The 230,686-nt window shown below is 39.8% G+C and carries 222 protein-coding genes, 5 tRNA genes and 1 pseudogene (2 of these 228 only partly in view); 116 read left to right on the top strand and 112 right to left on the bottom strand.

Annotated features, from left to right (window positions below; genetic code table 11):
- From FUT79_RS08125 to FUT79_RS08400, 57 genes are all read left to right on the top strand, one after another.
- On the top strand, positions 1-186 hold the final stretch of the coding sequence (locus FUT79_RS08125; RefSeq protein ID WP_148889481.1) for a hypothetical protein. Its footprint begins 864 nt before the window's first position; only the last 186 of its 1,050 coding nucleotides appear in the window; the start codon falls outside the window, past its left edge; its stop codon occupies positions 184-186.
- 13 nt (positions 187-199) lie between these two features.
- On the top strand, positions 200-979 hold the full coding sequence (locus FUT79_RS08130) for an ATP-binding protein (protein WP_024751636.1): 780 nt from the start codon (positions 200-202) through the stop codon (positions 977-979).
- A 4-nt stretch (positions 980-983) separates the two neighbouring features.
- Positions 984-1,283: a DUF4406 domain-containing protein gene (locus tag FUT79_RS08135; protein WP_148879529.1), complete on the top strand. Its 300-nt coding sequence runs from the start codon at positions 984-986 to the stop codon at positions 1,281-1,283.
- Between the two features lie 3 nt (positions 1,284-1,286).
- On the top strand, positions 1,287-1,613 hold the full coding sequence (locus tag FUT79_RS08140) for a hypothetical protein (protein WP_148879530.1): 327 nt from the start codon (positions 1,287-1,289) through the stop codon (positions 1,611-1,613).
- 183 nt (positions 1,614-1,796) lie between these two features.
- A complete protein-coding gene (locus FUT79_RS08145; RefSeq protein ID WP_187426836.1) occupies positions 1,797-2,090 on the top strand; it encodes a P-loop NTPase family protein in 294 nt (97 codons plus the stop codon).
- A 69-nt stretch (positions 2,091-2,159) separates the two neighbouring features.
- Entirely contained in the window at positions 2,160-2,399 is a 240-nt protein-coding gene (locus FUT79_RS08150; protein ID WP_024751671.1) for a hypothetical protein, read from the top strand.
- Positions 2,399-3,358 carry a DNA cytosine methyltransferase gene (locus FUT79_RS08155; protein WP_148879531.1) on the top strand — a complete coding sequence of 320 codons (960 nt, stop codon included), beginning with the start codon at positions 2,399-2,401 and terminating at the stop codon, positions 3,356-3,358. The genes FUT79_RS08150 and FUT79_RS08155 overlap by 1 nt, the downstream gene beginning before the upstream one ends.
- A gap of 5 nt (positions 3,359-3,363) precedes the next feature.
- Positions 3,364-3,660 (top strand): hypothetical protein, encoded by a 297-nt coding sequence (locus tag FUT79_RS08160; protein WP_024751669.1) that lies wholly within the window; start codon positions 3,364-3,366, stop codon positions 3,658-3,660.
- Complete coding sequence (locus FUT79_RS15565) at positions 3,657-4,079, top strand: hypothetical protein (RefSeq protein ID WP_024751668.1); 423 nt, start codon at positions 3,657-3,659, stop codon at positions 4,077-4,079. Before FUT79_RS08160 ends, FUT79_RS15565 begins: the two co-directional genes overlap by 4 nt.
- 209 nt (positions 4,080-4,288) lie before the next feature.
- Positions 4,289-4,432, top strand: coding sequence for a hypothetical protein (locus FUT79_RS15105; protein WP_156009208.1), 144 nt, complete (start codon positions 4,289-4,291; stop codon positions 4,430-4,432).
- A gap of 401 nt (positions 4,433-4,833) precedes the next feature.
- On the top strand, positions 4,834-6,054 hold the full coding sequence (locus tag FUT79_RS08170; RefSeq protein ID WP_148889483.1) for an adenine-specific methyltransferase EcoRI family protein: 1,221 nt from the start codon (positions 4,834-4,836) through the stop codon (positions 6,052-6,054).
- A gap of 38 nt (positions 6,055-6,092) precedes the next feature.
- Positions 6,093-6,491 carry a single-stranded DNA-binding protein gene (locus FUT79_RS08175; RefSeq protein WP_148884120.1) on the top strand — a complete coding sequence of 133 codons (399 nt, stop codon included), beginning with the start codon at positions 6,093-6,095 and terminating at the stop codon, positions 6,489-6,491.
- Between the two features lie 12 nt (positions 6,492-6,503).
- Complete coding sequence (locus FUT79_RS08180) at positions 6,504-6,950, top strand: hypothetical protein (protein ID WP_148883997.1); 447 nt, start codon at positions 6,504-6,506, stop codon at positions 6,948-6,950.
- Positions 6,951-7,119: 169 nt separating this feature from the next.
- Complete coding sequence (locus tag FUT79_RS15890; RefSeq protein ID WP_425329147.1) at positions 7,120-7,224, top strand: HNH endonuclease; 105 nt, start codon at positions 7,120-7,122, stop codon at positions 7,222-7,224.
- 459 nt (positions 7,225-7,683) lie between these two features.
- The gene (locus FUT79_RS08190) at positions 7,684-7,875 is read left to right on the top strand and encodes a hypothetical protein (RefSeq protein WP_044634232.1); all 192 of its coding nucleotides are present in this window, start codon (positions 7,684-7,686) and stop codon (positions 7,873-7,875) included.
- Positions 7,872-8,669, top strand: coding sequence for a terminase small subunit (locus FUT79_RS08195; RefSeq protein WP_148889485.1), 798 nt, complete (start codon positions 7,872-7,874; stop codon positions 8,667-8,669). Before FUT79_RS08190 ends, FUT79_RS08195 begins: the two co-directional genes overlap by 4 nt.
- A gap of 108 nt (positions 8,670-8,777) precedes the next feature.
- Positions 8,778-10,373 carry a phage terminase large subunit family protein gene (locus FUT79_RS08200; RefSeq protein ID WP_148878755.1) on the top strand — a complete coding sequence of 532 codons (1,596 nt, stop codon included), beginning with the start codon at positions 8,778-8,780 and terminating at the stop codon, positions 10,371-10,373.
- Between the two features lie 32 nt (positions 10,374-10,405).
- A complete protein-coding gene (locus FUT79_RS08205) occupies positions 10,406-12,178 on the top strand; it encodes a phage portal protein (protein WP_148889487.1) in 1,773 nt (590 codons plus the stop codon).
- A gap of 31 nt (positions 12,179-12,209) precedes the next feature.
- Entirely contained in the window at positions 12,210-12,521 is a 312-nt protein-coding gene (locus tag FUT79_RS08210; protein WP_024751710.1) for a hypothetical protein, read from the top strand.
- Between the two features lie 94 nt (positions 12,522-12,615).
- Positions 12,616-13,437, top strand: a complete 822-nt coding sequence (locus FUT79_RS08215) for an antA/AntB antirepressor family protein (RefSeq protein ID WP_148889353.1) — start codon at positions 12,616-12,618, stop codon at positions 13,435-13,437.
- The gene (locus FUT79_RS08220; protein ID WP_148889355.1) at positions 13,434-14,312 is read left to right on the top strand and encodes a DNA adenine methylase; all 879 of its coding nucleotides are present in this window, start codon (positions 13,434-13,436) and stop codon (positions 14,310-14,312) included. The genes FUT79_RS08215 and FUT79_RS08220 overlap by 4 nt, the downstream gene beginning before the upstream one ends.
- Entirely contained in the window at positions 14,309-14,638 is a 330-nt protein-coding gene (locus FUT79_RS08225) for a DUF4406 domain-containing protein (RefSeq protein ID WP_024751735.1), read from the top strand. The genes FUT79_RS08220 and FUT79_RS08225 overlap by 4 nt, the downstream gene beginning before the upstream one ends.
- Entirely contained in the window at positions 14,635-14,916 is a 282-nt protein-coding gene (locus FUT79_RS08230) for an HNH endonuclease (RefSeq protein ID WP_024751714.1), read from the top strand. The genes FUT79_RS08225 and FUT79_RS08230 overlap by 4 nt, the downstream gene beginning before the upstream one ends.
- Positions 14,913-15,263 (top strand): DUF1064 domain-containing protein, encoded by a 351-nt coding sequence (locus FUT79_RS08235; RefSeq protein WP_044634588.1) that lies wholly within the window; start codon positions 14,913-14,915, stop codon positions 15,261-15,263. The genes FUT79_RS08230 and FUT79_RS08235 overlap by 4 nt, the downstream gene beginning before the upstream one ends.
- Before the next feature lie 36 nt (positions 15,264-15,299).
- Positions 15,300-17,726 carry a hypothetical protein gene (locus tag FUT79_RS08240; protein ID WP_148889357.1) on the top strand — a complete coding sequence of 809 codons (2,427 nt, stop codon included), beginning with the start codon at positions 15,300-15,302 and terminating at the stop codon, positions 17,724-17,726.
- A 306-nt stretch (positions 17,727-18,032) separates the two neighbouring features.
- The gene (locus FUT79_RS08245) at positions 18,033-18,824 is read left to right on the top strand and encodes a hypothetical protein (protein ID WP_148889358.1); all 792 of its coding nucleotides are present in this window, start codon (positions 18,033-18,035) and stop codon (positions 18,822-18,824) included.
- Positions 18,811-19,230 carry a CHAP domain-containing protein gene (locus FUT79_RS08250; protein ID WP_148889489.1) on the top strand — a complete coding sequence of 140 codons (420 nt, stop codon included), beginning with the start codon at positions 18,811-18,813 and terminating at the stop codon, positions 19,228-19,230. The genes FUT79_RS08245 and FUT79_RS08250 overlap by 14 nt, the downstream gene beginning before the upstream one ends.
- A gap of 84 nt (positions 19,231-19,314) precedes the next feature.
- On the top strand, positions 19,315-19,656 hold the full coding sequence (locus FUT79_RS08255) for a hypothetical protein (RefSeq protein ID WP_148889491.1): 342 nt from the start codon (positions 19,315-19,317) through the stop codon (positions 19,654-19,656).
- Positions 19,657-19,774: 118 nt separating this feature from the next.
- Positions 19,775-20,170 (top strand): hypothetical protein, encoded by a 396-nt coding sequence (locus tag FUT79_RS08260; RefSeq protein ID WP_024751643.1) that lies wholly within the window; start codon positions 19,775-19,777, stop codon positions 20,168-20,170.
- Between the two features lie 85 nt (positions 20,171-20,255).
- Positions 20,256-24,911, top strand: coding sequence for an LPD1 domain-containing protein (locus FUT79_RS15110; protein ID WP_187426837.1), 4,656 nt, complete (start codon positions 20,256-20,258; stop codon positions 24,909-24,911).
- A 97-nt stretch (positions 24,912-25,008) separates the two neighbouring features.
- Complete coding sequence (locus FUT79_RS08270) at positions 25,009-25,344, top strand: STAS-like domain-containing protein (RefSeq protein WP_081718570.1); 336 nt, start codon at positions 25,009-25,011, stop codon at positions 25,342-25,344.
- Between the two features lie 265 nt (positions 25,345-25,609).
- On the top strand, positions 25,610-26,248 hold the full coding sequence (locus FUT79_RS08275; protein ID WP_024751699.1) for an NYN domain-containing protein: 639 nt from the start codon (positions 25,610-25,612) through the stop codon (positions 26,246-26,248).
- Between the two features lie 468 nt (positions 26,249-26,716).
- Positions 26,717-28,189: a hypothetical protein gene (locus tag FUT79_RS08285; RefSeq protein WP_148889367.1), complete on the top strand. Its 1,473-nt coding sequence runs from the start codon at positions 26,717-26,719 to the stop codon at positions 28,187-28,189.
- Positions 28,190-28,210: 21 nt separating this feature from the next.
- Positions 28,211-29,593 (top strand): SU10 major capsid protein, encoded by a 1,383-nt coding sequence (locus tag FUT79_RS08290; RefSeq protein WP_148879066.1) that lies wholly within the window; start codon positions 28,211-28,213, stop codon positions 29,591-29,593.
- Positions 29,594-29,676: 83 nt separating this feature from the next.
- Entirely contained in the window at positions 29,677-30,081 is a 405-nt protein-coding gene (locus tag FUT79_RS08295) for a hypothetical protein (protein ID WP_024751696.1), read from the top strand.
- A 16-nt stretch (positions 30,082-30,097) separates the two neighbouring features.
- Positions 30,098-31,207 carry a hypothetical protein gene (locus tag FUT79_RS08300; protein ID WP_024751751.1) on the top strand — a complete coding sequence of 370 codons (1,110 nt, stop codon included), beginning with the start codon at positions 30,098-30,100 and terminating at the stop codon, positions 31,205-31,207.
- Positions 31,204-32,208: a PBECR3 domain-containing polyvalent protein gene (locus tag FUT79_RS08305; protein WP_148889369.1), complete on the top strand. Its 1,005-nt coding sequence runs from the start codon at positions 31,204-31,206 to the stop codon at positions 32,206-32,208. The genes FUT79_RS08300 and FUT79_RS08305 overlap by 4 nt, the downstream gene beginning before the upstream one ends.
- A 5-nt stretch (positions 32,209-32,213) precedes the next feature.
- Complete coding sequence (locus FUT79_RS08310; protein WP_148879541.1) at positions 32,214-32,921, top strand: hypothetical protein; 708 nt, start codon at positions 32,214-32,216, stop codon at positions 32,919-32,921.
- On the top strand, positions 32,902-33,078 hold the full coding sequence (locus tag FUT79_RS15115) for a hypothetical protein (protein ID WP_002695490.1): 177 nt from the start codon (positions 32,902-32,904) through the stop codon (positions 33,076-33,078). The genes FUT79_RS08310 and FUT79_RS15115 overlap by 20 nt, the downstream gene beginning before the upstream one ends.
- 19 nt (positions 33,079-33,097) lie before the next feature.
- Positions 33,098-34,831 (top strand): hypothetical protein, encoded by a 1,734-nt coding sequence (locus FUT79_RS08315; protein WP_148889493.1) that lies wholly within the window; start codon positions 33,098-33,100, stop codon positions 34,829-34,831.
- A 20-nt stretch (positions 34,832-34,851) separates the two neighbouring features.
- The gene (locus tag FUT79_RS08320) at positions 34,852-35,370 is read left to right on the top strand and encodes a hypothetical protein (protein ID WP_024751728.1); all 519 of its coding nucleotides are present in this window, start codon (positions 34,852-34,854) and stop codon (positions 35,368-35,370) included.
- A gap of 23 nt (positions 35,371-35,393) precedes the next feature.
- Positions 35,394-35,927 (top strand): hypothetical protein, encoded by a 534-nt coding sequence (locus FUT79_RS08325; RefSeq protein ID WP_024751727.1) that lies wholly within the window; start codon positions 35,394-35,396, stop codon positions 35,925-35,927.
- Positions 35,899-36,093 carry a hypothetical protein gene (locus FUT79_RS08330; protein WP_148879542.1) on the top strand — a complete coding sequence of 65 codons (195 nt, stop codon included), beginning with the start codon at positions 35,899-35,901 and terminating at the stop codon, positions 36,091-36,093. Before FUT79_RS08325 ends, FUT79_RS08330 begins: the two co-directional genes overlap by 29 nt.
- A gap of 16 nt (positions 36,094-36,109) precedes the next feature.
- The gene (locus FUT79_RS08335) at positions 36,110-37,048 is read left to right on the top strand and encodes a hypothetical protein (protein WP_244951144.1); all 939 of its coding nucleotides are present in this window, start codon (positions 36,110-36,112) and stop codon (positions 37,046-37,048) included.
- A 16-nt stretch (positions 37,049-37,064) separates the two neighbouring features.
- Positions 37,065-38,207 carry a hypothetical protein gene (locus tag FUT79_RS08340; protein ID WP_148879543.1) on the top strand — a complete coding sequence of 381 codons (1,143 nt, stop codon included), beginning with the start codon at positions 37,065-37,067 and terminating at the stop codon, positions 38,205-38,207.
- Positions 38,200-39,006 carry a hypothetical protein gene (locus FUT79_RS08345; protein ID WP_024751723.1) on the top strand — a complete coding sequence of 269 codons (807 nt, stop codon included), beginning with the start codon at positions 38,200-38,202 and terminating at the stop codon, positions 39,004-39,006. The genes FUT79_RS08340 and FUT79_RS08345 overlap by 8 nt, the downstream gene beginning before the upstream one ends.
- A gap of 20 nt (positions 39,007-39,026) precedes the next feature.
- Positions 39,027-40,853: a hypothetical protein gene (locus FUT79_RS08350; RefSeq protein WP_148889497.1), complete on the top strand. Its 1,827-nt coding sequence runs from the start codon at positions 39,027-39,029 to the stop codon at positions 40,851-40,853.
- Positions 40,850-42,319: a hypothetical protein gene (locus FUT79_RS08355; RefSeq protein ID WP_002695630.1), complete on the top strand. Its 1,470-nt coding sequence runs from the start codon at positions 40,850-40,852 to the stop codon at positions 42,317-42,319. Before FUT79_RS08350 ends, FUT79_RS08355 begins: the two co-directional genes overlap by 4 nt.
- A 6-nt stretch (positions 42,320-42,325) precedes the next feature.
- Positions 42,326-43,147, top strand: coding sequence for a hypothetical protein (locus tag FUT79_RS08360; RefSeq protein WP_148889499.1), 822 nt, complete (start codon positions 42,326-42,328; stop codon positions 43,145-43,147).
- Between the two features lie 3 nt (positions 43,148-43,150).
- Complete coding sequence (locus tag FUT79_RS08365; RefSeq protein WP_044634575.1) at positions 43,151-44,827, top strand: hypothetical protein; 1,677 nt, start codon at positions 43,151-43,153, stop codon at positions 44,825-44,827.
- A gap of 27 nt (positions 44,828-44,854) precedes the next feature.
- Positions 44,855-46,030, top strand: a complete 1,176-nt coding sequence (locus FUT79_RS08370) for a baseplate J/gp47 family protein (RefSeq protein ID WP_148883985.1) — start codon at positions 44,855-44,857, stop codon at positions 46,028-46,030.
- Positions 46,031-46,033: 3 nt separating this feature from the next.
- Positions 46,034-47,947: a hypothetical protein gene (locus FUT79_RS08375; RefSeq protein ID WP_148889501.1), complete on the top strand. Its 1,914-nt coding sequence runs from the start codon at positions 46,034-46,036 to the stop codon at positions 47,945-47,947.
- Positions 47,948-47,971: 24 nt separating this feature from the next.
- Positions 47,972-48,733, top strand: coding sequence for a leucine-rich repeat domain-containing protein (locus tag FUT79_RS08380; RefSeq protein WP_148889503.1), 762 nt, complete (start codon positions 47,972-47,974; stop codon positions 48,731-48,733).
- 9 nt (positions 48,734-48,742) lie between these two features.
- The gene (locus tag FUT79_RS08385) at positions 48,743-50,311 is read left to right on the top strand and encodes an LPD3 domain-containing protein (protein ID WP_148889505.1); all 1,569 of its coding nucleotides are present in this window, start codon (positions 48,743-48,745) and stop codon (positions 50,309-50,311) included.
- Between the two features lies 1 nt (position 50,312).
- Positions 50,313-51,509 (top strand): hypothetical protein, encoded by a 1,197-nt coding sequence (locus FUT79_RS08390; protein ID WP_044634573.1) that lies wholly within the window; start codon positions 50,313-50,315, stop codon positions 51,507-51,509.
- 291 nt (positions 51,510-51,800) lie between these two features.
- Entirely contained in the window at positions 51,801-54,374 is a 2,574-nt protein-coding gene (locus FUT79_RS08395; RefSeq protein ID WP_148889507.1) for a hypothetical protein, read from the top strand.
- Positions 54,375-54,445: 71 nt separating this feature from the next.
- Positions 54,446-55,330, top strand: a complete 885-nt coding sequence (locus FUT79_RS08400) for a hypothetical protein (protein ID WP_148889509.1) — start codon at positions 54,446-54,448, stop codon at positions 55,328-55,330.
- Positions 55,331-55,364: 34 nt separating this feature from the next.
- On the opposite strand, the gene FUT79_RS08405 is transcribed toward FUT79_RS08400, so the two are convergent.
- Genes FUT79_RS08405 through FUT79_RS08415 form a run of 3 tightly spaced genes read right to left on the bottom strand, consistent with a single transcriptional unit; the run spans position 55,365 to position 56,603 of the window.
- Positions 55,365-55,841, bottom strand: coding sequence for a protein-export chaperone SecB (locus FUT79_RS08405; RefSeq protein WP_024751702.1), 477 nt, complete (start codon positions 55,839-55,841; stop codon positions 55,365-55,367).
- The gene (locus FUT79_RS08410) at positions 55,820-56,197 is read right to left on the bottom strand and encodes a hypothetical protein (RefSeq protein WP_024751703.1); all 378 of its coding nucleotides are present in this window, start codon (positions 56,195-56,197) and stop codon (positions 55,820-55,822) included. Before FUT79_RS08410 ends, FUT79_RS08405 begins: the two co-directional genes overlap by 22 nt.
- A gap of 16 nt (positions 56,198-56,213) precedes the next feature.
- On the bottom strand, positions 56,214-56,603 hold the full coding sequence (locus FUT79_RS08415; RefSeq protein ID WP_024751704.1) for a hypothetical protein: 390 nt from the start codon (positions 56,601-56,603) through the stop codon (positions 56,214-56,216).
- A 329-nt stretch (positions 56,604-56,932) separates the two neighbouring features.
- On the opposite strand from FUT79_RS08415, the gene FUT79_RS08420 reads away from it, so the two are divergent.
- Genes FUT79_RS08420 through FUT79_RS08430 form a run of 3 tightly spaced genes read left to right on the top strand, consistent with a single transcriptional unit; the run spans position 56,933 to position 58,207 of the window.
- The gene (locus tag FUT79_RS08420; RefSeq protein ID WP_024751705.1) at positions 56,933-57,442 is read left to right on the top strand and encodes a poly(ADP-ribose) polymerase family protein; all 510 of its coding nucleotides are present in this window, start codon (positions 56,933-56,935) and stop codon (positions 57,440-57,442) included.
- Positions 57,443-57,444: 2 nt separating this feature from the next.
- Positions 57,445-57,882 carry a hypothetical protein gene (locus FUT79_RS08425; protein WP_044634567.1) on the top strand — a complete coding sequence of 146 codons (438 nt, stop codon included), beginning with the start codon at positions 57,445-57,447 and terminating at the stop codon, positions 57,880-57,882.
- Complete coding sequence (locus FUT79_RS08430) at positions 57,842-58,207, top strand: hypothetical protein (protein WP_024751707.1); 366 nt, start codon at positions 57,842-57,844, stop codon at positions 58,205-58,207. Before FUT79_RS08425 ends, FUT79_RS08430 begins: the two co-directional genes overlap by 41 nt.
- 74 nt (positions 58,208-58,281) lie before the next feature.
- Here FUT79_RS08430 and FUT79_RS08435 read toward each other — a convergent pair whose 3' ends face one another.
- The 3 genes from FUT79_RS08435 to FUT79_RS08445 are packed head-to-tail and all read right to left on the bottom strand — an operon-like array spanning position 58,282 to position 61,874.
- On the bottom strand, positions 58,282-58,818 hold the full coding sequence (locus tag FUT79_RS08435; protein ID WP_148879052.1) for a restriction endonuclease subunit S: 537 nt from the start codon (positions 58,816-58,818) through the stop codon (positions 58,282-58,284).
- Positions 58,819-58,825: 7 nt separating this feature from the next.
- Complete coding sequence (locus FUT79_RS08440) at positions 58,826-59,896, bottom strand: restriction endonuclease subunit S (RefSeq protein ID WP_148889511.1); 1,071 nt, start codon at positions 59,894-59,896, stop codon at positions 58,826-58,828.
- Positions 59,889-61,874 carry an HsdM family class I SAM-dependent methyltransferase gene (locus tag FUT79_RS08445; protein WP_148889513.1) on the bottom strand — a complete coding sequence of 662 codons (1,986 nt, stop codon included), beginning with the start codon at positions 61,872-61,874 and terminating at the stop codon, positions 59,889-59,891. Before FUT79_RS08445 ends, FUT79_RS08440 begins: the two co-directional genes overlap by 8 nt.
- 268 nt (positions 61,875-62,142) lie before the next feature.
- Here FUT79_RS08445 and FUT79_RS08450 point away from each other — a divergent pair, with 268 nt between their 5' ends.
- The 3 genes from FUT79_RS08450 to FUT79_RS08460 all read left to right on the top strand — a co-directional run bounded on the left by FUT79_RS08450 (position 62,143) and on the right by FUT79_RS08460 (position 66,557).
- Positions 62,143-63,252, top strand: coding sequence for a helix-turn-helix domain-containing protein (locus FUT79_RS08450; RefSeq protein ID WP_044634565.1), 1,110 nt, complete (start codon positions 62,143-62,145; stop codon positions 63,250-63,252).
- A gap of 138 nt (positions 63,253-63,390) precedes the next feature.
- Complete coding sequence (locus tag FUT79_RS08455; protein WP_148889514.1) at positions 63,391-64,818, top strand: tyrosine-type recombinase/integrase; 1,428 nt, start codon at positions 63,391-63,393, stop codon at positions 64,816-64,818.
- Positions 64,819-65,642: 824 nt separating this feature from the next.
- The gene (locus FUT79_RS08460) at positions 65,643-66,557 is read left to right on the top strand and encodes a M23 family metallopeptidase (RefSeq protein WP_024752411.1); all 915 of its coding nucleotides are present in this window, start codon (positions 65,643-65,645) and stop codon (positions 66,555-66,557) included.
- 209 nt (positions 66,558-66,766) lie between these two features.
- Here the strand turns inward: FUT79_RS08460 and FUT79_RS08465 are convergent, their stop codons facing one another.
- The 3 genes from FUT79_RS08465 to leuS form a co-directional block, all read right to left on the bottom strand.
- Entirely contained in the window at positions 66,767-68,983 is a 2,217-nt protein-coding gene (locus FUT79_RS08465; RefSeq protein WP_044634965.1) for an ATP-binding cassette domain-containing protein, read from the bottom strand.
- Positions 68,984-68,987: 4 nt separating this feature from the next.
- Entirely contained in the window at positions 68,988-69,797 is an 810-nt protein-coding gene (gene thiD / locus FUT79_RS08470) for a bifunctional hydroxymethylpyrimidine kinase/phosphomethylpyrimidine kinase (protein ID WP_024752409.1), read from the bottom strand.
- A gap of 383 nt (positions 69,798-70,180) precedes the next feature.
- The gene (gene leuS / locus FUT79_RS08475) at positions 70,181-72,745 is read right to left on the bottom strand and encodes a leucine--tRNA ligase (protein ID WP_044634964.1); all 2,565 of its coding nucleotides are present in this window, start codon (positions 72,743-72,745) and stop codon (positions 70,181-70,183) included.
- A gap of 93 nt (positions 72,746-72,838) precedes the next feature.
- On the opposite strand from leuS, the gene FUT79_RS08480 reads away from it, so the two are divergent.
- From FUT79_RS08480 to FUT79_RS08525, 10 genes are all read left to right on the top strand, one after another.
- Positions 72,839-73,081, top strand: a complete 243-nt coding sequence (locus FUT79_RS08480; protein ID WP_148883945.1) for a hypothetical protein — start codon at positions 72,839-72,841, stop codon at positions 73,079-73,081.
- Between the two features lie 114 nt (positions 73,082-73,195).
- Positions 73,196-74,338, top strand: a complete 1,143-nt coding sequence (locus FUT79_RS08485) for an N-acetylneuraminate synthase family protein (RefSeq protein ID WP_024752406.1) — start codon at positions 73,196-73,198, stop codon at positions 74,336-74,338.
- A 30-nt stretch (positions 74,339-74,368) separates the two neighbouring features.
- Entirely contained in the window at positions 74,369-74,788 is a 420-nt protein-coding gene (locus tag FUT79_RS08490; protein WP_002700544.1) for a J domain-containing protein, read from the top strand.
- 1 nt (position 74,789) lies between these two features.
- The gene (locus tag FUT79_RS08495) at positions 74,790-76,742 is read left to right on the top strand and encodes a hypothetical protein (protein WP_024752405.1); all 1,953 of its coding nucleotides are present in this window, start codon (positions 74,790-74,792) and stop codon (positions 76,740-76,742) included.
- A complete protein-coding gene (dinB, locus tag FUT79_RS08500) occupies positions 76,739-77,926 on the top strand; it encodes a DNA polymerase IV (protein WP_002700547.1) in 1,188 nt (395 codons plus the stop codon). Before FUT79_RS08495 ends, dinB begins: the two co-directional genes overlap by 4 nt.
- 174 nt (positions 77,927-78,100) lie before the next feature.
- A complete protein-coding gene (locus tag FUT79_RS08505; protein ID WP_148889518.1) occupies positions 78,101-83,650 on the top strand; it encodes an alpha-2-macroglobulin family protein in 5,550 nt (1,849 codons plus the stop codon).
- A 16-nt stretch (positions 83,651-83,666) separates the two neighbouring features.
- A complete protein-coding gene (pbpC, locus tag FUT79_RS08510) occupies positions 83,667-86,000 on the top strand; it encodes a penicillin-binding protein 1C (RefSeq protein ID WP_148889520.1) in 2,334 nt (777 codons plus the stop codon).
- A gap of 466 nt (positions 86,001-86,466) precedes the next feature.
- Positions 86,467-87,231 (top strand): ParA family protein, encoded by a 765-nt coding sequence (locus FUT79_RS08515; protein ID WP_002700565.1) that lies wholly within the window; start codon positions 86,467-86,469, stop codon positions 87,229-87,231.
- Complete coding sequence (locus FUT79_RS08520; protein ID WP_024752402.1) at positions 87,215-88,126, top strand: ParB/RepB/Spo0J family partition protein; 912 nt, start codon at positions 87,215-87,217, stop codon at positions 88,124-88,126. The genes FUT79_RS08515 and FUT79_RS08520 overlap by 17 nt, the downstream gene beginning before the upstream one ends.
- 128 nt (positions 88,127-88,254) lie before the next feature.
- Positions 88,255-88,695, top strand: coding sequence for a Fur family transcriptional regulator (locus tag FUT79_RS08525; RefSeq protein WP_002700570.1), 441 nt, complete (start codon positions 88,255-88,257; stop codon positions 88,693-88,695).
- Positions 88,696-89,301: 606 nt separating this feature from the next.
- On the opposite strand, the gene gap is transcribed toward FUT79_RS08525, so the two are convergent.
- Entirely contained in the window at positions 89,302-90,354 is a 1,053-nt protein-coding gene (gene gap / locus FUT79_RS08530; RefSeq protein WP_024752401.1) for a type I glyceraldehyde-3-phosphate dehydrogenase, read from the bottom strand.
- 1,121 nt (positions 90,355-91,475) lie between these two features.
- On the opposite strand from gap, the gene FUT79_RS08535 reads away from it, so the two are divergent.
- The 10 genes from FUT79_RS08535 to FUT79_RS08575 all read left to right on the top strand — a co-directional run bounded on the left by FUT79_RS08535 (position 91,476) and on the right by FUT79_RS08575 (position 103,464).
- Positions 91,476-92,486, top strand: a complete 1,011-nt coding sequence (locus FUT79_RS08535) for a tetratricopeptide repeat protein (RefSeq protein ID WP_238569996.1) — start codon at positions 91,476-91,478, stop codon at positions 92,484-92,486.
- Positions 92,483-93,778 (top strand): lytic transglycosylase domain-containing protein, encoded by a 1,296-nt coding sequence (locus FUT79_RS08540; protein WP_024752400.1) that lies wholly within the window; start codon positions 92,483-92,485, stop codon positions 93,776-93,778. The genes FUT79_RS08535 and FUT79_RS08540 overlap by 4 nt, the downstream gene beginning before the upstream one ends.
- An 88-nt stretch (positions 93,779-93,866) precedes the next feature.
- Complete coding sequence (locus FUT79_RS08545) at positions 93,867-95,180, top strand: OmpA family protein (protein WP_002695130.1); 1,314 nt, start codon at positions 93,867-93,869, stop codon at positions 95,178-95,180.
- 108 nt (positions 95,181-95,288) lie between these two features.
- On the top strand, positions 95,289-95,978 hold the full coding sequence (locus tag FUT79_RS15120) for a hypothetical protein (RefSeq protein WP_176978578.1): 690 nt from the start codon (positions 95,289-95,291) through the stop codon (positions 95,976-95,978).
- 53 nt (positions 95,979-96,031) lie between these two features.
- Positions 96,032-96,802 (top strand): ComFC family protein, encoded by a 771-nt coding sequence (locus FUT79_RS08555; protein ID WP_024752398.1) that lies wholly within the window; start codon positions 96,032-96,034, stop codon positions 96,800-96,802.
- A gap of 684 nt (positions 96,803-97,486) precedes the next feature.
- The gene (locus FUT79_RS08560; protein WP_044634961.1) at positions 97,487-98,413 is read left to right on the top strand and encodes an ABC transporter permease; all 927 of its coding nucleotides are present in this window, start codon (positions 97,487-97,489) and stop codon (positions 98,411-98,413) included.
- 13 nt (positions 98,414-98,426) lie between these two features.
- Positions 98,427-98,618 carry a hypothetical protein gene (locus FUT79_RS15350; protein ID WP_197071898.1) on the top strand — a complete coding sequence of 64 codons (192 nt, stop codon included), beginning with the start codon at positions 98,427-98,429 and terminating at the stop codon, positions 98,616-98,618.
- Between the two features lie 47 nt (positions 98,619-98,665).
- Positions 98,666-99,328: a carbohydrate ABC transporter permease gene (locus tag FUT79_RS08565; protein ID WP_197071897.1), complete on the top strand. Its 663-nt coding sequence runs from the start codon at positions 98,666-98,668 to the stop codon at positions 99,326-99,328.
- 238 nt (positions 99,329-99,566) lie between these two features.
- Positions 99,567-101,159: an extracellular solute-binding protein gene (locus FUT79_RS08570; protein WP_024752396.1), complete on the top strand. Its 1,593-nt coding sequence runs from the start codon at positions 99,567-99,569 to the stop codon at positions 101,157-101,159.
- 97 nt (positions 101,160-101,256) lie between these two features.
- Positions 101,257-103,464, top strand: coding sequence for a glycoside hydrolase family 95 protein (locus FUT79_RS08575; protein WP_024752395.1), 2,208 nt, complete (start codon positions 101,257-101,259; stop codon positions 103,462-103,464).
- 348 nt (positions 103,465-103,812) lie between these two features.
- On the opposite strand, the gene FUT79_RS08580 is transcribed toward FUT79_RS08575, so the two are convergent.
- Both FUT79_RS08580 and FUT79_RS08585 read right to left on the bottom strand, forming a co-directional pair.
- Positions 103,813-105,009, bottom strand: a complete 1,197-nt coding sequence (locus tag FUT79_RS08580) for an IS630 family transposase (protein ID WP_148889522.1) — start codon at positions 105,007-105,009, stop codon at positions 103,813-103,815.
- A 675-nt stretch (positions 105,010-105,684) separates the two neighbouring features.
- Positions 105,685-107,025 carry an ATP-binding protein gene (locus FUT79_RS08585; protein WP_174897121.1) on the bottom strand — a complete coding sequence of 447 codons (1,341 nt, stop codon included), beginning with the start codon at positions 107,023-107,025 and terminating at the stop codon, positions 105,685-105,687.
- A gap of 641 nt (positions 107,026-107,666) precedes the next feature.
- Between FUT79_RS08585 and FUT79_RS08590 the strand changes: the two genes are divergently transcribed.
- Together FUT79_RS08590 and FUT79_RS08595 are read left to right on the top strand one after the other, a co-directional pair.
- Positions 107,667-108,320: a response regulator transcription factor gene (locus FUT79_RS08590; RefSeq protein WP_024752392.1), complete on the top strand. Its 654-nt coding sequence runs from the start codon at positions 107,667-107,669 to the stop codon at positions 108,318-108,320.
- A 114-nt stretch (positions 108,321-108,434) separates the two neighbouring features.
- A complete protein-coding gene (locus FUT79_RS08595; RefSeq protein ID WP_044634654.1) occupies positions 108,435-109,118 on the top strand; it encodes a metallophosphoesterase in 684 nt (227 codons plus the stop codon).
- A 404-nt stretch (positions 109,119-109,522) separates the two neighbouring features.
- Here the strand turns inward: FUT79_RS08595 and FUT79_RS08600 are convergent, their stop codons facing one another.
- The 6 genes from FUT79_RS08600 to FUT79_RS08625 all read right to left on the bottom strand — a co-directional run bounded on the left by FUT79_RS08600 (position 109,523) and on the right by FUT79_RS08625 (position 115,466).
- On the bottom strand, positions 109,523-110,395 hold the full coding sequence (locus FUT79_RS08600; RefSeq protein ID WP_148889524.1) for a leucine-rich repeat domain-containing protein: 873 nt from the start codon (positions 110,393-110,395) through the stop codon (positions 109,523-109,525).
- A gap of 463 nt (positions 110,396-110,858) precedes the next feature.
- Positions 110,859-112,361 carry an NADPH-dependent glutamate synthase gene (gene gltA / locus FUT79_RS08605; RefSeq protein ID WP_024752389.1) on the bottom strand — a complete coding sequence of 501 codons (1,503 nt, stop codon included), beginning with the start codon at positions 112,359-112,361 and terminating at the stop codon, positions 110,859-110,861.
- 45 nt (positions 112,362-112,406) lie between these two features.
- Positions 112,407-113,240: a sulfide/dihydroorotate dehydrogenase-like FAD/NAD-binding protein gene (locus FUT79_RS08610; RefSeq protein ID WP_002699093.1), complete on the bottom strand. Its 834-nt coding sequence runs from the start codon at positions 113,238-113,240 to the stop codon at positions 112,407-112,409.
- 111 nt (positions 113,241-113,351) lie between these two features.
- A complete protein-coding gene (locus FUT79_RS08615) occupies positions 113,352-113,945 on the bottom strand; it encodes an ATP-dependent Clp protease proteolytic subunit (protein WP_002699091.1) in 594 nt (197 codons plus the stop codon).
- A 1,331-nt stretch (positions 113,946-115,276) separates the two neighbouring features.
- Positions 115,277-115,350 (bottom strand) — tRNA-Arg (locus FUT79_RS08620).
- Between the two features lie 44 nt (positions 115,351-115,394).
- A tRNA-His gene (locus FUT79_RS08625) sits at positions 115,395-115,466 on the bottom strand.
- A gap of 270 nt (positions 115,467-115,736) precedes the next feature.
- Here FUT79_RS08625 and FUT79_RS08630 point away from each other — a divergent pair.
- The 5 genes from FUT79_RS08630 to FUT79_RS08655 all read left to right on the top strand — a co-directional run bounded on the left by FUT79_RS08630 (position 115,737) and on the right by FUT79_RS08655 (position 121,284).
- A complete protein-coding gene (locus FUT79_RS08630; RefSeq protein WP_024752388.1) occupies positions 115,737-117,170 on the top strand; it encodes an amino acid permease in 1,434 nt (477 codons plus the stop codon).
- Positions 117,171-117,909: 739 nt separating this feature from the next.
- On the top strand, positions 117,910-118,848 hold the full coding sequence (locus tag FUT79_RS08635) for an AEC family transporter (protein ID WP_002699081.1): 939 nt from the start codon (positions 117,910-117,912) through the stop codon (positions 118,846-118,848).
- 482 nt (positions 118,849-119,330) lie between these two features.
- Positions 119,331-119,708: a GntR family transcriptional regulator gene (locus tag FUT79_RS08645; protein ID WP_002699078.1), complete on the top strand. Its 378-nt coding sequence runs from the start codon at positions 119,331-119,333 to the stop codon at positions 119,706-119,708.
- Positions 119,709-119,720: 12 nt separating this feature from the next.
- Entirely contained in the window at positions 119,721-120,587 is an 867-nt protein-coding gene (locus tag FUT79_RS08650) for an ABC transporter ATP-binding protein (protein WP_002699076.1), read from the top strand.
- 1 nt (position 120,588) lies between these two features.
- Positions 120,589-121,284: a hypothetical protein gene (locus tag FUT79_RS08655; protein ID WP_024751880.1), complete on the top strand. Its 696-nt coding sequence runs from the start codon at positions 120,589-120,591 to the stop codon at positions 121,282-121,284.
- A 464-nt stretch (positions 121,285-121,748) separates the two neighbouring features.
- On the opposite strand, the gene FUT79_RS08660 is transcribed toward FUT79_RS08655, so the two are convergent.
- The 5 genes from FUT79_RS08660 to FUT79_RS08680 form a co-directional block, all read right to left on the bottom strand.
- Positions 121,749-122,024 carry a hypothetical protein gene (locus tag FUT79_RS08660; protein WP_024751881.1) on the bottom strand — a complete coding sequence of 92 codons (276 nt, stop codon included), beginning with the start codon at positions 122,022-122,024 and terminating at the stop codon, positions 121,749-121,751.
- 11 nt (positions 122,025-122,035) lie between these two features.
- Complete coding sequence (locus FUT79_RS08665; RefSeq protein ID WP_024751882.1) at positions 122,036-122,287, bottom strand: hypothetical protein; 252 nt, start codon at positions 122,285-122,287, stop codon at positions 122,036-122,038.
- Between the two features lie 318 nt (positions 122,288-122,605).
- Positions 122,606-123,400: a glutamate 5-kinase gene (gene proB, locus FUT79_RS08670; protein WP_148884561.1), complete on the bottom strand. Its 795-nt coding sequence runs from the start codon at positions 123,398-123,400 to the stop codon at positions 122,606-122,608.
- The gene (locus FUT79_RS08675; RefSeq protein ID WP_002698290.1) at positions 123,397-124,683 is read right to left on the bottom strand and encodes a glutamate-5-semialdehyde dehydrogenase; all 1,287 of its coding nucleotides are present in this window, start codon (positions 124,681-124,683) and stop codon (positions 123,397-123,399) included. Before FUT79_RS08675 ends, proB begins: the two co-directional genes overlap by 4 nt.
- Positions 124,684-124,701: 18 nt before the next feature.
- A complete protein-coding gene (locus FUT79_RS08680; protein WP_024751884.1) occupies positions 124,702-125,283 on the bottom strand; it encodes a hypothetical protein in 582 nt (193 codons plus the stop codon).
- Positions 125,284-125,646: 363 nt separating this feature from the next.
- Here FUT79_RS08680 and nrdD point away from each other — a divergent pair, with 363 nt between their 5' ends.
- Positions 125,647-126,159: an anaerobic ribonucleoside-triphosphate reductase gene (gene nrdD / locus FUT79_RS15125; protein WP_002698298.1), complete on the top strand. Its 513-nt coding sequence runs from the start codon at positions 125,647-125,649 to the stop codon at positions 126,157-126,159.
- Positions 126,159-126,908 carry an anaerobic ribonucleoside-triphosphate reductase activating protein gene (locus tag FUT79_RS08690; RefSeq protein ID WP_024751886.1) on the top strand — a complete coding sequence of 250 codons (750 nt, stop codon included), beginning with the start codon at positions 126,159-126,161 and terminating at the stop codon, positions 126,906-126,908. Before nrdD ends, FUT79_RS08690 begins: the two co-directional genes overlap by 1 nt.
- A gap of 419 nt (positions 126,909-127,327) precedes the next feature.
- Here the strand turns inward: FUT79_RS08690 and FUT79_RS08695 are convergent, their stop codons facing one another.
- The 4 genes from FUT79_RS08695 to FUT79_RS08710 form a co-directional block, all read right to left on the bottom strand.
- Positions 127,328-128,593, bottom strand: coding sequence for a DUF3160 domain-containing protein (locus FUT79_RS08695; RefSeq protein WP_148889526.1), 1,266 nt, complete (start codon positions 128,591-128,593; stop codon positions 127,328-127,330).
- Complete coding sequence (locus tag FUT79_RS15765) at positions 128,545-129,198, bottom strand: DUF3160 domain-containing protein (protein WP_082048214.1); 654 nt, start codon at positions 129,196-129,198, stop codon at positions 128,545-128,547. The genes FUT79_RS08695 and FUT79_RS15765 overlap by 49 nt, the downstream gene beginning before the upstream one ends.
- 864 nt (positions 129,199-130,062) lie before the next feature.
- Complete coding sequence (gene queD / locus FUT79_RS08705) at positions 130,063-130,446, bottom strand: 6-carboxytetrahydropterin synthase QueD (protein WP_024751890.1); 384 nt, start codon at positions 130,444-130,446, stop codon at positions 130,063-130,065.
- A 44-nt stretch (positions 130,447-130,490) separates the two neighbouring features.
- Positions 130,491-131,120, bottom strand: coding sequence for an adenylate kinase (locus FUT79_RS08710; RefSeq protein ID WP_024751891.1), 630 nt, complete (start codon positions 131,118-131,120; stop codon positions 130,491-130,493).
- Positions 131,121-131,263: 143 nt separating this feature from the next.
- On the opposite strand from FUT79_RS08710, the gene FUT79_RS08715 reads away from it, so the two are divergent.
- The 6 genes from FUT79_RS08715 to aphA all read left to right on the top strand — a co-directional run bounded on the left by FUT79_RS08715 (position 131,264) and on the right by aphA (position 135,063).
- Positions 131,264-131,336, top strand: a tRNA-Phe gene (locus FUT79_RS08715).
- A 498-nt stretch (positions 131,337-131,834) separates the two neighbouring features.
- Complete coding sequence (gene rpmF, locus FUT79_RS08720) at positions 131,835-132,023, top strand: 50S ribosomal protein L32 (protein WP_081718631.1); 189 nt, start codon at positions 131,835-131,837, stop codon at positions 132,021-132,023.
- 14 nt (positions 132,024-132,037) lie between these two features.
- The gene (gene acpP, locus FUT79_RS08725; RefSeq protein WP_002698319.1) at positions 132,038-132,274 is read left to right on the top strand and encodes an acyl carrier protein; all 237 of its coding nucleotides are present in this window, start codon (positions 132,038-132,040) and stop codon (positions 132,272-132,274) included.
- A gap of 18 nt (positions 132,275-132,292) precedes the next feature.
- Positions 132,293-133,024 carry a ribonuclease III gene (gene rnc / locus FUT79_RS08730; RefSeq protein WP_024751892.1) on the top strand — a complete coding sequence of 244 codons (732 nt, stop codon included), beginning with the start codon at positions 132,293-132,295 and terminating at the stop codon, positions 133,022-133,024.
- 98 nt (positions 133,025-133,122) lie between these two features.
- The gene (locus FUT79_RS08735) at positions 133,123-134,139 is read left to right on the top strand and encodes an IS5 family transposase (protein ID WP_024751992.1); all 1,017 of its coding nucleotides are present in this window, start codon (positions 133,123-133,125) and stop codon (positions 134,137-134,139) included.
- 165 nt (positions 134,140-134,304) lie between these two features.
- Entirely contained in the window at positions 134,305-135,063 is a 759-nt protein-coding gene (aphA, locus tag FUT79_RS08740; RefSeq protein ID WP_187426838.1) for an acid phosphatase AphA, read from the top strand.
- A gap of 400 nt (positions 135,064-135,463) precedes the next feature.
- On the opposite strand, the pseudogene FUT79_RS08745 reads toward aphA, so the two are convergent.
- The 11 genes and pseudogenes from FUT79_RS08745 to cfpA all read right to left on the bottom strand — a co-directional run.
- Positions 135,464-136,175, bottom strand: a pseudogene (locus FUT79_RS08745) (IS30 family transposase); the annotation flags it as partial.
- Between the two features lie 421 nt (positions 136,176-136,596).
- Positions 136,597-137,316 carry a pseudouridine synthase gene (locus FUT79_RS08750; RefSeq protein ID WP_002698328.1) on the bottom strand — a complete coding sequence of 240 codons (720 nt, stop codon included), beginning with the start codon at positions 137,314-137,316 and terminating at the stop codon, positions 136,597-136,599.
- On the bottom strand, positions 137,306-137,839 hold the full coding sequence (gene scpB, locus FUT79_RS08755; RefSeq protein WP_039914919.1) for an SMC-Scp complex subunit ScpB: 534 nt from the start codon (positions 137,837-137,839) through the stop codon (positions 137,306-137,308). The genes FUT79_RS08750 and scpB overlap by 11 nt, the downstream gene beginning before the upstream one ends.
- A gap of 239 nt (positions 137,840-138,078) precedes the next feature.
- The gene (locus FUT79_RS08760; protein ID WP_002698332.1) at positions 138,079-139,014 is read right to left on the bottom strand and encodes a TraB/GumN family protein; all 936 of its coding nucleotides are present in this window, start codon (positions 139,012-139,014) and stop codon (positions 138,079-138,081) included.
- An 82-nt stretch (positions 139,015-139,096) separates the two neighbouring features.
- Complete coding sequence (gene trpS / locus FUT79_RS08765; protein WP_455755264.1) at positions 139,097-140,128, bottom strand: tryptophan--tRNA ligase; 1,032 nt, start codon at positions 140,126-140,128, stop codon at positions 139,097-139,099.
- Positions 140,129-140,389: 261 nt separating this feature from the next.
- Positions 140,390-141,217, bottom strand: a complete 828-nt coding sequence (locus FUT79_RS08770; RefSeq protein ID WP_024751895.1) for a hypothetical protein — start codon at positions 141,215-141,217, stop codon at positions 140,390-140,392.
- Positions 141,218-141,231: 14 nt separating this feature from the next.
- Complete coding sequence (locus FUT79_RS08775; protein ID WP_024751896.1) at positions 141,232-141,930, bottom strand: ABC transporter ATP-binding protein; 699 nt, start codon at positions 141,928-141,930, stop codon at positions 141,232-141,234.
- Positions 141,931-141,932: 2 nt separating this feature from the next.
- Complete coding sequence (locus tag FUT79_RS08780) at positions 141,933-142,292, bottom strand: GntR family transcriptional regulator (protein WP_024751897.1); 360 nt, start codon at positions 142,290-142,292, stop codon at positions 141,933-141,935.
- Between the two features lie 929 nt (positions 142,293-143,221).
- Positions 143,222-145,960: a putative PEP-binding protein gene (locus FUT79_RS08785; protein WP_148889528.1), complete on the bottom strand. Its 2,739-nt coding sequence runs from the start codon at positions 145,958-145,960 to the stop codon at positions 143,222-143,224.
- A gap of 11 nt (positions 145,961-145,971) precedes the next feature.
- Positions 145,972-146,994 (bottom strand): hypothetical protein, encoded by a 1,023-nt coding sequence (locus FUT79_RS08790; protein WP_024751899.1) that lies wholly within the window; start codon positions 146,992-146,994, stop codon positions 145,972-145,974.
- 99 nt (positions 146,995-147,093) lie between these two features.
- Positions 147,094-149,133 carry a cytoplasmic filament protein CfpA gene (gene cfpA, locus FUT79_RS08795; protein WP_024751900.1) on the bottom strand — a complete coding sequence of 680 codons (2,040 nt, stop codon included), beginning with the start codon at positions 149,131-149,133 and terminating at the stop codon, positions 147,094-147,096.
- Between the two features lie 158 nt (positions 149,134-149,291).
- Between cfpA and FUT79_RS08800 the strand changes: the two genes are divergently transcribed.
- Both FUT79_RS08800 and FUT79_RS08805 read left to right on the top strand, forming a co-directional pair.
- Entirely contained in the window at positions 149,292-149,951 is a 660-nt protein-coding gene (locus tag FUT79_RS08800) for a vWA domain-containing protein (RefSeq protein ID WP_002698356.1), read from the top strand.
- Between the two features lie 292 nt (positions 149,952-150,243).
- Complete coding sequence (locus tag FUT79_RS08805; protein WP_148889530.1) at positions 150,244-151,476, top strand: FprA family A-type flavoprotein; 1,233 nt, start codon at positions 150,244-150,246, stop codon at positions 151,474-151,476.
- 500 nt (positions 151,477-151,976) lie between these two features.
- On the opposite strand, the gene lysS is transcribed toward FUT79_RS08805, so the two are convergent.
- The 16 genes from lysS to FUT79_RS08895 form a co-directional block, all read right to left on the bottom strand.
- Entirely contained in the window at positions 151,977-153,563 is a 1,587-nt protein-coding gene (gene lysS / locus FUT79_RS08815; protein WP_024751901.1) for a lysine--tRNA ligase, read from the bottom strand.
- A 614-nt stretch (positions 153,564-154,177) separates the two neighbouring features.
- The gene (locus FUT79_RS08825) at positions 154,178-154,669 is read right to left on the bottom strand and encodes a universal stress protein (RefSeq protein ID WP_024751902.1); all 492 of its coding nucleotides are present in this window, start codon (positions 154,667-154,669) and stop codon (positions 154,178-154,180) included.
- An 89-nt stretch (positions 154,670-154,758) separates the two neighbouring features.
- Positions 154,759-155,400, bottom strand: coding sequence for a V-type ATP synthase subunit D (locus FUT79_RS08830; protein ID WP_002698371.1), 642 nt, complete (start codon positions 155,398-155,400; stop codon positions 154,759-154,761).
- A 104-nt stretch (positions 155,401-155,504) separates the two neighbouring features.
- On the bottom strand, positions 155,505-159,797 hold the full coding sequence (gene rpoC, locus FUT79_RS08835; protein ID WP_024751904.1) for a DNA-directed RNA polymerase subunit beta': 4,293 nt from the start codon (positions 159,795-159,797) through the stop codon (positions 155,505-155,507).
- 13 nt (positions 159,798-159,810) lie between these two features.
- Positions 159,811-163,335 (bottom strand): DNA-directed RNA polymerase subunit beta, encoded by a 3,525-nt coding sequence (gene rpoB / locus FUT79_RS08840; RefSeq protein WP_002698374.1) that lies wholly within the window; start codon positions 163,333-163,335, stop codon positions 159,811-159,813.
- 512 nt (positions 163,336-163,847) lie between these two features.
- Entirely contained in the window at positions 163,848-164,237 is a 390-nt protein-coding gene (gene rplL / locus FUT79_RS08845; RefSeq protein ID WP_024751905.1) for a 50S ribosomal protein L7/L12, read from the bottom strand.
- A gap of 136 nt (positions 164,238-164,373) precedes the next feature.
- The gene (gene rplJ, locus FUT79_RS08850; RefSeq protein WP_002698382.1) at positions 164,374-165,003 is read right to left on the bottom strand and encodes a 50S ribosomal protein L10; all 630 of its coding nucleotides are present in this window, start codon (positions 165,001-165,003) and stop codon (positions 164,374-164,376) included.
- Position 165,004: 1 nt separating this feature from the next.
- Positions 165,005-165,685: a 50S ribosomal protein L1 gene (rplA, locus tag FUT79_RS08855; RefSeq protein ID WP_024751906.1), complete on the bottom strand. Its 681-nt coding sequence runs from the start codon at positions 165,683-165,685 to the stop codon at positions 165,005-165,007.
- 1 nt (position 165,686) lies between these two features.
- Positions 165,687-166,118 carry a 50S ribosomal protein L11 gene (rplK, locus tag FUT79_RS08860; protein ID WP_002698386.1) on the bottom strand — a complete coding sequence of 144 codons (432 nt, stop codon included), beginning with the start codon at positions 166,116-166,118 and terminating at the stop codon, positions 165,687-165,689.
- Between the two features lie 82 nt (positions 166,119-166,200).
- Complete coding sequence (gene nusG / locus FUT79_RS08865) at positions 166,201-166,758, bottom strand: transcription termination/antitermination protein NusG (RefSeq protein WP_002698388.1); 558 nt, start codon at positions 166,756-166,758, stop codon at positions 166,201-166,203.
- Positions 166,759-166,767: 9 nt separating this feature from the next.
- Positions 166,768-166,947, bottom strand: a complete 180-nt coding sequence (secE, locus tag FUT79_RS08870; RefSeq protein ID WP_024751907.1) for a preprotein translocase subunit SecE — start codon at positions 166,945-166,947, stop codon at positions 166,768-166,770.
- Positions 166,948-166,970: 23 nt separating this feature from the next.
- Positions 166,971-167,043, bottom strand: a tRNA-Trp gene (locus FUT79_RS08875).
- A gap of 42 nt (positions 167,044-167,085) precedes the next feature.
- Positions 167,086-167,256 (bottom strand): 50S ribosomal protein L33, encoded by a 171-nt coding sequence (gene rpmG / locus FUT79_RS08880; protein ID WP_002698390.1) that lies wholly within the window; start codon positions 167,254-167,256, stop codon positions 167,086-167,088.
- A 168-nt stretch (positions 167,257-167,424) separates the two neighbouring features.
- Positions 167,425-167,497, bottom strand: a tRNA-Thr gene (locus FUT79_RS08885).
- A 170-nt stretch (positions 167,498-167,667) separates the two neighbouring features.
- Positions 167,668-168,108: a flavodoxin gene (locus FUT79_RS08890; RefSeq protein ID WP_024751908.1), complete on the bottom strand. Its 441-nt coding sequence runs from the start codon at positions 168,106-168,108 to the stop codon at positions 167,668-167,670.
- A gap of 22 nt (positions 168,109-168,130) precedes the next feature.
- On the bottom strand, positions 168,131-168,706 hold the full coding sequence (locus tag FUT79_RS08895) for a DUF3793 family protein (RefSeq protein ID WP_024751909.1): 576 nt from the start codon (positions 168,704-168,706) through the stop codon (positions 168,131-168,133).
- A gap of 723 nt (positions 168,707-169,429) precedes the next feature.
- On the opposite strand from FUT79_RS08895, the gene FUT79_RS08900 reads away from it, so the two are divergent.
- The 11 genes from FUT79_RS08900 (at position 169,430) to FUT79_RS08950 (ending at position 179,280) form a co-directional block, all read left to right on the top strand.
- Complete coding sequence (locus FUT79_RS08900) at positions 169,430-170,683, top strand: ISNCY family transposase (RefSeq protein ID WP_148889533.1); 1,254 nt, start codon at positions 169,430-169,432, stop codon at positions 170,681-170,683.
- Positions 170,684-170,949: 266 nt separating this feature from the next.
- A complete protein-coding gene (locus FUT79_RS08905; RefSeq protein ID WP_148879384.1) occupies positions 170,950-172,350 on the top strand; it encodes a GntP family permease in 1,401 nt (466 codons plus the stop codon).
- Positions 172,351-172,380: 30 nt separating this feature from the next.
- A complete protein-coding gene (locus FUT79_RS08910) occupies positions 172,381-173,934 on the top strand; it encodes an acyl CoA:acetate/3-ketoacid CoA transferase (RefSeq protein ID WP_148889535.1) in 1,554 nt (517 codons plus the stop codon).
- Between the two features lie 71 nt (positions 173,935-174,005).
- A complete protein-coding gene (locus FUT79_RS08915) occupies positions 174,006-174,419 on the top strand; it encodes a MaoC family dehydratase (RefSeq protein WP_024752900.1) in 414 nt (137 codons plus the stop codon).
- A gap of 398 nt (positions 174,420-174,817) precedes the next feature.
- Entirely contained in the window at positions 174,818-175,177 is a 360-nt protein-coding gene (locus FUT79_RS08920) for a hypothetical protein (RefSeq protein ID WP_148889537.1), read from the top strand.
- Positions 175,178-175,647: 470 nt separating this feature from the next.
- Positions 175,648-176,040, top strand: a complete 393-nt coding sequence (locus tag FUT79_RS08925) for a CPBP family glutamic-type intramembrane protease (protein WP_215905264.1) — start codon at positions 175,648-175,650, stop codon at positions 176,038-176,040.
- 171 nt (positions 176,041-176,211) lie between these two features.
- Positions 176,212-177,498, top strand: a complete 1,287-nt coding sequence (locus FUT79_RS08930; protein WP_024751914.1) for a tyrosine-type recombinase/integrase — start codon at positions 176,212-176,214, stop codon at positions 177,496-177,498.
- A gap of 223 nt (positions 177,499-177,721) precedes the next feature.
- Positions 177,722-178,003, top strand: coding sequence for a helix-turn-helix domain-containing protein (locus FUT79_RS08935; protein WP_024751915.1), 282 nt, complete (start codon positions 177,722-177,724; stop codon positions 178,001-178,003).
- A 112-nt stretch (positions 178,004-178,115) separates the two neighbouring features.
- Entirely contained in the window at positions 178,116-178,409 is a 294-nt protein-coding gene (locus FUT79_RS08940) for a helix-turn-helix domain-containing protein (protein ID WP_024751916.1), read from the top strand.
- A gap of 149 nt (positions 178,410-178,558) precedes the next feature.
- The gene (locus tag FUT79_RS08945) at positions 178,559-178,963 is read left to right on the top strand and encodes a hypothetical protein (RefSeq protein WP_024751917.1); all 405 of its coding nucleotides are present in this window, start codon (positions 178,559-178,561) and stop codon (positions 178,961-178,963) included.
- Positions 178,963-179,280: a hypothetical protein gene (locus FUT79_RS08950; RefSeq protein ID WP_148884434.1), complete on the top strand. Its 318-nt coding sequence runs from the start codon at positions 178,963-178,965 to the stop codon at positions 179,278-179,280. The genes FUT79_RS08945 and FUT79_RS08950 overlap by 1 nt, the downstream gene beginning before the upstream one ends.
- A gap of 50 nt (positions 179,281-179,330) precedes the next feature.
- On the opposite strand, the gene FUT79_RS08955 is transcribed toward FUT79_RS08950, so the two are convergent.
- The 3 genes from FUT79_RS08955 to FUT79_RS08965 all read right to left on the bottom strand — a co-directional run bounded on the left by FUT79_RS08955 (position 179,331) and on the right by FUT79_RS08965 (position 180,954).
- Positions 179,331-179,672 carry a hypothetical protein gene (locus tag FUT79_RS08955; RefSeq protein ID WP_148889539.1) on the bottom strand — a complete coding sequence of 114 codons (342 nt, stop codon included), beginning with the start codon at positions 179,670-179,672 and terminating at the stop codon, positions 179,331-179,333.
- Positions 179,673-179,756: 84 nt separating this feature from the next.
- Complete coding sequence (locus FUT79_RS08960; RefSeq protein ID WP_148878652.1) at positions 179,757-180,176, bottom strand: CHAP domain-containing protein; 420 nt, start codon at positions 180,174-180,176, stop codon at positions 179,757-179,759.
- On the bottom strand, positions 180,163-180,954 hold the full coding sequence (locus FUT79_RS08965; RefSeq protein ID WP_024751921.1) for a membrane protein insertase YidC: 792 nt from the start codon (positions 180,952-180,954) through the stop codon (positions 180,163-180,165). The genes FUT79_RS08960 and FUT79_RS08965 overlap by 14 nt, the downstream gene beginning before the upstream one ends.
- A gap of 162 nt (positions 180,955-181,116) precedes the next feature.
- Between FUT79_RS08965 and FUT79_RS08970 the strand changes: the two genes are divergently transcribed.
- Entirely contained in the window at positions 181,117-181,629 is a 513-nt protein-coding gene (locus tag FUT79_RS08970; protein ID WP_148889541.1) for a hypothetical protein, read from the top strand.
- Between the two features lie 73 nt (positions 181,630-181,702).
- On the opposite strand, the gene FUT79_RS08975 is transcribed toward FUT79_RS08970, so the two are convergent.
- The 19 genes from FUT79_RS08975 to FUT79_RS09065 all read right to left on the bottom strand — a co-directional run bounded on the left by FUT79_RS08975 (position 181,703) and on the right by FUT79_RS09065 (position 201,023).
- The gene (locus tag FUT79_RS08975) at positions 181,703-182,149 is read right to left on the bottom strand and encodes a hypothetical protein (RefSeq protein ID WP_148889543.1); all 447 of its coding nucleotides are present in this window, start codon (positions 182,147-182,149) and stop codon (positions 181,703-181,705) included.
- Between the two features lie 4 nt (positions 182,150-182,153).
- Positions 182,154-182,576, bottom strand: a complete 423-nt coding sequence (locus tag FUT79_RS08980; protein WP_148889545.1) for a hypothetical protein — start codon at positions 182,574-182,576, stop codon at positions 182,154-182,156.
- Between the two features lie 80 nt (positions 182,577-182,656).
- Positions 182,657-184,453, bottom strand: a complete 1,797-nt coding sequence (locus FUT79_RS08985) for a hypothetical protein (RefSeq protein ID WP_148889547.1) — start codon at positions 184,451-184,453, stop codon at positions 182,657-182,659.
- Positions 184,454-184,464: 11 nt separating this feature from the next.
- Positions 184,465-184,992: a hypothetical protein gene (locus FUT79_RS08990; protein WP_187426839.1), complete on the bottom strand. Its 528-nt coding sequence runs from the start codon at positions 184,990-184,992 to the stop codon at positions 184,465-184,467.
- Between the two features lie 11 nt (positions 184,993-185,003).
- Positions 185,004-186,305, bottom strand: a complete 1,302-nt coding sequence (locus FUT79_RS08995) for a hypothetical protein (RefSeq protein ID WP_148889549.1) — start codon at positions 186,303-186,305, stop codon at positions 185,004-185,006.
- Between the two features lies 1 nt (position 186,306).
- On the bottom strand, positions 186,307-189,120 hold the full coding sequence (locus FUT79_RS09000) for a fibronectin type III domain-containing protein (RefSeq protein WP_148889551.1): 2,814 nt from the start codon (positions 189,118-189,120) through the stop codon (positions 186,307-186,309).
- A complete protein-coding gene (locus FUT79_RS09005; RefSeq protein WP_024751929.1) occupies positions 189,121-189,861 on the bottom strand; it encodes a phage tail family protein in 741 nt (246 codons plus the stop codon). It lies immediately after the preceding gene.
- A 4-nt stretch (positions 189,862-189,865) separates the two neighbouring features.
- Complete coding sequence (locus tag FUT79_RS09010; protein WP_148889553.1) at positions 189,866-194,584, bottom strand: phage tail tape measure protein; 4,719 nt, start codon at positions 194,582-194,584, stop codon at positions 189,866-189,868.
- A gap of 3 nt (positions 194,585-194,587) precedes the next feature.
- Positions 194,588-194,896 carry a hypothetical protein gene (locus tag FUT79_RS09015; protein ID WP_024751931.1) on the bottom strand — a complete coding sequence of 103 codons (309 nt, stop codon included), beginning with the start codon at positions 194,894-194,896 and terminating at the stop codon, positions 194,588-194,590.
- Entirely contained in the window at positions 194,803-195,357 is a 555-nt protein-coding gene (locus FUT79_RS09020) for a hypothetical protein (protein WP_002695947.1), read from the bottom strand. The genes FUT79_RS09015 and FUT79_RS09020 overlap by 94 nt, the downstream gene beginning before the upstream one ends.
- A gap of 61 nt (positions 195,358-195,418) precedes the next feature.
- Entirely contained in the window at positions 195,419-196,396 is a 978-nt protein-coding gene (locus tag FUT79_RS09025; protein WP_148889555.1) for a hypothetical protein, read from the bottom strand.
- Positions 196,397-196,427: 31 nt separating this feature from the next.
- Complete coding sequence (locus tag FUT79_RS09030) at positions 196,428-196,796, bottom strand: hypothetical protein (protein ID WP_148889557.1); 369 nt, start codon at positions 196,794-196,796, stop codon at positions 196,428-196,430.
- Between the two features lie 3 nt (positions 196,797-196,799).
- A complete protein-coding gene (locus tag FUT79_RS09035) occupies positions 196,800-197,198 on the bottom strand; it encodes a hypothetical protein (protein ID WP_148879782.1) in 399 nt (132 codons plus the stop codon).
- The gene (locus tag FUT79_RS09040) at positions 197,198-197,593 is read right to left on the bottom strand and encodes a hypothetical protein (protein WP_024751936.1); all 396 of its coding nucleotides are present in this window, start codon (positions 197,591-197,593) and stop codon (positions 197,198-197,200) included. Before FUT79_RS09040 ends, FUT79_RS09035 begins: the two co-directional genes overlap by 1 nt.
- Positions 197,587-197,955: a hypothetical protein gene (locus FUT79_RS09045; RefSeq protein WP_024751937.1), complete on the bottom strand. Its 369-nt coding sequence runs from the start codon at positions 197,953-197,955 to the stop codon at positions 197,587-197,589. The genes FUT79_RS09040 and FUT79_RS09045 overlap by 7 nt, the downstream gene beginning before the upstream one ends.
- Positions 197,956-197,972: 17 nt before the next feature.
- Positions 197,973-198,218 carry a hypothetical protein gene (locus FUT79_RS09050; RefSeq protein ID WP_024751938.1) on the bottom strand — a complete coding sequence of 82 codons (246 nt, stop codon included), beginning with the start codon at positions 198,216-198,218 and terminating at the stop codon, positions 197,973-197,975.
- A gap of 51 nt (positions 198,219-198,269) precedes the next feature.
- On the bottom strand, positions 198,270-199,325 hold the full coding sequence (locus FUT79_RS09055; RefSeq protein WP_148884526.1) for a hypothetical protein: 1,056 nt from the start codon (positions 199,323-199,325) through the stop codon (positions 198,270-198,272).
- Between the two features lie 24 nt (positions 199,326-199,349).
- On the bottom strand, positions 199,350-199,688 hold the full coding sequence (locus FUT79_RS09060; RefSeq protein WP_044634250.1) for a capsid cement protein: 339 nt from the start codon (positions 199,686-199,688) through the stop codon (positions 199,350-199,352).
- Between the two features lie 15 nt (positions 199,689-199,703).
- Complete coding sequence (locus tag FUT79_RS09065; protein ID WP_244951081.1) at positions 199,704-201,023, bottom strand: hypothetical protein; 1,320 nt, start codon at positions 201,021-201,023, stop codon at positions 199,704-199,706.
- A 243-nt stretch (positions 201,024-201,266) separates the two neighbouring features.
- Between FUT79_RS09065 and FUT79_RS09070 the strand changes: the two genes are divergently transcribed.
- Complete coding sequence (locus FUT79_RS09070; RefSeq protein WP_148889561.1) at positions 201,267-201,605, top strand: STAS-like domain-containing protein; 339 nt, start codon at positions 201,267-201,269, stop codon at positions 201,603-201,605.
- Here the strand turns inward: FUT79_RS09070 and FUT79_RS09075 are convergent.
- The 25 genes from FUT79_RS09075 to FUT79_RS09190 all read right to left on the bottom strand — a co-directional run bounded on the left by FUT79_RS09075 (position 201,580) and on the right by FUT79_RS09190 (position 219,122).
- On the bottom strand, positions 201,580-201,921 hold the full coding sequence (locus tag FUT79_RS09075; RefSeq protein ID WP_024751943.1) for a hypothetical protein: 342 nt from the start codon (positions 201,919-201,921) through the stop codon (positions 201,580-201,582). The genes FUT79_RS09070 and FUT79_RS09075 overlap by 26 nt on opposite strands.
- Entirely contained in the window at positions 201,890-203,506 is a 1,617-nt protein-coding gene (locus FUT79_RS09080) for a hypothetical protein (protein WP_148884524.1), read from the bottom strand. The genes FUT79_RS09075 and FUT79_RS09080 overlap by 32 nt, the downstream gene beginning before the upstream one ends.
- Positions 203,503-203,886, bottom strand: coding sequence for a hypothetical protein (locus FUT79_RS09085; RefSeq protein WP_002695934.1), 384 nt, complete (start codon positions 203,884-203,886; stop codon positions 203,503-203,505). Before FUT79_RS09085 ends, FUT79_RS09080 begins: the two co-directional genes overlap by 4 nt.
- A gap of 2 nt (positions 203,887-203,888) precedes the next feature.
- Positions 203,889-205,382 carry a hypothetical protein gene (locus FUT79_RS09090; protein ID WP_148884068.1) on the bottom strand — a complete coding sequence of 498 codons (1,494 nt, stop codon included), beginning with the start codon at positions 205,380-205,382 and terminating at the stop codon, positions 203,889-203,891.
- Between the two features lie 27 nt (positions 205,383-205,409).
- Entirely contained in the window at positions 205,410-206,873 is a 1,464-nt protein-coding gene (locus FUT79_RS09095) for a terminase large subunit domain-containing protein (protein WP_148889563.1), read from the bottom strand.
- Positions 206,851-207,453: a hypothetical protein gene (locus FUT79_RS09100; protein ID WP_148879788.1), complete on the bottom strand. Its 603-nt coding sequence runs from the start codon at positions 207,451-207,453 to the stop codon at positions 206,851-206,853. The genes FUT79_RS09095 and FUT79_RS09100 overlap by 23 nt, the downstream gene beginning before the upstream one ends.
- Positions 207,454-207,714, bottom strand: coding sequence for a hypothetical protein (locus FUT79_RS09105; protein WP_244951082.1), 261 nt, complete (start codon positions 207,712-207,714; stop codon positions 207,454-207,456).
- The gene (locus tag FUT79_RS15130) at positions 207,686-207,829 is read right to left on the bottom strand and encodes a hypothetical protein (RefSeq protein WP_174897135.1); all 144 of its coding nucleotides are present in this window, start codon (positions 207,827-207,829) and stop codon (positions 207,686-207,688) included. Before FUT79_RS15130 ends, FUT79_RS09105 begins: the two co-directional genes overlap by 29 nt.
- A gap of 125 nt (positions 207,830-207,954) precedes the next feature.
- On the bottom strand, positions 207,955-208,479 hold the full coding sequence (locus FUT79_RS09110) for an ASCH domain-containing protein (protein WP_148879789.1): 525 nt from the start codon (positions 208,477-208,479) through the stop codon (positions 207,955-207,957).
- A gap of 88 nt (positions 208,480-208,567) precedes the next feature.
- A complete protein-coding gene (locus FUT79_RS09115) occupies positions 208,568-208,918 on the bottom strand; it encodes a DUF1064 domain-containing protein (RefSeq protein ID WP_044634588.1) in 351 nt (116 codons plus the stop codon).
- Positions 208,915-209,196 carry an HNH endonuclease gene (locus tag FUT79_RS09120; RefSeq protein ID WP_024751734.1) on the bottom strand — a complete coding sequence of 94 codons (282 nt, stop codon included), beginning with the start codon at positions 209,194-209,196 and terminating at the stop codon, positions 208,915-208,917. The genes FUT79_RS09115 and FUT79_RS09120 overlap by 4 nt, the downstream gene beginning before the upstream one ends.
- The gene (locus tag FUT79_RS09125; RefSeq protein WP_148889565.1) at positions 209,193-209,522 is read right to left on the bottom strand and encodes a DUF4406 domain-containing protein; all 330 of its coding nucleotides are present in this window, start codon (positions 209,520-209,522) and stop codon (positions 209,193-209,195) included. The genes FUT79_RS09120 and FUT79_RS09125 overlap by 4 nt, the downstream gene beginning before the upstream one ends.
- 103 nt (positions 209,523-209,625) lie before the next feature.
- Positions 209,626-210,447: an antA/AntB antirepressor family protein gene (locus FUT79_RS09130; RefSeq protein ID WP_024751624.1), complete on the bottom strand. Its 822-nt coding sequence runs from the start codon at positions 210,445-210,447 to the stop codon at positions 209,626-209,628.
- 94 nt (positions 210,448-210,541) lie between these two features.
- Positions 210,542-210,853: a hypothetical protein gene (locus FUT79_RS09135; RefSeq protein WP_024751625.1), complete on the bottom strand. Its 312-nt coding sequence runs from the start codon at positions 210,851-210,853 to the stop codon at positions 210,542-210,544.
- A gap of 57 nt (positions 210,854-210,910) precedes the next feature.
- Positions 210,911-211,414 carry a hypothetical protein gene (locus FUT79_RS09140; RefSeq protein WP_148889567.1) on the bottom strand — a complete coding sequence of 168 codons (504 nt, stop codon included), beginning with the start codon at positions 211,412-211,414 and terminating at the stop codon, positions 210,911-210,913.
- Between the two features lie 221 nt (positions 211,415-211,635).
- Positions 211,636-212,352, bottom strand: a complete 717-nt coding sequence (locus FUT79_RS09145) for a DNA-methyltransferase (RefSeq protein ID WP_244951083.1) — start codon at positions 212,350-212,352, stop codon at positions 211,636-211,638.
- Entirely contained in the window at positions 212,342-213,130 is a 789-nt protein-coding gene (locus FUT79_RS09150) for an ATP-binding protein (RefSeq protein WP_148889569.1), read from the bottom strand. Before FUT79_RS09150 ends, FUT79_RS09145 begins: the two co-directional genes overlap by 11 nt.
- A 13-nt stretch (positions 213,131-213,143) precedes the next feature.
- Complete coding sequence (locus FUT79_RS09155) at positions 213,144-214,199, bottom strand: hypothetical protein (protein WP_148889571.1); 1,056 nt, start codon at positions 214,197-214,199, stop codon at positions 213,144-213,146.
- Positions 214,196-215,011 (bottom strand): leucine-rich repeat domain-containing protein, encoded by an 816-nt coding sequence (locus tag FUT79_RS09160; RefSeq protein WP_148889572.1) that lies wholly within the window; start codon positions 215,009-215,011, stop codon positions 214,196-214,198. Before FUT79_RS09160 ends, FUT79_RS09155 begins: the two co-directional genes overlap by 4 nt.
- A 39-nt stretch (positions 215,012-215,050) precedes the next feature.
- Positions 215,051-215,212 (bottom strand): site-specific DNA-methyltransferase, encoded by a 162-nt coding sequence (locus FUT79_RS09165; protein WP_148884079.1) that lies wholly within the window; start codon positions 215,210-215,212, stop codon positions 215,051-215,053.
- A 30-nt stretch (positions 215,213-215,242) separates the two neighbouring features.
- Positions 215,243-215,722 carry a hypothetical protein gene (locus FUT79_RS09170; RefSeq protein WP_148889574.1) on the bottom strand — a complete coding sequence of 160 codons (480 nt, stop codon included), beginning with the start codon at positions 215,720-215,722 and terminating at the stop codon, positions 215,243-215,245.
- A 95-nt stretch (positions 215,723-215,817) separates the two neighbouring features.
- Positions 215,818-216,408, bottom strand: a complete 591-nt coding sequence (locus FUT79_RS09175) for a hypothetical protein (protein WP_044634220.1) — start codon at positions 216,406-216,408, stop codon at positions 215,818-215,820.
- 12 nt (positions 216,409-216,420) lie between these two features.
- Positions 216,421-217,878, bottom strand: a complete 1,458-nt coding sequence (locus FUT79_RS09180; protein WP_044634219.1) for a DUF1351 domain-containing protein — start codon at positions 217,876-217,878, stop codon at positions 216,421-216,423.
- Positions 217,844-218,677: a DEAD/DEAH box helicase family protein gene (locus tag FUT79_RS09185; protein ID WP_197071828.1), complete on the bottom strand. Its 834-nt coding sequence runs from the start codon at positions 218,675-218,677 to the stop codon at positions 217,844-217,846. Before FUT79_RS09185 ends, FUT79_RS09180 begins: the two co-directional genes overlap by 35 nt.
- Before the next feature lie 58 nt (positions 218,678-218,735).
- Complete coding sequence (locus tag FUT79_RS09190; protein WP_044634970.1) at positions 218,736-219,122, bottom strand: hypothetical protein; 387 nt, start codon at positions 219,120-219,122, stop codon at positions 218,736-218,738.
- A gap of 402 nt (positions 219,123-219,524) precedes the next feature.
- Here FUT79_RS09190 and FUT79_RS09195 point away from each other — a divergent pair, with 402 nt between their 5' ends.
- On the top strand, positions 219,525-219,848 hold the full coding sequence (locus FUT79_RS09195; RefSeq protein WP_024753620.1) for a helix-turn-helix domain-containing protein: 324 nt from the start codon (positions 219,525-219,527) through the stop codon (positions 219,846-219,848).
- Between the two features lie 196 nt (positions 219,849-220,044).
- Here the strand turns inward: FUT79_RS09195 and FUT79_RS09200 are convergent, their stop codons facing one another.
- From FUT79_RS09200 to FUT79_RS09210, 3 genes are read right to left on the bottom strand one after another with little or no spacing between them, the layout of a single operon-like run.
- The gene (locus FUT79_RS09200; protein ID WP_024753619.1) at positions 220,045-220,443 is read right to left on the bottom strand and encodes a hypothetical protein; all 399 of its coding nucleotides are present in this window, start codon (positions 220,441-220,443) and stop codon (positions 220,045-220,047) included.
- Positions 220,444-220,457: 14 nt separating this feature from the next.
- Positions 220,458-220,895 carry a hypothetical protein gene (locus FUT79_RS09205; RefSeq protein WP_148889576.1) on the bottom strand — a complete coding sequence of 146 codons (438 nt, stop codon included), beginning with the start codon at positions 220,893-220,895 and terminating at the stop codon, positions 220,458-220,460.
- 47 nt (positions 220,896-220,942) lie between these two features.
- A complete protein-coding gene (locus FUT79_RS09210; RefSeq protein WP_148889578.1) occupies positions 220,943-221,734 on the bottom strand; it encodes an LPD29 domain-containing protein in 792 nt (263 codons plus the stop codon).
- A gap of 272 nt (positions 221,735-222,006) precedes the next feature.
- On the opposite strand from FUT79_RS09210, the gene FUT79_RS09215 reads away from it, so the two are divergent.
- Both FUT79_RS09215 and FUT79_RS09220 read left to right on the top strand, forming a co-directional pair.
- On the top strand, positions 222,007-222,285 hold the full coding sequence (locus FUT79_RS09215; RefSeq protein WP_024753616.1) for a helix-turn-helix domain-containing protein: 279 nt from the start codon (positions 222,007-222,009) through the stop codon (positions 222,283-222,285).
- A gap of 439 nt (positions 222,286-222,724) precedes the next feature.
- Entirely contained in the window at positions 222,725-223,009 is a 285-nt protein-coding gene (locus FUT79_RS09220) for a helix-turn-helix domain-containing protein (RefSeq protein WP_187426840.1), read from the top strand.
- On the opposite strand, the gene FUT79_RS15135 is transcribed toward FUT79_RS09220, so the two are convergent.
- The 8 genes from FUT79_RS15135 to FUT79_RS09255 all read right to left on the bottom strand — a co-directional run.
- Positions 223,002-223,172 (bottom strand): hypothetical protein, encoded by a 171-nt coding sequence (locus tag FUT79_RS15135; RefSeq protein WP_156144639.1) that lies wholly within the window; start codon positions 223,170-223,172, stop codon positions 223,002-223,004. The two genes, FUT79_RS09220 and FUT79_RS15135, sit on opposite strands and share 8 nt — an antisense overlap.
- 281 nt (positions 223,173-223,453) lie before the next feature.
- Positions 223,454-223,888 carry a hypothetical protein gene (locus tag FUT79_RS09225; RefSeq protein ID WP_148889580.1) on the bottom strand — a complete coding sequence of 145 codons (435 nt, stop codon included), beginning with the start codon at positions 223,886-223,888 and terminating at the stop codon, positions 223,454-223,456.
- Between the two features lie 191 nt (positions 223,889-224,079).
- Positions 224,080-226,116 (bottom strand): ATP-dependent zinc metalloprotease FtsH, encoded by a 2,037-nt coding sequence (gene ftsH, locus FUT79_RS09230; RefSeq protein ID WP_024753613.1) that lies wholly within the window; start codon positions 226,114-226,116, stop codon positions 224,080-224,082.
- 776 nt (positions 226,117-226,892) lie between these two features.
- Positions 226,893-227,894, bottom strand: a complete 1,002-nt coding sequence (gene holA, locus FUT79_RS09235) for a DNA polymerase III subunit delta (RefSeq protein WP_187426468.1) — start codon at positions 227,892-227,894, stop codon at positions 226,893-226,895.
- Between the two features lie 13 nt (positions 227,895-227,907).
- Positions 227,908-228,978, bottom strand: coding sequence for a hypothetical protein (locus FUT79_RS09240; protein ID WP_148889581.1), 1,071 nt, complete (start codon positions 228,976-228,978; stop codon positions 227,908-227,910).
- Positions 228,975-229,241 carry an HPr family phosphocarrier protein gene (locus FUT79_RS09245; RefSeq protein WP_002696632.1) on the bottom strand — a complete coding sequence of 89 codons (267 nt, stop codon included), beginning with the start codon at positions 229,239-229,241 and terminating at the stop codon, positions 228,975-228,977. The genes FUT79_RS09240 and FUT79_RS09245 overlap by 4 nt, the downstream gene beginning before the upstream one ends.
- Before the next feature lie 26 nt (positions 229,242-229,267).
- Complete coding sequence (hprK, locus tag FUT79_RS09250) at positions 229,268-230,254, bottom strand: HPr(Ser) kinase/phosphatase (RefSeq protein ID WP_148889583.1); 987 nt, start codon at positions 230,252-230,254, stop codon at positions 229,268-229,270.
- Positions 230,255-230,598: 344 nt separating this feature from the next.
- Positions 230,599-230,686, bottom strand: partial view of an IS256 family transposase gene (locus FUT79_RS09255; protein ID WP_148878865.1) — the end only. The gene runs 1,127 nt beyond the window's last position; only the last 88 of its 1,215 coding nucleotides appear in the window; its start codon lies beyond the right edge, outside the window; it ends in the stop codon at positions 230,599-230,601.

Below are 230,686 nucleotides of genomic sequence, written 5' to 3' on the forward strand. Positions count from 1 at the left end.
TTTTTGCCAGAGCGATTTACTCTCACGCAGTTTGAAAAAAATAACCGCTCCCCGCAGGCGGAGAAGGATTATTCAAAACAGGATTTTTCGCAAAGCAGCATTGATGAGTTTTTCGGTAAGCCACAACCGCCGCCACAGGTGGTGAGTGCTGACGTCGGCGATGAACTAGAGGGCGTTATGTTTTAGGGGGTAAAAGACTATGAGAGTTTTAAAACAAGGGAAATGGCAACAGGTAAATATTACGCAATCTTTTTTGCCGGACTATTTGCGGCAATCAAAAGCTTTATGTAAAACACACGGTGAATACAAATGCCTCATTGACACAAGAACAAACGAAGCATCCCCTTGCCCTCTTTGTGAACAGGATCGAGAGCGGGCGGAACTCGAAACGCAAAAAGAGCTTGAGCAGTTTGAAGCACGCTTAAAAAAAATAGACGGGCTGCCCAAGCGGTACCGCAATGCCGGCTTTAAAAATTTTGTCGTTGACGAAAAAAACAAAACCGCACGGGATAGCGTTTTGTCGTTTGCGAAAAATCCGAATAACAAATGGCTTTTGCTGCTCGGCAAAAACGGCACCGGTAAAACTCATCTCGCGCATGCTGTGCTAAAACTAACGGGCGGCATCTTCCGAGATTTTGACGACGTCTCAACCGACTTACTGGACGCACAAGCGGGATACGGCGCAGGCTTAAACAAAACGCTTGATAAATACGCTAATGCGCCCATGTTGGTGATTGACGAAATTGACAAGGTGAAAAACACCGAAGGGCGCATAACTTGGCTTAATACAATCTTGCGCCGCCGTTACAACGAAATGCTGCCGGTTGTGCTTGTTGGAAACATTGACCTTGAACGTCTATGTCAAATTATAGACTTGCACGGAGGAGAGGCAATGCGGGACAGAATTAAGGAGTTGGGTATAGTTGTCAATTTTAATTTTGAAAGTTATAGACCCGTTTTAAGAAATGAGAAGGAGTAAAAAAATGAAACAGATTTATTTAAGTGGGGCAATAAGCAATAATCCAAACTACAAACAGGATTTTGAAACAGCCTATAACAAACTTCACAAAGCGGGATATTCGGCAATACTTAATCCTGTTAAGTTTTGCGAAGGGTTAAAAACTTGGGACGACTGTATGCGGAAGTGTCTATTTATTTTAAGCCGACATAAAAACTTAGGTATTGCAAAAATAGAAACGCCGTATGCTTCAAATGGCGCAGAATTAGAATTACAAATTGCGGAAGCGTTAGGCTATGAAATTTATGAAAGAAAGGAGAATTAAAAAATGATTTTTGGGGAATCTTATAACTTAATTCAACAGGCAATAGCATCACATTCTGAAAACAAATTAAACAAATGTGTGTTGTGTGATTGCTATCAAGCATACGCACTTATGAAGACGCATATTGATGAGGCGAATAAACATGTCAACAGAGCCAACATGGAGTTTGATTATTATTGGGAAAAGGTGAAGGAGATGAAAACAAATGAGCAAAAACGCTTCTTAAAAGATGTAAAAGATAATGCTGAAATAATAATCAACGAACTTGTATGTGTTATTGCTTTAATCGAAAAATCAGAAAAGCAAATATACGGGGGCGAAAATGAGTAAAAACAAAATTATAGATATTTTGTCGTTTTTTGAAACAAAAAAGAAAGTTTTTGCTTATGAAGACTTCATTATCATTCCAAGTTTAGCTTGTAAGGGAGAGAGTATATAAAATGTCAATGAGTTTTGTTTTTTATGAAACATTTACAAAACAATTAAAATGCCTTGACGCTCAAGTCGGTTTTGGTGAAGGCGCAAAACGCCGTACTTAACAAGTATTCTTTTTGCCCAATGCTTGTAGTAGACGAAGTTGACAAAGCGAAAAAAACAGAAGGCCGTATTGGTTGGCTTAATATAATTTTACGCCGCAGATACAACGAGAGGCTGCCTGTTATTCTTTGCGGTAATATCGACCTAGAAACATTATGCAGGCATATAGACCTTAACGAAGGCAAGGCTATGCGGGATAGAATTGAAGAAGCCGGAGAAGTAGTACTTTTTAACTGGGAAAGCTCCCGTCCCGAAAAGCGGAGCGTGTGAACCGGCAATTAAAGGTTGATGGTTTTAAAAGTGGCTATCAACTAAAAGTTTACAGCCATAAGGGAGAACTTGAAGCAGTTGATTGCGGCGACTAAAAAACACGGGGAAACTGTGAAATCGATAGCAGGACAAAAAGAAAGTACTATTGTTGGCATGACACTTAATAATCGTGTTATTATTGATAAATCTTTTTCACAATCTTTTGGACAACCTTATGGGGATAAAGTATCTTGTACTACAGAAGAGCTTTTAGATAATTTTGTATTTTTATCTGATAATAGCCCCTGCGGGGAATTGGTGGAGTCGTAATGACCTACTTATCTGTATGCAGCGGTATTGAAGCTGCAACAGTCGCATGGGAACCGCTAGGATTTAAACCTGTTGCATTTGCGGAAGTTGAAGAATTCCCGTGCGAAGTTTTAAAACAACGTTTTCCGCAAGTACCTAACTGGGGAGATATCACTAAATATGAGGAGTGGGAAAATGAAGCAGTTGACATTGTGGTCGGGGGAACTCCTTGCCAATCTTTCTCAATCGCAGGAAAACGAGGAGGCACAAACGATCTTCGAGGACAGCTCATGTATTGCTATTTGGAAATTGTGGGAAAATATAAACCGAAATGGGTCGTTTGGGAGAATGTGCCCGGAGTATTATCATCGGGTAACGGACTTGATTTTGCAAGCTTCCTCGCTGGTTTGGAAAAACTCGGGTATGGGTGGGCGTACAGGGTGCTTGACGCTCAATATTTCGGAGCGCCCCAAAGACGCCGTAGAGTCTTCGTTATCGGACATTCTGATAATAGGACAGACCTTGCCGCAAAAGTATTATTTGAGCCAGAAAAACCTAGAACTTCTTTTGAAGCGAGCGAAGATAAGAAAAAAGAAATTACCGGAACGCTTACGACAGGCTTTGGAGCAAGAGTCTTTGACTGCGATACAATCTTAAACAATCAATTCGCCGTTGAAAGCTATACACTATCTTCTTTTGCTCAATATAAAGAGGGCGTGGGGACATTGAAAGCAAGCGGCGGAGACTTCGGCGGTGGGAGTGAAACGATAATTAAAGAAGGGAACAGTATACGCCGTCTTACCCCGCTTGAATGTGAACGATTACAGGGCTTTCCTGATAATTACACTCAAATTGAATGGAACGGCAAGCCTAAAGACCAATGCCCCGATAGTCATCGTTATAAAGCAATCGGCAACAGTATGGCTGTGCCGGTAATGCGGTGGATTGGAGAAAGGATTAAAAGGATAGAGGGAGCATAAAGCCAATGTCTAATCCAAAAGACCAACGCCGCTGTGCACTTGCAACAAGCGGCGGAGTTTGCGAAGTATGCGGGCGGCCTTTGAACGAAGGACAGCCGCAAGGGGCACACCGAATAGGCAACACTAAAGCTAATCGGGCTAAGTACGGAGATTTTGTAATCGACCACCGCCTGAATATGGGAATGACCTGCTCGCTAAAATGCAATGGCTTATTAGATATAAGCAAAGACACGGGCGAGGTTGTGAAACTTTGTAAAAAAATATATGAAATAGAATTACAAAAATACGAGGGGCAAAAATGAGAGAATCGTTTGTTTTTCACAGTGAATACATCGCAGATTTACCGGAAGAATACAAGGCGAATTTTGCAATGTATACAATAAGCTATGCTTTAAGTGGAGAAAAACCGCCAATCAGGGAAGGCTCGCTTGAATGGGCTTTATGGGTAAAAATCGCACGCAGGATAGACCAAGAAAGCGAGAAGTACGAATCGATAAAAGCAAAGCGAGCGGCGGCTTTGGCAAAAGCAAAATTGCTTATGGAAACATATAACTTAACAACAGCAGATTGTGAATTTGTTTTTGCGGATGTAGTTCGTCCATCAACCCCTCCACATTGGCTAGTTGCAATAACTAATATTATTGAAAAAATAAATAGTTGTATTGTTGTCTATATAAGCTATGGGAAAGCGGACAAGAATTTACAGATAATTTGGAGGTAATCAATGAAGAATGAATTTGACATTAAAACTTTTATCGATTTAGTAAAAGACATGCGGCGGTTACAAAAACAGCATACTCTTCAAAAGATGTAATGGTCTTATTTCAGGCAAAAGAGATTGAAAAAAAAGTAGACGCCATGTTGACAGGGGCTGATAAATTCTATAAAAATTATGAAGCCCCTAAAAATGAATTATAAAAGGAGTAATAGATGAGTGCTTTTAATAATGAAATAAGGATGAGAACAGAAGCGGAGAGCATTAGGCTTTTAATTAAAACAAAAGACGAAAGCCCATTTGTGCACAGCAAACAAAAATTGAATGGACAGACACAACATGGAATCCCGTTTTTTTAAACAACGTGGCGGCGTGAATAAAAAGAAAAACGGGCGGGAACTAAACGGGCAGACGTATTCCGAAATGCCGCAATATGTGCTATAATCTGCTGTAAAACAAACGGTAAAAAGAGGAAATAGAAAAAAAATCTTCCTTTATAAAATATATGACCACTACTTCTAGTATTTTTTCAAAACTAGTATAACGTTTTTTTAATAAGTCGATTAAATTTTTTTAATACATCTTATCAAAAACGTAAAAAGTTTTATAAAAAAGAGCTCGACACGGCGCAACGGTGAGCAATTTACCATAGTAATGCTTAAATCCGCAGCCTCTTATTGTTGATACTCCAATTTTTATAACAGGAAGTTAATTACAAAACGCTATACTAGTATATAATATGTTTTGGGACGTAATAGATATGGCAAACAACAAAGCATTGCACGCTGCCAATAGAGCAAAAAATGATGAGTTTTATACGCAGCTTTCTGATATTGAAAATGAACTGCGGCACTACGTAGAACACTTTAAAGGCAAAATAATTTATTGCAATTGTGATGATCCGCGTATCAGCAACTTCTTCAAGTATTTTTATTTGAACTTTGAACATTTCGGGTTGAAAAGTCTTATAACCACTTGTTATAAAAACCAAGACATTGACCTGTTTTCGCAGAATGCGGCAGAAAAAGCTGTATGGATAGAATACAAAGGTGGTGGTAATATCAACAACTTTGACAATATAGAAGTAAAAAAACTGCAAGGAGACGGCGATTTTAGAAGTTCTGAATGTGTAGAGCTTTTAAAAAAAGCCGATATTGTAATTACCAACCCCCCATTTAGCCTGTTCAGGGAATATGTTGCCCAACTCGTGGAATACAAAAAAAAATTTGTCATCATCGGAAATAAAAATGCTATTACCTACAAGGAGATTTTTCCGCTTATCGCGGGAAATAAGTTGTGGATGGGTGTAATGCCTATGGGCTTTGATATACTTTTTGATGTTCCTCAAGAGAAACAAGCAGAACTTCTTGAAGGGAAACCAGGCAGTAAATATAAAATTGTTAATGGGGTGGTTAAAGCTAGATCTACCGGATGTTGGTTTACTAACCTTGACCACAAAAAACGGCACGAGGAACTTGTTTTGTACAGAAACTATAGCCCAGAAGTCTACCCGACATACGATAACTACGATGCAATCAACGTAGATAAAGTAGCCGACATCCCCTGCGACTACTACGGCGTTATGGGGGTACCGATCACGTTTTTAGATAAATATAATCCTGAACAATTTGAGATAGTTGCTTTTAGAAAAGGAAATGATGGCAAAGACCTTATCTATTCTTTAACCAGAAATGAAGGAGAGGTAAGAGAAGAGAAGAGAAGAGAAGAGAAGAGAAGAGAAGAGAAGAGAAGAGAAGAGAAGACAGCCTTACTTCAGGATACTCGTACAACGAATTACGAAACCAATTCTCGGGAAATGACCGAGCGACCGTTAGTGGAAAACTTGTATATGCAAGAATATTTATCAGGCGAGTCTGCTACAGCAATTCAGGGAATGATTAAAAATGCGGAGGGAAAAATAAACGGCAAAATAACGTATGCAAGAATTACTATCCGTAAAATAAAAAAGAATGAAAAATAGACTTATAAACAACCATAAAAATATAAGGAGTTTTATTTATGACAGACTTAAACAAAGTAATGTTAGTTGGGCGGCTTGTCCGAGACATTGAGCTACGCTATACGGCTTCAGGAGCAGCCGTAGGGAATATCAGTCTTGCGGTTAATCAAAGCCGCAAGGTTGGCAATGAGTGGCAAAACGAAGTAAGCTTTTTTGATTGCCGGTTATGGGGTAAAACGGCAGAAAGCCTTCAGCAGTATTTAACGAAGGGCAAACAGATTGCAATTGAAGGCTCACTGAAACAAGAGCGATGGGAAAAGGACGGGAAGACACAAAGCCGCGTAATCATTGATGTTCAGTTTGTGCAGCTATTGGGAGGCAATGAGAGAGCAAGCGGAAACTCGGGCGGGGTGTTAGGTAATTACAATGCGGCTGATGAAGAGGCTATACCATTTTAGTTTTTAGGAGGAATGAAAATGGATTTAACAAAAAAGATTGACGATTTAATCGCGGCAAATGATGAGTCGGGATTGGATGCGATTATCAAAGAACATGGCGGATATATTTTTAAAACGGAGTACCTTGGTTTTACGAGTAATCACGGACTTATGGGAGAGTATTTTTACAGCAATTCTTTTGAAGAAGCCGTGGGAAAAACAAAGGAATATTTAAGTATTCCCTTACAAAAAAAAGAAGATGGACTTTCAATATCTCTTGAATTAATAACTAAGTTTTTAAATGGCGGATTAGAATACGGCGCAAATATCTTTTCTAAAAAACAAACAGGGAAGGGAATCACCTCAACTTGCAACTTAAGCGATTGCAGTAATTTTGAAGAAATTAAACGAGGAGCTGAAATGCTATCAGAAAATGATTTGCTGCGTTTTAAAAACCGCATTGAGGAAGTTTTAATGTAGGAGAAGGAGGCAAGATGTTACATCAAAGACCGGAATATACGAGTACTTAATTGACGGCAAAGAAAAGCACCTAAGTATTCGCATCTTTAGCGACAATATGAAACGAGAAGCCTATGAGCGACAGCAAGGGACTTGCTCTGCCTGTAACCAACATTTTGAACTGCACGAAATGGAAGCTGACCACATTACGCCATGGAGCAGTGGTGGTAAAACCATTTCAGAAAATTGCCAAATGCTTTGCAAACATTGCAACAGAGTAAAAAGCGGAAAGTAGCAAGGTTTTAATGCCCAGTGATAAATTTTGTCAATATAATTATAACTAATGCTATTTACATTTCATCCGCTTGCAATTATTTTTAATTTGTCTATACTATAAAAAGTATTATTTAAATTCTTGAGAGTAACCTAGCCGTGCCCTCAATGAACATTCTTAAGCGTCTTGTCTTTTTTTAATAAGGACAAGGTTTGTTCATTTTTGGGGAAGTATGCTGGGGGAGAAACAAGAACACTGTTCAAATTTACAACACGCCAAAAACGCCAAATGCGAATCTGAAATCCACGACTTTATTGACTCCCTTTGTAAAGAGAGCTTTTACGGGGAACTCATCTTTTATTTTCAAAAAGGAAATATTGAATATTGCCGCACGGTTTCACGTATTCCAAAAAATGAAATAATAAAAAAAGTACAATCTCAACAAAAGAAAAAGACCTCCACTTGCAAGGAGGTGAATAAATGATTGTCTGCCCTTCATGCAAGAAGCCTGTCAAATATATTGCCTCAAAAGATAACACTATTCTCATCGTAAACGCCGAATTAAAAACGCTAGTCAATGAGCGCGGGCGATTTATTCAAGGATATGAACTGCATGAATGTCCTTCTGAAGTTGCAGCAAAAACAATACCGACAGCGGAGGCGCAAGCATGAAAAAAGAAAAAGAAACTCCACCTGAAAAAAAGCCGAAAGAAAAACTAAAAAAGACAACCGCTGCAAAAACAAGCGCCGCAAAAAAGAGCGTAAAAAAAGAAGCATCGCTTTCGAAAAACGACGTGCTTATCAGTATGGAAACGTTTGATGTCGGCGATGCAAAACTAACCGAAAAAGAAAAGCGGTTTGTGTTCTGGTATACCTATCCCGGAAGCGATGCCTTTATGGTGCAAGCCCGCGCTGCAGAGCTGGCGGGTTATAAAAGCCCAACGAGTGAAGGCTATCGCTTGCGCAAAAAAGATACTGTTGCAAAGGCAATCCGGTATGTATTAGACACCAACATAAAAAAAGACCTCGATGAAGAATATTATAAAATACTCGAACTAAAAAAAAGGCGTATTCATTATGACTTAGCTGATTATGTAAAGAAAGAACAAAAGACAATTATAACCAAAGAGGGTATCGAAAAAATAATTGAAATTGAAGAGCTGAAAGATTTACAAGACCTTACCCCGCAGCAGCGGCAGGTAATTGACGGACTGGACCTTAAGGGCGGCAACAATACATGGGTGTATATTTTCGCCGATCGGGATAAAGCAATGGCGGATATTATTCGCATCCGTGAAAAGCTTTTTGAGCGAGAGCAAGGCGATGAAGGGGATAATATTGAGTTTGTTGCGGAGATTATCAAAGAGGGCTTGGCGTTAAAAGTTTCCGCACGTAATAAAAAGCGCGCAATAAGCGAATCGGCCGACTTTCTCGAGCTGAGCAATGAGGGCAGCGAGGAGTTTTAAAATGATGAAAAGAGCCTATTTACGCCTATATTCGCCTATATTTTTGCCGTTTTTTACCCTCTTTTTTCTGTTTTGTGCCGCACAATTGCAGGCGGCGGAGGTATAAAAATGGGGGCATTGTTTACACCGGATGAGCGGCTTAACTATACAGACGCCTTTATAAAAGTAGATGAAAAACCGATTGACCTGGACTTTTGGCAAGAGCGGTTTTTAATGGATGCACAGCGGCATAGTATTGTTTTAAAAAGCCGCCGTACCGGGTTTTCATTTATCACCGCCCTAAAAGGCTTGGTAAAAGCGATGGATGGTAACCGCACAAAATACGTAAGGCAGTTTGTAAGTTATAACGAAGAAGACGCAAAAGAAAAAATACAATACGCACAAGAGTTTTATGCATCCATTCATCCGAAGGCAAAAAAGAAACTGCGCTCCTGTACAAAAACTGCAATGGAGTTTTACGACAAAAGCGGTAAAACAGTAAGCCGCCTTATTTCAATAGCGTGCCGTCCGCCGAGAGGGCGCGGAGGCGATATAGTCTTTGATGAGATGGCTATATACCCTGAGAACAAGGCGGAAGTTATTTACACGGCAGGCATCCCTGTAACAGCGCGCGGCGGGTGCGTGGAAATAGGCTCCACTCCTCTTGGTAAAATCGGGCGGTTCTACGATGTGTTTATCGACAAGAAAAAATACAGAACCTATAACCGCTACACTATTCCCTGGTGGTTTTCTGCAGCACTCTGTACAAACGTTGAAGAGGCGGTGCGCAACGCTCCCGCAATGGATACAGAAGAGCGGGTGTATCGCTATGGAACGCCTCCTGTTATTGAAGCCTTCGAGGCAATGCTTTTAGAAGACTTCCAACAAGAATTTGAATGCACCTTTATTGATTCAGCGTTGAGTTTTATTACCCTTGATTTAATCTATGCAAACACGCCGGGTATGAGAGCGGAAGACCGCACTGAAGAAATTAGAGGCGGCAATATTGAAGATGCAGACATTGAGGATGAAAAAGACCTTGAAATAAAAATCTTTCGTACAAGCGATGAGCTTTGTGCAGGTTATTCTCGCGAAGAACATGGAGCCCTTTATTTAGGCTATGACGTAGCCCGTTATCGGGACGCCGCCGTTATTTATGTTTTGGGCGTGGTTGACGGAAAAAAAAAATGCGTTGCGGAAATAGAAATGAAAAATAAAAAATTTGAATATCAGCGCGATGAAATCAGAAAGATAATGAGGCAGTTACCTGTTGTACGCGGCTGCATTGACCGCACAGGGCAAGGCTTAGACACAACAGAAACATTGCAAAAAGAATTTGGAGAATCAAAACTTGAAGGTATTGATTTTACGACACCGGCAAAAGAAGTGCTTGCGATGGGTGTCCGTACCGGTTTGGAAAAAAGGGAATTTTTATTGCCCAACGACCAAAAATTTCGCAAGCAAATTCACTCAATTAAAAGAATACCGAGTGCAGGCGGGAGCTTCCGCTATGATTCAACGCGGGATAAAGACGGACACGCCGACAGCTTTTGGGCGTTTGCCCTTGCCAATCATGCGATTATTGGGAATACGGCGCAGGCGACAACAGGCTTTTATCAACAGGTAAAACAACGGAATGAAGCCGGAAAAAAAGAAACAAAAAAAAGCTCAAGCAGGCGGACTAGAGGAAAGACCCTTGCGCAAATTGATAAAAAGATAAAATAACCATGATGAGATGAGGGGGAGGAAAATACGTCATGAGAAAACAGAATAAAAAGAACAAACGGAAAGACAAGATTAAAAAAGCAGTAAACACCGGGCTTGCTTCAAATGAAGTGCAGGTTGTAGAAAAGGCTGTTGCGCCAAATCAAATAAAAACTGAAGAAATCGACGTTGATAAAATGGTGCGAAAACAAGTTGCTCGCCGTACGGCATTTTCACAGCAGAGTGCCCTCTTTGGCACAGTAGACAAACAAAAAGGCTTGCAGTCGCTTTTTTACGACCCGTTACAAATGAATACGAACGCATGGGGAAGAGTGCGGACTCTATCCCCGTATTACGGCAGGCAAATATCCTACCGCATTTTGCGCCGAGTATCAGAGAAGGCATGGGTTCTTAATCTTTGTATTAGTAACCTCATTAGAAAAGTGCGCCCCTTCTTAAAAGTGTCTACCGATGAAAACACGCGCGGGTTTAGAATTATTGCAAAAAGCGCGAAAGACAAAAAAGAAGGTATGAATGAAAGAGAGCGGAAAACCGCCGAAGTGCTTGCCGATTTTATGCTTAAGACAGGAGATATTCAAGACAATAACCGCGAAGATGATTTGGATGCGTACGCCTCCAAAATAATCCGGGACATCTGCCAGCTTGACCAAATATCAACCGAATTACAGCGGACACGCTCGGGAGAACTCGGAGCCTTTTGGGCAGTAGACCCCGCAACGATTGAAATGTCATTACCGCAAAGCGAAGAAGAAACCGGCATAAAATACGTGCAGGTTATTAACAATATTCCGTATGCGTTTTACAGCCGAAGCGATTTTATATTCACTTGCATGAACCCGAGAACCGATGTTGAGCGTTCCGGATACGGATATTCAATTGTGGAACAAGCAATCGATTTAATCACCTCCTCGATAAATACTTTCATGTTTAACGCAGGTTTCTTTGTCGAAAACAAATTGCCGAGAGGAATGCTCTTGCTTAACGGCGATGCCGATCTCGATGAGGTTGAAGAGATTGAAGACTACATTGTCAATCTTATGTCGGGCGCACCGTCCAGCCAGTGGCGGGTGCCGATTATCCCGAGCGGTAAAAGCGCAGGCGGCGAAAGCAATCGACGCTTTGAGTGGATAAACTTACAAGGCAGCAATAAGGATATGGAGTTTCAATCATGGTTTGACTTGCAGCTTTCCGGCATTGTCGGGCTTTTCGGCTTCAGTATGGAAGACCTAGGGCTTCACTCCCAAAAGTCAGCACCGCTTATCGGAGCCGATGTAAGCCCTAAACTCGAGGCAAGTAAAAGTCTTGTGCTTGGAGACATGCTCAGCTTCTTACAAAAGCACCTTAATAAAATCTTGCAGGAAAAGAACCCCGATTATGAATTTGAGTTTGTCGGTTACGAAAAAAGCGATTCCCGCCTTGTCTTAGAAATTGATAGAAGCGAGGTAGAAACGTTTAAAACAATCGATGAAAAGCGCATTGAAAAAGGCTTAGAACCATTTAATGAGTCATGGTCTACCGTACCGCTTAATCCGCAAGTTGTACAGATTCTTCAATCAGAAAAGCAGCAAGATGCAGGCGGTATGTTCGGCGGCATGGGCGGTATAATCGATGATGAAGAACATAACGAAGGTGATGATGAACAAAATGAAGGCGATAACGATGGGCAGCAAGCCAATTCGGAAATCGAACAAGCGGAACAGGATGCGCCGCATGGAGGAGATAAAAACAACAATGAAAATAAACAATGGAATAATCTATCAAAATCTTTCGGCATTAAAAGAGAAGCAATACGCATAGCAATATAAAGGAGTTAAAATTATGGATGGGAGGAACAATATGAAAATTACACGAATTTTTATTTTAATTGTAGGCCTTGTTTTGGCAGGCGTATTATTTATGAATTACGGACAAACCGTTCCGATTGATTGTGTCGGGGCAGCTATTGTTTTAACAGGAGGAGGATTAGCTGTTTATGACAGCGTGAAGGCAAAACGAAAAGCTGCATTAATTCCCCTTGCAGTAGGACTCATAACTTTGATTATAACGGGCTTTATTCAGTTTAATGGCGTTATTGTTGTTGCCGCATTTGGGTTTATTGCTCTCGGCATATATTTATATTTACGGTTTCATAATCAAAAAAAAAACTGATACTCATTGCCTTTCAGAAAGCACGTGCGTTTTTTTTACTCCTTTTACGCAAGATGTTTTTCTGAAAGGCGTTTTTTAACGGGAGAAAAAAAAGATGAACGAGATAACAAAAAATAAAACGACGACGACATCTGTACCGCCTAACCTTACATTTCAAAGTAAGGTTGAAAACGCCGGAACAGAGTTTGAGCAAAATGAAATATTGAAAATTGATACCGTAGAAAACCGGCAATATGTAAATGCGCGGGAGCTGCATATGCAATTACAAGTTGGGAAAATTTTTGCGGCATGGATAAAAGAGCGTATTGAGAAATACAGCTTGATTGAGGGAAAAGACTATAAAACTTGCTTTCCAAATCAGGAAAGCGAGATTCACGGCGGGCAAAACAAAAAAGATTATTTACTAACCGTCCAAGCCGCCAAAGAATTGGCGATGGTAGAAAACAATGAGCAGGGGCGGAAAATAAGGCAATATCTTATTAAGGTTGAGGAAGCGTGGAACACTCCCGAGATGATAATGGCAAGAGCCTTGCAGGTTTCCCAAAACACAATCAATTCATTAAATGAAAGATTAACCATAGCGGAAAAAACAATCGAAGCGCAAAAACCAAGAGTAGAGCTTGCCGATGCCCTCACCTCAAGCAAAGGGGCTATCAGTATGGCGGAAGCGGTAAAGGTCTTACACCTACCGTTCGGGCGCAATACCGCTTTTAAAATGCTGCGGAATGCAAAAGTCCTCAATGCAGATAATATCCCATACCAAGAATATATCAATCGGGGCTATTTTAGAGTGCGGGAAAGTAGCTGGAGGAATGCAAAGGGCGAAACAAAAATATCACTTGTAACAGAAGTTTTCCAAAAGGGCATGGATTATTTACGCTCATTTTTTATTAAGAAAGAGGTACTATCGGCATGAGACCACCATTAAGCTATTACGGCGGCAAACAGCAGCTTGCAAAAAAGATTGTATCACTTATTCCTGAACATAAAATCTACTGCGAACCCTTCTGCGGAGGTGCTGCTGTTCTGTTCGCGAAAGAACCCTCACAAGCTGAAGTCATCAACGATACAAATGCGGAAATCATCAACTTTTACCACGTTGTACAAGAAGACTTCCCTGCACTCCAAAAAGAAATTATGAAAACGCTGCATAGCCGTGAAATGCACCGACATGCCAAAATAATTTACGAAAACCCTGACATGTTTGATACGGTAAAAAGAGCATGGGCTGTATGGGTGCAAGCTAATATGTCATTTGGAAATTGTCTTAATAGTGGTTTCGCATATGCAAAAAAGAATGAGAGTATAACAAAGACGATTGTAAATAAAATAGATGAGTTTACGGATAAAATATCAAATAGAATTAGAATGCTGCAAATTGAAAATTGCGATGCCTTAAAGGTTATTGCTTCCCGCGATACAGCCGATACATTCCACTATATTGACCCGCCCTATGTAGGTACAGATCAAGGACATTATGACGGTTATACGCAACAAGATTTTGATAACCTTTTAGGAATGCTGCAAAATATACAGGGGAAATTCTTGCTTAGTTCTTTTAGAAATAAGAAGCTATCCGAATACACAAAAAATAATAAATGGTATCAAATCGAATTTAAAATGGTAAACACAATGACACAAAACGGAAACAAAAAAAATCAAAAAATAGAGGTTTTAACCGCAAACTATCCTATTAGCCTTGATAAGGGGCAAGAGGCAAAAAAAGAAGATAGCAGCATAGGGCAATCAGAATTAATCTTCGAAAAAGAATTAAGCGAGGAGCGTGCATGAAACTCTATATTTCGGGCGGAATAACGAATGTTCCGGATTATAAAACACAGTTTAAAGCAGCAGAAAGGAAGCTAACGGAAAGCGGCTATACGGTTATCAATCCCGCCGATTTTGAATTTACCGAAGGGGCAACTTACGATGAAAAGATGCGCTTTGATTTAATGCAATTGTTAGGATGTGATGGAGTAGCTCTTTTAGGCGGCTGGGAAAAATCAAAGGGAGCGAACATTGAGGCTTCGACCGCATTGAAAGTCGGCATCCCTGTTTACGATGTTGATTATTGGTTGGTAAATGGTAAAAAAGAACGAGACGAGGTAGGTGCATGAAAGACTCTATGAGAAAAACACGCCTATACGTATTTAATCGAGACGGTTTTAAATGTACCGTTTGCGGTAAAAAAATAGATTGGACAACAGGACAGATGGCGCACAGAATACCAAAAACAAAACTAAACATAAAAAAGTACGGGATAGGCATTATAGACCATGCTTTTAATTTGCGAACAACATGCTCATTAAAATGTAATTCAGCCGTTTTAATTGACAACAATCCGGCAGAAAAAGAACAGCTCATTGAGGCGATACGGAGGCAGGGGAAGAGGTGAGCTATAGTCATTGGCATAAATATAAAACAGCCCCTAAAGAGCAGCGCACGGCAGACGGCATAGTTTTTGCAAGCAAGGCGGAAATGTTACGATACAAGGAGTTAAGACTTTTAGAAAAATCAGGCGTGATAAAAAACCTTGAATTACAACCTAAATTCTTAATTATCCCTGCAACGGAAAAAGGCGGAAGGGCAACCCATTATGTCGCCGATTTTCGCTACACGACAAAAGGCGGGGTAGAAATAGTCGAGGATGTGAAGGGTGTTAAGACGGAAGTGTATAAGCTAAAGAAAAAGCTTTTATTATGGCAATATCCGGAAATCAATTTTTACGAGAACAAAGTATAAAAAAGTATACATGATGAGAATAAAACGAGGAGAAAAATGAAAATAAAAAATATAGAAATTGCAATTAGCGGCATAACCGAAGAAAACAAAAAAGAAAAACTAAAAAACCTTGTGCGGGTGCTTTCCGCCTTCCTTAATGTGCCCTGTGAGTTAAACGGAGAACTGTTGGAAAAGGCAAAAACCCATAAGTACATTAAAAAAGAGTTTAAAAACGGGCAATGGGTGTATACATACGAAACCGACCGCAAAACCGCACGGGCAAAGGTTGAGGTTTGCACAGCCAAGCCGCTTGCGGTTATACCTGAAAATGCAAAAAAAATAGGAAATAAATTTATCAAAGAGTGGCAGAAAGATTGGCAGCGTAACCCTGAAAAAAGAAAATGTCCCGCATTGAATTATACTAAGATAAGCTTTGGTAATATCAGCTTTAAGCATATAAGTCTTAAAGGTGGAAATAAGCCGAGAGGAAAAGATAAGACTGCGGAACGTGTAAGCTTGCTCCCTTTTGCCAAAGAAATATTGGAAGGCGAAAATAAGGGGGTTTGCCATTCAGTACGGGTTGAAAAAGACCTTGTCTATTATGAAATTATCGGAAGGGCAAACATAAACGGAAAAGAAGAAGCAATCAGTGTTATTGTTTCAAAATTCAAATCAGATGCTAAAAAATATATTTCAGTAATAAAAAAAGCCGTCTCCAAAATACTTCACAGAGACGGTTCAAATAATAATCATGCCATGGACGGCGGCACGTGCCACATCAACCCTTTGCAGGGGCAGGCCTTACATAGAGATAGTGAAGCGTATCTCCGTAAGTTCGAGTCGTCATTATCCAACACGGCAAGCGTGAATACATCACGTCCTACAACTGAAAGTAGTATATCACATTCAGATAAAAAAATCAATTCAGTAATAAAAAAAGCTATCTCTATATTGCTTCACAGAGATAGCCCCTCGAGTGTTACGGGCGGCGGAGTGGCTGCCAGAGACTTTCGTCCTGAAACTATCTTTCAAAGAAAGACTACCCACAATGGCGGTGAAGCTATCAACCAAAGCTTATTCCTGCCGCCTTACCCCAACGTATCACGTCCTACAACCGAGGATATTGTACCACAGACAGCGGAAAAAAACAAGTCATATCCTGATATTATTTTAGAAATAAAAAATCCCACACCGGCAAACAGTCAAGAAAAGTTTTTAAAAGCAATTAGAGCCGTATCAAAACAGCTTGATATACCGATAGGTATTGATAAAGAGCCAAGCGAAAGCGGGGAAAAGCATATTTTTCCGATTAAGCAGGAGCTTGCCGAGTATTGGTATAATTTATACCCGCTCATTCTTCAATCACTCTATGAAGATATTGCCTCTGTTTTAGGTTTGCCGATTATGAATATTGAAATCGTGCGTAAGGCTCTTTTTTCAAGTACAATTGAAAACTTGAGAAGCTTTTTAATAAGGTTTTTTAATCTTAAAAATACAAAATTACGTTATAACGGAAAAATCATATTTAACCCTGAAACGGGGGAGCCGCTTAAAAAAAAGGATTTTGACGCACTCATTAAGGCAATTGAAAACGTGCTCAATATGAACACAAAAGAGGCAGCCAAAAAAATAACGCTTGATGCGGTTACCACAGAAAAACTCTTAAAAAGAATAGCAAAGCTTTCATCCGTTAAAGATATGGAGAAGCTGTCAATCGGTGAATTAAAATACAAAGGAAAAACATTTGAGTGGATACGCGAAGATTATCGCAACCTCGAAAGCGTTTTAGGAGAGCCATTATCACGAGCGGAAAAAGCCCGCTATCAAGTATGCGAAGACTATGCTACTCATTTAATCACGAGGGCAAATGATGAGATAAAAAATGGGATTAAAGAAACATTGCTTGACGGAATTAGAGGGCGAAAATCAAAGTCGGAGATATCGCAGGAGCTGTATAATAAATTTGCACAAGAAAATCGCAGCTGGAAAAGAATAGTTGATACCGAAACGGTAAACACGGCAAACCTCGCGCGGGTTCTTAATGAGGTGCAGGAGGCGAAGCAAAGCGGCAATGCTGAAGGCGGAAAAATATATTTTAAGCGTTTCGAAATGGCGAACTGTTGCGAAACCTGTAAAAAGTTTAACGGCGTAATAGCCCTGTGGTCAGATGTTCCGCTTGCAAGTGATAAAATAAAAGACCCGTATGCGAGTGTTGCAATTTGGGAGGGGAAAGAACCTGATGCAAAAAACAAAACCTTAGTGGTCGGTGCTATTCATCCGCATTGCAGGGGCGGTTGGACGCGGTGGGGAACTGATGAAATGAACGCAATAATCGCAAAACAAAACGGCAAAGAAAAAGAATGGGATGCTGCTGTTGCAGCGGTAGAAAAAGAATACAAAGCAAGCGGAAAAAAGAAGGTGCCGATAATTTACGAAATGCAGCTTGCCGAAAAATACAAGCAAATGTACGGAGAAAAAAAATAAGCACTAATATTTTTATACTTGCAAAAAATAAAAAAAACAGTTATACTGCCGGCGGTTGATACAAGAGTATCAATAACTGATATTTTACAATTTTAGCTGTCTGCCGTTGTATGGTTCGTGCTTTAAGAACGCAGCGGGTAAAACGGATAGGTGAAAGCGGCACTTTTAAAAGAAGGCTGTGAATTTATTTACAAAATCTAATTTTAAGGGATACAGAGCACCCTTTTTAGATTGACGGGGATAGTATGCCCTTGTAAGTAAGTTCACAGCCTTTTTTTATTTTTTTTTGATTTTAGGAGGTGTTACATGGAAAAAGCAGCGGGGATACCGCCTATCGGGTGGGGCGTTATTTTAGTTATAGCCTTCCTTATTTTTATCGTGATTATGATGAAGGGCATCCGCTTTGGGATGGGCGATAAAAGCCTTTCTATCGGGAAGATGGACGAGAAAATAGAGGACATAAAACAAGATATTGAGTTAAAAGAAAAAGAGGCGGAGCGGAAAACGGCAATGGTGATGCACGACGAAGAATTGCGGAAAAGTCTTTTTAAAAAAAGCATGGATATTGATGCACACTTAACCGCCGATTTGCGGCGATCGGTGCGGCGTATGGATGAAAAGATAACGACAATATTTGAACCGTTTATCCATTGCCCTTTCCCGTCAATATCTACAATCAACATTATTAAAGATGAATTGAACGAGCGGCTTGACTACAACAACATGCGGGAGAAGTTAAGCGGCGATGAGCGCAGGGCGTATCTAAACGATATCCTCAAAGATATTAGAGATGCCTACTCAACATTTTTATTGCGTATATCAAAAGTTTCGTGTGGGGAAAAATACCCTGAATGGGCGGAGATAAAAAAGCCCCTAGAGCAGCTTATATCAGAATGGGAGGACGAAGTTATTGGCCTTTTCATAAAACACATTGAAGAAAAAATCCGCATGTATGAAATGTCAAAGCGATATTTTAAAACAGATGAATACATAGAAAACAGTATCTCATATCCAATCGAAAAAAATAAAAAATACTTATCAAAATTGAAAAATGTCAGTGTCAAAGGAAGTGAAGGGGGAGTAAATGAGCTTAGATGAGTTTGTAAAAAAATATCTCGGGAAAAAAGTAGACTATGACGGGCATTACGGCGCACAGTGCGTTGACCTTTTCCGGCAGTACTGTAAGGACGTGCTGAAAATCCCGCACACAGGCGTAGTAATCGGCGCAAGCGAGTTATATACAAAATATGAAAAGCTGCCGCTAGAGATGAAGTATTTCGAGCGAATATCGCGTACAAAAGGAAAGCCGCAAGCAGGGGACGTTGCAGTTTTTATGCCGACAAAAGGGAATAAATACGGGCACGTGGCAATTGTTATTTCGGCAGACAATAAAAGTATGCGCGTATTTGAACAGGATGGCTTTGCACAAACGGGGACGTATATTGTTATCCGATCGTATACCTATATTTTAGGTTTTTTGCGAAAAAAGGAAGGGATTGGATGATTGTCGGTAGATGTTTTGTATTATTTCTTTTATTCGGTTTTGCATTTGCTGCGATATTTTTAAACCTGTTTTCAGGAGAGGAACATGAAAAATGAAAAGATTATTTTTTTGCTTGCTTGTCTGTTTTTGTTTTCCGGCTGCTGCACACGAGGCGGAATACACAATCTCGGAGACGGAGCTGATAAGGTTAGAGACAATCTGTCAAAACTTGGAGACGAGCAAACAAGCGCAGCAATTACTAATACAGAGCTTGAGGGAAAAATTGAACAAAGCGGCGAGCTTGCAAGCGAGCTTGAAAAATCAATTACAGACGGAGCGGGAAGTATTGAAGAGTTTAAAAAAATCCTACAGCGCATACGAAACAGAGGCGCAGGCGGCACTAAGCAAAATGACGGAAGACAATCACAAAAAGGAGTTGAAAATTGAAAAGCAAAAGCGGGCTATTGTGATTTTGTCAGCTGTTGCTGGAGCGGCTTTTATTGCTCTCGGTGCGATGGTGTTTTTGAAGGTAAAAAAACTATTTTAGCAGGAGGTACGAGAAACCTTGAATATTGATAACAGAGTTCTTGCAGTTTTGCGAGTATGCAAAAACGAAGCGGAAATAGAGGATAGTTTTAAGCGCTTTCACATTAAAAATTTAAAAGACAAGCAAATCTATCTTTTAACTGCAATGCTTAATAATGATTATAGCATGACGGATGGAAAAACAACACAAAAAGAATTGTATAAAATGACAACTGCCTTGTTTTTCAATGTAAGACGGTTGTCAAATGTTCTTAATAAGCTAGATATGCTGGGGCTTGTGTTAAAAACAGAAGAGGAGACGCCGCCTCTTTTCAAACAATTAAAAGCATGTAAAAGCAAAGAAGACATTGACTCCGTTTTTTCTCATGCGGGTATTTATGAGGCGAGCGAGCGCATAGAGAGCATCCGCAACTGAGCGTACAAGAGGAATACGAATTTGAATGCGAAGTATTACTTCATAACGGGCAATTACACTAATTATAGTAAGGAGAAATAAATAAATGATATTGACAATTAGACAAGATGAGCATTTTCGCATAATGAAAACACTGAGCGGTTTTATAGAACTTGATACTGGAAGCGAGCGGATTGAAAGAGTGTTGGAAAAAGCGGTAGGACATAAATATATCCGAAAGGTGCCGAAAAAAAGCGGTAAGGGATTTTATTATATGTATGCTGAAACGTTTAAAAAGCCTTTTACTTTCTTAAAAACAATGTTTAATATTCACTCAAAAAAAATAGATGATGAGTTTGAAAAAGAAAGCATTGCGAAAAATTACGGTGTGGATAAACAAACATACGCAGCGCATGTTCTTGAGTACCTAACCAATAGGCTTAAATGGGATGGGATTTTCAGTAAAAAAGAATCACGAGAAAAATATAAGACAGCTGTTAAAAAGCCTGTAAGCGGCACAGCCGAGGCTGCAGGTAAAAAGCAACCGACAAGCAGCACCAAGCAAAGCGGCGGTGAAAAAACAGATAATAAAAAAGAAGCAACCGAGCAAACCGAAAAGAAGGCGCAACCGGTACTGAAAATAAACCGCAGCCTTATGTATAAGGTGTGGAGCCTGTATAATAAGCAAGAAAAAACAGCGGACAGCAAAGATGACGACGGAAACAAAATAGGCGGAGCAACAGTAAAAGAAGATTTAAAAAAACTTACCGCAGTGCTTGAGACGGGCAAGTCTTCAAGTGTTCGGCATAAGGACTTAGGGGAAATAATCGTTGATGTGGGAAATACCGGAAAGTCCGGCTATGGGCTAAAACATATTATTGAACAGCGATATAGCAAGGACGGAAAAAATGAAGATGAAATTACGGCGTTGTTGCAATTAGTTATTGATGCAACAAAGAATGGAACAGTAACACGAACCAATGAAAGAACTATTGAAGTGTCAAAAAATGGTATTGTGGCGATTTTGCGAAGAGAAAATGAGGAGCGTAATACAAAATGGATTTTAACAGGTTTTGCCGATTGGAATAAAGATAAAGAGGCAACAGATGCTATACAGACGGTTATCGCCCAATATAGCTACACTCCTGAATTCTCTTCCTTCCGAAAACAGGTGGGAGCTGTTACCGCCTCTCTACAGACCAGTATACCACAATCCGGCACAAATAGCAATCGCTCTGAAGCAATGAAAGGAAATCAAAACGCAAAAAAAGATTTTGCGGCGCAAGAAAAAGAGCGGGCAAAAAAGAATGAAGCACGCAAAAAAGAAGGCTTACCGCAAACAGAGCTTTTCGAACGGGAGAGCGCACTCAAAGACGCAACATGGGACCCGAACAGTGAGCAATACCGTTATCGCGACACCGGCTATATTGCAGGCAGCCGCAAAGAGCTTGCTCAAAACTATATTAAGCAAATGGCAAAAGCCGAAGAGCAAATACTTGAACATGAAATCGACTGGGAAGGGTTAGAGGAAAACCCTCGAATGGCAAAAGAGCTTATAAAAAAATCAAACGTGTTCGGCAAGGTTAATTTTAATACGCTGATAAAAAACGGCATGGCAAGAGGAGCGGCTTTTTTAATCGACAGAGTCTATGCTTCTGTTGCAACAGAAGCTTTCGACAATCCCGAAGGAAGGCATAATTATGTTATCGCAATAAACGGTTTACGTGGGCGGTTGGAAGATTGTAAAACAGTACAAGATGTAATAGATACTATTAATGAAATAAACGATGAAAGACAGGGAGTGTTTTTATCAGTTCGACAACAACAAAAATACTTAGATTTAAAAAAAGAATACGATGAAGTGCATAAAAAAAAGCATGATATTGAAATGAAAGAAACTGCTTTAATGGATAAGTTACGACGGGAGAAATACGGAGCTAAAATAAGTTTTACTGAGCTTGAAAAAACTCCCGAAATACAGGCGTTTCAAAAAGCAAATGGATGGGATTCAAATGTTGATGTAGGGGATGGAAAAACTCGATCCGGATATTTTGAAAAAGAAAGGGTGGCAGCACGGGAAAGGCTTCAAGCTTTTGAAAAAGAAGCAAATGAAAAAGCCATTGCCTCAAATTCACTTTATGCGGCGTGGAACTCGTTAGGAAATAAATTTATCGCCACGATAAACTACAGCGGTTTTGGCGGGTCTGCAACTTTTGAAAAGCACATACAACAAGCAAAACACGGAAATTATGATAATTGGGAATGGAAAGAAACAGGAACACTAAAAGGGAAACGTTCTGCAAAGGGAAAAGGACGGGCAATTTTTCAATTGATTGTTGCTTCAAAATTCAGTAGAAAAGGCGGGCGAAATGTAAAAGCACATTCTACCGAAGAGCTTAAGAAAATGTTTAACTTGCGAGACATTCAGTCCGGGAATTGGGTATTGAAAGACCCGATGAGCGCAAAGTTTCATGTTGATCATGCGTGCGAGGCTTTTGCAGATTTGGCGGATATTACCGGCATTCCAGATAGTCTTATTTCACTAAACGGACGGCTCGCTCTTGCAATTGGAGCGAGAGGAGAGTCAAAGGCTGAGGCACATTATGAACATGTGGAGCGTGTTATCAACCTCACAAAAATGAAAGGAGGCGGAAACCTCGCACATGAATGGTTTCACGCTTTCGACAACCTCATTTCAGAGGCTATGGTAGGTGGAAAAATCGATGTTTTCTTAACAAACCCTATGAATCATTTAAGCAAAAAACAGCAAGACCTACTTACTGAGTATATGAGGATAAAAAACAATACTTCATATTCACAAAAGTATAAGGATTTCCTACTTGACACCCAAAGAGATAAACTGAAAAAAGCAGGAATTACTCCTCCCGTAGAAAACAGTCAAGAAGAACACGTACTGCAAGTGCGGACAGCTTTTGACAATCTTGTAAAAGCTATGACAGAAGGGAATACACCGATTAAACAAGAAGTTGAATATTCAAGTGCAGACTATAAGCTTGCAAAGTTCAATTTTGATAAAGCCACAAGCGGGCTCGCAGAGAAAATACGGTATGCAGGCAGCCTAGAAAAAGCAATTGAGCTTGCACACAAGTTCTGGGGAATACCAATTACAAAGAATGAGGTAAAACAGAAAAACGAATGGATTAGAATGATTTGCGCATACTACGGAAACGCTGAAGGCGGACGGGCAACAATTGATAGCGGCAAAAAGGGTTCTGCTTTTCATGAAGATGCAAAAGCTCTTGACAGGGGGAAAGCAAAACCGTATTGGTCAGCTCCACATGAAATGGCAGCACGGGCGTTTTCTGCATATATTGACGATATGCTAAAAGCAAGCGGAAGAAAAAATGATTATCTTGCATATGCTACCGAAAATGATGATTATGACAGTGGGGATGACGAAAATAAACAAAAGCCCTACCCCGAAAGCGAAGAGCGAAAAAAAATCAATGCCGCCTTTAAGCAGCTTTTTGACGTTGTAAAACAAACGGGCGCAATCCGGAAAGCGATAGCGGTTGAACAAAAGAACACAGTTAAAAAAAACATAAAGGAAAAGATACGATATATTTTAACGGTAAAAGTTCCTGTCAGCAAAATGAAAAAATCATATGAAGAAGGCGAACACCCTCGAGGCGAGAACGGAAAGTTCACGGATAAGGGGGATAAATCTAACAATGCCGCAGATAAACCTGTCATACATTCAGGAGAATATGTTTTAACCAGTTCAGGGCGTAAAGATTTTGGGGAGATAACAGAAGATATTGCGAAGCAGATTAGACGGCAAGCGGGAAAAATCCGTTTACGAATAGGTAAGCATATTACAGGCGAAAAAGATAATTTCGGAGAAAAGCATATAGAGCGAACAGGTCGATTAAAAGATTTAGCCAATGTAGGATTTACAACGGCAAGAGATTTTGTCGAATATGTTTGCAATGATTTTGATGCTATTTATGAAAATGGGCGCTCTTTAATTCTTTACAAAAGAGGGGATAAAAATAGTGTTGCGTATGTGGAGCTGACGGCTTCAGATGATGGTGATTTTTATGATGTAAAAACGATATTTCCTGCAAGACAAGACTTCTTAAAAAAGAAAATGCCGTTATGGGAAAAACCTATAAACGGCATTCAAAAAGCAGAAAAGGAAAGGGCGCAGTCCAATCAGTTTAATGAAAAACCCCGCAGCGCGAATTTTACCGGCAGTTCTGCCTCTCTTAATATACCACAATCTGCGGAAAAATCAAGCATGCAAAAAGCGATGGAAAAAGCCTTTATAAAAGTATTTGCAAAAAAGGTAGCGGAAAATATCTATAAATCGCTTACGTATTCAGGATACCCGTTACAGGGCAGAACAAAAATACACGGCATGGATATTTCAATCGAAAATAAAAAAGGCAGCGTGCGAAGCGGCGTTGATAAAGACGGGCACGAATGGGCTATTAAGATGGCGTATGATTATGGTTACATTCGCGGCACTGTCGGCAAAGATAAAGACCATGTAGACGCTTACATCGGGAACAATCCCGAAAGCGAACAAGTATTTATTGTGCACCAAAACGACCCGACAACCGGTACGTATGATGAAGACAAGGTTATGCTTGGGTTCAATTCCGCAGCGGAAGCAAAAGCCGCCTACTTGCGCCAATACGATAGACCTGGTTTTTTCGGCAGCATGGATGAAATGAGTATTGAGGAGTTTAAGGAAAAAGCATTTGATAAGAAAAACAAGGGAAAGATGATTGCGTAATGTGGCGATGATTTGTCAAAGATAAGGTGTCATCAGCTAATGTAGTATTCTCATTTTTTTGAGGCAATTTTTTTTGTGATATACTGCAAAAAAAGAGGTGAGAAAATTGAAGGAGGCAATATTAAGAGTAGCGGAATGTGGGAGTGGCTATAAATTTCAAGGCTCAAGATTTATTCACTTAAGCCCCGATTCCGGAGAAGAATTCAGAGATGAATTTTTAATACCGTTTCTTAAAAAAAATAAAACCGCGTGCCGGTTGTGTGTTGACTTTGCCGGCACTGTTGTGTTTACTCCGGGATTTTTGGAAGAAAGTTTTGGCGGAGCAATTCGGCGCGGGTTTCAAAAAGAGGTACAGAAAATTCAATTTAAAAATATTCCGCCTGAAATAAAAAAAGAACTTTTACGGTGGATAAGAAAAACAAGGGAAAGATGATTGCGTAGAGGCAAACTCATTACTTGACGTACAAGGAAAAATAGTATATATTGATAAAAGCTGCTTTTATTGGCAGCATTTTAATAAACCTGTATAGTACGGCCTCCCACTTATCCGGGATAGGTCGGAGTTACGGGTTTTTTTTTACCTATGGAAAAAAACAGCTATTTTAGTTGATGGTGGCTTTTATCGAAAGCAAGCCTTACATCATTTTGGAAAAAAATCGGCACATGAGCGTGTAGATGAGCTTATAAAATATTGCCGTATGCACCTTAAAGAGCGTTCTCAATTTGATATTATAAGTGATAGCGATGGAAAACAAAAACGGATATATGAATGGAATAGTTTATATCGAATATTTTATTATGATTGCCCTCCAATCAGTAAAGCATTATATCACCCAGTTTTAGAAAAGAGTATTGATTTTTCAAAGACTGAAACCTATACATGGATGAAGGAATTTATCGAAAACTTAATACATCAACGAAAAGTTGCCTTACGAATGGGCGTATTAGCTGATAATACCGCCTATTATGGCTTAAAAAATGAAATAGCAAAGAAACTTTTCTCCGGTCGTTTGCAAGTTACCGATATAACCGAAACCGATTTTGATTTAGTTTTACGGCAAAAAGGCGTTGATATGAAGATAGGGATAGATATAGCCACACTTGCCTATAAAAAACTGGCTGATCAAATTGTTCTTATAACAGGTGATAGTGATTTTGTCTCTGCTGCAAAACTTGCACGGCGGGAAGGTATCGATTTTATAGTTGATCCAATGGGGCATAAAATTTTACCTGATTTAATGGAACATATTGACGGCTTACGATCATATTATAGGCATAAGCAGCTCAAAGGCTCATTTGGACAGAAAGAACAAGATGTTACATTATTTCCTTATTAACTTAACTGACTGTTGAAGAAATGTTTTCAATAATGAAAGAAATTGCGGAAACTGCGCTTCGATATTACATTTATTGAATTCCCCTCTTGATTATTTTTAAAAAAAATATATAATAGGTATAACAGATTAAACATAAAAATCTGTAATTGATATTTTACATTTTTAGCTGCTTGCCGTTGTATGGCTCTTTTACGGGCGCGGCGGAATAACGGGCAGGAGAAAGCGGCACTTTTAAAAGAAGGCTGTGAATTTATTTACAAGGTCTGAAAATGAGCAAGGACTCTCATTTTTTACGACTGACGGGCGAGGTACGCTCTTGTAAGTGAGTTCACAGCCTTTTTTTTTGCTTTTTTTTTAAAAAAGCTAAGGGCAGTTTTTGGAAGTTTTAAACTCCTTGCACTCTGTTTCGGCGAGGCGAGGGTTTAAGCTTCCGTTATCAAAGCATGAGGAGGGGAACAAGAGAAAACGATGGACGAAAAAGAGAAGCGTATTTATCTACAGATGGAATTAAAAAAAGGCTCTTTTTCAAAAGATGAATCGGGGGATTTTATTTTTGATGTTGAGGCAAGTAATGAAAACTTAGACCTTGAACAGCAAAAAGTTTTACAACAAGCCCTTCTTGATTCAAAAGACTACTTTTTAAAAAACGGGGTTATCAGCAAAGACCATTTGCACCAGTCAAGAATTCTTGAGGGCGGAAATGCAAAAATGGTTTTTGATGAAGACTACGTTATCGGAGAGCCATTGAGCGTGTACACAGACGGCAGCTCTACTCGTGTTCGCGGCAAGCTCTACAAAAACAATAAATACGCAAAGAAGTTTATCGAGCTATTGGAAAACGGCTCAACACGAGTTAAGGCAAGTGTCGGCGGCATTTCTCCAATTGTAGAAAGAATCCAAGAAGGCGGGACGGATTTAGGGCGCATTGTTTCGGTGTTATGGAATGACTTGGCTCTGACGATTGCTCCGGTTAATCCGACTGTCGCTCCTGCATATGTAGTTAAGTCTTTAAGCAGCTTAGAATTTGTGAAGGCACTGTCAGCGGGCTACGGCACCGATTCGGAAGCCTTTACCGGCGGGAGGACTTTAATTCCCGAAGATATCGAAGGAAATAAGAGAGGGAAAAACGAAGATGGAAAAAACATTTTAACTGCATTAGTTGAAAAAGTGGTTGATGGGACTATTACGGATGAAAGGGAGGCAAGAGCCTATTTATCCGGATTAGGCATTGAAGAGGATACAGCTGAAAAATATATCCAAGCTGTACTGCAAAATCAAGAAAATATTTTGGAGGATTTTTTAATGAGTAAAGGAAATTACTGGGATGATGTTATGACCAAAATGCAAAAAGCATTTGGTAAGTCAAAAGGGAAAGAGGATGACGAAAAAAAAGAAGACGAAAAGCCTGAATTAGATGATAAGGACCTTATCGATGATGATGAGGAACTTGAGGGTGTTAGCGATGACGATGACGATGACAAAGATAGCGAAGAGTTTGTTACAAAAAGCCTTGATGCAACAGTAGCCTTAGGCGAAATAACAAAGAATATTGCAGAACTTAAAGAACAACTCGCTACGCTTACTAAGTCTTTTCAGCATAGCCGCGAAAAACAAGAAGTCATGGGAGAAGGTTTAACCGCTGCAATGAAGCGGGTTGAACAACTTTCAAATGAGCCCTTGCCGCGCAGTGCTGTTATTTCAACACGCGGACAACAGCCGATGGCAAAAGGCGGTGCTGCTGCAATGGTGCGGCATGGGCAATTTACACAAGCCGACAAGGAGACCGCAATGGAGGTGCTTTCAAAAGCAATCGAAAACGGCGAGATAACTTTACACGAATTCGGAAAAATTGAAGCACAAATCAATAAGTCCCTGCAGAATCCCGCATTCCAGCTTGACCAAAAGTATGTGCGGTTTTTGCAGGAAAAGTTAACAAAATAAGGATGAGGAGGAAAAAAGATTATGGGTTTTTTTACAACAGTAGAAACAGCTTCTGTGAGTGAGGCAGAACTTTTAAAATCATTGCAAGCCGGTTACCAAACCGACTCTGCACAGATGGTAGGCGGACGAACTTTAATACCTGAGGATATTGAAGGAACAATGGTTAATGCTATGCGCGAGCAAAAGGAAGATTGTAAGTTTGTAAATAGTGTTAAGAAAAAATCAGTGAACTCGACTATTCATGAGTATAATCGCCGCACCGGTGTAGGTAATTATAAGTACCTGACAACGGAAGAAGGCGGAGGCTCTGAAACAAGTGATCAAGAGCTTGAGCGAAAAACTGTAAAGATTAAATATCTGCAAGACCGCAGAGCTGTTACCGACCAAATGGCATTAGTTGACGGTTTTGAAGATGCGTACACAAGTGAAAAGATAGCAGGTACTCTTAATGTTTTAAAAGCTGCTGAATACTTTTGTTTTCATGGTGATGAAACTGTCGTGCCTACACAGTTTGACGGTGTTTTGCGTCAGATTGAAAAGTCGAAAAATGCAAACATTTACGATGTCCGCGGCAAGAGCATTGCAACGGTGGGCGAAAGAATAATTACCGATCCTGTAGGAATGATTTTTGAAGCGGGCGGAGATGCCAATAAACTTTTCTTTCCGCCAATTTTGGCGCAAGATATTCAAGACCTTATAAGGGACCGAATCCGCTTTGGTACTTCAGGAAGCGGTGCAATGAACCTTGTCGTTGACCAGTACCCGACGCCGTACGGTTCCACTATATATTTTGGGCAGGAAGCCGGTGCAGATAAGTTTTTCCATGTAAAAGGCTTAGTTACTGCTGACGGTTCGCCTCTGAAACGCCCGAAAGCTCCTACTGAAGTAACGACAACAAGTGCAGCCGATGGAAAATCAAAGTTTGCGGCAGCCGATGCCGGAAATTATAAATACACCGTTCACTCAGTCAATAAATACGGAATATCGGACGGCAAGGAAATAGACGCTTCTGTTGCGGTAAGTGCAGGACATAAGGTTACTCTTAAAATAAAAGCAAGTGCCGAAAACACAGAATCAGGCTATGTTATTTGCCGCTCTGCAAAAGACGGGGATGTAGTAATGGAGATGGTGAGAATAGGAAAAGATGAAAGCGGAACAACCGAGTTCAATGACTTCAACATCGAATTGCCGGGTACTGCTCAAATGGTTTTCTTAACTGAGAAAAAAATTCAGGAAGTAATTAACTGGGATCAGTTCTGTCCATTGCGTTCACGTCCATTGTACGAAAGTAACAGAGCCGAGATACCTTTCCTCATTCAGCTTTTTGCAGCTTTGGATGTTAAGGCTCCCGAGTGGTGCGCTATTGCAAAAAATATCGCATACAGAGGCGGCTTATATTACTAGGTAAAAGCAAAAAGAGCTAGGAGTGCTTAAGTCGTGAAATCTTAAGCACTTTGAAGCTCTTTTAAAAAAAACAGGGGTTTATTATGTCAAAAAAAGAAACTGAAAATAAAAAACTTGATGCAGCACAAAACAATCAAGAAACCGAAGGAGGAAATAAATTAACCGAAAACACTTCCGGTGAAAATCAAAATCCTTCAAACGAAAATACGAGTGTTCAAAATGAGGAGGCTCTGAAAACCGAAACGCAAAATAACAAAGATGCTGCGGGCGGAGAAACTCAGAAAGAGAACACAGACGTAAAAGAGGAAAATAAAAAACCTCAAAAGTCAACCGGCAGTAAAAGACGTATTAAAAATGAACAACTCAAAAAGAAAAAAATCATTGTCTTTGACGGTTCTACAGTTTCGTTCGATGAAAAAGGAATAGCGGAGCTTGAAGAGAAATACGCTGAATATCTTTTGACTATTCCTACTTACTCTGAAGTATAAGCTAAGGAGTGTATAAATGCTTGAAGTGGTTAGTGCTAAAAATTATTGCATTATCAAAATGCCAAACTCTACACAGGAATACAGGCTTGAAAGGAAAGCAGGTATTGACGGCGAGTGGGAAACGCTGACCGCTTCAGGCTTTATAAAAACAACAACGGAGCCTCCCGTTCCGGTTAAAGATGTTTACTTAGATAAAAATGTCAAGGACGGCGTCTACGGGTATCGGGTGCAGGATGTAACAAACGCCGCAGCGGATTGGGAGTATTCAGTTTGGGTAAAGTGCGGCGCGGGAAAACCTGTCGGCTATACATTCGGCAATTATAAAGCACCTGAAGGACAGTGGGGCGAAATTGTTACGCCGGATGATTTACATTACACCTATCTTTGGGGTGTTGATTTTAGGGCAAGTAACGGAATGCCTTATACTGATGAACAGGTGCGCTTTCATATCAACTCTTCGCTGCGTGAAATGGAGCGAAGGCTCAATATTACAATTGAAAAAAAACGCATCGCTTGTGAGCCGCAACGGCGGGGATTAAAAAAAGGCGTTGACTATGACGAAGAAGAATCGTTTTATAGTTTTCATCAATCCCGCATTCAGCGGCAGGGATTTATTCCTACGCGGAAAAGACCTGTTATAAAAGTTTCAAAGCTTGATTTATTGAGCCGCACCGAAAAGGTGCGAAGTCTTATGGATTGTTACACGCTTGATAAAACAAAGGGCTTAATCAAATTTTTTAATCGTCCTTTTAGAATGAGCGACACACGAAAAGCAATACACACTTCTATTTCTCCTTATGGAGCTGCGACATGGGAGAGCAATCTTTTTTACAGTATTGATTATGTTGCAGGTTATGAAAGCTCTGACGATGTGCCGGCGGATTTGCGGGCAGTAATCGCAAAGCTCTGCGCTGTTGAGTTATTGAATATCATTGGAGACGGACTTATCTCGGGCTTTTCATCTTCAAGCCTTTCTATGGATGGAGTAAGTGAAAGCTTTAGCTCCACTCAATCTGCAACCAGTGCGTACTATGGCGCACGCATTAAGGTGTATGAAGATGAATTAAAAAATTATATCGAAGAAAACAAAATGAAGTTCGGGCATGTGGTGATGGGAGCGTTATGAGAACAGTTTTACTATTGAGAAAATCAGCTGAAAGTGAAAAGTTTATTTTTAACGCAATAAAGAAAAAAATACTTGACTATTTAGCAAGCTTAGAAAAAAAAGAAAAAGCGGCAATTGAAAAAGCTTTTTCAAAAATGCTTATGCTTGCAAAAGGTGGCAAGGGTTTGCCTGTCGGCACGGTACGAGATTGGAAGGGAAAAAAGTTTATTAAAACTGCACCCGGAAAATGGAAGCCGAAATATGAAAGCCATTCACGCGGTGCAAAATTAGCGATTAGTGCGTTAAAGAAAAAGATTGCCGCTTGCGATAACGCAAAAGACATGATGAATATTATTCTTGAAAATAGAGATAGGTTCAGTGATAAAAACGGAAACCCGCTGCCTTTTGTTCAAGAGTTAAGCAAGTTTATTGATGAAACGCAGGAAAACCATGTACGATTTACAGACAATGGAGCTGAAAAGAAATGGTATGAAAAGCCTCCAGCAACAGAAAAAGAGTTACTCGATTTTGCAAAAAGGGCAATAGAGGAAAACGCAAACGAAAGGCTTTTTGTAGGATATGTAAGCAGTGAAGCACAAAAAAGAATAAAAGAGGTAACAGGCTTAGATGCAAAAAGTATTATTCTTGATAGCAATTCTGTTCGACATGTGATGAACAAAGAAGCTCATAATTTGGAACTTGAGGATTTGAAATATATGCAAGAAGTTATAAATGATCCATCGAGTATAAAATTATCAGAGCAAAAATATTACCATAATGCTGTAATTGAGTTTCGAAAAGATATTAGCGGAGAAATAACATTTGTTGAAGAGTTTAGAGCTAAAAGGGGGCAGCTTGAATTAGTTACGTGTTATCGAAAAAAAAGAAAATCTGCCGCCAACGCCTCAATGCTACGTAAAAGTACGTCCCCTGAGACTAACGTCCTAAGCCGTAATGACGGTCAGATTAATACAAGTATACCACAATCAGACGAAAAGTCAAGTATCAGAAAGGCAGGATAATTTATATGCTGTATTTTTTAAATAGACCGCTCATTTTAGAGCACGTAATAGTAAAAGCTTTTGATGATTATTTTAAGGCATTGCGCACACAGGAGTATTACCGGAACTGGAGTATTCACGTTACGAATGAACACCCCTTTTCTTTGATGATACCTGATTTTACTTATAACGCAAGTATATTCCCTTGTGTTGTGGTGTCAACCGAAAGCGATGAAAAACCTTCGGAGTTGATGAACCTTGTAGAAAGCAGTTTTTTTATTCTTGAAAAAACGGATATCCCGTTACTTGAAGAAGAAGGCTATGCACTTTGCGATGAGTTAAAAAAAGATTTAGAAAATGAGTTTGCAAAAAAAGAAAAGCTCTGCGGAGTATCACGGGTAATACGGCGGCAAGAGCGGATAAGTATAGAAATATGGAGCGAGAATATTCAGCTGAAAAATGAACTGTATGAAATGTGCCGCTTGTTTCTTGCGGGCGGCATAAAGGATGCGCTTGCCGAATATCGCAAGAAAAATAATGTAGTCATTTTTGACAACACCATACAGGGGGATCGAAGCGGGAATTTTAATTATGACTTCGGGGTAAAACTTGCAGGCAGCCGCTTAAGTTTTAACGCTGATTATTTTATTGAGCAATCAATAATCGATACAAAAATCGATGGAAATAAAAACATTATTTGGGAGGTGATTGATAATGTCAAAGGAAGTAAGTGAAAAACAAATAGGTATTACTACATTTTTTCAAAACCGCAAGGGTGAGTATGATGATGAGGTAATTTTTGTTTTGCAGAAAATGTATGCGGATGTGGCATTCACAGAAGCGCAGTGGGTTTTAAAAGTGAAAGAGTTTTTAGAACAAAAAATTGTGTAAGGATTTGGGAGGAATAACAATGGGAGTAAGACCAAGAATTTTCGAAAGTGCGGGACGGAGGACAAGTCATCTTCAGCCGGGAGTGTTTTCTCGATCCGCGTCAATTAAAGGGAAAGGCGGCGGGGTTTCCGCAAGTAATCTTGTAGTTTTAGGTTATGCAATTGCGGGAAAGCCGAATACATTATATGAGTTTGGCTCTCTTGAAGAGGCGCAAGCGGTATTAAAGGGAGGCGAATTGCTGGAGGGAATAGCACACGCCTTTAGTCCGGCAAAGGGCTATACACCGCAGAGCGTTTTTGCAATGCGTGTCGGAAATGCGGAGCAAGCAACCCGAACACTTAAAGCGGGCGGAACGGATGTATTAAAACTTTTTTCTAAAGAATACGGAGTTGGAGCAAACAGCTTACAATTAAAGCTTACCAATGATTCAGGTGCGCACACAGTAACTCTTGTGTTGAAAAACGGCACAAAGACTGAAACTATCGGACCGATTAAAAATGAGCTATTAAAAATAAAATATACCGGCACGGGGGCAGCCTGCAAAGTTTCGGTACACACCGATGCGTTAAAAATTGAAGTGCCCGATAAAACGGTAGACGGCATAGAAATTCTTTTTGAGGAATATCCGACTATTGAAGCTGTGGCAAATAGGCTTATTGCAAAGGGGTGTTATGTTGCGTCAATAAATGCAAATGCGGAGCCTACCACTTCATCGAGGGAATTAGATTTTATTGCAAAAGAAACAGCAAATAAAGATGAAGACTTTTTTATGTTCGGCAATCTTTATGCAATGATTAAAAAACTTACCGAAAGCGATTTTATCGACAAGGTAGAATTACTTTCGCATGATAATAATCTTCCTGAAACCGATTCAGATTTTGTCAATTTTGCGGGAGGTGTCGGCGCGAGTGAAATAGCTCTTGAGTGGGTTGCAGCATTGCAAGCTTTAAAAGCGGAACAAATCAATATCATTACAACACCTTGTCAAGATGAGATGATACACAATCTCATTGTCGGACATTGTGAACTGATGAGCAGTGTTGATAACCGCAAGGAGCGAACTTGTATTTTAGGCGGCGGCGTAAACGAGACAAATGAAAAATCAATTGAAAAAGCGAAAATGTTTAATAGCCGTTTATGTTCTTACACAGGTGATTCAATTAAAGCAGTCAACCCGATGACGGGGCGCATTGAAACCTTCCCCGCTTCATATTTTGCCTGTAAGCTTGCAGGCTTGGAAAGTTGTCTTGCAATTAACGAGCCGCTTACAAATAAGGTTGTTGATGTTGTTGAGTTTACTAAAAAACATTCGCCTACCGATTTTAAAAAACTTATTCAAGCAGGCGTATTGGCAGGCGGTAAAAATGATGACGGAGCACTTGTTACAATTAGAGCTATGACAACCTATCAGGGAGACACCTTACAAGATGTTGAGCGCAGTATGGTACGGGAATCAATATACATGAGCATGGATTTACGCCAACGGCTTGGAGCTGCAATCGGCACACCGGGAATATCCGGAAGTTTAGAAGATGATTTAGCAACTCTTTTGCAGGCGGCTAATGATTGGTTTAGCGCAGGCTTAATTTTAAAAAGTGATGACGGGGAGCTTATTTGGGGCATATCAACTCGAGAAGAGGGGGATACAACATTTATCACGTTTAGTAGATATTTGGTAGCTCCAAGAAACTTTATTTTTATTACGGAAAACAATCATGTGTATTCCGGATCGGCTGTTACGGTCGCTATATAATTTTTTTAGGAGGATAGGAAATGCCATTACCGAGAGTAAGTGAAAAAATATTAACCGAAGGATACCGCTGTTATGTTAGATCCGGGAAAAATGCGAGTACCGCAAAAGTTATAGGCTTTGTAGAAAGCTTTCGCGCTTCTTTATCGTACATGACACAAGAGGCACGAGTACTGGGAGAATTAGTTCCTGTGTCGATTGATGCTCAAGGAGTTTCATGCTCAATAAGCATGTCAGGGTTTTTACCATCGAAGGATGTAATAAAAAACGGTATATCGATAAGTAAAACAAATGATGTAAAGATATCGCTTTACACCTTTTTCCCCAGTCCGAAATCAATCCGCGATGATAAGGTTGTTACGAAAATTCCATACATGGACTTCAAGGATGAAGACAATGGAAATATAGTAGCAACGTTTGAAGGTATTATCGTTGATTCAGGAACTATAAGCGGACAAGGTTCAAGTTATGTAAAAGGCGATGTAAGCATGAAAGCTCTTGATTGGAGCGTACAAGAACACAACAATTCATTTTTGAAATAACATAAAAAGGAGCAATAAAAAAAATGGAAATAAAGGTAGTTGAAAATGCGGTGTCTGTAACGGGCACAGATATTGAAAATAAATCTTTAAGCGATTCAAAGCGCGAAGATTTATTTATACAGCTTTTGCTTGGGCAGGATGCAACAGGCGAAATAGAAACTTCGCGCGGAAGTTTTACGGTAAAGTTTCCGAAAGAAAAAGACCGCCTGCAAATTGGGCGTCTTATGGGTATAAACAGATGCGGTATTCCTGCCACAAGTTTTGATATTGATACGGAAACCAGGAATCTTGTTTGTTCAACGTTGAACGTGGTTATCGTTAAAGGACCTGAATGGCTTGAGGCGGTAAAGAAAAAGCAAAACGGTTTTAGATTTGAGGAGGTGCCTTGCGATGAGTTTTTAATCGAACTCTACCAAAAGGCATGTGAGTTTCGTGATCAGGTGCAAGAACGCCTTAAGGCGGGGACAGAAGAGCTTACAGGAGTATCTACCGGAGAAAGTGCTGCTCCTATTGTGGACAATGGTATTTTTGACGGGCTTGAAGGAAGTGCCGACTGATGAATGGACGTTAAAAATACTGTATGAGTTTTCGCTTGAGTATGATAGAGATGAATTTAGAATGCTTAGGCAAATGGAAAAAATGGAAGAGCAAAAAGTTGCGGCTCCTAAAAAAGCCGTAATGAAAAATCTTGGGTATTCTGAAATGGATTTGTTAAAAGAATAGGAGGAATATAGTGGCAATGACAATGCCCGCGCTTGGCAAGGCGCTTGAAGATTTAACAAAAGCTTATAATGATTTAAAAAAAGAGCTTAAAGATAACGGCGGTATGCATAATGCGTCATTTCTTGTTGTAGAAAAATCATTAAAAGCTGTACAAGCGGCAGTAAGTGTAGATGATTTTATAACAAGACAAAAAGAAAAGGTTCTTACCGACAGTACTCCTGTAAGTTTACAAGGATTTGTGCAAACGGTAAAAGATGAAGACGGTTTTATTCTTGTTGCAAAGGGGCTTGATGTTTTTAAACACGGAACGAGGTATGGTATCTCCTCTGATTTTAGAGCAACGACTTATGTTATACCCGATTATGCGCAAATTGTTTGCATGAGCAATAAACGCGGCGTATTATCTGAATCTGATAAGATACAAGCTATGGCAAACGGGAGCATAAGCCTTGAGTTTTTATATGAGCCTGATGCTCCCGATGAAGAAATATCTTTAAATTTTGTCGTAGGAAATAATGAGGGCGAGTATAAGGGCGAAGTTGAGTGGAGCAATATAAAAATTGAGACTATCAGTTTTGAGTTTTCACAAAACCAAAAAGAGATGGCACAAAAAGCTTTAGATGCGCACGTTGAAAAAACGGAACACTACCATAATGTAATTCGGAATAAGAACGGCTCAATTGCGGTGCCCAATCCTCAAGGCGATAATGAAGCTGCAAACATGAAGTTTGTAAAAGAGGAAATAAAGGCGCATCTTGCGGAGCTTGTCGACAATGCGCCTGAAGAGCTCGATACACTCAAAGAATTGGCGGACGCTTTAAAAGCAAATGAAGATGGAATGGCGGCAATAAACGCAGCCTTAACAAATAGGTATACAAAGACAGAGGCTGACGAAGCCTTTATAAAGAAGGCTGCGTTTGCGTTAAGCGGTACGACACTGGAAATCACCTTATAAACAGAAGGAAATTGATATGGCGTACGGTTTAGGCAAAAATTCACCTGTTACTCTTGCACTTGGGAAAGAAAGTTATGAGGCGATGATTGAAAGGCACGGGCAGTATGTACGCTGGAGAGTTGCTAAAAAATGCCCCTGTGTTTCTACGGGAAACCAACCGGATATTCATTGTAAAAAATGCGGGGGCTCTGGCGAGCTGTATTCGTATCAAAAAAAGTATACGGATAACGTGAGGCTTTCTGTTTTTGACGGGCTTATCGAATTACCGGAAGACATAGCGGATTGTGTTATAAAAAGTATTTACAACTATGCAGGCGTTTTGTTCGAGTTTAAAAAAGAAGATCGTTTTATTCAGCTTCAAGACAAGGAGCATACGCTTACGCAAGGAGAGACGGTAGATATAATTTTTGAGCAAGAATTAGTTTGCATTTTAAAAGAAACAAAGGCAGAGCGTATATGTAAAGGCTTTTATCGTATCCCTGATTTACGCATGCCAAAATCGACTATCGAGGGAGTATATTACAGTCCCTGTTGCGACATTCTAAAAATAGAAAACTTAAAAAGCGAAGATGGTGCCGATGTTGAAATTCTAAACTATTATAAAGATTGCATTGAAGTTCTTAGCGAAGAAGATTATCCGTATTTGATTGCAAAAAATATTGAATACATAAAACCTGTAAAGTTTATTGTCTTATCGCAAAACTTAAACAAAGAAAATCTAGCCTTAATTCAAAAACACAACGGGGATGCGGTTTGCACCTTCCCGTATAAGTTTGATGTTTCCGAAGGAGATATTATTACAATTATTTCAGGAACAATGACTAACAAGGTTATTGTAAAACGAGGGAGAGAAACTGCAGATGATATCATCCCTGAATTTTTTGTTGACTCAATTGATTTAATTGAAACTAAAACAAGTGTTTTTAAAGAAGGAGAAGATTTTATTTTGATTGGGACAAACCGTATTCATTGGCTTGGAGCTGCAAAGCCTGAAGCGAATGAGAGCATGTCAATAACGTATCGGTATAATCCGACATATCGGGTTTGTCAAAATATTCCTTCCTTGCGAACAAGTGAGGATCAGCGCATACCGCGCAAAGTGGTGCTCAAACTATTTGCAAGTTATCAAAATGCTCGGAGGGTACACACGAATGGTTAAGATTAAAATAACAGCGGATAATCCCGCATTGCAAGAACTCGCAGCTGCGGTAAAAAAAATAGGACGCTCAGATATTCTTCCTGCAACCGATGCAACGTTTCAAGGTTGTGCAAAAATGGTAGCGGACTCTTGGAGAGCCTACGGTCAGGGACAAAAAGATATTCCGGGAGTGCCGCCGATGAAAAAGCCTTCAAGCAATTATTCAGGCGGTGTAAAGGTAAAAAAAAGCGCACCGCTTGAATACACAATATCGAATGAATCTAAGGCAGCCCCCTTACTTGAATACGGCACCGATGGTTATGATATGAAAACAACGCATCCATACGGGAAAAAAAGCAGGGTAAGTAAACAAAAAAATCCTAAAACAAAAATGATAGAACTCATTCCGTATTTGATTGTGCCCTTTAGTTGGGGAACGCCGGGAACCGTAACGTTTCAAAACACAATGACAGAAGACATTTATGCAATTGCAGAGCGCATGAAAAAAAGTGTTGTAATGGAAGAAACGCATTTTGAGGAAAACTGGGCAGGAGAAGCTATTGAGCGGCATGAATATACGTGGGCAGATAGATTAAACGAAAATGACTTAGGCAATGCAGACGGTATGGTAAGAATGTCTGACACTCCGACAGGTAAGTCAACCTATTGGACGTTTAGAATTATTTCCGCTAAGTCTCCGAAGAACAGCTGGATAAATAAGGGCATTCCCGCCCGCAATGTAACGGAAGGTTTAAAGGCTTTGCATGAAAAAGAAATAGCCGATGCAATCCAAAACGCTCTTGCAACCGATTTAGGGTAGCAATAGAGGAATAGACGCGTATGGGAATGAAAGAAGTTGCGATTAAGCTTAATTTAGAAACCGGTAGTTTCTCATCATCTGCACAAACGATATCCGATGCTTTTGATAAAATGCTTGGCAAGATGAAAGAAGCACAAGAAGTCGGCGATTTTGATTTAGCTGCGAAATACTCGCAAGCGGCACAACAAATGCAGCAAGTGTATAACGGCATGGCAAACGGGAATCAAGCCGGAGGCGGAGGAATTGCAGGGTTTAATAATACAGTAGGGGGCATTTCTAATACTGCACAATCGGTTATCGGACAAATTGGTGCGGGCGATGCTGCGGGCGGTGGATTAACACTTTTAGGGAAAGGAGCCGGTTTACTTGGTAAATTAGGAACAGGCGGAGCAATTGCAGGAGCAGGACTTCTTGCGGCAGTTGGCGCCGGTTGGGGGGTAAAAAAACTTTCAGACCTTTATACATCGCATGATGATGCGGCAGAAGCATTAAATGCAAGCCTTAATAACACCATGCGCACTCGCTTTGATTTAAGTACTAAGGAAGGACGTGGAGAGTGGCGGCAATTTGCAAAAGATTATCCCGAACGAAAAAATGATTTTGAGATAAGTAAAGACGGTAAAACCATGATTGAAACATTGGAAAGCCGTTATAAGGTGAACACAAAAAATATAGAAGATGCGTTTACCAAAGCAAGTGCTGCCGCAAACAGTTTCAGCTACTCAATGGAAGACGGGTTGAGTATGGTTAAACACCTTACGCAATACGGACTTTCTTCGGGCAGTTATGATGTTGCCCGTAATGTTTTCGGCTGGTCAAGAATGATGGGAATCCAAAAAGAGGAGGCAGCAGATTTTAAAGGTACTTTTTCCCGTTACGGAAATAAGGACGCGGACAGTTTAGCGCAAGCATATCGAGCGAGCTCTTTTATGGGAATGAAGGAAGGCCAGTACAGTGAAACACTTGGTTTATTACAAAATATTTTTACTGATGGTATATCAAAAGGGTTTACAAAGTCGATTGCTGAAATAGGCAGCACAATGACTTTTTTAAAAAATGCAAGCGGCAATAATCCGTTATGGATGGGAGAACAAGGCGCAAGTCGATATCAGCAATTAAATGAAAGCGGGCGCAGTGCAACATCTCTTTCTTCGGTTTCGGATATCTTAACGTACCGAGCTATTGCAAGTTTATCGGATGCAGAAAAGGCACGCATATTAAAAGAGCACGGATTAGAATCGCAAGGCGGATATCTTGATAATATGCAAATTGCGGAACTTGGATTTTTACCGGAAATATACAAGAAAAAAATGGGTCTTTTTGAACAAATGTCGGGAAAAGGTAATAAAGCAGGGATGATCGAAATGATTAGAAAAGATACCGGCTTTGACTATATACAGGCGGCGCAGTTTTATGAGTTGATGAACAACGGGGAAATAAATAAAGACGCATATGAATCAATAACAAATGCAAGTATACGCCCTGAATATACCTCACGTGTCGGAGCATCTACCGGTTCTGCCGAATTGTGGAGGACTTGGACAGCTGAATTGGGAAAAGGTCCGGCGGAACTGACAAAATTTCTCTCGGTATTTTTATCCGGCACTCGCCAAGAAGAGTTTAATACGGGTAAGCTACCGGGCATGGGCGAAGGAAGTGTAAATAATGTTACACTAATAAAAGAATTACAACAAAGAAAACAAGATTTAGCATTTGAACTCCAGACTCTGTATAATACCTTTTTCCCCGACCAAGAAAAAATTAAGGAAAATACGGAAGAGTTAAAAAAGATAAACGCGCAACTTGAGTTATTATTGAACGGGGAAATAAAGGTTGAAAGTCGATGATGATCACCATTCACAAAAGCCCGCAGCCAAAAATAGAAATCTTTGATTATAATGCGCCAACAGTGCCTGCTTTTACATTATCGGCACAAACCCATGAGTATACGCAACTTTTAAGCTATTCGTTTACCGAAAGCACAATGGATTTAAAGGGGCGTTTTCAGTTTAGCATTGCAGGCGGAGACAATAATCTTTTTAATGAAATACAGCCGCTTCAAATTGTAAAGATTTACGAGGGGGCAAATACTCCTGTGTTTATTGGTGTAATTGCAAATAAAGATTTAAGTTGCACAATGAGTCAAGGTGGCGTGCAACGACAAATCAATTTTTCCGGGATGAGTATTACGGGGTTAATTGCAAACTTTCAGCTCATTCTTGATATTAAGTTTTTATCATTAACACAAATAATGAGTGCGGAAACGATAAACAAGGATATGGTGTTACGCATAAATGAACTGCAAACTAAGGAACCTTTAAAAATAAAAAAGTTTTTAGAGCTTACATGGGATACATATTTAGGCTATGTAGGTGTTAGATATTTAAAACCTACCGCAGATAAAGCTCCGGTAAAAGGAAAGGCGGGAGAATCAAATAAAATAGTCTATGACATAATTAAAAACTTTATGGGGAATGATTTTTTTGAAGTAGGAGAAGCAGAAAGTATTCCTGTGCCGATTGCTAATACCTTTTTTAATCAAGGAATAAATACGGTACAACAAATATGGCAAACGATTTTAGCGCCTCCTGTGTATGAAATGTTTTCTCGGGTGAATGAAAAAGGAAAAACAAAAATAGTTGTTCGTGAACTTCCATTTAGTTTTAGGGAAAACGGAATAGTGCATAACCGTTGGGGCAAACTACCAATAAGAAAAATAAAATCACCGCACCTCGTCGATTATTCATTGCGTTTAAGTATTGATGAAGTGTACACAACTTTTTTTGCCTATATCGAGGGTTCTTCTCTTTCGGCTGATCAGTACATTGTAATTGAGCAAACTGACGGCGACAAAATAGAAAAAAAGATTTTACAAGTTGATGAAAAAAAACTTAAAACATACGGCATGAAAATGTTACAGGTTGCTTTCAGAGGCTATAAAAAACAAACGGAAAAAACGGAAACAATTACCAATGCAATGCACAAACTTTCTTTGCGCCTTCGCTCTTGGTTCGGGCGACTTGACGAAATGTACACAGGAAGCATTCGCATTATCAACGATTTTTCTGAAAAACAAATACGCTGCGGAGAGCGAGTAAGCTTTTTAGGCGGGGAGTTTTATGTTAGAAGTTGCGACCATTCATGGTCCTACGGAGGGACTCCCACAATCAGCCTACAAGTAATACGAGGCGGAAAGTATAACAAGGGAGGAGAGTTTGTAAAAGTAATGCCTGAAATGGGAACAAGCAATATCGAACTTAAATTTGACGGGGAAGAAACGAATAGTTTAGTAGATATAAGTTGGGCGAGGTAAAAAGCTATGAGAATTGTAATACGAGAGCGAAGCGGACAGGTTACCGGGCAAGTGCCGCTACAAAATACAGTGCCGAGAATAGGCATGTGGGGAACAGTAACCGATGTTGACTCTACAAGAAATGCGGTGAATGTTCGACTTACCGGCGGTGTGTTATTGGAAGATGTGCCGGTTGCCAGCTTGGATGAATGGATTTGTGAATTTAAAGACGGGGACTATATGTCGGGAAGCAGAAACTTACCGCCTGAAAATGCACGGGTTTTTGTGCTGATGCCTACAGGCACCTTTGAAGGCGCTTTTGTTTTATGCTCAAGCCTTTCGATGTTTGAAAAAGAACACCAAAAAAAATTTATGAGCACAAAGGAACAACGAGCTGAAAAAAATGTTGAGCGGCTTCGGGTGCGACCGGGAAAATGGATTGAAAAATACAATTATAAAACGGGACAGCTTGAGCTTACCTCTTCGAATGAAAAGGTAAAGATTGCAATTGCTGATGATAACAATAAAAAGGAAGTGAGTGTAAACGCTTTCGGTGCAAACATTACAATTGACAAAGACGGCAATATTGCCGTGAAGGCTGCAACGGATAAAAAAATAAGCCTTAACGGCGAAAACTTAAGCGGTATAGTAAAAGCCGATGAACTAAAAACGCAGCTTGGTAAGATGACGGCACGAATTGATAAAATGGTAAATACTTTTAACGGGTGGGTTGCTGTTCCTAATGATGGAGGTGCTGCTTTAGCTACCGCAATGAAAACCGTAATAGGCACTATGGTAAAAGAAGATTTTTCAAATATAAAAAATGACAAGGTAGTGCACGGAGGTTAAGCAGTGAGACAAGGATATTTACGAGAGGGATTATGGCAGAATGTATACCTCATTGAATTTTATGTTGACAATAATACTTCCCCGTCCGAGTCTTTTGCCTTCGGGGTACCGCCTGAAAGTGAAGAGTTTGTTTTAACGCAACGGAAAACCGAAACTAAAACTTTTGGCGGACTTGTCATTGATGACTATGGTCATGATGCGCTTAAAATAACGCTTTCAGGAAGTACGGTAAATAATGAGCTTAGGCGAATGTACCATACAACCGGAGCGAGTGAGTATGTTACCGGCGAAGAAGAAATATTTAGGCTCAAAACATTGCTTGAAAAATACAAAGGTAATATAAACACGCTTGGAAAAAAAATCCTTTTATATGATTTATCAAAACATACAAATAGGAGCAGACGAAAAAAAACGATTGACAGTTTTTGCTGGCAAGTGTATCCGGGCGAATTTAAAATAAAGCGAACAAAAGAAAAGCCTAATGTATATACGTATTCAATTGAGTTTACCGCCATTCCGGCCAAAGATACCTTTGTGTTTTATAATACAATCTTCGGAGTTGATTTTAATAAGGCCTTTGATGCAATTGAACAGTATTTACAAAAGTTAGAAAAAAGTTTGAGTTTTTTTAAATCCGTCTTAGAAAAAATCAACGAGGCGAGGCGTTTTGCCGCCGCCTGTAAAGAAGTTGCCCTGTATGCGATAAGCGGTACTATTAACGCCTTTAGGATACTGCTTGACGACACTTTTCAACTTGGCCATTCAGCTATTGCCTTATACCGAGAAACAGTCGGAGCAGAAGGAATACCTGCACTTATTTTTGAAACGGGTGATTTTGTTGCGGCAATGCTTATTGATTTTATGACCAACATAAACGTATTGGCAAACAACATACATGCAATGAGTAAAAAAGAATTTTATATTCCTGCTGGCGTTTTTGAAGATTGGGAAGTTACTATAGAAGAACTTGACGCCTTAAGTCAGCTGCAGTGTAGCGGCATTTACAATGAACTATGTGCCTTATCTGTCTCTGCTCAAATGGAACGACCGAAAGAATACACATTACCGGTTGCACGTGGCGCTGCAATAACCACGTATGGAATGCAAATAGGTTTAATTACCGATGGCATGAGTTTTGAAAGCATCGCCCAAAATCATTACGGAGACAGTAGCAAAGCGTATATTATTGCTTCTGCAAACAGCGCTGGCAGTATTGATGATTTAAGCGCACGCGGACAAAAGAATGTGCTAATCCCAGTGCTGGAGCGAAGCGCTTCTAATTATCAAAATAGGATAATCGGTTTAAGCGGACAGCGCGATAATTACGGGGTCGATATTGCGTTAGACGAAAACGGGAATATTTTACTCAACGATCTGCAAACAGATTTTAAATTTGTTACCGGCAGAAGAAACATATCGCAAGCGGTACTTATGCGCTTGCGTGAAAATATTAATAAACGAGTGATGCTGCAACTTTATGGAATTAAAACAACAATTCCCGACAGTGAAAGTGCAGGCTCGGCTTATATTTTATCAAGCATAATTCAAACACTCAAACAAGAATCGCGTATTAAAGAATTGTTGAGCGTTTCTTTTAAAGGAGATGGGGACGCTTTGCGAATTGATATAGAATACACCGATATTGGCGGACAGCGGCGCTCTTTAAGCGAGCTTATATAACGGAAGATGAACAGGAGATAAAAAAGAATGGATTTTGATTATAAAATAAAAACCTTTGATGAGATTTACACCGAAATGCAGCTAAAGGTATTCGGTAAAATACTTACCGCAACGGACGCTAACTCAGGCAGTGTGCTTTGCTCTTTATTAGAGGCAACTGCACGGCTAATTGCTGAAGCGTATTTGCATTGCCAAATAGGGTATGCAAAATACTTACAAGATTTAGTGGAAGGGGCTTTTGGCGTAAAAAGGCTTTTAGGAACTAAGGCAAAGGGGAAGGTTGTTTTTTTTACCGAAAAAGGAAAACCTGCAGCCAGTCATCTTTATATAGCGGTAGGAACCGAAATTGCCTGCGGTGATACTGTTTTTGTTACCACAGAATCGGGAATGATAGATAAGGGGACGGAACAGTCAAAGCCTATTTTTGCTGAAGCAAAAGAAATAGGAGAAAAAGGAAATGTGCCATCTGAAAGCGTTGACACTATTTTAAGCGGCTTACATTCAAGTATTGCGGGAGTAAAAAATATACGGCCGTTTGAAAACGGTACTTCCGCCGAAACCGATCCGGAGCTGCGAAAGCGATTTGTAAATTATTTACGAGGCTTACAACGGACAAACTTTTACGGGGTAAAAGAAGCGGCTCTTAGCACAAAAGCATATCACGTGAACGTGGTATTATGTGCGCCGCCAAAAGATATTCCCACCCGAGATTTTGACGGAAACCCCATAACAGAGCATAATGTAAATTGTGCGGTGTATGTTTGCGACAAAGAAGGAGAGTGTTCAGGGGCATTACTTGATGAGGTGCGCAAAACATTACGCGGAGACGGCACGTATAACAATCCCGGATACACACCTGCGGGTGTTCATCTTGCTGTCGCTCCCATTGTTGCAGACAGACGGTTTCAAGGGGAAGGCAATAAATTAAATCTTGAAATATTTTCTGTTCTTCCTGATAAAGAAGAGGCAAAGGAACGAGTACGAAAAAAGGTTATAGAATTTTTTCAAGGCTTTGAAGTAGGTCAATCTCTTATTATCACTGATTTAATTCTTGCCGTCAGACAGTTTGATTGGGTTACCGATGTAATCATTAAAGATATGAACCTTCCGCAAGGCAGCGCAAACCCTTCCGCAACTGAGTCGCATAAACTCTTGGTTGTAAAAGAAGAAGATGTGCTTATCACAATAAAACAACAGGGGTAGTAAATGACAATACAAGATTTTTTTTCAACTGTTAAAACAAATCCGTTTGAAATTGTAAAAGCAAGCGATATGGACGTAGGGTTCCAATCGATTGTCGATAATGCAAGCTTTCTTGTACGCTTAGCGGTACAGGCAGAACATGATTTTATCATAGGCGGACAGGTTACACCGATAAAAGATAGCTTAAGCGTACGGGTTTCCCCCTTTATTGCGTTTAACAAAAAAACACAACGGCTTTTGTGTAAGGGCACGGAAACGATTGTAGAACTTAAAGCCGCCCACGCAACGAAAAATAGAAGAGACGTACTTTTTATTACCGAAAAAGGTTGGGTTGATTTTAAAAAAGAAAACAGAGCCCGTTGGTTTGTTGCAAGAGGAAATGCGGGACAGACAGGGCAAGAAAACTCAGGGTTTGCAAAGGTAGAACCGCTTAATAAGCGGCAAGCGTTTAAGGTTGCACTTGCCGTTATAAGCGGAGAAAACAATTCAGGGACTGCAAAGTACTGCGATGAAGAATGTGTAAAACTAGGTGAAATATCGGTAAAAGCATCTCAGACAAAGTTCGGCAAAGAAGATATTTTTGCGGTAAGTGCCTTAGCTGAGAATGAAGAAAATGCAGGCTGGACAAATGAAACAATGAGAACCTTCTCACTTGCACCGATGAGCAAAGCGGCAATGCGCTTTTTTAAAATCCATAAACCGGACGGAACACTAAAAGATGGTGTTGTCGGAAAATCAAACCTTGCGCTTTCAGGCGGCGACATGTTAACCGGTGATGATATTGTGATTGGAAAAAAGATTGCAGTAAAAGCGGGCAGCATAAATCCCGCAACAGGAGCATTTGAGTATACTATTCCATTTGTCGGTACCGAGCGCCTAGAGTTTACTATTTTCGAGTCTGCAAAAATAAAAGAAGTTTTTGATGTTGTTTTTAATGCCTTTGCGTATGTGTGGAAAACATTTATCGCAAATGATGCCGCCGTGTATCGATATGCGCAAGGATATACCGATTTGGGGATTGCTGATTTAAATAAAGTTTTTTTTGAGGCTTTGCAAAAAGAAATACAGGAACGCATTGCCGCAATTGATAAGGAAGCAAAGGAGCGTAAAGAAGCGGATGCGGCAATTAAGACATTTGCAGAAGAAGCAATTGCACAGGAAGCACAAGAGCGCAAAGAAGCTGATGAGAAGGAAACAAAAGAGCGCAAAGAGGCGGATGCAGAAATTAAGACGTTTACAGAAGAAGCAATTGCACAGGAAGCACAAGAGCGCAAAGAAGCTGATGAGAAGGAAGCAAAAGAGCGCAAAGAGGCGGATGCAGAAATTAAGACGTTTGCAGAAGAAGCAATAACCCAAGAAGCACAAGAACGCAAAGAAGCAGATGAAATAGAAGCTACAGCGCGCATTGCAGGCGATAAACAAATTAAAGAGTTGGCAGAAGAAGCTATCAGCTTATCGGTTCCGGAAGGTTCAACACTCGGTATATATGATGATGAGGAGCACAAAACATTTTTAAAGCTTGACGGTAAAAGTTTTGAGCCCGCCGAATATCCGCGCTTTTACGAATACTGGAAAGAGCATTTAGCTTTTTTAGGTGAAGACAATGAAAAAAAGCCTTTTTTGCCTTATGTAGAAACAGCAGACTATAGCCGCTTAGGCGAGGTTGTCAGCTTTATCGGAACGGATTACCACCATGAATTTTTGTTGTGCGATGGGGGACCTTTTAGCCCTGATGTATACGCCGAGTTTTACGAGCAGTACTGGAAAAAACATTTAAGCCACTTAGGCAAAGATAGTATCGGGTGGCCATTGCGCCCTAAACTGAAAGGCAGCATTGCAGGCAGCAATGTATACATTAAAGCCTTGCCGCATGTTGAACATGAGTTTATTACGCCTGTTATTAAAACAGGAAAATAAGAGGTACAGGGAGGAAGGTGAATAATGATAACGATAAACGGAACGGAAATAACAGAACTAACATATAATGGTGTAGAGATAGAAAAGGCTCTCTGTAACGGCGTGGTTGTATTCGAAAAAAAGAGAGAAAACATTATAAGAATGAAAACGTCTGCGGATAGTATTAATCTGCGTGTTACAACAAAAGACGGCAGCCCGCGTGAACTGTGGAACGACGGCAAGAAAATTGCGGAGATGCAAAGCGACACGTATCAAACAGTTAGTATCCAGAATAACGCAGAAGAGATAACCATTAAGGGGTATGACATACAAGAGCTGGACTGCGACAACAATCGACTGACCACATTAAACATAAGCGGATGTACAAGTTTGCGACAGCTGGTCTGCTTCAACAATAAACTGACCACATTAAACGCAAGCGGTTGTACAAGCCTGCAATGGCTGGACTGCTCCAACAATCAGCTAACCACATTAAACGCAAGCGGTTGTACAAGCCTGCAATGGCTGTACTGCGACAACAACAAACTAATCTCATTAGACGTAAGTGGTTGTACAAGCCTGCAACGACTGGACTGCAACAACAATAAACTAAGTGCCGAAGTTTTCAAAAAACTTTTTGAAGATTTGCCTGAACGCAAAGAGAAAGATGGAAGGGTATTGTTATATAAAGACGGCGATAGCAACTACAAGGATTTTACGCAGCCTCCCGAACTTGCAGCCGCCTTTAAAGCTGCAAAAGAGAAAGGTTGGAAGTTCTATAAAAATAACTGGAGTACAGAAATATAAGGCAGCGGTATGAGAATAGTAATAGACGCTGATGCTTCAAAACAGATTATACATACTCTCAAAAGATTATCAGAGCAGCAGCAGTTTCATGAAGTGTTAAAGCTTATGCAGAAGACTTTTGTAGAAGGCAAACACCCGCGCGATGAAGAGGGAAGGTTTGCTTCAAAGGGCGGTTATGTGCGGGCAAAGCGGCTTAAATTAAAAGAGAAGTTAAAAGACTATGTTGGAAAGGATATTAAAAATGAAAAAACAGGAATACCGGCGTATATATCAAATGAAAGTATAAATAAAATTTCAAGTGAAAAAGCAATAGAAAAAACAAAAGCAAACGGCTTTACTGTTGATGACCATTTTTATGCGGCAAGTAACATAGTTCCATTATTTAAAAAAGCTGATTTAAGGGGAGTGTATAAAGATAAAAATAACAGCAAGGATATTGTTTCAATAAAGCGGTTTAATTGCAGGTTTAGATTGCCGAGTGGTGTGGCAGCAAATGCTTATATTACTGTAAAGGAAGCTAGGATAAGTGGACATAAAATATATTCACTTGAAGTAATGGAATTAGAAAAAGCCCTCAAAAACGAGGGCTTGGGTATGGCGGTTAGAAAATCTAACGCAACATGTATCCCTGAGAATACACCACCACGCACTTTTAGTATACCAGATTCACAAAAAAAAGCAAGAGAGCGAGAGACCCATCAAACAGATGAGCAGCAGCAGTTTCATGAAATATTAGAGCGAATGCAGAAGACTTTTAATGAGGCGGAACACCCGCGAGACGAGGCGGGACGGTTTACGGATAAGGGACCCGTAAGCAAGGAAGTGCATAAAACACGGCAGCGTTTACGAGCGGTATTTACGGATAAAGCGGTTCCAATGCCGGATATTCCGTTTACCCGAGAAAATTATAATAAACTGTTTCCGAGAAATAGAATTGATACGCCTTTAGGATCAGTAAAACTTGGAGAACATCAATTTGAAAAACTGCAAGCACTTGGGCGTAATTATTTATTGGGTGCGGTTGCCACAACGTTAAAAAATCCTGTAGCGATTATTCGAGAAGAGCGGGACGGGAGAAAATCAAACCTATATGTAAAATCGTTTATAAAGGACAAAAAAAATAAAATAGTGCAGTCGGTTGTAATTGATATTGACGGACAGCATATTTCAATATCAACACATGAAAAGGATGTAAGTAACGTTTTAAACAAAATAGAAACGGTCGGTCAGCTTATCTATATAGACAGCCAACCCGACCGAATGGCTGAGCAGCATCATCTAAGCGATGAGTCGGTGGTCAACCCAACCAGGAAGCAAGAGAAAGCTCTCAAGTCCTGCACTACAAGTATACCACATTCACAAAAAAAAGCAAGGGCGCAAAATGCAGCCTTGCCGAAGGATTTTGTATCGAGGTGTAACATGGTAAGCATTCAGCTTATGCTTTTGAAGTGGGATATAGCCGCAATACAGGAAGAAACAGACCGCCGTAATAATATGTATGACTTGCTTTTAAAGTCTTTTAATAAAATTGTGCAGGAATTAAAAAAAACACAAGGTAGTAAACAAAGGAGGCTATGAAATGAAAAAAAACCCGATAGGGAAACGATTAAAAGAGTATACCGCAAGCGCCATCAACACCGGAGGCGAAGTGTATGAAAAGATTATGGCAAGTGGAAAAGAGCACGCGGAAGAGCAAGGGGCAATTGAAAATGCGCTTTGTCAGTTATTTGATTTTATCGATTATTATCGGCAACCTGAAATCTTTAACCATCAGGGAACGCATTTATTAAAAGGGCTGAATTTTTTTTCAGGGCTTAAAAAAAGCCGGCAAGAACCATACTCATCAACAAAACATAAATACAAAGCGATGATGATACGGGTTGATGACGATGCGCCGCTTGATACGGTATGGGGCACCAAATGGAATGCGGAGCATGCGCTGCGGTATTACTTTAACAATGATGATTGCTTTGTGATGGAGTTTACCAACGAACAAGAAAAAAACCTTTTAAAAAATCAATTTATTTCTGACGGGTGGCAGGTTGACGGATTGCCGGTAGAAAAAAGCCCGCATTTAAATGATCAGGCAAGCTTGGTAAACGTGAACGGCATTCGCATGATAAACAACACCGTATTACAAACCGCTCAGGCGGTACGCATAGCGAAAGGCATTTACTCACTGCATTTTTTTATTCGAGGAGCAATGCGAAACAGCAAAGGCGTATGGCAGGGAAAACTCAATCTAAAAATTGTGCGGAAAGACGGTGCGGCAATTTTTACGAAAACCTACCGTTGCGGCATGCATTGGGAAAACATACAGGAACACCTGTATTTTGAACAAGACGGGGAATACGATTGTATCTTTACGTGCGAAAAAAACGTTGACATTGATTTTATCAACTTATTTCCGGAAGTACCGTATCCATCACTTTCAATACTGATTGGGCACGGCGGCATGCGGGATTTATTTTCAATCTTTTTTGCGCCGCACGTAGCGGACCCGAAAGATAAAGACGATGAAAAAAACTTTAAGGACAATGAGTTTATTGTCTTTGATTTACTGGACAAATACAAATTTTGGTTTCCGTTTGCAGATGACTCGGAAAGCAAAAGAGAACGGCTGCGGCTTAAAATTGATTTTAACGACAAACACTGGGGCTACTGGACGGAGGACATCCGCTGGCTTGATTTATTATACGTGTCGGCACTGCTTGACTCCTTACTACCGGTTGGTGTTAAAGTATTTACGATTATTTCCTCACGGAGGGGAAGTTAAAAGATGCAAAACAAATCGTAAAAAAAAATTATAAAAAAGAGAGCGACACGGCGCACGGGCGAACCCTTAGAATTTTTACCTATGGTTCGCCAACGAGTTTAAAAGCTTCAATTTTATAAAACAGTGTTGATGCTTTTAAACATCGTTTAGAATTGAGCACGGGCGAACCCTTAGAATTTTTACCTATGGTTCGCCAACGAGTTTTAAGGCTTTAATTTTACAGTTTTGTAAGGAATTCAGTACAAAACAGTATACGAAAAATACAAAGAACAAAACAAACGGGAGGTTGTTATGGCGTTCAAAGACAGAAAGGTACTAACAACGGTAAAGGTTAATCCATATGAGATTGCAAAAGCAAGCGATATGGAATTCGGATTTAGGAGTATTCTCGACAATTTCAGCATGCTGCTTAATGCTATCGGGGCAACACACACGCCGCTTGTCGATGAGGCGGGATTTAATAATAGTAACGAGCTTAAGTATGTCGGGAAAAAAGAAAAAGATTTTATTATCGGCGGCGGCTTAGTTGATGCGGGCAATAAACAGCTGCGCCTTTTGCCGATCTTGGCATTTAATAATAAAATCGGGCTTTTAATCAGTGATGGACTTGATAAAGATAATAAGCCCATCGAGATAGAAATAGGCAGCGGCTCAGGCAGTTTTATTCTCACGCATAAAGAAGATTATTTGTACCGAATTGAAAGTGTGTATATCGGCAATGCCAATACGGGAGAAGAGACAAGCGGCACAACGGCGAATATAAAAAAGAGCGATCCGATATGGGATGAGTTTCAAACGGAATGGCGGGGAAGTTACCGTGTCGGCGAAAACGATACTATGCAGGTAAGTACCTTTAACAAGCGGCAAAGCCAAGCGGTACGCTTATTTGTTGATTTTGGTGCACTGGTACCCCGCGCAGCTGATGCCAGCGCGAATATACCCGACGAGCGCAGCATTTGGAGCGAACGGGTAAAAATTGCCGAAGTGCTGGTATGTTTTAAACGGAACGAAACAAATTGGATTTATGAAATGCAGCCCATAACAAAAGACGATGTGCGCTTTGTAACCGCCCGCTGCTATTTTGACTGGAGAGTGCAAGAAGAAGTCATAGAAAAAGCAAAGGCGGCGGATTCGGTTTGGGTACAACATGCAAAGGTGGCAAAACCAAACCAGAATGCACAAAACCAGAAAGCCGAAGAAAAACGGATTGCAGGCATAAACCTTGACAACAAAGCATGGCGGGCGGAGCATTATAACTACCGCTGGACGGCGGAACACACCCGCACCTACCGGCTTGGCAGCATTGCCGAAATCAATGAGCAGCTCTACAAAATGCACAAGTCTGACGGCGACATAAAAGAACGAGTAATACGGCTTGACCATATCAACCTACGCCCGGAAGATCCAAACGCATTGCGCGCCGAAAAAATCCCGATTGACCTTGTCGGCAATGCGGATATTCCGCTGCCGTATAACAAGGAAATAAAATCCTACGATGATGTCAAAAAAGGCTTACGTGCCATTGCCGAAACATTGCGGGGAGATTTGATACCGGTCGGACCTGATGACGGAAGCGGAAACAGTGATATCTCCTTGCCGCATAATAAAAAAATAGAATCAAAAGAGAATATAAAAAAAGGCTTACTTGTCATTGCCGAAACACTTATTGCGGCGGATGAAAAAACTAATACGGTTAACACAACGCTCAACAAAAAAATTGATACGGTTAACACAACGCTCAACAGCAAGATTAACAGAGTCGGCGAAGTTTTAACCAACCACATAAACGCTACCAACGTCCACAGCGCAACCAGCGACCCAACCGCCCACCGCATTGCCATGCGCGACGGTAATGGCAGAATGCAGGTTGCAAGCACCGACAAAAACTCAGGCGAAAGCATTGTAAACGTCAACTTCCTTACCCGCGAATGGAGCCCCGATTTTGTCATGCGCGTGTTAATGAGTAAACTCATTACCAATCAGGAAGAATTTAACACTTGGCTATCGCAAACAAATAATAAGGCGTATACGTATGTATATTTGAAGGGAACGTTTAACAGGTCCGGGACAATCAATCTTGCATTGATAGGCACGCAAGAAGTAATTGGACTGGGGGCGACAATTAAAGTAGGAATTGTATCTTTCAGTGACAGTTCCTATTTTGGAGTAGGTATTGATGGAGACGACACCGGCAGAATAGTACGGAATATCTACTTAGAAGTAACGGGAACAATTAATAATGGCACGGTGCTTGGCTTCGAGCAGTGTACCTGTATAAATTGCACGGCTTATGTGACTGGGCGGAATGGAATTGATGGCGGTGATGGTGAGCGTGGCGGAAACGGTAGTCCGGGAACAGCAGGAACTAGCGCAATGGGATATTATGAGTGCATAGTAGATAGATGTAGCGCTATTGTGTACGGCGGAAACGGCGGTAGAGGATATGGGGGAGGACATCATACTTTTTTTAAAGGTATAATACCATCGAGATTGTCTGGTGATAACGGTGGAGCAGGATATGACGGAGGAGCTGTGTATAGTTGTTATAATTGCACGATGAAAAGCCCTCTTGTACATGAATATGCACAAGCTGGCAATGGCGGAGACGGCGGCAAAGGCGGTGAAGGATATTATGACAATGCGGGGTGTTTAGGAAAAAGTGGTGATGGCGGAAACGGCGGAAGAGGCGGAAACGCTCATGTATTTAACAGCGCAAATGGGAAAGGCGGTTCAGGCGGAAGCGGAGGTCCCAGAGGTGATGTTTTTCCCCCGAAGCATACAGCGAAGTCTTATGCTGCTACGAAAAAACGTAAGGCAACAGTTGAAGGTTCTGCAGGAATCAATGGTCGCGTTGTCGTTATGTAAATTCCTTACTTGTAAATAAACTATTAGTATGATAAACTATTTATATCTAATATTTTTACAAGGAGAAATCTATGAAAAGAAAAATTATATTTTTAATTGGTTTACTGGCTTTTGGTGCGCTGATCATAAGCTGCGACCCGAATGGAACAAAGAAAACGGAGAAGGAACGAGTGGAAAAGGAAAAAGAACAGCAACAACAGCAAAAAAAAGAACAACAGGAGAAGCAGGATTTATTGGATATGCTGATTGTTACCGGGGGTTCAAAAAACGCTATGCTTGATGGCGAGTATTTTACGCCGGAGGGAGAACGAATACGATTTTCATCGCCTGACTCTACCAATATAGCTTGTTTTTCAAACGAGATTGCTGAATATACGGTTGACGGAAATACTATTACTTTTGATTTTTCACGGCAAATTAAAGCATATGAAAATATAAACGTGGAAAATTACTTAAAAGCACTTCAGTTATTGGCGCAGAATACAATAGAATTCTGTGAAAAAGAACTGAATAAGGAAGGGCTTACGGATAAACGTAAAAAAGAAATGCAAAAAGCTCTCAATGATGCGAAGCAAAAAAAAGAATATTTTTCAAGTTTAGACGGAGCTGTTAAACATGAACGTGCTCAAGAAAAGGAATCGCTCGATTATTTTAAGAAACGGTTAGAAAAAGAAACAAATGAAACAGAAAAGCAAGCCCTTCAAAAACAAATTGATGAAATTACCGCAAAATTGGCGCAGACCGATGAACAGCTGAAAGCAGACATTTCAAAAAGAATGGAAGAAGTTTTTCAATGGAAGAACCGCCTCGCCGCCGCCCTAAAAACCGTCAACCCTGTAACAGGCACTCTCTCGGCGGATAAGCAAACTATTACAATTAAGAAGATGGTAACAGATGTAAAAGAAGACGGTACACCGGTGTATGCTGAAGATGCAGTGTTTACGAAGAAGCAGTAAAAACTAAGGGGCAGGCTGATGAGGTCTGCCTTTTTTATTTATTGTCATGTTTTTTTTCGATTATTTCCAAGTTCAATGATCCTGCCATCTTTTGAATATTGACAAGAGGGAGGATAGCACTTCCGAAACCGGCTGATGCGAGTATGTTAGTAACAGCGGCACGTAAATACGGGAATAAAATAGCCGGTATTTGTTCTTTGACAAGTCTTTGTTCAATATCTTGTGAAAATTCTCCTGTTGTTTTAAACAAGCCTGATATCGAGAATGTGCCATTTGCCATAACTTCTTCATTGACTAAGACTTTTAGAAGCATCTGTATACCGTTTACGTAATATGTTTCTTCGTTATCTATAAATTTTTGAGGGTCTCTAAACATAAATTCAATATCGAATAGCTTATTTCCGTGATCCTCTGCAAGAAATTGAGTTTCCGGCGTGAGAGAAAAATTTATTTGATCAATTTTATAGTCTATAAGTTGAAAACTTGATTTTATGCTGCTAGACTGATCCATTCGTTTTCTCCTTTTTTATAAGTATCTTGCTTTATGGGTATATTCGTTTTGTATTCATGCGTTTTATATTTATGCTGGATACATGTATCTAAATTTTCTTGCACTATTAGTTTCTGAGGTATTGATTTTTGTGGTATTGATAATGTGAAATAAACGCCATAAATATTATTATCCCATAATTTTTTCTTTAGTTCGAATACGAAAGATGCAAATTCCTTTGAATGGTAGCGGTTTTTATCAAAAATTGTTATTTCATACTCATTATATTTATTAAGACGGCGCAACTCAACCATGATATTGAATTCTTTTGCTAGTTGCTCCCTGATATCATAAATAATTTTTTTATTATTACTCATAAAACTTCTTCCTTACTTAAAATATCGCTAATACAAACTGTAAATCGCTAAGAATTTTATCAAAGTTATCTTCCGTAATTAACTGTTCATCATAATCAGCAACTATACGTTGTTTGTATAGATTATCCCAACAAAGAAATAACGTAGACCAATCGATTTTATTATTCTTTGTGCTTTTTACAGTGTATAAGACCTTTTGAATAGACCCATGCGAATACGCCCGCTCTTTTTTATTTTTCACCATTTGTTTATATTTTTGTTTCGATATGCCATTAGCTATAAGATAGTCTTTTGCCTTTAAGAAGGCACAATAATATGCACGAGAAGCTCCAACATTAAAAGCCTTGAGCTTTTTACATTCCTGTGCTATTCGTTCATTTTCATTTATTTTTTGTTGAAATGACATGACAATCCTTTTAAAACGATATATCCCAAAAGCTGTTAGAGTACTGACACTGATAATATGATACGCAATTTACCGCTTATTGTCAATTATAAAAGTATACGACTTTATCGGCAGTTGTCAACGAATAGAAAATAATTTTCCTATAATGGATTCTGTTTATCCGTTAAGGATAAAAATACTTGAAAAAACCGTTTTTATGCCGTATTAATTATAAGATAGATGTAAAACAAAGCGTTACACTACTCTTGTGCGGTTGTTATTATTGTGTTAATATAAGGTAAGGATTGGAGTGGTTAAGCATCTGATGGGGGTAGGTTTAAACATATAATATGAAAATAACAGGATATCATGGAACAAGCACTAAAAATGCTACTAGCATTTTAAAAAATGGATTTAATGCTTCAACTGGTATCAAACAATGGTTGGGTGATGGAGTGTATTTTTTTGGTACATTAAAAGGCTACAGTGATGGGATTGAAGAAGCACGACACTGGGCTTTATATGTCAAAAAAGAAAAGGAAATTTCAGTACTTTCCGCAGAAATTGAAAGCAATGATTTTTTAGATTTATGTAACTGTGTAGAACATCGAAAGTTATATGATAAGGTACTAAAAATCGCACGTGCGTTGCATTCCGCATCAAAATATAAAGATGAGGATTTTAATGATTGGCACGTATTTATACGAATAAAGGAAAATAATTCAATTGATTTTATACGGGCGTTCGTAAATGCTGCTAAGGATACTGGGCATATAGTACGAAGACCGCAAATTCAGATTTGTGTTATAAACAAGAGTTGTATTAAAAACATGCAGCTTGTTTGTGAGGAAAGGAGCTGATTATGGATGCAGGAACAAAATATTTAAAGCAATTGATACAGACATTTAGTGATATGACTGTTGAAGAGTATGAAAAGCTTTATAAAGAAACTATGGTGCAAACTGATAGCTTTCCTAAGATTCTCACTGAGGGGGTACCTCTGATTGATGAATATTTAAAGGAAAAAGAACATAAAGCTCTTGGTATTGTCTATATGTATATGTATCAGGACATTAAAAAAGAACGTATAAACATGAGTGAACCAACTTTAAAAATAAACGAAATTCTATCAAGTATTAAGGAAAACACCGGGAGAAAAAAAACAAAACCATCTATTTTTCAAAAGCCGGTTGCGCTTGTTAAAAAATCTATGACAAGTCTCCCTAATGATTTTTACAAAACAATGAAGGATGTATACAATGAAAATACTGAATATCTTTTTAATACAAGCAGGATTTAGTAGCTATGGATTACCTAAAAAAGATTTAAGCATTACAAAAGAAGTTGCGACTGAAATGAAAGATAAAGAACACGATAAAGCTCTTGCTGTTCAGTCAATAGTATTTACAATAACCGAAGATGAAGAAACGCTGGCGGAAATGGCTTTAAAATATATGGTTATATTTTGTGATTTTGAAAATGAAAGTAACAAAGAACTGGAAGACAGCATTTTTAAGGAAATGCAGCAGGTATATATAGATAAGGCAAATGAATTCCTTGTTCCGGCACATTTACCAGCCTTATACCGTCCTCATTTGCAAGATATGATCAACTCTGAAGATTAAGCTTTTCGGAATATATTGAAAATGCAGTATTTACACGTCAATAAATGGTGGTATAATTTATAGCGGGGCGGAGTCTAGTAGCTTGTATGTAAATACTGTAGAGCTTTGTATATTTCTTTTATTTCTTGGATTGGTATGTATTTTTTCATGTAGTCGTAATCAGGTTTTCCTTCGATAGTTACAGGGAGCATTATTTTTAAATTTTCCACTTTATCTGTCGCATTAAATCCATAAGAAAATCTAACTTTCTGTTTATTTATCATTTGGCTGATAAACATTAAAACATCTTTATTAAGATTATCTGCGGTATATTCTAGGGCTTTCACTCTTGTTCCAATATAAAAATTATGCGGTTGTACAAATGAATGAAAATTACCCCTATCTGCCAATGATATTGTATTATCATGCTTGAACAGTCTTCTGTTTTCTAAATTTTTAGTAAAGAAATTTATTCCATTATTTTCTATTGTGTGAGATACAACAGGATATATACCTTTTTCTAATTTTGAAATTATTATATCTCTTCCCGTGTAAACATTAAATAATTGGCTTATAGAAAATTCCGACCAAGTTTTTTGCTCGAGCGGTATCATTTTTTCTTTATATTGCATTGCTAACCTATATATATATATATATATATGGAAGGAAATTGCTTATTTTTTCCACTTCCAGCTTCTGCATAAACTTACTCATATACTCCCAATGAGGATTGCCGTTTTTATCTGCTGGAAGTGTTAAAATTTCATTTTCTAAACGAGATTGATTTCTCTTATACCCAAAATTATACTTACCTCTGACTCTATCAGCAACGGTAGTAATAAACATGCCATTATATTGATTTAAATTCTCATTATATCCTACTGAGATATCCTGAGTTGCCATAAAGTTTTCTTTCTTGTATACAGAATATCCCATTGAACCTTCTCCATTTCGAATGAAGGCAATACAATTACCTCTATATACTAAGTTAGAAATTGGATCTACAAATTCTAAAACTCCATTATTTTTATTTGTTGCTCCTAAATAACTAATGCCTCTATTTTTGTCTGTATCCAAGTGATTTAATCCTTTAGACGGTTTTCTTTCAAACGTAAATAATGACCCAAGTTTAAAATTCTTCCACTTAACATCTTCTAGACCTACCAAATCAAAAGCAGTCTCAAGCATTTTTTGTTCATAATAATCTATAACTTTTTGAGCTATTATCTTTTGCTCCTGCTTGATGTAATCTTCCATAAATTGCCAGTTAGGCTCGCCGTTTTGATCGACAGGAATCTTTATGATTTGTTGCCTAATCCTAGTTTGACTAAATTTATATCCATACCCAAATTTTTCGCCCTTTGACTTGTCAATCACACTTTTTAAAAATAAACCTAGTTCTTTAGAAATAGGCTTATCATCTTTTCTCGAAATTACCTCAACGTGATCTGTTGCCAAAAAATCATTTTTCTGATAAAAGACATATCCATCTGTTGCACTATCTACCGTTAAGACTTCGCCTTTTTCTGTTGGATTGTTTTTATAAAAGTTATCTAATGCATTATTAGTGCCTGCGCAAGTAATTCTAGGAGTTTTTCCTCCTGCTATTAATACAGAAGGGTGCGTAGTGACTGTGCCTTTTACATCAAATAATTCTTTAATTCTAAACTCTCCCCACTCTACATCATTTAATGACAACCTTTTACTCATTATAATCACCATCCTCTTGCGCAACTTTAAGGCTTAAGTGATTTTTATATTTTGGATACTCCTCTTTTACTTCTTTTTCATCAAAACCAAATAGATAACCTCTGCCATGAGTAATCATATTTACTTCAAAGGTAATATAGTCGGCGATTGTATTTCTAAAATCTTCTTCGGAAGGAATTTCATCATTAAAATAGTAAAAGGAATGTAGCCATTCATCATCTGGCTCAATCGTTGTTTTTACGCAGAACTTTGTCGGTGCGTCTGTTCTGTCGAACCAGACATCCAATAAATGTTGCTTTTTATCTTTAGCACTTCCATTATCAACTAAACCGATATGTTTTGCAACCTCATATCCGTCATCTTCAAAGTTGATAAATTTACATACTTTATTTTCTGAATGCGGAATGTGTGCTGTAAATATTGCAATGCACGGATTTGTGCCGACACCGTAAAAAGTATTTTTGTTTAAGGTAATTACGCCTTCCAGTGTGTGTTTTTTTAGGATATTTGTTTTTATGTTTTTTTCTTCTGTCGTTTTGCCTGTCATTGAGCTTTGCGGAACAATAACAATTACTTTTCCTCCTTCGGTAACGGAATTGAGTAGGTGTTCCGTAAAAGCTATTTCATATAAATCAGGATTTTGTTTTGAGCCTTGAGAATACGGCGGGTTCATCATACCGACAGTATAGCCTTCTTTTTGCAGATCAAAAGGATTTTCGTTTAAAAAATCTTTGTTGTATAGATTGCTTTTTCCGTCTCCTCGTAAAATCATATTCGTAGTAGCTATGGTAAACATATAGCTCTGTATTTCTATACCAAATAGCTGCTTTTTTTTGATGTCATTTTTTTCATCAAGTGTTTTTGCCTTTAAAAGCATATTGTGCATAGCTGCAATTAAAAAACCTGCGGTTCCGCAACAGGGGTCAAAAACTTTATCATTAGGTTTTAAGTCGGCTAAATTGCAAAATAATTCTGTTATATGACGGGGAGTTAAAATAATTCCGAGTGCTTGTCCGTCTCCGCCAGAATAGGACGTGAACTCCCCGTAAAATCTTCCTAAAAAATCTTCAGCAGATGTGTTATATCTAATGTTTTGATAAATGCTCTTGTATAAAAACTCGGTATAATGTTTTAATGGTGTTTTCCCAAGTCCCACATTCACTTCGTTTATTTTAGCGGTATCTTTAATAACCGCAAATTGAGTAAGCAGTTTGTCTTTTTTTACTTCAGGCGAAACATTAGCCCTTGCTAAGTTGTCCTTTATTGCGTTATAGATTTTTTGCCCGTCTGTTTTCTTTTTATCACCGATAAGATTGTTTATATCAAAATTGCGATACTCAATTTCACGCAAAGCAAGTAAAATGCCGGAGACAACTAGTGGCTTGTCTTTATCTTGAATGCTGCCGTAATTTCGCAAGTCTTCATGCAGGCTTTGAGCTTCCCTTAATATCTCTGCGGTTGTTTTTTCAAAATCTGTTCTTTCTTTTAATATTTCTTTAATATAATATTCGTCAATATTTTGTTCGTTAAATGATATAAGAGTTTCAATTTCAGGCAGTTTTGTATGATATCCTCTTTCATCAATAAAAAAGGGAGATATTTTATGTCGTTTTTCATCTCCGGAAATTCCGATTGATAGTATTTTTTTATAATTTGTATGAGTGGCAAGGTGTTTACCGTAGAAGATTGCCCCGTTTACCGCATAATTGACTACTGCATCTTTGTCATCGGCAAGTGTGTTGTTTTTTGTTTTTTTTTCGTGCTTTGCAATATCCGCTTTGTCCTCAATGACAAGTAAAAAATCTTTTATTACTGCCGTATATTCAGGAAAGCCTGATTTGCCGGTGCCGCTTTTAGATGCTGTTTTTAAAGCGGTTGCTATTTCTTTTATATTGCTACCCTGCGGATAAAATGGTATGCGCGCTTCTTCTAATAATTTGCTTACCCATAAATCAGTTACTGTCTCTTTTCTTGCCATTTTGTCTCCAAAAAAAATAATGCTACAATTATGTTATCGAAAATTGTTTTTATTTGCTTAAAGTTTATTGATATTCTATATAAAGTCAATTACTCAAGATATTTACAAAAAATTTCCTTTAATAATCTTATGTAAAAGGTTATTATATATGCAAATGGGAAGCTTTGTTTACATGGTGTTGACAAAATTGATAAAAGGTTGATATGCTGTCAATATTAAATAGGAGGCTGTAGATGAAAGATTTATCTATTAATTATAAGGAAAAGGCGTGAAAATTTTTAATCCGGCGCGGCTAACGCAGGCTAGAAATTGGAATAATTATACGCTTGATTATTTAGCCGGAATGCTTGGCGTTACAAAGGCTTCTGTCAGTTTGTATGAAAAAGGAGCGCGCAATCCTGATGCCTTTGTTCAAATACGGCTTGCCGAAGCTTTAGGTTTTCCAATTGAATTTTTTTATAAACCATCATTTGATACCTCTAATGCCCGCATTTCATATCGAAAAAATAGCTCAACTAAAAAAAAGGAGAAGCAGAGGGCGGAACTTTTAAAGCAGTTTTCAATTGAGTTTATTGCTATGCTTTCAGGTTATGTTTCCTTTAAAGAAAGTACTATCAAGCCGATTGATATTTCTTGTGAAGAATTATCAAGCGAAGATATTGAAGATGTCGCAGTAACATTACGAAAAACGTTTAATGCCGGCTTAGGGCCTATACAAAATTTGATGATTTTTCTTGAAAATAGAGGTGCTATTATTTTTTTGTACGATAATTCAATTATCGAAATAGATGGTTTTTCCTGTATGTATGCATCGCAACCGTTTATATATATTAATACTGACTACCCATGGGACAGAATGCGCTTCACGCTTGCCCATGAATTAGGACACATCATATTACATTCGGGTATTGATGAGACAAAAACTCAAAGCTTTGACTTTTATAAAATGATAGAAAGGCAAGCAAATGTATTTGCAGGGGCTTTTTTATTTCCTAAAGAATCTTTTAGAAGAGAATTCAGGGGAATTGATAACAGATTTTTACTTGAAACAAAAAAAAAGTGGGGCCTTTCCAAAGCCGCCATTGTTAAGAGAGCTCATTCATTAAAACTCATTGGAGATACTCAAAAGATATCCTTTTTTACCGGGCAAAGCCGGCGAAAAGAGCGTAAAGAGGAAGAAGGTTCAAAAATCCGAGAAAAGGAAGCCCCTTTTTTAGTTAAGACGGTAGTCAATACCTTACTCGAGCAGCACATTGACAGTTATTCATTAATAAGCCGCTGTGGGTTTCCCGATGAACTTTTACAAATAATTTCCGCAAATACACTTGTTGCAAAGGATGAAGAAAAACAAACTTTACCGTTTAAACTCAATTTCTAAAACAAAACATGAGAGCAATTTTATCTGTTTAAAAGCCAATGAGTTGATTTTTGCTGAAATCGCTAAAGACTCAAGTTTCTGAGGTGCCATGACGATATACAGATTAGGGTGGGTAGATGCTTTTTCACGGAGGAAAAAATGAGGAAGGAATGGTATACGTATCTACGCAATGGATTTATCTATGTACAATTCATTAATAAAATAACCGGTAAAAAGATGACGGCAAAAAGTACCCGAACGCGAGACCCTGCTAAAGCTGAGAAGATAATACATCAATGGTACTACAATCAAGACAGTTTTTTTAATATCAAGCAAAAAGACGATAAAATCGGTATAATAGAACTTGCCGTTGAAAATGCAACGCATCGAGCATTGCAAAAAGCGGTGCCTATCGATATTCAACATGATGAAAAACTTATTGCTTCTCTTTCGCAAACAATTGATCAAACAGTGAGCGAAACATTGAGCAAGTTTTTTGTTGATGCTGCAATAAAGGGAGAAGATAAAAAATCGATACAAAACCAAATACGCGCAATAGAAAGCATTGAAGAAAAAAGCGCAGAAATGAGAGAGCCCGGTGAGAAGTTTGATGGGGTTACTTTTAAGGACTATCTGTTTAATTTTTTTGATTACGACAAAAGTCCGTATATTACGCAATTACAACAACGTGGCAAGTCTCTGCCGATGCGGCCGCGATTTAGAAATATGTTTTTGACATTCAGGCTCTATGAGCGTTTTTTTAGTAACACACTGCTTGCAGATATTGAAGCGGATGAGATTAATAGTATTTTAGGAGCGATAAAAAATACCGGAAATCTTGCGGATTCTTCAATGTGCGCTTTGGTTAGCAGTATTTGTCAAGCACTCAAGTTTGCGTACGAAAATGATGTCATTTCGCATTTGATAACCAGCAAAATTACGCGGTTCTCAAAGAAAAATAAGAAAAAAGAAATTTTTACTAATTCTGAACTTAAAAGAATTTTTGATGAGCGTGAGAATGTTTTTAATAATGAGCGGTATGCGCTTATTAATGAGCTTTTGTTTAAAACCGGCTGCCGCATTGGCGAAATTCTTGCATTACAAATAAAAGATTTCCGCCAAACCTTAAACGGATATGAGCTTTTTATCGGCAGCAATTATGACTTTAGAGAGCATGCGTTAGGGCCGACAAAAACAAAGCGGGAAGATGTTGTGCCGATAACAAAGAAACTTGGTGAAAAGCTTATACACTGTATTGAACAAAGTCCGTTCAAGGATGACCCCGAAGCGTTTATTTTTTATTCGCCGAAATTCGGTAAAAGCAAACCGCTGTCTTATGCAATCGTCAATCGTGATTTTCAAATTGCTATGAAAAAACTTGGAATTACGCGTAAGAATCTTACACTTCACAGTTACAGGCATACGTATGCGTCCATGTTGCGCGATGCCGGTTATTCCGATTCTGAATTGCAGTATCTAACTCGGCACGATAGCATTGACTTAGTATACCATTATGCCAATCATGTAACGCCGGCAATGCAACGAAAAAAAATAGCGGCTGCCGAGTTGATAGACGAGCTTGCGTAAAGCCCAGTAAAAAATTAAATACTATTCTCTTTCTTATTTCTTCCAAAAAAGGACAGAAAAGGGAACTTATGTTCTTTGCAGTAAAAAAAGATGCAAAAAACCGTATAAAATCTGTTTTTTCCAAAGTTTTTTTATTTTTTCGCTTGACAAAAACACATTAAGTGGTATTATGAGTATAGATTTTCATTGAAACAGTAGCGATTATTTTTATAATCAAACTGTAGTAAAAATTGTAGTAAAAGAACACAAAAACAAGTGCTAAAAAACGCTTGTTCTCTAAAATCTCTTCCTTTTTAGTAGTCAAAACTAAACCTGCGAGTTTTAAAGCTTTGCAAATTGCTTTGCTTTAAAACGTCGCTTCTGTTTGGAACCACCGCCATCCGTGGCGGTTCTGAGTTTTGACGTCCTTGTCAAAAACTAAACCTTGCGAGTTTTAAAAGCTTTTATTATAAAAAGTGTTCGACACGGCGCAAGGGCGAACCCTTCGAATTGCTACCTTTGGTTCGCCTACGAGTTTTGCCTGTTTGCAATAAGGTGTCAGGCAAAACATCGTTTGGAATTTTGCAACGGTGGGCAATTTACCATAGGAATGCTTAAATCCGCAGCCCCTTATTGTTGATACCCCGATTTTTATAACAGGAAGTTAATTACAAAATATTATGGTAGTGCTTTACTATATGCATATCGAAACGTTCCTCCCCTCACCGTGGCTGTATATTTCCGCAAAATATAATAATACAGTTTTTTCTCCGTTGGCTGCTTGAAAATTTTCCTTATTTAGGTATATAATATATTCATAGGTATCATCCGATACTGATTACGTTATGAAGAAAAATAGCTATTATCCTGTCATTATCACAGTTTTAATATTAGGTTCACTTTTTTGCTTTACTTCTATTATAAAAGAAACTTCGCAAAATCCGGTTGATGAAATTGAAGGAAAGGGTGGCGGAGACTTGCATTTACCTACCGAACGTCCTGATACTCAAGAAAAAACAATTGATTTACCTGATTTATACTATACAGTGTATGAGGTGCAGCAAGGCGATATGGTGGGAACTATTGCGTCAAAATACGGGATAAGTCAAGATGCTATTATTAGCGTAAACAAACTGCGTAACACACGAGCGTTACAGATAGGGCAGCTATTAAAGATTCCTTCAATAGACGGCATTATTTATACAGTTCAGGAAAATGATACTCCTGAAAAAATTGCCGACACATATCAGATTTCTTTGGAAAAACTTGCTTTAGTGAATAATGTTACGGATAATGTGATTACGCCCTCATCGGTTATTTTCTTGCCCGATGCAAAACTGAACTGGGTCACCTTACAGGAAATTAACGGCGACCTTTTTCGAAAACCCCTGCGCGGCGGATATTATATTTCGTCCCGCTACGGATGGCGTAATGACCCTTTTACCGGAACACGCAGCTTTCATAACGGGTTGGACATGGTGAGCCGACGCGGAACTCCTGTGTATCCTGCTTTGGAAGGAAAAGTGATAGCAACGGGATATAGCACAGTATACGGCAACTATGTCATTATCCGCCATCATTCAGGGTATCAGACTCTTTACGGGCATATGCAAACAATTTCGGTTTCTTCGGGGCGCTGGGTTGACACATCCACTCGGATAGGATCCGTGGGAAATACCGGACGAACAACAGGTCCGCACCTTCATTTTACTATCTACAAAAACGGCGCAACAATCAACCCGAGTACCATGCTCAAATAGTGTAGCGTTTTTGATAAATTGATCCGTTATCAAAATAACACCCTTGTCAATGCTCTGATTATTATGCAGGGAATTAATTATAGAATCGGTAGCACTAACTTAACAAAAACCTCTGAAAATTGCCGGTATGAGGTTATAAATAGATTTTTTCAACACTGTGGATATACGTTTCTGCTCAAACTTTTGCGTTTATAGCAGCGATCGCTTTACTAAAAAAAACAAATGTAGGCGGTTGCGGAAAAGAACAGCGCAAGGAGTAAAAGTGAAAAAAGGTTTATTCGGTATTTTTGATAACGAGTGTTTCCTGTTGGCGAATAATACCGCAGTTTTACTGCTTGACTTAACGCATCCGCTCGTATAAGTGTTCTTAAAATCAACGGCACAAAAAGCGACACAAGCGCAAGAAGTCGATTTCCTTTTTTTTGTTGAGATTTTCCTAATCCCCTTCTGATAAGCCGAGCAATACTGATTTTAAAAGCTTCTTCCCGTAAAATATCGATGAATCTAAAAATAATTGCAAAAATAAAAGAAATATTTCGTACGGGAATACCAAGTGCTTTGAGCGGAAACAAAAAATCCTCGATTGCATGCATTATTTCCGTAGGGGTATTAATAAAGGTGTAAAGAACTAAAGGAATATACAAAGCAAAAAAGCGAAGCAAAAATAAAATGACGGACTGCAAATCTCGTAGTAATAAATATTGGAGAGCCGCAATAATTGCAAGCCATAAAAATATTTTTGCAATACCTTTGATTAAGCGCATAATCGGATAAGAGCAAAAAAACGCAAAGGCAAGGGCTGCTATAATAATCACAATAATACCATTTTGATTTGCGGCAAGAGTTGCAACAATAAAACAAAGGGTTATTAAAAATTTGATAAGAGGATGTATGGTAAAAAAATGCCGTGCTAAAGTATCGGAATTTTTTACCTCTCTTCTTATTTTTTTTATTTCAGCCATTGTATCAAGTCTTTTTTTAATCCCCGCAATTTGTGGATCAATATCCTGCTGTTTTGAAAAATTTTGATGAGCAGCTTCCTTCACGGTTTGTGTTAAATCCGCCCGATAGTCATTTAAATTTAGGCAAAAGTCTGCGATTGCAATTTCTTCCGGATTATTGGTGGTAAACACCACAGTTTTTCCTCTTGCTTTTAGTTCCATGACAGAAGATAGTAATTCTCCTCTGCTTTTTATATCAAGTCCCGCACAGGGATTATCCATCAAGACAACATCGGGGTCGGCTATAAAAATTCCCGCAAGCGCGGCTTTTCGTTTTTCGCCGCCTGAAAGAGAGAATGTTTTTCTGTCTTTAAAAACATCATACGATAAGCCGACAAGATTCATTGCGGATTCAACTTTTTTTAGAATCTCCTCATTGGGAACTCCGGCAATTTTTAGCGTATACGCGATATCATCAACTACGAATTCCTCAAATAATGCGGCTTCGGTTTCCTGCACGGCAAAAGCCATTGTCGCCTCATTGTGAATTTGGCAAGAACCTTTTGATAAAGATTGAATATGCGCAATGATTTCAAGTAATTGCGTTTTTCCAATTCCCGATTCACCGCAAACCGCCGTAATTGCACCGCTTTGGATCTCTGCGGAAAAATTATCGACATGCCCGAAGCTTGCATCTGTAAAGGAGCAAAAAGTTTTGCGTTCGGCGGAAGAATCTTGGAGTTTTTGTAAAGGCTTTGCGATAATCCCCCACTCTTCTAAAACCTCAGACTCTTTTTGTAAAAGCTCATCCGGTTTGCCGTCAAAAACAAGTTTTGATTGATTCATCACCAAAACGCGCTCTGCATTTTTGATTTCGTCAATATTGTGGCTTATCAGAATAAGAGTCCCGCCCGCTTGATGAAAATCGGTTAAAAAACTTTTTAAGATTTCCTGCTCTTTGGAGCTGAGCATTGCAGAGGGTTCGTCCGCGACAAGCAGCGCCGGCTGTAAAATTCGTGCATTTCCGAAAACAAGTCGCTGTTTTTCAGCAGTGCTTAAATCTTCTATTTCCGCATCAAAAAGATTTTTCAGCTTGCAGTACTCAATCATGCAAGCTACTTTTTTGTGCATTTCTTTAGTTGCAACACCAAGATTTTCTAACCCGAATGCGATATCCAATTCAGGCGTTTCAGCAATTATTTGATTATTGGGATTCTGAAAGATAAGTGCTATCGGAACCGTATATTCTGAATTAGGATTATTTTTTTCAGCCTTTATAAGCGATTGCTCCAAAGCAATACTGCCGGCAACAGGTTCAATAAGTCCGGCAAGACATGCGGCGAGGGTGCTTTTTCCCGAACCGTTTTTCCCTGCAAGCACAATGTATTCTCCCCGCTCAATAGTGAAATTTACATCGGAGATTGCTTTTATGTTTGTTGCTTCGGAATATCCATATGTTAAATTTTTAACGGTTATTAGTGCCATAGTTTTAATTGAAAGGCTTGCGCCATGCGGAAGGATTCCCTGCTCCTCCCCATCGGTTCATTTCAAATCCGTTACGCAAACTTAGAGTAATAAATTTTTTTGCCCGCAATACGGCATCATACGGAGCAAGTCCTGCACCGAGTCCCGCAGTAACTGCCGCCGCCGTTGTGCAGCCCGCCCCGTGCGTCCATGTTGTTTGAATAAGCTCCGCTTCTACTTTGTGAAATTCAGTACCGTCATAAAAAACATCAACCGCCGAGCTTTGCCCTTGCAAGTGTGCGCCTCCTTTGATAAAAACAAAGGGACAGCCCATATCATGGATAATTTTTGCAGCTTCCTGCATTTCTTCAATAGTCTTCGGTGTAGGTACTTTTGCGATTTGTCCCGCTTCAAACAAATTCGGCATAATTATTTTTGCAATCGGCAAAAGTTTTTGAACAATAAGTTCATTTAATTCGGGATTAAGGGCAAGGTCGGCTCCTTTACAAACCATCACCGGATCAAGTACAAAGTTTTTAATTTTATATTTGTTGAGATATTCGGCGGTAAGATGTACCGCATAAGGAGTTCCCAACATACCTGTTTTTACCGCATCAACCCCGACGCCGTTAAAAATTGTTTCCAATTGAGATCTGAGGCATTGCTCGTCAATCGGAAACACTGCATGTTCCCATTCCGCATTCGGATTCATTGTGGCGATTACCGTAATAGCCGCCATTCCGTATCCGCCATATTCCTGAAATGTTTTAAGGTCTGCTTCCAGTCCCGCTCCGCCCGAAGCATCGGATCCGGCAATTGTTGCCAGTTTAATCATAAACACCCCCAAAATGTATTGCTAGAGTATAGTCAAAATAAGAAATAAGTCAATTAAAAACATAACGGTTGATACAATTTACTGTAAAGGTCAAAGGGGTTTTAAATTTTATACTTTTTTTAGTTTGCCGCTTTTACGGGTAAACGTACGTTTTTGCACTATCTCATATAGAAACATGGAAGCGCAGCGTTAGGCATACGGAGGGCGGCGAAGCATTTTTTCAAAAATGCGAGCCGGATCATTTTGCGGCAGTAATTTCTGCCGCAAAATAGCCGCAGCGCAAGCGGAGCCCGCAGTACGCCGGCGGTTTGTACCGGTATTGCTTTCCGGCAAAGCCGGTTTGGTACCAAGTTCAAACCGCAACGCCCCGTTGTTTTACCTTCTTATGCAACCACAATATTTACCAGTTTGTTCGGGACAACGATAATTTTTTTTACCGTTTTATTGGCGATAAAGCGTTTTGCGCCTTCGGTGTTAAGCGCCTGCGCTTCGAGGTCGGATTTATCGGTGTCAATCGGGGTTTCGAATTTATCCCGTAATTTGCCGTTTATTTGCACAACTATGGTGCAAACACTGTCGATACAAAGTTTTTCATCATATACAGGCCAGGATTCATGTGCGATGCTGTTTGTGTACCCGAGTTTTTCCCAAAGCTCTTCCGCCAAATGCGGCGCATAGGGAGCAAGCAGTTTGACAAAATTTTCCCACAAGGTGCGGGGAAGGCTGTCTTGTTTGTTCAGCTCATTGATACATATCATCATTTGGCTGATTGCCGTATTAAAGTTGAGGCTTGCCGTGTCTTCTCCCACTTTTTTGATTGTTTTATGTAGGAGTTTTATCAGCGCATCGCTGCCCGCTTGGTCGGTAAGGGGCTTTTCGGAGAGCGCCCAGACTTTTTCCAAAAAGCGGTATATGCCGATCAGTCCCTGCGTGCTCCAGGGTTTTGACATTTCAAGCGGCCCCATAAACATTTCGTACATTCTGCACGAGTCCGCCCCGTACTCTTTGATCATGTCATCGGGGTTGATAACGTTTTTCAAGCTCTTAGACATTTTTGCAATAACTCTGGTAAGCTTTTCGCCTGAGCCTATTTCTTCAAACTCGGTATCGGAGAGGCGGCGAACTTCGTCGATCGGCACAAGGGTTTTGTTTTTACGCTGATACGCATACGAGGTGATCATTCCCTGATTGATTAAGCGCTGAAAAGGCTCTTTGGTGTGTACCAAGCCGAGGTCATAGAGTACTTTATGCCAAAAACGCGCATATAAAAGATGGAGTACCGCATGTTCCGCTCCGCCCACATAGAGGTCTACCGGCATCCAGTAGGCTTCTTTTTCTTTGGAACAGAATTCTTTTGTATTTTTCGGATCAAGATACCGCAGATAATACCAGCAGGAACCCGCCCACTGCGGCATGGTGTTTGTTTCCCGTTTTGCCGCCGCACCGCATTTGGGGCAGGATGTGTTTACCCAGTCGGTAATGCCGGCAAGCGGACTTTCGCCGGTGCCGGTCGGCTGGTAACTTTCCACCTGAGGCAGCGTAAGGGGTAAGTCTTTTTCATTTAAAGAGACAATGCCGCAATGCGGGCAGTGTACAATCGGTATCGGTTCGCCCCAATAGCGCTGCCTGCTGAACACCCAATCGCGCAGCTTATAATTGGTTGCCTTTTCTCCGATTCCGTGCTCATGCAAATACTCGGTGATCTTTTTTATTGCTTCGGCAGTCGGTAAGCCGCTAAATGAGCCTGAGTTTACCGAAAAACCGTCCGCAGCGGTGCATTCTTTCGGTTCCGCCGAATAATCTCCGCCGGCACCTTTTGCAGCCCATTCTTCCTTGCTTGCAACCACTTGTATTTTCGGCAAGTGAAACTTTTCCGCAAATTCCCAGTCGCGCTCATCGTGCCCCGGAACCGCCATAATCGCGCCTGTTCCGTATGAAATAAGAATATAGTCGGAAATCCACACCGGTATTTTTGTATTGGTAAGCGGATTAATCGCATAAGCACCAGTAAAAACACCGGTTTTATCCTTTGCCAAATCGGTTCGCTCAAGATCGCTTTTTTTAGCCGCAGTTTCGATATACGCTTCTACCGCCTTTTTTTGATCGGCGGTGGTGATTTTCGCAACAAGCCCATGTTCGGGCGCTAACACCATATAGGTAGCACCGTATAAGGTGTCGGGGCGGGTTGTATAAATACGAATCTTTTGATCGGTTTTATTTCCTTCGGAGTCTGCAATAAAAAAATCAACTTCCGCACCGGTGCTTTTGCCTATCCAGTTCCGCTGCATCTGTTTAATTGAATCGGGCCAATCAAGACCCTCCAAATCTTCAAGCAACCGCTCCGCATAAGCGGTAATCCGCAAAATCCACTGGCGGATATTTTTCCGCACCACCTGCGTGCCGCAGCGGTCGCAGTGTCCGTCTTTTACTTCCTCATTTGCAAGCCCCGTTAAACAGCTCGGGCACCAATTAATCGGCGTTTCCGCCTCGTACGCCAACCCTCTCTTATATAATTGAAGAAAAATCCATTGCGTCCAATGGTAATACGATTCATCGCTGGTAGATATTTCGCGATCCCAATCATAAGAAAACCCGAATGATTTAATCTGCCGGCGAAAATTATCAATATTTTTATTAGTAGTAACTTTAGGATGCGTGCCCGTTTTAATTGCATAGTTTTCCGCCGGAAGTCCGAACGAATCAAACCCCATCGGATGCAGCACATTATATCCGTTCATGCGTAAATAGCGGCAATAAATATCTGTCGCGGTATACCCTTCCGGATGCCCCACATGCAAACCCTCGCCCGAAGGATAGGGGAACATATCAAGCACGTACGCTCTTTTATCTTTTGGAAAAGAATTGTCCTCGGTTACCTGAAACGTTTTTTTTGTTTCCCAGTATTTTTGCCACTTAGCCTCTAATGTCCGAAACGGATAAGTACTCATGTATAACTCCTCACTCAACATCAAATGAGAGCAAAGTATAAAGTATTCATCATTTTTTTACAATACGGAGAAAAAATTTGGCGGTATCTCGGCATGACAGTGCGTTATCAGGGCGTGCCCCTCCGTGCGGCGTTTTTACTTTTCTGGGTAACGCCGCACGGAGGGGCGGGCTTTCCGCAACTTCGGCTATCGCCTCCGACCAAAATTGCGGCTATTTTGGCGCCGCAATTTTGTTTAGCCGCCGGTTTTGAAAAACACGGCGACTATTGCTCCAATCCCTCACGCGGCAGGTGTATTCTGCGCAAAACGATTGTTTTAAAGCACGACCGTTTGTAAAGCTTAAACCGCAACGCCCATGAATGTATGATTTTTATTCTTGGGGCTCTTGTCGAGGGCAAGCTCTACCCTAACCTATACAAAACCGCTTGTATGCCGTATAATGAAGAACATATGAATTCTTTTATGTGCGGAAACAGGGTGTTTTCTTCAAATTCCGTGTTGATTATTGCGGAAATCGGAACGGGGCATGAAGGCAGTATTGAAAGGGCAAAAAAGCTTATTGATGCGGCGGTGCAAAGCGGTGCAGATGCGGTAAAATTCCAGATTGTATATGCGGATGAAATACTGCATCCTGACTCGGGGTTTGTGGATTTACCGTCGGGGAGGATCCCTCTATACGATAAATTTACGGAACTTGAAGTTCCCCTCTCTTTTTATGAAGAATGCTTTTCCTATACTAGAAGCAAAGGAGCTCTTTTCGGTGCATCTCCTTTTGGATTTAAATCTTTAAATGAGCTTATTTCTCTTAAGCCGGATTTTATTAAAATAGCATCCCCCGAATTAAATTATCTGCAGCTTTTAGAAAGGGCGGCAAAATCCGGTTTCCCGATTATTCTTTCAAGCGGCGTGTCTTTGCTGCGGGATATCGAAGCGGCAATGCAAACGGTTGATTCCTTTGCGACCGATCCTTGCAAAAGGGCATTGCTGCACTGTGTAACCTCGTATCCTGCACCAGAAAGCGAGTATAATCTTTCGCTTGTGAAAAATCTTTCGGCAATTTTCGGTGTGCCGACAGGCTTAAGCGATCATTCCCTTGACCCTGTTTTGGTTCCGACTCTTTCCGTTGCGCACGGTGCTTGTATCATCGAAAAGCATATTTGCCTTTCACGAGCGGAAGGCGGGCTTGATGATAAAATCGCTTTGGAACCTGCAATGTTTGCGGAGATGGTACAGGCAGTAAGACAATGCGAAAAACGTACAAACGATGCGTGCTATACGTTTCTTATTGAAAAAGGCTATGATAAGACTCGGTTGAAAGAGATTGCCGGTAGCGGAATAAAAAAACTTGCGCAATCAGAGGCTGCAAACTACGGCAGAACAAATCGTTCTTTGCATTATTATCGCGACCTGCCCGCCGGCAGCACTATTACCTCAAATGATATGGGAATTCTCAGAACGGAAAAAACCTTATCTGTCGGAGAAAGTCCGAAATTTTACGAGCTTTTTATAAACAGTATTTTGCAACGAGATGTGCATGCCGGAGACGGAGCGGTTTTTTCGGATATTATTCGGAAAACAGACGATACGGAATAAAAGCGTTGACGATTAAAGAAGGTGAAATAGATGAATACTTATTATGAAAAACTTGGCGATATATTACGAGACAGACTTGATTCCGATGAAGATCCCTTTTATCAATGGGATAACAATAGAAACGGAAAATACAGAACCGCCGCAGGGACGATGGAGCGTCGCCCGCCTCCTAAAACCGATTATACAAAAGAAAAGGCTGAGCCTATTCGCATACCCGTGCCGCCGGAACTTGTCGAAGATTTTGCCGTGCTTGGAATACCGTCGGGTATGCCGCTCGCCGACTGCAAACAGTCGTGGAAACGTTTGGTAAAAAGATATCATCCCGATACAATTACTGAAGTGGAAAAGCAGGGCGAAGCTGCGGCAATAATCCGCAGAATAAACAGATCCTATAAACGAATTGAGAAGTGGTTTGAAACAGGCCGAATCCCTGAAGATAAAGAACTGTAAAATGAGACAAACAAAGTTTTTTTTCACTTGTCTTTTTATGTTTTTTTTTCACACAGCCTTTTTTGCGATAGAAAATACTATTCTTTATTTTGGACCGAAAACCGAAAATGCGATCGTTTTTACCGCATCGTTGGGAACGAATAATACGGAAACATCCGCGGTAAAACAACTCTATACGCTTTCGCAGCAATTTGAAAAAACTCCGCCTTCTCTTTCGGTTATTATTGCCATTACCGCAAATGACCGAAGCCCGCTGCCTGATTTTGTTCCGGTGAATACGCTGGAAGGCACAAAAAGTTTAATCCGGATAATAGCGCGGTATAAAAACCCCGCCGTAATTTTGCTTGACACGGGCACTGTCCGTCCTCAAATTGAAAGTGGCGCAAACGGGATTGTGTGCCCTCCGTGGTTGTTTCAGTCCGTATATACACAACTGGTTCGCTCATCAATTGTTCCGCGATATAAGGATTTTGATACCATTCTTCGCCGTCTTCATTGGCTTATTGATGACCCAAGATTGCAGCTGTATACGGAGAATAATATTCCGGCAATAAAAATTAAAACCGAGGCATCGATTGTTTCCGCCCTAATATCCTTGCCCGAAACGATAAAAGATACTCTTGCCAATGATCGGGATAAACACTATCTGACTCTTTCTTTCGGCAAGCACTGTGTTATTTTTCCGGAAAAACATTTGATTATTCTTATTGCAATTGTTATTGCAGTTTTTCTTTTTATATTTATCATGTTCAGTTTTCTTTCGGAACATAAACACGATCGGCACATCAAAGACTTAATCAGAACCTCATATCTTCCGCTCTATTATTTTTTGGCAAACATGCTCTGCTTTTTTATTGCATTAAAATACACGGAGCTTTTGTTTTATTTTCAATTCGGAGCTAAAAGCGGAATAGAAGCCCTACCCGCTCTGAGTTTCTTTGTTTATTTTTCATCCGCTCTTTTACTCATTGCAATGAATGTTTTTGTGCATAACATCATTCCGATGCCGAGCAGCACTTTTATGTACGGGTATATTGGAAGCTCTTTGAGTTTAATCAATATTTTTATTTTTTCCGCGTTGAATTTTTCACTTTCAATTATATTTTTAGCTTTTTATTTAATTTCTTTTATCAGCTATCGAAATATTCGTATACCGATTCAGGCGGTTTGTTTCCTTCTAATGCTCAGCATGTTTTTTCCATTTATTACATCCGCTTTTCAAAATAGCACAGTGATATGGAAACGCATGGTATTTCACAGTGTATTTTTCTCTTTTGCATTGATTCCGCTCAATCTTTTCGGGATTCGACTGTTTTTTAATTTATATCCGATTGCAATTAGAAAAAAAAGGCTGTTATTTAGAATCTACTTAGCATTAATCGGCGCCGCCGTTTTAGTTTCTTCAACTTTTGTTTTTATTTTTTCTCATAGATTAAAGGCAAATCATGAAAATACAATTATCTGTCAAACGCTTGAAAACGGAGTTCTTACTACCGAACTTAAAACATCGATTCCCTTATCCGAAAAAACTTTTCAGCCGATGACAATTTCCGATGATATAAATCATTTTGTTTCTGTGTCGATTTCTTCTCATAACTATCTTGAAAGGCGGATAAGCACTGTTACCGTTGCTTCTCTTTTGCCTACAGAAGCGGTTGAGCTGAATATTTATTCTGAAGACGGCTTGGCAGTATACGAAGCGGACAGAGCTTTTACGCGTTCAGATAAAGGAGAGACAGCTCGGTTTATTTCCGTTGCTGCTCCTTCAATGCCTTTTGTCGTGCAATTTTCCGGAGATAAGGATATAACAAAAATACGGGTAAGTGTTTCGCTGTGGACTAAAGCCGATCCTTTTCAAACAAAAAAAATGCGCGATTCGATTTTACAAAATGCTCCGTATCTCCTTAAAATTGTGAAAACCGAAGATGCTGTTTTGATAAAGGAACCCACATGACGATACGCCCGCTTTTTTTTCATGTAGACCTTGATGCTTTCTATGCATCGGTTGAGCAGCTTGATAATCCACAGTATCAGGGTTTGCCGGTAATTATCGGCGGACAAAGTAAACGCGGAGTTGTCTCAACCTGCTCATATGAAGCGAGAAAATACGGGGTGCATTCGGCAATGCCCATCATGCAGGCACGTAAACTTTGCCCGAAAGGGATTTTTCTTCCGACTCGTATGAAACGCTATCATGAAGTTTCAAAGGCGGTAATGGCAATTCTCCGCGAGTTCAGTCCTGCCGTGCATCAGATATCGGTTGATGAAGCTTTTTTGGATATGACCGGTACCGAGCGGCTTTTCGGTCCCGCAGAAAATTCCGGAAAGCAGTTAAAAAAAGCTGTAAAAGAAAAAACAGGGTTAAATATTTCAGTCGGTGCCGCCTCAAATAAATATATTGCAAAAATCGCTTCAAATAAATCAAAGCCTGACGGTTTGCTTATTATTCCTTTTGGAGCAGAGGCGGCATTTATGGCAAAACTCAAATTAAAAGATATCTGGGGAATAGGGAGCAAGACAAGACAGCGGCTCGAAGACGCCGGTATTTATACGGTAGAAAAAATTTTAAAAACAGAGCTAAAAACTTTGCAGCGCATTATCGGGAACAGTGCAGGCAGTTTTCTTGCAAAGGCTGTGCGAGGTGATACCGCCCATGTATTTAACGAAGAAGTAAAAAGCAGATCTGTCAGCTCGGAAAGGACCTTTGAAACGGATATTATCGGAATTGAGGCTGCAAGCGATGTTCTTTTTTTTCTTGCTTCCGAAGTTATGTACCGCGTGCTTGACGAAAAAATACAAAGTAAAACGGTTTGCGTAAAAATCCGCTATGCCGACTTTACCACTGTTTCCATTCAAGAAACGGGGTCCCCGATAAACGATGCGGAGGATTTATACTTGCGGGCACGAAGTATTTTTTCAAAAAAATATCTTGCTCAGCAGCCGATACGTTTACTTGGTTTAGGCGTTATGAACGTTTCGGATGCGGTAGAAGAAGGACAACTTTCGTTATTTACCAATGAAGAAGAGGTAAAACATCGAAAGATTGAAGAGGCAATGATGCAAATCAATAAAGCAAAAGGAAAAACCGCCCTTGTACGCGCACGGCTGATAAAAGATAACGACCCTACAAAAGTATAGCGTTTTGTAATCAACTTCCTTGTTGGGTTAATCAAAACATTAACAGGTGTCTTGCAGATTTAACATTGCTATGGTAAATTGCCCACCGTTGCGCCGTGTCGGGCTCTTATTAAATAATTGAAAACCCAATTGCATTCCTTGAATTCCCAAGCTTTCGGGTATATACTGACAGATATGAAAAATTTTCTTAAAAACATATTTTCAGCCGCGTGTATCACTGCGGTGCTTGTAAGCGGGCTTTTGATTGCGTGTTCAAAACAACAGGAGAACTTTACCGCGGACTCTGCGGATGCGATTGCAAGTATGAGCCCCGCACTTATCGGCAGGATGGATCCGATTCTTATTCAGTTTAAAGAAGCGCCGGCTCAAATCGATAAAATCGGAAAAGCGGCCTCATTTACCCCGAGTTTAACCGGAGAATGGAGCGTTGTCGATGCAACAACCGTGCGTTTTATGCCGACCGCACCCTATACGCCCGAAAGTGAAATTTCTTTGCGCCTTGATATGGGCGTTTTGAAGGGACTTTCCGCCAATAAGGAAGGTTTTATGACAACCTTCAGCGTTGCGCCGGCTGCCTTAATTGTAACAGCCGATACGCCGAGCTTTTCGCTGAACAGCTCACAGCTGCTTATTGAAGGCACGGTACAAACGGACATAGACTGTGATGCCGAAACAGTGCAAAAAATGATTCAGGCAAAACTGATTGCAAAAAAAGGAACCAAGGATATTCCGCTTTCCGTTTCGGGCGGAGAGGACAAGCGGCGTTTCAGTTTTGTTATAAATAATATTGAGCGGCTTGATGAAGATCAGCAAATGCACATTGAATGGGACGGCGCCGCCATCGGGGCAAAAACCAAATCCTCAACCTCCTTTATTATTCCTTCAAAAACTCAATTCAGTATTCTCTCTTTTTCTGTATCCGACGATAGTACGGCGGAGGTATGTTTCAGCGACCCGATCGATAAAAGTCAAAATTTAAATGAGTTTATCGGAATTACATCCGCTTCAAACTTTAATTATCGCTGGAATATTGATTCCAATAAACTCATCGTGTACGTTACCGGTATTTCATGGCCCGATGATGCGGTGCTGACAATAGGCAGCGGCATAAAAAGCGTCGACGATAAACTCTTAAAAAAAGAGGCGCAGTTTCAGTTGGGAAGCGGCTGGGATATTCCAAGCATTTCTTTTGCCGATGACGGCGTAATTATTCCTTCAAGCAAGGATGCGCTGGTGGTGGTAAACACCAAAAATATCACCGGAATGCTAATTGAAGCCTTTCAAATATATAATTTTAACATGCTGCAATTTTTACAGGAAAACAGTTTCGACGAGCACAGTTATCTGCGCAACGTCGGAGATCCGGTGTGGAAAAGCAGTATCGATTTTGAGTGGAAGCCCGATATGAAAAACAGGGTGGTAGCCCGCGGCTTTGATATCGGAGATTTGGTGAAGAAATTCCCCGACGGTATGTTTAATCTTCGAATCAGTTTTGCAAAACGCCACAGCATGTATGAGCCCAAGCGTAAAGCGGAAGATTTTTCAAACCTCCCCTTCCCTTCCGATGATATAACGGATAACTCAAGCTATGATTCTTCGTATTGGAAAACTGCCGGGCTTACCTACGAACAGCGCAACGAATTTTGGGAGCAGCGAAAAAATCCCTGTCACCCCGCTTTTTATCTGTATTATAACGATGATATTGTAAAAACAAAAAACATTCTGGTTTCCAATTTAGGGCTGATGGCAAAAAAGGATAGCAAGGATGCCTATCACATCACCGTTACCGACCTTATCGAAGGAAAACCTGTTTCGGGAGCGGCGGTAAAAGCCTATTCCTATTCTCAAAAAGAGCTTGCGCAGGGAAAATCGGATTCTGACGGAAATGTGCGCCTTTCTTCCGAAAAAGAGATTGCCTTTATAACCGCCGAAAAAGGCAGCGACCAAGCATGGCTGAAAGTGAATTACGGCGCACTTTCGATAAGCCATTTTCAGGTAGACGGCGTTGAGGCAAAAGAAGGCGTGAAAGGATTTTTATACGGGGAGCGCGGCGTTTGGCGGCCGGGCGATGCCGTTCACTTAGTGTTTGTCTTGCAGGATTTACAAAAAACCCTGCCGAAGGATTTTCCGGTAACCTTCACCTTGGAAGACCCGATGGGCAAAATTATTGACCGGCAAATTTTTACTCAATCTGTTGACGGGTTTTACCGTATTGACACCAAAACAAGTGCAAGCGATACCACCGGTTCATGGACTGCACGGATAAAAGCGGGAGGAAATACGTGGACAAAATCGCTTAAAATAGAATCAATTGTGCCGAACAGACTTTTTGTACAGCTCAAACCGCGAGGCGATTATCTGGTTTCGGGAGAAAACCATATTAATGTTACGGGAGAGTGGCTACACGGCGCAACGGCGAGTAATTTAAAAACGGAAATTACCGGCAGGTTTGTTGTCAACCCCGATCCTTTCCCCCAATTTCCGCAGTATGTGTTTACCAACAACGAGCGGAAATTCGGCTCGACAAATGAGCAGTTATGGTCAGGCAAACTTGATGAAAACGGCACGGCAACGGCAATACTTCAATTACATACCAAACAAGAGGCGCCGGGCAAACTGAAAGCGATCTTTGAAACCCGCATTTACGAACCTTCGGGTGCATTCTCTATCGAAAATAAAACCTTTGATCTTTCGCCCTACCCGCAATATGTGGGTTTGCGTATTCCGTTGGATAAAGACAATGGCAGAGATTTTCTGCTTACCGATAAAAAGCATTCGGTTGATTTTGTGGTTGTTAATCCCGAAGGTAAATCAATCACTTCGGCAAGCTCCCTCGATATACAAATGTATAAACTTGAATGGCGCTGGTGGTGGGAAAAAGATGCGTACAGCGATGCGGGCTACCGCTCAAACCGCAGCACAAAACTGGTAAAAAGCGGAAAAGTTCCGGTGCAAAACGGCAAGGCTGTCTGGGATTTTGAAATAACGGGAGATGACTGGGGGCGCTATCTAATTGTTGCAAAAGACGCTCAAGGACACAGCACTTCCGATGTTATATACGTTGACACCCCCTGGTGGTCAAGCAGAGGCGGCGACGGCAGTTCGGGGGCAAGCGCCATGCTCATGCTTTCGAGCGGCAAAGAACAGTATCTTTCAAACGAAAGTGCCGAAATCAGCTTTACCTCCGCAGAAGGCGCACAGGCTCTTATTACCGTAGAAAAAAACGGAACGGTTTTAAGTCAGCAATGGATGAAAACCGTAAAGGGAAGCAATAAATTCACACTCCCTTTAAAAAAAGAAATGGCGCCGAACGTATACGTGCACGTGTCTTTGCTGCAGGCATATCAGCAAACAAAAAACAGCTTGCCCATTCGATTATACGGCATTATTCCGATTATGGTGGAAAATCCCGACACGCGTCTTTCGCCCGCTATTCAGGCGGCAAAAGAATTTGAGCCCAATCAAAAAGCAAGCTTCACCATTTCCGAGTCAAAAGGAAAGCCGATGACGGTTACCGTTGCGGTTGTTGATGAGGGATTACTCGGGCTTACCTCATACCGCACGCCGAATCCTTGGAATAGTTTTTATCAAAAAGAAGCTTCCGCCCTCAAATCCTGGGATATTTTTTCATATGTGAGCGGAGCCTTTGGCGGAAAACTTGAAACCCTGCTTGCAATCGGCGGCGGCGACTTTATCGAGCGAAAAGGCGGCAAGGACTCCGAGCGCTTTAAGCCGGTTGTTTTCTTTTTCGGCCCGTACGAATTAAAGGCAAACGAAAAGAAAAACATTGAATTCGATATGCCGCAATATATCGGCTCGGTGCGCATTATGGCGGTTGCCGGCAAAAACGGCGCATACGGCATTGCCGAAAATACGGTAAAAGTAAAAAGCGATTTAATGGTTATGCCCACGCTGCCGCGCACCCTCGGCATCGGCGAGCAAATTGATGTGCCGATTACCGTATTTAACGGCACCGCAAGTCAAAAAGAGGCAACGGTTAGACTGAACACCGAAGGAATTCTGACACTGTCGGAAACAAAAAAACTGAGCGTGCCGTCAAACGGAAACGCAAACGCATTGTTTACAATAAAACCGGAAACAAGCGGCAGCATTACGATAAAAGCGGAAGCCTCGGCGTCGGGCATTGCAAAAAAAGCTCACGCGCAAACAATTATACAAACGCTTTCCCGCGGCTTCCCCTATACGACACAAGAATTAGTCTCGGTGGAGCCGGGCAAAACAGTTACGGTGAACATTGACAGCCCCGGAGAAGCCGGCACCAAAAAACTTTCGGCGGAAATTTCGCAGATGCCCGCGCTCGGACTTGAACGAAGACTTTCCTTCCTTTTGGAATATCCGCACGGCTGCCTTGAGCAAATAACATCGCGGGCATTCCCGCAACTCTATCTTTCCTCAATGCTCCAAATGAGTCAGGAAGAGATACGGAAAACCAAAGACAATGTGCAATCGGTTATTGACCGCTACCCGAATTACCAAATGCGCTCGGGCGGCTTTGCGTATTGGCCGGGCGGCATGAACGAAAGCCTCTGGGCTACAAACTATGCCGGACATTTTATGATTGAGGCAAAACGGCAGGGGTATTATATTGATGATACGATTTATCAACCATGGCTTGAGTATCAGATAGCAAAGGCAAAAAACTGGTCGGTAGGTTATTTGCAAAATCCCGCAGATCAGGCATATCGATTATATACGCTTGCCTTGGCGGGAAAAGCGGATATCGGCGCAATGAACAGGCTGAAAAAAGTCAAGGATCTCAGCGTTTCCGCAAAAACAATGCTCGCCGCCGCCTATGCGCTTTCAGGGCAAGATTCCGCCGCAAAAACGCTTATGCGGGAAGTAGCGCTTGAGCCGAACTCTTACCGAAACAGCGGCGGCTCTTGGGATTCAAGCACCCGCGACACTGCCCTTACAGTGTATACGCTGCGAACAGTAAATGACAACGCCCAAGCACTCAGCTTGGTGCCGAAACTTGCAAAAATTTGCAGCTCAAACAGCTGGCTTTCCACACAGGAGATTGCATGGATTCTTATTTCTATAGCACCCTATTACAGCTATGACAAATCAAAACAGGTTGCATACACAATTAAAACAAACGGGCAAACAGTCAAAGACAGCTTAGAGGCGGCCTCTCGGTTGTACAGTCTGCCTGCGAGCGATAAAAATACGCAAACACTTACGATTCAAAATACCGGTAAAACAATTTTGTATGCCACTATCAGCACGGCAACCTCGGTGCCGCCCGGAGAAGAAAAGGCGGCTCAAAGCGGACTTTCGCTTTGGGTAAGCTATCAAAATAATCAGAAAGAGTTTGTACAGCCGCACGAGCTTAAAAACGGCGACCGTTTTACCGTAGAGGTGCGGGTAAAAAACACCACGGCAAAAGCAGTCGAAAATGTTGCCCTCGTATTGCCGATACCGACCGGCTGGGAATACACCAATAAGCGCCTTGCGGAAAACACCGGCGATGACAAGTCCTCAAAAGAACTGAATTCGCAAAGTGATTATCAGGACATACGCGACACGCATATTTACACTTATTTTGATATGAACCCGAATGAGCTTAAGAGCTTTACCTTTGAAGGAACCGTAACCTACGGAGGAGTGTATTATGTTCCGGCAGCTTATGCGGAAGCAATGTATGATCCCGCGTATCGTGCGGTTGTGCCGGGAGAAAAATTTTCCGCATCGCGGGCTCAATAGGTTTTCCGCATAAACTATGAAGCGGCAGGTTCCTTTTGTACAATACAAAAAGGAACCGCAGCTTGCGGCGTCTTTCCGCTCAATGCTTACCGCCATAAGCATTGCGGGAGCGCTTGCGGGAGCGGCTCTTTTTTTACTTGTCTCAGTCTGCCCGCGTTTTGCGGTGCCCTACTCCTTTACGCTCTACGATAAAAGAGACGCCTTACTCGGCGCCTCCGTTGCGGATGACGGGCAGTGGCGCTTTCCTCCCCCGAAAACAATTCCCGAATCCTATAAAATTGCCTTAATTTTGTATGAGGACAGTTTTTTTTACCTGCATCAGGGATTTGACCCGATTGCAATCGGCAGGGCTTTTTTCAGTAATTTCCGCGCAGGGCGGATTGTTTCGGGCGGCTCAACCATAACAATGCAAACGGTGCGCCTTTCCCAGCAGCAGGCACCGCGCACACTCCCGCAAAAGATAAAAGAGGTTTTTCTCTCCTGCATACTTGAACTTATGTATTCAAAAGAATCGATTCTCTATTTATATGCAGCCCATGCACCCTATGGCGGCAATGTGGTGGGGCTTGAAGCCGCTTCATGGCGGTATTTTGAACGTTCCCCCGAGCAGCTGACATGGGCGGAAGCCTGCACCCTTGCGGTACTGCCGAATCAACCCTCGCTTGTCCGACCGGGCTTGCAAAAAGAAAAACTGAAAGCAAAACGGGACATGCTTTTAAAACGATTGTATCAAAGAAAGTACATCGATTTGCAAACCTATAAGCTTTCGTTGGCGGAGCCGGTGCCGGAAGCACCCCGCCCCTTGCCGCAAGCTGCGCCCCATTACCTGCAATTTATTAAGCAGCAGCAAAAAAACCGAACCGAAAAATACAGCAGCGGAATCGATGCGCATATTCAAACAACCGCCCTTGCCATTACAAGCCGCCACGCGGAAAAACTTGCGGAACAAGGAGTTGCAAACCTCGCAGCCATTATTATCGATAATGCCACAGGACTGCCGATTGCGTATATCGGCAACGCCGCAAGAAATCCTCGGCAAAATGCTGATGTGGACATGATTCAAGCAAGAAGAAGTTCGGGAAGTTTATTAAAACCTTTTTTATTTGCCGGTTTACTTGATGCCGGTATGCTTTTACCCGATCAGCTTATGATAGACCTTCCTACACGCGTGGGAAGTTATATTCCGCAAAATAACAGTAACGCCTACAGCGGGGCTGTTCCCGCAAGCGAAGCGCTTTCAATGTCATTAAACATTCCCTTTGTGCGCGCCTTACAAGCCTATACAATCCCCGCATTTTTGCATTTACTAAAACGCTGCGGCTTTACCACCTTTGACAGAACCGCCGATGAATACGGCCTTCCGCTCATACTCGGAGGCGGAGAGCTCACCCTATACCAAGCAGTGCTGGCATATCGCGCCATGCTTTTACAAAGCATGCACCGCCAACCCGACAAACAGTATCCGCTGTCTTCGGGCGCATGCAGACTTGCATTTGAAGCCCTCATACAAGGAAACCGGCCGGGCGAAGAAGCCCTCTGGCTCTCATACGCCTCATCTCAAAAGATTGCATGGAAAACGGGCACCAGCTTCGGCAATAGAGACGCATGGTCAATCGGCGTAACGCCCTTATTCACTGTCGGCGTTTGGGCGGGAAACGCCACCGGAGAAGGGAACCCCGCAATAAAAAGCGCCGCCGCCGCCGCACCGCTGATGTTTGAACTTTTCAGCATATTGCCGACAAGCAGCTGGGAATCAAAAAATCCCGATGATTTTGAGCGCATACAGGTTTGTGCAAACTCGGGGTATCTTGCCGGCATCTATTGCGAAAAAAAAACGCAAATGCTCAAGCCGAAAGATGCGCAAAGCGGAACTATTTGCCCCTATTGCAGAGCGGTCTCCCTCACCCCCGACGGAGCATATCAGGCGATTGCCGCAGACATTCCCGTCTTACCGAAAATCGAAAACAGATTTGTCCTGCCTGCGGGCATTGCCTACTATTACGCAAAACAGCATAGAACCTACGCCCCCTTGCCGCCATGGCTGCCGAAAAGCGCAGGGAACACCGCACCCGAATTTGACATACTCTTCCCGCAGCCGGCAGCGCAAGTATTTATACCGATAGAAATTGAAGGCTCACTCGGCGCAATGACCGCAGAGGCGGTACATTCAGACCCGAATGCGATTATTTACTGGGACTTAGACGGCACCTACTTGGGAAAAACACAAGCGTATCACCAATGGAACATACAAGCCCCCAAAGGCGAGCACCTCCTCACCCTCACCGACAACCGCGGCAGACAAATCCGCCGCCGCTTCACCGTACTCCCCCGCCACAGAACGCAGCCCTAAATCCTGCGGGATACCCTCTTTCAGTACCTAAATCTTTTTTTTATTTCATTAAAAAGAGCTCGACACGGCGCAAGGGCGAGCAGTTTACCATAGGGCGAAGTTTTGAAAATTTACTGTAACTTCGCCAACGAGTTTAAAAGCTTCAATTTTACAATTTGTGTTGATGCTTTTAAACATCGTTTGAAATTAAGTAAGGGTGGGCAGTTTACCATAGGGGCGCTGAATCCATAAGACATTATGCTTCGATCAGTAAAATGGGAGTTACTTGCAGAATACTGCATTAGTATTACCGCCCGTGCAAAACCAACCTACGAATTTTGAAATTGAGTTATCAAAAAAACGTTGTATCGGTCTTTAATCCCGTTAATGGCAATACGGCTTTCGTTCACACGTTAGGATATTTTTCGTGCGCTTGCCCTGTGAATACCTACTTTTATTTATTTTAAAAATAGGTTATACTTCAGAAATGGGAAAAACCTTAGTTTTTGTAAATCAAAAAGGCGGGGTAGGAAAAACCACATCCGCAGTTAATCTTGGAGCATATCTTGCGTTGGCAGGGAAAAAGACCCTTTTAATTGATTTTGACCCGCAAGGGAATATGTCTTCCGGTGTCGGAATCGCCAATGTCAAGCCTACTATTTATGATTTACTGGCAGAAGCATCTGAAATAAAACAGACGATTCGCCCAACTGCCATTCAAAATCTTTTTGCAATTCCCGCTTCTATTGATTTATCCGGTGCCACTATTGAGCTTGTTGATGAAAATCACCGTGAATACTATCTGAAAAACATTATTGCAAAAATAAAAGATGCTTATGATTATATTCTAATAGATTGTCCTCCTTCGCTAGGAATTTTAACTTTAAACGGTCTTGTTGCGGCAGATGAAGTTTTTATTCCTTTGCAATGCGAATATTTTGCTCTCGAAGGTTTAACCTTACTGTTGCAAACTGTAAAAAGAGTACAGGTAAAACTTAATCCCGATCTTACGATTGGCGGAATATTTTTTACTATGTATGATTCGCGGACAAAACTTGCACAAGAGGTGGTACAGCAGGTTTCAGGTTATTTTAAAGACAGGGTTTTTTCTACAATTATTCCGCGTAATGTTAAATTATCCGAAGCTCCCTCTCACGGATTACCCATTTGTGCCTACGATCCCGGTTGTGCGGGAGCTCGCAGTTATGAAAAATTAGCAAAAGAGGTATTGGAACGTGGCAAAAAAAAGTAAATTGGGAAAAGGCATTGATGCGCTTATGGAAGATCCTTCAGTTATGGCGGATTTTGACGGTAGCACAGGACAATCAGCAGCCGGCGATGAGGTTATAAAACTTGACCCTGAATTGCTAAAACCGAACCCGTTTCAACCTCGAAAAACATTCAATCAGGAAAATTTACGGGAATTGGCGGATTCTATTCGAGAACATGGGATAATTCAGCCTATTATTGCAGGAAAAAATGCCGAGGGAGAGTTTTTTATTATTGCAGGCGAACGCCGTACGCGCGCATCTATTCTTGCAGGTTTAAAAGAAGTCCCTGTTGTTTTGCGTGAATTTGATAATGCACAAAAACTTGAAGTTGCCCTTATAGAAAATATTCAGCGAGAAGACTTAAATCCGATTGAAGAAGCGCTTGCCTATCAGTCTATCATGCAAATGAATCAGATTAATCAGGAAGAAACGGCAAAAAAAATCGGAAAAAGCCGCTCCACTGTTGCAAATGCGTTGCGCTTACTCAAACTCCCTGAAGAAATGCAAAATGCTATTGAAGACGGAAGAATTACCGCAGGACATGCACGGGCGATTCTCTCATTGGTTAACCCCGCCGACATGCAAATACTTTTTAATAGAATTACCTCATCGAATCTTTCTGTTCGCGATGCGGAAAATCAAGCTGCCGTTTTAAACAAGGGAGGTCGAATAGCAAAAAAAGAAACCGCAGATTCTTTTATTGACAGCCCTAAGGAAAGCGGATTTTCAGAAATAAAACACTTGGAACAACAGCTTATTGATGCGCTCGGCACAAAGGTACAGATAAAGGGAGATATTGAAAAAGGAGTTATTTACATATCGTATTTCACTCGCGATGATCTTGACAGCATTTACGAAAAACTGAGTTCCGAGTAAAATATTCCGTAATTGAATAATCAAATTACAAAAGTTTTAAATTCTAACCGCCTTTGAACGGTATTATTTTCTCATCATTGTACGTAAATTCCTTGCGTATTCATACAAGAATCGATATAATTGTGGATATGGAAGGTTCTACACTCTCAAATAAAAAGCTGAGGAAAACAAAGGCGAGAAGAAAAATTCTTTCTTTGTTTATGACAGAAGGTATTATTAAAACAGCCGAAGAAGTATATGCGCTTTGCTCTGCGGAAATGGCAATAAATCTTTCTACCGTGTATCGAACCCTTAATACCTTAGCTGAATCAGGGATTCTTATCAAAAGTATTCGTCAAGACGGTACCGCCTGCTTTCAGCGTCCTTGCACAAACGAGGCGCACCACCATCACTTAGTTTGTGTGGAGTGCAGAACAATGGTAGATATTGACGATTGTCCGATCACTGAAATAGAAAACAAAATAAGCAAAGAAACCGGTTTTTTAATTACCGGACATACGGTGGAATTAAGCGGACTCTGTCCAGATTGCCTACAGCGTAAAAAAAATCAAACGCCGATAACAAAATAAGCTAGACAAATTGCAGCAAACAACGGCGATACCCTGACATCCATATCAAACACTAGTACAGCGTTTTTTTAATACGTCAATTATTTTTTTTAATGCATTTTATACAAATCGTAAAAAATTTTATAAAAAGAGTTCGACACAACGGTTTCATTTTGACGTCCTTGTCAAAATGAAACCTGCGAGTTTTAAAGCTTTACGAATAGTCTTGCTTTAAAACGTCGCTTCTGTTTGGAACCACCGCCGTCCGTGGCGGTTAGTACAGGGATGTTGAATCTGTACGCCGGTATTGATAACGCCTCGGTTAGTACATGGTAACTTAATTACAAAATGTCATAGTAGTTTCCGCAAGACTGTTTAAAAATAAACCTGGATTAAGAGAAAAATTTGAACTGCAACGTGAAGTAGCATGAAACATAATAAAATATACTGTATGAAAAATCAGACGTGTTAAAAAACAGTGAATTATAATAGGAATTATTTATAACGCTTCTATGGTTGTATGATTTACTATACAATAGCAAATATAGATGCTTATCCTGTATCATAAAAAAGCCCTTTACGAGCTTTTACGCGCGCAAAGGGCTTTTAAGAAAAATTATGTAAACTTTACTTCTTGGAAATAAAGTTCAAAAGGTCAATAACTCTGTTTGAATAGCCCCATTCATTATCGTACCACGATACCACCTTGAAGAATCTTTTTTCTCCCGGGAGATTATTCTGCAAGGTTGCTTTACTGTCATATATGGAAGAACGCTTGTCGTGAATAATATCCGTGGAAACAATTTCTTCATCACAGTAGCCAAGTACACCTTTCATATAAGTTTCGGAAGCTTTTTTGAAAGCAGCATCAAGCTCTTCAATCGAAGTATTTTTTTCTGTTCTAAAGGTGAGGTCTACAACCGACCCTGTTGGTGTGGGAACTCTAAAAGACATACCGGTGAGCTTACCCTTTGTGGAGGGAAGAACTTCACCAACCGCCTTTGCAGCTCCGGTTGTAGAGGGGATAATATTGATTGCGGCAGCGCGCCCGCCTCTCCAGTCTTTTTGAGAAACGCCGTCCACTGTTTTTTGTGTTGCGGTATAGGCATGAATGGTGGTCATAAGACCGGTTTCAATACCAAAACCTTCTTTTAAGATAACATGAACTACAGGTGCCAAACAGTTTGTTGTGCAGCTTGCGTTTGAAATTACATTATGCTTTGCAGCATCGTATTCATTTTCATTTACACCCATGACAAAGGTTTTAATTGGCTTATCGGGATTGCTGCTTTTTCCGGGGGCGGTAATAATAACTTTTTTTGCACCGGCATCAATGTGTCCGTATGCTTTTTCATTTGCATAAATACCGGTTGCTTCAATTACTACATCTACACCAAGATCTTTCCACGGAAGTTGCTCGGGGGAAAGCCCTTTTCCGGAAATACACTTGATTTGATGTCCGTTAATAACAAGTACATCGTCTGCAGCGGTTTCAATTTTTGCTTTCATCTTTCCCTGCACCGAATCATATTTCAACTGATACGCAAAATACTTTGCATCGGTGGAAAGGTCAACTACTGCAACAACATCGTATTTGTCTTTTCCAAGCAAATCCTGTTCTACTAAGGCTTGAAAAACCAAGCGACCGATACGACCAAAACCATTGATTGCTATTTTCATACTTTACAATCTCCTTAATCTATAAATATATCTATAATGTATACGAAAACCGCCAAACAGTCAAGAAGAGAAGGATGTACTGTCAAAAAAATGTCTAATTTAGGCATAAAAAGCTTAATAGTTTGTGAGTAATGCCAGAAAAGCATGTAAAAACTTTTGATATCCGTCACCGAGTAAATTGCCCTTACTCGGGTTTTACAGAATCCTTTGTTCAATCGCAGCAGAGTTTGTTTCTGCTGACATTTAAAACGTCTGCTCATTTTATCCGACAATAACGACAGGCGTTTATCAATGCTGCTGTCTTTTTTCCCAGTAGCTCTTTATCAAAACAAGTTCTCTTTTATAAAAAAATCTTTATATGCGGTGCATCCCCATCCGTATTTTCGTAGTATAATGTTTTGTAATTAACTTCCGGTTATATAAATTGGAGCACTAACAATAAGGGACTGCGGATTTAAACATTCCTATAGCAAATTACCCACCGTTGTAAAATTCCAAACGATGTTTTGCCTGATACCCCAGCGTAAGCAGGCAAAACTCGTAGGCGAACCAAAGGCAGCAATTCCAAGGTTCGCCCTTGCTCAATTCCAAGCGATGTTTAAAAGCATCAGCACAAAACTGTAAAATTGAAGCTTTAAAACTCGCAAGGCATAATTTTGCTACGGACGGCAAAACTCAGAACGGGCACGGACGCCCGTGGTTTCAAACAGCAGCGACGTTTTAAAGCAAAACTATTTGCAAAGCTTTAAAACTCGTAGGTTAAGTTTTGCCACGGACGTCAAAACTCAGAACGGGCACGGACGCCCGTGGTTCCAAGCAGAATTGAGTTTGAAAACTACCACAGCTATATAAACAGGAGTTTTCAAACTCATAGGTTTCATTTTGCCACGGATGGCAAAATGAAACCGTTGTGTCGGACTCTTTTTTATAACAGGAAGCTTTAAAACTCGCAAGGCATAATTTTGCCATTTTTGTAAGATGTATTAAAAAACGGGATAGAGTTATTAAAAAAACGCTCGCCCGGTCAGTATTTTCTACCTTTGACAGAATTACAATAGATATGCTATGATGCCTAAGTGAAAACGTTCAAATTTTTGATTTTTTCAGCCGGCGTATTTTTTTTGTGTATAGCTTGTAATGCTTCATCCGATACTTATTTATATGAGGGCCTTAAAAAACACAGGGATGAGCAAATACAGCTTGTCAACTTGCTTGAAACGGAAACAAACGAATCAATGCGATTTGCACTAATTGATAAAATTGCCGCAAATTTACGGCAGGAAAAACAGTATAAAACCCTAACGGTTTTTCTTGGAAATATTATCAACACCGATCAGAAAAATCCGTATACCGCATACTGGCTTCTAATGCTTGGATATTGCTATCAGGAGCAAAACATGCCGGAAATTGCCGCCTGCTATTTTGAGCGGATTATTCAAAATTATCATGATATTGAAATTCAGGAAAAATCAATTCATTTACTGTGTTTACAAAATTTAATAAAGCTTTCAAAAGATCCACTCAGGCAGGTCAATTATTATTCTCGACTTTTATCAGAATTTTACACTTCAATTGATCCTGCGTATGCGTATTTTATGCTGGGGCGCGCTTATGAAGGCTTGGGTGAATGGCAGGCGGCTATCCAAACCTATACACAGTTTTTAAGTTTAAAACGCTACGATGTTATTATCCAGGGAATTCCGGATTCTTTCGGATATGCAAGTAAAATTGTTAATTATAATGCGGCGGCTTCTTCTAAAAACTGGACTTTTGCCTCCCTCGATGATTTAGTGAAAACGATTACCGCAGCAATTCATAAAGGAGCGCCAAATACTTTGGAAAATTATCGCTCAAAGGTTGATTTTTTTGCAATGTCTTGGAAGCAGGAGCAGGCGGAAAAACAGGAGCAGCCATATTTTAATCTTGAGAGTTTTATGGCGGGCAGAAGAATCAGAGTGGCTTCATCTCTTGATCCTTCATCCACTCCTTATGAAGCATATCTTCGAACCTCGGGGTGGAATCAGTATATCAGCACTTGGTATCTTTGTTTTAAAAAAATTAACTTTCCCCCCAATCCTGATATTCATGATCGATGGGAGTGGGCGGGAGTATATTATGGAGAGAAACAATGAGAAAAAAAATCGGCTTTTATGCTTTTTTACTTATTCATTTATTTGGTTTTTCTTCACTTAGCCCTTCGATACAGAATAGAGACAGACAGCCGCCTGAAGGCTTTTTTGCTGCGGTGGGTATTCTAAAAAGTACTCAAATTAATTCCCTGTTCAACGGTCCGCTTTTATTGGTTTCCAATCCTTTAATTGAGCGATTTAAAAAGCAGTACACAACTGAAGGCGGCTTACGATACTTATCGTCAATTATGCAGCGCTCTTCCCCGTATCGTAATTTTATTATCGAAGAATTAGCACAGGCAAATCTCCCCCCTGAACTACTGTTTTTGCCGGTTATAGAATCGGGGTTTTCAGAAAAAGCAGTGTCAAAATCTGGTGCGGTAGGAATTTGGCAATTTATGCGCAATAGTATTGGAGGATATGATATTCATATCAATGACTGGATGGATGAGCGGAGAGATCCGTGGAAAACAAGTATTGCGGCAATTAAAAAACTGAAGTGGAATTATGAGCAGCTGCGAGATTGGCCGCTTGCCTTAGCCGCCTATAATTGTGGAATGGGGGCGATCAATAAGGCAATAAAAAAAGCCGGACAGGCGGATTACTGGTATCTTTGCGAAAAAGGTTTTCTTAAACGAGAGACAGTATTGTATGTGCCGAAGTTTTTAGCTATTGCGGAAATTCTTTCGCGCAGTTCCGAGTATGGAATTGATTGGGGGGATCCTACAATACATCCTGAAACCACTACAATCACGGTAAAGCGGGCAATTGATGTTGTAATGCTTGCGGAAAAAATCGGGGCTGATGCGAATGACTTAAAAAAAATTAACCCTTCATTAAAACACGCAATCACCCCGCCGAATACTAAGTACCCCTTGCGCATTCCCGTTGCATATGAGCAAGCGACAAAACAACTTCTTAATAATAAAAGCTCTATTCTCATTAAATATTATCTTTATAAAATTCGCTCAGGCGATACCCTGTATGCACTTGCAAATCATTATGGCGTAAGTGTTGACAGTATTATCAATTATAATAAAGGCTTAAAACCGAGTGCTTTGCGCCTTGGCCAAACCATTGTTATTCCCGCATTAAAAACAGTGCATGAGTATCGGGGTAAAAACCCAAGCGAAAATATTGATTTTAGCGGAAAATATGTGGTACGCAAGGGAGATACCCTTTGGTCAATTGCTTTAGCGTATAATGTGCAAGTGGAAACCTTAGCCGAAAAAAACAAGCTGTCGGTGAATTCAATTCTTTCATTAGGAAAGGTCTTAAATGTGCCGATACAATAATTGTAAATACAGACACAATCGGAAATTTTCTAAAACTCGGATTAAATTTTGGAATCTCCCGATTTATTTTTAAAGATAAGGCATAAAAATGAAAAAAAAATATAATTTCTTTTTAGTTATCGTATCCTTCTTTTTATTTTCAACCTTTGCCGAAGAGGATGCAATCGGTGCAACGGTTGTACAGGATTGGGAAAACACTACCATAGATTCTAAAATAAGTTTAGATATCAATAAAGAAGCGCTTCATCTTCCGGCAGATAGAAACACCGCCCTTGCCCGTATACACCAAGAATCTCCCAGACTTATGAAAGACGTATATCTTTCCGTCCTTGTCGATTCCTCAAATCGTATGGGAGATTACCTTGCGGAAAAACAAATTACCATGAATGATATCAATAAACTTATTGAAGAGGGGACGGAAACGCCGGCAGCTTTTTCGCAAGATTTGAAAGATTTAACGCTGTATCATCAGGCGAAGCTTGGAAAAGCGGGTGAGCTTTTTGTTAAACATTCCGTTCCATATAAACCAGCAGTGCCTCCTTCTTCCACTGTAAGCAAGGTGTACTCAGGGATTCTCATTGATGCACGGGGAAATTTGCCTGTCCACGGAGAGTATGAAACGGAAACCTTACAACCCTGTCTTTTTCCGAAAGTTTGGGACACAGATATGAATCTTATTTATGAAAAAAACATGGTATTGCCCGCTATTGCAAAAAAACAGGGAATTATCAGGTATGCATCTGCACTGAATGAAAAAGACTATCGGGATATTATTGGCGTAAATCCTTTGCGTATTGTTGCGCGCGGCGTTTTCGGGCAAAACAGGACAGATCCGATCATTGCCGGCAGCGATGCGGCACAAATCCTTGCAAAGCCGGAAAACCTCAAACTTTTGGAAGAGGGAAAACTTATTATTATCTGCAATAAAGAAAATTTACGCACCAGCCTCCCCTATCCGCTGCCGGATGAGAATTTTTATTTTGCGTATCATAATATAAAGAAAATGTTTTCTAAAGAAACGCCTGACAGCATCAATATGCGACCGGGAATTAATACAATAAAAATAACCATGTATGATATTCGTTTTATTGCAGACTCTCCTGAAATTTTACCCGAAGAAAAAGGACGCGTTGACATTATTGCCAGAGCGCTTAGAGCAATGGGGCCTTATACGAAATTTTTAATCGAAGGACATACTGCGGATATCAATCAACCGAAAAATCAATTAGTCCTTTCAGTTGCTCGAGCGGATAAAATAGCGGAAGAACTTGCAAAACGCGGTATTGATGCTTCCAGAATGACCACCGCAGGATACGGCGGCACAAGACCTATTGCTCCGAATGATACATCGCCAAATAGGGCAAAAAACAGGCGCGTTGAAATTACTATTATGCGTGATTAACCATCGATACAATAAACACAATAAACCCGAAGGCTTGTAACTCTTTTTACCAGTCTCTTGTTGATTATGTAAGAATTTATAAAATTAATTATGACACTTGGAGGAAGAATGAAAAATTGCATCAGAATATTCGGGAGCACTCTCGTGATATTGTTGTTCTTTTCTTGTATGACTGTACCGAAAGAATCAAGCGTTCCGGAAAATTTAACTCCGGCGGAGCTGAACTTGCGCGCCCAGGAAGCTTATGATATCGGCAACAAAAGAGCAGCTCTTTTTTATTATAATTTAATTCTAAAGCGTTTCTGCGATGACGAATCTATTTGCATAGGGGCTGATTTTGAAATTGCACATATTCGGTTAAAGCAAAAAAAATGGCAGGAAGCATATATGCGGTTACAGTATGTTTTAAACCAATATGAGGGAGCGGGTTCATCCCGTCTTCCGCCAGAATTTTATAAACTTGCTTTAATAGATATGAAACGAGTAGAAAAAAAAGTACAAGGAGAAAATACCGAAAAAGCTGTCGAAGAATATATTGCAAAACGCAATGAAGAGCGGCAAAAATTAATTGAAGAGAAAAACAGGAACGCTCAAGAATCAACGGATAAACTAATACAGGAGCTTGAACAAACTCAGTTTCAATCCGAACCGACAAAGGAGTTACCTCCTGAGTCCAAACAGGAACTAAACCCTGAACAAAAAAAGCAATCGGATTCTAAACAAACACAGGAATTAAACCCTGAGTCAGAATCAAAATCGCAACTGAAGGCTGAACCTCAGCCTAAAAAGAAAAACTAAAAAAATACACTAAAAATATGGCAAATCTTTTTTTTACTGCGATACTATACAGTATGAAAAGATTTGCTTTTATTTTAACCGATGTACTTGCGGCATTTTATGCGAATCTGCTGTGTCCGCAGCAATGTGCGGTTTGCGGGGAAGATACTTTCCGCGCAATTCCCCTTTGCAAAAAATGTGCTGAGCGGTTGCTTTCCACTCAGCTGCAGTACCCGCTGGTGCATCCTGAGCTTTTTTGCGCCTGCTGCGGACGGGAGCTTATTTCAGAACAAGAATACTGTACTGCGTGCCATTCGGCAATCTTTGCAGCGGAAACATTTGTTTCTCCGATACAAAAGACATTCGCTCTTTTTCCCTATATCGGTTTAGGACAAAAACTTCTGCCTTTATGGAAAAATAAGGAAATACGCTCCTTTGCTCCGCTTTTTAGCAAGCTTATCGGAGAATTTATACAAACCGCACAAAGACTTTGTATGCTGCCTGCCGATATCGCTATTGTGCCGGTACCGCCCCGTCCGAAAAAATTACGTAAAAAAGGTTGGGATCAAATTGAAGACCTTGCGCGCAGACTTGAAGCAAGCGGTTTTAGTATAAACCGCTGCCTTACCCGAAAAGATGGAACCGCACAAAAACAACTTTCACGAAAAGAGCGACAAACAAATCTTTCAGGGAAAATCGCCGTTGGCGGCAAAAAACGTATACCCGAAAAGCTTTTAATAATTGACGACGTCATGACCACCGGCGCAACCCTCAACACCTGCGCGGAAGTGCTGAAAAACTCAGGCTGTAAAGAAATTTACGCGCTTTGCTTATTTTATGACTAATACACTTTCTTCTGTATCTTCAGCGCTCAATTGTTTTGGCATACCGTCCTACCATACCGTTTCGGTAATTAACTTGCTGTATGTGTTCAGAGTATTGACAAGAATGGCTTGCGGATTTAGGCATTCCTATGCTAAATTCCAAACGATGTTTTAAAGCAAGACTGTTTGCAAAGCTTTAAAACTCGTAGGCGAAGTTACACTAAATTTTCAAAACTTCGCCCGTGCTCAATTCCAAACGATGTTTAAAAGCATCAATACAAAATTATAAAATTGAAGCTTTTAAACTCGTTGGCAAAGCGGAGGCAAATTATTAACGCTTTGCCCTATGGTAAGTTTACCCACCGTTGTCAAGCTCAGAACGGGCACAGATGCCCGTGGTTCCACGCAGACGGTTTAGTTTTTGACACGGACGTCAAAAACTAAACCGTTGTGTCGGACTCTTTTTTATAATTTTTTTTATGTTTGGTATTGGATGAATTAAAAAACAAATTAAAAATATCAAAAAAAACGCTGAACTAATCTATCGCTTATTTTTATCTCTGTATACTTTGCAATTTTCCTTTAAATAGTTATTTTGTTTTACAATGATGCCTTTTCCTGTAAATAATTTTTAAATTTTTATCCCCTTTTTAAATTCCTATGCTATACTTTATGAAACGCTTACATAAGGAGAGGGCGGTGTAAATGGAACAAAATAAAATCCGTTCAAAAAACAGCCTCAAAAAAATCAGGGAGCATAAGACCTTGCTTTTTATGATTCTTCCCGGGCTGGTTTCGGTTTTTATTTTTTCATATATTCCCATGTACGGGATTATTATTGCATTTCAAAATTATAATCCGATGAAAGGTTTTTTCGGAAGCGATTTTGTCGGCTTAAAATACTTTCGGCAATTTATTCAAAATCCATATTTGTTTCGGTTACTGCGGAACACCTTGCTTTTAGGAATTTATTCGCTTTTATGGGGCTTTCCCGCTTCAATTATTTTAGCCTTGCTGCTTGACCAGCTGAAAAATCGCCATTTTAAAAAGCTTGTGCAAACAATTTCGTATATGCCGTATTTTATTTCGGTTATTGTGGTGGTCGGAATTATCAGCAATTTTTGTGCTATCGATGACGGTATATTTAATAAATTGAGAATATGGCTCGGGTTGGAACAAATTTCATATTTAACCAATCCCGCCTATTTTCGCACCATTTTTATTTCTTCCGGTATCTGGCAGGGAATCGGTTGGGGAAGCATTATTTATTTAGCCGCCCTGTCAAAAATAGATCCGAATTTAATTGAAGCGGCAACCATTGACGGTGCCAATCGGCTGCAAAAAGTCAGACATATTACCTGGCCGGCAATTTTGCCCACCACAACCATCATGCTCATTTTAAGCATAAGCGGAATTTTGCAAACCAATTTTCAAAAAGTGTTGTTATTATACAGCGAGGCAACATACGAAACAGCGGATGTTATCAGTACGTATGTATATCGAGAAGGAATCCTCGGCGGGCGTTTTGAGTATACTACCGCAATCGGGCTTTTAATGTCCTTTGTCTCATTTATCCTGTTGGTGTTGGCAAATACAATCAGCAAACGTTTAACTGAAAACAGTTTATGGTAAACTTGAGGAGGCAATGAAAAAATATTTTACAAAACAACGGCTTACAATCGGAGAATTAGTCTTTGACAGCGTAAACATACTTTTAATGTTGATTTTGACCGCGATAATGATTATACCGATCATACACGTAATCTCGGTATCGTTGAGCTCGGCGGATTCAGTATTACACGGAGGTTTGTTTCTTTTCCCAAAGGTTTTAATTTAAAAGCCTATGCATTTGTTTTTTCCGATAATTTAATCATGCACTCATATTTGAACACTATCATATACACCGCAGGGCATACCGTTCTGGTTATTTTACTGACGGCAATGACCGCTTATCCGCTTTCGATTAAAACCCTTCCTTTTAAAAACGGGTTTACCATTTTTCTAACCTTCACCATGTTTTTTAGCGGTGGAACAATTCCCACCTACTTATTGATGCGTCATCTTCATTTAATTAACAACCGATTAGTGATGATTATTCCTTTTGCGGTGAGTACCTATAATGTTATTTTATTCAGAACGTTTTTTCTCGGCATTAACAGCGAGCTGCGCGAATCGGCAAAAATAGACGGAGCAGGTGAAATGCGAATCTTGTTTCAAATTATTCTCCCCTTGTCAAAAGCGATTATTGCAACAGTCGGTTTATTCACAATGGTCGGAAAATGGAATGACTGGTTTTCCGCCCTGATATATTTAACCGACGAAAAAAAATATCCGGTACAAATGATTTTGCGAAAAATACTTTTTAATTCAACCGCACTTAATATGAACGATGCGCGCATGATGGAGATTTTCAGATTAAACGCCATTAACCCGCTGACCATTCAAATGGCAACCATTGTGGTTATCTCTTTTCCGATTATGTGCATATATCCGTTTTTACAAAAACATTTTACAAAAGGAGTTTTACTGGGAGGAATAAAAGGATAAGTTTTGGAAGGTTTCACCATTGAAAAATCAACCCGTGAAAAACCTTTAGATTTAATGCGTCTTAAATTGTAAAAAATTTTATAAAAAAGAGCTCGACACGGCGCAACGGTGGATAATTTACCATAGGGAGGCTGAATCCGCAGTCCGCCTGTTGATGCTCCGGCTGCATGTATGGAAGTTAATTACAGGACACGATAATAGAACTGTAAAACTGATTTTAACCTTAAGGAGGGTTATTATGAAACTATGGAAATTCTTATCGGTATTGGTAGTAGCAGCACTGCTTATCGGCTGCTCGGATGAAAAAGCAAAAACGGATTCCGACACAGGCAAACTCAGCTTTTCCGTTACAACCGTTGACTTCGGACAAAGACCGACCGGCACGCTCATTCAAAATGAGTGGCTCAAACTTATGTCCGAAAAAATGGGAAAAGAATTGGACATTAAATTTGAGTTTGTCGCAATGGGCGACTACGGTGAAAAACTCAAAATTATGAATGCCGGAGGAGACATTGCCGACGTACTCAGTATTTTTGCGATGAGTAAAACCGATGTCGACAAGTACGGAAAACAAGGGCTCTATGTGGATTTATCAAAGCATTTAGATAAGATGCCGCATTATAAAGCAGCGCTTGAAAAAGATCCCAACAGTAAATATTTATACGCACCGAATGGAGCGTTGTATGGAGCCTTTAACTTGGCATTGGTGTCAAAGTCTTCGGTACATTCAAAATCATATTCAGTGATGGCGATAAAATCCAAGGTTTTTAAAGATAATAACATTAAGGTTCCCGAAACACTTGATGAAGTATACGCAGGTGCAAAAAAACTCAAAGAACTGAATGTTTCCCGTTATCCGATTATCTTACATGAAGAGTGGCAGAATCCCGAAAGCACTGTCTTTAACGCATACCATACCGCAAGCGACCGATTCTATGACGGCAAGAAATTTGCCTACGGCCCCGTAAGCGATGATTATAAGCGTGCCTTGCAATACATGAACAAAATATACAAAGAAGGGCTGATCTCTCCCGATTATTTTAATCAAAAATCTTCGGACGGCAGCGCCGCCCTTTCAAAGGGAACTGCATGCATTATTCTTTCCTGCTGGGAAGGATATCCCGCACGGTGGAAAACGGAATTCCCTGATGATGAATGGGTTGCCATTCCCCTGCCAAGCTCGGAAGCGTATCCGGATAATCCTTGGCAGTTTGAGCGGGAATTCCCTTCCGACTATAACCTTGATGCCGGTTATTCGATAGTTGTATCTTCAAAAGCTAAAAATCTTGATGAGATTTTAAAGTTTATCGATTTTCAATATGATGATGCTATTATTTCACTTTTAAACTGGGGCATTGAAGGTACAACATTTACCGTAGCGGAAAACGGCGAGAAAATTTTAATAGGCGAAAATACAAGTGAGACCAATCGAAAAATGATTTCTTACGGAATGCCCTTATCCAGTGCCTGCCGCTCGGGTATTTTTCCTCAGCCGCAGGACATGGTGGTTTGGCGCGTTGCGGCGGAACCGAAAATTCCTTTATACTATAAAGGGGAATATTTTTTTGAAAAGCTGGTTCCTTTTTGCAGCGCACGCATAACTCCTCAAAACACTTCTCCCAATGATAATGTACCAAAAATCAAACTCTCCGAAGATGAGCTTGAAGAATACGCAACCATTATGACACCTGTTTCCACCTTTGCGCGTGAACAAAAAGCTCTTTTTATAAAAGGAGACCAACCCTTCTCTCAATGGGATAATTATCTGAAAAAACTGAACAGTATGGGAGATATTGAAAAGGCGATGAATTTATACAATTCAAAATTATAACCAATGCAAAGCCCGCTTTTAGCAATTCTGTTTTTAAATTAAGCAGTAGGGATCGCAAAAGCGGGTTTTATATTATAATGATATAAAAAGAGCGTGCATGATGCAAACTAAAAAAGCGAAGTGTATTATACGTGTATTATTTCTGCTTTGTTTGACAAGAACACATCTTTTTGCAAAAGAGAAAAATCAGAGTTTAGGTATTCGGGATATGAAACTATACTATACAAAAGCGGCGGAACAAACCGCAGAAGGCTGGGAACAGAAAAGCCTGCCGATCGGGAATGGATTTATCGGCGCATCTATTTTCGGCGGAATAAGGCGGGAATACCTGCACCTTAACGAAAAAACCTTATGGACAGGAGGCCCGTGCAAAAAACGTCCGAATTATTCAGGCGGGAATAAAACAGGCGTTGACGAAAACGGCTACACTCCTGCGGATTACTTTGCTAAAATCCGCACATTGTTTTCAGAAGGAAAAGATGCAGAAGCCGCCGCCCTCTGCGATAAACTTGTCGGGGAAAAGGCAAGCGAAGGATACGGTGCGTATCAAAGCTTCGGTAAGTTCTTTATCGATTTTTATTATTCCGCGCATACAGCCCTTTCTGAACCTCCGGCGGAAATTAAAGCATATCGGCGGGAGCTTGACCTTAATCAGGCACTTGTAGAAGTGCGGTATCAATACAATACCACAGAATACCGGCGAATGTATTTTGCAAACTATCCGTCCAATGTGTTGGCGGGAAAAATTACCGCAAGCAATCCGGTGCTGCATTGCTCCGTTCATTTTGAATCCGACCAAGGCGGCAGCATTTCATATACGCAAAACGGTTTTACACTTTCGGGGAAGGTGGAAGACAATGATTTGGAATTTTTATTACGCTGCCGCATTCGCACCGACGGAATTACCACCTGTTCAGACAAGGGTATATCGATTACGCAAGCCTCATTTCTTGAATTTTTTCTTTGCAGCGCAACCGATTATTCCGACTCGTATCCGAAATACAGAACGGGTTTTCCGCCGCATATTGATGAAGCAAATCTCAATAAAAGTTTTGATGCCTTGCTTGCCGAACATATCAAAGATTATTGCCCGCTGTTCGACCGCTGCCGCTTGAACATCGGGCAAGATTCCGAACCCGATATGCCGACCGATGTTTTACTCAGCGAATATAAAAACGGAAAATTTTCTCGGAAGCTTGAAGACCTGCTCTTCCAATACGGGCGGTATTTGCTGCTTTCCTCAAGCAGAGAAAAAAATATTCTGCCCGCCAATTTACAGGGAATGTGGAATAACTCAAATTCACCGCCGTGGGCATCCGATTATCATTTAAATATCAATCTGCAAATGAATTATTGGCTTGCCTGCGTTACAGGACTTCCCGAATGCTGCATTCCGCTTGTCAAATATGTGGCAGCCTTGGAAAAACCCGCCGAGCGCACCGCAAAAGCATACACGGGGCTTGACGGCGGCTTGATGATTCACACGCAAAACACGCCCTTCGGTTGGACTTGTCCGGGCTGGTCATTTGACTGGGGCTGGTCGCCTGCGGCATTCCCGTGGATTTTGCAAAACCTCTGGCAGTATTATTGCGCAAGCGGCGATTTCACACGGCTTAAAGAAATTATTTATCCGCTTTTTAAAAAAGAGATGCAATTTTACACTGCCGTCTTAGTTTTTGATAAAAAGCAAAACAGACTTGTTTCATCGCCAACCTATTCGCCCGAACACGGGCCGCGCACAAACGGAAACACCTACGAGCAAAGTCTTATTTGGGAGCTATTTAAGCAAGGCATTGAGGCTGCAAAGCTTTGCGGAGAAAAAAAGGCGCTTATTGCACAGTGGAAAAAAGTGCAAGAGAATCTTAAACCAATTGTTATCGGAAAAAGCGGACAAATCCTTGAATGGTACACGGAAGAAGAGCTCGGCTCCATCGGGGAAAAGCACCATCGGCATATTTCTCATTTACTCGGCGTGTATCCCGGAACGCTCATTACAAAAGAAGATACGGACTTGGCTGCCGCCGCAAAGCGTTCGCTTGAAGCCCGCGGCGACAAAAGCACCGGTTGGGCAATGGCGCAGCGCATACTCACATGGGCGCGCTTGGGCGAAGGCAAACGGGCATACGCAATTTTACAAACAATGATTCAAACCTGCATTTACGATAATCTGTTAGCCACTCACCCGCCCTTTCAAATCGACGGTAACTTCGGCCTAACCGCCGCCATTGCAGAACTGTTTTTGCACTGTGCCGACTCCCTCCCCGATGAATGGCAGGGGGCAACCTTGCATACCGCAAAACAATAATGCTCAATTCGGAAGTATGATCCGCTTAGGCTTATTAACCATCGCTCTGCGCAATTCCGATTATACGGAACCTCATAACAGGAGCTTTTAAAGATTCCGATTACGCCCGGGATAAAAAGATTTATGCCTGACATAATTTGATTTTCGCCTTATGTAATTGGACAACCCCGAAACGCAAAAAGAGAAAGTTTCCGATGAAGAAAAAACACCTAATTTCTACGATCGCCTCCGTTTACGCAAATCCGACGACAATGCCGCCTGGTTTAACAAAGCAACTGTTTGTTTTTGTAGTTTCCGATACAAACCGTGTTTCGTCGCCTTGGGAAGAGCGCAACAGAACAGTAAGTGCTAGTACAGCGTTTTGTAATTAAGTTCATATTTGAGAGCGTCGGTTATAACTGCTTCAGAAACATCGAGATCATCAAGATTGTATTTCCAATGGAATACGACCGGCTCTTCATTAATCTCGTCAAAGTATTTATACAGTCGATTAACTAACTCTGTTTTTGATTTTACTCTCATGCCCCGCAACAGTTGTCTTGTTAGTTTGCTGAAAAATCCTTCAATCATATTTAACCACGAACCATGCTTTGGCGTAAACACAAACTCAAATCTACCCGGTACCGTTGAAAGATATCGAATGGTTTCTTTGGAGGTATGTACTTTTAAGTTATCCAAAATGATTCTAATTTTATCTTCTTGCGGGTATCGTTCATCAAGTATTTTAAGAAATTGCACATAATCTTTACTGGTGTGACTGTCGCTTACAAGAGGAATGGCATCCCCCGTCTGTAAATCAATGCCTGCTAAAAGTGAGAGCGTGCCAAGCCGTTTGTATTCATAATCACGGCGAATGCATTGATGGGTTTCATCAGCAGGTAAATCATCGCTTGTCGTCGCGATAGCTTGTATGCCGGGCTTCTCATCATACGAAACAACATGGATATTCTTCCCTTCTTCTGTCTGTAATGGCTTATTTTCCTCAAAATAAAGTTCAAGTTGCTTATAAACGAGTAAAACATTGTGCATTTTTCTATCACAGTCAGGGTCTCTGTTTTCACAGTAATATTCTATTTTGTAAGGTTTAATGTCTGCTTCAGTTAGTATTTTAAATACCGTTGTTTTATGGATAGTAGCGAGCCGTAGGTATCCTGCACTTTCAGCGGTGGTGTTAATATGCTTTGTTAACAGTGCGTAAGTCCATGTTTCTGCAGCATACCCAAAAGTAGTCGGTTTTTGACAAGCGAGATTTATAATCCACGATTTCTCTTCATCGGTAATTTCCGGATTGTTTCCGCGTCCGGGTGCATCGGTGAGAGCATGCTCTACGCCGCCCTGCTTATATTTCTTAAGGCAGAGCGCAACGCTTCTATACGTATAGCCTACCTTGTCGGCTGTTTCCTTAATGGACAGCCCCTTGCTTTTAAGCAAAAGTATTCGTGCACGCGTGAGCGTTTGTGCTTGGATTGTTCGTAAACGAACAAGTGATTCAAGGTACGTGAGCTCTTCAGGATTTAGTTCAAGTTTACTCGGCGGTTTTGGCATGCAATACTCCTTAGTGATAAAAATCTGTTGAGATAGTATCACAAACCAAAGAAAAATACAATATACTTTTCAGGAAAACGTTATACTAGTATAACGTTTTTTTAATAAGTCGATTAAATTTTTTTAATACATCTTATCAAAAACGTAAAAAGTTTTATAAAAAAGAGCTCACACGGCGCAACGGTGAGCAATTTACCATAGTAATGCTTAAATCCGCAGCCTCTTATTGTTGATACTCCGATTTGTATAACAGGAAGTTAATTACAAAACGCTATACTAGTACAGCGTTTTGTGCTTAAGTTGCTGTTAGTAATCGGAGTGTTGGTAATAATAGCTTGCAGATTCAGCATTGCTATGATAAATTCCAAACGATGTTTTAAAGCATCAACACAAAATTATAAAATTGAAGCTTTAAAACTCGTTGGCGAAGTTACAGTAAATTTTCAAAACTTCGCCCTATGGTAAACTACCCACCGTTGCGCCGTGTCGGACTCAGAACCGCCACGGACGGCGGTGGTTCCACGCAGAAACGATGTTTTAAAAGCACAAACTTTTTCCAAGTGCTTTTAAAACTCGCAGGTTTGGTTTTGACAAGGACGTCAAAACCAAACCGTTGCGCCGTGTCGGGCTCTTTTTTATAATCGTATCAGATGAATTAAAAAACGTTATAATAGTCTATATAAATTGTGCAAGATAAAACGGTAAATACAAAACGTCTTGCGATTTAGCTAAATCTTTTGTGTAAAGCAAATACTTTTTTCCGATTCGTGCGGAGTATTTTTCCGAAAACTTATCCAGCGAAGTATGCGCTTTGTACCCCGATGATTTTACTTCTATTGGGCAAATTTTATTGCCCCGTGCTAAAACAAAATCTATTTCGTAATTTTTTGTTGAGTTCTCGTTTGGAAAAGTATGGTAATAAAGAGATTCGCCCTTAGCCGCCAGGGTTTGCGCCGCAATGTTTTCATACAGGATGCCGAGATTTGCCGGCAATCTATCACTGAGCAATTTTTTATAAATCGAGTTTTCGGTGAATGGCCTATCCTCAAACATAAGAGTAACCATCAGCCCTGTATCGGATAAATACAATTTAAATTTTCGCGTATCCATGTTTGCAGCCAAGCCGGCTCCCGGGTCATTGGCATGATAAGCCGGCAAGACGGTGTTAGAAGCAATTAGTTCCGCGAGCTCCTCCGATATGGTAGAAGCTCTTTCGTACGGCAGCACACTTCCAACTTGGTAGCGAGTTGCCTTTCTGCTGAGCTCCGCCGGTATCGCCTTGTACAAAGCGGATATTTTTCCTGTGCTGTCTATTTTGTAAAAATCATCAAAATATAATCGGATGATGTCTCTTTTTATCTCATCGACACGGGCAAGGTTATTTTCTTCAATATAAGTGTTCACCGCCTGCGGCATTCCGCCTACCAACATGTACAAGCGGAATTTTCGCATGAGTTCGCGATTGAGCGCATCGCCTACCGAAGTGTTTTTTTTAAATATACCATGCAGTAGTTCGGTTGTAACAGTGTCGCCTGTAGCCCAAAGGAATTCCTCAAAATCCATCGGATACATATTGATATGCCGTTCTTCACTCGGGATGAGAATGTTTTCAACATTTTTTCTGATTGAAATAAGCGAGCCTGTTTCGATATAGTCATAGCGATGATCCGCAACCAACAGTTTGATTGCCTGCCGCGCCTTTGGACAAAATTGAACCTCATCAAAGACAATTAAAGACTTTCGCTCTTGTAAGTTTACGCCATACTGCAATTGTAATTGAAGAAAAAGATAGTTGAGGTCGGAAACATCTTCGAATAAAAGGTGAATATTTTTCGGGGCAAAAGCGAAGTCTATTATCAAATAGCTTTCGTATTCGTTTTTTGCAAACTCTGTTACTACTGTAGATTTTCCGACTCTCCGCGCTCCTTCGATTAAAAGTGCGGTTTTTCCTTTTGAGTTATTTTTCCATTCCAACAATTGTTGATATGTTTTTCGCTTAAACACATTGTTTTTCATAAATTTGCCTTTTTTAGGTGCCGAGTTTTTAAATTCTGCTTGTTTTTATTGGATTTTACAAATCCGACAAGTTTTTAATGCAGTTTTACTACAAATCAGACGTTTGTTTTAGCTGATTTTACTACAAATCAGACAAATTTACAATGGCATTTTACTACAAATCCGACATTTGTTTTAGGCGGTTTTACTGCAAATCAGACATTTGTTTTTTTATATGGTGTTGTGTATTTATTGTTTTTCAAATCCCTATGTACTTTCCCCTGCTCCGGATTGATATAAATTTCAGAACCGCCACGGACGGCTGTGGTTCCACGCAGAAACGATGTTTTAAAGCATCAACACTAAATTGTAAAATTGAAGCTTTAAAACTCGTAGGCGAAGTTACAGTAAATTTTCAAAACTTCGCCGTTGCCTATGGTAAGTTTACCCACCGTTGCAAAATTCCAAACGATGTTTTGCCTGTGCTTTATTGTAAACAGGCAAAACTCGTAGGCGAACCAAAGGCAGCAATTCCAAGGGTTCGCCGTTGCCCCGTGTCGAGCTCTTTTTTATGCTAGGAGTTTTCAAACCTCTATACAATCCCTCATGTGCGCAGGAATGCCTCCCTTGTTTTCCGTTACTGTCTATGCTACAATTATTTTGTGAAGATTGCAATTATAGATGATGAGCGTTTAATCAGAGAAGGCCTTAAGATTATTTTTTCCGCTTATCCGGATATTGAGGTTGTCGGTATCGGCTCGGACGGAAATGAAGCTTTTGATATTTGTAAAACACATGCTCCTGATTTAATTCTTTTGGATATTAGGATGCCGAATTATAACGGCGTTGATGCGACTAAAAAAATTAAAGAGCAATATCCCAATATCAAAATTCTTATACTGACAACATTCACCGATATTGACTATATTCAGCAAGCATTAAAAAACGGAGCATCGGGCTATCTTTTAAAAGACAGCGCACCCGATGTTATTTATGACGGTATTAAAGCTGCACTGTCCGGTAACGTCGTTATCAATCCGGAAATTGCTCAAAATATTTTGCTCGGAAAAGCAGAAAAGCGAGAACCTAAAACGGAAGAAGAAATTACAACGCTTGCAAATGAATACGAACTTACGCAAAAAGAAATTGAAATAATTAAACTTGTTGCCGAGGGCTTTTCAAATAAAGAAATTGCACATAAGCAACAGCTCTCCGAGGGAACAATTAAAAACAATATTTCGGTTATTTTTTCAAAAACATTTGTTGCCGACAGAACACAGCTTGCATTATTTGCGTTCAAAAACGGTATCGTTTAAAATTCTTCTTACGATCTATCCATAAAAATCATAAAGGTAAACGGTATCGTAAATGACTTGCCAAAAAAATATGCAGAGGTATAATAGACAGTAGGCATTTTGAAGGAGATTTTTATGAAAGTATTGATTATTTCGGACGGACACGGGGCGATTGATAATTTACGCTTGTTAAAATCGGAGGCGGAGCAATGCGACTTTGTTATTTTTGGCGGAGACTTTGCTGCTTTTAACAAACCCGAAACAGGGTTGCCGTTTTTAAAAGAGCTGGTTAAATTGCATGATACTGTTTTTGCCGTGTTAGGAAATTGCGATGAGCCTGATTTTATTGAGCATCTTGATGCTGCGGGAATATCAATCGAAAAATCTCTTTCGCAGTATGAGGGACTGATGTTAACAGGCTCAGGCGGCGGCAGTAAATTTACGGGAACTACTCCCTACGAACGAACGGACGAAGAACTTGTTTCCGACTTGCACCTTGTCGAAGAAAACTTCAGCGAAGACGAAGCGCCGATAAACAATCTTATCGTGGTAGCGCATAACCCTCCGCATAAAACAAAACTTGATAAGGTTGCCCCCCTTGTGCATGTGGGCTCTCCGCTAATCCGCTCCTTTATCGAAAAACATCAGCCGCTTTTGGTTGTTTCGGGGCATATTCACGAATCTTTTGCAACCGACACCTTAGGCAATTCGGTGTTGGTAAATCCGGGCGCCTTGGTTGAAGGACGATATGCGCGGGCGGAAATTAACGGAAATAAAAAACAAGGCTTTTCTGTTTCTGTGGAATTAAAACAGCTGTAACACGCACTCGGGTATTTGCAAAAATGCGAGTTAATTTTTTGTAAATACCCCGAATAAACGAGTGCAGCATTCTTTTAATAACTCGATCCGTTTTTAATGCGATTGTATGCAAATCAAGACAATTTTATAAAAAGAGAGTCCGACACTACGGTTTCATTTTAACTTCCGTGTCAAAATGGAACCTGCGAGTTTAAAAGCTTCAATTTTACAAAACAGTGTTGATGCTTTAAAACATCGTTTTGAATTGAGCAACGGTGGGTAATTTACCATAGTAATGCTTAAATCCGCAAATCACTTGCTAATGCTGCGATTACTAACAGCGATTTAATTACAGAACGTTATACCAGGTTTCGTCAAAAAGCCTCTTTTTTATAGAAAAAAAACTTGCCAAAAGTTCCGCTGATTTACCGATTTTGCACGGTAATTTTTCCGGTGTATCCTGAATCCGTTACAAGCTTTTTTACGGATTCATTCGGCACGATCACTTCTTTACACCGATAATCGGCGATAGAGTCCACAGTTCCGAAGGCATCTTCCGCTATTTCGCTGATACTTGCGGGCAAGGTAACAACCGTCCGCGGACAGCCGGAAAAAGCCCATGTGCCGATAGAGTTGAGCATAGTGCAAGCTGAAAGATCCGCATTCGTAAGGTTTAGGCAATTAGCAAAAGCCGCTTTTTCGATGGAGGTAAGTCCGGTACACTCCGAGAAATTTACCCGTATAATGTTTTCGCAGCCGGCAAAGGCGGATTCGTTAATATCGGTGAGCGCTGTACAGCCGGAAAAGTCTATAACGGCTAAGCTTTTACAATCAACGAAAGCACTTTCTTTGATTGAGGCGAGTGACCTGCAACCTGAAAGCTTGAGATTTGCAATTCCATAACAATTTGCAAAAGCTTGCGTACCGATGACAACAAGGGCAGGACAATTTGAAAAGTCAAGATTGCTAATGCTTTCGCAGCCGAAAAAGGCTTCATCTCCGATGGAGGTAAGCGTTCTACAGTGGGAAAAATCAAGTGTTATGATACCGGTGCGCATAAAAAATGCCTTATCACCAATTGCGCTAATTGCTCGCCCTTTTGCGTGCGGCGGAATAACCAAGGTTGTAATTTCCGGTCCTGCGTAACACAACACCATACCAGAGTTGTCCATAATAAAACCCCGTTTTTGCGGGCTTGTCGCACAGCTCAAAAAAGTCAAAATAATCGCTAATACAAGATTAAGGCGTATGAGAGGGTAAAATAATCGTTTTTGTCGATACCTAGTTTTTGTTTTCATTACAAGCTCCTTCTCAGAAATCTTTTAAGTTTCCGGTGTGCTATTTTATCTCAAAATCATCAGAACTGACCATGACCTTTAAATGCTTTTCAAGCACGGCATAAGGGTTAGTTGATATCTTACCTACCTCATCCTATGAGCTTAAAACCGATCTTTTTTTGCCGCGGTAGTTTTCAACCTCATTATTGCATAAACGTATAAATATATCATAATTTTGGTGTTCCGACTCAAATTAGAATATTACACAACAAGTAATATGTATAAGATAAAGATTGAATTTTACCTTTGAGTTACAGCGTATTTTTAGTATTTGGAGGTTGTTGGATGTTGTTTTATTTATGTATATTTCATCACAAAAAACTATTGCGAAATATATAGAACTTGGACGGAATAACACGTGCGGCATAATTATTTTTTAGAATAATTATGCCGCACGTTAAAACCTAAGGATGATTACATCGGTTTAGATGCTTGTAAGATACTCGTTGATTGATGCAGCCGCTTTTCTTCCTTCACCCATTGCAAGAATAACAGTAGATGCGCCGAGCACTATATCGCCGCCTGCCCATACGGCGGGGAGACTTGTTTTTTGATTTTCATCAACCACAATATTGCCGTATTTATTAACCTCAAGCTGCTTAGTACTTCTTGACATTAGCGGATTTGAACTGTTTCCAAGCGCTACGATAATGGCATCCACCGGAATCTTATGCTCCGTACCTTCAATTGGAACAGGACTTCTCCGTCCCGATTCGTCGGGCTCACCAAGCGTATAGTCAAGTACTTCTACTGCAATAACCCTTCCATCCTCATCACCAATAATTCTGGTAGGATTTTGCAAGAACTTGAATTCAACGCCTTCTTCTTCCGCATGGGCAATTTCTTCCAATCGTGCGGGCATTTCATTCCGAGTACGTCGGTAAATGCAGTAAACTTTTTTTGCTCCCAATCTAAGCCCCATACGCGCTGCATCCATCGCAACGTTTCCGCCGCCGATAACAGCAATAGTATCCGCCGGATACAAAGGCGTATCCGCCTTTGTATGCTCATAGGCTTTCATAAGGTTCGCACGTGTAAGATATTCATTTGCACTGAAAACACCGATAAGATCTTCGCCCTCAATATTCATGAAACGCGGCAACCCCGCACCGCTGCCGATAAATACCGCATCAAATTTATAATCATTAAAAAGCTGATCAATGGTTGCGGTTCGTCCGACTAAAAAATTCATCTTAAATTGAACGCCCATTTTTTTTAGGTTATCAGTTTCTTTTGCAACAATTTCTTTAGGCAATCTAAATTCAGGGATTCCGTATACCATAACGCCGCCTGTTTTATGAAAGGCTTCAAAAACAGTAACCTCATGTCCCGCACGCGCAGTGTCCGCCGCAACGGTTAGTCCGGCGGGTCCGGAGCCGATAACGGCAACTTTTTTTCCTGTTGGCGGTGCACACTCGGGAATGGTAACCTGGTTTTGTTCTCTTTCCCAATCAGCAACAAACCGTTCAAGTCTTCCGATTGCAACCGATTTTTCTACCGATTTAAGCATTTTACCCACAGTGCAAACAAGTTGACATTGCTTTTCCTGCGGACAAACTCGCCCGCAAATAGCGGGAAGCAAATTGGTTGTTTTAATGATGTCAACTGATGCTTTGAAATTCCCTTTTTGGATCTCCATGATAAATTCAGGAATGCGCACACCTACCGGGCAACCTTTTACACAAGGCTCATTTTTACAATTCAAACAACGGTTTGCTTCAATTTGAGCTTGTTCAACCGTATACCCCATTGCAACTTCGTCCATTAAAGTGGCGCGTTCTTTGGGATCAAGGGTAGGCATTTCCTGTACAGGAATTTGTGCACGGTCCTTCATTTTTAATTCTTTATCTTTGAGTTCCTGCCAGTACTTTTTTGCCTCAGAGGCAAGTATTTCGGCAGAAACATGTTCTGTATATTTTTGTTCCATAAGTAATTATTCCTTTATTCTCCGGCTTAAATCCGAATGAGTTTATTAATAAATACCAATTCTGCACTCATGTGCATCTCGTTCTTCCTGTGCCTTAAAAGCTTTCATTCTACGCATCATACCGTCAAAATCAACTTTATGTGCGTCAAATTCAGGCCCGTCAACACAAACAAATTTTGTCTTGCCGTCAACAGTAACTCTACAGCCGCCGCACATTCCGGTACCATCAATCATGATAGTATTTAAAGAAACAATCGTATGAATACCAAAAGGCCTTGTTGTTTCCGCACAAAATTTCATCATAATAGGCGGTCCGATTGCGACCACTTCATTAGGAGGAGGATTTTGCTCACAGTATTCCTTTAAAGGTTCCGTAACCAACCCCTTTCTTCCGTAAGAGCCGTCATCAGTTACGATAATTACTTCATCGGCAAATTTTCTCATCTCATCTTCAAAGACAACCAGTTCCTTACTGCGAGCTCCTAAAATGACAATAACCTTATTGCCCATCTTTTTATACGCTTGCGCAATCGGATGCAGCGGAGCCGCTCCGATACCGCCGCCAACGCAGACAACTGTCCCGACTTTTGAAACATGAGTCGGATTACCAAGCGGCCCCAAGATTACCGCAATAGTATCCCCTACCTCTTTTTGAGTCAGCTTTATTGTTGAAGCTCCGACGGCTTGCACCACAAGAGCAATCCAGCCATCTTCCGCATTTGCATCCGCAATGGTGAGCGGAATACGTTCTCCGTATTCAGTATCAAGTTGAACAAGGACAAACTGTCCCGGATGTCTATTTTTTGCTATACCCGGGGCAGTTACCCGTAAGTAAAACACTGCCGACGACATTTGTTTTTTTTCTAAAATAGTGTGCATACTTCATCTCCCATAAAAAGTATTAAATGGTATAATTTCAAATAACTAACAATCAAAATAAAAATAGAATTTATGCTACTCTTTACATAGTCTTTATCTTTATTAATAAAACTATTTTTTTGGCAACTCGTTTCTTGATGCAATAATTTTTGAAATAAGCCCATATGAAAGCGCATCAGGAGCATCAAGCCAATAATCTCTATCGGTATCTTTTTCCACTTTTTTTATTTCTGTTCCCGTTTGCGCTGCAATCAGCTCATTAATCTTTTGCCGTGTTTTTTCAAGCTCTTTTGCATGTATTTCAATATCGGTTGCAACCCCCTTCATTCCTGAAAGCGGTTGATGAATAAGATAATGACTATTCGGCAAACCGAGTCGATAATCCTTTGCTCCGGCAAGCAAAATAAGCGCTCCCGCGCTGGCGACAAGCCCCATACCGATCATATACACAGGAGGCTTTACAAAGCGAATCATATCAAAAATTGCATACCCCGCATCGACATCTCCTCCGGGAGAATCGATATATACATAAATCGGCTTTGTTGCGGATTCCGCTTCTAAAATTAAAAGCTGCCTGATTACCTTTTCCGCAAGTTCTTTATTTACCTCGCCGGACAAGAGAATCTGTCTTGTTTCAAGAAACTTTCCGATTAACACATTACTGCCAATTCCGTTATCCTGTTCTTCTTTTTCGTTATAAATCATTAGTGCTCCAATAAAAAATTCCGCAGAATTAAATTAAAATTGATATATTATCGTTGCTATACTATACTAAATCGTGACAATTTTATCAAGTCTAAAATCAGCGAGTTATACTTTGAAAAGCCCCCGCCTTCTCTGCCCTGAAAAAACTATCCAACTCTGAAATTATTAAGAAGATTTTTAATTGAGATTCATAAAAAAGAAGTCGACACGACGCAACGGTGAGTAATTTACCATAGTATACACAACTTTACCGTTTAGACTGTGCATACAAGGCTTAGTGATTACCCACATACTCTGTATCGATAAGAGACGATAAAATTCAACGATACCTCATATAGAACAAAACTTTTAAACTCGAGTGTCAACTGCAAGAAAGCTTTTCAAACAAAAAACAATAATCAGCACGGGCACGGACGCCCGTGATTTCACGCAGAAATGAGTTTAATAACTACCTTGTCTTTGTAACAGACAAGTTTTCAACCTCATGGATTAGTTTTTGCCATGGAAGGCAAAATCCAATTCCCAACAATGTTTTGCCTGATAATCCATCTGTAACCCATGCAAAACTTGAGGTCAAGATATTTTTACAACATTTTCTAAGTAAAAATATCTTGACCGGCGGATGAAAGAAGACTAAGGCATTTTTTCAAAAAGGCAAAGCCGGATCCTTTTTGTGCACCTAAAAGAGTGCAAAAAGAGCCGAAACGACAGCGGAATCCATGACTTAGTTTTTCTATTTGTGATAAAACTAAGTCTATGTCCGCCACAGTTGCAAGTATTCAACTCCGACAAGTAAAAAAGTCGGATAAGAGAACAACTTCAAAGCGCAACGCCAATCAATGTATGTTTTTTATTCTTTATGCATACGCACTGTATTTAAAGAAGCCCCCAAGATAACCTTTAACTCACCAGAGGCTATGTAAATACCTGTCCATTCATAATTTGGGATACTGCTCTCTGCTAGTATAACGTTTTGTAATTAAGTTCCTGTTATAAAAATCAGAGTATCAATAATAAAGGACTGCGGATTTAAGCATTCCTATGGTAAATTGCTCGCCGTTGCGCCGTGTCGGGCTCTTTTTTATAAAATTTTTTACGATTTGTATAAAATGCATTGAGAAAAATAATCGAGTTATCAAAAAAACGTTATACTAGAAATGTAATCAGGAGCGATAACCGCCGGACTTCTGTTTGGTTTTTAAAGAATACTAAACTAAAAGAGGATTTGTTCCGCTGCTTGACATTTTAAAGTAATGCCGAAGGAAAACGTGATGTTATAAAGCCGTTCATTATATATATTAAGAAATTATCTTAATACTTTATTAGAATTTTGCGCCCGACACGGCTCGAACGTGCGACCTACAGATTCGAAGTCTGTTGCTCTATCCAACTGAGCTACAGGCGCTAAACAAGACAGCCGGTAAAGCATAACACTTTCCAGCTTATCAGGGTGGGTGATGGGATTTGAACCCACGACAACCAGATCCACAATCTGGCGCTCTACCCCTGAACTACACCCACCAAAAGGATGAGAACATCATGTCAAAAAAAACGTAAAATGTCAAGCAGAAAACCGCTTTTTACACGTCTCGACCCATAAAATATTTTCTGAAGCTTGAATAGTAGTCAAAATATAAATCGTATAGATAAAACCGAAACCGAATATAATAAGTATCTTTAATTTTGATATCATAAATAATTGCAGAATACCATATTGGCATGCAATTGACAAAGAATAAATTTTAAGCGATAGTGCTGCCGTGATAAATTCAATTTTTAGGAAATCATTTTATGGAAAAAAACAACAAACAGATTCTTTGGTATAACTTGGCTTTTATGGCGTTCTCCACCGTGTGGGGGTTTGGGAATGTTGTAAACGGTTTTGTCTATTTTAACGGAGTGCAGGCGATTTTCAGTTGGCTGCTTATGTTTGGTTTGTACTTTGTGCCTTATGCGCTGATGGTCGGCGAGCTCGGTTCTACGTTTAAAACCGAAGGCGGCGGTGTAAGCTCTTGGATTCAAAATACAACGACGAATAAGCTTGCGTACTATGCAGGCTGGACCTATTGGGTGGTGCATATGCCGTATATAGCGGCAAAAGCGTCCGGCGGGTTAAAAGCTTTAAGCTGGGTTGTCTTTCAGAACTCATCGCTTTATGACGGGCTTGATATACGGTTGGTGCAGTGTATCACGCTTGCGGTGTTTTTATTTTTCTCGTATGTTGCATCGCGCGGGCTAAATCCGCTGAAGATTCTTGCAACAGTTGCGGGAACATCCATGTTTGTGATGAGTATATTATTTATCCTGCTTATGATGGCAGCTCCCGTGATAAATCCGAATGGCGGCTATCAGCAGATTGATTGGAGTATCGGAAATTTTATTCCGAATTTCAGATTTGAATATTTCACCTCTCTTTCAATATTGGTGTTTGCGGTCGGCGGCTGCGAAAAAATCTCGCCGTATGTCAATAAAGTAAAAGACCCCGCAAAGGGTTTTCCGAAAGGTATGATTTTTTTGGCAATTATGGTAATTGTCTGTGCAATTTTAGGCTCAATATCTTTGGGACGCATGTTTGATGTTAATGAAATCAACGCAAACTTTGACTCCTATGTTTCAAACGGTGCGTATTGGTCATTCCAAAAATTGGGTAACTATTACGGAATCGGAAATACGTTTATGATAATCTATGCGCTTTGCAATATGGTAGGTCAGCTTTCAACGCTTGTTGTTTCTATTGATGCGCCGCTGAGAATGCTTTTGGATTCCGATACCGCAAAGGATTATATTCCGCATGCGCTTCTTAAAAAGAACAAGAAGGGTGCGTATATTAACGGAATTTGGCTTGTTGTTGCAATTGTAACACCGCTTATTATTATTCCGATGTTAGGCATAAAATCCGTAACCGCTTTCTTGCGATTTTTAACTCAATTAAATTCGGTTTGCATGCCGCTTCGATATCTTTGGGTATTTGCCGCATATATTGCATTAAGAAAGAGTATGGATAAATTTCAGTCTGAGTATAAGTTTGTAAAAAATCAGGCTATTGCAAAATTCTTCGGCGTCTGGTGTTTTTTCGTAACCGCTTTTTCATGCACTTTAGGCATGTTTAAAGGCTCTCCGTTTGAGATTACAATGAACATTATAACACCGATTGCGCTAGTAGGGCTCGGTGCGATTATGCCTCTTTTAGCAAAAAGAAATAAGCTAACAGTTTCGGCGGAATAATGTTATTTTAGCCAAAACTCATTCCTGAATGAAACCTCGGCATAATTTTGTCATCCTTGGTAAAATTATGCCTATCTGCGTGGAACCATACAACTTAATATAACGTTCTGTAATTAAATCGCTGTTAGTAATCGCAGGATTAGCAAGTGCCGTGCGGATTTCAGCATTACTATGGTAAATTGTCCACCGTTGCCAAATTCCAAACGATGTTTTAAAGCATCAATATAAAACGATGTTTAAAAATTACTACACCGACATAAATAGGAGTTTTTAAACTCGCAGCACTGATTTAATCAAGAATTCTAAAAATCAGTGCGTGGCGATGGTTCCAAGCAGACGGTTTAGTTTTTGCCACGGACGTCAAAATCAGAACGGGCACGGGACGCCCGTGGTTCCAAGCAGCAGCGATGTTTTAAAGCAAAATAGTTTACAAAGCTTTAAAACTCGCAAGGCATAATTTTGCCACGGACGTCAAAATGAAACCGCTGTGTCTGACTCTTTTTTTATAAAAAAATACGGCACGGGCGCAGTTTTGCTATTTACCTTGCTTTAAAACATCGTTCGAAATCAGTACTCCGAAGCGGGATGTAAGGCTGACACTTCTTGCATTGAAGGGCTTGCGGGTTCAAATCGAAAAATGCTGAAAATAGACAAAAAACAAAAAACTATGATATACTCTTTTTAGCGGTTTAACGAGAGACATGAATCGCTCTTTATTTTTATTTTTACAGGTAGTGTGATGGGGAGTTTTTTTCTTGCCTTTAATGCGGTGATGCCGATGGTTATTCTTGTGGGTTTTGGATATTTTTTAAAAGAGTTTCACTATCTTGACCAAACCACAATCTTAAAATTAAATAAGCTTTGCGTTGATTTATTATTGCCAATTCTTACCTTTAACAATATCCGAAAAACACGCTTGAGTGATATTTTTGATTTGCATTTTATTTTATATGCCGCAGGAAGTATCTTTGCGGCGATATTTCTTTTGATGGTACTTGTCCCTTTTATTGAAAAAGATAGAAAAAAACAGGGAGTGATTGTTCAAGGCTCTTTCAGAAGTAATTTTATTATGCTTGGAATTCCTCTTTCAACGTATATTGCAGGTGAAGCAAGCACAGCGATTGCGTCAATGCTCATCATGGTAATTATACCGATTTTTAACGGCTCTGCGGTTGTCCTTTTGTCATACTACGGAGGAAAGATAGTAAGCAAAAAAAATTTGATTATCGGTATACTTAAAAATCATATGGTAGCAGCATCTCTCATCGGGATAGCCGCTTCGGTCATACAATTGCAGCTTCCCGCTTTTATTGATAAGCCTTTCCTTGACATCGGCAAAATAGGAAGCACCCTGCCGATTATTATACTCGGGTCAATGCTTGATTTTTCAAAAATATCAGCGAATCGCAAAAATCTTATCATAACCATAATGGGAAAACTTATCGGTATGCCGCTGGTTTTTCTAACTATTGCAATCATACTGGGATTTGGAGCAAATAAAATTGCCGCATTAATCGCGCTATACAGTTCACCGACAGCAGTTATCTCGGTAATGATGGCGCACCAATTTGACTGCGATTACGAACTTGCAGCTCAAGTAGTAGCGTTTTCGACTGTCGTATCATGTATTACAATATTCGCAACGGTATTCTTACTGAATTTTATAGGAATAATATAAAATTTACGCGTTGTTTGAAGAATACATACGGTTTAGTTTTTGACGTCCTTGTCAAAAACTAAACCTGCGAGTTTTAAAGCTTTGTAAATAGCCTTGCTTTAAAACGTCGTTTCTGTTTGGAACCACGGGCGTCCGTGCCCGTTCTGAGTTTTGCCGTCCGTGGCAAAATGAAACCTACGAGTTTTAAAGCTTCAATTTTATAATTTACTATTGATGCTTTTAAACATCGTTTGGAATTTGACAAGGGTGAGCAATTTACCATACTAATGCTGAAAACCCCAAGCCGCTTGCTAATGCTCCGATTGCTAACAGCAATTTAATTACAGAACGTTACACACGCTCAAAACTTAAAAAAATTGCCGCAGCTTATGTGCCCGTCTTGTCATGCTAATTTTTACGCTCAAATTTTTAAAATAATTTCTTGACAAAAAACAGCGTTTGTATATAATCTATATATACAATATAAACAAAGGGTATAGTAAGTGAATATATTTTTAAATAATACATCCGGGGTTCCTCTTTACGAGCAGCTAAAAGAGCAAATTAAAACTCAAATTATTGAAGGCTCTTTAAAGCAAGATGAAATGCTGCCGTCGATGAGGGCATTAGCTGCCGATTTGCGTGTCAGTCTTATTACAACAAAGCGTGCATACGAAGATTTAATCCGTGAAGGTTTTTTATATTCACTTAGCACAAGGGGTGTATGCGTCGCAAAGCTGGATAAAGGCAAAGTTAGAAAAGAGATAGTCGGAATGGTAGAAAAAAACTTAGCTGAAGCTTGTATTGAAGCTAAAAAAATTGATTTAAGTTTTTCTGAAATTTCAAAACTTTTAAAAGAAGTTTTTAATAAAACAAAATAGCGGAGGTTTACAATGAATACAGCTATTGAATTGGAAGATGTAAATTTTACAATCGGAAAGAATGATAAAACTTTTTCGATTAAAGACGTATCTTTTTCGGTTCCGCAAGGAACGGTGATGGGGCTTATAGGGGAAAACGGTGCGGGAAAGACTACCCTAATCCATTTGCTTTTAAGCATGTACTTTAAAGAATCGGGAAGCATTAAGCTTTTTGAAGAAGAAGCGTCCCGCGAAAACATAAGACATCGGGATAAAATCGGAGTGGTTTTAGGCTGGACACCGTTTTATTTTTTGCATACTGCAAAAAGCGCGGGGAAAATACTTTCTAAAATTTATTCCGAATGGGATGATGAAACTTACCAAAAGTATTTGGCTCTGTTTAAAATACCGGAAAAAAAACGGATTACCGCTCTTTCTGCGGGAACACTTGTAAAACTCCAACTTGCGATGGCTTTAAGCCACAAGGCCAGGCTTTTAATTTTAGATGAGCCTATGAATAATTTGGATCCGGTAGCAAGGCGGTATCTCATAGATGTTTTTTTAGACTTTATGCAAACTGAGGAGCATGCTATTTTAATTTCAAGTCATTTAACAAATGATTTGGAAAAATTATGCGATGCCGTTACTTTTATTCATGAAGGACAGGTTTTATTTTCCGAATCAATGGATAATATAGCAGACAATTGGGGTGTTTTAAAAATTGATGAAGCTTCTTTTAAAAACTTAAATCGTACAAGCTATTTGTCATATATTAAAACAAAATATGCTTACGAAGTTTTAGTCAATAAAAAACACGAACCGCAATTTAGTGGAATGACGTGCGAAAATGCGCGACTTGAAGACATTATGTATTTTTATGCCGGCAAAGGAGAACATTAAAATGAAAGAAACATGGAAGGGAATTTTTTTACACTCATTTTACAATCAGAATATTATTGGTAAATTGATCTTTGTTTTATTAGGTTTTTTATTTTTAATTATAGCAATTTTTATTCAGCATATTAGACCTGTATTTATATCTCTTGGAATTCTTTTTCTTATTAACGGCTTACTGCTCAGTCATGACTATACCGCTGTTTTTAGAAATAACGGATATTTAATAATGCCTGTTTCCGGTAAAGATATAATGAAAGCCGAAATTATACGCTCATTTGTTTTTTTGCCGATTTTTATTATACCGCCTGTGTGTATGTATCTTGCCAATCTTTATTTTCCGATACAAAATCTTTTCTTTTTATTAATACTTTATTCCTTTTTGATACCTATTCTACTTGCACTAAAACTTTTTTTTATAAGCCTTTGCTTATCGATGAAAACAAAGACTATAGTTTTTACCGGTATTATTTTAACGGGTCTTTTTATTACGGGAGCAATAATTGCATCGCTGCCCGGATATTCTCAAAAGTTAGTAAGCTCTGTAGCACAGTATTTATATGAGTCCGAAAAATATAAAACACATCTATTAGTGTTTACAGCAATAGTTTACCTTGTAAGTGCGGTTGTATTTTTTATATCGTATAAACTTGGTGATAAGAGTTTTAAAAAAGCTCAGTTTAAAGGAACAACAGCACGATAAACAGTTTTTGCAGCGTCGTTTTACTTTTTCTCTTTTAAAACAAACTCGGATAAGGCCACGACTAGTATAACGTTTTTTTAATAAGTCGATTCGTTATTTAATACATCTTACCCAAAACGTAAAAAATTGTATAAAAAAGAGTTCGACACAACGGGTTTGAAAACTCCGAGTACGCTGTGGTAGTTTTCAAACTCAGTTCTGTTTGGAACCACCGCCGTCCATGGCGGTTCTGAGTTTTGCCGTCCGTGCCAAAACCAAACCATCTGCTTGGAACCACGGGCGTCCGTGCCCGTTCTGATTTTGACAAGGGCGAGCAATTTACCATACTAATGCTGAAAGCAGCAAGCCGCTTGCTAATACTCCGATTACTAACAGCAATTTAATTACAGAACGTTATATTTAGATTGATAATGCTTGTGCTAAACTGCCGAACGGGTCTGAACTCATTGCGTAGCGCTTAGCTTTCACCTGAATATTTTTTGCCGTGGATATGTTCTATCCGTTTGAGAATTGCAAGTGCCCATTTGCGAATAATATTTTCGCTTCATTGCGGCATTCTTGTCTATCGTGGTGTTCGCATCTTCTTTGAACGTAACATCCAAATGCCAATGCATACTTTCTATCGCCCAATGCCCGCACACCGCTTTCATAAATAAGTCGATATGAGCAGCCAAAGAGCTTATATAATACCGCCGCTCAACGGCTATTTTTTCTCCTTTTGTGATAACGGTTTCTACCATGCCGATACTTTTTATGCCTTCCCACTTGCTCTTATTTGAAAGCCATGTAATGTCTCATCTGTTATGTAGTATTTTCTTATTTCAAATTGTCCGTGTGCTTTTTCAGATGTACTTCGGTAATTTTCGCACGCTGTAAGGTTTTCTCTTATCTCGTCAATACGAAAATAGTCAGAAATATCATCGTAGAGTGTTTTTTGATTCTCCTTTACCGCAAGAACACAATCGGCTTTGCACTCTTTTTTTATCATTTTTGCAATGTTCATTTGTGTTCCGATGGGCCATAACACGACGGATAGTGTCGTGTGTGGGAATGCCGTTTTCGAGTGCAATGTATTGCCTAAAAAACTGTTCATTTTTTGTGCAAACATTTCTATTTCAGTCCATTCATCGGCATTTGCGATTGTTGCAACGAGAACGATAAAAATAATATCGACTTATTATTCGTTGTACATGAGAAGAGTTTTCTCCGCTCTTGTCCTGCAAAAGAAGCAGTTTAAGTTTTGACTGCAACGTCAAAACTTAAGCAAACGCATTGAACAAAAAGCCCTCCATTGCCTGCCTCATTTTCATTTAAAAGATTTTTAATTTTCATGGACGAACATAGTTCCGATACAGTAGCCGGTTCCGAGTTTTTGCAGCAAGGAAGGATCATTCCCGTTTGCTAAAAGCAGCGGAATACCGTGCGCAAGCGTTTTTGATGCTGCTTCTATTTTGGTGACAATGCCGCCGGTGCCGAAACTATTGGTGCCGCCGATACTGATGTTTTTAAGCAAATCAGGAATATCTTTTACAATCGGGATTCGTGTTGCATTCGGATGTTCTTTGGGATTTTTATCATAGATGCCGTCAATATCGCTTAATAAAATTAAAAGGTCTGCCTGCCATAAAATCGCAGTGAGGGCGCTCAGGTTATCGTTATCGCCTATTTTGATTTCATCAAAAGAAACGGAATCGTTTTCGTTGATAATCGGAACAATGTCTTCCTCAAGGAGCGAGAAAAGCGTGCCTTTAATATTGGCACGGCGCTGCTCGTTGGAAAAATCGTCTTTTATTAAAAGAAGCTGCCCGATATGCACTCCGAATCGAGCAAAAGCATTCCGCCACGTATCGATTAACTCAACCTGCCCGATAGCGCACAGTGCTTGTTTACGGTGAATGTTATCGTTATGTTTCCAGCTGCCGATGGTACTTAAGCCTGCAATCTGCGCTCCGGAGGAAACAATGATAATTTCCTTGCCCTGCTTTTTTGCCAGCATACAGGATTCGGAAAAAGCTGTTATAAAGTCAAGGTTCATAGATCCGTCCGCGTTTGCCAACGTGTTTGAACCTATTTTAATAACAATTTTACGTGCAGCATTAAAAACAGTGTCAATCATTTGCGTACCTGTCCGTCCCCGTCGATAATATATTTTGAGGTTGTTAAAGCGGTTAACCCCATCGGGCCGCGCGCGTGCAGTTTTTGTGTGCTGATTCCTATTTCCGCTCCGAAGCCGAATTGTCCACCGTCGGTGAATCGGGACGAAGCATTTACGTATACGCAGGCCGCATCAATTTCTTCCTGAAAACGGCGCGCATTGTTTCTGTTTTCGGTAATAATTGTTTCGGAATGTTTGGTTGAATACACGGAAATATGGTCAAGCGCTTGGTCAATATTTTCCACAACCTTTACCGAAAGCTGATAATCAAGGTATTCAGTTTCCCATGAGGTTTCGTTTGCGGCAAAAACATTTGAGCTGTCGGGATATTTTTTAAGAATAGCATACGATTCGGAATCACAAAAAAGCTCCACGCCGCCTTTTTTTCCGGTTAAGGATTCCGCATCGGAGAAGGCTTCGTATAAGTCGCATAACAGTTTTTCGGCAACCGTCCGGTGCACCAACAGTGTTTCAATGGAATTGCATGCTGCCGGTTTTTGCAGTTTTGCATTTTCAATAATGCGTATCGCCATTTTCAGGTCTGCCGACTCGTCAATGAAAATATGGCAAAGCCCCGCGCCTGTTTCTATCACCGGTATTTTTGCATTGGTAACAACATTTCTGATAAGTTTTTGTCCGCCGCGCGGCAATACCACATCAATATACCCCCGTGCGGAAAGAATCGTATCTATATCGGTATAAGAGTTTTTTTCGGATTCTGAAAAAGCGATTGCATCGGTGATACCGCCCGCCTTCTGCAAGCCTTCTTTTATCGCCGCAATTATCATTTTGTTTGATTCTTTTGCGGAAGAGCTTCCGCGCAGCAAAACGGCGTTGCCGCTTTTGTATGCCAAGGCAAAGGCGTCAACCGTTACATTCGGCCGTGATTCATAAATAATAGCGACAACACCGATAGGAACCCGTATCTGTTTTAATTCAAGCCCGTTCGGCAGTTTTTTTCCGCTGATAAGCTCTCCAATCGGGTCGGTTTGTTTTGCAAGTATTTCCAACGAAAGCAGAATTTCCGCAAAGTTTTTTGCATTCAGCGAAAGCCGCTCTATCAGCGGGGCGGATAAACCGTCCGCTTTTGCCCTTTCAATGTCTCGCTCATTTGCGGCAAAAATCGCCTCTTTATTATTTTCCAGTGAATCCCGCACCGCAAGGAGGGCTTTGTTTTTTTCCTCCGCATGAAGATGAGCTAAACGCTTTGACGCGGCGCGTAGTTGCAAAAAGATATTTTTCATGGCAATACTCTCAAATTATCAGAAATTGCTTAAAAAAAGCATTGCAAGGAGCATTCCAAAACGGGACTTTTCTTCGGACAGAGGATGTGCTTTTCGAATCTCTTCAACATAGTACCAAAAGAGTCCGAAATCGGGGTCAATTCTAAAAGCATATTCAAAAAACATATCCGTATCAATCATTGAACCGAATAAAAGCAATACAGTGTCGTGAAGAATACTTAAACAAATCGGCAAGAGTTCTTGGTAATTTATTTCATCGTCTTCTAAAAACACTTTACAAAAATCATCAATTCTGTATTGAATCTCTTCTTTTAAATCTTCATTGGATTTTTCTACCCATGTTTTTTGCACTAAAAGCCGAATGTTTTTTTGAAAGCTTAAGGTGAGCTTTTTTTCCGCCTCATGACTTTTTATATTATCTTCTGCTATTATGGTCAGAAAAACATTGACATCGCCAAAGGCTTCGGCAATCGTTTTTACCGCCTCTTGCACTTCGGCAACACTATCCGTTGATATAAAAAGCGGTAGTGCTTGTTGTGCTGCTGCTTTTATAAGCGGGGAGGCAAAATAATTATTATTGAAAATAACGGAATCCAGCATACTCTCAGCATGAACATAAATAAGAATTTTGTCAAGATGTCAATAAAACTTTCATTATTATCTCTTATTGATTTCAAGCTGTTTTTTATTCTTTTTAACCGGCAAAGCTTTTATGAGGACATTTCGACCGCCAAGCAAACAGATGAATTTCTTTGTATCACTATAAAGATAAGGTTTAAAAGGACTTTTTTCGGTTGTAAAAAGTCTTATTTGGCGCCTTTAATTTGAGCCGTTATTTAAAAACACTATATAAAGTGTTATTTTTTAATAAAGCGGTTGACAGGCGCTATATATGGTGTTATTATGCCGATATTAAACACGAGGAGCTATGCTCCCTTTATTATAATTTTATTGGAGGAACGAATGAGGACTATAGCTGAAATTGATGCGGAAATCGCAAAAGTAAAGCAGGATATGGTAAACGTTCGAGGTACGGAAACCGAAGTATATGCACGCATTGTCGGGTATTATCGCTCGGTTAGGAACTGGAATAAGGGAAAAAAAGAAGAATTTAAGTATCGCAAGATGTTTGACCCCTTGAATCCTAAGATAGCCGAATGCGGCTTTGATTTACAACAAGCTGAGGCAAAAACGGAAAACATGCCGGCTGGCGCGTTTGTCGAGTCAATAGAGCTTTTTGTTTCGCCGAATTGCCCGAAATGTCCGAAGGTGCGGGATTATTGCGCACAAACGGCGGTACCCGTTACGGAAATAAATGTGAGCGATTCTGAAGGTTTTGAAAAAGCGGCGGCAAAAGAGGTCTGTGCCGCACCAACTGCAATCTTATACGGAAGAGACGGACAGGAGCTTGCCCGCGCGTCTTCCGTAGAAGAATTACATGCTTTCGGATTGGTTCGCGAATCAATAATAGCGTAATGCGTGTCGGTTTACAAAAAACCACCTTAGTGAATTTTCCCCGCCGCGTCGCCGCGGCGGTTTTTTTACCCGGTTGTAATATGCGCTGCCCCTATTGTTATAATGCGGAGCTTGCCTGCGCCTCTGTTACAACCGGCCCCGAAACAAATGAAAAATACTCGTATGTTCCGTTAGAAGAAGCGGTGCGGCATTTAGAAAAACGCGCAGGCGTTTTAACCGGCGTTGTCTTTTCGGGAGGTGAGGCTCTGCTTTCGCCGGCGCTGCCTGACCTCATACAAAAAGCCCGCTCGGTTGGTTTAGCCATAAAACTCGACACCAATGGATTAGTGCCGGAAAAGCTTGCCGAGTTACTGCAAAGTAAAACACTGTGTCCTGATATGGTTGCCATCGACATAAAAACATCGCCGAAAAGATACGGCATACTGATGCCGGTAGATTCACCGCAAACGGCTGCCTTTGCCGAAAAAGCCCTGCTCAAAAGCCTTTCCCTTTTGGTTCAACCGGAGAAAGCCGCCCGCCCGCTTACCGTGGAATACCGCACGGTGCTGGTACCGAAACTGATAACCGAAACCGAAATAAAAACAATAGCCGCTCTTTTGCCGAAAACGGCTGACTGGAAACTCGCCCCCTTTCTTCCCGGTGAATGCTTGGATCCGCTATGGAATGCTGCCCTGCCCTACTCCCGCAGCGAGCTTGAAGCACTTGTCCGCCTTGCGCAAAGCCTCATTCCAAGCGCTGAACTCAGATAACTTGCGCGCCATCTGCCGAATCCCCATCAAAGTCTACACAAGAATATTACCGTACAGGGCGTTGCGGTTTGAGATTTAAACCGTATCATCCGGCTTTGTATTGAGCTGCCGGACTTTAACTTGCAAACCGCCGCGTCATTCCGGGCTCCGGCTATTTTTGCGCAAAAATAGGTGCGCAAAAATGATCCGGCTTCGCGCTTTTGAAAAAGCGCTTGCCGCCCTCCAAGCCGCTAACGCGAGGTTAGTTTTTGACGTCCTTGTCAAAAACTAACCTCGCGAGTTTTAAAGCTTTGCAAATAGTCATGCTTTAAAACATCGCTACTGTCTGGAACCACCGCCGTCCATGGCGGTTCTGATTGTTGGTTTAGTTTTTCTTGTTTACAAGTAGCTGCGAGTTTAAAACTGCAATGCAAAGAAACTTATTCCGCCATTATTGTTTTTAGCCAGCCGGGATGCTCCGGTGCCTTTTTATTTTTCAGCATTGCTTGCCATTTTTCATCCGTAAGACGCTCATCATGAGCAAATTCATAGTAGCTGAAAACTGCGCCGCGCGTTAAATAAAGTTTTCCTTCAATCGGAACCGCAACATAAATTATATAGGCGGGACCAATTCCCGTTTCTAAAAATCCTGTAATGTTAAAAATATTCGTAGGGATTCTATAAAGGTCGCTTATTATTGCCATGTTACGATCGGTTTCGTTTTCAATCTGATACCATTTTCTGAGACTCCCTTCAACAAACAGCATTGAAATACCTTCCAGCGTTTTACCGATTGTATTAAGCTGTTCGTATTCATCAGATGAAAGCGGTTTATTTGCAAGTTCTTTTTTCGAGCAGTCTATGAAGAACGAAATTAATCCGGAAAAGCGCTGCAAATAATATTCGGTGTCGTCCTTCAGTAAATCTTTTTCTTTTAGCACGGCAGCAGAATCCTCAATTAATTTTTTAAGGGCTTCGTAAATTTTAATTGAAGGCTCGACATAACTTTTAGGAGGTTCCTGTTCATCAGAGGGAACCACGGGAGTGGCAGAGGTCTCGACCCTCGGATCAATTTGTTTTGCATATAAAACCGTATCGTGTTTTAATTCCGCCCAGCTTCCCAGTGCCGAGTTTAAATTCTTTTTACTCCACGCATCGCTTTGCATAAACTCAGGATAATTTTTCGGAGTAGACTCGGCAAAAAGTTTTACAATGGTAATCCACTTTGTGTAAATATTTTTTTGCATTTCCGTTTCCGGGATTGCAGCAACTCGTTTTATTTCGTTTTCAAGGCGCGGTGCGTACTCTTCCCACTTTTGATTAACAGGCTCGTTTAACTGAATTTCTTTTGCGGTTTTTGAGCCGAGGGCAGCCATGACATCTAAACCCGATGCAAGGGGCCTCCGCGATGGAGAGCCGAAGCGTGCCATATCTACAAGTGTTTCAAATACTTCCGCATCAAAAACAGTACGCTGACTGAAAAGCCGAACGTTATATCCCTTGTGCTTTTGCACCTTCGGCATCGGCAACTTAAATAATTCCGTATAAAACGAATTCATTTTTTCGTTATCGGCAAAATCATTATAGTCTGCTTTTTCACCGTACACGCTTTTTATAAGAGAGGCAAATTCTTTTACGCTTAAATCATCCGCCTCGCCTACAAAAAAACAAATCGGCTCATAAAGAGATTCCCAGATTTTAAAAATTCAGGCGAATCGGAAACCAGTTTTGAAATCATCAACGCACGCATCATTATAAATTCATTGCGGGGATTCTTAAAATAATCTTTATTGTCTGATTCGTAGTTGAGCGCGAAAAATCCGAGCTGTCCGTACCACATTATTGTTTTAAAATAATTTGAAAGTTCCGGGCTCCTTGTATAATGACCTCTTACCGTAAACTGCGTAAAATCAACATTCGGCCAAGGTAAAGATAAGGCATTTTTTCCAAAAACTGCATTTACGTTTTTAAAATCTGTTGCGGCCAGTTTGGCAGCCTCTTTGGGTAATCTTTTTGGAAGCGGTTTGTTTAAAAGTTTTTGCCCTGCCGCAAAGTACGCGCAGTTTAAAAGGGCAGCCTTTTTTAATTGCGGGTTTTTAACTTGGTTGTAAACTTCAATTGATTTTTTTAACAGTCCGTCATTGAGAGCTTCAAGCTTCGGTAAAAATTCTTCGGCTTCGAGTTTGCGCAAAAGAAAATCGTAGAATATGTGGTAAATATGCAAAACAGAATCCGTTGTAACAAAACTTGGAATATAGTCTTTGTTATCCTTATACAAAAAAAAGGGTTGCTCATATGATTCGGGCGTAATAAAAAAGCATTTTGCTCTAAAAGCTTTCTTTGCTCATCGGAAAAGTCTTTCAAAAGCCATGAATTCTCTATTTTTTCAAGCTTACTATTTTTTGCACTCATGTTTACTGTTCCTCCTTTAGTTGACGTTGATTGTTCAAGTTTTGACTCATCTGCATCCGTGTTTTTTAAACTTGTGCAGCCGATAAAAATAAGCAGCAGTAAAATAAAAACTAAAATCTTTTTCATAATTACCTCCGAAATTATTGTAGATATCTATATGCAATCTCCTTACGGTATAGTATAATAGAAAGGAATTTTGAATTATGCAAAGTCTTTTCACTTTATCCCTAAAACAATAATTTTCGAGTTTACCCCGATACCAGTATAGCGCATCAAAATAAATTTGACCATTCGGCATCTTACACAGCGTTCCTCAATACCTGCAAGTATATCGGCGAGATTCGACTGCTCCGTTCCGGCAAACTTAAAACGCAGCCGGCTTTGCGGATTCAGCATTTCTATGGTGAACCGACACGGACTGCAAAACCGGATTTGAGCATTCCTGTGGCAAGTTTACTCACCCTTGCGAAATTCCAAACGATGTTTTAAAACATCAACACAAAACTGTAAAATTGAAGCTTTAAAACTCGCTGGCGAAGTTACAGTAAATTTTCAAAACTTCGCCCTATGGTAAGTTTGCCCACCCTTGCACCGTGTCGAGCTCTTTTTTATAACAGGGAGTTTTTAAATTCAGAGGTTTAGTTTTTTCGCCAGACGTCAAAATCAGAACGGGCACGGACGCCCGTGGTTCCAAACAGATGGTTTAGTTTTTGACATGGACGTCAAAAACTAAACCTGAGCTCTTTCTTTTTTATAAAATTTTTTATGATTTAAGCACAAGCCGGTTTTCCTGATAAAACCGTGCACGGGAAGTAGGCGTCTCGTAGACATCGACGGCAACCAGCGGACAATCGGGACTGAGCTTTTTTATTTCGGTAAAAATAAATTCCGCAATCCGCTCTGCGCTTGGGTTGCCGTTAAAGAAGGAAAAGTCGTTGAGGTTGCGGTGATCAAGCTGCGCACATACCTCGCGAAGGGCTTTTTTTAAAATACCAAAGTCAAAAAGCATACCGCCTTCATCAAGCTCGGTGCCCTGTGCATGCGCCAGCACACGGTAGTTGTGCCCATGCAATCGCTCGCATTTTCCGTGATAATCGGTTAAAAAATGGGCAGCGACAAAATCAGCCTCAACTCTTACTTCATACATTTTGAGTACTCCTTGTTTATAGAAAATAGTTCGATGCCTTTCGTTTATCTTGGGAAAGCTTTTTGAAAAAGCTGAAGTACTTCGTCAACCTGAGGCTCCGCATCTATGTTTGCGAGTACATTTTTCTTTTCATAAAACGAGATAAGCGGTTTTGTTTGCTTGTCATAAGCTTCAAGCCGTTTCAGAATAGCTTCCTTTTTGTCATCTTCCCGAATGATAAGTTTTTCACCGCAGGCATCACAGCAATCGGCGACCTTCGGTTGTGCAAAAAGCACGTGATAATTCCGTCCGCAAGAAGAGCAGACTCTTCGTCCGGTCAGACGCTCAAGGATTTTGTCCGTAGAAATAACAAAATTTACCGCATGGTCGATTTTAGTAATTGCCTCCAAAGCTTCCGCCTGCGGAATTGTTCGAGGAAAGCCGTCAAGAATAAATCCTTCTTTTATATCGGGTTCTGAAAGTCGTTCACGCACAAGAGCTATTGTAAGAGAATCGCTTACAAGAGCCCCTGAATCCATTACCGCTTTGACTTGCTTGCCAAGCTCAGTTTGATTTTTTATCGCTTCTCTGAAAATCTGTCCCGTAGAAATATGCGGGATTTGATAGCGTTTTGAAATTTCAGTAGCGAGCGTTCCTTTGCCTGCTCCCGGCGGGCCCAAAAAAATAAAGTTCATATTTTTCGTCTCCGGTTAAATTATTCTAACATTAAATATAATACTCCGAATATTTTTTTTATACAAGAAGCGAATGCTTTGAGATTTTTTTCTAATAACCGCTTGACATTTTTTTTTCAATCGTATATATTTCCTACCGTTATGCCGTTGTAGCTCAGTTGGCAGAGCAAAGGACTGAAAATCCTTGTGTCGACAGTTCGATTCTGTCCGACGGCAATCCATTAAATCATTTATATCGTTTGCTATAACGTTTTGTAATTAACTTCACATTAGAGAAAATATCAACAATAAAGCTTAGCGAATGAAACATTCCTATGCTAAATTGCCCTCCACTCCCTACCCCTATAACGAAGACAATTATGTTTTTTGGTCAACAGCGAGATCAAACAAACCACAACAAAAGCTGAGAAAACTCTTCTCGTGTACAGCAGGCAATCTGTCGATAAAAGGTCTGTAAAAACATTTTATCAAACAATGGAAAGTAAAACATACACTATCCGATATCATTTTTATCGTTCTCGTTGCAACAATCGCAAATGCCGATGAATGGACTTGAGTCTGTCGGTAAAAGTGAGGACATTTTTATAGTGCCTTGGCACACTTTTTATAAAATACTTGACTTTTTTCTGTTTCTTCGTTATCATACGTTCTGTTTTTTTAACGTTACCTGTTTAATTGCCTTCGGGTTTTTAACAGATTTTTGGAGGTTTCAATATGGCAGTGCCACGCGCTAAAACGTCAAAAGCTCGCACTCGCAGACGAAGAGGCATAAATATGCGACTGACTGCTCCCAACTTGGTGGAATGTGCAAATTGCGGTAATTTAATACAATCTCATAGGGTATGTCCAAAATGCGGTTTTTATAAGGGACGTCAAGTTGTAGATCCGGATACACTTAATTAAAAGAGGAGATAACAATGGACGAATTATTTATTAAAATACGAAAATTAATTGCTGAAAAGCTGGAAATTGACGAGGATAAAATTACGATGGACTCTTCTTTTCGCCAAGATCTCGGCGCGGATAGTCTGGATACCTATGAATTAGTGTACGCTATCGAAGAAGATATGAATATCAAGATCCCCGATGAAAAAGCAAATGAATTTGAAACAGTAAAAGACGCATACGAATTCATTAAATCACAAGTAAAATAACATATCGGTAAAATACTTTTGTTTTCCTGCAATAATTCACTTTCACCGCAGAGGAAAACTGTCCTTCTTAATTTTCAAAAAAAAGCAGGCTTTAAGTTTAAAAACTTAAAGCTGCTTAATCTTGCCTTTCATCATCGTTCGTTTTCCCACATACATGAAGCATCGTTTCAAAATAATGAGCGCCTTGAGTTTTTAGGTGACTCTGTTTTAGGTTTAGTTACTGCTTCCTGTTTATACAATCTTCTTTCGGATTGCTCAGAAGGAGAACTTGCAAAAACAAAGGCGGTGCTTGTTTCTGAAGAAACACTTTCCGATATTGCTCTAAGTTTAGATGTCGACAAATATATCATGCTTGGCAGAGGAGAAGAAATGTCGGGTGGACGTAGAAAAAAAGCAATTTTAGCCGATGCAATGGAAGCAATTATCGGAGCTCTGTATCTTGACTCAGGCTTTAAAGTTGCTGAAAAATTTGTCTTGCGAATAATCACCCCGAAAATACCCTTAGTCCGAAATGAAAATCTTCACATGGATTATAAGTCCGCATTACAAGAGTTGTCTCAAAAAAAATTTCAGATTTTGCCTCTCTATACGGTTGTGAAAGCGCAAGGACCCGACCACGACAGAACATTCTGGGTGGAAGTGCAAATCCATACTGAAAAATACGGACCGGCAACGGGAAAAAGCAAAAAAGAGGCCGCCCAGGCGGTGGCTGAGCTTGCTTGGAATGATCTTCATAAATCGGAAAAGTAAACTATCGAATTTTAAAAACGAGTTAACTATTGCTACAAATACTAGGGCACCTCTAAAAACCCCCTTTAAAAAAGATTAAAAAGATGATAAAATGAGGTATGAAACAAAAAGGATTATTTGATGAAGAAGATCGTTTAAGAGTATTAAGTAAGCTAGGAGATAGTCTTGAAAAATTAAACGAAAAAATAAATTGGGAAATATTCAAGCCCCTATTAAAAAAAGCATTAACTAAAGAGCCAAAAGGTTTAGGCGGAAGACCTGCATACGATTATGTAATGATGTTTAAAATAATAATTTTACAAAAATTATACAACATAAGTGATGACCAAACGGAATATCAAATAAACGATCGGCTATCCTTTATGAGATTTTTAGGATTGGAATTAAAAGATAAAGTACCCGATGCAAAAACAATATGGCTTTTTAAAGAAAAACTCATTGAAGCGAGAGTATCAAAAAAATTATTTGAAAAGTTTGGAAAAGAATTAGCTAAAAATAACTTAATAGGAAAAGAGGGAACGATAATAGATGCGACAATAGTAGAAGCACCGATACAGCATAACAGCAAAGATGAAAATGAACAAATCAAAAACGGAAAAATTCCTGAACAATGGCAAGAAAAACAAAATAAGGCAAAATTATCGCAAAAAGACTGTGATGCGAGGTGGACAAAGAAGCATAAACGTAATTATTACGGTTATAAAGATCATATAAAAATAGATAAAAAAAGTAAGCTTATATTGAAAGCAACGGTAACAGCAGCCAATGTTCATGATAGTAGAGAGTTAAAAAATTTAGTTGAAAGGAAAGATGAAAGATTATACGCAGATAGTGCCTATATAGGAGAAGAAATAGAGGGGATTTTAAAAGCGAAAGGGATAGAAGGACAAATTTGTGAAAGAGGAGCAAGAGGGAAACCTCTTACTAAAAAACAAAAAATCGGTAACAGAAAAAAATCAAAAATACGGGCAAGAGTTGAACATGTATTTGGCTTTATGACAAACTCAATGAAAGGTATCTATGTAAGAACGATAGGACTAGCTCGTGCAACATTTTCGATAATAATGATGAACTTAACATACAACTTATGCCGATATTGCTATCTAAAGAAGTAAAATGAGAGAGCATATAGGTAATAAAATGGAAAAGTAAGAGAACTAAGATAAAGAATCCAAGTTTTACACTAGACAATTTATAAAAAAGCTACTAAAATAATAAATAGGTACACTAAAAAATAGGTTTTTAGAGGTGCCCTAATAATTTTTAAACAAGGAGCAATTATGAAAAACTATCAAAAAACAAAGAAACTCTTTATTCTCTCTTGCATTATTGCATTTATCTTTGCCTTGCCTGCCGTATTTTCCGCAGGGCCAAAAGTTCCCTATACGCATGACGGATTTTATTCAACCGATAAAATACAAAAGGCGGTTCACTTTGTCTCTGTAGAAGATATTGAAAAAAGTCTTGAAGGCATGAAGCCTATCAATGTCAGTTTTGATATCGATGATACATTACTGCATTCAAGCGGATACTTTCGCTACGGACAGGATTATTTTCAGATTCCAAATGATCCAAGAGGAAAAATCAGCTATCTTTTTAATCAAAAATTTTGGGACTATGTAGCGGAGATGGGAGATGAACATTCAATTCCAAAGCAATCCGCCAAAGATCTTATTGACATGCATTTAAAACGAGGAGACAAGATATTTTTTATTACCGGCAGAACAAAACATTCGGCAGCAAAAAACTATACCTCAAATAAATTATCAAAAACACTCAAGCGTTTTTTTGATCTTCCTGAAGAAATATTTGTGGAATATACCGCAGGCACTCCGGTAAAAGGGTTTAATTATGATAAATCCTATTATATTAAGAAACACAAAGTTTCTATCCATTACGGAGACAGCGATGATGATATTTTAGCCGCCCGAGAGGTTGGAATACGCGCAATCCGTGTACAAAGAGCTTATAATTCTACAAACAGCCAAAAACTTAATGGCGGCTACGGTGAAGAAGTGCTTATAAACTCTGCATGGTAATTAACACAAACAAAAATAAAAACTGCTAAACGTTTTTTTGATAATTCAATACGGTTGTAATACTTTATATAAATCGTAAAAAATTTTATAAAAAAGAGTCCGACACGGCACAAGGGCGAAGTTTTGTCATTTTCCCTTTACTTCGCCTACGAGTTTTAAAGCTCCAATTTTACAGTTTCCTGTTGATGCTTTAAAACATCGTTTAAAATTTCGCAACGGTGTTATTTTGCTATCCGCATTAAAATAATACCGGTAATTCTGCATAATTATACACCATGTTTAATTAATAGAAAGCGCGTAAATAAAATAAGCTTATGAATAAAGTTATGGATTGAGAATTTTACGATTCTCAATCCGCTGTTTTACAACTGATAGGATTTTTCGATTCTGAATTGTCAAGTTAAGCTAGACACGGATACACAAAATCCATAAAAACTTCTATTGGTGTTTTGTATCCCAGGTATTTCCGTGGGATGTTGTTTCTGTAATTGGCTACCGAAATAATTTCCGATTCTTCAATTATATTGAAGTCGCTCTTCTTCGGCAGTCCGTCTCTTCTGAGTAACCCGTTTGAGTTTTCGTTCAATGCGCGTTGACTCGGGCAACCGGGGGCTTGCAAAAAAAATTGAGATGTCATGCCGGTTGCAGATGTTTTTCCAATTAGAGAACTCTTTGTCGCAATCAAAGGTTATCGACTTGAACAGGTTCCTCGGCAATTTTTTAAACCATTGATCAAGCCTTTGTTCAACCGCTGCTGCGGTTGTTCCTGCCGGTTTCAATGCGATAATCACTTTTGAAACACGCTCTGCAAGCGTAATGACCGCACTTTTGTGGTCTTTGCCGACAATAGTATCTCCTCCCAAATGTCCGCATTCGCTCTCATAATTGGAAAATTCACTTGCTCGGTCGCAAAGCGTGCGACGAAATGCCTGTTTTCCTCTCCACTCTTTATGTCCGTTCGGTTTTGTGCCTTTCATCGGTAACGCACTGATATCAAGCGTCGGGTCATCTCTGAAGCGGCGGTACATTGTGCGTGCCGACATTGAAAACTTGCGCTCGTTTCGTCCGATAATAACGTCAGGCGTCCATCCCTCTGCAATTTTTTTAAGTACATCCTCCCGCCAAAGCCAAAAAGGCAAGCAGAAAACACAAAAAGATTTTTGATTGGTTTTTCATACATAAAACTCCTGGTAGGGAATTTCTAAAAATATCAATTTTTAAAACCTTTCCCTTAGATTTTTCACAATACTTTTCTGTAAGTTATTTACGATTAAAACTTTCAGATAACAGTTCATGGTATTACTATCGTAACATATTGCATTAACTTTGATAAGAGTTTTATCAAAGATAGAGCGCGCTCCGCACCCACCGCATGAACCGCTATTGCTTCTCGATAAAGTGAATTTTTTAATGCGAGTCGTTTTTGATGCCCTTATCAAAATGAACTTACAAGTTTTAAAGCTTTGCAATCTATTTTTTTTTAACATTTTTCCGTGTTGTGTCAGATTTGCAGGCAGTTAAACAATCCCGAGCTCAAGCCTCATTGTTGTGTAATAACTCCGCAATTTCTTCTTTGGTAAGATTGCGGAATTCCCCCGGTTTTAGTCCGTTTAATTGAATGCCGCCTATTCTTACGCGGATAAGCCGCTTTATCGGAATTTTAAAAAAGTCAAAAACTTTTCGTATTTCTCTGTTTTTTCCTTCAATAAGAACAATGCTTGCCTTACGGGATGCCTGGCGTTTTGCGGAAACGCAGCGGTAAAAAATACCCTCAATTCGTATTCCACGTGTAAACCTTTCAATGAGCGTATCGGGAATATCCTGCGTTGTTTCAATTAGATACTCTTTTTCTATTTCTGCGGAAGGATGCTCAATACGGGCAGAAAAATCTCCGTCGTTGGTAAAAAGAATAGCGCCGCCCGAATACATGTCAAGCCTGCCGATATTATAGAGCCGTTCAGTATAAGCTTCTTTCAGCAAATCAGCGGCGGTTGCCCTTCCCATCTCGTCAGACAAAGAGCATACATAACCTACCGGCTTATTGAGCAGCACATAACGCTTTTCTTTTTCAAATTTAATCTGTTGATTATCAAAACATACAATATCGCTTGGTAAAACCTTGGTGCCGAGTTCGGTTACTTTAATCCCATTGACGCTCACCCTGCCGTCCAAGATAAGTTTTTCGCTTGCTCTTCTGGATGCAATCCCCGATTTTGCAAGATATACCTGTAATCGAATTTCTTTATCGGGCAAGTTCAAAACGCTCCTTTTCGGTTTCGTCAAGCTTTGGCAAATCCGCTATGCTGTTTAAACGAAAAACTTTTAAAAATTCCTTTGTAGTGCCGTACTGCACCGGTTTTCCCGGAACATCTTTTTTCCCTACTTCTTTGATAAGCTGCTTTTCAACTAAAAGCCGAATCATTGTATCTGCGGAAACGCCTCGAATAGCTTCAATTTCGCCGCGCGTTACCGGCTGAGAATAGGCTATGATCGAAAGAGTTTCCATTGCCGCACGAGAGAGTCTTGTTTCGTTTTTTTTGCCATAGCGATTTTTCAATACATCCCAGAATTCTTTTTTCGGCATAATAACCCAGCCGCCCATAAGTTGAACAATTTCTATTCCGCTTGAGGAGTCCGCATACAGTTCATGTAATTTTTCAAGGCAAAGTTTTACCACATCAATTGAAAGCCCCGAAATTTTACTTAAATTATTTTCATCTATCGGCTCACCCTCAAGATAGAGGATTGCCTCAATAAGAGCTGTTTCTTTTTCCATCTTATACTCCGTCATCGTCATTTCTCTTTTACAGTAATCTCAATAAGGATGCTCTCAAAATATCAATTTTTAGAGGGAACCCTTAAATTTATTTGCGATATTTCTTGTAAGGCAACCATACAATACCTTACAAAAAACTCGAGCAAAGCGTAGCACGCTTTTTAATCTGAAGGCGTATCTTTTTCTACACACTCACACTCTCTTTAAAAAAGAGTTTGAGTAAAAATAATTTTATAAACCTAAAAACTTGTTCGCAAAAGTTTTTTCTCTTTTAGGATATCAAATACATTATTTTCTCCGCAAAAATGTCCCGCACCTGCAAAAATAAAAGTAATTCCCGGTTGTGCCGTTACGTCAATGATTTTTTTTGCCCAGTCTTGATTTCGAGTATACAATAGCGCTTCAAGATACCTTGTGTATAAATCATTCGGAGCATCTTCAGGAAATAAAAGCTCTATCGACTGCACAAGAGTACCGAGCTCTTTTCTATCATCATGCACATATGCTTGCATAATTTTTTTCAGGTTTGCTTGAAAATCTTCCAAATCCTGACATTCTTTTATGGTTTCTTTTAGAAGATACAGCTGATCATCATAGGTACCGAATGACAGTAAATCAAGTTGCGTTTGCAAATCATCTAAGCCGAGTACTTTTCTGGTTCCGGCTCTTTTATAAAAAAATAAATCAAGTCCTTTTGCAGGATCAATTTTTGCATCGCTGAACAATTGCTGTTCTACGGCAGCCTTCATCACCCACGGTTCAAATCCGTTCAGCGCCTGTACATTTGCTGCGCCGAGTATTTTGTTTAATAGCACTGTTTCTTGAATGGAAAGATTACTCAGTAATTTTGGCTTACCCATGTTTTCTAGCATACCTTGCAGCATCATTTTTTGAAGACTGAGCGAAAGATTGTTTATATCTTCAGTGCTTAATTCCGCATAAATCCTTGTTGCCGAATCAAAAAGGTCAAGGATTGTTTCATCAAGCGGATAGATCTCTTCACTTCCTACATGAATTGTTCCTACAATAAATACGGAGCTGTTTTCGCTGCGTATTTCCCAGAGCATCCGTTCTTGTCTGACAATAAGTTCGGGGATTTTGTCAGATTTAACGCTTGCACAACTTGCAAAACATAGTATGCAAAATAAAAAAACAGTAAAACGCAGAGCTTTCATTTTTCCTCCGATTTGTTCACAATTATATAGATGAATGCCGAAACTGCGATATAAACGATATTCAAACAGAAAAACTCAAGGCTTATTCGCCTCTTGCCTTTCTGCTTATTTTATTCCAAATGCCGGAAAGTCCCATCGCTTTTTTTACAAGCTTCAAAGTTTCTTTTGCTTCTTCCCGCATACGCATCGTACCTTCATAAATTACCTGATCAACAAAGTTTTTCTGATTTTCGTATTTAGCACGGCGCTCCCGCATCGGCTCTAAAAAGGTATTGATGGCAACCGCAAGTTTATCCTTTACTTCAACATCGCCAACCTTGCCTTTTCGGTACCGGTCTTTTAAATCTTCGACTTCCGCGGTGTTTGGATTAAAAGCATCGTGATAAATAAACACCGGGTTCCCTTCAACCGTTCCGGGCACATCCGCACTCACCCTGTTCGGATCGGTATACATGCCGCGCACCTTTTTTTGCACAGTTTTTTCATCATCCGAAAGAAAAATTGCGTTTCCTATGCTTTTAGACATTTTCGCTTGCCCGTCTGTTCCAATCAGCGAGCCCATTTCGCTCACCATAACATCAGGTATGGGAAAAACATCTCCGTACAAAAAATTAAACCGTTTTGCAATTTCCCGTGTAAGTTCTACATGGCTTTCATTATCTTTTCCTACCGGCACAAGATGCGCACGCGGTAAAAGAATATCAGCCGCCTGCAATACCGGATAGCCTAAAAGACCGAAAGGAAGCTCGGAAAGATTCGCATTTTTTGCCATTTCCTTAATTGAAGGAACTCGCTGCAAACGCGGAACCGTTACAAGGTCGGTAAAAAACAACTGTAATTCGGTTACTTCCGGAACAGCTGACTGTAAATACACCAGAGACTTTTCCGGATCAATTCCGCAGGCAAGATAATCCAACACCATCTGCCTGACATTATCCCCTATTTGCTCAATATGTTCTTTTTCGGGCTTTGTGGTAAGCGTATGCAAATCCGCAATAATAAAAAAACACTCATATTCATCCTGTAAACGCACTCTATTGCGTATGGAGCCGACATAATGCCCCAAATGTAATTTTCCGGTCGGACGGTCACCCGTCAATATTCTTTTTTTCATCATGGTCAGAATAATAGCACGTAACAGCTTTCTTTGCAAGATTTTGCATAAAACTTACGAAACTTACGCACGAACAAAACTCTTACCCGCGAGTTTTAAACTTAATCAATGAGATAAAACCATATTAAAAAAACGTGCCGCATTTTTTTTCATCAAAAAAGAGAGCGACACGGCGCAACGGCGGGCAAACTTACCATACTGTTTAATGAATGGTAGTTCCTTAACCATCGGATTGCAATTGCCTTGATTTTATTTTCAGTTTTACACCTCTATTCTATGCTTAAAAAGCCATGCGGAAGCAAAAAAGAAGCTAATGCCAATTATCAATAGAAAAACAGATCCTATAATGGGAAGTTCTGCCGGATACCTATGGAGATAGGATTGCAATGTCGGATCAAAAAAATGTTGATTCACATACAAATAAGCCGAGACTTGCAAATTCAATTTTATTGTGAGCCAATTGCTGAACTCTTGTACCAAATACACAATAAATATAAAGATGATAAGGGCTAAGAATTCGGCAATTCTTCTTTTTTTAATAAAGGAACAGGTAAGGGCGCGCACAAAAATAATGATTGCCCCTAAGAAGCAAAAAATACATAGTCCGATAAAAAGACTTTTAAACAAGAAATCATAATTTAGTGCAAAAATATGCTTTATGCTTCTTGAAAGCATGTTGAAAAAACGCAACCTGCCGATTTTTTCGGTTACAGCTGTCCATGCACTAAAATACACTATGCCGCAAATACTTGCGGTAACAAAACACGCAATAAACTCTACAAGTCCTGCAAGCATTCTTCCCAATAAAATATGAGTCGAACGCACCGGAACGGTGAGCATGAGATAGCTTTCGTTGGTATATAAAAGATCTCGAATATGCCCGCTGCTACAAGTTACAAACATAACCGTAGGAATTACGGTAAGTGCCGCCACTGTGATAAAAGTCCATAAAGCGAATACGCCGCTAAAAGGTTCTTTCGCAGTGAACAAAATAAATATCGCTACCAGCGAAATGCCGAGCATAATACTGTTATAAAGAAATAATGCGTTCTTTCTTCGTCTTAATTCATACATAAAAATTCGTTTCATGGTGGAATACTCCTTTAAACATCGAAGATTTCAATATATAGTTGATAAATAGACTTTTCTCGACTTACGCGCAGTTGCTCCGCATCGCCTGATAAGACAATTTCACCTTCACTTAGAAAAATAACATCATTAAATACGTGTTCAATATCGGAAACCAAGTGTGTGCTGATAATAATTGCTGAATTTTCACTCCATGTTTTAATAATGGTTTTTATAATTTGCTCACGAGCAACCGGGTCGGTTCCCGCAAGCGGCTCATCAAGAATAAAAAGCCGGGCATTGCGGGAAAAGCTTAATGTTAAATTAAGCTTTTCAGTCATGCCTTTAGACATGGTTTTAACCGGCTGAGATTTTTCAAGTTTCATAAAATGAAGCATGTCCAACGCTTTGTTTTTATCAAAGTCTTCAAAGAAATCAGCATAAAAATTTATCGCATCAAGGGCGGTCATCCATGAATATAAGCAATTTTTATCCGCTAAAAATGAAACCATTTTTTTTGTTTCAAGTCCGAGCGGAATACCGCACACTTGTACACTACCCGAACTAGGTTTTAAAAGCCCGGCAATAATCTTTAAAAAGGTTGTTTTGCCCGATCCGTTTGGTCCTAAAAGTCCGAGTATTCTTCCGCTTTCTACTTGCATACTGATTCCATGCAATACCTGCTTAATAAGATAGGATTTTTTTAAATCCTCTGTTTGTAAAATTATACTCATTTTCAGTATTCCTTTAGCTTTGAGCTGATAATATCCATAATTTCTTTATCAGAAAATTCAAGGTTCCGTAGTCCTGTTATAAAGTTTTTTGCCAATTCCGCAATTTTTTCCTGTCGAAGCTTGTCTACAAGATGTTCATCATTAGAGACAAAACTGCCTCTTCCGCGCTGACTTTCTATGCAGCCGGCTGATACAAGCTCGGTATACACACGGTACATTGTATTCGGATTAACATCCATTTGTAACGCCATATCTTGCAGTGAAGGCATCTTTTCGCCCTGTTTTAATTTACCGGTTAAGATAGAAAGCTTTATCTTGTCCATTATTTGTAAGTAAATAGGATAATTCGGATCATAATCCATTTAAACCTCCTAAAAAAGCTTATTGTAATTTTTTTATAATAACACACCTTTTGTGTAGTTTTTACTTATAGTTTCCTATCTACCTATAATATTATTGCAAAGGGAAAAAAAAGTCAAGTATTTTTTTGATAAAAGCTTTGATATTATCGGGCATTTACACAAATCATCACATAAAAAACACTTCTAAAAATTGCTGTTATAAGGCTTTCTCTGTTTTTTTAAGAATACCTTAAGGCTTACATTGGCTTTGGCTGGTATAACGTTTTCTAATTAAGTTGCTGTCAGTAATCGGAGCATTGGCAATAATAGCGTGCGGATTTCAGCATTTCTATGGTAAATTGCTCACCGTTGGCGAACCAAAGGTAAAAGTTCCAAGGGTTCGCCTGTACGCAATTCCGAACGATGTTTTAAAGCATCAACGCAAAACTGTAAAATTGAAGCTTTAAAACTCGTTGGCAAAACGGAGGCAAATTATTAACGCTTTGCCCTATGGTAAGTTTACCCACCGTTGCTAAATTCCAAGCGATGTTTTGCCTGACACGTTATTGTAAACAGGCAAAACTCGTAGGCGAACCAAAGGTAAAATTCTAAGGGTTCGCCCGTACGCAATTCCGAACGATGTTTTAAAGCATCAACGCAAAACTGTAAAATTGAAGCTTTAAAACTCGTTGGCGAAGTAAAGAGAAAATGGCAAAACTTCGCCCTTGTGCCGTGTCGGACTCTTTTTTATAAAATTTTTTACGTTTTGGGTAAGATGTAGTAAAAAACGAATCGACTTATTAAAAAAACGTTATATTAGTTCTTAATGATAAAACCATTGATAAAAGTGGATTGAAAGCTTTGTAAAAGACAGGGAAAGGAGGCTGTCAAAGCGTGCCTCCCTCCCCTATTCGCGATTATAAAGAAATTTGAATAGCGGTTGTTTTTAATCAGTTTTTCTTTTTTGCAGGAGCTTTTTTTGCCAGCTTTTTCTTAGCTGCAGCATTATCTGAAAGGACAACTCGTTTAGGCGTAAGTTTTATGCCTGCTTTCTCCGCATTTTCAATTTCTGCCTGCGCAATTGAAAGCAAGGCTATCGGCACAGAGTAAGAAGAACATGAGACATAGTCCAACCCTGCATCCATGCAAAAGCGAATGTTTTCCGCGCGTGCACCATGTTCGCCGCAAAGTCCGAGATGAATATCGGGACGAGAAAGTTTTCCGCGTCTTATCGCGATTTCAATAAGCTCTCTGACACGTGTATCGAGGACCGCAAACGGATTTCCGTCAATAAGATCATACATGGTATAATCCGGCATAAAGCTGTTAAAGTCATCACGGGAAAGTCCCAAGGTTGTTTGGGAAAGATCATTTGTTCCGAAAGAGAAGAATTCAGCATAGCGGGCAATTTCATCAGCACTTAAGGCAGCCGCAGGAAGTTCAATCATTGTGCCTACTTTATAAGGAATTGTTTTTGCCTTTAACTCCGCTCGAATTTCTTCTTCAAGCGCACTAATGCCAAGATATGAATGTCCCTCAATTTTTTTACCGTATATGATTTGTTTCAGCTCTCGGGAATTCATTATCAGCGGGATCATTATTTCAGGATAAACCGTTATTTTCTCTTTTTGAAGCTTATATGCGGCTTCGAATATTGCGCGAATTTGCATTGCGTAAATCTCAGGATAAGAAATAGCAATACGGCAGCCTCGGTGTCCAAGCATCGGATTTATTTCCGAAAGCATTGTCATTTGATCTCGAAGCTGTTTTTTACTTACTTTTTCTTTTGTCTTTTTTGAAAGATATTCGATAAAGACGTCAAGATCCTGATCATTATACGGCAAGAATTCGTGCAAGGGAGCATCCAACAAGCGAATGGTTACATCTTTTCCTGCCATTATTTTTAAGATACCGTAAAAGTCTTCCGTTTGCAGTTTTTGCAGCTGTTTAAGAACCTTTGCTCTCTTCTCCGAATCTTCGCAAAGGATCATTTCACGGAAAATATTGATGCGGCTTTCTTTAAAGAACATGTGCTCTGTTCTGCACAGACCGATACCTTCCGCACCGAAGGCAAGAGCTAGCTCCGCATCATGAGGACTGTCCGCATTGGCTCGCACATAAAAGTCTTGCATAAAGCTTTTTGCAAGCGCTATAAAATCCAATAGGCCCGAAGTTTCGGGATCCGGCTCAATAAGTTGTGCCGCTCCGAAATAAACGGTAGATTCCCCATAATAGGGAACATTCAAGGTTATAAAGTCGCCTTCATTAATGGTTATGCCGTCAATAATGGCCTTTTTAGCTTGAATTTTCATATCAGAACGAACCAGCGAGATTTTTCCGTATTGTCGCGCAACAACTGAGGCATGGGCCGCATAACCGCCCTCATTTGAAAGAACGCCGGTTGCAACCTCAATCGCTTTTACATCACCTGCATAAGTGGCAGGCATACAAAGAATACATCGAGTATCACTGCCTTCAAGTTTTGCAATACGCTGTGCATCAATTAGCGAATCCGCTGAAAAATATACGCGACCGACAGCAGCCCCCGGAGCACCGGCGATACCGCCATGAGAAGATTTTAAGTTTTTTACGCTTGCAATATCAATAACAGGATGGAGGATTTCATTCAGCTGACCGGGTTTTACAGTTTTAACCACGTATTCACTGTCAACAATTTTGCGATTATATAAATCCAAAAGTAAAAGCACGAGTGAAATAGTGCTTTTTGCTTCTACAGATCGCTGCTCAATAAGCCAAAGATTTCCGGCTTCAATTGTAAAGCGAACTTCGCGAATTTCTTTACTATGGTCTTCAAGACTCCATGCAATATCTTGTAATTGTTTGAGGTAAGCAGGTTTTATGCTGTTAATATCTTTTCCGGCAGAATCCCTGTCGTCAAATTTTTCTTCATAAAACAGACCTTGGAGTTTCTTTTCGCCGGTAACAATATTACGGCTAAAAAACCTACCGGAATATGATTCTTTACCATAATTTCCGTATGCCATTGGCTGAATGACAAGAGCAACCTCGCCCTCACTATCATCTTCAAGGCTCAAAAGCTTGCTGATTTGCTTAAGGACTTGCTCAAGTTGAATATATGCATCATCAAAGAAACCTTCAGGCAAAAGATTTTGATACTTTTCCATGATTGCAATTCCGTCAAGTGACAGGGAATTCTTTTGCAACGATTCATCAATTTCTTTTAATGCGGGATCAATCAGATCAAAAGCTTTTTTATTTTCTTCAAGTTCTGCATTTTTTAAAAGAATTTGCAACATACCTCGAAGTAAAAAATATACTTCATGACTTGCAAAATTGTCTCCCACTTTTCCTGCAAAGCCGGCAAAAGTGTTTTTTGTTAAACCGAAGTTATGTAAAGTCGGGTAATTTGCAATAACTAAATTGGGAGAAACAACAATTTTAAGCAACATAGGGTTAGTCTCATCGGCATATGCTTTCTTACTTATCGTTGCAAATTTCTCTAAAAATGGTTTTAAAACAGGAATAATTTTTTCATTTTCAAGGTCGTATGCTACACTTGCATCAATAATTATTCCGGGAAGGATAGGTAGCCTAAGTTCTGCAAATTCATTTGCCTGTCGTCCCCTGATCCCCAACAACTGTTTATCAAGTTTTTTATTAACCGCTTCATTGCTACTAAAAAAATGGATCGATTTGGAAATACTCATTTTTTACTCCTTTAGAACAGATTTAATACGGTATCGGGAGAACCGCGAAGAAATGCTTCAAAGCGAGGGCTTGCCCCTTCTTTAAAATACCTTAATAGCTTAGATAAATCTTTAATATCCTCACCTGAAACGGCAAATTGAATTACACTACCGTGCTTTACCTTTCCCCATTTAAATAAGGTATTGATATCGACGATCCGCTCTCCATCGTAAAAAACAATTACCTCGAGTGTCGGATATTTTGCATTATAACTACGGATTATTCTTTTCCAAGCTTCAACATTCCCGTTATGAAAAAGCTCATTTGATACGGGAACGGAAATAAGCTGAGACATGCGAACAGGTCCGGTTGGTGCTTGTACCGGCGGTCGAGCTGTCGCAGAAGGCTGCGGCGAAGCAACTGCGGCTGTTTCCTTTTGAGCAACAGTTGTTTTTCTTGTTCTGCGCATTTTTGTAGTTTTCGGTTTTTCTACCGTTTTTTTAGGTTCAGCATACACAAAACTCCCTTTTAAAACAGCGGGAGGCACTGAAGCCACTTTATCGTCAAGGAGGTTAAAAACAGCTTTTATTACTTTATCCGCAACATCATCTGCAAGAGCGCCCTTGTCTTGTTGTCCGACATAAATTAATAAAAGTTCATTTTTTCTAAAACTTTCTATCAGAGAAGCATTTGCAGGATTTTTAGGGTTTATTGCTAAAAACCCCAAATCAGGATGGTGATAGCCAAAAACGAGGTCAATCCCTTTCCATTTTCCTGTTTCGGCAGCAATTTTTTGCGGGTCGGCCGGAATATTTTTCAGATTAGCAGAAACAACTTTATACTTCCAAATATCAATTAACAGTACAGAAAGTAAAGCGGCGACCTGATCATTTTGTATTTTTTTTTCAACAAGCAACTCATTGATTTGATCCGCAATATTCATTTTGGGGTCGCAATCATCCAACACTGCTAAAACATTTTGAATATGGCGGACAGATGCATTAAAACTCTCCTTTGTAGCTAAAGGTGTATACAAATCTAATGATTTTAACATAAGACAATCTCCTTAATTATGAAAAGAAAAGCCCCCGAAACAGAACAGTCTCAAGGGCATTTCTTAAATTTAAAAGTTCATCCAAAAGAAAAGCAATTACTAAAGTTCACGAATTGCAGATTTTTTTCCTCTGCGTCCCTTTCCTGAATCTACAGTGCCCGCTTTCTTTGCTTTTGTTCCCCTTGCAGGTTTTGTTGATACTTTTTCAGCAGCCATCGGTGCTGCTTCAATTGCGGGAGTTTCATCAACCATATCAATAAAAGATGCTCGTCCGGCAGGTGTTCCGGCTTTAATATCACCGTCATCATCAGCTGTTGCAAAGCTTTGAGCAATATCGGCACGCACCGTTGAACGGCGGCGACTGAATGTTGCAAATGCCGCATCGGCAAAGCCTTTAGAAATACCGTGTAGGAATTCGTTCAAGACGTTTGCCATACCGTCAAGTGTCGCTTTCTTTCGTTTAATTGAGGTAATATCAATATCAAGTAAAAGTCCCGGCTGCAGATGGAAGGGGTTAATCAAGTAGTCGAATTTATTGAACTCGGCTTCCAAGAATGCCAAGCGCTCTTCCATTACGCGGCGCTCAATCGGATACTGATAATCATACATTTGCTTCAGTTTTTCACGCATCAGAATAAGCTTTTTGCGCATCTTATCCTTTTCGTATACAAAGGTTCGATTCATTTTTTCAACTTCGGTTTCAACCGGCTTGATAAAAGAAATTTCGTCCCAAACTTTTGCAATGTCTTCGTATACAGGCTCGCCCGTCTTGTCTTTATAATTTTTCTTAATATATTTCTTATAAATTGCCGCAAGATCATCAAAGTCGGTGATTCTTGTCATAAACTTTGATTTATCATATCTGGTATGAATTACATCCCAAAGATGCTCAACTTCAGTTTCAAAAGAGCGAATCATCACTTCGTATGCTTTTCGTTCTTCATTAAGCTGAGCATTGTCAAGATACTTTAAGCGAAGTTGATAGCGCTCATCAGGGAGGTGGGCAACATCGGTATCATCATATTCACGCAAAAGCAATTCGCGCGCATTCTTAAAGTTTTCGATATACTGATATCCCATTTTTGAAGTATCAAGAATAGAAGTAATTGAGTTAATCGCAGTGTTAAATCCTCTGTTTCTGATATTTTCAAGATCAATAATCTTTTTAATATTTTCGCGGATATTTAGCTGATCAAATGTTTCAGGGTCAATTTCCGCACGCAGGTTATCGATTCTTTCCATCAACATTTTGGAAACAGCATCGTATCTCTTGCTCTTAGGATTATCAACATCATCGTCGGTTAAGTCGGGAACCTTATTCATTTTTTGGAAGATGATATCGCTGTCGGACATTTCCTCCTTGCCCTGATCAATTAAATTATCTTTTAATTTTTCAATTTCTTTATCGATCATTTCCATATAGCGATTGGAAAGAAGATCTTTGATAAGGTAGGCTACTGTTGTTTGATAATGGAAGATAGGGCTGATAAGTTCTGTGTCAAGGATATTGATCGAAAGTTTAACATCGGTTACGGTCTTCGGTTTTGCAAGGTTGTCTTTAAAAGCGCACTTTACAACCGCATACGCGTTTTCACCTCGAACAAATGCTCCTACGTCAACCTTCTGTCTAAGAAGGGAGTTTGTCAATGTTTCCAAATCGTTGACACCGCGCTGTACGTGTCCCTGTAAGTGCCCGTACATGTTAACGATTGATTTTTCAATTTCACCGGTATTAAATTTATCCGCTCCTCCAACCTCATCAAGTAAGACTGCTATTTCTTTTGGGGTATAGCGGTTAAGAACTTTCATTTCTTCCCGGTCAATAAAGCCGCGCACTTTTTTCAACATTTCATCTTCAGCGGTTACCATGTACCGGTTGAACATGTTTTGATAATTCTGGTTAAAGTAATTGTACAGCTTTTCTTTTAAGCCGCCCATTATGTCTAATCTTTCAAGGACTTCTTTGGGGAGCTTTGTGTTCAAGTGATGCAACACTTTATTAGTTTCTTCTTCAATCAGCTGATTAACTTCTTTTTGCTGATCACGATAATCTTGAGCTAATGAATTTCTTGATCCGACCGCACTGGGTTTTTCCGGATGAAATACATTAGGGCTCTGGGGTAGTTCTAAAATTGCCATTTGCTATCTCCTTATAGTGGTAATTTATTTAATTATCCAACATCATATCACAATTATAAACAAGTTTCATATAATGTAAAGAGTTTTTTCACTTTTTTACTGCTTTTTTTTACGGAATGCTGTATAATAAAACTTAAATTTGAAGAAAAGGAATAAAAATGAATATTCGAAAATTTTATTTTACCATAATTATGCTGCTAACAATTCTTACAAACTCTTTTGCCGTTGAAAGAAAGATGCCGGTTGATATTTATCTTATGATTGATAAGTCACTTTCAATGCAAGAAAAAGGTAAATTCGATAGCTTATATCATTGGGTGCGAGACGAACTTATCGGACAAATGATGGTTCCGGGAGATTGGATTACCGTGTATCAATTTTATGAAAAACCGGAAGAGCTTCTAACATTAACAATGCAAACAGAAAATGACAGAGATAAAATTATTCGCGCGGTAGACACTATTTCTCCAAACGGAAAATACACCGACATCGGTCTTGCATTAGATAAAATAGCAGAGATACAACAAGGAAGAGCAGGCAACGGAAGATATAAAGTTTTGTTACTTGTAACTGATCTTGAACAAGATGCTCCGTGGACATCAAAATACAGCGGCAAAGAAGAATCTTTTCAAAGTCCCTATCTTGCGGAAGCTCGAATTATTAAACATGATAACTGGTTTGAAATAACGCTTGATATGGCTATTCAAGATAAGGTTGTGCATATCACCAAAGAGTTGTATTCCGATGTACTTGAAAATAAAAACAGTCCACGAACAGACTCCGATCAAAATAAAGCCTTGATACGTGATGAGCATTAAGCGGATTTAAGTATTGATGTATACACAAAGAAAATATTTTTTTAATAGCACTTTAAAAATTACTGTTTTGTTGTGAGTATACATACTAAAAAAATTCACTCATGCATAAACTATAATGATCGCTGTGGTATTAGAATTTTCTCAAGCGATACGTACAAAAAAACGCTCGGTTATAATTTTCTCTCATTATACTGTAAGATTTATCTTGAGTAAAAATCGCATATAATCCTCTAGCAAGCTCTTTTTATTTTTGTTATACTTTCTTTATTCAATTGTACAAGGAGTTTTATTTATGAATGATAATAAACTTACGGATTCCGTGTATTGTATTCATGCAGACATCCATGACAGAACCGCAAGGTTTGAAGGCTTATGGATGCTGCCGCAAGGAGTGAGTATTAACTCATATATTATCCTCGGTGAAAAAGTTGCTTTAATTGATATTGTAAGAGATTGGGATAATTCTTTGGAAAGTTACAAAAAACAATTGGCGAGCTTAAATCTCTCTTTTGAAAAAATTGATTATGTTATTCTAAATCATCTTGAGCCCGACCATGCGGACTTATTGGCAACGGTACATGCAGCCAATCCAAATGTGGAAATCATTGCTTCCGCAAAGGGCATTGCAATGGTTGAGAAGTTTTTTAAGATTTCAGGGAATTTGCGTATTGTAAAAAATGAAGACACTCTTGATTTAGGAAAAGGAAAGATTCTTCAATTTTTCGAAACTCCGAATATTCATTGGCCTGAAACAATGATGACATATGATGTTAATGAAAAAATTCTTTTTTCTTGCGACGGTTTTGGATCTTATGGTTGTATCGGGCAAAAAATTTTTGATGACTTGCATAGCGAAAAAGAATTAGATTTTTTTGAAAATGAAGCACTTCGCTATTATTCCAACATTGTTGCTTCTTTCAGTAACTTTGTGCTGCGGGGAATTGCAAAACTCCAAAGTCTTGATATACGCATGATTGCACCAAGTCACGGTATTGTGTGGCGAAAAAATACGCAGCGTATTATTGAATTATATAAAAAATTTGCAGGGTACAATACCGGTGGACCTTGTGAAAAAGAAATTTGCATTATCTGGGGCTCAATGTACGGATACACTAAACAGGGAATTGATGCAGTTATAAAAGGAATTGAAGAAGAAGGCGTTCCTTATCATATGTATCAAATTCCCGATACCGATGTTTCATATATTTTACATGCGGCTTACAGTGCATCAGGTCTGGTGATTGCCATGCCTACGTATGAATATAAAATGTTTCCTCCGATGGCATATGTCTTGGATCTTTTTAACCGTAAACATTTTTACCAAAAAAAAGTGCTGCGTATAGGATCCTGGGGCTGGTCAGGCGGAGCTCAAAAAGAGTATGAGCAGTTAACCGCAAATTTGAAATGGACAAATATTGAACCATATGAATGGCAAGGAACACTGGTAAGCTCAGATCTCAGTATTTTAACCGATAAGGGGCGAGAGCTTACTCGGTTGGTTAAAAACAACGGCGAGAAAGAATAGGTATACACCGCATCTATAAGAGCGATATGAAAACTATTATAGCGGTTTATAATTAAGTTTGATATACTAATCGGAGCATTGGTAATAATAGCTTGCAGATTTAAGCATTCCTATGGCAAATTGCCCACCGTTGTCAAACTCAGAACGGGCACAGATGTCCGTGATTCCAAGCAGAATTGAGTTTGAAAACTACCACAGCGTACTCGAAGTTTTCAAACTCATAAGCATAATTTTGCCAAGGACGGCAAAATCAGAACAAATTCAAACGATGTTTAAAAGCATCAACAGTAAATTATAAAATTGAAGCTTTTAAACTCGTAGGCGAACCAAAGGTAGAAATTCCAAGGGTTCGCCCTTGCGTTGTGTCGCACTCTTTTTATATAAAATAAATTTGATTAAGATAAAGGCTCTTTGCAACGTTTTAAAACTTGCAAGGTATAATTTTGCTGCGGATGGCAAAATTATACCGCTCTGCCGCCGATGAAAGATCGACGGCGTTTTTAGTACACCGACAGTATTGCGCGCAATCGTTCCGCACCGATTATTTTCATAAAGCCGGCAAGGCGCGGCCCCTGGCTTTTTGCGATGAGTGCGGTGTAAATGCCGACAAAAAGGTCTTTCGGCTCAAGCTCAAAATGCCGCGCAACATCATAGAGGGCAGTTGAAAATTCTTTTTCGTCCATCGAATCCATTTTAGGAAGAAGCTCCGAAACAATTTTTTGGATAGCCTGTGTGATCGTTTGCGAAAGTTCCGCTTTTGAGCCGTCGGTGCGCAAGGCAAACTTAAAGTCTTCAGGAGCGCCGGAGTCTCGAATCCAGTTCCATGCGCACGTGCAGCGGCGGCGGAACCGTTCAACTTGTTCAGGCTTCATATCGGGGAAAAGGCTGATAACCGCTTCAATATCGCCTGAGTTTATTTGCAAAAGATTACAAAGATGGCGGAACGGCACCTGATAGGCAATGCAGAAAGGCATTCCCGCAACTTGAGAAAGCTCATAAATTCTTTTTTCTTTTTCATACTCGGTTTCGTTCTTTGCTTTTTGAACACCCCAGGCAATGCGTTCGGTTTTATCGTAATCTTCATAGGTTTTGATTACGTCAAGGTCAAAACTGATTGCAAATTCGGTGTTCGGTCTGGTAGAAGCAAAAAGGTAGCGCACCACCTCCGGCTGATACACTTCAAGCACATCGGGCAGGCTGATAACTTTTCCTTTTGATGAAGACATTTTGCCGGGCAAGCCTTTTAAGCCGATAAAATCATAGCGGAATGAGATAGGCGCTTCTTTATTGTATATTGCGGAAGAAACAAGCCGCGCCGTGTCAAAAGAGCCGCCTTGCGAGTGGTGGTCTTTTCCGGCAGGTTCAAAAACAACGTTTTCGTACGCCCAGCGCATCGGCCAGTCAACACGCCAGCCGAGTTTTGCCACCGATGCGGTACGTAAATCTAGGTTTTCGGCATTTCCGCACTCACAGGTATAGTGCAGCGACCATTCACCCGACCATGAATCTACGGTTGTGGTATCTTTATTGCAAGCAGTACAAAATACGGAGACCGGCCAATATTCACCGGTAATTTTATGATCTTCATCTCGATAGGTGTTTAAGAGTTCTTTTATTTTTTCCCGATTATCCATTGCGGTTTTCATGCCTTCCGCATACATTCCCGCCCGATACCGCTCCGCTTGGTATAAATACTCGGGGAAAATTCCCACTTCTGGCAAAACAGACTCCACATCATGCTCGTGATGTTTGGCGTAACTTTCGTCCCTGCCGAAGGTGTCGGGCACCATGGTAATGGGAAAGCGAAGATACTGCGCTAACACCTCAGGATTCGGCATGTTTTCCGGCACTTTTCTGAACACATCATAATCGTCCCATGAATAAATAAAGCGCACATTCTTACCTCGATCCCGCAGCGCGCGCACCACTAAATCAACCGAAATAATTTCGCGGAAATTACCGATATGCACGGTTCCCGAAGGCGTTATGCCCGAAGCGCAAGTATATTGCTCAAGATCCCCGCATTCACGAATAATCTTTTCCGCCGTTTGATCTGCCCAATGCAGTAATTTTTTTTCATTTGCCATGATATGTTATTCCTTATTTTGCCGAGCCTGCCGGCACTTTTGAAAGATAATATGTATTGTAATATACGTTCTATTATAAAGTATTAGCCGTTTTTTTTCAAGGTGGTAATTCGGGAACCATGGCAAGAGTAAGATTTTCTCATAAAAAAAGTATAAAAAAGAGAGTCGGTTTGGAACCACTGCCATCCGTGGCAGTTCTGAGTTTTTGACGTCCATACCCGTTCTGAATGTAGTTTTGGCATTCTTGTTTACAGTAGCTGCGAGTTTGAAAACTTCCTGTTATAAAAAGAGTTTGACACGGCGCAACGGTGTGTAAACTTACCATAGTGATGCTGAAGATGCAAGCCACTTGCTAATGCTCCGGTTACTAACAACAATTTAATTACAGAACGTTGTGCTAGGTTAACACGAGGATTGGCGTAATGAAAAGAGACAAGAAAGGCTACTGAAAATCATTATGCCCATTCAACACCGCTTCCCCTGTATATTTTTATTCAACAGGAAAATAAAAACATTGTAAAAACCGTTACGAGCAGCACTTGAGATTTAGCCTGCCAGCACGCCCACTCAATACAACCAACAGGCCGCTCTATAAGTTGTCAGTCTTTTTCTATTTAATCCAATAGCTTATATAGCTGGCCTACATCTTCATTTTTTACCAGTAATACCGAACAATGCGCATGCAGGATAATGCTGTTTACGGTTATCGACACAATATCGCGGGAAGCTTTGTGATGCGATTCGGTATCACCGATAAGAATGAGGTCTGCTTCTTTTTCTTTTGCGGCGGTCAGCGTTTCTGTCCATACCGCACCGCGGCGCAGCTCTGTTTCAATTTTTACGTCTTTTTCCGTGCCGATTGTTTCTACGTATGAAAGGAACCGTTTGCCGGTTGCTTCCAAACTTTGCTCGTATTCTTTACTTTCTTCTTCAATAAAAATTTTATTGAGAGTAAGCTGGTTAATGGTTGCAGTATCTACAACATAAACTGCGTGGACATGACAATTATACTGTTTTGCCATAATTATTGCATATTTCACCGCATTTATCGATGATTCACTTCCGGTTACCAAGACTATGATATCCTTAAACAAAGGCTGTATCATCTATCTTCTCCCATAAAAATTTTTGCGCGTTTTATAAGACAAAATGTCTAAACCAAGTCTTATATATCAAATAAACAAGGCAAGCTGTTTCAGTTTGCTTGTTCATCGAATCTCCTTTCTTTTTTTGCCTTTAAGGCTTTAAGAACAAATACATTTTCACGTTCTCGCTCTTCAAGAATACTTTCAATATACACTTTTGTTTCTTGCGTTTTGGGAATTATTTGTTTATCAAGTGCATTGACCCGCCGCTGAGTCTTTTTAACTTCTCGGGCAAGCCGCCAGACGATTGTTCTAATTGAAGCCATCTCCGTAAGCAATCTTAATAATTCAAAAAAATCCACCATCACCTTATCACAATCGGCAAAAGTATTTAAGTAGGAATAATTCAATTTTCTTTTCGGCAATTCTACATCAAGTGTTGAAAAATGCATTCCGGCAATAAACACCGTTTTTTCGCTTAAATCAAATTGATATTTTGCCGTTTGTGCAATTCTTTCCGTTTGATTTCTTCCTACCGCAATAAACATTCTGCGCAACGAAGGATAGGCTATTTCTATTTGTTTTTCAATATCCTGTTCAAGAAGCTTTACTTTTTCTACCATTTTCATCAACTCCATAACCAGAATTTCACGTTTTTGCTCAAGCAAGTCATACCCGTTTTGAGCTACCGCAAGCTGATCATTAAGAGCCAATAAATTTGATTTTGTCGGCGCAATCTGTAATCTTGCCATTATTGTTTACCTCCTTTCGCAGTCAAAAACTGCCCGGTGGTGCTTTCCATAGAAGCGATAGGGAACCTTTTATGGATATAAAAGGTTCCCGGTTTTATATTCGCTTACTCGTTGTTTTTTTCATCATCAAAGTCGGAATCAGCGTCTGCTTCGTTATCCGAATCAAAATCAATATTCGACGCAGACATTTGTGCAAGTGCTTCTTCTTCAAGCTTTCTTCGCTTGATAATTTCTTCCATTTGGAGATCCAAGTCGCTTTTGTTTTTATCGAAAAGCTTAATGCTCCTATATTGCTTCATCCCTGTCCCTGCCGGAATCGGATGTCCGATAATAACATTCTCTTTTAATCCGCGCAGATTGTCAACCGCCCCCGCAATTGCCGCATTGGTAAGAACCTTATTTGTTTCCTGGAATGAGGCGGCGGAAATAAAGGAATCAATATTGAGTGCTGCTTTTGTAATACCTTGGAACATAGGGCGAGCAACCGCAGATTGACCGCCTTCCGCTTGTACACGTTTGTTTTCTTCATGGAATCGGTATTTATCAACTTGCTGCTCATAAATAAACCGAGTATCGCCTACGGAGACAACTTCGATTTTGCGCAACATTTGCCGCACGATAATACCGATATGTTTGTCGTTAATCGATACTCCCTGAACGCGGTATACGTCTCTGATTTCGTTCATCAAATAGTTTTGCAGCGCATTCTCGCCTAAAATTGCCAAAATGTCGTGCGGGTCAAGATTCCCGTCGCAGAGTCGCTCTCCGGCTTCAACCGTATCGCCGTCCCGTACCAAAAGACGTTTTCCCATCGGTACAAAATGCTTGTAGTCCTTTCCGTAGTAATCGCGCACGATTATTATGCGCTTACCTTTCAGTAAGCCCTTAAAAGCAACAGTACCGCTTACCTGTGCCAAAACGGCAGGGTTTTTCGGTCTTCTTGCTTCAAACAATTCGGAAACCCGTGGCAAACCACCGGTTATGTCCAAGGTTTTTACCGCGGCCTTTGCAATCCTTGCAATAACCGAACCCGCTTTAATTTGCTTACCTTCTTCAACCATGAGCTGCGCACCACCGGGTAAATAGTAAAACCCGAGCGCGTTTCCGGATTCATCTGAAATAAATACTCGAGGCTGCAACTGGGTATCCGTTTTGAGCTCAGTAATATGGCGTTCAATAACACCGGTTTCTTCGTTTATATCTTCAGATACGGTTGAGCCCGGAATAATATCCTCATAGCGGACAAAGCCGTCCTGTTCTGCCAAAATAGGATCGTTAAACGGATCAAATATCGCAATTGTTGCTCCGGCAGGAATATAGCCACCGATTTTTATTGATACTTCCGATCCGTTTCGTATTTCGGCTTTTTGCTCGGTTCCTACTAAATAAATTGTTGAATCTATTATTCGCGCAAAACCGTTTATTTCCGCTAAAACAGTTTCTTGATTCGAGGATTTGTACACCGAATCACCTTTTAAAACTCGTGCGTTATCTTTTACAAGAGCTTCCGCTCCCTCATCAAGTTCATATTCCGCTAAAACTTTTTCAAAAATAAGGTACCCGCGTCGTGTAAAGAGCATAGAGCCGTTTTCCAATTTAACATTTGTTCCCTGAATATCTTTTGCAATAATCGGGTATTTAAAGCTAATTCTGTTTTCTTCCGTTGTACTGCTTGCGGTACCTCCAACCTGGAACGTACGCATCGTCAGCTGCGTTCCCGGCTGTCCGATAGACTGTGCGGCAATAATTCCGACCGCCTCACCTATTTCAACGATTTTATTCCGTGCCAAGTTTCTGCCGTAACATTTTACGCACACTCCATGTTTGGATTCGCAGGTTAAAACTGTACGTAACTTTAGAGATTCAACTCCCGCTTCTTCAATTTTTTCAGCAATTTCATCGGTTATGTATTCGTTGACGTCAATAAGCAGTTCATGCGTAATCGGGTGCACTACCCGCTCAAGCGTGTATTTTCCGACAATCCGCTCCGCAAGAGATTCGATAATCTCATCACCGGATTTAACAGCTCGATAATCAATTCCGTTAATGGTACCGCAATCTTCTTCATTTACTACCACATCTTGAGCAATATCAACCAAGCGTCTAGTAAGGTAACCTGCTTCTGAGGTTTTTAGAGCCGTATCAGCCAAACCTTTTCGCGCTCCGTTAGTAGAGATAAAGAATTCGATAACATTCAAACCTTCTTTAAAGTTTGATCGGATGGGCAACTCAATGATATCACCGTTTGATTTTGCCATAAGTCCGCGCATCCCCGCAAGCTGGCGAACCTGGTTCTTACTTCCTCGCGCGCCCGATGCAACCATCATATTAATGGTGTTAAAACCGTCTTTATCATTAGAAAGGGTTTCCATCATGAGGTCGGTCAGTTTTTCGTTTGTTTTTGACCAAACCTCAACAACACGGTTATACCGCTCTTCCTGAGTAATATGACCGCCTCGATATTGGTTATAAATAGAAAGAACTTCTTTGTTTGCCTTTTCAAGCATTTCGGTTTTTTGATCGGGGATAATAATATCATCCATACTCAATGTTGCACCGAAGAATGTTGCGTATTTATAACCGACGGATTTTAATTTATCAAGCATTTGCACTGCAAGCCATGAGCCCTGTTTTGCAAACACTGTTTCAATAAGGCTTCTAATTCTTTTATCATCAAGGAGATCATTTACAAAAGGGATCTCCTCAGGCATTTCTTCATTAAAAACAAGACGACCGGGAGTGGTGGTAACAAGTTCATTATTGCATTTTTTGTATCTAACTTGAATTTGTTGTTGCCAGCCAATTACACCGTTTTCCGCAGCCATCATAACCTCATCAACCGATGAAAATCTTCGCGGCAGCTCGCCTTCTTTTAAATTATGTGCTTTGGTCAGATAAAACAAACCTAAAACCATGTCCTGCGACGGATAAACAATTGTTTTTCCGTTCGCGGGGTCAAGCAGGTTTCTGCTGGAAAGCATGAGCGTCCAGCATTCCATTTGCGCTGCCTGCGTAAGTGGCACGTGAATAGCCATCTGGTCCCCGTCAAAGTCGGCATTAAACGGCTTACATACAAGCGGATGCAGCTTAATCGCTTTTCCTTCTACTAACACGGGTTCAAACGCTTGAATTCCGAGCCGGTGCAAGGTAGGAGCGCGGTTAAGCATAACCGGATGCTCGCTGACAACCTCATCCAGTACGTTAAATACCTTCGGAGATTCTTGCTCAACCAGAATTTTTGCCTTTTTAATATTGGAAACAATCTCTTTTTCCACTAATTTTTTCATAATAAAGGGCTTAAACAATTCAAGCGCCATTTTGGTGGGAAGTCCGCATTGCCAAAGTTTTAATTCTGGACCGACAACAATAACCGAGCGACCGGAATAGTCAACACGTTTTCCGAGCAGGTTTTGGCGGAAACGTCCCTGCTTTCCTTTCAGCATATCCGAAATGGATTTCAGCGGACGGTTGGAGGCGCCCTTTATCGCAGGTTTTCGCTTTGAGTTATCAAAAAGCGCGTCAACCGCTTCTTGCAACATACGCTTTTCATTGCGGATAATGATATCGGGCGCTTTGAGATCCATTAATCTGGTTAAGCGGCTGTTCCGATGTATTACGCGACGATAAAGATCGTTTAAGTCTGAGGTTGCAAAGCGCCCGCCGTCAAGCTGTACCATCGGGCGCAAATCGGGCGGAATAACCGGAATAACATTTAAGATCATCCACTCGGGCTTGTTGCCAGAAACTCTGAAATTTTCAACAAGCTCAATTCTTCGTAAAAGACGCTTATCGCTTTTTGCGCCCTTTTCGATCATTTTTACCCGAAGTTCCGCCGCAAGCTCATCAAGGTTAAGGTTTTGCAGCAAAGTTTTAATAGCTTCTGCTCCCATTCCGGCAGTAAAGCCTCCGCCGTATCGTTCCTGGGCGCCGCTATATTCGTCTTCGGTGAGCAGCTGGTTCTTTTTAAGGTCGGTATCGCCCGGCTCAATTACAATGTATTTTTCATAATAGAGTACGGAACGGAGTGCAGCCACTTGCAAATCAAGCAAAAGTCCCATTCTGCTCGGCACCGAGCGGTAATACCAAATATGAGAAACAGGAGCAGCCAATTCAATATGCCCCATCCGCTCGCGGCGCACCTTAAAGTGAGTAACTTCAACACCGCAGCGATCGCAGATTACTCCCTTATATCGGATTGATTTAAATTTTCCGCAAAAACATTCCCATTCTTTTGTTGTACCGAAAATGCGTTCACAAAAAAGCCCGTCTCGTTCGGGCCGTAGTGTACGATAATTGATAGTTTCCGGTTTTTTTACTTCTCCGTAAGACCATGCTCGAATGGTTTCAGGAGAAGCAAGTTTCATTTTTAAACTGTCAAAGTCTTGTATATCCCTCATTCTCACGCACTCCTTAAAATTTTGATCCGATTTTGTTAATTATCTCTTCATCTCGTTCTGTTAAGGGGATCTGTTTTCCTTTTGCATCATAGATAGTAAAGTCAAGAGCGAGGCCGCGCAGTTCTTGTACCAAAACATTGAACGCTTCGGGGATTCCTGCCGGAGATGATGCTTCGCCTTTTACAATTGCTTCGTATATTTTTGACCGCCCGTGCATATCATCCGATTTTATCGTGAGGAGTTCCTGAAGCGTGTTTGCCGCTCCGTATGCCTCAAGCGCCCATACTTCCATTTCACCGAGACGCTGACCGCCGAACTGAGCCTTTCCGCCGAGCGGCTGCTGCGTTACAAGAGAATACGGTCCGGTTGAACGGGCGTGCATTTTGTCATCAACAAGGTGTGCAAGTTTCATAAAGTAAATAACGCCCACAAATACCGGGTTTTGGAAGTAATTCCCGGTTCGCCCGTCCCTCAGCATCACCTTAGAGTTTGCGGGGAATCCCGCCTCTTTCAGTTTTTCTTCAATTTGCTCATTAGTCGGCGACTGGAATACCGGCGATTCATACCATTCATCAAGGCGCAAGCCCGCAAGTCCAAGCTCCGATTCCAAGATTTGTCCGATATTCATACGGGAAGGAACACCGAGCGGATTCAAACAAATATCAAGCGGGGTGCCGTCATCAAGATAGGGCATATCTTCTTCGGGAAGGATTCGGGCAACAATACCCTTGTTTCCGTGCCGTCCTGCCATCTTATCCCCTTCTCGCAATTTTCGTTTTGTTGCAATAAGGACTTTCACTACTTCCGAAACGCCGGGACTTAAATCATCCCCTTCGGATCGCTTTAATCGCTGTACGTCAATAACCGTGCCTTCAACACCGTGCGGCACTCGCAGCGAAGAATCGCGTACGTCTTTTGCTTTTTCACCGAAGATTGAGTTAAGCAACTTGAATTCGGGTGTGGTTTCGGACTCGCTTTTCGGAGTTATTTTTCCGATTAAGATATCACCTGAGCGAACCTTTGCACCAATGCGGATAATACCTTCAGAATCAAGATTATCCAAACTCTTTTCGGACCTATTTGGTATATCGCTGGTCATACGTTCCGCACCGAGTTTTGTTTCGCGCACTTCGGTAGAAAATTCTTTAATATGAACCGAGGTGAACATATCTTCTTTTATAACACGGCGGGAAATAAGAATAGCGTCTTCATAGTTATAACCGTTCCACGGCACAAAGCCTACAAGAATATTTCTGCCAAGTGCTAATTCTCCGTGATACGTTGCCGGCCCGTCAGCCAAAGCATCGCCGACTTCAACCGTATCGCCGACCGAAACAATCGGTCTTTGGTGGTAGCAGGTATCCTGATTGGTACGCTGATATTTCAGCAAGCGGTATTCCATGTTCTCGTCATCAGATTTTGCCCCCTTCGGTTTTACAATAATTTTATCCGAAGAGGTATACACAACGGTTCCTGCTTCTTTTGCTTTGATGAGTACCCCGGAATCATACGCACACTTTCCTTCCATTCCGGTACCTACTCGAGGAGGCTCGGGGAAAACTAAGGGAACTCCCTGCCGCTGCATGTTTGAGCCCATCAATGCACGGTTTGCGTCATCGTGTTCCAAAAAGGGAATAAGCGAAGCGGAAACGGAGATTATTTGCTTAGGAGAAACGTCCATGTACTGTATATCTTTCGGGCTTCTCGTGGTGTAATCTCCCTGATGCCGGCAAGAAATTTGATCAATGGAAATAGTACCGTCCGCATTTACCGCGATTGAGTCCTGTCCAATGTAATACCGATCCTCATCCATTGCATCAAGATATTCAACCTCACGCGTAACAACTCCGTCTTTAACCTTTACATAGGGGGCTTCCAAAAATCCGTATTCATTTACCCGCGTATAGTTTGCCATCGAAACAATGAGCCCGATATTTGGGCCTTCGGGAGTTTCAATCGGGCACATTCTTCCGTAATGCGTATAATGAACGTCTCGCACTTCAAATCCTGCACGATCCCGTGATAAACCACCCGGTCCCAAAGCGTTCAAACGTCTTTTATGAGTAAGTTCCGCAAGCGGGTTTACCTGATCCATAAACTGAGAGAGTTGACTGCCGCCGAAAAAATCCTTTAATGCGATGACAATAGGCTTAATGGAAATTAAATCCTGCGGCTTTATTGTTTCAAGCTCTTTTGCACTCATCCTTTCTTTTGCAATTCGTTCCATGCGTAAAAAAGCGGACTTCAAGATATTAGTTAAAAGTTCTCCGACAGAGCGAATACGGCGATTCCCCAAATGGTCAATATCGTCAACAGACTCATCTCCGTCATACACTTGGATAAGATACTTCATCGTGTTAATAATATCTTCCACCACAAGGGTACACTCTTTTAGCGGAGGCTGATAGTCAAATTTTTTATTAAGCTTATAGCGCCCTACCCGTCCGAGGTCATACCGGCGTGCGGAGAAAAACATTGTTTGTAAATCTTTTTCCGCAGCTTCAACGGTCATCGGATCTCCCGGCTTTAAGGCGGTATAGACAACGGAAAGGGCTGTTTCTTTGGAAATATCATCTCCTTCACTTGAGTCAAGGTATTTCATTTCTTCCCGCTCAAAACAGTTAATAATAACCGGAGAGTTTAACGAGCCTTCCGCCTCAAAGTTTATAACGGAAATTTCACCAACGTTGTTTTGCAGTAAATCATCAATAACGTGCGGATGCACTTTTTCACCCGCTTTATAGAGTTTTCGCTCTTCCCCTTCTTCATCCTTTACAATAACGGACTTTGCAAGTATTTTTCCTACCAGATGCTCATGCTCTGCGCGATCCGGCAAAACTTCTACATTTTCTGTTTTATAAAAAGCATCGATAATTTCTTCACGAGAAGAGTAACCAACCGCACGCAAAAAAATTGTCCCTAATATGCGCTTTTTCTTGTCAAGTTTTGCATAAATAAGATCTTTTTTTTGGTCAATTTCAAACTCAAGCCAGCTTCCTCGATAAGGAATAATTCTGCTTGAAAAAATTCCTTTTTCTTTTGAAAAGATAACACCGGGCGATCGATGTATTTGAGAAACAACTACACGTTCGGCACCGTTAATAATAAAGGTGCCGCGCTCGGTCATTTTAGGAATATCGCCAAGATAAATATCCTTTCGGCGAATCTCTCCCGTTTCGTTAAACCGAAGGTCAACCTGCACTTTTAAAGGAATTGCATAGGTTAATCCTTTTTGTTTACATTCAATTTCAGAGAATTTAATCTCTTTTTCATCAAGCGTATACGATTGATATTCAAGCGTCATATCGCCGGTTGGGCTTTCTATCGGAAAGGTTGTTCTAAACACATCCTCAAGTCCGGTTTCTTCCGAAGAGATAGTGTTGTCGTCGGGATTTTCGGCTTTATTTGCGGAATTTCCACAGTGTAAAAAGGTATCATATGATTTTAGTTGAATATCGATAAGATCCGGAAGCTCCATAAAATTTTGGATGTTTTTTCCGATGTACGTTCGTTTGATTTTACGATTTTTTGCAGGCATTCATTCCTCCCTCGAATTACTAGACAATATAAGATAAGAGCACGTAACTGCTCACAGGCTATAAGAATGAGTTGCATTTATTTTCTCTACAAGATTATGATGAAATTTCGATTTCTCAAAATCCGCAGTTCCTTTGCCCGCTACACAAAAACAGTGTCTGCTCGGCAAAAATAAAGAAAAATAATAGAAGGCCGGAGTAAACCTATCAACAAGATCGGTCTTCCGTCATTAAAAAGCGATAAGTGATTTCTAACTGTTTTTATGATGATTTTTGCAACGAAAACCGCCAAGATCAAACAGTGCACACCAAAAACCGCTTAAAACCATTTTGTTATTATAATAGCGTTTTGAATCAGAAAAACAAAGAACAGTCTTTTTTAACCGATTCACTATACAAAATTTTTATACTCTATACACACAAATCTGCATCGAAAAAACCTTTCGATGCAGATTTGAGAAATAAATAATTACAGCAATTGCTATTCTTGAATAAGAATAGCAATTTTTTACTATTAAGCAATTTCGATGACAGCTCCGGCAGCAGTCATAGCTTCCTTAATCTTTTCAGCTTCTTCTTTGGACACGTTTTCTTTCAACGGTTTCGGTGCGCCTTCAACAAGCTCTTTTGCTTCTTTCAAGCCGAGTCCTGCAACAACGTTGCGCACTTCTTTGATAACCGCAATTTTCTTTCCGGGATCGGCAAGTGCTTTAAGCGTTACCGTAAATTCGGTTTGCTCTTCAGCGGCTGCAGCACCGGCACCGGCACCACCTGCAACAACAGCTACCGGCGCAGCTGCAGTTACACCGAATTCTTCTTCCATCGCCTTGATGAGTTCCGAAAGCTCAAGGATTGTTTTTTCCTTAATTGCCTCAATAATTTGTTCATTTGTTAATGCCGCCATATTATCTTCTCCTTCCTAAAATATATTTAAGTGTTTTACACTCTATGTAAGCAGACAGGAAGACAGCTTTGTGAAGCCTGACTGCTTATAAAGAATCGATATACTCGATTCAGGTTTATTGTATTGTGAGGAAACCTTATTTTTCCTCAGAAGCCGCTTTTTCAGAGCTTTCAGCTGCAGAGGTATTCGGCTCAGTAGCTTCAGCAGGTTTTTCCTCAGAATTTTCTGCTGCGGAAGCAGCTTGCTCAACAGGCTTCTCACCAGAAGCATCTCCCTTATCCACAATTGCCTGCAATGTGCGCACAAATTTGGATGTTGTCGCATTGATTGTAGACATAAACATGGAAATAAGTTCTTTTTTTCCGGGCAGCTTTGAGTATGCTTCTATTTTTGCAGAATCATACACTTCACCGTCAACAATTGCGCCTTTAATTACAAGAGAAGGAGCTTCTTTTGCAAATTCAAATAGAACTTTTGCAGCAGTATTTGCTTCTTCCGTATCAACAAGCGCAACCGCGGTCGGCCCTATCAGGTATTCTTTTGCATCAATCTCAATTGAATCAAAAGCGATTCTTGCAAAATTATTGCGAACAACCTTATAGGTACAAGAACTTTCCCGGAGTTTTTTTCTTAATTCGGTAATTTGCTCAACCGTCAACCCTCGGTATTCGGTAAAAATATAGGAGGATGCAGATTGCAAATCTTTAGTAATATTTTCAATTGCAGCCGTTTTTGCTGGCTGTGGTTTATGTGCTCGCATTGCCATTTTACTCTCCTATCCGGTAGTCAACCCAGACGCCCGGCCCCATTGTAGAACTGATTGAAACAGACTGTACAAAATCAGCCTTTGCATCTGTTGGCTTTTTTCTGCTCATTTCAGCTAAGAAAGTCTCAATATTTTCAACAATCTTATCAGAATCCATTGAGGTTTTTCCAACTGCGAGGTGGATAACACCTGTTTTATCCGCGCGGAAATCAACACGGCCTTTTTTAAGTTCATTGATCGCGGTAACAAAATCAGGAGTAACAGTTCCGGTTTTAGGGTTAGGCATTAACCCTCTTCGTCCGAGAATCATACCCAAACGACCGACATCTTTCATCATATCGGGTGTTGCAACGGCAACATCAAAGTCAAGCCAACCGCCTTTTACCTTGTCAATGTACTCATCGGCACCGGCATATGCAGCACCGGCATCCAAAGCTTCCTGCACTCGATCATCTTTGCAAAAAACGAGTATTTTTTTCTCACCCTTAAACTGATTGGGTAAAACAACGGTATCGCGTACAGTTTGATTTTTCAATAATTTTAAACTTACATGCACTTCGACAGTTTCATCGAACTTTGCAAATTTAAGTTCTTTTACCAAAGCAACCGCTTTTTGCAAATCAAAGACCTCGTTTCTGTCGTATTTGGCAACTGCGTTTTTATAATTCTTACCTCGTTTCATACTAACGCTCCACCTCTACGCCCATACTGCGCGCTGTTCCGGCAACAATTTTTTTTGCCGCTTCAAGATCATTTGCGGTAACATCGGGCAACTTAGTCTTTGCGATTTCTTCAAGTTTAGCTTTGGAAAGTTTTGCCACCTTCTGAGTAACCGAACTTGCAGAACCTTTTTGGATATTACAAGCTTTCTTAATTAAAACCGACGCAGGTGGGGTTTTAAGGATAAAGGTAAAGCTTTTATCCGCATATACAGTGATAACCACGGGAATGATCATTCCGGGTTCCATAGATTTCGTGCGGTCATTAAATTGCTGCACAAACTGCGGCGCGCTTACACCGTGCGGTCCTAATGCAGGACCTACGGGCGGCGCCGGTGTGGCTTTTCCTGCAGGGCATTGAAGTTTAATCAATGCAGCCACTTTCTTTTTTGCCATAAATTTCTCCTTCCGGTACTAACGGAGCAACGCTCCTCCCGTAAAATAACCGAATCAAAATGATTCAAATAAATACTTTAATTTAAATAGCTTCGACCTGAAGCATTTCGAGTTCGACAGGAGTTGTTCTGCCGAAAATTGTAACCATAACGCGTAGTTTATTACGATCCGCCATAACCTCTTCAACCTCGCCGGAAAAAGTGGCAAAGGGCCCGTCAATAATTTTAACCTGCTGGCCAACCGTAAAAGTCCTAGCAAATCGTGCAGTTTTATCCCCTTTAATTTCTCCCGTTTTCTGAAGAATACTTTTAGCTTCCGCAGCGGAAACAGGCTGCGGTTTTGCATTTCCGCCCGTCCCGAGAAAACCGGTAACACCATGTATTCTTCGCACCGAATTGCAAACAGCCTTCCAGTCCATCTCCGGCAAATCCATCTCAACCAAAAGATACCCGGGCAAAAACTTTCTTTTAACAGTCTTTTTCTTGCCGTCTTTAATTTCAGTTAAAACTTCTTCCGGAATTTTTATATCAAATATTACATCTTGAGGAATTTCACCGTTTGAAATGAGCGTTCTGATTGTCCGTTCTATTTTATTTTCATACCCGGAGAAGGTATGCAAAATATACCATTCTTTAGCCATGCAAACCTCTTAAAAAATCCAGCTAAAGACAGCAACAAAAATTGAATCAAGAATTCCAAGAAAGGCGGCAATAATAATTGTAGATACTATCACAACTTTAACCGATGATAATACATCAGCTCGAGTCGGCCAAACAACCTTCCTAAGCTCCGCCACACATTCCTTGCTGAATTTAATGATTTTTGACATATCCACCTCTCTGTTTATTTTTCCAGGCCAGGAAGGACTCGAACCCTCAACATTCGGTTTTGGAGACCGACGCTCTACCATTGGAGCTACTGACCTATAAAGATAAAATAATTAACCCCAAGTATATTCGGCCGTCAATTATTTTATCTTTGCTTCTTTATGCAAAGTGTGCTTGTGATCAAAAGGACAATACTTATTTAACTCAAGCTTGCCTTGGATATTTTTCTTATTTTTTGCCGTGGTATAGTTTTTTCGTTTACATTCCGAACACTGCAATGCGATAAGCTCAACTGCTGTTTTTTTTGCCATAATAATTCTCCTAAAATAGCCTTCATGGGTTCATAGCTTTTATAATAAAAGCACCGATCCTGCGGAATACTTTGCCTTGAAAAGGCAAAGTGAAAACACTTGATAAACAACCAATGCTTTTCAGCACAAGCGTTTATCATTTTTACAATAAACCATAATTTTTATTTCAGCTTCCGAGCGGAATCGAACCGCTGACCCCAACCTTACCATGGTTGTGCTCTGCCGACTGAGCTACAGAAGCAAGAGCGCTTTATCAAAGCACAGCTTTATAGAAACAAGCTTTTTGACTATACATAAAAGATTAGAAACTGTCAATGCCAAACTAATAAAATTATTCAAAAATACCGAAAAAAATAAGTCCGGAACGAATTATTATCGAAACGGACTTATTTTTTATTTACAGTACTTCTTTTATTGCGCAAAGCGTTTGCCGAACTCTTTACAACTTTCCTGAGCTTCTTCGCTGGGGTTATCGTAAGCGATCTCTCCCTTACCTTCAAAAACACTTGCACCCGCTTTATCACAGCGCTCAATCCAGCTGTCCATCCATGCACCGCCGGCACCTTCGCCCGCCCATTCATAAGAGCCGAACAACGCTATTTTTTTACCAGCAAGCTTTCCCTCAATTGAGGCAAAAAAAGGCTCAAACTCATCCGGCTCAAGCTCTTCCGAACCCATTGCAGGGCACCCGAAAGCTATTTTATCATATGAGTCCAGCTTATCGGCACTAAAATCAGACACATTAAACAACTCGGCATCCGCACCGCCCGCTTTCAAACCGTCAAGAATACAATTTGCCATGACTTCCGTATTTCCGGTGCCACTCCAAAACACCACTGCTATTTTTGCCATAAAAACCTCCTGAACTTATGGTCTATGCTGCCAGCACAAGATCATAGATACTTATGCCGCGTTCTATTTGTAGAGCAAAAAGCTTTCTACATTCAGTATATTGATTAAATATCTCCCGAGCTTTTTCAGGCTCGCTATATACTTTCCAGTATCCGCAAAATAAATAGGTTTTCCCCTCTTTTCGTATATACTCAAGCACATCAGCAGGAGGATAACCTAAAAACAAACCGATTTCATGCGGAAAAGATTCTGCACAAGAGTTAGGAATATTACGCCTACTCATTCTTTGCGCAAGGATTGTTAACATTGACTCACAACCACTTTCATGATACCCGAAACTCTTTAATACTTCGGTAACTTCGGCTCCCGATAAGTATTCTTCCAACAATTTTTTTCTGTATACAAGAATCTGTGCCCGCTGCTCGCAGTTACAAAGCATGTGCATGAAAACACCTTTTTGAGCAAAACATTCACGATACTCAGCAAGCTCTTCGACAAAAGATTGCGACAAAGAAATTAAATTTGCCGGTTTAATTCCCGCAAGACAGGGCGCACAATGAAAAGCAAAAAGCTTTTCAATGTTAGTATTCTGCAACATATAGACAATATAACGGTATTTTTTTTTATTGTCAACCTTCTATTACTTTTTTTTCATAAAGCTTACACATGAAAAAACTACATGAGGAAGCAAAAACACAATCGGAACGAGCACGGACGCCCGCGGTTCCAAGCAGTGATATTTACAAACAAAACCCCAAATAATAAAGTTTTGTTTGCAAACTCGTGCAGTGTTTTTTAGATAAGGTGTTTATATTTTTAATACACGTATGCAAATCAAAAAAATTATAAAAAAGAGCCTGACACGGCGCAACGGTGAGCAATTTACCATAGGCATACTGAATCTGCAAGTTACTGTTGCTGATATTTCGATTAAAATAATGGTAACTTAATTATAGAGCGCTATCTCGCAAGCCACTGTACACACGAATACCAAAAATTACATTCAGCACGGGCACTCGTAGTTCCAATGAGAATTTTCGAGTTTAAACATCGCGCTGCAATGGCGGTTTGTAAGTGTTCCACATCTCCGACAGGTAAAAAAATAAGTCGGATAAGAGAAAAATTTCAAACCGCAGCGCCCATGAATGTATGATTTTATTTTTTGTGCGTACGTCAAGTATTTTTATACCTTATGTTATAGGGCAAATTTGCAAACTGTCTTTAATCTGTGATAATTTCACCCCTATAAGTTTTCAATGAATATTTCGCCCCTATATTTTACCGAGGTGAAATTATTGACTTGTTACACTAAACTGGAGGAATGAAATTATTTATGAGCATTGATCAAATTACACGAGGACATGTTATCGCCAACTGCCTAGAGGGGAGATGTACGGTACAACAAGCTGCGCTTCGATTAAACCTTTCACGAAGACGCGTACAGCAATTAAAAAAGGCGTTCAAAGAAAAGGGTGCAGTCGCAATGCTGCATGGCAACAGTCAGCGTCCCTCTGCAAAGAAGACCTCGAAAGAAATTGAGCAGCGATTACTTGCGCTGCGAAGCGATCCCGCATTGTCAAAAAGCAATTTTTTGCATTTTCATGAAATAGTAACTGGAGAATATCAATTGCAGCTGTCATATTCGACTCTGCCCCGTATTCTGTTATCACATGGAATTTATTCACCAAAGAAAAGACGAACACGAAAGAAGGTGCATAAAACGCGCAATAGAAGAGCTTGCTTCGGAGAGCTGTTGCAAGTGGACGCAACCCCGTTTCCTTGGTTCGGCGGGAAAGAAAAATCCGCATTACATGCTTTTATTGATGATGCGCGCGGAATGATTACCGGTCTTTATTTATGCAAAAACGAGTGCCTGCTCGGATATTTAGAAGTTCTGCGGCAGACACTCGAAAATTACGGACTCCCTGCCGCTCTTTATCCGGATAAGTGTAGCGTTTTTTTTGTTAATGCAAAAAAACAGTTATCCATTGAGGAGCAATTACAAGGAACCGAGGAACAAGTAACACAATTCGGCAAAATTATCAAGTACTTAGGAATCGATATGTTCCCGGCTCATTCATCACAAGCAAAAGGACGTGTTGAGCGATTATGGCAAACTTTACAAAGCCGACTCCCTGTTGAATTTGCACGACGCGGAATTACAACCATAGAGCAAGCAAATCAATTCTTAAAAGAGTATATCGGTATTTTCAACAAACAGTTTGGTGTTCCTGCCTGCGATTCATATTCAATGTTTGTACCGACGCCAAAAACACTCGATCTTGATAAACTGTTGTCATCGGTTATTACGCGCAAACTTTCAAGCGGATCTACCATCTCAATCAAAAACCATTTGTTTAAAATTGAGCAGAATAAATTCGGCGCAGGCACAATGGTAAATGTATTGATTTCCCAAAAGCATGGTATACGCGCTTTAATACATGATGAATTCTATCCGATTGTACCGCTCGATGATATATACCGAACCGATACGGTTGGACGAACCGGAGACCTGCCTCAAGTAGTTATTGACTTGATTTATGAATTCTTACTTAAAGATGCAAAAGCAGGATAACTCGATGTGTTAAGGGGTGCAATTTTCATTGCAAAATTAACCCCCTTTAGGGGTGAAATATTCACTGGTTATTGACAAATATTTGCTAAAATGCTTGACATTATATATATATATATATATTAATTGATCTAGGCGTAAGTTTAGTACATATCAATCTTGTTTAATCATGGGCTTGATATATTGACTTTTGCTGTAGGAGTTTAAATTTTAGCGGATGTGCAGATTTTAAGAAATAGTTTTCTCGGCATGTCAGATTGGGAGGTTATATGTTAGGAGTTATAGGCATTATCGTTTCGCTAGTTTTGCTGATGTATTTAGCGTATAAAGGTTTTTCAGTTATAGCTATAGCACCATTACTAGCATTATTGGCAACCGTATTTGTTGCAATATCTACTGGTGGAGATTTCCATTTGATGGCAACATATACACAGATTTTTATGAAAAGTGTAGGTAATTTCGTCGCTTCATTCTTTCCAATTTTCCTACTGGGTGCGATTTTGGGGAAATTTTTGGAAGATTCCAAAAGTGCTGCGGCAATTTCAAAGTTTATCACAACTAAATTAGGCGAAAGTAGTGCTATTTTAGCGATTATGGTAACTTGTGCTGTGTTGACATATGGCGGTGTATCTTTGTTTGTAGTAGTATTTGCGATTTATCCAATAGGTGTGAGCTTGTTTAAAGCTTCTGGGATTCCAAAGAGATTTTTGCCTGGAACTATAGCACTTGGAGCTTTTACATTTACTATGACTGCACTTCCTGGTTCTCCACAAATTCAAAATACCATACCGATGAAATTTTTTGGTACTGATGCATTTGCAGCTCCTATTTTGGGCTTGATTGCAAGTTTGATAATGGCAGTAGGTGGTATTTTATGGCTAAATTATAGAGCTAAATCTGCTATGGCAAAAGGTGAGGGCTACGGCGATCATGATATGGACAATAAAAGTGAACAAGTAAATCAGGAATCTGATTTGCCAAATACAATGGTAGCGTTTTTACCTATAATTGTAGTGTTAGGGCTTAATTTCATATTATCAAAGATGGTTTATCCTCATATGGATTTATCTTACTTGGAAGCGGATAGATATAGTACTACAGCTAAAGCGGTGATAGGTAATTGGTCTTTAATCGCATCATTGGTAAGTGGTATTTTGGTAACTATCGTATTTAATTTAAAGAGGATTGATTCAGTGCTAAAAACATTAACAACAGGCGTATCTGGTTCGTTTTTGGCTATTTTTAACACTGCATCAGAAACAGGCTATGGCAATGTTATCGCTAGTTTAGCATCATTTGTAATCATTAAAGATGCTCTCATGTCAGTTTCAAGTAATATACTTGTAAATGAAGCTATTTCAGTTTCTGCACTGGCAGGTGTTACGGGTTCTGCATCAGGTGGGCTGTCTATAGCTTTGGGAGTGTTGGGCGAAACATATATGAAAATGGCATCACAGGTAGGTATAGATCCACAGGTATTGCATAGAGTAGCTTCCATAGCATGTGGAGGCTTAGATACATTACCGCATAATGGTGCCGTGATAACGCTATTGGGCATAACAGGTATGACTCATAAAGAATCATATATAGATATTGGCATGTGTACTGTGGTTATACCTACTATTTCTGTTATAACAATTATTTTGTTGTCATCATTAGGAATAGTTTAAACATAGTTACATTTTTGATAGGAGGAAAATATGGTTGAGTTTTGTTCGGCTAAAGATGTTGCAAATATTGTAACTGATAATAGTGTGATTGCAACAAATGGTTTTGTGGGTATTGGTGTAGCTGAAGAAATTTTAACGGCGTTGGAAAATAGATATTTAGAAACTAAATCTCCTAAAAATCTGGAGTTGTATTTTGCAGCCGGACAAGGGGATTCAAAAGATAGGGGTTTAAATCACTTAGGTTATGAAGGATTGGTAAAAAGGACTGTAGGTGGACACTGGAATTTGGTTCCCAAATTACAGGAATTGGCTTTGAGCAATAAAATGCAATCATATAATTTTCCGCAAGGCGTTATAAGTCATATGTTTAGAGATAGGGCAATAGGTTTGAATTTTACTATTTCTAAAGTGGGATTGAAGACCTATTGTGATCCAAGACTTGAAGGTGGTAAATTAAATTCCATTTCTACAGAAGATTTAGTAGAGTTAATAGAGATAGATGGTGAGGAGTTTTTGAAATATAAAACACCTAAATTAGATTTTGTAATACTTAGAGGAACGTATGCTGATGAAGTTGGCAATATCAGTTTGGAAAATGAAGCACTTACGATAGATGCGTATAGTTTGGCTGCAGCTGGTAAAGCTTGTAATGCTAAAGTTATCGTGCAAGTAGAAGATGTTGTAGAAAAGGGTACTTTAGATCCTAGATTGGTTAAAATTCCATGTGTTATGGTGGATTATGTAGTCAAAACAAGCGATGTAGCTAAATATCACTGTCAAACATTTGGTACATTATATAATCCGTCTCTTTGTGGTAATACAAGAGCTGTTTTGTCCAAAACTCCGCCTGTCGGATTGACTAATAGAAAAGTATGTGCAAGGCGTGCCGCTGAGTTTTTTGAAGATGGATATACTGCTAATTTAGGTATAGGTATGCCCGAAACTGTCGCTATGGTGATAAATGAAGAGGGGCAGGGAGATAAAATAAACATGTCTGTCGAACCGGGTATTACTGGTGGTGTGCCGCTTGGTGGGCTTGATTTTGGTGCATCTATAAATCCATTAGCAATAGTTGATCAAGTTTATCAATTTGATTTTTATAATGGTGGTGGATTGGATATAGCTGTTTTAGGTCTTGCACAAGTGGATAAATATGGAAATGTCAATGTATCTAAATTTGGCACTAGAGTGGCAGGCTGTGGTGGTTTTATAGATATATCGCAAAATGTTAAGAAATGTATATTTATAGGAACTTTCACTGCGGGTGGTTTGAAGCAAAAAATAGGTGATGGTAAATTGGAAATTATAGAAGAGGGCAAATCCAAGAAATTTATCGACGAAGTTGAGCAAGTAACTTTTTCAGCACAATATGCTAGGGAAATAAAGCAAGAAGTGTATTATATAACAGAAAGAGCTGTGTTTACGCTTGGTGATGAGTCTATTAAATTAATTGAAATTGCTCCAGGTGTTGATTTACAACGAGATGTGCTTGATTTAATGGATTTTAGACCGGAAATTGCAGAAAATCTCAAAACTATGGATGCGAATTTATTTAAAGAAGATAAAATCGGATTGATACTATAATTGGCATGAATTGACATGATAGTATCAATCAATGGGATTATGATATCGTTATAACAAATATGGAGGAAGATATGTCAAATATAAAAGAGCTTAAAGTAGGAGATTTTGTAGAGATATCAAGAACTGTGAGTGAAGCAGATATTGTGCTGTTTGGTGCGGTTAGCGGAGATTTAAATCCTGCACATTTTAATGAAGAATATGCTAAAAACACTATATTTAAGGGCAGAATTGCACATGGTATGATTAGTGCTGGATATATTTCGGCTGTAATCGGAATGCATTTGCCAGGACCTGGTACTATTTATCTATCGCAGAATTTGAAATTTTTAAAACCTGTTCGTATTGGCGATACTATTACAGCACGTGTGGAAGTGGTGGATATCAATATAGAAAAAAACAGAGTTGGTTTAAAAACCGAATGTTTAAATGCAAATGAGCAAGTTGTTGTAACTGGCGATGCTCTTGTGATGCCACCTATGATTTGAATTAGCGTAAATTAAGTGTATGTTTAGGGTCATACACTTAATGCTTATCAATTAGAAAACTTATTTTAATATTACTATTGTAAGCCACCAATTTATAATTTGATAGTATATGAAGTTTTTAATTATGCGTTGTAATTATTACAAAAATGTTAAAAATAAAAAGCAATGTAGACATTTGTAAAAGGCAGCAATTTCAATGCATGCACGTGCTGTTGTATATAGAACGACAAATTAATCACAAAATAATTTAAAAAAGTATTTACTAAAAAATTTGAATGAAGTATAATTAACCCGATGGGGGTGTTTGTTTTATTTGTATAATGGAAATGTAAATGATGTGATATTGGCATATAAGGCATCCACGTTAATGATGCTCATGTTCTGTGAAAGGAGAGTTTTTGGATGAATATCAATTCATGAACAAGAATAACATCACGGCAGGAGTTCCCAACAGTGAGCACAAGGGCGAAAAAACTATGAGTTTGAACTTCAAAGACGAGAACGTAGTTCCCGCTTCCAAGAGAGTAAACTCAGAATTCTATAGCAAGTTGATGGCCGAGCATGGTAAGTCAACAAAGCCTATTGCTGCAAACTTTGATGCTATCGAAGCTTTCTGCATAGGAAAAACTATTGCGGAAGTTGAAGATGTGGCAAATAAAAGCAATATAAAGGCTATGGATGCAGTCTCCGGAGCTACCTTGGTAGACACTAAAGGCTACTTGAGCGCAGTTGTTGCTGCAGCTAAAAACGCAAAATAGTCTAACCTTAAAGACCGCTTTTTTAGCGGTCTTTTTTTTGTCTTTTTCTTCTCAAGACTATTTGCTTAAAGAGGTGATTTTTTTGCAGTACTGTTTTGTTCAAGCTACTTAGATTTTTTTGAGTTTGTATACGATGTGTTAAAAACTGATTGAGGTATCAAAAAAAACGTTATACTAATGTAACGTTTTGTAATTAACTTCCTGTTATAAAAATCGGGGTATCAACAATAAGGGGCTGTGGATTTAAGCATTCCTATGGTAAATTGCTCGCCGTTGCGCCGTGTCGAACTCATTTTTATAAAATGAAATGAATTAAAAACTGATTGAGGTATCAAAAAAACACTGCACTAGCCCAAGACGGAAAAGCACCGTATAATCACACCTACAAGATGAATAAGCAGGTACCGCATATATATATTTTAATTGAGTTTTTAGCTGTGGCTTTAGTGTTGGGTGGGCTTCCTATTTTTATGGAAAAGGCAGCTGCTATTCCTCCCGTTCCGACAGGCAGTTATGAAAAACTGCTTTTTGCCTTACGGGTGTTTTTCTTTGCGTTATATGAGGAAGTGCTATATCGCTGGTATTTACCCGAACGGGGAAAATTAGTTTTAAAAACGGTCAACACTTCACTATCTTTTGGACAAAAAGTTATAATAGAATGCTTCCCGCTCTTGCTATTTGCTGCGGCTCATCGGTATCTCGGCATAGGCGCCGTAGTGTTTGCTTTTGTGATGGGGACAATGTTTAGAATGCTCATTCTCGCAGTGCGGAAAAAAGGGATTTCTGTTCTTTGTGCCCTGCTCATAGCTGCCTGTATTCACTTTTGCTGGAATATCGGTGTGTATTTTTTCGTTTGGAAATGATTACGAAAACAGCTCCTGTATCCCTATTGACTAATTCAATAATTTATAGTATCTACCATTATATAAGCAAACAGATACCTTCACTACAAGGCTCTGCAAAACCATAAAAACGCAAATTGACACTTAAAATGACACTTACAAATAAGATTAATTTGCGAATGTGGAGACTAAATGCGGGGCTATCCTTTTACCTTGTTTAAACGCAAGAATTCGCCTTATTACTATGTCAGGTTTAAAAACGAAAAGACGGGAAAATATTTTACGACTCAATACAGCACCAAAGAGAAAACAAAAGCGGAAGCTTTAAAAGTAGCTATTGATTGGCTCATTAACGGAATCGGGACAACTCAGAAAAAAAGCCTGCAAATCTTAACTATTGTCAATTTGTGTCAGACTGAAATAAACACAAAAGAAGAGGCAGAACTTATTCTAAAGATTTTACAAAAAAAAGGCTTACTGAAAACCTATGTACTGCCTGATGCTACAAACGATATTTCATTTATCGATTATTTAAAGCAATATTGGGACTGGGACAACAGCGAGGCGCTCAAAGAAAAAAGACGAAAAGAAAAAAGTATACACAAAACTTATGTGTATATACAAAATACGCGTATTGATAGATACTATGTTTCCTTCTTTAAAGACAAAGCATTAGGAGCTTTAACAAAAAAAGACTTTAAAAATTTTATAGATATTGTTTTACAACCACTTAACATTTCTTTTGGTACAAAAAATAATATTCTAAGAACCGCACGCACTGCTTTAAAATATGCATATGACAACGAAATTATTCAAGATGACATTATGGCTGGATTGGTCTTTTTTGGTGGAAAAACAAAAAAACGGGATATTCTTCCTCCGGAAACAGTAAGAGCTGTTTTTCAAGCCAAATGGAATGATAGAAGGGCGTATCTTGCAAACCTTCTAGCAATGATTACAGGGCTCCGTGTTGGAGAAGTTCAAGGGCTAAGACGTAAAGACTTGGGAGAATCCTGCATATACTTACGTAATTCTTGGAGCCCTATTGATAAATTGAAAGTACCTAAAAATACAGAACCTCGTATTGTTGTAGTGCCGCGATTTTTAATACAAAGCTTAATCGACTTGGTAAATAATACGCCCCATCCTTATAGCGAAGACAACTATGTTTTTTGGTCAACGGCGAGAGCAGACAACCCTATTGACCGTAAGCTGATTCTTCTTGAACTTAGAGCTGCACTGCAAAACATAGGGATGAGTAAAGAAGAAAGCGAAAAATACTGTTTCCATGGTTGGCGGCACTTTTACGCATCCCACATGAAAGGCAAAATTGAAGATAAACTCTTACAATCACAAACAGGGCACAAAACCCTTGCGATGCTCAATCATTACTCCGACCATGAAATGCAAGATGATTTTCAGAAAATCGCAAAGGCGCAAAATGACACATTCGGCAATCTTTTACCGGATGTATTATAATCCTGTAAAAAGCGCTATTCTTCAATATCCCTTTATAAACCCTTCCCTAAACATTCTACGCCCTCGCCGAAACTGAGTAGCATGAACGGGCGAACATTCGCCTTGTAATTGATGAACAAACTACAGTAAACACTGTAATTTATATATTTATAATACACCATTTATTGTAATTGTCAATAGTTTTTTTACAGTTTTTACTGTGTTTTTTGCCGATAATTACAATATGGACATTGTATCTTTCTGGGAAACCATAAAAAGCCTTATAAAGCAACGCCACACAACTCAAAGGGGATTATCAACAACTTGCGGCTTCGCGCCCCGTGCGATAGAAACATGGATTGCCGCAAACCAACTCCCTGACGCTTTCCAAGTATACACAATCGCTAAAACTCTCGGGGTGTCGGTTGAGTATCTCGTAACCGGTGCCCCCACTGACAACACACAGGAACTGCAAAATATTAAAAACACATTGCTTGAAGTAGTCCGTAAGATTGATAGCTTATAATAACTTGTTTAAGTTTATTATATAGTTATTATAACTTGTTTTAATAAATAGTCAACTATATTTTTGCTTAAAAAAGATATTTTTTTGTATTTTTTAACCGATAATTACTTATATGAGTGATAATGCCTCTTTTTTTTATGAGAGAATAAAAACACTGGTTAAGTCTCAACAAAAAGTTACGCTACAAGCGTTTATCGAAGAGGTTGGAATAAACTATAATTCCTACACTTCCGCTCGCCAATACGGGAATATTCTGCGAGGAGATGAATGCGTAAAAATCGCTCAAGCACTTAATGTATCAGTAGAATACTTAGTAACCGGACAAACCACTGAAAACGCTCAAAAACTGCAAAAGATAAAAAACGCACTACTGGAACTTGCCGATGAGGTAGACACAATACAATAACCCTTCCCTAGACACACTACAATCTCGCCGAAACTGAGTAGCATGAACGAAGGAACCGCTTGTAATCGGCTTTTGTAAATAAAATAAAGAAATAACATAGAGACAAACAATTGTTTTTATGGTAATATAAATAATATAGGAGAATTACTATGGGAACAAAACTATCGATTAAGGATTTTCATTTTGTTGGGATTGGAATGATATCTATCGCTATACATAATACTAAAACGAATATCGCTCTACAGCCTTTCATGGTATCTTTAGCAAAAGACGGAATATATGAAGCTATTGCTATTAATTTCGGAATATTAGCCTCAGGCAAAACAGAAGATGAAGCAATTCGCAGACTCGGGCATAATATTTTTAATTACTTTATTTCATTTGCTAAAACAAAAGTATCTACTGAATATGTAACGCACTCTAAGCAGATGGCTGACTTTTTTGAAGAATTTACGAGACTTTCAATAATTCATAAAACATTTTCAAGCCTGCCTCTTAGCTTTGATAAAGATAATTCGTTTTCCGCTTCTGGGAATTATTATAAGGTTGCATAATGTCAGAGATTTTATTATTTGACTGTGTTTTAAAATATTTGCAAGATATAAAAATTATCGGAGAAGAAATAGCAAGCGGAAGTAGAAAAGATGAAAGAAGCCTATGGTACACAGTATCATATTTCTATTATTCAGGAAAAGGCATATTCGTTTTTGATGTAATAATAGAGAATGGGCAACATTACATTAGGGCTAATACCCTGAAAATATTAGCTCGTTTTAATAAATTTAAGATTTCCGATATTGTTAAACAATGCTCTCCTAAAACCGCCACCCCCTCTTCACCTTCAAAAACACCATCGCACCGAGTGCAATAAAAGCCGCTCCTGCAACAGCTGACAAAATCACAATCGTCCGCTTTTGCTTTTCAATTTTCAATTCCTTTTTGTGATTGTCTTCCGTCATTTTGCTTAGTGCCGCCTGTGCCTCGCTCTCGTATGCGCTGTAGGATTTTTTTAAACTCTGTAATGTCTCCCGCTCCGTCTGTAATTGATTTTTCAAGCTCGCTTGCAAGCTCGCCGCTTTGTTCAATTTTTCCCTCAAGCTCTGTATTAGTAATTGCTGCGCTTGTTTGCTCGTCTCCAAGTTTTGACAGATTGTCTCTAACCTTATCAGCTCCGTCTCCGAGATTGTGTATTCCGCCTCGTGTGCAGCAGCCGGAAAACAAAAACAGACAAGCAAGCAAAAAAATAATCTTTTCATTTTTCATGTTCCTCTCCTGAAAACAGGTTTAAAAATATCGCAGCAAATGCAAAACCGAATAAAAGAAATAATACAAAACATCTACCGACAATCATCCAATCCCTTCCTTTTTTCGCAAAAAACCTAAAATATAGGTATACGATCGGGTAACAATATACGTCCCCGTTTGTGCAAAGCCATCCTGTTCAAATACGGTCAGTGTTTCCTTGTCGGCACTGATAACAATTGCCACGTGCCCGTATTTATTCCCTTTTGTCGGCATAAAAACTGCAACGTCCCCTGCTTGCGGCTTTCCTTTTGTACGCGGTATTCGCTCGAAATACTTCATCTCTAGCGGCAGCTTTTCATATTTTGTATATAACTCGCTTGCGCCGATTACTCCGCCTGTGTGCGGGATTTTCAGCACGTCCTTACAGTACTGCCGGAAAAGGTCAACGCACTGTGCGCCGTAATGCCCGTCATAGTCTACTTTTTTCCCGAGATATTTTTTTACAAACTCATCTAAGCTCATTTACTCCCCCTTCACTTCCTTTGACACTGACATTTTTCAATTTTGATAAGTATTTTTTATTTTTTTCGATTGGATATGCAATACTGTTTTCTATGTATTCATCTGTTTTAAAATATCGCTTTGACATTTCATACATGCGGATTTTTTCTTCAATGTGTTTTGTGAAAAGGTCAATAACTTCGTCCTCCCATTCTGATATAAGCTGCTCTAGGGGTTTTTTTACCTCCGCCCATTCAGGATATTTTTCGCCACATGATACTTTTGATATACGCAATAAAAATGTTGAGTAGGCATCTCTAATATCTTTGAGGATATCGTTTAGATACGCCCTGCGCTCATCGCCGCTTAACTTCTCCCGCATGTTGTTGTAGTCAAGCCGCTCGTTCAATTCATCTTTAATAATGTTGATTGTAGATATTGACGGGAAAGGGCAATGGATAAACGGTTCAAACATTGTCGCTATCTTTTCATCCATACGACGCACCGATCGCCGCAAATCGGCGGTTAAGTGTGCGTCAATATCCATGCTTTTTTTAAAAAGACTTTTCCGCAATTCTTCGTCGTGCATCACCATTGCCGTTTTCCGCTCCGCCTCTTTTTCTTTTAACTCAATATCTTGTTTTATGTCCTCTATTTTCTCGTCCATCTTCCCGATAGAAAGGCTTTTATCGCCCATCCCAAAGCGGATGCCCTTCATCATAATCACGATAAAAACAAGGAAGGCTATAACTAAAATAACGCCCCACCCGATAGGCGGTATCCCCGCTGCTTTTTCCATTCTAACACTCCTGTTACTCGCATTATAACGACAAGCCGCACGTAACACAAATTAAGCATACACAAAACAAGGGAAGAAGTTTTATAACCGGAATAATAATATTGACAGTTTTTGTTAAACAAGTAAAATACTAATAACGATATTTAAGAAAGAGGTCGTAAAATGAAAAAGATGGTTTTAATTTTAGGTGCTGTGATCTGCGTTTTAGGTCTTTTTGGATGCCAAACAAACAAAACGGCTGACGTAATTATTAAAAATAACTCTAGCTATGATGCTGTAGTTGCTTTGCGGAATTTTAAGGAGGATAGTAAGAAAATTGTTGGCGATGTAATCTTTCCATTAAAAAAAGGAGAATCAATCGTCGTAACAATGTATGATGATAAACACATAAAATTGGCAAGTATCAATCGGCATTCTTTAAAGAAAATATCACAAAATGAATATCAAATTTTGGATAGCGTTGCCATGCTTTTTAAAGTTTATAATAAAACAAATGAAGATGTTGTCTTGTTTGATCAAAATAATCTAATTGATAAACTAACCATCGCAAGGGATGAAGAAAAAGAAATTTCTGTATTTAATTCTGCACAGTTACAGCTTAAAGCAATGACTGCTAACGATAACATTATTCTAAAACCTGAACTACAAGAACGTTCTATTATCATACATTATTAGCTTTAAGATAATTTTAGGAACCCTTCATGATAAAAAGGGAAGAGCATTTAGAGAAAAAAATTGATAAAAAAGCTTAAAGTGTTTTAAGTAAAGATACTTTGTCAATTACAAGTTCTTCTTTATCAATTACAAAATTTGGTGATAAAAATACCAGTGTCAGTGTATTATCTTGTATTGAAAATGGTATATACAAAATCAGATCATTTCCATATTCTTTATAACCTTCTCGTTTTGCCCGTATAACGTTTCCATCAACTGAATACGTATAAGTTATGACTTTTTTTTCTGTTAAATCCTGATTTTTAGATGTTTCCGGCCATTTGGTTATAATAATTTTATCTTTTTCAAATTCAAATACATAAACATGCTCTTGACCATACGCCTCATAAGAATAGCGATATGTGCCGCTCCAAGTACCAATTAATGGTCTTTTCTGCTTTGGAATATTCCATAGCGGATTACATGAAGTTAACACACACGCTAAAAAAACTGTAGTAAAAACAAACATCGTTTTTTTCATACTTTTATTCCTTCTTTTTCAATGTATACGTTTTTAATATGTCTTGACCATAATATTTGATATTATACTCTAAAATAAGCGTTTTCCCTTTTATCAAGTAATAAATATCAAAATCGTCAAACGTTCTATACCCATAAAGATTTTTCGCTTTTGCGTGTATAGTATTACCGTCTACAGTATAATAGTGCTTCACAACCATTGACCACCCAGCGTTTGTTTCTTGATCTATAAAAAATCGTGAATCATATAAATAAAATTCATCTTCTTGAAAGATCGCCTTCACTGGGCTGCTTTTATCATAAGGGGCTGTACAAATACCTTCCCATGTTCCAAGCAATGAATTTTTATCTTGAGAAACATTCTGAGAGCATGATAAAAAGAAAAAAGCAAACAATATAGTGCTGAAAAGAAATAATAATTTTTTCATACCTAATTTTATTATACATTCTTAAAATTTGCAACCGTGACAAGAAAAACAATTTATTCAACACTTAAGTTTTAAAATTTCTAGCTCAGTTTCAATGTCCCATTATCATTCCATACCATATTTTTTAAAAGCGGTTTTTGAGACGGAATGTTTTCTAAAAAAAACATATCGGAACCTTTATAAATAATTGATTGATAAAGTGTTATTGCAGGGGGACTCGTTCCATTCACTGCTTCTCCAAAAGTCACTTCTGTTCCAGGTGTAAAACTAATATTGTACACACCAGATAGACCAGCTCGTGCATTCCAAAATGCTCTTCCTGTTCCCTTTGTTTTATATATTTTTTTATTACATCCTCCTGTTTTCGCTAATTCATCAAACCAGAATATTTTCTGTACGGAACGATCCGGAAGAATAATTTTCATTCCGTCATCTGGATATTGAAGTGAAGGATAGTATTCAGCCCAAAATTTATATGTTTTATTTTCAGCTTCAAAAATAATTTCGTATAAATCATAGTTTACTATAAATTCGTACCAAAAACCTTCTCCAAATATAGAATTTCCAACAAAAAGAAAGCAATAGTATGATGCCTTATTTGATGATTTTTTGTTTGTTATTGAAAACCTTTTTATCCTATCACCATAAAGAAGCCCATAACCGATTTTCCCAATTTGTTCTCCGTATCTGTCATATATTGATTTTATGGATTCGTCCTTAGCATTTTGATAAACAATACTATCGGCTAACGTTTCCTTCGCTTTATCAAAACGTATTTTATTATAAAGTGTTAATTCTCCGGATGGGCTAAGATTAAAAATTGACTCTCCTTTGTTTTTAACTTTCAATCCGTTCGTTTCGTCAAACCATGCTTCAAAATCCTGATTGCTGTTCGGGTCGCTATCTATTCGTAACTGTTGTACCACCAGCTTTTTAATAAACGCCTGATTAGCTACCAGCTCATCAATCAATGCCCGCTGCGAAACAAGCGCCCCGCAGAGTATTGCGCCAAAATGTCCGGTCTGTTCTTTTAGCTCCGGTATTTCCATCAAGTGCAAAAGGCAGCACTGGTATTGCTGGTCATAGTTATATACCGGCTCTAAATTTACCCACCTGCTGCCTTCCCATCGGTAGCAAACGCCCTGCTTCCAGCCGCCTGTGTTTTTAGTCATCAGTACCCAGTCGCCCTTGTTTGCGTCAACGGCGCCCAGCTGTTCCCCCTTCGTTATTACTACCGTCCGATGAGGCGGCACTGTTGCGCATGCTCCTAAGTATTTCGGGGTGTAGGATGCAACATTGCCCGCCATGTTATTATTTACAACTGACTCGATATGTTTGGTATTAGTACCTTTAGTTACCAAGTAATACAGTCCGTTTATATCTGACTGCGGTAAAACAGCTTTATAAATGCGAATTTCATCAAATATCGCATGAGTATGTCCGCCGCCTAATTCAAACCCTTCTGAAAAATCTATTGGATAATCTCCTGTTTCAATTTTATATAAAAGCCGTGCGTTTTTGTACACGCTGAAAAAATTATTTTTTGCAAACACAAAGCACCAGTGTGTTTGCTGCCGGTCGTCTTTAATAGCACTCATGTTTTTAACGCCTGCAAGTTCAACCGTTAATAATTCCGTTTTGCTGTCAAAATATACATATAGGTTTTTAAAGCGGAAAATTCCCCGCTCAGCGTCTCTATTCACAATCCCATCCCATCGCCGCCATAGCGAAACAGACAGCTCGTTTCTGTCGCCTGCAAGCGCCGCCGTGCCTTTTCCTGCGGGGTAATACATCGCATTGCCCGACACACCCGGCACTATCTGCGCATCTTTCGGCATCTGCAAGTTTTGATTTCCTACATAATTTATCGCTTCCATGCTTTTATTCCTTAACATACTTTTGGATAGCGGTTTTTTATTTCCGCTATTTTTTCAAGCCATACAGATTTATCTAACTCGCCGCGCAAAACTTCTAACCCCAGCTTGTCGGTTTCGCTCCGGTACGCCGCTTCTCGCAATCCGTCAATATAAGTGTTGTACTCCTCTTTTGAAATAACTCCTTCAGCGTATAACTCTTCCTGCGTTTTTTTAACAATTACATCGCCTTCAAGTTTTTCGTCCGCCTGCAAAGCAACAAGTCCCGCATTCACCTTATCCGCTTCGGTCATGTCGATAAACTCGGTACCTTCATCGTTGAGTTTTTTTCCTTCAGGAACTTCAATCAATTTTTCATCCACAAGCGTTTTCAGCGGCTTTAATACGCCCTTATCCAAATCCGCATACATGCGAACATCGTCTCCGATATTGACATAGCACCCGTCAATTATCCGGTATTCAATATCAGGTTCTTTAGGCTCCGGCATTTCGCCGCAGTAATGACCAATTACAATGTTGTCTTTAATTTCTAAGTATTCCATTTGTTTACTCCCTATCTTTCTATTTTTTCTAATTTCCAACAATAAAAAATCATTGAGTAATTACTTTTTAATTGCACATCCGTATTTTTCCATCGATAACCTGGGAAATTAAAGATTTTGTCTGGTGCCGGAGTATAGTCGCTATGGGTTTTATATCTTTGCAAATAAACAGTATTTTGGAAAAGCGCGATAAACATGTGATCAACTCCGCTACGGTTTCTGATAGCGTTAGTTACCTGGCTATCTATAGCATCACTCCCATACCTACTCAACAAGGTATATACCCACTGAGGTGTTGCTGCGTATTCGATTCCCAGAGCGACATCCGACATTTTTGGTGTCCCCGATACCGTTTTTACAAGCCCGAGTTTATTGTTGCTTGCTTTAGTCGGCAAATTATCAGTTGCTGCAAACGTGCGCCACGGCGTCCAGCGAGATGTATCGCCGTCGATAGCATTTCTAAACTGCCAATTTTCGTTCCCTTCATAATAATTTTTTAAAAACTGCACAACGCCAACCGAACCACCAAACCCAAACACCAACAAGGCTCCGGTGTAATTCTTATACATAACAGGATACATTCCCGACAAAATAGTACTATCAATTTCCGATTCATAAATTGACTTTCTGTAATAAAAACAATTATTGTCACTTTTAATCTTTTCTCTGACTGCTTCGGTAATTTTCGCATTTACATCCCCTGAACAATTTCCAAGTAACAAATTATATACCCAATTAGGACTCGCAGCCCACGGTTCGTTTTTTTCACATTCAGCCATGTTTGGCGTTCTGTTTGTCGTTTTAACAACACCGAGTCCCTTTTGCGGGTCTTTATCAGTATAATCGCCTTGTCCTGCAAGCGCATCAAGTGTTATAAACTCTTTTTTTAACCCTTGAACTTCACTAGTAACTTTTTTAGTAATTGTTTGCTGTATTTCGTTTTTAAGACCAGATACTTTGTTATCGATAACTTGTACCGTTGCCGCAACTTTTGTATCCAGTGCTTCTTTTGCTTTTTCAAGCAAATCGGCGATTGTTTGTCGCTTCTCTTCAACTTCATCGTTGAATTTTTTTCCCACTTCTGCGGCGCTTTTATCCATCGCTTCTTTTGCCGCTTCAATTGCCCGCTCAAGCGCTGCCTTTTGTTCACTTAGCTCGTGCGTTATATGCTCTCTTGCATCCTGTTTAATTTCCTCAATGACCGCGTCGCTTATCGTCGCCACTACTTGGCCTTTTAAGGTTGTAAGAAAATTGTTATACGCAATAGTCAAATCTTCTAATGCCTTGCCTAATGCCTCATTCGTGTAAGCCATACTATACCCCCTGTACTGCTTTAATATATATTTTTTTGCCGCTGTCGGTTACGGCTTTTATAAACACCTTAGTCCCGTCCGTCCGTTCGATGAGCGGGCGAAGCTGCCATCCGGTAGCTTTGTCTTGTTTTGTTTTAAATATCCGCTTGACATATTCCGTTAATTCAGGAAACACAGACGGGCTAAAGGGTAACCCGTTGCACTCCAAAAATCCGTGCTTGTATTCATCATCGTAAAATGTTTTTATCTCTCCCAAAGGAGAGGAAAAAGCATCAGAGTCTTTTAAAAGCGGGCGAAACGGCCAGCCGGTATGCGTATCAACTCCTAAATGAAAGGTGTTTTTTACATACTCGGTAAAATCCGGAAATACATCAGGGCTAAAGGGTGCACCATTGCATTCCAAAAATCCATGCTTGTATTCATCATCGTAAAATGTTTTTATTTCCCCGATCGGGCTGTCGTATTTTTGAATTGCGGTAAGCGTTGTAACCTTGTCCGCTTTTTTAGCTTCTCTGTCCTGCTCGATTATAAAAAAGTCTTCATCGTTTATTATGTTTGTTGTGTCGATATCCCCGAAACTTCCGCTTCCCTTTTCACCCTTAAAATGAAATACGTTTCCTTTTCTATCAACAACAACGTAACAGCCGAGCCCGTATGTTTCGTTTGTAATCGGATGCGTAACACTGCGTGTGTTTTTTATTCCTGTTGTAATTGTTAAATTGTAATTGCCTTCTAATTTAAAAATAATTAAATAATATTTTGTGCCGTTTCCGTTTGCCTCATCAAAAAATAATTTTAACACAAAATCATTTTCTAAAGTTCCGTTTAAAATAATGCAATCGTGTAACGCCTCTTTAAAAGTCATTTCAATTATCGTCTTTCCCGAGCATTCATATTCGATTATGTTTTTTTGCCACGCTGTATATGACGGGTCGGGCTCGGGTAATTCTTGCGGCGTCTCGTCTGCCGGATAGAAGGCGAGAGATTCTGTTTCAGCGGGGAAGGATACCTTGTCACTTGTCGGTGTACACTCGATTTCTGCCGAGTATGGAGAAAGCACCCCATTAAAAATTGCAGCAACGCTAAATAAATACGTACTATTGTTTTCAAGGCGCTCAAAGGTTTCTTTTTTTTGATTTACTGTCCGGTAATTATAATAGCTTTGCGTTTTTTCTTTCCATTGAATAACATAATCTTCCGCAGCACCTTCCCACTCTAAGACAATTGAAGTATCTTTTGCAGTAGCAGTAACTCCAAGCGGAGGAAGTATTATTTTTGTGTCCGTGTCTGTCGGTTTTTTTTGTACAAGCTTATCAAACGGATTAAACAAAAATCCGCCAAGTCCAAACTTTTGCGATAAGACGCCGCCCTTATACGCAATACTTTCTTCTTCTACAATTACATTGTATACGGTTTCTGTTTCAGGATGCACTAAACTTACCTTGTCAAAAAGGCGTATCGGCTGTAATGTTTCAACTTCAAAGATAGGATTGTCATCCCCTCGCTTTTCTTTCAGCCTCTCAAGCCCCGCTTTTTGCAATTCTTCCCGTGTTTTTATTTTTGTGTCAGTAAAGATATCTTCAACGGTTGGCATCCCATCATATGTCCCAACTCCAGGAACTCGGACATAGAGCCGCTGTTGCTTTTCCCCCTCGCCGTAACAGTGTAAAACATTTATTTTCTGAACATTTGTTTTCAGCTCTTTTATATTAGTATTGTTAAGCTGCGTATTTTTTTTATCACTTGTTCGCAATATAAAATCTGCTTGTTTTATTTTATTCTTTACAAAAGAAGCATTGAACTCAAAATATACCGTACCTTTTTCAAAGTAGCAGCGTGTATCGAAAGTATATTTTTCCCGTATTTTTTGTATCGCTTCCCAAAGGGTACAATTAGATAATTCCAAACCCGTTACTAAATCTTGCAATTCTGGCGGAATAAACTTTAGATTGAACTCGGTTTTTTTTCGTGTAATAATTTCAAATGCACGGAGTACCGGTGTAAACCCTCTGACAGTTCTGTCAACAAGTATATTATGTTCGTTGTAAACTTTGTGTGTCGCGAAATCTTGTGTCCAGTCCGCATTGATATATTTAAGAATAAAACGGACTGCAACATACCGCTTGTCGCTTGCAATTTTTACGCCACGAATACTGCTATCTTCTTCAACGCCTCTGTTAGCGGTCAAAATCGGCGCATGTGAAAAATCAACTTGTCCTATATTTGTTATCGGATTATGCGATGAGACGGACTGTACTCCGATATACGTTTTCTCTCCGATAGACGCTGTCCATCTAATATACCTATCACTTACAACATCCCCACAATCAAACGCAAACGTGATAGAGCCTTCCTCATAATATTGAATTGCATCTCCCACTTCATGAAACTGTAAATGTATATCGCCGTCTTTTATTTTATTTAAATCAATATTCACTTTTTCGATATAATTCGTAAAATCTTCTAAGGTTGAACGGCGGATATAATCAAAGCCGTAAATGCAATCAGATAAAACAAAATTAAGCGGCTTATCATCCCATCCGTGCCAGCTCTCCGGTATTTTATAATTTTTAAAAAGGCTTTCAAGCGTTCTAATATTTGTTGTTGTTTGTTTATTGTTGCTTGCATTGTCGGATATAACCATATCCTTTATTTTTTCTTTATCTTTATACAACGTTACATATTTAGCATTTACAGGATATTCAGCAAGTTCTAATTTACCGGTGCCTTCTTTGTTTCTTTTTTGACTAAAGCTCCATCCGATATCAAGTCCTTTTATAAGACGCTTCCCGTTGTTATCATACAATATAACCATTTACATATATCTCCCATTGTATGTTATTTTCACTGTTCCGCCGGTTATGGTTATTTTGAGTTTATTTTTTCCTGCTTGAAAGGTAAGCGGATTAAGGATGCAGCGATCTGTCAAGTTTATTGTTATGTCCTCTCCGTTTAAAAACAATAATCCGTTTTTATAAATAAGTGAATCCCCTATCGGAATATCAATTTTACTACTTACCTCAAGATATGTATTGCCAGATTCTAACAATAATCCTTTGACGCTTGCGATGCCTGAAAGTTCTATTTCTGGAAGAGTCGGATAGTTTCCTTCACAATGTATTGTTTCTTTTTGTTCAAGTGCGTGAATTTTTTTTATAACTGTTTCACCAAATCCGAAAGGCTCAATTGCCTTTAACTGAAAACTAATGCTAAAAACTTTCGCAAGATTAAATCCATCATTATATGTTGTTTTTACAGTTCCCTCTAACCTGCATTTATAAAAAATATCATCGTCATCATCTCTGTATACGTGCAGCTCTTTTCCCACAAGCAAATTAAAAAGCCGAGAGCGCTCGTGCTCAACATCTTTGTATTTATCTGTGGGAATATTCCCCGAACAGTTAAAGATACGGACTGCGTAATAGGTGCCGCCTTGTAAATACTCACCGTCCCTATCGTTTATTTTAGTAGAGGGGGTATTAACGGTAATTGTATTATCTGTTGCCGTAATCCATACAGGTATATCTAACTGTTTTCCATCCGCATATATTCTCATTCCACTACCCCGCTAATGCTTCCTCTACTATCTCTGTCAGTACCGCCCGCAAATCGGTACTTTCGGTTGCGGTAATGTTCACAACCCCATTATAGGAATTGAATGTCATTGAATTGATAATAATTTGCGTCGCTTGTAATTGCTGCACATTAAAAGTATCAAAATCAAATGTTTGTTTTACTTTTGAAAGTCCCTCATTGAATATTTCCGAAAGAAAATCTCTGTCAGCACCGGATAATTGCTGAAAGATAGTACCTGAATTATGCGTTTGTATTTCAACGCCGCCCTCGAGAGCCTTTGTCGCTTTTGCAACCTCCGCCATCACTTTTTCCATATTGTCGTAAATCGGCTGTAGCTCTTGTATGCCTTTGTTTATTTCTTCCGATGTTATTTTCCCATCTTCCATAAGACTGTTTATAATCGCTTCCACTTTTGCCTTAACACCGGCGCTTTCTAAAGACGATTGAATAATTGCCTTTTTCATTTCATTCGCAAAAGCTTTTTTAAAGCTTCCCCAGTCCGCCTTATAGGCGGCATCCCCTAAGGCTTGAGTAAGAGAAGAAGCTATTGCATCCCCGACTTTTTCCCATTCTGTTTTTGCTTTTTCGGCAGTAAGTCCAAATCGTTCATTCATCTCATCGAAAATCTTCGCCGCCTCATCTCCGATGCCTTCAATTTTCTTTAAGCCTTCTTCATAAGTAATAGTCCCTTTTTCAACTTGTGCAAAAATTTGACCAATCCGCCCTGACATAACATTTGTAACCGCTTTGTTTGCCAACGCATCATAAAGCTGCGTTTCTAAGGCTTTTTTAAAAGATTTCATATCTCGATGTTTTACATACTCCGCTAATGCTCCATCAAGAGAGCCTAAATAATTGGTAATCGGGTCAATATCTTTGCCTGCAAGCCCTGCGTCTGCTAATCCTTTTTTTATAGCCTTTGTCGCAAAATTCCTCCAACCCATCGCCGCTTGATAGTCTCCTTTATCCATTGCGGCTTGATACTGTTCTAAAACTTGCGCTACCGTAAAGTTTGTGTATTCTGTATAATTTTCTGTTTCTTCCCACCCAAACCAATGCAGCGGATCCCACTTGCTATACTTTTTTACCGTTTTTTGTTTTGTCACCCCTTCTTGGTATTCAGTTTTTAAATCTTTTACTGTATCAAGAAATGAGTCTATTTTTTTCTTTTGTAGTTCCACTGATTGACTATCAAAAATACTATCGATTGACAGTTTTTTTCCGCTAAAAGCTTTTGCCAGTGTTTTAGGCACTTCCCCTGCGATTTCACTTGCTCTGCGGATATTTTTTTCTATTCCTTCTTGTACTTTCTGATTAAAATTTTTCATTTTCTCTCTTTGTTCTGCTGAATATGCAGCATTCTTTCGCCTGATTGCGCCCATAATTTTTGTAGTTATTCCGAATACCGCACTTGTTACCCCCAAGACAGCTTTTGCCACAGAGTTTCCGACCATATCCCCAATTTGACCGATAATCTCTCCTGCTGCTGCTATAGCGGTAAGACCGTCAACGCCACCTTTTTCAATCGCATCAGCGATAACATCAGCAATCGCATTTGCAATGCCAATTGCTCCCTTTACGTATGGATCAGCATTTTTAACTGACTCGCCTTGCTTGTCCTTTTTTGTTTTTTCTTGAACTTTTTTCTTCGCTTTTTCCGCTTCTTCTTCGCTTATTTTCCCTGCTTTCTTTGCCTCATCTATGACTTGCAGTAATCGCTCTTTTTCTTTTTCGATATTAATAAGCTTTAGTTCAAAATCAGACTTGTTACAATTCTCAATAGCTTCTAAAGTTTTATCAATTTCTGCCAATGTAAATTGAGATTGTTTTAGTTCTATCTCTAACTTGTTTGCTTTTTCTTGTAAGTCTTCTAAATAATCTTTTGCTGCACGCCTTTCGTTCGGTGTAAGGTCTTGCCCTTTTGACGCAAGCAATGCTTTCGTCTTTTCTATATTTTCTCTTGTTTTATCCAGTTCTTTTTGTAATTCTTTTTGCTCATTAAGATATTTTGTAAAATCGGCATAACCTAAAAACTCTGTTCGTTTTTTTTCATCTCCAACAGTTATACCGCTTCCCCCTGCTTCTTTTTTCCGGAGTTCTTTTTCATTATCGTATTTATCTAATAGCGCCTTTCGTTCTTTCAACCATTTTTCTGTTTCTTTTGCTTCATTCAAGCCGTATTCTTTTGCCATTGAAATACGCTTGCGATAGTAACTATCAAGCTCATCAATGTGTGCCTGCAAATCTTTTGATTTTTCGCCGCCGCTGCCATTCTTTTTATTTTTTCCCTGTAGCTTAAGAAGGGTATCCAGCTCTTTCTTTAATTTTTTAAGCTCTTTTGAATTGAGCGCAAAAACTCCATCTGCAACATCGGCAGCGTTAAGATGTAATAGCTTGCCTATTTCTGCTTGCAAGAATTCTATTTTCTTGCCAACTTCATCAAATTCCTGTCCTAAAAAGACCGCTTCTTTCTTTTCTTTTTCCCATCGTTTTTTTCTTGTCTCATATTCGTCCCAAGAAGTATCTGCGTGCTGCTGACGTGTTTTTGCTGTTTCTTTTTTGTTTGCTTCTTCTGATAATTCCCCTTGAGCTTTTGCAATTGCAAGGCTCCTTGCTTCTAAATCTAACAGCTCTTTCTTTGCTGCAATATTTTCTTCTACAGCGTTTTTAATGCTCTCATATAATCTCAGCGTTTTCTGTTGTTTACCAGTAACCGTATTAAGATGTTTTTCAAACGCTTTTACCATTTTTTTTACATTGCCATAATCCCATACCCCGCCTTCCGCTTGTACCCCGTTATTTGAAAGATACAGATGCTGAATTTCTTCTCTTATTTTTGCGGCGGCGGTTTCTCTTCCCGCTTCTTGCAAATGTTTAAACTCTTCGTATTTTGCTTGTATCTGCTGATATAGTAATGTTGCCGCTTTTACATTTTCCGTTTCAATTTTTAACTGCGCTTGCAGCTCTTTCGGTTTATTTTTGTATTTTGCAATAACCGCTTCGGCATGTTCTGCTTTTGCTCTTGTCGTTACAAGTGCCATATCGTTTAATGCTTTCTCTGTTTCTAATTGCTGCCGTGCCGCCTCTCGAGCTTTCTCCGCATTCTCAATAAATGCTTCCCCTTGCGCGTTCAGTTTTGTTACAACATCAGGAACAAGCTCTTGTAATTCTGCCAACAGTTGATTATATCGAGCTTGTTCATCGGCCGTTCTTGTTGTTTTATTCTTGAGCGTTTCATACTCATCCAAAAGTGAGTTAATCTTCCGCCCCTTATTACCTTCAGCAAGGGCGTTATCTTGCATTTTCCGAATATCATCAATACTCCGTTTTGCACTGTGTATATAATCATCATTTGCTTTTCGTATTTGTGCAATCGCTCCTAATGCTAAAGCCGTCCCCGCCGCAATTGCCGTGCCAATAAGGAATATCGGATTAGACATCATCGTAACATTGAGGGCTGCCATTTCCGCCTTTATTTTCTTTACACTCAAGGCAACAAGCAATAAAGGTCCCGCCGCTGCCGCCATTGTCGCTAATCCCGTTCCTGCTACTTGCACCCCAACGGGCAGCTCGTTGACAAACTGTAATACTTTAGTAAATGCCTTCGCCACCATGTCAACCGCCGGTATTACATTAGAGGTAAGCGTAATTTGCACCGCCTCAAACGCCGATGACAATTCATCTTTTGTATTTGCAAAAGAAGTATTTTGCATTTTCTGCATTTCTTCCGCCGTTCCGTGTGAAGATTGCAGCAACCCATCCATTGTTCGTATTGCTTCCCCTCCGCCTTCAATAAGCTTAAGCATTGCGCCGCCTGCCGCATCTCCGAATAATTCATTCGCCTTTGTTACGTCTACTTGCTTCTCCCGTAAGCGTTCTATAATGTCGGCAAGGTTGTTGGTTTTAGGGTTTACTTCGTCATAACTAAGCCCGATGGCGTCAAGTTTTGCTTTGAAGTCTTCCCCGCCGCTTGCTAATCTTTGCAATCCGTTTTTAAGATAGTTACCTGCCATCTCGCCGCCGTAACCGGTATTGTAAAGGCGCATTAAAGCTGCCGTTGCTGTCTCTAAACTTATCCCAAGTCCGGATGCAACAGGCCCGACATACCGCATTGAATACGAAAGTTTTGTCATGTTCGCTTGGCTCTTGCTAATTGCCTTTGCGTATACATCTGCGACATGCGACGCTTTTGAAGCCTCCATGTTAAACTGTGATAATGTTGATGTTATTGTTTCTGAAGTAAAGGCTAAATCGCTCCCCGTCGCTCCTGCTAAGCTTAATACACCGTCAAGACTTGCTGCCGCTTCGGTTGCGCTTTGTCCTGCCGAGCCTAAACTATAAAGAGCATCTGCCGCTTGGCTTGCACTAAATCGGGTCGCAGCTCCCATGCCTTCCGCTTTTTTACGGAGCATTTCCATTTCGGAAGCCGTCGCTCCCATAACGGAAAAAGTATTTTGCATGGCTTGCTCAAATTGAGAGAAGGTATCAAGCGCACTCTTTCCCATAAGAGTAAGCGGCAGCGTTACGCCTGCGGACAATGTAGCCCCTATCATCGCAAGTTTATTATTAATAGCGTCCTTTATATCATCAATGTCTTTTTCAAGCTTGCGCATGACGCCTTCAGCTTCAATCGCTCCGCTTTTCAGCTTTTCGCTTTTTAAACTTAAGGATGCATATAAATTGCCTATTGATACATTCGCCATATTTTAATACTCATCTCCCTCTTCCGCAAAATACTTGTCCATCTCCGCGTTAAATTGCTTTTGCCTTTTTTCTTCTTCTTGCTTTTTTTTCTTTTCTTCTTCATTTTCTTTTTTTAACCGCGCTTGATATCGATTATCAAGTTCAAGTGCAACGATACATGCCTCATCAACAACAAACGCTTCATAGTCATTTAAATTTTTAAAATAACTACTCGGTCTTATTTTCCATTGTTTTGCATTTCTACCAATGCGCTCGAAATCAATGTTTCCGAGTTTTTTTTTATGTTCTCGTCCAAAGTTTTTAAGTACCATAAAAATAAGTCATTTAAAAAATCAGGCGGTATTACGTCTGCTACATCCGACTCATTCATACTTCGCATTTTTAAAATCGCATCGTATACTTCTTGAAACAGAGGCTGAACCATGCTCCGCCTTGCAAGCTCTATCTTAAATTCCGCCTCCTCCTCTTGCATCCGCTTAATATCTCCTTCGGGTATTTTTAAGTCTTCATCATCCGCCTGTAGTTTTTTAAATAGTCTTTTTGAAAAATGATAAATAACATTTGGGAACCTTCCGCACATTAACAATTCTTGAAAATCTATTTCATGAATAAAAAACTTTCGTTTTTTGCCGTTCCAGTACAAATCGACCCACTCACATGTATCAATTGCTAAGTCTTCGGCAAGGCTTATTCCTTCTCTATTCTTTGTTTTCTTGATTGCGTCTTTAATTATTTTCTTTTCTTGAAAATATTCTTTTATTCTCTGTAACATTTTCCCACCTTAAAAAAAATTAAAAGACAAGGCGGCAAGTAAGCCGCCCGTTTTAAAATCATTATTCTGCGTCAACAAACTTCCTATAGTCGTTTGCACTAATACCTTTGTGAAATAAAAGCGGCAATGCGCTGCGTTTGTTTTCGCCGCCCGAACCTGTAATCTCTTTTGTTCCGAAGTTATCTTCTCCCGCCTCTTCTCCGGAAGGAGCAACCTGACAAGAAGGCAAACAGAATACTTTCATTTTTGCGAAGTTTGTTTTTGTGTTTACACCGCTTAAAAACTGCATTACAAAATACATACATGCGAAGTTAGGCGGGTCTCCTGTGTTGTCATAAAAGAACTCATCTGTTTCCTCGTTGTATGTATTCCCCGTAATCATCGCAAGCGTTTGGTTGTCCATCGCTGCTGCGCTAATCGTGAGATTAGAACCTTTGATTTTGTCCGGCTCTTTTACAGAGCAGCGAATACCGTGTCCGCTTGTTGCGTCTACACGCTTCCCGCTTTCTTTTTCAAAATCAGTTTTAACGCTTTTTGCTTCTCTCGTGAAAACCCAACCGTTTATCCCGAGTGTCTTTGCAAGACGTCCCGAAAAACCGATGGGCGCATAGAATGGTAATGCGTCCTCGCCTATTGCGGCGTCTGTAATACGCAAGTAGCCATCATCGTAATCGCTGCCTTTCGGTGTTTTCGCTGCTTTAAGTTTTATTCCTTCAGCCTCAAGCGTTTTAAATGCCGTATTCAAATCCGCTACCATTTCATCAATAGTAACAGCCTCTTCGTTTGCAGCGGTACAGGTGAGCGTAAACTCTCCCCTTCTAACACCGTAAACAACCCCAACTTTTAAATCTTCATCGCTCCATCCGGCAATGTTGATTTTTTCAGCACCCCCGACAATGCCGCCTTTGTGCTTTATTTTGTTTCCGCTTTTGTCCTTATGCTCCCAATCGTTAGGCGTCGGATAACTACCATCTCGATTGAGTAAGGCAAACCCTGTAATCCCTACCGAGTAGGCATATTCCGGTTTTCTCTCTTCCATAACCTATAAACCTCCAAAGTTAAAATCTATACTACATAAAATCCCGCCCAAACGACGGAATTCTAAAATGTAACTGTTTCGCCACTGCGGAAAACTCATCTTCTACGTATTCAGTTCCGCATCCTGTGTAATTGACAACAAAAGATGACGCATCCTCGACTCGATGTAATACTTTTTTATCAAGAGCCTTTATTACTTTTTCGCATGTTTCATCAAGGCTTGATAAATCCCCCGCTTCGCAAAAAACGAAAACGCTGAATGTTGTCCAATTGCCCATTCTTGTTTTTATTTCTGCGTCAAAACTTAAAATTAAAAAAGGCTTTCCCTTTATTTTTTGCGTCCGCCCCGTGTTGTACACTTCCGCTATTTCTTTTAATGCAGCATATAAAGCCTTTCGCATTTCTTAATCCCCTTGCCCTTCTCTTTCCATTGCCGATTTAATAGCATCCATCATGCCGTTAAAAAACATGCCGGCATGAACATTTGCGGTTTCTTGCAAAATAGCGTATTTGCCGTGAAAGCGTTTTGCATTCTCAAGCCAATAGCCGTACTCTTCCCCCTTTAATCCGTATAAATCCTGCCATATCTCCGCACTTACTTCTTCGTGTGTGATTGTGCCGCCTTGCTGTCCTCTCGACCATTTGCCTCGCAAGCACTCATTCGCATGATGCGTTCTTGGCGTCCATTTAAAATTGCTTTTTGCGTATAATTCCATTTCTGCGGCTGTCTCTTGCGCTACTCGTTCGGCAGCTTCTAAAATATGCACCGCCATTTTTTCAATATTAGCCCTATGCCCTTCCATTAGCTTTCCTCCTCGAGTTCTTCTGCGTGTCCCGACAGCTTGTATCCGTTTTCTTTTTCGTATCCGCCGATTGTAATTGCCCGCATAAATACAACCTTATACCTGTTCCCCAAAAACGTAAACTTATCGCCTTTTTTAATATCCGCATCATGTAAGGCGGTAATGTTTACACCGTGATTTTTAAATACGCCCTCCTGCTTGAGGCGTTCCGTTTCTTTGTGTGAAAGTTCCGCAATGCGCATTCTTTGTTTTGGTAATACTGTATCTATTTTTTTTATATTCCCGTATCCGTCTTCTGTTTCTTCACGCCGTGTTATTTCAACGTCATAAGGGTTTATGGCAATAATCGCTTCTGTGTCTTTTCGCAATGCCGAAATGTCAAACTCGCTTACCATAACGCATCATCCTTTTTGTTAAACATTAAAAAAGAAGGCGAACTGTTTTTCTTTTCCGCTTCCCATAAATCTTTGTAGCCTTGTGCAATTTTCAAGAAGAGGTTTGCGTAATCGCCAGCCGTGTATCGCTCTACGCTTTCGCCTCCCGCTTGAATGCGCTTAATAAAATTAGCGTCTTTCTGCACAAGGCTCGATTTCTGTGTCCATAAAATAAAAAGAGCATGGTTTTCGCTTTCCGCAATTTGCAAAACGGCGGCGATGTCTGTATCGGCAAAATTAGTATCCGCCGCCGTCCCGCCATTCGGTATTTTTTCATTGAGAAGTGCCCGTATTCTTTGCACTAATTCGGCTGTGATTGTCATACTCTTTTATTTCTCCCTTAGCCTGCTTCAGGGGTTACGGTTTCTTTTTTGTTTTTAGCCTGAACCGCTGTTTTTTCCTTGCCGTCTTTCTCTTTTGCAACAAAAGGAGCTGCAACACCATGTAAAACAGGGTTAAGACTTTCCCATTCACCATCGCACGGAACAGAGTAGCCATGCCGCTCCCCTTCCGCTGTGTATTCAACATACCAGCCGTTAGCTGTTCTGCTGAATGTCATTGTTACTTTGTTTATTTCTTTATTCATTGTTTCACCCCTTATATCACATGATAAGCGGCGGGTTTCCCCGCCCTCATCTTATGCAATAGTTACCTTCTGTACGGAGCCGGAAATATCGGCAACAACAGCCCTGCGGAAGAACGCGGCAACGTCAACTTCGGAAAGTCTCATAATGTCGCCCTTCTGTTCGAGCTTTGTTAAATCCGTTTTTACAAGAGCCTTAAAACTCTTTCGAGGCTCAATCAAAAATACTTCGCCGTCTTTCGGTGCGGGGAAATTGTAAACTCTGCCGTTTACTTCGCCGTCCCAACCGTCATAGGCAAGTACTTTCTGTATTTGCCCGAGTGTGCCAAGCTGCGTCCCCTTTTGCAGCAAGCCGCTTATAGCCGCCTCTACATCCATCGCCGTCGCCGTATTACAAAGAGCAATAGAAGGGCGAAGTCTGTAGCCGCTTTTTGCTTTTCGCTTTAATGCGTCTTTTAATCCCTTGCGCAAGGTAAGCCATACTGTTTCAAGGTCTGTGCTGCCTGCTACCTTTTCGGTAACAGCTTCTTTTTCGTATTTTCCCTCGATAATTGGCGATAGGTGCATATGGTCAAGAACAGCGGTATAAGCAACGCCTATTGCCTTGTTTGCCTGCTCTATCTTCCATAACTTGTTATACGCTACCCAGTCTTTTGAAATAGAATAACCGAGCGCATACGTTAGAAGTCTGACCGCCTCCATTTTACCGACTTTAAAGCCTGCAAGCGGCACGCTTTCGCCGTCGCTTACAATACCGAAAGCCGCCTGTAACCCGATTAAATCCCTAACCTCTACCATTTCAGAAAATGCGGGGTTTGTAATAACGTCGTATATTTCCGTAAAAAGGGCGGGGTTTTCCGCTGCGGCAGATGTAATGTCAAGAACAGTTTGCCGGACAAAAGCCCGTATGCTTTCTTCTGCCATCATCTCACCTTCCGCCGCTCTTAGCCCGTCAAACATCGCCTGTGTAAAAAACTTTTTCGCCCCTTCGCCTGTGTGCATAAAAGTCATTTCCCCTTCAGGTTTTCCAGGAACAGAGTAATGCGCTTTTATTTGCTGTTTCTCCGCCTTGTTTTTATCACGGATTGACTGTTTTGTTATAATTTCCATAACTCGTAAAACCTCCTCATGTTTTTAGCTGCGTAATGAAAAAGCGATTTGATTGTTGAGTTTGCTCCAAAAATACCCAACCCACTTACCGTCTGATGTTTTTGTTAGTTTGCCTGTGCCGTCAAGGAAAAGTTTCTCCCCAACTTTCGGCAAGTTTGCCTCGTCAAAAGTGTCTGTCGTAAACTCCCGCTGTGTGTCAATGTTGACTGTGATTGTCTTATCGTCAATTTTATCAACGACAACTCCAACCTTTTCCCCGATAAATACGATGCCGTGCGCTTCAAGCTTTTGTCCTGCCGGCACTTCTACATCTGTGATTTTTACGGCTTTAACCGTTGACCGCAATTTATATTCACCTACCATGTTTACCCCCTAATCTTAAAACCTGATAATCTCATCATCGCCGCTTGTTGCCGCTTGCCCGCCCATTTCCCCGATTGCCGGTTGTGCGGACTTGCCTTGCACAAGCTTTTGAATGTCAGCGTCGTTTATAACCCTGTCCATCTCGCCTGCGATTTGCTCTCTCGTCATGCCGATAGTAATATGAGCAAACTTATCAACCATCGCCGCCATCTCGCCTGTAGGCTTACCATCTTTAACAAGCCCTTTTTCAACCTTCAAAGACTCAACCATTTCGCCGTGCGCTTTTAGCTTAGCTTCTGTTTGCTCTTTTTCTTTTGCAGCTTTTGCAGTGTTTAAAACCTCATCAAGTTTTAAACCCATCTCTCCTGCTGCTTTTTGCAATGCTTCAAGCTCTGTTTTTGCCGCCTCAAGAGTTCTTACCTTTTCAGCGTCCTCAAGCTTTAAGCCCATTTCCCCCGCCGCCTTCTCTGCTGAAAGCCGCCCCTCGTTTGTGCGCTTTTTCAATTCCCCCAAAAGCGCATCGTTCGTTATGTTTTCCATTTCTACCTCCACCGGTTCATATGTAGTAACACGGCGCACTTTTTTTGCCGTGCCTAAAAGAATATTCCCTTGATTTTCTTGATATGGGATTTTGTAAAATTGATTTTCATGTTCGGCTATTATGTACTCATTGTATACATCCTCGACATATACATAGTCTGTATACTTTTTTTCAAGCACTGCGCGTATTTTCTGCCGAAATTCTGAATAGCTCATGTCTGCCATCTGCCCGATTGCAAGCCCTACGTTTTCCTGCCCCTGCGTACCGGGCGGCACAAAATCAACGGACAAAAGCCGATAACCTACTACAGTATTACTTTCGCTGCTCTCATACGTCGGATACCCCCAGATTGATATTGCGTTGATTTGCTTGTTTTTAAGCCACCTGCGCATATCGGCTGCCTTCTCCCCCTTGTCAGGTATTATGCGGTAGTAAACAGTACCTGTCGCTTTATCAAGTAATGCCCCTATAACGCTACCCATAAGCGGACGCCCTTCGTATACTACGGCTGCCTGCGATTGGTGCCCGTAGCACGCCGGCACAAAAACATCGGCGGTAAGAATAGTGTTGACGATTTCCTCGTATGCGCTGTCGGCGTATTCCTTCCCGCTGCGGCTTGTCCGATACTTAACGGCAAAAATACAATCCATCGGCTCAAGTTCATGCTTAAGCTCTTGTATTCGCTCCTCTGTTGCTAGCGGGTTAAGCGGAATACTTGCCCTAAGAAGATTAGCCGCCGCTTCCGATAACATTTCGCCTTCGCATACGGCCGGTTCTGCTAATAGCTTACTCATTTCTCCTGTTGGTAGAATTGAGATAACCCGCCTGTTTTTTGTCTTGCGTTTTTGTTTGAGACGTTTATTTTTTCGTTTTTTCTTGCTCATCGTTAAAACACTCCCGTTTATGGGCGTAACGATACAACATGATGGGGGCGTAACGCAAATTTATATTAAAAAAAAATATGAAAAAAAAATTGAGTTTTCTTTTGCAGATAACTATAATATCGAATTGGCTTATTAAAAAGACAGAGGAAAGAATTGAAAACGTTAAAAATAATAGAATGCGACAGCGACTATAGATATCAAGGCGGGCGGTTTGTTACACTGTCCCCCTGTTCCGGAGAAGCGTTTAGGGAAACGTATTTAATTCCGTTTCTTGAGAAAAATAAAAATAATCCTGAGCTCTGCGTTGATTTTAGCGGAACTGTTGTATATACGCCTAGCTTTTTAGAGGAGTGTTTCGGCGGAGCTATTAGAAAAGGTTATAAAGAAGTGCGGAAAATACGATTTATAAATATCCCTAAGGAAGAGAAAAAGCGGCTTATAGATTTTATAAAAAAGGCTTATGACTTTAATCCATCACTTTTTGGAATGTAAGGCTATCGATTTTGTGAAAATCAACACTAACAATCCCATTATTTATTTTCCAATTTATAAACCTATGATATTCGTTATATTCTTCATGATTCCATATTTCAATGGTATCGGCATCCCATATTATTTGAAATTCATTTACTTTATTCTGCGGGACAAGCCACCCGCTAAAGTCTTCTCCTTCCATTTCTTCGGTTTCAAAATCTCTGCCTTCGCCACATTCGGCAAAAAATACAGAATTTTTCTTTTTTGCTTCTGCCTGTATTAAATCCCAGTACTTATTAAATTTATTGCTTTCTTGCGTTTTTAACCCTTGCATTATTTACTCCATCTTTCAGTATTGTAATAAAATTATTTTCAGTATCGGTAACAACGACATCATCCCCCTTGATATAAAATAACACCTTAGGAACGTTTCTCCATGTCCCTAAATATACCTCATCGCTGTTTTTCCTAATATTTAAAATAATATCTTTAAAGCTACCTCTGTCGGTTTCTCGATTTGCACTAAAACCAAATTCCTGAGCATGTTGTCCTAATTTTTTCCCAAAAACACGATTATCAATTTTTATATCATCATCTGCTACTAGATAATCTCGAGGATTGCCCTTGCTATATGATACGGCTTGAAGGCGTAATGCGTTGCCGTCCTCATTGATTCGATGTCCCCCCGATTTTTCAGCAGCTCCTCCATGAGAAATTCGTCCGTTAAATGGAACCTTTCCTTGTGTGTCTGCATTTCTTTGAATACTTCTTGTTCGTATTCCGTCAGTGTCTTTAGTTTTTCCGCTGTTTCCTTTTTCATCTTTGCTACCTCCTGTATTATACCCTTTTTTCTGTGATTTTTCCAGCTCTCGCTCTTCTTTTTTCTTCCTGTAATATTCTCGCCGCTGCTCTCGTATCTTTTCTTTTTGTTCTTCCGTTAGCTCATCCATGTTGATAAAACTTTTAGTCGTTTTTAGCCGCTCTTTTATCTCATCCCAGTTTTCAGGCGGCGTATTCCCTACACCCCGCTGTATTGCCTTATCTATTACGGGCGCAAGGCAACATAGGCAATTTACATGCGGTTTATCCGGTGCTTCTGCTACAGGGTATATCCCCGCCCCCAGTCCGTAATTATCGGCGTATGCGTAATCGTCGCAGATGTCGTGAAAGCCCGGTATCCTGTTGTTTGATATAAGCCATTTGCATGCCGTTACGGCGGGGTTATCCTTAAAACCCTCTACCGTCGCTTGCCAATATGTTTCCGCCGCTTCGTTTCGGGCAAGGCGTAACGCCTCATAGTTTAAGTTTTTAGGCACCCGCCCGCCCATTCTCTCCATCATGTTTGGGTATTCTTTCGCTAATGTTTCCGAACCTTCTTTTACATATTTAGAAAGAGCTTTTGCAACATCCACGCAATCGGTGTTTATTCCGGCTTCGAGTATCTCTTTTATTTTTTCCATGTTGTTGCCCGATAAATCCCATATTCTATCGGACAAAACAAACTCTCTTTCTTTGAATTTTCGCCGCTTCTTAAAAGTGCTTTCGGCTATAAGTTCCGCCTGCCGTAAAACATCTTTATGGACTCGTGTTATTTTAATCAGCCCTTTTTTTTGATAGTGATTAAGAATGTTTGCACCTATAGAAAGCCCCGCATAGCCCGCTTTTGTTAATCCTTCCTGTATTATCCGTTCAAGTTCTGCTGCAAAAATTATCTTTTGTTCCTCTATAATTTCTGCTAAGTTTTTCCCTACGCCGGTAAACACTCCTCGCCCGATATTTTTCTTAATGGCGTTTATCGCCTCTTGCATAGCGTGTTTAATTTCTTTATCAACCATACGCAAGGCATCAGCTCGCATTTCTATTGCGTCTCGGATATACTGCCGCAGTTCTTCAGGTAATCCGTCAAGATTAAATTTCATTCGACCGCCTTGCGCTCTTGTATAGCTCTTGCTTCGGTAATAACTTTATTTAATACTTCAGGATATAAAACGTTTCTCGCTGCCCTCATAAAGTCTTTTGGATTTATCCCGACTGTGGAGCAGGGCATTTCCTCTAAGCACCGCATAAGTTTTTTTGTTGTTTTCTCATATATAAAAAAACTTTCCTGACACTTCATAATAAGAGCCCCCCTTTCTTCTGAGTATGTAGAGGATTGCTCCGCCTTAAGCTGTAAAAGCCTATTGTTTATTTCCTGCATTGACCTTTGGCAATACCGGATATAAAATTCAATTTCCTGTTCGGATAGTGTGTCGGTGTCTAATCTTTTTATTTCATTGCCGTGTTTTATTTGTATTATCATTTTTATGCAGCCTCCCTGCTGAATAACTCGTTTATAGCGTCTTCGGCGTCCACATCGCCGCTACGTATTCTGTCCTGAATGCTTTCAATTCGTAATTTTAATTTTATCCACTCCGCCGCCGCCTTCTTTTCATCCTCGTAATCATTCGGAATTGATATAAAGGTTTTCATTGTGTTAAATGCTGTTTGAGGAGAAATTAAGCCAAGCGTCATAGCCTTGTCCATTGCGCCAACAAAAGTACTAAGCGCATTCATAACCGCTACATCGTCTTTTGCCGTAAGCTCTGCCCATCTAACAAGGACTTTGCCAGCCCCGCCGTCTTGAGCGTATATATCCCGTCCGTTTATTGCCGTTTGCGCTAAATAGAATATGTCTGCAAGCCAATAATAAAACTCGTTATAGTCGCTTTGCCTATCTTCAACCTTTTTTGTCCAAACAGGTGATTGCTCTTTTACGCTTGCGTTTGTTGAGTTCATCGCTGTTCCATAGAGATATTCAGGCATGGTAAGTTCAACGATTATCCAGTGTAAAAGCTTTAATAATTCAATCGCCGATTGTGTGTTGTCTTGCTGCGTAATAAATTCTAAATCGTCATCCTTGTTTGCAAGCATAGCCGCCTTGAATTGTGTAATGTCTACTGTTAGCTCCCCTGAAACGGCCTTAGCATATTCAGCAGCGGATAAACCAAAGGAGCGTTTTAAAAAATTATCTGCGTTTTCTACTTTAATCTTCATCTTCGGGTCTAAAATATTGTCTATATGTTTCCCGATTATTCGCAATGTCGCATCGTAACGGCGGATAAACGGCACAACAGGAGCAATCTCCGGTATTCCGTCTTTCATGAAAGTAAGTTTGTTATTGTAAAGGCAAAACACCGGCACAAAATTAAAACTTGTAAGAATGACGTCTTGCCCTTTTGAGTACTGCGGCGGCAAATCACCGTCTATCGTGATTGTCTCTTTTCCGGGCTCAAGCTCAATTCTTACGATCGCCGTTTTTTCATCACCCCCTTTTATCCATTTCTCAACGGTCTCAATTACAAACTTTTTATAAACACCGTCTATTGTTTTAATGCAATCTTTTTCCACCACGTTTTCAAACGGTATTTGTTTTAGTTTTAATTTCGGCATGCCCTTAATGTCGTTTTCAATTCTCGCCCAGACGTAATGCGTCCCGTCAATCATCGTTTGCCGGTAAATCCTTATAAGGGTCGGCTTTTCTTTTAGTAAAAACGCTTGAATGCTTGCGGTAAAATCATCGCTTGCCGATGTAATGTCAGGCAAGCCAACAAATGAACTAAACGTATCAATGTATGTTTTTGTGCAGTAATTCCCTAACGCATACTGTAGATAGTCATCACCAACAGGAGCGGAGGTATACAAGGCTCTTGACAATACATAGTCCGTTTTTACATTGTCAAAAACACCCTTTCCTTTTACGCTGCTGTCAACAAAAATACCAAAAAATGGACGCTTAAAAAAATCTAACAATTTCATCTTTCTCTATATCTCCTTAAAATAAAGCTAATATCCGGAAGTAGCAAAAGCAGAGGCTATTATATTACTTGCGATAACCTCCGTCCCCGTGTCCTTCATGTTAGGCTGTAGCCAATTTATGCCGTGCACAAAAGCATCCATTCTATCAGGGCTGTCGCTTCCCGGTACCCAATCCGTGAGCTCCTGCTCTAGCACATCTAAGTTATCTATCCCGTGTAATACGTTATATGTTTTCGGGTCTCGGTAAAAGTGAATACGCCCCTGCTCGCAAAGCATAGAAGCTGTTGTTGCCCTTGTCTGCTTATCTTTTACCGCCCTTACTCTGCTAATAGCCGTTTTGCAACCCGCATTTATAAGGGCAAGTTCTGTTAAGTCGCCGCCTTGATTATCTTCTATAACGATATTTACTGCGTTAAACAAGTCCGCATTACTTACGGCCATTGAGCCCCAAGTATTAGGCGTTCCAATTACCGAGCTATCCCGTAAAACGTAATAGTGATTTTCTCTCCTGCATTTTACCTCACCGTTCATAATAAGCTTTTCAGGAGCAGCCCCTTCAAGGATTGTTATAATTCCCGTATGGTTTGATGTATCGGGGTTGTGTGATGTTGCGGGGTCTACGCTTGTGATAACTCGATATCGATTAACATGCAGCGGTAACTCATCAACTCGGTTATATTCAATCCATTCTTTTTTAAAGAGTGCGTTCGGGTTGTCGTCGAGTATTTGAGCGAATAGCTCTTGTAGCGCAAGCCGTGTGCCCTTGTACTTCGAAATAATTGTACTGAAAAACTTCTTAGATAGGTTATCAACGTTACTATAGGTACTTCCCACAGTCGTAGTTACGCACGGATTGCCTTTCTCATCCGTCATTTTTTCAAACTTCTTGGCGAATGCCGTCGGCTTCGGTGTACTTGTTACAATGCAGAGCGGGTTATTTCCCAGTCGCAAGCCTAATATAAGGTTGTCAAATGTTTCTTCCGGATATTGCCACTTGTGTATTTCATCACACCAAATAAAATCCGACTGCGCACCTCTCGACTTTTCAGGCTCGGAGCCATAAAAAATACTTACAACTGCGCCGTTTTTAAAAAATATCTTTTTTTGCGACGGCTTATAGTCCATCCCAAGTTCAGGCGGGCAATACTGCGCTATACCGCTTTCGCCGTTTATCATTATATCCCGCACCTCTTCAGCCGTTGCGCCGCATAATGACAGCCGCTTGTACCCTGCCTTTACCGCTTCTATAAACGTCTGACCTGCGGTTCTTGTTTTTCCCCAGCCGCGCCCGCATCGCAAGTTCCAAATGTATTTATTGCCGTTTATCCATTCATCGGGCGGCAGCTGTTCATCTCTCGCCCAAAAGCTCCAATCGTAATTGAGGGCGTCCAGCTCTTCCGCCGTAAGGCTGTTTATAAAGAGGTCTTTTAGCTCTTTGTTTTTCCGCAATATGCTTGCGGTAAGCGTTCTATTCTCCCTGCATGCCCACATCGCCTATCGCCTCTTGCGTTTCTGCGGGACTGTTGCTTTCTTCTTCCGCTTGGAGTTTTTCTAAGATTTGCTTTTTCTTTATAGCAATGCTAACTTCCACATCGTTATTGCCGCTGTCGGTTATTGACAGCTTCAACATGTCGTCATTTATGCCGTAAGCCTTGCGCTCTATTTCTGTTGCAATATTAAACAGTGTAGGTAATACGTTCCACGATATGCCGTCCGTTATTTTCTCTAATGCCTCAATGTCTCCTCCTGCATCTTTTATCTTGTCGATTATAACCTGTACCTTTTTCCCTGCGGCATACTTTATCATTTGTGCAAGCTGCACGTTTTCTTTGTTGGCTTTTTTGATTGCTTCAATATTTTCTTTCCGTACAATCTCATCGATATAGCGGTCGTATGCGTCTGCCCGCATTGTCCATTCGTGTTTAGAAGACAATTTCTGGAAATATGCTATACTTTTGTTGTACTTTTCTTGTACTTTTTGCAGTGTTCGCAATGTTCCAAGCTCTAAGAAGTTTTTAAAATATTGGTATTGCCGTGAGCTTTCATCCGCTCGCCGCTGCCAAACTTGCATTTACCGACCTCCTCGCATTTTAATTCTACCGTCTGCGATATCATAAAGCAGTGCTGATTTTACAAACCGTTCGCTTATAGGTATATTTGCACGCCTGCAAAAATCTTGCTTTGCCGCGTTATTCTCAAAAACAAAAGAAACTACATAGTCATCGTTTTTCGCCTGATAGTCTGTATCGCTTCTGTTTTCTGCTTTTCTTAAGTCTCTTTCTTTCTGCCTTGCCTCTTTAAGCCTATCCGTCTTTTTCGCAAGCTCCGCCATGTCTACTATATCGCTTTGCTCTTCGCAAGGCTTTTGTTTTTGCGCTGCCCGCCGAGCCTATGCCAATGCCGCCGGAACTGTCAAAACACTTGAAAGATTTACCAAAAAAAAGCATGTATAAACACCTCCTGTTAATACTATGATTTATAATCATATAATAACAAGAATGCGTAAATCAAATAGAAAGGATAAAAATGAAAGAGGGTTTTTGTTTAGAGATGCTTGTTATTTTTATTATTTTTATTCTGAAATGTTATAATTCCAAATGTTTAAACGACCTTTTACTTGCTGAATAGGCTCTGCCAAAAGTGTAGGATTTTTCAAAATCCAATGATACTGCCCTTCTATAGCCCATGGACTATTGCTATCTTGTACAATATCAACTAAATCGACATAGCCGATTATTGTTTGAGATTTTAAAAGCCATAAGTCGGGGCGGTCAATTATTTTATTCAACCATTCATCCTCCGACTCGCTACCTGTCGGAACGCCTGCATTTACATACTGTTTTGCTAAATCACAATAGTAATCTTCAAGTTTTTCAGCATAGTTTTTGTATTTTTGTAAAATCTGCTTTTCATTGTTTATTTTAAGAAATTGAGGAGGATTTTCATCGATGGTAAAAAACGGTAAGGTTTCGCCGCCAACGTGAATATAGAGCCTTCCTCGATAGTCTGTTTTCCATGTTCTATTTTCAATATCTTTTCCGCCCTGCATGATTAAATATGCAAACGGATTTTTTACACTCAAAACTTTTACTTCCAATTTTTTCAACTCCTATAAAAATTATAAGCAACTTCTCAATAAAGTCAATACGTTTCTTTTTATACCTTTTCTCACCATGTATACTTTTTTATACTTTGTTCTCGTAAAAATTGATTTCCGGATATTGCCATAATAAAAGCTTTTTCTTTAGCTTATACACTTCCGTCTTAACACCCTTCACATCCTCGACTATTTCTACCCCGCCTTTTGTCGTGTAGCGGAAATCGGCGACATAATGGGTTGCCCTTCCACCTTTTTCCGTTGCAGGGATAATTAAGAATTTAGGTTGTAATTCAAGGTTTTTTATCACGCCTGATTTTTCTAAAAGTCTTAACTCCTTGTATCGTAACATTTCCGCCTTGCTTGCAAAAACTATGCCGTCTGCCGTGCGCTGCTCTTTAGGGGCTGTTTTATATTTATGCCAATGACTATAGCTCACCTCTTCCCCTGCCTCCGTATCGCCTCAATGAGCTGTTCTTTTTCTGCCGGATTGTTGTCAATTAAAACGGCGGAATTACATTTTAATGAGCATGTTGTTCGCAAATTAAAAGCATGGTCTATAATGCCTATCCCGTACTTTTTTATGTTTAGTTTTGTTTTTGGTATTCTGTGCGCCATCTGTCCTGTTGTCCAATCTATTTTTTTACCGCAAACGGTACATTTAAAACCGTCTCGATTAAATACGTATAGGCGTGTTTTTCTCATAGAGCCTTTCATGCACCTACCTCGTCGAGTTCTTTTTTACCATTTACCAACCAATAATCAACATCGTAAACAGGGATGCCGACTTTCAATGCGGTCGAAGCCTCAATGTTCGCTCCCTTTGATTTTTCCCAGCCGCCTAAAAGAGCTACTCCATCACATCCTAACAATTGCATTAAATCAAAGCGCATCTTTTCATCGTAAGTTGCCCCTTCGGTAAATTCAAAATCGGCGGGATTGATAACCGTATAGCCGCTTTCCGTTAGCTTCCTTTCTGCTGCTTTAAACTGTGTTTTATAATCCGGAACATTCGTTATTCCGCCCGAAATATAGAGTTTCATGCACGCTCCTCGCTTAATTCTTTTTCGAAGATTAATTCTGATTGCCCTATGCTGCTATCTTCTTTTTTTGCCTCTTGCCCCTTATCAAGGATAAATGGTGGTCTCATGCCGATAGTACCTCTTTGTTAATAAAAAATGAGCGTAAATAATCCATGCCCTTTTGGAAAACTTCTGTTACAAGTGATATTTTTGTCTCGCCCTTTGCATTCCTCCAGCTACTTTCCCGCACTCTAAAATAGCCCCGATTGATATATTCTTGGTATGGGATGTTATCTGCATTGAGGACTTTTGCATTCCGCAGCATTTTAAAAGCGGTATTGCGCCCGAATGGCAAATGTAAAACCTTTACCGCCTCCGCCATACTGATAGCCCCTTTGCTTGAGGTGAGGGCATCGGCAAGCTCTACTTTCGGTTTTTGCGCTTCGATTGTTTTTTCCGCTATGGTTAATCTTTCATTTAATGAATTGATTGTGTTTTGGGAAACCTGCAAGGCTCTTGCCATTATCATCTCGGGAGTGTTCCACGCTTCCTCAACCTTAATAAGATATTGCCGTATTTTCCGCCCCTGCTCATTGTTTTCTACCATCGCCAATTCTTTAGCGGCTTGGACGGTTAGTAAATAATCTTTTTTGTTTTGCCCGCCGTGAATCTCGCTCCCCAAATTCGGTGAGCAAGATTGATAATCTTTCCCTTCGATTAAGCTGTATTTCTCAATACGCTCTTTTATCCATGTTGAAAAATCTCTGCCAACCTGTAATTGCATATGCAGTTCCCGCGCATTTACATATTGACGGTTTTCTACGGTATCAATTTTCAATATTTCATTTTGCTCAAACTCTGTTCCGGCGTTTTCAACCTTACTTTGAAATGTAAGGTTAGGCGGTACAGATGTCGTCGTCGTTTTATTTTTTGTTATCTCGTTCATCTTTTTTTTCTCCCGTTAAAAAACGCCTTTCAGAAAAACATCTTGCGTAAAAGGAGTAAAAAAAACGCACGTGCTTTCTGAAAGGCAATGAGTATCAGTTTTTTTTTTGATTATGAAACCGTAAATATAAATATATGCCGAGAGCAATAAACCCAAATGCGGCAACAACAATAACGCCATTAAACTGAATAAATCCCGTTATAATCAAAGTTATGAGTCCTACTGCAAGGGGAATTAATGCAGCTTTTCGTTTTGCCTTCACGCTGTCATAAACAGCTAATCCTCCTCCTGTTAAAACAATAGCTGCCCCGACACAATCAATCGGAACGGTTTGTCCGTAGTTCATAAATAATACGCCTGCCAAAACAAGCCCGACAATCACAATAAATAGTATTTTCGTTTTCATTTCAAAACCTCCGATGTCATTATTATTCACACTGGAAAGACGTAACGCAAATATATATTAAATATCCCCGATAAAAATTCCTAAATCTGCCGCCAGTAAATACGCAGCTTCAATTAGTAAACTTGCCTCGACCGTTGAACAGTCCGCCTCGCTTTGCGGAAACGGCTCATGGTAAATCGTATTCCACACAACCTCTCCCCATCCATTTTTCATTACCGGATAGTTAAGCTCATTCATCGCTTTCCGTTTTATTTCGTATTTCACAACATCAAAAGCATTCCCTGTGCTGTTTGCAATAATCCGTATTATGCCGTGAAGTTTTGTGTTCTGCGAATTCTTGCCTGTTGTCCGTTTTTTACGCTTATCAGATAACTCTAATTCTATAGGCGGCACTGTGTATGGCTTTTCTCCCGCCCTGAGGCTCTGCGCCTCTTTTCTAAACAAATCCCGCCTATGCTGAATGTATAAATCCATTTGCCGCTTATCAATATCGCCGATAATTCTTACTGTAAGCTCATTGTTTTTATAATGAACAATTTCTACCCTCGCATCTGTTTTCATTATGTTCGCTCTCCGTACCCACTAGTATTCATAACCACAAGTTTTTTTAAACCTTTGCTCGCTATGCACAATCAGTACATAATTCCAATCATCCAATTCGAGATAATCCCCTTTGTTGACAGCATCCCAAAATTTCATACCGTCATACATTGCCAAGGCTTGTGGATAACCATCGTTTTACAGGGCTTTTTATTCGGATTTTTACGCCGTTTTAATACCCATTAAACCGCTTTTTTTGATTGCCCTTTTATCGCGGTTTCCAGTCTGTTTTTTGCGATATTAAAATAATTATCGTCAATTTCCATGCCGATAAATCGGCGGTTTGTATTCAGGCACGCAATGCCGGTTGTGCCGGAACCCATAAACGAATCCAATACGACATCGCCTTCATCGGTGCTGTCAAAAATAAATTTTTCCATTAGTTCTATCGGTTTTTGCGTCGGGTGTATTTTTTCGCCGTTTGTTTTTCTCGCTCCGCTATTAAAACTTTTTATATTCTGTATAATATTTGAAAAAAGCCCTTTTGTGTCGGCTGTCTTTGTTTTTCCGGAAAATAAAATCATTTCATAGCCGAAACCGTAATTATTCATAATTGGGCGGGCGAGTTTTTGCCAAATAAGACAATTTTTTGCCGTAAGAATTGTATTGAAAATCGGATAATAAAAAGCATAGCTGCGCCAATCACAAAAGAAATATATACAGCCGTCAGGCTTTAAAATGCGCTTATATTCTTTAAAAAGCTTTTCATAAAAAGGCTTACAAATAGCTAAATCATTAAAACAGCCTTTTCGTCCGTTGTGAGTCATGCCTAAAAAATACGGCGGATCAGTAATTATTGACTGTATGCTTTCATCCGGAATTTTCGGCAAAAAGTCTAAACAGTCGCCATGCAGTAGTTCGATATTTTCGGTTAATTTCATTTTTTTCTCAATGCTCATGTTTTATTTCTCCTCTTAAAACGGGTCTATAACTTTCAAAATTAAAATTGACAACTATACCCAACTCCTTAATTCTGTCCCGCATTGCCTCTCCTCCGTGCAAGTCTATAATTTGACATAGACGTTCAAGGTCAATGTTTCCAACAAGCACAACCGGCAGCATTTCGTTGTAACGGCGGCGCAAGATTGTATTAAGCCAAGTTATGCGCCCTTCGGTGTTTTTCACCTTGTCAATTTCGTCAATCACCAACATGGGCGCATTAGCGTATTTATCAAGCGTTTTGTTTAAGCCTGCGCCGTATCCCGCTTGTGCGTCCAGTAAGTCGGTTGAGACGTCGTCAAAATCTCGGAAGATGCCGCCCGTTAGTTTTAGCACAGCATGCGCGAGATGAGTTTTACCGGTGCCGTTTTTGCCGAGCAGCAAAAGCCATTTGTTATTCGGATTTTTCGCAAACGACAAAACGCTATCCCGTGCGGTTTTGTTTTTTTCGTCAACGACAAAATTTTTAAAGCCGGCATTGCGGTACCGCTTGGGCAGCCCGTCTATTTTTTTTAAGCGTGCTTCAAACTGCTCAAGCTCTTTTTGCGTTTCGATTTCCGCCCGCTTCCGCTCTTGTTCACAAAGAGGGCAAGGGGATGCTTCGTTTGTTCTTGTGTCAATGAGGCATTTGTATTCACCGTGTGTTTTACATAAAGCTTTTGATTGCCGCAAATAGTCCGGCAAAAAAGATTGCGTAATATTTACCTGTTGCCATTTCCCTTGTTTTAAAACTCTCATAGTCTTTTACCCCCTAAAACATAACGCCCTCTAGTTCATCGCCGACGTCAGCACTCACCACCTGTGGCGGCGGTTGTGGCTTACCGAAAAACTCATCAATGCTGCTTTGCGAAAAATCCTGTTTTGAATAATCCTTCTCCGCCTGCGGGGAGCGGTTATTTTTTTCAAACTGCGTGAGAGTAAATCGCTCTGGCAAAAACTTAAGGATTATGTTTTTCCCGCAAAAACCGTCAAACCCGCCGGTAAAGTTCCACCAGGTTGCTTGTTGTTTTTTTAACGCCAAAACCTTTGCGTAGTTTTTGCATGCCGCAAGAATGTCAGGGGTAACAGGAATTGCCTGCTCCCGTAATTTATCAAGTCCAAGCTGAAAGTCTCGCTGCAAGAAGAGCAAAAAGGTATTTGGTTTGTTTATTCCCGCCTCAACAAAAACCCCGTATATGTCTTTTGCAAGCTGGGTTAAATTTTCGTTTTCTGAAAAGTCAGAGAAAACCTCCTCATCCTCCTGTTTGTCAGAACATGTATATATATCTTGTCCTGCTGTATCTTCAGGAGGAGGATGATTCACATTATCATTAACATTAACATTATCATTAACATTAACATTAACATTAACATTATCATTATCATTAGGGCGAATTGTTTTATTTGTTTTTATTGAATTCAATTGTTTTATTTGTTTTTCTTGTTTTGAATTGTTTTCTTTGTTTTCAATTAAATCCATTTGTTTTTTCTGCTCTGAATTGCTTTCTATATTTTCAGGCAGTTTTTTTGTTTCATTATATTTTATTTGTTTTTCTTGTTCTGTATCGCTATCGCTAGTTTTATTATTAGCTTTTTTGGCATTAGCATTTCCTACAGGAGCTCCTCGTTTGTTTGTTGCGTTATCGATGATATCCTTCATTGGAATCCAAATAAGTAAATCAATCCCTTCAAAATCCGGATCTATACCGTAAATTCCGTAATTAGTAACTGCTTCATAAAAGCGTAATTTCATGTTGATATCCGTCATTGCATCAATTTGTTTTTTGGTTGTTTCTGAAAAAATACAGCTTTTAAAATTTGATTTCATATGTTACCCCTTTTTTGCGGTTGTTCTCTTTTTATTCCATAATTCCATTTGCGTTCAGGAAAATCTTCAAAAAGTTTTTTGAAAACTTCGGCACTTAGTTGATTGTTGTTGCAGTACAGCCATTGCAAACTTGTACAACCGCTTGCGTTTAATGCGGTTAGTTGATTGTGTTCGCAGTCCAGCCATTGCAGGCTTGTACAACCACTTACGTTTAATGTGGTTAGCTGATTGTTGGAGCATCCCAGCCATTGCAGGCTTGTACAACCGCTTACGTTTAATGTGGTTAGCTGATTGTTGGAGCATCCCAGCCGTTGCAGGCTTGTACAACCACTTACATCTAATGCGGTAAGCTGGGTGCGGAAGCAGTACAGCTCTTGCAAACTCGTACAACCGCTTACGTTTAATTTGGTTAGCTGATTGTATTGGCAGTCCAGATTTTGCAAACTCGTACAACCGTTTACGTTTAATTTGGTTAGCTGATTGTATTGGCAGTCCAGATTTTGCAAACTCGTACATCCGCTTACGTTTAATGTGGTTAGCTGATTGTTGTAGCAGCTCAGCCGTCGCAAACTTGTTAAGCCGCTTGCGTTTAATTTGGTTAGCTGATTGTATTGGCAGCCCAGCTCTTGTATGTCATATCCCTTAATGATTATCTCTTCTGCGTTATTCTGGACAGCAATGTTTTCCCAGTTGTCGCTTTGCATCTCCGCAATTTTCTTACCACCGTTCCATACTTCACACGGGCTGCCGTCTTTTGTTGTAACACGCAGATTAATACTACCCGCTTTTGTCCTCATTCGTATTTTATCCATTTGCTGTCTCCAATAATTTTATCTTATGTTGCAAATTCATTAAAAAAGCATTTCACTTTTAACATGCGTTTCCGCTGCTTTTAAATTTTTGCACGCCTGCTTATAGTAACTTTCTTTTAATTCAATTCCTATAAACTTTCTTTTGAGGAGTATACTCTCATACCCTTCGCTTCCTATTCCTGCAAATGTTACCTTATCCATATAAACCTCCTCATCGGTTATAGTTTTGTTTTATCGTTTAAAAGACCGATACAGCATTTGTATGATGTCATTTTCATTCCCAACCCAGTATAATTTATTGTCGATGCGGTCATCTTCCGCTATTGGAAGTCGTGTACATTTTGCAAGCAGCTTTTCAAGTGCGTATTTATCAAGTTTTAGTTTCTTTTCAAGAAAAACTCTTTCAATTCCCGCTTCACCTGCTTTTTGTAATAACGTACACATCTTCTTGATTAACTCCTTTTCTTTTCTTTTTTGTTTTGCGCTTTTTACATTTTGCTTTTTTATAATTGCTGTTTGGTTATAAAAATCAAATGTTAATTGCAGCGGACTTTCTTTTGGCTTGTATTTATTTTTATAAAACAAAAAAAGCCGATATTCTTTTTTCCCAAAAATAAAAACAGGCGTATTGTCTATTGTTATTTTTGGAATGGTATATTTCCGCGCAAAATATCGCACTTCAGCCGTGCTGCTTTTTGTTTTTCTCGCCACCTCTGCCACGGTGTACAAATTGCAAATGCCTCCCGTTTTTCACTTTCTACCTCACACGGCAAAAGTAGAAAGTGAAAAATTATTATACAGTGTTTTTAAAATGGTAATTTGTCATCAAAATCGTTATACTGATTTTGTTGTGGTTGCGGTTGCCATTTATTAGCGTTTCCATTGTTTCTTTGCGCTCCTTGCGTCTGTTGTTGGTTTTGACTAGGCGCATGAAATGCCGACTGTCCCTGCTGCTGATACGCTTGATATGCTTGTGGGTTTTGCGGCTGTTGTCTTTGCTGCGGATATCCGTTTGTTTGCGGTTTCTCCGCTATAAGTCTTTGCACTTCAAAAAACTGCTTTCCGTCATTGTTCGGCTCGCTCTTGTCAATATAAATACGCCCTTTAGCTCCAAGCCATGACTGGACATTAAAATTACCACGAGGAATATTAAAGCAATCAAAAAACCGAGTAATGTTTTTGTTTGTTCGCTCCCACGCCTCCTGACTTGACTGGTCGTCAACAAGCCAGTACCGTAATTCACCTTGTCCTGCAATAGAAAAGCCCATCTCTACCATTGCCTTTCCTGTTTTTGAAAGAGTCTCTGTTGCCTTTGTAATGATACACTCCCACTCGCCTGGTTGAAAATTATTATCACTCCAGTTTTCATCAACCTGATATCGACTGCCAAATTTCATAAGTATTTCTCCTTATTTTAAAAATTGATATTCTAAGTCTTGTTCATCCATAAATGATTGCAAAGCTAACAACTGAGTTTCCGATCCGCTTACTGAAAACTGTACCGTATATAATTGCGCCGTTGCTGTTTGTGCCGCTTGCGGTTCTTGCAGTAACCCTGTAACATCAACGATTTCTGTTTGTCCCTGCTCTGCCATAAACGGAGCAGCCTCGATTGACGGAATATCTTCTATCTGTTCAATTACGGTTTTCTGATTTTCAACCTTTGCTAATCGCTCCCTGTTTGCCTTTATCTCATCTGCTTTTGCAAAGGCCGCATCAAGGTCAAGCGTTGAAAGGTAAAATTCTTTTGCCTCATCTTCTCCAAGCCGGTCAAGTATTTTTAAATCGTTTTTAATTTTTTCTGTTTTGCTATTCAATTCAGCGAAAACATCATCAAGCTTCATTGTTTTGTTAAGCCATTTTTCATTAAAAAGCAGCGCAAAATCTACAAGGTCAAAATTAAGCGAATTAAAATATTCAATGATAGTTGCTTTTTTAACCGCCTTATCCTGAGCTTCTACTTCCTTAACAATTTCATCAATTGCATTTGAAGCGGTTTTGATTAAAGAGACTGTTTCATTTACGGTTGTTTTAAACTCTTCAATCGGAGCCATAAATGCTCGCTCAATTTCAATGCGTTTGTCATTTAAAAGCTTTGCTGACTTATTCAGTTCCGCCTTATCTTTTTTTGCAGCATCAATATTTTCAGGGGTGTAATTTTCCGCCTTGTATAATTTAATTTGATTTTTAACCTGCTCTTTTAATTCTTTCGCATTTGTTGTAAGCTCCCCGACGTTTTGTGTGTATACCTCAAGCGATAAGGCTATCGGCTGCGCCACAATTTCTTTTGTTTGTTTTGCCATAGTGTTAAACTCCTTTAAAATTTTTTTTGATTGATAACAATCAAATACTTCTTGTATTGCCTCTTCCGAAAGAAACGGAATGTCATACACTTTAAATATTCCCGTATTTGGGACATGTAAAACTTTTAATTTTTTACTTTTAAAAAAGAGATTATAAAGATTAAGCTGTAACGTCCATAACGGTATGTTTTCTTTCGCCTGACTTTTTATGTCAAAAAGAATATCAGTGCCAACAATGTCCGCCGTCCCTGCAAACATAAAGCCGTTATGATTGTGATAAAACATTGCCTCAAACAAACATGCTGAACGGTTGATGTTCTTTTCAATCCATTTAGCTTCAGCCGATTGAATATTGCCGGTTTCTATTTCTTTATGAATTGCAGTCCCTCGATCCGCAGCAGCTTTTAAATTGCGCTGCGGAATATGCGACAAGTCCTCACCGGTAACAGAACGGATGATTTGCGTTACAGAAGGGATTACTACATCATTCACCTTATACGTATGCGTTTGTTCATCAAACACAAACTTATTATCTTGCAAATTGCATGATTGACGGTTTAACATGTGTTGTCTCCTTATTTTGTGTTTGTTTGCTTTTGTTTTGTGCAGGTGCACCTTCATTTGCGGGCAATGAATAATATTCTCGTATTGTTCGGTCTACCGCTTTTAAGTCATTCGGAATAAGCAGCGAGTCAAACATTCCCATCGGGGATTTGACGGTGTCGGCTCCATTGTTAATTGTTGCAAAACAAAACTGACGCTGATTATTACCATCAATTGCTACAACTGTTTTTAAAACGATTGTAAAAAGTCCCTCAAGCGTAATTTTTTCATCGAGTAACTTACCGATTGTTTTACATTTCTCTCGGCCGTCCAGCTGCTCAATATGCGAAAGAAAATATATAATCTTATCATCAGGAAGGTTTATTGCCGTTTGGATTAATTGAAAAAAATTGCTCCCGATATCCGTAAACTTTTCAAAACCTTTTTCTTTTGCTCGGTTCATAAATTCAAACGCCATCAGGTATTGACAATCATCAATTACGATGCTTTTTGCCGCTGCTCTTTTTAATACCGTCATTATCTCTGCGTAATTATCCGATTTTAAAACCGTTAATTCAGATTTAAACGGTAAAGGTTTTTTTGAAATGTTTACGATTGAGGCTTCCCCTCTTTTGAAATTGCGTAAACTCGTTGATTTACCGGTTCCGCTTTCCCCGATTACCATTACTACTACTGCCATTTGCTTACTCCTTGTTTTTGCATTTGCAATTTTCACATGCGCCGGAGCATTTATTGCTTCCGGATACGTTGCTATATTGACGGTTATATACATTCCGCCAAAAGATATACATGTACTCATCGTGCCTAAAAAATGTCATACTTTTAATTACTTGCTCTTTTGTCATCCGTTTTACCTTTTAAATAAAATCAAGTGGAGTTACTCCATAGTATGAATAAGGGTTTTTGTTGTATTCCCGCACTTCTTCCGCTAGTGATTTCCAGTCCGTTTGTTGATATACGGCGTCTGTCAATTCATCAGCGTCTTTTATACATAACCGCGCAAGCGCTTTTTCTTCCTCGCTGGTCAGCTCGTTAGAATAAGGCTCCATGTTTTTGTCAAAAATGGATAAATCCCCGACGTCTTCGCATTGATAGTCAATTTCAGGTTCATAATAACTATCAAAGCTCCAGCTAAATTTTTGCGTAACAGTCCAGCCATTAGAAAGCTTTGTTTCAACATTCCCAAAAGTGCAATCATCTTCAAAGCTGATTGTTTCGGATACTTTGGTAATAGGTTCGCTCATCTTTTTACTCCTTCTTGTGGTTTATAGATTTTTTATTTTCACTTTCGATGATGTATCTGCAACATTCTTTGAAAGTTCCCGTTTTAACAATTAGTCCTATACTTCTGTCTGTTAATTCAAATCCATCTTTCGTTACTTGAAAGGAATACATATTTCCGCTCCCTTTTTTCCTTTAAGAAAAAAAAGCGACTTAAGGCAGATGTCGTGTTTCCTTAAGTCGCTTCTTCGTGCGAAAGCACTAAAAAGAAGAACACGACTAATTCTTTTTAATGCTCTATTCTGTTTTCTATAATCAGCATTCGCTGAATATATTTATATTATACAAGCATTTGCTGAAGTGTCAACAGAATTTTAAGAAAATTCTTATTTTTTTTCTCTTTTTTCAGCCGATATTGAATATATATGACAGGGCAAGAATTAGTAAGAAGAATTGACTACCTACTGAAACTGAAAAATGAAAAACGACAGGCTCTCGCAAACGCTATCAATATAACCTCTCAATCTTTTACCGACTGGGATAAAAGAGGCAATTTCCCTAGAGCCGATGTTTTGTATAAAATTGCCATATATCTTGATGTCCCTATGGAATTTCTCGTAACCGGCAAAAATCCACCGCACTGGAAACCGCCCGCCCGCATCGCTCCCATTGTGGAAATTCTCGAAACCTTGTCAGACCAAGATTTAGAAGTAGTCCTTAAAATGGTAAGCGGTCTAGTAAAGGAATAACACCATGTTTATTTGTCTGCGATGTTCGACAATACTAATAGACTCCCTTGTTTTTCTGTCAGGGTTTACATTTCCCTTACGCACTTGAAAATAAATAAACCCGCTTTTTCAAATATCTGTTTGCGTGAAACGTCCTGCGCTTACGTTTTCCGCTTTTTCAAAATCTTCTAAACACCTGCTTAACAAGTCGGCGTTTTTATTGACAAAATCCCACCACTCCCTTTGCCCATCTTTCTTGTTCTTTTTCTATTGCTTTTCCTCGTTCTTTTTTTGTTTCAAAATCAGCCAAGCAGTCGCATTCATCTTCTATATCTTCCGCTTTTTCCTCAATCGTTTTTTCTCGCTCTTCTGATAAACGGAGCTTAAAAAGTCCCAGCCGCTCACGTGCTTTATTCCGTACATATAGGTCATCATCCTCTAATAAGATTTCTAAAATATCTGCTGTTACGTTTATGTTTTCTGCAACCGCACCCCGTACATAACGATGAGGATCGCTTGCGGCAAGAGATAATAAAATGTTTTGCGGCGTCTTTTCACTTTTCGCTATTGTCTTCCTTCTGTTTAAAGATAATTTTTTAATTTCCTCAATATTCATTTTTCATACTTCTCCTACATTAAACTTGCCTTAATACATTTCTTAAACCGCTTTAGTTTATCCTCCGGCAGCGTTTCAAATACTTCTTTTACACGCTCAAAAAAACTGCTATCATTGAGATTGTTTTTGCGATCACACTCCTGCGTTTCTGAATAAAGAACGTAGCCATAATTTTCTCCGTCCGTATCGATTGCATAAAGCACATCGAGGCCTATATAATGTCTGATTTCTTTTTGGGCGAACGAATAACATCGGTATTCTTCTGCTTTAGAAATAGCTTCTTCAAATGAAGTTGTATAAAGGTAGTCGCAGTTTACCGCTTTTTCAGTTGTTACCGTAGTAAGTTCCGCTCTAAAGATATACCCGCCATGTTCTTTAATAAGTGCCATCAATCCCGAAGCATCTTTTGCCTTGATTAAATCATTAATCTTTTTTGTTAAATCCATTTTCATTCCTCCATGTTTTCCGCCGGCTTTTATTCACCGGCGGAAGTTTTGATTTATGCCGTAAGTCGTTTAGCGCCTTTCGCTTCTTTAGTCGGTGCTATTCGTGCGGTGCGCTCTACAAACTTTGCGGGCTTCTCACTTTTGCCAACCTCCATCGACAAGTAGAAATTAGTATTAAAATAATCACTCATTACGTCGCTGTAATCAAAATTGTATGAATTTGCAAAGTTGAAAACGTCTTCTATAACAGTCCATATTACAGGATTGATATATGGACATAAACCTTTGTGCAAAGCACCAAAACCCAATTCACATCTTCCGCTTGTTTGGATTGTCCACTCGATAAACTCTTCACGCTGTTTTTTTGTAAGTTGACAGCGGCGAAGTTTATCGTTAAGAGAAGGCACAAAGCAACGCTCATCAGGGGATAAACTTTTTACGTACCCTTCTACTAATTCTCTGTTTGTGAATTCAATCGGATGTTCCATTAAAGCTATATCTATACGGCTGTCTGTTGTGGAAACTGAAAATTTGTATGTAGGATGTACATATTTGACATAGTCTCGAATAATAGCGGTTATGTCTTTATTCCTTAAGCCGCTAGTGTAACGCTTGCCTGTCCATCCTCGTTGTGCGTAAAAGTCGGACGTGAACTCTTTCGCCGTCTCTTTTACTTCTACAGGCGCATAGCGTTTAGCCACTGCAAAAGCAATGTCAAATTCATTGTTCAATTGCTGCATTTGTTCAGTAGACCCTCCAACATCCGGATGTACTCTTAAAGCTTCTTTTTTGTAAGTTGCTTTTACTTCTTCTAAGGTCATGTTGTTTTTAAAATATTTCATCATCTGTTCCTTTCCTGTTTTCCTAACAGGTAAATAAAAAAGCGACCTAAGACTAATGCAGTGTTTCTTAAGTCGCTTTTTAGCTAGTGCTATAAGGCACTAAAAAAATACACTGCAAGTTTTTTAGTGCTTTAATCCTTAACTGTATTTATATTATCGGACATTTATCCTTTTTTGTCAAGTACTTTTCAGGATATTTGTCCTTTTTTTTTTAGTTTTTTTATAAAAAATATCATTTTATAAGGTTTTTTGTCCGTTATTCCGATAAACTATGTATGTTAGATTTTTGGATACGTGTAAAAGAGCTGCTAAAGGTTGTTAATATAACTCAGCAAGACATAGCAACATCTATTCATATTCCTCCTGATACGTTCAGTAAGTGGATACAAAAAGACCGATTGCCGAATGCCGAACAATCTTATAAAATCGCCGACGCTCTGGGCGTCTCCGTCGAGTATTTAGTAACGGGAAAAGAAAAAGATAACGCACCAAAAATCACAGAAACTAAAGACCTCCTCTTGAAAGCTATCGAGAATTTGGATACGATGAAGTAAATATATATTCTTTATGAGGAGTTTTTATATATTTTGCAAAAAACCAAATCAGAATAACGGGCGGCTTTTTTGCGCTTTCCTATTTAAATATACCTCCAAAAAAACATGCTTCCCCAAAACACAATAGAGAATGAACCCCGTGTATCTCTATCGTGTTGGTGGGCAAAACTCCCAAAACAAGAACGTAAACAGTTCTGTTTAGAGAATTTTCATAGCCACTTGAGCTTGCCGACAACACAGACCGCATAAAGCGAACCCTTCCCTAAAACCCTTTGTAAGCCTCGCCGAAACAGAGTACTTTAAGAGGACGGCAAGCCGTCTGTAATACACTCTAAAAAGAGTGTTTATTGCTTTATATTAACTCTGTATAGAGTTAATGTCAATATACTTTTACGCTCTTTTGCGTTATTTTTTCTTTTTTTATACCGATATAGAGAGTATGGACGCTGATTCTATCTGGAATAATGTAAAACCTCTAATAAAAGAGCAAAACACCACACAAGAAGCTATTGCAAAAAAATGCGATATCCCTTTTAGGACTTTTCAAGGATGGATTTCAAAATCCATAATTCCAGATGCCGTCTCGTTGTATAAAATTGCCCACGCACTCAATGTTTCTGTTGAGTACCTTATAACCGGACGGCACCCAAATAACGCTGAAACTGTCGATAGAACTAAAACCCTTCTCGCTGAAGCAATGCGGACGCTTGACGATATTAAATAGCTGCCCCCGCTCTCTGCCGCTCTTTCTGTGTTTTTAGATACTCGATTATGGTTATTCTTCCCTGATGAATTACAAGCCGTAGTCCTACTTCTCCAAACTCAACACCGCTACATTGACGGGCTAATTCCTTACTGATTATTTCAAAGTCCGGCTGCTCGTGCATTTTCGCCCCCCTTTTTTTATAAACGCCTCTACATCCGATTTTCTAAACCGAACAACCCGCCCAAAATAAACTCGTGGAATATCGAGCTTATCCACCGTTCCCATGCTCAATTGAAAAATCTTGCATAGGTCTTGCCGAGTAAAATACTCATTCTGTATGTTTGTTGTATTTTTCATAAGGCGAAGTCTATCAGATTTTTAAGATGGCAATATCCGAAATAGTACCGTGTTTTTGTGTGTCTTTGTGTTTAGGTGTGTTTGCAATACCGAAATAGTACCGTTTTATTGAGTGTCCCTATATTCACGCATAAGACGTTTTATTGTCTCAAGCGAATAATCAGCTTTCCTTTCTGTCCGGATATTCTCCGAAATAAATGCAGGTGGAATGTCGCCGTAGTTATTTTCAAAAATCCACGCAATGAATAAGTCCATTGTTTGATGATAGGTTATGTATTTCCCGTCTTTCTGTTCAGGTTTTAAAGCCCCGCCATTTATCAAGTCTTCGATGATATCCGGTGGTTGCAGCTCTTCATATTTTTTTGAAAAACATACAAACATGTTTGATTGAACATGTATCAACTCATCTCCCGTTTTTATGCTTTCGCATAATTTTTGCATTAAAGTTAATTGATAATCGTTCATGGTATATAGAATAACGGGACATTCACAACTAACTTTTGGAGAAAACATGCCGATACATATAGCAACAATTGACACTTGCTAATGGCATGTCAAGTTAACTTTGTGTAATCTTGCATATGTTTTGATGTGCAAAGAGAATTATTATTTACTATTATGTTGTGTTTTGTAGAGCGGATGTGTGCTTGTGTGGTGTTTGGGTTTTCGTTTGGAAATAACAAAGTGGCTTTACGTAAGCCGCTTTGTTATGGTCTAATCAAAACATGTATTTAAATTTCGGAAGCATCATTTTGCGGTTTTTCATCAGCCTGCACCAAAGGAGTTTCGGCTTCTTCTTTTCCGTTACCGTTAAGAGAAGAAAGGTTTCCTTCCGCTTTAATGATTTCGTTGTACTCATCAAATTCGATGGTTTCTTTTTCCAGCAGCCGCTCCGCAATGTAGGTAAGCAAATCCTTTTTTTCGGTCAAAAGATTTGTAACCCTTTGATACCGCTCTTCCATAACTCGTGCAACTTCTTCATCAACATATTGTTGCGTTGATTCCGAATATTCTCTTACCAACTGCGGGTCTCCCGCACCATAGCCTGAACCGCGCTTAGTCAAGGCAACATTCTTAAATTTATCGCTCATTCCGTAATCGGTAATCATGCCGCGAATAATGTCGGATGCTCGTGAAATATCGTTTCCGGCACCGGTAGAAATCTCATTGAATGTTACATCTTCCGCCGCGCGCCCGCCAAGCAATACGTCAACCTCTGCAAGCAACTGTTTTTGCGTTACAATATGCTTATCATCTTCCGGAATGTGAAAGGTGTACCCAAGCGTGGAGGTTCCGCGCGGTATGATTGTAATCTTATGTACCTGATCTGCACCGTCGGTAAAGGTGCTGACAAGCGCATGTCCTGTTTCATGGTATGCAATGACTCTGCGCTCTTCTTCCCTGATTACCCTGCTTTTCTTTTGCAAACCTATCATCGCTTTTTCTACCGCCTCGTCCAAGTCGGTATTAATGACAACCTTTCTGCCCGAACGAACCGCAAGCAAGGCAGCTTCGTTAATAACGTTTGCAAGATCGGCACCGGAATAGCCACTGGTAATACGCGCAACGGCTTTCAGATCAACATCGGGAGAAAGTTTTACATTTTTTGCGTGGATTTTAAGAATAGCTTCCCTACCCTTTACATCGGGACGATCAACCACTACTTGACGGTCAAACCGTCCGGGACGCAACAGAGCCGGATCCAACACATCGGGGCGGTTTGTCGCTGCAAGCAAAATAAGACCGGTTGTGTTATCAAAGCCGTCCATCTCTACCAAAAGCTGGTTAAGGGTTTGCTCACGCTCATCATTGGAATTGATGCTGTTAATCCTGCTCTTACCGATTGCGTCAAGCTCGTCAATAAAAATAATACAGGGAGCCTTTTCCCGTGCCTGCTTAAAAAGATCCCGCACACGGGAAGCCCCGACGCCGACAAACATCTCAACAAAATCGGAACCGCTTATTCTGAAAAAAGGCACGCCTGCTTCGCCGGCAACCGCCCGCGCAAGCAATGTTTTACCGGTACCGGGCGGGCCGACCAACAACACACCGCGCGGTATTTTACCACCTATTTCAGTATACTTTTTTGGATATTTTAAAAAGTCAACCACTTCCATCAACTCTTCTTTTGCCTCATCAACACCAGCAACATCGCTGAATCTTGTGGTAACCTTTCCCTCTTCCACAGCGGCGGAGCGGGCCTGGCCTGCGGAAAAAATACTGCCGCCAAGTCCGTTCATACCGGAAGTCATTCGTTTAAAGAAAAAGCGCCAGATCAACACCAAAATTAAGATTGGAAAAAGATATTGCAGAATATCAAACAAATAGTTTCGCTCTTGCGGCTTTATGCTGTATATTACCCTGCGATCATCCAAAAGCTTTAAAAACCCGTCTGAAAGCACGCCGACTGTTTGATAAGCGGCATCATCGGTGGAATTAAATAAAGAATAAAATGAAGGATTTGTATTTGTATTTTCTTTTGATTTCGTGTATCCGTAAAAATACGAAGGACCCATTCTTACCCGTACAATTTCACCGCTTTCTATTCTATCCTTAAATTCAGAAAACGGAATTGCATTGTCGGTTCTTGTTAAAAGATATTGATTTATAAAAAGTAAGGCTATAAAAACACCTGCAATAATAAGCCATAGCGGCTTTTTATGCTTCGGCTCTTTATCGTTGGGAGAATTAGTATCCTGACCCCGGTTAAAAAAATTAAACGGATCATTCGGATCTTCATTCCTATTTTTCTTATCATTTTCACTCATATGGATTCAAAACACCTCCCTGTATATAATACATAAAACAAGTGAAAAAGTCGAGAGCAAAAGTATAAATTGTCAGAGTCATCGTATGAAGATAGGGAGCGAAAATGTTTAGTTGGGCGTTGCGGTTTGAAATTTTTCAAGGGCCGGCTTAACTTTAACTTTGCCGGAGCCTAACACCTGCAAACCGCCGGCGTACTACGGTCTCCGCTTAAAGCTCCGGCTATTTAGCGGCAGAAATTGCTGCCGCTAAATGATCCGGCCGACAAGTTTTGAAAAACTTGCCGTCCGCCCTCCGTCCGCCTAACGCTGTTGCCCTGCTAAAGTGAAAATTTACTGTTACATGCTTTCCGCAGAAAGATCGCCCCGAAAAAACGCTTAGTTTCATAAGTAGTTTTTCTGCCTTTTATGCTGCCCATCCAACACTTCAGTATGGGGTCATTTTTACGATGCTTACAAAGGGACATCATCATAGAGGTTCAACACATTATAGTAAATTGCCATGGATATTAAAACCAGAACAATTGCAAAACGATGTTTAAAAGCATCAATACAAAATTGTAAAATTGAAGCTTTAAAACTTCGCCGTTGCGCCGTGTCGAACTCCTTTTTATAAATTTTACCTAGTGTAACGTTTTGTAATTAAGTTCCTGTTATAAAAATCGGGGTATCAACAATAAGGGACTGCGGATTTAAGCATTCCTATGGTAAATTGCTCGCCGTTGCGCCGTGTCGAACTCCTTTTTATAAATTTTACCTGGATTATAAAAGCGCCGGCTTTAATAGGGTTGGTATTGTCCGGGTGTATTTCCGCCGCGTACCAAAATAGTGTATAGACATATTTCCATCAAAGCTGTTTGCAATACCGTTCCGGATGATCGAATCTCAAAGTCGGTTTTGTTCAGTAAAGCGATAATTTTTAATACTGCCGCCTTATCCCATACAGCAGCAGCACGTCGATATTGCTCAATTGCTTTTTTTGAAATAAAACCAGCTTTTTTTAAACTACTATCATCTGCGTTTCCTGCGCTTTGCAATTGCAATACATGCCAATCATACAAACGCCTAAATGTATAGGTTAGCCCTGCAATAATTTGAATCGGTGATGAATCTTTGGAGAGTAATAATTTACGGTTGATATCTAAAGCAAGCTCAAGCTTTTTTTTTGTAAGCGCATCAAAGAGTGTAAAAGGGCTTTCTTCTTTATTATGCGAAAGCAACTCTTCAATATCGGCAGCGCTGATACGCGCTCCTTTTTTAAAAAAGAGCACTAAATGTGTGCACGTTGCTTTTAAAGCATCAGTATTATTTTCAACTAATTCTAGCAGTGTTGCAACCGCTTCATTTTCAATGGTAAAGCCTTCTTTGCTGAAAAAATTTTTAATCCACTCCTGTTTTTTGTTTTCAAATAATTCCCAGAATATTTTTTTTTGCGTAGGCGGAATTGCCGCTTCAATTTTTTTATCAATGCTTGTCTCATCTGAAAGCAAAATTAAAAAACTGTCGGTTGTATTTTCTGCGGACTTTATCCATGTAGTCAGTATTTCAATCTCTTCTTTTTTTTTGATTAATTCCGCCGAACGAAAAATGATAAAACGGACATCAGAAAAAAGAGAGCCGTTTTGCAAAAGACTGACCACATCATGTATGCGTGTGTCTATCGCATAAAAAGTCTGCACATCAATTACGCCTAACGTTGCCGCTCTTTCTTTTATTTTTTCTATCGCGGTGTTTTTTTCTCCTATTTCAGAACCTAAAAAAAGCCATACAGGCGCAGCCATAACTTCTCCTTCTTTATTTTTCTTCCCGCATTGTTTTAATGAGATTATGTATTGAGTCGCTAACTTCTGCACATAAAAAATTTTGTTTTGTAATATACAGTGCGGGATGCCCTTCCGCTAATGCGGAAACGGAGGCGATAAGGGTACTGTGATACTCATCGATAAAAATAATAATTTTATAATACACAAGGGAGGAAAATAAAATAATCGGTAAAATAAATAAAATGAGTATACGAATAGGTATACCCGCTATAATTTCTTTAATTGTTTCTGCACGAAGCACCTGTGTGTGGAGAGATTTAATCTGCTCTGCATTTTTAAAAAAGCTATCCGGCATGGTGGAAGTATACACTGCAAGATATTTTTTTCTTCCATACGAAATATATCGCACCGCCCGTATAACCGATTTTTCATCGGAAAGCGTTTTAATAGCTGTTTCTGTTTTAGCAAGCTTACACTCTTCTATGGACAAAAAAAGAGCGCTGTCACCTGAAGCTTTTAGCAACCGTAACAAATCATCTTTTATTTCAAACAGTTGATACGCAGCCGCCCCTCCATCAATTATTCGCATTTCTTTAAGATAGTTTTTATTTAATTGAAGAAAATGGCTGAGATTCAAACCGGTGAAATACCGATCACAAATTCTTTCCACTTCTGCAATTCTTTCTTTTGTGTATAAATTAAGAATCTCATTAGCCGCAAAAGCACTGTTTTCAAACTCGCTAGTAAAAAATTCATTTATCGGAGCCGTGATAAAAAAAGAAGCTATAAGCGTTACCAATACTGCTTGGAAAAAAGAAATAAAAAAAACAATGATAAAAAGTTTTGCACGTAATTTGCTTTTTTTCTTTTTTGCCGATGACATAAGCACAAAGAAAATAACAATGGCGGCAATTATCAGTATAAGAGGAGTAAGTACAAAAAAGAAAAGTAACCGCCCGCCGTGTGCGATACCTTCCGACAAAAAGAGTTTTGCACTTGCGGCAGCCGCAACGGAACAAGCAAGAATAACAAGAAATAAGAGAAAAACTAAAAAAGGTATATGAAAAAAATCTGTTTGAATTGCTTTACGTATTTCTTTCACTCTTCTTCAAATTTACCGGTAAATAAAAGTTCAATCGCAGCAACTGCCTCCGCCGCATCGTCTCCTTCGGCAGTTAGAATAAGCTCTGTATCATACCCAGCAGACATAGTGATAATTCCCATAATAGATTTTGCATTTATTTCCGCATTGTCTTTTTTAAACATGAGATTTGAAGAAAACTTGTTTGCCGTTTGCGCAATGAGCGCAGCAGGTCTCGCGTGGATTCCTGCCCTGTTTAATACTTTTAGTTTTTTAGTTATCATCGCTTACTCCTCTCGCTGTCAATTTTTCAGTATGTATCGTCTCCGCTATAATACGGACTTCGTTTGGCATCTGTTTCGATCCACTTCATAACATTTTGATTAAATTCTTTTGCGGAAAAATACCCCATGCTTTTTAAGCGCTCATTCATTGCCGCAGTTTCTAAAATGATAGGAATGTTTCTTCCGGGCTTTACCGGAATTTCTATAAGAGGAAGTTTTACCTCTAAGATCTCTGTTGTAAGCTCATCGGTTCCAAGTCGATCGTATACTTTTGATGAATTCCACTCTTCAAGTTTTACTACCAGTTGAATCTCTTTTTGTTCCCGTATGGAACCGACACCGTATAGCTGCGTTATATTAATAATACCGAGTCCGCGTATTTCCATATGATGTCCAATAATCCGATTTACACCACGTCCGATCAAACTGTTTCCGTTTAAGCAGGATATTTCCACTAAATCATCTGCAACAAGCCGATGCCCGCGCTCAATGAGCTCAAGGGCAGTTTCGCTTTTTCCCACACCTGAATCCCCCAAAAGCAAAATTCCTAAACCGTATACTTCCACTAATACTCCGTGTATGGAAATTTTTGGGGAAAAGATATTTGAAAGTACCCGCATTAAACGCAGCGAGAGGTCGCTTGAGGAAAGACTTGTTTGTAAAATGGGGCACCCTGAAGATTTAACAATAGCTAAAAATTTTTGCGGCGGTTGAATGGCATGGGTAAAAATACTGCAAGGCATGTTATACGTAAACATTTTTTCAATATTGCCATACTCATGCATTTCAAGTAATTTTTCCAGATATGCGCATTCTCCGCGTCCGAAAATTTGGATTCGCCGATGCGCAAAAGAATCAAAAAAGCCTGAAAGCGCAAGTCCCGGACGATTCAGATCGGGTATTGTAATATCCCGTTTAAGCCCGTCCTGCCCGCTGATGCAATGCAGATCAAGAGAATCATGTTCTTTTAAATTTAAATCTAATAAATCAAGTACTGTAAATACATCTTCCACCGTAAATCCCGCCAAGAAAAATTATATACAATTTTAAAAAAAGTGTCCATGCTACGAGTGCGGAGTTCAGGGTGTACGCATGAAGAATAAAAATTGTGCATAGGGTCTGTGAATAGTTTTGTGTTTGGGCCTTTTACCTGATTAGGTTAAAAGCAGTTTTCTTAGATTTGTATTAGAGTTCATTATCTCTGGTATTGGCTCTATTATTGCACATACAAATAAGAGCCGTCAATATTTATTTTATTTTATTTTTTTAAGCCTTGTGAAAAGGCAAGATTGTTATAACTTAGGCAAATGTGTTATTTTAGCCAATCTTGTCTTTTCTCAAGGTATTTTTTCTTAACTTATATCCTCCCTTCAAAGAAAATGCTCAACTGGGACTTAATTTTATCCCATCCTCTGATCCTTTGAGTCCATTTTTCTGATGCATCT

It is taken from the genome of Treponema phagedenis (genome assembly GCF_008153345.1).
Classification (GTDB): domain Bacteria; phylum Spirochaetota; class Spirochaetia; order Treponematales; family Treponemataceae; genus Treponema; species Treponema phagedenis.

Excerpts from the sequence above, each read along its gene's own strand:
- FUT79_RS08805 (WP_148889530.1), top strand. The coding sequence starts at position 150,244 with ATGAATGATAATAAACTTACGGATTCCGTGTATTGTATTCATGCAGAC.
- FUT79_RS08675 (WP_002698290.1), bottom strand. The coding sequence starts at position 124,683 with ATGAAAAATATCTTTTTGCAACTACGCGCCGCGTCAAAGCGTTTAGCT.
- FUT79_RS09125 (WP_148889565.1), bottom strand. The coding sequence starts at position 209,522 with ATGAAACTCTATATTTCGGGCGGAATAACGAATGTTCCGGATTATAAA.
- FUT79_RS08830 (WP_002698371.1), bottom strand. The coding sequence starts at position 155,400 with ATGGCAAGATTACAGATTGCGCCGACAAAATCAAATTTATTGGCTCTT.
- FUT79_RS09045 (WP_024751937.1), bottom strand. The coding sequence starts at position 197,955 with ATGACAATCACAGCCGAATTAGTGCAAAGAATACGGGCACTTCTCAAT.
- FUT79_RS08460 (WP_024752411.1), top strand. The coding sequence starts at position 65,643 with ATGAAGAAAAATAGCTATTATCCTGTCATTATCACAGTTTTAATATTA.
- FUT79_RS09030 (WP_148889557.1), bottom strand. The coding sequence starts at position 196,796 with ATGCGAAAGGCTTTATATGCTGCATTAAAAGAAATAGCGGAAGTGTAC.
- FUT79_RS08300 (WP_024751751.1), top strand. The coding sequence starts at position 30,098 with ATGCTTGAAGTGGTTAGTGCTAAAAATTATTGCATTATCAAAATGCCA.
- FUT79_RS08905 (WP_148879384.1), top strand. The coding sequence starts at position 170,950 with ATGTTAGGAGTTATAGGCATTATCGTTTCGCTAGTTTTGCTGATGTAT.
- rpmG (WP_002698390.1), bottom strand. The coding sequence starts at position 167,256 with ATGGCAAAAAAAACAGCAGTTGAGCTTATCGCATTGCAGTGTTCGGAA.
- FUT79_RS09150 (WP_148889569.1), bottom strand. The coding sequence starts at position 213,130 with ATGAGAGTTTTAAAACAAGGGAAATGGCAACAGGTAAATATTACGCAA.
- secE (WP_024751907.1), bottom strand. The coding sequence starts at position 166,947 with ATGTCAAAAATCATTAAATTCAGCAAGGAATGTGTGGCGGAGCTTAGG.
- FUT79_RS08780 (WP_024751897.1), bottom strand. The coding sequence starts at position 142,292 with ATGGATTATGATCCGAATTATCCTATTTACTTACAAATAATGGACAAG.
- FUT79_RS08345 (WP_024751723.1), top strand. The coding sequence starts at position 38,200 with ATGGTTAAGATTAAAATAACAGCGGATAATCCCGCATTGCAAGAACTC.
- rplK (WP_002698386.1), bottom strand. The coding sequence starts at position 166,118 with ATGGCAAAAAAGAAAGTGGCTGCATTGATTAAACTTCAATGCCCTGCA.
- rpoC (WP_024751904.1), bottom strand. The coding sequence starts at position 159,797 with ATGAGGGATATACAAGACTTTGACAGTTTAAAAATGAAACTTGCTTCT.
- FUT79_RS08160 (WP_024751669.1), top strand. The coding sequence starts at position 3,364 with ATGTCTAATCCAAAAGACCAACGCCGCTGTGCACTTGCAACAAGCGGC.
- FUT79_RS08435 (WP_148879052.1), bottom strand. The coding sequence starts at position 58,818 with ATGCAATATAAAGAAAAAATGATACCGCTCGAGCAAAAAACTTGGTCG.
- aphA (WP_187426838.1), top strand. The coding sequence starts at position 134,305 with ATGAAAAACTATCAAAAAACAAAGAAACTCTTTATTCTCTCTTGCATT.
- rplA (WP_024751906.1), bottom strand. The coding sequence starts at position 165,685 with ATGAAACGAGGTAAGAATTATAAAAACGCAGTTGCCAAATACGACAGA.
- FUT79_RS09220 (WP_187426840.1), top strand. The coding sequence starts at position 222,725 with ATGGACGCTGATTCTATCTGGAATAATGTAAAACCTCTAATAAAAGAG.
- FUT79_RS08890 (WP_024751908.1), bottom strand. The coding sequence starts at position 168,108 with ATGGCAAAAATAGCAGTGGTGTTTTGGAGTGGCACCGGAAATACGGAA.
- FUT79_RS09190 (WP_044634970.1), bottom strand. The coding sequence starts at position 219,122 with ATGAGCGAACCTATTACCAAAGTATCCGAAACAATCAGCTTTGAAGAT.
- FUT79_RS08335 (WP_244951144.1), top strand. The coding sequence starts at position 36,110 with ATGACAATGCCCGCGCTTGGCAAGGCGCTTGAAGATTTAACAAAAGCT.
- FUT79_RS09035 (WP_148879782.1), bottom strand. The coding sequence starts at position 197,198 with ATGGAAGGGCATAGGGCTAATATTGAAAAAATGGCGGTGCATATTTTA.
- FUT79_RS08925 (WP_215905264.1), top strand. The coding sequence starts at position 175,648 with ATGGAAAAGGCAGCTGCTATTCCTCCCGTTCCGACAGGCAGTTATGAA.
- FUT79_RS15890 (WP_425329147.1), top strand. The coding sequence starts at position 7,120 with ATGGAAGCTGACCACATTACGCCATGGAGCAGTGGTGGTAAAACCATT.
- rplJ (WP_002698382.1), bottom strand. The coding sequence starts at position 165,003 with ATGGCAATGCGAGCACATAAACCACAGCCAGCAAAAACGGCTGCAATT.
- FUT79_RS09050 (WP_024751938.1), bottom strand. The coding sequence starts at position 198,218 with ATGAATAAAGAAATAAACAAAGTAACAATGACATTCAGCAGAACAGCT.
- rpoB (WP_002698374.1), bottom strand. The coding sequence starts at position 163,335 with ATGCCTGCAAAAAATCGTAAAATCAAACGAACGTACATCGGAAAAAAC.
- FUT79_RS08215 (WP_148889353.1), top strand. The coding sequence starts at position 12,616 with ATGAACGAGATAACAAAAAATAAAACGACGACGACATCTGTACCGCCT.
- thiD (WP_024752409.1), bottom strand. The coding sequence starts at position 69,797 with ATGATTAAACTGGCAACAATTGCCGGATCCGATGCTTCGGGCGGAGCG.
- FUT79_RS08900 (WP_148889533.1), top strand. The coding sequence starts at position 169,430 with ATGAAATTATTTATGAGCATTGATCAAATTACACGAGGACATGTTATC.
- FUT79_RS09195 (WP_024753620.1), top strand. The coding sequence starts at position 219,525 with ATGACAGGGCAAGAATTAGTAAGAAGAATTGACTACCTACTGAAACTG.
- FUT79_RS08340 (WP_148879543.1), top strand. The coding sequence starts at position 37,065 with ATGGCGTACGGTTTAGGCAAAAATTCACCTGTTACTCTTGCACTTGGG.
- FUT79_RS08790 (WP_024751899.1), bottom strand. The coding sequence starts at position 146,994 with ATGTTAAAATCATTAGATTTGTATACACCTTTAGCTACAAAGGAGAGT.
- FUT79_RS08205 (WP_148889487.1), top strand. The coding sequence starts at position 10,406 with ATGAGAAAACAGAATAAAAAGAACAAACGGAAAGACAAGATTAAAAAA.
- FUT79_RS08455 (WP_148889514.1), top strand. The coding sequence starts at position 63,391 with ATGAGGAAGGAATGGTATACGTATCTACGCAATGGATTTATCTATGTA.
- FUT79_RS09075 (WP_024751943.1), bottom strand. The coding sequence starts at position 201,921 with ATGCAAGGGTTAAAAACGCAAGAAAGCAATAAATTTAATAAGTACTGG.
- FUT79_RS08240 (WP_148889357.1), top strand. The coding sequence starts at position 15,300 with ATGAAAATAAAAAATATAGAAATTGCAATTAGCGGCATAACCGAAGAA.
- FUT79_RS08305 (WP_148889369.1), top strand. The coding sequence starts at position 31,204 with ATGAGAACAGTTTTACTATTGAGAAAATCAGCTGAAAGTGAAAAGTTT.
- FUT79_RS08995 (WP_148889549.1), bottom strand. The coding sequence starts at position 186,305 with ATGGCTTACACGAATGAGGCATTAGGCAAGGCATTAGAAGATTTGACT.
- FUT79_RS08545 (WP_002695130.1), top strand. The coding sequence starts at position 93,867 with ATGAAAAAAAAATATAATTTCTTTTTAGTTATCGTATCCTTCTTTTTA.
- FUT79_RS09145 (WP_244951083.1), bottom strand. The coding sequence starts at position 212,352 with ATGAGCATTGAGAAAAAAATGAAATTAACCGAAAATATCGAACTACTG.
- FUT79_RS09090 (WP_148884068.1), bottom strand. The coding sequence starts at position 205,382 with ATGAAATTGTTAGATTTTTTTAAGCGTCCATTTTTTGGTATTTTTGTT.
- FUT79_RS08180 (WP_148883997.1), top strand. The coding sequence starts at position 6,504 with ATGAAAATGGATTTAACAAAAAAGATTGACGATTTAATCGCGGCAAAT.
- FUT79_RS08665 (WP_024751882.1), bottom strand. The coding sequence starts at position 122,287 with ATGAACATTGCAAAAATGATAAAAAAAGAGTGCAAAGCCGATTGTGTT.
- FUT79_RS08385 (WP_148889505.1), top strand. The coding sequence starts at position 48,743 with ATGAGAATAGTAATAGACGCTGATGCTTCAAAACAGATTATACATACT.
- FUT79_RS08965 (WP_024751921.1), bottom strand. The coding sequence starts at position 180,954 with ATGGAAAAAGCAGCGGGGATACCGCCTATCGGGTGGGGCGTTATTTTA.
- FUT79_RS09025 (WP_148889555.1), bottom strand. The coding sequence starts at position 196,396 with ATGGAAGAGAGAAAACCGGAATATGCCTACTCGGTAGGGATTACAGGG.
- FUT79_RS09060 (WP_044634250.1), bottom strand. The coding sequence starts at position 199,688 with ATGGTAGGTGAATATAAATTGCGGTCAACGGTTAAAGCCGTAAAAATC.
- FUT79_RS08315 (WP_148889493.1), top strand. The coding sequence starts at position 33,098 with ATGGGAGTAAGACCAAGAATTTTCGAAAGTGCGGGACGGAGGACAAGT.
- FUT79_RS08560 (WP_044634961.1), top strand. The coding sequence starts at position 97,487 with ATGGAACAAAATAAAATCCGTTCAAAAAACAGCCTCAAAAAAATCAGG.
- FUT79_RS09020 (WP_002695947.1), bottom strand. The coding sequence starts at position 195,357 with ATGTTACAGAGAATAAAAGAATATTTTCAAGAAAAGAAAATAATTAAA.
- FUT79_RS08650 (WP_002699076.1), top strand. The coding sequence starts at position 119,721 with ATGAATACAGCTATTGAATTGGAAGATGTAAATTTTACAATCGGAAAG.
- FUT79_RS09040 (WP_024751936.1), bottom strand. The coding sequence starts at position 197,593 with ATGGTAAGCGAGTTTGACATTTCGGCATTGCGAAAAGACACAGAAGCG.
- FUT79_RS08515 (WP_002700565.1), top strand. The coding sequence starts at position 86,467 with ATGGGAAAAACCTTAGTTTTTGTAAATCAAAAAGGCGGGGTAGGAAAA.
- FUT79_RS08990 (WP_187426839.1), bottom strand. The coding sequence starts at position 184,992 with ATGGAATACTTAGAAATTAAAGACAACATTGTAATTGGTCATTACTGC.
- FUT79_RS08380 (WP_148889503.1), top strand. The coding sequence starts at position 47,972 with ATGATAACGATAAACGGAACGGAAATAACAGAACTAACATATAATGGT.
- FUT79_RS09005 (WP_024751929.1), bottom strand. The coding sequence starts at position 189,861 with ATGAGAATATATGCGGATGGAAAACAGTTAGATATACCTGTATGGATT.
- FUT79_RS08555 (WP_024752398.1), top strand. The coding sequence starts at position 96,032 with ATGAAAAGATTTGCTTTTATTTTAACCGATGTACTTGCGGCATTTTAT.
- nrdD (WP_002698298.1), top strand. The coding sequence starts at position 125,647 with ATGAGGACTATAGCTGAAATTGATGCGGAAATCGCAAAAGTAAAGCAG.
- FUT79_RS08770 (WP_024751895.1), bottom strand. The coding sequence starts at position 141,217 with ATGAAACGAATTTTTATGTATGAATTAAGACGAAGAAAGAACGCATTA.
- FUT79_RS09165 (WP_148884079.1), bottom strand. The coding sequence starts at position 215,212 with ATGGATAAGGTAACATTTGCAGGAATAGGAAGCGAAGGGTATGAGAGT.
- proB (WP_148884561.1), bottom strand. The coding sequence starts at position 123,400 with ATGATTGACACTGTTTTTAATGCTGCACGTAAAATTGTTATTAAAATA.
- FUT79_RS08420 (WP_024751705.1), top strand. The coding sequence starts at position 56,933 with ATGAAAATAACAGGATATCATGGAACAAGCACTAAAAATGCTACTAGC.
- FUT79_RS09015 (WP_024751931.1), bottom strand. The coding sequence starts at position 194,896 with ATGGTACTTAAAAACTTTGGACGAGAACATAAAAAAAAACTCGGAAAC.
- FUT79_RS09065 (WP_244951081.1), bottom strand. The coding sequence starts at position 201,023 with ATGAGTAAGCTATTAGCAGAACCGGCCGTATGCGAAGGCGAAATGTTA.
- FUT79_RS08170 (WP_148889483.1), top strand. The coding sequence starts at position 4,834 with ATGGCAAACAACAAAGCATTGCACGCTGCCAATAGAGCAAAAAATGAT.
- FUT79_RS08350 (WP_148889497.1), top strand. The coding sequence starts at position 39,027 with ATGGGAATGAAAGAAGTTGCGATTAAGCTTAATTTAGAAACCGGTAGT.
- FUT79_RS08975 (WP_148889543.1), bottom strand. The coding sequence starts at position 182,149 with ATGAAAAAAACGATGTTTGTTTTTACTACAGTTTTTTTAGCGTGTGTG.
- FUT79_RS09245 (WP_002696632.1), bottom strand. The coding sequence starts at position 229,241 with ATGATAACTAAAAAACTAAAAGTATTAAACAGGGCAGGAATCCACGCG.
- FUT79_RS09160 (WP_148889572.1), bottom strand. The coding sequence starts at position 215,011 with ATGGATAAAATACGAATGAGGACAAAAGCGGGTAGTATTAATCTGCGT.
- FUT79_RS08760 (WP_002698332.1), bottom strand. The coding sequence starts at position 139,014 with ATGAAAGCTCTGCGTTTTACTGTTTTTTTATTTTGCATACTATGTTTT.
- FUT79_RS08945 (WP_024751917.1), top strand. The coding sequence starts at position 178,559 with ATGGGAACAAAACTATCGATTAAGGATTTTCATTTTGTTGGGATTGGA.
- FUT79_RS08690 (WP_024751886.1), top strand. The coding sequence starts at position 126,159 with ATGCGTGTCGGTTTACAAAAAACCACCTTAGTGAATTTTCCCCGCCGC.
- FUT79_RS09095 (WP_148889563.1), bottom strand. The coding sequence starts at position 206,873 with ATGTGGGCATGCAGGGAGAATAGAACGCTTACCGCAAGCATATTGCGG.
- FUT79_RS09155 (WP_148889571.1), bottom strand. The coding sequence starts at position 214,199 with ATGAAATCAAATTTTAAAAGCTGTATTTTTTCAGAAACAACCAAAAAA.
- FUT79_RS08595 (WP_044634654.1), top strand. The coding sequence starts at position 108,435 with ATGAAAGTATTGATTATTTCGGACGGACACGGGGCGATTGATAATTTA.
- gltA (WP_024752389.1), bottom strand. The coding sequence starts at position 112,361 with ATGGAACAAAAATATACAGAACATGTTTCTGCCGAAATACTTGCCTCT.
- FUT79_RS08310 (WP_148879541.1), top strand. The coding sequence starts at position 32,214 with ATGCTGTATTTTTTAAATAGACCGCTCATTTTAGAGCACGTAATAGTA.
- FUT79_RS15135 (WP_156144639.1), bottom strand. The coding sequence starts at position 223,172 with ATGCACGAGCAGCCGGACTTTGAAATAATCAGTAAGGAATTAGCCCGT.
- FUT79_RS08440 (WP_148889511.1), bottom strand. The coding sequence starts at position 59,896 with ATGAGTAAAAGGTTGTCATTAAATGATGTAGAGTGGGGAGAGTTTAGA.
- FUT79_RS08585 (WP_174897121.1), bottom strand. The coding sequence starts at position 107,025 with ATGAAAAACAATGTGTTTAAGCGAAAAACATATCAACAATTGTTGGAA.
- FUT79_RS15350 (WP_197071898.1), top strand. The coding sequence starts at position 98,427 with ATGAAAAAATATTTTACAAAACAACGGCTTACAATCGGAGAATTAGTC.
- FUT79_RS08970 (WP_148889541.1), top strand. The coding sequence starts at position 181,117 with ATGAAAAAGATGGTTTTAATTTTAGGTGCTGTGATCTGCGTTTTAGGT.
- FUT79_RS08600 (WP_148889524.1), bottom strand. The coding sequence starts at position 110,395 with ATGAAAACAAAAACTAGGTATCGACAAAAACGATTATTTTACCCTCTC.
- FUT79_RS08355 (WP_002695630.1), top strand. The coding sequence starts at position 40,850 with ATGATGATCACCATTCACAAAAGCCCGCAGCCAAAAATAGAAATCTTT.
- FUT79_RS08950 (WP_148884434.1), top strand. The coding sequence starts at position 178,963 with ATGTCAGAGATTTTATTATTTGACTGTGTTTTAAAATATTTGCAAGAT.
- FUT79_RS08400 (WP_148889509.1), top strand. The coding sequence starts at position 54,446 with ATGAAAAGAAAAATTATATTTTTAATTGGTTTACTGGCTTTTGGTGCG.
- FUT79_RS15565 (WP_024751668.1), top strand. The coding sequence starts at position 3,657 with ATGAGAGAATCGTTTGTTTTTCACAGTGAATACATCGCAGATTTACCG.
- FUT79_RS08775 (WP_024751896.1), bottom strand. The coding sequence starts at position 141,930 with ATGAGTATAATTTTACAAACAGAGGATTTAAAAAAATCCTATCTTATT.
- FUT79_RS08390 (WP_044634573.1), top strand. The coding sequence starts at position 50,313 with ATGAAAAAAAACCCGATAGGGAAACGATTAAAAGAGTATACCGCAAGC.
- FUT79_RS08630 (WP_024752388.1), top strand. The coding sequence starts at position 115,737 with ATGGAAAAAAACAACAAACAGATTCTTTGGTATAACTTGGCTTTTATG.
- FUT79_RS08410 (WP_024751703.1), bottom strand. The coding sequence starts at position 56,197 with ATGAGTAATAATAAAAAAATTATTTATGATATCAGGGAGCAACTAGCA.
- FUT79_RS08525 (WP_002700570.1), top strand. The coding sequence starts at position 88,255 with ATGGAAGGTTCTACACTCTCAAATAAAAAGCTGAGGAAAACAAAGGCG.
- FUT79_RS09055 (WP_148884526.1), bottom strand. The coding sequence starts at position 199,325 with ATGGAAATTATAACAAAACAGTCAATCCGTGATAAAAACAAGGCGGAG.
- FUT79_RS08295 (WP_024751696.1), top strand. The coding sequence starts at position 29,677 with ATGTCAAAAAAAGAAACTGAAAATAAAAAACTTGATGCAGCACAAAAC.
- FUT79_RS08465 (WP_044634965.1), bottom strand. The coding sequence starts at position 68,983 with ATGGCACTAATAACCGTTAAAAATTTAACATATGGATATTCCGAAGCA.
- FUT79_RS08680 (WP_024751884.1), bottom strand. The coding sequence starts at position 125,283 with ATGCTGGATTCCGTTATTTTCAATAATAATTATTTTGCCTCCCCGCTT.
- dinB (WP_002700547.1), top strand. The coding sequence starts at position 76,739 with ATGACGATACGCCCGCTTTTTTTTCATGTAGACCTTGATGCTTTCTAT.
- FUT79_RS08575 (WP_024752395.1), top strand. The coding sequence starts at position 101,257 with ATGATGCAAACTAAAAAAGCGAAGTGTATTATACGTGTATTATTTCTG.
- FUT79_RS08940 (WP_024751916.1), top strand. The coding sequence starts at position 178,116 with ATGAGTGATAATGCCTCTTTTTTTTATGAGAGAATAAAAACACTGGTT.
- FUT79_RS08325 (WP_024751727.1), top strand. The coding sequence starts at position 35,394 with ATGGAAATAAAGGTAGTTGAAAATGCGGTGTCTGTAACGGGCACAGAT.
- FUT79_RS08230 (WP_024751714.1), top strand. The coding sequence starts at position 14,635 with ATGAAAGACTCTATGAGAAAAACACGCCTATACGTATTTAATCGAGAC.
- FUT79_RS08915 (WP_024752900.1), top strand. The coding sequence starts at position 174,006 with ATGTCAAATATAAAAGAGCTTAAAGTAGGAGATTTTGTAGAGATATCA.
- ftsH (WP_024753613.1), bottom strand. The coding sequence starts at position 226,116 with ATGAGTGAAAATGATAAGAAAAATAGGAATGAAGATCCGAATGATCCG.
- FUT79_RS09085 (WP_002695934.1), bottom strand. The coding sequence starts at position 203,886 with ATGATAATACAAATAAAACACGGCAATGAAATAAAAAGATTAGACACC.
- FUT79_RS08660 (WP_024751881.1), bottom strand. The coding sequence starts at position 122,024 with ATGGTAGAAACCGTTATCACAAAAGGAGAAAAAATAGCCGTTGAGCGG.
- FUT79_RS09100 (WP_148879788.1), bottom strand. The coding sequence starts at position 207,453 with ATGCAAGTTTGGCAGCGGCGAGCGGATGAAAGCTCACGGCAATACCAA.
- FUT79_RS08320 (WP_024751728.1), top strand. The coding sequence starts at position 34,852 with ATGCCATTACCGAGAGTAAGTGAAAAAATATTAACCGAAGGATACCGC.
- FUT79_RS15105 (WP_156009208.1), top strand. The coding sequence starts at position 4,289 with ATGAGTGCTTTTAATAATGAAATAAGGATGAGAACAGAAGCGGAGAGC.
- FUT79_RS08955 (WP_148889539.1), bottom strand. The coding sequence starts at position 179,672 with ATGAAAAATGAAAAGATTATTTTTTTGCTTGCTTGTCTGTTTTTGTTT.
- FUT79_RS08800 (WP_002698356.1), top strand. The coding sequence starts at position 149,292 with ATGAATATTCGAAAATTTTATTTTACCATAATTATGCTGCTAACAATT.
- FUT79_RS08495 (WP_024752405.1), top strand. The coding sequence starts at position 74,790 with ATGAGACAAACAAAGTTTTTTTTCACTTGTCTTTTTATGTTTTTTTTT.
- FUT79_RS08570 (WP_024752396.1), top strand. The coding sequence starts at position 99,567 with ATGAAACTATGGAAATTCTTATCGGTATTGGTAGTAGCAGCACTGCTT.
- FUT79_RS08195 (WP_148889485.1), top strand. The coding sequence starts at position 7,872 with ATGAAAAAAGAAAAAGAAACTCCACCTGAAAAAAAGCCGAAAGAAAAA.
- FUT79_RS08275 (WP_024751699.1), top strand. The coding sequence starts at position 25,610 with ATGCACCTTAAAGAGCGTTCTCAATTTGATATTATAAGTGATAGCGAT.
- FUT79_RS08655 (WP_024751880.1), top strand. The coding sequence starts at position 120,589 with ATGAAAGAAACATGGAAGGGAATTTTTTTACACTCATTTTACAATCAG.
- FUT79_RS09000 (WP_148889551.1), bottom strand. The coding sequence starts at position 189,120 with ATGGTTATATTGTATGATAACAACGGGAAGCGTCTTATAAAAGGACTT.
- FUT79_RS08430 (WP_024751707.1), top strand. The coding sequence starts at position 57,842 with ATGAAAATACTGAATATCTTTTTAATACAAGCAGGATTTAGTAGCTAT.
- cfpA (WP_024751900.1), bottom strand. The coding sequence starts at position 149,133 with ATGGCAATTTTAGAACTACCCCAGAGCCCTAATGTATTTCATCCGGAA.
- FUT79_RS08210 (WP_024751710.1), top strand. The coding sequence starts at position 12,210 with ATGAAAATTACACGAATTTTTATTTTAATTGTAGGCCTTGTTTTGGCA.
- FUT79_RS08250 (WP_148889489.1), top strand. The coding sequence starts at position 18,811 with ATGAGCTTAGATGAGTTTGTAAAAAAATATCTCGGGAAAAAAGTAGAC.
- FUT79_RS08245 (WP_148889358.1), top strand. The coding sequence starts at position 18,033 with ATGGAAAAAGCAGCGGGGATACCGCCTATCGGGTGGGGCGTTATTTTA.
- FUT79_RS09120 (WP_024751734.1), bottom strand. The coding sequence starts at position 209,196 with ATGAAAGGCTCTATGAGAAAAACACGCCTATACGTATTTAATCGAGAC.
- FUT79_RS09185 (WP_197071828.1), bottom strand. The coding sequence starts at position 218,677 with ATGAGTACATGTATATCTTTTGGCGGAATGTATATAACCGTCAATATA.
- FUT79_RS08285 (WP_148889367.1), top strand. The coding sequence starts at position 26,717 with ATGGACGAAAAAGAGAAGCGTATTTATCTACAGATGGAATTAAAAAAA.
- FUT79_RS08930 (WP_024751914.1), top strand. The coding sequence starts at position 176,212 with ATGCGGGGCTATCCTTTTACCTTGTTTAAACGCAAGAATTCGCCTTAT.
- FUT79_RS08130 (WP_024751636.1), top strand. The coding sequence starts at position 200 with ATGAGAGTTTTAAAACAAGGGAAATGGCAACAGGTAAATATTACGCAA.
- FUT79_RS15120 (WP_176978578.1), top strand. The coding sequence starts at position 95,289 with ATGAAAAATTGCATCAGAATATTCGGGAGCACTCTCGTGATATTGTTG.
- scpB (WP_039914919.1), bottom strand. The coding sequence starts at position 137,839 with ATGGAAAAAGAAACAGCTCTTATTGAGGCAATCCTCTATCTTGAGGGT.
- FUT79_RS08175 (WP_148884120.1), top strand. The coding sequence starts at position 6,093 with ATGACAGACTTAAACAAAGTAATGTTAGTTGGGCGGCTTGTCCGAGAC.
- FUT79_RS08540 (WP_024752400.1), top strand. The coding sequence starts at position 92,483 with ATGAGAAAAAAAATCGGCTTTTATGCTTTTTTACTTATTCATTTATTT.
- FUT79_RS08415 (WP_024751704.1), bottom strand. The coding sequence starts at position 56,603 with ATGTCATTTCAACAAAAAATAAATGAAAATGAACGAATAGCACAGGAA.
- FUT79_RS08580 (WP_148889522.1), bottom strand. The coding sequence starts at position 105,009 with ATGCCAAAACCGCCGAGTAAACTTGAACTAAATCCTGAAGAGCTCACG.
- rplL (WP_024751905.1), bottom strand. The coding sequence starts at position 164,237 with ATGGCGGCATTAACAAATGAACAAATTATTGAGGCAATTAAGGAAAAA.
- FUT79_RS08425 (WP_044634567.1), top strand. The coding sequence starts at position 57,445 with ATGGATGCAGGAACAAAATATTTAAAGCAATTGATACAGACATTTAGT.
- FUT79_RS08140 (WP_148879530.1), top strand. The coding sequence starts at position 1,287 with ATGATTTTTGGGGAATCTTATAACTTAATTCAACAGGCAATAGCATCA.
- FUT79_RS08505 (WP_148889518.1), top strand. The coding sequence starts at position 78,101 with ATGAAAAATTTTCTTAAAAACATATTTTCAGCCGCGTGTATCACTGCG.
- FUT79_RS08375 (WP_148889501.1), top strand. The coding sequence starts at position 46,034 with ATGACAATACAAGATTTTTTTTCAACTGTTAAAACAAATCCGTTTGAA.
- FUT79_RS09215 (WP_024753616.1), top strand. The coding sequence starts at position 222,007 with ATGTTAGATTTTTGGATACGTGTAAAAGAGCTGCTAAAGGTTGTTAAT.
- FUT79_RS08635 (WP_002699081.1), top strand. The coding sequence starts at position 117,910 with ATGGGGAGTTTTTTTCTTGCCTTTAATGCGGTGATGCCGATGGTTATT.
- FUT79_RS08910 (WP_148889535.1), top strand. The coding sequence starts at position 172,381 with ATGGTTGAGTTTTGTTCGGCTAAAGATGTTGCAAATATTGTAACTGAT.
- FUT79_RS09210 (WP_148889578.1), bottom strand. The coding sequence starts at position 221,734 with ATGATGAAATATTTTAAAAACAACATGACCTTAGAAGAAGTAAAAGCA.
- FUT79_RS09205 (WP_148889576.1), bottom strand. The coding sequence starts at position 220,895 with ATGAAAATGGATTTAACAAAAAAGATTAATGATTTAATCAAGGCAAAA.
- FUT79_RS08985 (WP_148889547.1), bottom strand. The coding sequence starts at position 184,453 with ATGGAAGCGATAAATTATGTAGGAAATCAAAACTTGCAGATGCCGAAA.
- lysS (WP_024751901.1), bottom strand. The coding sequence starts at position 153,563 with ATGGCAAATGAAAAAAAATTACTGCATTGGGCAGATCAAACGGCGGAA.
- FUT79_RS09200 (WP_024753619.1), bottom strand. The coding sequence starts at position 220,443 with ATGAATATTGAGGAAATTAAAAAATTATCTTTAAACAGAAGGAAGACA.
- FUT79_RS08220 (WP_148889355.1), top strand. The coding sequence starts at position 13,434 with ATGAGACCACCATTAAGCTATTACGGCGGCAAACAGCAGCTTGCAAAA.
- acpP (WP_002698319.1), top strand. The coding sequence starts at position 132,038 with ATGGACGAATTATTTATTAAAATACGAAAATTAATTGCTGAAAAGCTG.
- FUT79_RS08490 (WP_002700544.1), top strand. The coding sequence starts at position 74,369 with ATGAATACTTATTATGAAAAACTTGGCGATATATTACGAGACAGACTT.
- FUT79_RS08190 (WP_044634232.1), top strand. The coding sequence starts at position 7,684 with ATGATTGTCTGCCCTTCATGCAAGAAGCCTGTCAAATATATTGCCTCA.
- leuS (WP_044634964.1), bottom strand. The coding sequence starts at position 72,745 with ATGAGTACTTATCCGTTTCGGACATTAGAGGCTAAGTGGCAAAAATAC.
- FUT79_RS09105 (WP_244951082.1), bottom strand. The coding sequence starts at position 207,714 with ATGGCGGAGCTTGCGAAAAAGACGGATAGGCTTAAAGAGGCAAGGCAG.
- FUT79_RS09135 (WP_024751625.1), bottom strand. The coding sequence starts at position 210,853 with ATGAAAACGAAAATACTATTTATTGTGATTGTCGGGCTTGTTTTGGCA.
- FUT79_RS08135 (WP_148879529.1), top strand. The coding sequence starts at position 984 with ATGAAACAGATTTATTTAAGTGGGGCAATAAGCAATAATCCAAACTAC.
- FUT79_RS08610 (WP_002699093.1), bottom strand. The coding sequence starts at position 113,240 with ATGCACACTATTTTAGAAAAAAAACAAATGTCGTCGGCAGTGTTTTAC.
- FUT79_RS08980 (WP_148889545.1), bottom strand. The coding sequence starts at position 182,576 with ATGAAAAAATTATTATTTCTTTTCAGCACTATATTGTTTGCTTTTTTC.
- FUT79_RS08480 (WP_148883945.1), top strand. The coding sequence starts at position 72,839 with ATGACAGTGCGTTATCAGGGCGTGCCCCTCCGTGCGGCGTTTTTACTT.
- FUT79_RS08155 (WP_148879531.1), top strand. The coding sequence starts at position 2,399 with ATGACCTACTTATCTGTATGCAGCGGTATTGAAGCTGCAACAGTCGCA.
- holA (WP_187426468.1), bottom strand. The coding sequence starts at position 227,894 with ATGGCTGCGCCTGTATGGCTTTTTTTAGGTTCTGAAATAGGAGAAAAA.
- FUT79_RS08405 (WP_024751702.1), bottom strand. The coding sequence starts at position 55,841 with ATGGATCAGTCTAGCAGCATAAAATCAAGTTTTCAACTTATAGACTAT.
- FUT79_RS08445 (WP_148889513.1), bottom strand. The coding sequence starts at position 61,874 with ATGGCAAGAAAAGAGACAGTAACTGATTTATGGGTAAGCAAATTATTA.
- FUT79_RS08290 (WP_148879066.1), top strand. The coding sequence starts at position 28,211 with ATGGGTTTTTTTACAACAGTAGAAACAGCTTCTGTGAGTGAGGCAGAA.
- FUT79_RS09130 (WP_024751624.1), bottom strand. The coding sequence starts at position 210,447 with ATGAACGAGATAACAAAAAATAAAACGACGACGACATCTGTACCGCCT.
- FUT79_RS08785 (WP_148889528.1), bottom strand. The coding sequence starts at position 145,960 with ATGAGTATTTCCAAATCGATCCATTTTTTTAGTAGCAATGAAGCGGTT.
- FUT79_RS09175 (WP_044634220.1), bottom strand. The coding sequence starts at position 216,408 with ATGAAATTTGGCAGTCGATATCAGGTTGATGAAAACTGGAGTGATAAT.
- FUT79_RS15130 (WP_174897135.1), bottom strand. The coding sequence starts at position 207,829 with ATGCTTTTTTTTGGTAAATCTTTCAAGTGTTTTGACAGTTCCGGCGGC.
- trpS (WP_455755264.1), bottom strand. The coding sequence starts at position 140,128 with ATGAAAAAAAGAATATTGACGGGTGACCGTCCGACCGGAAAATTACAT.
- FUT79_RS08615 (WP_002699091.1), bottom strand. The coding sequence starts at position 113,945 with ATGATTTATAACGAAAAAGAAGAACAGGATAACGGAATTGGCAGTAAT.
- pbpC (WP_148889520.1), top strand. The coding sequence starts at position 83,667 with ATGAAGCGGCAGGTTCCTTTTGTACAATACAAAAAGGAACCGCAGCTT.
- FUT79_RS08960 (WP_148878652.1), bottom strand. The coding sequence starts at position 180,176 with ATGAGCTTAGATGAGTTTGTAAAAAAATATCTCGGGAAAAAAGTAGAC.
- FUT79_RS15110 (WP_187426837.1), top strand. The coding sequence starts at position 20,256 with ATGATATTGACAATTAGACAAGATGAGCATTTTCGCATAATGAAAACA.
- gap (WP_024752401.1), bottom strand. The coding sequence starts at position 90,354 with ATGAAAATAGCAATCAATGGTTTTGGTCGTATCGGTCGCTTGGTTTTT.
- FUT79_RS08200 (WP_148878755.1), top strand. The coding sequence starts at position 8,778 with ATGGGGGCATTGTTTACACCGGATGAGCGGCTTAACTATACAGACGCC.
- FUT79_RS08935 (WP_024751915.1), top strand. The coding sequence starts at position 177,722 with ATGGACATTGTATCTTTCTGGGAAACCATAAAAAGCCTTATAAAGCAA.
- FUT79_RS08895 (WP_024751909.1), bottom strand. The coding sequence starts at position 168,706 with ATGTTGCAGAATACTAACATTGAAAAGCTTTTTGCTTTTCATTGTGCG.
- FUT79_RS08225 (WP_024751735.1), top strand. The coding sequence starts at position 14,309 with ATGAAACTCTATATTTCGGGCGGAATAACGAATGTTCCGGATTATAAA.
- FUT79_RS09180 (WP_044634219.1), bottom strand. The coding sequence starts at position 217,878 with ATGTTAAACCGTCAATCATGCAATTTGCAAGATAATAAGTTTGTGTTT.
- FUT79_RS08395 (WP_148889507.1), top strand. The coding sequence starts at position 51,801 with ATGGCGTTCAAAGACAGAAAGGTACTAACAACGGTAAAGGTTAATCCA.
- rpmF (WP_081718631.1), top strand. The coding sequence starts at position 131,835 with ATGGCAGTGCCACGCGCTAAAACGTCAAAAGCTCGCACTCGCAGACGA.
- FUT79_RS08485 (WP_024752406.1), top strand. The coding sequence starts at position 73,196 with ATGAATTCTTTTATGTGCGGAAACAGGGTGTTTTCTTCAAATTCCGTG.
- FUT79_RS09010 (WP_148889553.1), bottom strand. The coding sequence starts at position 194,584 with ATGGCGAATGTATCAATAGGCAATTTATATGCATCCTTAAGTTTAAAA.
- FUT79_RS09080 (WP_148884524.1), bottom strand. The coding sequence starts at position 203,506 with ATGAAATTTAATCTTGACGGATTACCTGAAGAACTGCGGCAGTATATC.
- FUT79_RS08255 (WP_148889491.1), top strand. The coding sequence starts at position 19,315 with ATGAAAAATGAAAAGATTATTTTTTTGCTTGCTTGTCTGTTTTTGTTT.
- FUT79_RS08735 (WP_024751992.1), top strand. The coding sequence starts at position 133,123 with ATGAAACAAAAAGGATTATTTGATGAAGAAGATCGTTTAAGAGTATTA.
- FUT79_RS15115 (WP_002695490.1), top strand. The coding sequence starts at position 32,902 with ATGTCAAAGGAAGTAAGTGAAAAACAAATAGGTATTACTACATTTTTT.
- FUT79_RS08360 (WP_148889499.1), top strand. The coding sequence starts at position 42,326 with ATGAGAATTGTAATACGAGAGCGAAGCGGACAGGTTACCGGGCAAGTG.
- nusG (WP_002698388.1), bottom strand. The coding sequence starts at position 166,758 with ATGGCTAAAGAATGGTATATTTTGCATACCTTCTCCGGGTATGAAAAT.
- queD (WP_024751890.1), bottom strand. The coding sequence starts at position 130,446 with ATGTATGAAGTAAGAGTTGAGGCTGATTTTGTCGCTGCCCATTTTTTA.
- FUT79_RS08370 (WP_148883985.1), top strand. The coding sequence starts at position 44,855 with ATGGATTTTGATTATAAAATAAAAACCTTTGATGAGATTTACACCGAA.
- FUT79_RS08710 (WP_024751891.1), bottom strand. The coding sequence starts at position 131,120 with ATGAACTTTATTTTTTTGGGCCCGCCGGGAGCAGGCAAAGGAACGCTC.
- FUT79_RS08825 (WP_024751902.1), bottom strand. The coding sequence starts at position 154,669 with ATGATACAGCCTTTGTTTAAGGATATCATAGTCTTGGTAACCGGAAGT.
- FUT79_RS09140 (WP_148889567.1), bottom strand. The coding sequence starts at position 211,414 with ATGAAAACAGATGCGAGGGTAGAAATTGTTCATTATAAAAACAATGAG.